Annotated in this window: 185 protein-coding genes, 2 tRNA genes and 1 riboswitch (2 of these 188 running past the window's edge); of the genes, 89 read left to right on the top strand and 98 right to left on the bottom strand. The window is 41.5% G+C overall.

What is annotated here, in order from left to right:
• The 5 genes from metH to QWZ08_RS26555 form a co-directional block, all read right to left on the bottom strand.
• Window positions 1–2,535: the 5' portion of a methionine synthase gene (gene metH, locus QWZ08_RS26575; RefSeq protein WP_290340759.1), read on the bottom strand. It extends 186 nt beyond the left edge of the window; 2,535 of the gene's 2,721 nt are visible here — the first part of the coding sequence; the start codon lies at window positions 2,533–2,535; its stop codon lies beyond the left edge, outside the window.
• A 279-nt stretch (window positions 2,536–2,814) separates the two neighbouring features.
• Window positions 2,815–3,831, bottom strand: coding sequence for a homocysteine S-methyltransferase family protein (locus tag QWZ08_RS26570; RefSeq protein WP_290340756.1), 1,017 nt, complete (start codon window positions 3,829–3,831; stop codon window positions 2,815–2,817).
• 283 nt (window positions 3,832–4,114) lie between these two features.
• Window positions 4,115–4,738 carry a recombination mediator RecR gene (gene recR, locus QWZ08_RS26565; protein WP_290340755.1) on the bottom strand — a complete coding sequence of 208 codons (624 nt, stop codon included), beginning with the start codon at window positions 4,736–4,738 and terminating at the stop codon, window positions 4,115–4,117.
• A gap of 162 nt (window positions 4,739–4,900) precedes the next feature.
• Window positions 4,901–6,298, bottom strand: coding sequence for an Ig-like domain-containing domain (locus QWZ08_RS26560; RefSeq protein ID WP_290340754.1), 1,398 nt, complete (start codon window positions 6,296–6,298; stop codon window positions 4,901–4,903).
• A gap of 70 nt (window positions 6,299–6,368) precedes the next feature.
• The gene (locus QWZ08_RS26555) at window positions 6,369–9,524 is read right to left on the bottom strand and encodes an ATP-dependent helicase (RefSeq protein ID WP_290340753.1); all 3,156 of its coding nucleotides are present in this window, start codon (window positions 9,522–9,524) and stop codon (window positions 6,369–6,371) included.
• 219 nt (window positions 9,525–9,743) lie between these two features.
• Here QWZ08_RS26555 and QWZ08_RS26550 point away from each other — a divergent pair, with 219 nt between their 5' ends.
• Both QWZ08_RS26550 and QWZ08_RS26545 read left to right on the top strand, forming a co-directional pair.
• On the top strand, window positions 9,744–10,217 hold the full coding sequence (locus QWZ08_RS26550) for an SRPBCC family protein (protein WP_290340752.1): 474 nt from the start codon (window positions 9,744–9,746) through the stop codon (window positions 10,215–10,217).
• A gap of 392 nt (window positions 10,218–10,609) precedes the next feature.
• The gene (locus QWZ08_RS26545; RefSeq protein WP_290340751.1) at window positions 10,610–11,410 is read left to right on the top strand and encodes a C1 family peptidase; all 801 of its coding nucleotides are present in this window, start codon (window positions 10,610–10,612) and stop codon (window positions 11,408–11,410) included.
• Window positions 11,411–11,507: 97 nt separating this feature from the next.
• On the opposite strand, the gene QWZ08_RS26540 is transcribed toward QWZ08_RS26545, so the two are convergent.
• Window positions 11,508–12,179 (bottom strand): tetratricopeptide repeat protein, encoded by a 672-nt coding sequence (locus tag QWZ08_RS26540; protein ID WP_290340750.1) that lies wholly within the window; start codon window positions 12,177–12,179, stop codon window positions 11,508–11,510.
• Between the two features lie 175 nt (window positions 12,180–12,354).
• Between QWZ08_RS26540 and QWZ08_RS26535 the strand changes: the two genes are divergently transcribed.
• From QWZ08_RS26535 to QWZ08_RS26520, 4 genes are all read left to right on the top strand, one after another.
• Window positions 12,355–12,426, top strand: a tRNA-Arg gene (locus QWZ08_RS26535).
• A gap of 591 nt (window positions 12,427–13,017) precedes the next feature.
• Window positions 13,018–14,211, top strand: a complete 1,194-nt coding sequence (locus QWZ08_RS26530; RefSeq protein WP_290340749.1) for a glycosyltransferase WbsX family protein — start codon at window positions 13,018–13,020, stop codon at window positions 14,209–14,211.
• Between the two features lie 88 nt (window positions 14,212–14,299).
• On the top strand, window positions 14,300–16,777 hold the full coding sequence (locus QWZ08_RS26525; RefSeq protein WP_290340748.1) for a DUF1549 domain-containing protein: 2,478 nt from the start codon (window positions 14,300–14,302) through the stop codon (window positions 16,775–16,777).
• A 44-nt stretch (window positions 16,778–16,821) separates the two neighbouring features.
• Complete coding sequence (locus QWZ08_RS26520) at window positions 16,822–18,255, top strand: DUF1501 domain-containing protein (RefSeq protein ID WP_290340747.1); 1,434 nt, start codon at window positions 16,822–16,824, stop codon at window positions 18,253–18,255.
• Between the two features lie 57 nt (window positions 18,256–18,312).
• On the opposite strand, the gene QWZ08_RS26515 is transcribed toward QWZ08_RS26520, so the two are convergent.
• Genes QWZ08_RS26515 through QWZ08_RS26490 form a run of 6 tightly spaced genes read right to left on the bottom strand, consistent with a single transcriptional unit; the run spans window position 18,313 to window position 24,613 of the window.
• Window positions 18,313–19,077 carry an ABC transporter permease gene (locus tag QWZ08_RS26515; RefSeq protein ID WP_290340746.1) on the bottom strand — a complete coding sequence of 255 codons (765 nt, stop codon included), beginning with the start codon at window positions 19,075–19,077 and terminating at the stop codon, window positions 18,313–18,315.
• A gap of 10 nt (window positions 19,078–19,087) precedes the next feature.
• A complete protein-coding gene (locus tag QWZ08_RS26510; RefSeq protein ID WP_290340745.1) occupies window positions 19,088–19,888 on the bottom strand; it encodes an ABC transporter ATP-binding protein in 801 nt (266 codons plus the stop codon).
• Between the two features lie 55 nt (window positions 19,889–19,943).
• A complete protein-coding gene (locus tag QWZ08_RS26505) occupies window positions 19,944–21,164 on the bottom strand; it encodes an ABC transporter permease (protein ID WP_290340744.1) in 1,221 nt (406 codons plus the stop codon).
• Window positions 21,161–21,925, bottom strand: a complete 765-nt coding sequence (locus tag QWZ08_RS26500; protein ID WP_290340743.1) for an ABC transporter ATP-binding protein — start codon at window positions 21,923–21,925, stop codon at window positions 21,161–21,163. The genes QWZ08_RS26505 and QWZ08_RS26500 overlap by 4 nt, the downstream gene beginning before the upstream one ends.
• 14 nt (window positions 21,926–21,939) lie before the next feature.
• On the bottom strand, window positions 21,940–23,208 hold the full coding sequence (locus QWZ08_RS26495) for an efflux RND transporter periplasmic adaptor subunit (protein ID WP_290340742.1): 1,269 nt from the start codon (window positions 23,206–23,208) through the stop codon (window positions 21,940–21,942).
• A 7-nt stretch (window positions 23,209–23,215) separates the two neighbouring features.
• Window positions 23,216–24,613: a TolC family protein gene (locus QWZ08_RS26490; protein ID WP_290340740.1), complete on the bottom strand. Its 1,398-nt coding sequence runs from the start codon at window positions 24,611–24,613 to the stop codon at window positions 23,216–23,218.
• A 347-nt stretch (window positions 24,614–24,960) separates the two neighbouring features.
• Here QWZ08_RS26490 and QWZ08_RS26485 point away from each other — a divergent pair, with 347 nt between their 5' ends.
• The 4 genes from QWZ08_RS26485 to QWZ08_RS26470 all read left to right on the top strand — a co-directional run bounded on the left by QWZ08_RS26485 (window position 24,961) and on the right by QWZ08_RS26470 (window position 32,218).
• On the top strand, window positions 24,961–26,151 hold the full coding sequence (locus QWZ08_RS26485) for an FG-GAP repeat domain-containing protein (protein ID WP_290340739.1): 1,191 nt from the start codon (window positions 24,961–24,963) through the stop codon (window positions 26,149–26,151).
• Window positions 26,152–26,359: 208 nt separating this feature from the next.
• On the top strand, window positions 26,360–27,091 hold the full coding sequence (locus QWZ08_RS26480) for an ImuA family protein (RefSeq protein WP_290340737.1): 732 nt from the start codon (window positions 26,360–26,362) through the stop codon (window positions 27,089–27,091).
• Window position 27,092: 1 nt separating this feature from the next.
• Window positions 27,093–28,592, top strand: a complete 1,500-nt coding sequence (locus tag QWZ08_RS26475) for a Y-family DNA polymerase (RefSeq protein WP_290340736.1) — start codon at window positions 27,093–27,095, stop codon at window positions 28,590–28,592.
• 401 nt (window positions 28,593–28,993) lie between these two features.
• Entirely contained in the window at window positions 28,994–32,218 is a 3,225-nt protein-coding gene (locus QWZ08_RS26470; RefSeq protein ID WP_290340735.1) for an error-prone DNA polymerase, read from the top strand.
• 8 nt (window positions 32,219–32,226) lie between these two features.
• Here QWZ08_RS26470 and QWZ08_RS26465 read toward each other — a convergent pair whose 3' ends face one another.
• From QWZ08_RS26465 to QWZ08_RS26450, 4 genes are all read right to left on the bottom strand, one after another.
• The gene (locus tag QWZ08_RS26465) at window positions 32,227–32,583 is read right to left on the bottom strand and encodes a nuclear transport factor 2 family protein (RefSeq protein ID WP_290340734.1); all 357 of its coding nucleotides are present in this window, start codon (window positions 32,581–32,583) and stop codon (window positions 32,227–32,229) included.
• A 51-nt stretch (window positions 32,584–32,634) separates the two neighbouring features.
• Entirely contained in the window at window positions 32,635–33,534 is a 900-nt protein-coding gene (locus tag QWZ08_RS26460) for a metallophosphoesterase family protein (protein WP_290340733.1), read from the bottom strand.
• A 314-nt stretch (window positions 33,535–33,848) separates the two neighbouring features.
• Window positions 33,849–35,015 carry a sialidase family protein gene (locus tag QWZ08_RS26455; RefSeq protein ID WP_290340732.1) on the bottom strand — a complete coding sequence of 389 codons (1,167 nt, stop codon included), beginning with the start codon at window positions 35,013–35,015 and terminating at the stop codon, window positions 33,849–33,851.
• 131 nt (window positions 35,016–35,146) lie between these two features.
• Window positions 35,147–35,752 (bottom strand): DinB family protein, encoded by a 606-nt coding sequence (locus QWZ08_RS26450; RefSeq protein WP_290340731.1) that lies wholly within the window; start codon window positions 35,750–35,752, stop codon window positions 35,147–35,149.
• A gap of 1,143 nt (window positions 35,753–36,895) precedes the next feature.
• Between QWZ08_RS26450 and QWZ08_RS26445 the strand changes: the two genes are divergently transcribed.
• Window positions 36,896–37,288 carry a response regulator gene (locus tag QWZ08_RS26445; protein WP_290340730.1) on the top strand — a complete coding sequence of 131 codons (393 nt, stop codon included), beginning with the start codon at window positions 36,896–36,898 and terminating at the stop codon, window positions 37,286–37,288.
• A gap of 143 nt (window positions 37,289–37,431) precedes the next feature.
• On the opposite strand, the gene QWZ08_RS26440 is transcribed toward QWZ08_RS26445, so the two are convergent.
• A complete protein-coding gene (locus QWZ08_RS26440) occupies window positions 37,432–39,648 on the bottom strand; it encodes a carbohydrate binding family 9 domain-containing protein (RefSeq protein WP_290340729.1) in 2,217 nt (738 codons plus the stop codon).
• Window positions 39,649–39,781: 133 nt separating this feature from the next.
• Between QWZ08_RS26440 and QWZ08_RS26435 the strand changes: the two genes are divergently transcribed.
• Window positions 39,782–40,480 carry a LysE family translocator gene (locus QWZ08_RS26435; protein WP_290340728.1) on the top strand — a complete coding sequence of 233 codons (699 nt, stop codon included), beginning with the start codon at window positions 39,782–39,784 and terminating at the stop codon, window positions 40,478–40,480.
• An 89-nt stretch (window positions 40,481–40,569) separates the two neighbouring features.
• On the opposite strand, the gene yiaA is transcribed toward QWZ08_RS26435, so the two are convergent.
• Both yiaA and QWZ08_RS26425 read right to left on the bottom strand, forming a co-directional pair.
• Window positions 40,570–40,986 (bottom strand): inner membrane protein YiaA, encoded by a 417-nt coding sequence (yiaA, locus tag QWZ08_RS26430; protein WP_290340727.1) that lies wholly within the window; start codon window positions 40,984–40,986, stop codon window positions 40,570–40,572.
• Between the two features lie 81 nt (window positions 40,987–41,067).
• Window positions 41,068–41,631: a Crp/Fnr family transcriptional regulator gene (locus QWZ08_RS26425; protein ID WP_290340725.1), complete on the bottom strand. Its 564-nt coding sequence runs from the start codon at window positions 41,629–41,631 to the stop codon at window positions 41,068–41,070.
• Window positions 41,632–41,989: 358 nt separating this feature from the next.
• On the opposite strand from QWZ08_RS26425, the gene QWZ08_RS26420 reads away from it, so the two are divergent.
• Entirely contained in the window at window positions 41,990–45,424 is a 3,435-nt protein-coding gene (locus QWZ08_RS26420; protein WP_290340724.1) for a transglutaminase family protein, read from the top strand.
• 184 nt (window positions 45,425–45,608) lie between these two features.
• Here QWZ08_RS26420 and QWZ08_RS26415 read toward each other — a convergent pair whose 3' ends face one another.
• Window positions 45,609–46,511 (bottom strand): AraC family transcriptional regulator, encoded by a 903-nt coding sequence (locus tag QWZ08_RS26415; RefSeq protein ID WP_290340723.1) that lies wholly within the window; start codon window positions 46,509–46,511, stop codon window positions 45,609–45,611.
• A gap of 94 nt (window positions 46,512–46,605) precedes the next feature.
• On the opposite strand from QWZ08_RS26415, the gene QWZ08_RS26410 reads away from it, so the two are divergent.
• From QWZ08_RS26410 to QWZ08_RS26385, 6 genes are all read left to right on the top strand, one after another.
• Window positions 46,606–49,956 carry a DUF5107 domain-containing protein gene (locus QWZ08_RS26410; protein WP_290340722.1) on the top strand — a complete coding sequence of 1,117 codons (3,351 nt, stop codon included), beginning with the start codon at window positions 46,606–46,608 and terminating at the stop codon, window positions 49,954–49,956.
• A complete protein-coding gene (locus tag QWZ08_RS26405) occupies window positions 49,937–51,277 on the top strand; it encodes a sugar porter family MFS transporter (protein ID WP_290340721.1) in 1,341 nt (446 codons plus the stop codon). The genes QWZ08_RS26410 and QWZ08_RS26405 overlap by 20 nt, the downstream gene beginning before the upstream one ends.
• A 13-nt stretch (window positions 51,278–51,290) precedes the next feature.
• Window positions 51,291–52,346: an aldose epimerase family protein gene (locus QWZ08_RS26400; protein WP_290340720.1), complete on the top strand. Its 1,056-nt coding sequence runs from the start codon at window positions 51,291–51,293 to the stop codon at window positions 52,344–52,346.
• 307 nt (window positions 52,347–52,653) lie between these two features.
• Window positions 52,654–56,025 carry a SusC/RagA family TonB-linked outer membrane protein gene (locus QWZ08_RS26395; RefSeq protein ID WP_290340719.1) on the top strand — a complete coding sequence of 1,124 codons (3,372 nt, stop codon included), beginning with the start codon at window positions 52,654–52,656 and terminating at the stop codon, window positions 56,023–56,025.
• A 27-nt stretch (window positions 56,026–56,052) separates the two neighbouring features.
• Window positions 56,053–57,729: a SusD/RagB family nutrient-binding outer membrane lipoprotein gene (locus QWZ08_RS26390; protein ID WP_290340718.1), complete on the top strand. Its 1,677-nt coding sequence runs from the start codon at window positions 56,053–56,055 to the stop codon at window positions 57,727–57,729.
• A 222-nt stretch (window positions 57,730–57,951) separates the two neighbouring features.
• Entirely contained in the window at window positions 57,952–58,425 is a 474-nt protein-coding gene (locus QWZ08_RS26385; protein WP_290340717.1) for a DinB family protein, read from the top strand.
• Window positions 58,426–58,464: 39 nt separating this feature from the next.
• Here QWZ08_RS26385 and QWZ08_RS26380 read toward each other — a convergent pair whose 3' ends face one another.
• The 4 genes from QWZ08_RS26380 to QWZ08_RS26365 all read right to left on the bottom strand — a co-directional run bounded on the left by QWZ08_RS26380 (window position 58,465) and on the right by QWZ08_RS26365 (window position 62,619).
• Window positions 58,465–59,304 (bottom strand): alpha/beta fold hydrolase, encoded by an 840-nt coding sequence (locus QWZ08_RS26380; protein ID WP_290340716.1) that lies wholly within the window; start codon window positions 59,302–59,304, stop codon window positions 58,465–58,467.
• A gap of 67 nt (window positions 59,305–59,371) precedes the next feature.
• Complete coding sequence (locus tag QWZ08_RS26375) at window positions 59,372–61,090, bottom strand: hypothetical protein (RefSeq protein ID WP_290340715.1); 1,719 nt, start codon at window positions 61,088–61,090, stop codon at window positions 59,372–59,374.
• Between the two features lie 29 nt (window positions 61,091–61,119).
• Window positions 61,120–61,827 (bottom strand): hypothetical protein, encoded by a 708-nt coding sequence (locus QWZ08_RS26370; RefSeq protein WP_290340714.1) that lies wholly within the window; start codon window positions 61,825–61,827, stop codon window positions 61,120–61,122.
• A gap of 129 nt (window positions 61,828–61,956) precedes the next feature.
• Window positions 61,957–62,619 (bottom strand): DinB family protein, encoded by a 663-nt coding sequence (locus QWZ08_RS26365; RefSeq protein WP_290340713.1) that lies wholly within the window; start codon window positions 62,617–62,619, stop codon window positions 61,957–61,959.
• 211 nt (window positions 62,620–62,830) lie between these two features.
• On the opposite strand from QWZ08_RS26365, the gene QWZ08_RS26360 reads away from it, so the two are divergent.
• The 3 genes from QWZ08_RS26360 to QWZ08_RS26350 all read left to right on the top strand — a co-directional run bounded on the left by QWZ08_RS26360 (window position 62,831) and on the right by QWZ08_RS26350 (window position 66,645).
• Window positions 62,831–63,595: an AraC family transcriptional regulator gene (locus QWZ08_RS26360; protein ID WP_290340712.1), complete on the top strand. Its 765-nt coding sequence runs from the start codon at window positions 62,831–62,833 to the stop codon at window positions 63,593–63,595.
• 115 nt (window positions 63,596–63,710) lie between these two features.
• Window positions 63,711–65,159 carry a DUF4932 domain-containing protein gene (locus QWZ08_RS26355; RefSeq protein ID WP_290340711.1) on the top strand — a complete coding sequence of 483 codons (1,449 nt, stop codon included), beginning with the start codon at window positions 63,711–63,713 and terminating at the stop codon, window positions 65,157–65,159.
• 322 nt (window positions 65,160–65,481) lie between these two features.
• Window positions 65,482–66,645 carry a nitrilase-related carbon-nitrogen hydrolase gene (locus tag QWZ08_RS26350; protein ID WP_290340710.1) on the top strand — a complete coding sequence of 388 codons (1,164 nt, stop codon included), beginning with the start codon at window positions 65,482–65,484 and terminating at the stop codon, window positions 66,643–66,645.
• Between the two features lie 34 nt (window positions 66,646–66,679).
• Here QWZ08_RS26350 and QWZ08_RS26345 read toward each other — a convergent pair whose 3' ends face one another.
• Complete coding sequence (locus tag QWZ08_RS26345) at window positions 66,680–66,841, bottom strand: hypothetical protein (RefSeq protein ID WP_290340708.1); 162 nt, start codon at window positions 66,839–66,841, stop codon at window positions 66,680–66,682.
• 241 nt (window positions 66,842–67,082) lie between these two features.
• Between QWZ08_RS26345 and QWZ08_RS26340 the strand changes: the two genes are divergently transcribed.
• Together QWZ08_RS26340 and QWZ08_RS26335 are read left to right on the top strand one after the other, a co-directional pair.
• On the top strand, window positions 67,083–67,511 hold the full coding sequence (locus QWZ08_RS26340) for a hypothetical protein (protein WP_290340707.1): 429 nt from the start codon (window positions 67,083–67,085) through the stop codon (window positions 67,509–67,511).
• Window positions 67,512–67,528: 17 nt separating this feature from the next.
• Window positions 67,529–68,098, top strand: coding sequence for a globin family protein (locus QWZ08_RS26335; protein WP_290340706.1), 570 nt, complete (start codon window positions 67,529–67,531; stop codon window positions 68,096–68,098).
• Window positions 68,099–68,164: 66 nt separating this feature from the next.
• On the opposite strand, the gene QWZ08_RS26330 is transcribed toward QWZ08_RS26335, so the two are convergent.
• The 3 genes from QWZ08_RS26330 to QWZ08_RS26320 all read right to left on the bottom strand — a co-directional run bounded on the left by QWZ08_RS26330 (window position 68,165) and on the right by QWZ08_RS26320 (window position 72,983).
• Entirely contained in the window at window positions 68,165–69,211 is a 1,047-nt protein-coding gene (locus tag QWZ08_RS26330; RefSeq protein ID WP_290340705.1) for a zinc-binding metallopeptidase family protein, read from the bottom strand.
• Between the two features lie 214 nt (window positions 69,212–69,425).
• The gene (locus tag QWZ08_RS26325) at window positions 69,426–70,304 is read right to left on the bottom strand and encodes a transglutaminase family protein (protein ID WP_290340704.1); all 879 of its coding nucleotides are present in this window, start codon (window positions 70,302–70,304) and stop codon (window positions 69,426–69,428) included.
• Window positions 70,305–70,397: 93 nt separating this feature from the next.
• Window positions 70,398–72,983 carry a circularly permuted type 2 ATP-grasp protein gene (locus tag QWZ08_RS26320; RefSeq protein ID WP_290340703.1) on the bottom strand — a complete coding sequence of 862 codons (2,586 nt, stop codon included), beginning with the start codon at window positions 72,981–72,983 and terminating at the stop codon, window positions 70,398–70,400.
• A gap of 251 nt (window positions 72,984–73,234) precedes the next feature.
• Between QWZ08_RS26320 and QWZ08_RS26315 the strand changes: the two genes are divergently transcribed.
• The 3 genes from QWZ08_RS26315 (at window position 73,235) to QWZ08_RS26305 (ending at window position 75,658) form a co-directional block, all read left to right on the top strand.
• Window positions 73,235–73,798 carry a DUF4082 domain-containing protein gene (locus QWZ08_RS26315; protein WP_290340702.1) on the top strand — a complete coding sequence of 188 codons (564 nt, stop codon included), beginning with the start codon at window positions 73,235–73,237 and terminating at the stop codon, window positions 73,796–73,798.
• A 171-nt stretch (window positions 73,799–73,969) separates the two neighbouring features.
• On the top strand, window positions 73,970–74,878 hold the full coding sequence (locus tag QWZ08_RS26310) for a YihY/virulence factor BrkB family protein (protein WP_290340701.1): 909 nt from the start codon (window positions 73,970–73,972) through the stop codon (window positions 74,876–74,878).
• A 246-nt stretch (window positions 74,879–75,124) separates the two neighbouring features.
• Window positions 75,125–75,658: a YMGG-like glycine zipper-containing protein gene (locus QWZ08_RS26305; protein WP_290340700.1), complete on the top strand. Its 534-nt coding sequence runs from the start codon at window positions 75,125–75,127 to the stop codon at window positions 75,656–75,658.
• A gap of 66 nt (window positions 75,659–75,724) precedes the next feature.
• Here QWZ08_RS26305 and QWZ08_RS26300 read toward each other — a convergent pair whose 3' ends face one another.
• Window positions 75,725–76,003: a hypothetical protein gene (locus QWZ08_RS26300; RefSeq protein WP_290340699.1), complete on the bottom strand. Its 279-nt coding sequence runs from the start codon at window positions 76,001–76,003 to the stop codon at window positions 75,725–75,727.
• Between the two features lie 254 nt (window positions 76,004–76,257).
• On the opposite strand from QWZ08_RS26300, the gene QWZ08_RS26295 reads away from it, so the two are divergent.
• Together QWZ08_RS26295 and QWZ08_RS26290 are read left to right on the top strand one after the other, a co-directional pair.
• A complete protein-coding gene (locus QWZ08_RS26295) occupies window positions 76,258–78,228 on the top strand; it encodes a vWA domain-containing protein (protein ID WP_290340698.1) in 1,971 nt (656 codons plus the stop codon).
• Window positions 78,229–78,303: 75 nt separating this feature from the next.
• Window positions 78,304–79,335 carry a carboxypeptidase-like regulatory domain-containing protein gene (locus QWZ08_RS26290; protein ID WP_290340697.1) on the top strand — a complete coding sequence of 344 codons (1,032 nt, stop codon included), beginning with the start codon at window positions 78,304–78,306 and terminating at the stop codon, window positions 79,333–79,335.
• Window positions 79,336–79,548: 213 nt separating this feature from the next.
• Here the strand turns inward: QWZ08_RS26290 and QWZ08_RS26285 are convergent, their stop codons facing one another.
• The 5 genes from QWZ08_RS26285 to QWZ08_RS26265 all read right to left on the bottom strand — a co-directional run bounded on the left by QWZ08_RS26285 (window position 79,549) and on the right by QWZ08_RS26265 (window position 82,678).
• Window positions 79,549–79,845 (bottom strand): type II toxin-antitoxin system RelE/ParE family toxin, encoded by a 297-nt coding sequence (locus QWZ08_RS26285; protein ID WP_290340696.1) that lies wholly within the window; start codon window positions 79,843–79,845, stop codon window positions 79,549–79,551.
• Entirely contained in the window at window positions 79,830–80,072 is a 243-nt protein-coding gene (locus QWZ08_RS26280; RefSeq protein ID WP_290340695.1) for a hypothetical protein, read from the bottom strand. The genes QWZ08_RS26285 and QWZ08_RS26280 overlap by 16 nt, the downstream gene beginning before the upstream one ends.
• Before the next feature lie 88 nt (window positions 80,073–80,160).
• Window positions 80,161–80,607 carry a hypothetical protein gene (locus tag QWZ08_RS26275; RefSeq protein ID WP_290340694.1) on the bottom strand — a complete coding sequence of 149 codons (447 nt, stop codon included), beginning with the start codon at window positions 80,605–80,607 and terminating at the stop codon, window positions 80,161–80,163.
• A 145-nt stretch (window positions 80,608–80,752) separates the two neighbouring features.
• Entirely contained in the window at window positions 80,753–81,601 is an 849-nt protein-coding gene (locus QWZ08_RS26270; protein WP_290340693.1) for an HAD-IIA family hydrolase, read from the bottom strand.
• A gap of 9 nt (window positions 81,602–81,610) precedes the next feature.
• The gene (locus QWZ08_RS26265) at window positions 81,611–82,678 is read right to left on the bottom strand and encodes an aminoglycoside phosphotransferase/kinase family protein (protein ID WP_290340692.1); all 1,068 of its coding nucleotides are present in this window, start codon (window positions 82,676–82,678) and stop codon (window positions 81,611–81,613) included.
• Window positions 82,679–82,917: 239 nt separating this feature from the next.
• Here QWZ08_RS26265 and QWZ08_RS26260 point away from each other — a divergent pair, with 239 nt between their 5' ends.
• Window positions 82,918–83,172, top strand: coding sequence for a hypothetical protein (locus QWZ08_RS26260; RefSeq protein WP_290340691.1), 255 nt, complete (start codon window positions 82,918–82,920; stop codon window positions 83,170–83,172).
• 85 nt (window positions 83,173–83,257) lie between these two features.
• Here QWZ08_RS26260 and QWZ08_RS26255 read toward each other — a convergent pair whose 3' ends face one another.
• The 4 genes from QWZ08_RS26255 to QWZ08_RS26240 form a co-directional block, all read right to left on the bottom strand.
• Window positions 83,258–84,160, bottom strand: coding sequence for a toll/interleukin-1 receptor domain-containing protein (locus QWZ08_RS26255; RefSeq protein WP_290340690.1), 903 nt, complete (start codon window positions 84,158–84,160; stop codon window positions 83,258–83,260).
• A 263-nt stretch (window positions 84,161–84,423) separates the two neighbouring features.
• Complete coding sequence (locus QWZ08_RS26250; RefSeq protein WP_290340689.1) at window positions 84,424–86,247, bottom strand: hypothetical protein; 1,824 nt, start codon at window positions 86,245–86,247, stop codon at window positions 84,424–84,426.
• Window positions 86,244–86,723, bottom strand: coding sequence for an ABC-three component system middle component 2 (locus QWZ08_RS26245; protein WP_290340688.1), 480 nt, complete (start codon window positions 86,721–86,723; stop codon window positions 86,244–86,246). The genes QWZ08_RS26250 and QWZ08_RS26245 overlap by 4 nt, the downstream gene beginning before the upstream one ends.
• A gap of 1 nt (window position 86,724) precedes the next feature.
• Entirely contained in the window at window positions 86,725–87,777 is a 1,053-nt protein-coding gene (locus tag QWZ08_RS26240; RefSeq protein ID WP_290340687.1) for an ABC-three component system protein, read from the bottom strand.
• Window positions 87,778–88,131: 354 nt separating this feature from the next.
• Here QWZ08_RS26240 and QWZ08_RS26235 point away from each other — a divergent pair, with 354 nt between their 5' ends.
• Window positions 88,132–90,105, top strand: a complete 1,974-nt coding sequence (locus tag QWZ08_RS26235; RefSeq protein WP_290340686.1) for a M1 family metallopeptidase — start codon at window positions 88,132–88,134, stop codon at window positions 90,103–90,105.
• 617 nt (window positions 90,106–90,722) lie between these two features.
• Here QWZ08_RS26235 and QWZ08_RS26230 read toward each other — a convergent pair.
• Window positions 90,723–91,451 (bottom strand): DNA-formamidopyrimidine glycosylase family protein, encoded by a 729-nt coding sequence (locus tag QWZ08_RS26230; RefSeq protein ID WP_290340685.1) that lies wholly within the window; start codon window positions 91,449–91,451, stop codon window positions 90,723–90,725.
• A 286-nt stretch (window positions 91,452–91,737) separates the two neighbouring features.
• On the opposite strand from QWZ08_RS26230, the gene QWZ08_RS26225 reads away from it, so the two are divergent.
• The 3 genes from QWZ08_RS26225 (at window position 91,738) to QWZ08_RS26215 (ending at window position 96,360) form a co-directional block, all read left to right on the top strand.
• Window positions 91,738–94,635, top strand: coding sequence for a DUF5723 family protein (locus QWZ08_RS26225; RefSeq protein ID WP_290340684.1), 2,898 nt, complete (start codon window positions 91,738–91,740; stop codon window positions 94,633–94,635).
• A gap of 159 nt (window positions 94,636–94,794) precedes the next feature.
• Complete coding sequence (locus QWZ08_RS26220) at window positions 94,795–95,577, top strand: ABC transporter ATP-binding protein (RefSeq protein ID WP_290340683.1); 783 nt, start codon at window positions 94,795–94,797, stop codon at window positions 95,575–95,577.
• Between the two features lie 12 nt (window positions 95,578–95,589).
• Window positions 95,590–96,360, top strand: a complete 771-nt coding sequence (locus tag QWZ08_RS26215) for an ABC transporter permease (RefSeq protein ID WP_290340681.1) — start codon at window positions 95,590–95,592, stop codon at window positions 96,358–96,360.
• 339 nt (window positions 96,361–96,699) lie between these two features.
• Here the strand turns inward: QWZ08_RS26215 and QWZ08_RS26210 are convergent, their stop codons facing one another.
• Window positions 96,700–98,259, bottom strand: a complete 1,560-nt coding sequence (locus QWZ08_RS26210) for a M81 family metallopeptidase (RefSeq protein ID WP_290340680.1) — start codon at window positions 98,257–98,259, stop codon at window positions 96,700–96,702.
• Between the two features lie 223 nt (window positions 98,260–98,482).
• Here QWZ08_RS26210 and QWZ08_RS26205 point away from each other — a divergent pair, with 223 nt between their 5' ends.
• A complete protein-coding gene (locus QWZ08_RS26205; protein ID WP_290340679.1) occupies window positions 98,483–102,295 on the top strand; it encodes a PAS domain S-box protein in 3,813 nt (1,270 codons plus the stop codon).
• A 379-nt stretch (window positions 102,296–102,674) separates the two neighbouring features.
• On the opposite strand, the gene QWZ08_RS26200 is transcribed toward QWZ08_RS26205, so the two are convergent.
• From QWZ08_RS26200 to QWZ08_RS26180, 5 genes are all read right to left on the bottom strand, one after another.
• Entirely contained in the window at window positions 102,675–104,660 is a 1,986-nt protein-coding gene (locus QWZ08_RS26200) for a cation:proton antiporter (RefSeq protein WP_290341192.1), read from the bottom strand.
• A gap of 23 nt (window positions 104,661–104,683) precedes the next feature.
• Window positions 104,684–104,917, bottom strand: a complete 234-nt coding sequence (locus QWZ08_RS26195; protein ID WP_290340678.1) for a hypothetical protein — start codon at window positions 104,915–104,917, stop codon at window positions 104,684–104,686.
• 648 nt (window positions 104,918–105,565) lie between these two features.
• Window positions 105,566–106,099: a nitroreductase family protein gene (locus tag QWZ08_RS26190; protein ID WP_290340677.1), complete on the bottom strand. Its 534-nt coding sequence runs from the start codon at window positions 106,097–106,099 to the stop codon at window positions 105,566–105,568.
• 633 nt (window positions 106,100–106,732) lie between these two features.
• Entirely contained in the window at window positions 106,733–107,449 is a 717-nt protein-coding gene (locus QWZ08_RS26185; RefSeq protein ID WP_290340676.1) for a LytR/AlgR family response regulator transcription factor, read from the bottom strand.
• A gap of 1 nt (window position 107,450) precedes the next feature.
• A complete protein-coding gene (locus tag QWZ08_RS26180) occupies window positions 107,451–108,491 on the bottom strand; it encodes a sensor histidine kinase (RefSeq protein ID WP_290340675.1) in 1,041 nt (346 codons plus the stop codon).
• 245 nt (window positions 108,492–108,736) lie between these two features.
• Here QWZ08_RS26180 and QWZ08_RS26175 point away from each other — a divergent pair, with 245 nt between their 5' ends.
• The 8 genes from QWZ08_RS26175 (at window position 108,737) to QWZ08_RS26140 (ending at window position 122,965) form a co-directional block, all read left to right on the top strand.
• Entirely contained in the window at window positions 108,737–111,181 is a 2,445-nt protein-coding gene (locus QWZ08_RS26175; protein ID WP_290340674.1) for an outer membrane beta-barrel protein, read from the top strand.
• A 186-nt stretch (window positions 111,182–111,367) separates the two neighbouring features.
• Window positions 111,368–111,790, top strand: coding sequence for a GxxExxY protein (locus QWZ08_RS26170; RefSeq protein WP_290340673.1), 423 nt, complete (start codon window positions 111,368–111,370; stop codon window positions 111,788–111,790).
• Between the two features lie 320 nt (window positions 111,791–112,110).
• Entirely contained in the window at window positions 112,111–112,707 is a 597-nt protein-coding gene (locus QWZ08_RS26165; RefSeq protein WP_290340672.1) for a TetR/AcrR family transcriptional regulator, read from the top strand.
• 274 nt (window positions 112,708–112,981) lie between these two features.
• Entirely contained in the window at window positions 112,982–114,157 is a 1,176-nt protein-coding gene (locus QWZ08_RS26160; RefSeq protein ID WP_290340671.1) for an efflux RND transporter periplasmic adaptor subunit, read from the top strand.
• 169 nt (window positions 114,158–114,326) lie between these two features.
• Entirely contained in the window at window positions 114,327–117,497 is a 3,171-nt protein-coding gene (locus tag QWZ08_RS26155; RefSeq protein WP_290340670.1) for an efflux RND transporter permease subunit, read from the top strand.
• 385 nt (window positions 117,498–117,882) lie between these two features.
• Window positions 117,883–119,289, top strand: a complete 1,407-nt coding sequence (locus QWZ08_RS26150) for an efflux transporter outer membrane subunit (RefSeq protein ID WP_290340669.1) — start codon at window positions 117,883–117,885, stop codon at window positions 119,287–119,289.
• Window positions 119,290–119,324: 35 nt separating this feature from the next.
• Window positions 119,325–120,074: an SDR family NAD(P)-dependent oxidoreductase gene (locus QWZ08_RS26145; protein WP_290340668.1), complete on the top strand. Its 750-nt coding sequence runs from the start codon at window positions 119,325–119,327 to the stop codon at window positions 120,072–120,074.
• Window positions 120,075–120,418: 344 nt separating this feature from the next.
• Window positions 120,419–122,965: a DUF5686 family protein gene (locus QWZ08_RS26140; protein WP_290340667.1), complete on the top strand. Its 2,547-nt coding sequence runs from the start codon at window positions 120,419–120,421 to the stop codon at window positions 122,963–122,965.
• Window positions 122,966–123,029: 64 nt separating this feature from the next.
• Here QWZ08_RS26140 and QWZ08_RS26135 read toward each other — a convergent pair whose 3' ends face one another.
• The 7 genes from QWZ08_RS26135 to QWZ08_RS26105 form a co-directional block, all read right to left on the bottom strand.
• Complete coding sequence (locus QWZ08_RS26135) at window positions 123,030–123,842, bottom strand: DUF695 domain-containing protein (protein ID WP_290340665.1); 813 nt, start codon at window positions 123,840–123,842, stop codon at window positions 123,030–123,032.
• A gap of 234 nt (window positions 123,843–124,076) precedes the next feature.
• Window positions 124,077–125,684 carry a GMC family oxidoreductase gene (locus QWZ08_RS26130; protein WP_290340664.1) on the bottom strand — a complete coding sequence of 536 codons (1,608 nt, stop codon included), beginning with the start codon at window positions 125,682–125,684 and terminating at the stop codon, window positions 124,077–124,079.
• 211 nt (window positions 125,685–125,895) lie between these two features.
• Complete coding sequence (locus QWZ08_RS26125; protein WP_290340663.1) at window positions 125,896–126,240, bottom strand: response regulator; 345 nt, start codon at window positions 126,238–126,240, stop codon at window positions 125,896–125,898.
• Between the two features lie 113 nt (window positions 126,241–126,353).
• On the bottom strand, window positions 126,354–127,070 hold the full coding sequence (locus QWZ08_RS26120; protein WP_290340661.1) for a pirin family protein: 717 nt from the start codon (window positions 127,068–127,070) through the stop codon (window positions 126,354–126,356).
• 112 nt (window positions 127,071–127,182) lie between these two features.
• On the bottom strand, window positions 127,183–127,770 hold the full coding sequence (locus QWZ08_RS26115) for a Crp/Fnr family transcriptional regulator (protein WP_290340660.1): 588 nt from the start codon (window positions 127,768–127,770) through the stop codon (window positions 127,183–127,185).
• Window positions 127,771–127,870: 100 nt separating this feature from the next.
• Window positions 127,871–128,515 carry a 3-keto-disaccharide hydrolase gene (locus tag QWZ08_RS26110; RefSeq protein ID WP_290340659.1) on the bottom strand — a complete coding sequence of 215 codons (645 nt, stop codon included), beginning with the start codon at window positions 128,513–128,515 and terminating at the stop codon, window positions 127,871–127,873.
• 170 nt (window positions 128,516–128,685) lie between these two features.
• Window positions 128,686–129,783: a transglutaminase domain-containing protein gene (locus QWZ08_RS26105; RefSeq protein WP_290340658.1), complete on the bottom strand. Its 1,098-nt coding sequence runs from the start codon at window positions 129,781–129,783 to the stop codon at window positions 128,686–128,688.
• A 132-nt stretch (window positions 129,784–129,915) separates the two neighbouring features.
• Between QWZ08_RS26105 and pepE the strand changes: the two genes are divergently transcribed.
• Window positions 129,916–130,638: a dipeptidase PepE gene (gene pepE / locus QWZ08_RS26100; protein WP_290340657.1), complete on the top strand. Its 723-nt coding sequence runs from the start codon at window positions 129,916–129,918 to the stop codon at window positions 130,636–130,638.
• Between the two features lie 347 nt (window positions 130,639–130,985).
• Here pepE and QWZ08_RS26095 read toward each other — a convergent pair whose 3' ends face one another.
• The 3 genes from QWZ08_RS26095 to QWZ08_RS26085 form a co-directional block, all read right to left on the bottom strand.
• Complete coding sequence (locus QWZ08_RS26095) at window positions 130,986–132,032, bottom strand: glycoside hydrolase family 43 protein (protein ID WP_290340656.1); 1,047 nt, start codon at window positions 132,030–132,032, stop codon at window positions 130,986–130,988.
• A gap of 222 nt (window positions 132,033–132,254) precedes the next feature.
• The gene (xylA, locus tag QWZ08_RS26090; RefSeq protein WP_290340655.1) at window positions 132,255–133,583 is read right to left on the bottom strand and encodes a xylose isomerase; all 1,329 of its coding nucleotides are present in this window, start codon (window positions 133,581–133,583) and stop codon (window positions 132,255–132,257) included.
• A 200-nt stretch (window positions 133,584–133,783) separates the two neighbouring features.
• A complete protein-coding gene (locus QWZ08_RS26085; protein ID WP_290340654.1) occupies window positions 133,784–135,262 on the bottom strand; it encodes a xylulokinase in 1,479 nt (492 codons plus the stop codon).
• A gap of 166 nt (window positions 135,263–135,428) precedes the next feature.
• On the opposite strand from QWZ08_RS26085, the gene QWZ08_RS26080 reads away from it, so the two are divergent.
• The gene (locus QWZ08_RS26080; RefSeq protein WP_290340653.1) at window positions 135,429–136,280 is read left to right on the top strand and encodes an AraC family transcriptional regulator; all 852 of its coding nucleotides are present in this window, start codon (window positions 135,429–135,431) and stop codon (window positions 136,278–136,280) included.
• A 266-nt stretch (window positions 136,281–136,546) separates the two neighbouring features.
• Here QWZ08_RS26080 and QWZ08_RS26075 read toward each other — a convergent pair whose 3' ends face one another.
• Together QWZ08_RS26075 and QWZ08_RS26070 are read right to left on the bottom strand one after the other, a co-directional pair.
• Complete coding sequence (locus tag QWZ08_RS26075) at window positions 136,547–137,422, bottom strand: alpha/beta hydrolase (protein ID WP_290340652.1); 876 nt, start codon at window positions 137,420–137,422, stop codon at window positions 136,547–136,549.
• A gap of 166 nt (window positions 137,423–137,588) precedes the next feature.
• Window positions 137,589–138,830 (bottom strand): SGNH/GDSL hydrolase family protein, encoded by a 1,242-nt coding sequence (locus QWZ08_RS26070; protein WP_290340651.1) that lies wholly within the window; start codon window positions 138,828–138,830, stop codon window positions 137,589–137,591.
• A 213-nt stretch (window positions 138,831–139,043) separates the two neighbouring features.
• Here QWZ08_RS26070 and QWZ08_RS26065 point away from each other — a divergent pair, with 213 nt between their 5' ends.
• A complete protein-coding gene (locus QWZ08_RS26065; protein ID WP_290340650.1) occupies window positions 139,044–140,480 on the top strand; it encodes a RapZ C-terminal domain-containing protein in 1,437 nt (478 codons plus the stop codon).
• Between the two features lie 6 nt (window positions 140,481–140,486).
• Window positions 140,487–141,212: a sugar phosphate nucleotidyltransferase gene (locus tag QWZ08_RS26060; RefSeq protein ID WP_290340649.1), complete on the top strand. Its 726-nt coding sequence runs from the start codon at window positions 140,487–140,489 to the stop codon at window positions 141,210–141,212.
• A gap of 41 nt (window positions 141,213–141,253) precedes the next feature.
• On the opposite strand, the gene QWZ08_RS26055 is transcribed toward QWZ08_RS26060, so the two are convergent.
• The 5 genes from QWZ08_RS26055 to QWZ08_RS26035 all read right to left on the bottom strand — a co-directional run bounded on the left by QWZ08_RS26055 (window position 141,254) and on the right by QWZ08_RS26035 (window position 149,698).
• Window positions 141,254–143,659: a TonB-dependent receptor gene (locus tag QWZ08_RS26055; protein WP_290340648.1), complete on the bottom strand. Its 2,406-nt coding sequence runs from the start codon at window positions 143,657–143,659 to the stop codon at window positions 141,254–141,256.
• A 102-nt stretch (window positions 143,660–143,761) separates the two neighbouring features.
• The gene (locus tag QWZ08_RS26050) at window positions 143,762–145,108 is read right to left on the bottom strand and encodes an efflux RND transporter periplasmic adaptor subunit (protein ID WP_290340647.1); all 1,347 of its coding nucleotides are present in this window, start codon (window positions 145,106–145,108) and stop codon (window positions 143,762–143,764) included.
• Window positions 145,109–145,379: 271 nt separating this feature from the next.
• Entirely contained in the window at window positions 145,380–146,816 is a 1,437-nt protein-coding gene (locus tag QWZ08_RS26045) for a TolC family protein (RefSeq protein WP_290340646.1), read from the bottom strand.
• 303 nt (window positions 146,817–147,119) lie between these two features.
• Window positions 147,120–148,286 carry a trans-sulfuration enzyme family protein gene (locus tag QWZ08_RS26040; RefSeq protein WP_290340645.1) on the bottom strand — a complete coding sequence of 389 codons (1,167 nt, stop codon included), beginning with the start codon at window positions 148,284–148,286 and terminating at the stop codon, window positions 147,120–147,122.
• Window positions 148,287–148,306: 20 nt separating this feature from the next.
• Window positions 148,307–149,698, bottom strand: a complete 1,392-nt coding sequence (locus QWZ08_RS26035; RefSeq protein WP_290340644.1) for an APC family permease — start codon at window positions 149,696–149,698, stop codon at window positions 148,307–148,309.
• 112 nt (window positions 149,699–149,810) lie between these two features.
• Between QWZ08_RS26035 and QWZ08_RS26030 the strand changes: the two genes are divergently transcribed.
• The 7 genes from QWZ08_RS26030 to QWZ08_RS26000 all read left to right on the top strand — a co-directional run bounded on the left by QWZ08_RS26030 (window position 149,811) and on the right by QWZ08_RS26000 (window position 157,447).
• A complete protein-coding gene (locus QWZ08_RS26030) occupies window positions 149,811–150,179 on the top strand; it encodes a hypothetical protein (protein WP_290340643.1) in 369 nt (122 codons plus the stop codon).
• Between the two features lie 53 nt (window positions 150,180–150,232).
• Window positions 150,233–151,165, top strand: coding sequence for a hypothetical protein (locus QWZ08_RS26025; protein WP_290340641.1), 933 nt, complete (start codon window positions 150,233–150,235; stop codon window positions 151,163–151,165).
• 95 nt (window positions 151,166–151,260) lie between these two features.
• A riboswitch (cobalamin riboswitch) is annotated at window positions 151,261–151,490 on the top strand.
• A 131-nt stretch (window positions 151,491–151,621) separates the two neighbouring features.
• Window positions 151,622–153,553, top strand: coding sequence for a TonB-dependent receptor plug domain-containing protein (locus QWZ08_RS26020; RefSeq protein WP_290340640.1), 1,932 nt, complete (start codon window positions 151,622–151,624; stop codon window positions 153,551–153,553).
• A 208-nt stretch (window positions 153,554–153,761) separates the two neighbouring features.
• Window positions 153,762–154,259: a PAS domain-containing protein gene (locus QWZ08_RS26015; protein WP_290340639.1), complete on the top strand. Its 498-nt coding sequence runs from the start codon at window positions 153,762–153,764 to the stop codon at window positions 154,257–154,259.
• A gap of 158 nt (window positions 154,260–154,417) precedes the next feature.
• On the top strand, window positions 154,418–156,682 hold the full coding sequence (locus tag QWZ08_RS26010) for a TonB-dependent receptor (protein WP_290340638.1): 2,265 nt from the start codon (window positions 154,418–154,420) through the stop codon (window positions 156,680–156,682).
• Between the two features lie 99 nt (window positions 156,683–156,781).
• Complete coding sequence (locus tag QWZ08_RS26005; RefSeq protein WP_290340637.1) at window positions 156,782–157,372, top strand: MarC family protein; 591 nt, start codon at window positions 156,782–156,784, stop codon at window positions 157,370–157,372.
• 3 nt (window positions 157,373–157,375) lie between these two features.
• Window positions 157,376–157,447, top strand: a tRNA-Arg gene (locus QWZ08_RS26000).
• 616 nt (window positions 157,448–158,063) lie between these two features.
• Here the strand turns inward: QWZ08_RS26000 and QWZ08_RS25995 are convergent.
• Window positions 158,064–160,361 (bottom strand): GH92 family glycosyl hydrolase, encoded by a 2,298-nt coding sequence (locus tag QWZ08_RS25995; RefSeq protein ID WP_290340636.1) that lies wholly within the window; start codon window positions 160,359–160,361, stop codon window positions 158,064–158,066.
• Window positions 160,362–161,165: 804 nt separating this feature from the next.
• On the opposite strand from QWZ08_RS25995, the gene QWZ08_RS25990 reads away from it, so the two are divergent.
• A complete protein-coding gene (locus QWZ08_RS25990; protein WP_290340635.1) occupies window positions 161,166–162,248 on the top strand; it encodes a baeRF3 domain-containing protein in 1,083 nt (360 codons plus the stop codon).
• A 41-nt stretch (window positions 162,249–162,289) separates the two neighbouring features.
• Here the strand turns inward: QWZ08_RS25990 and QWZ08_RS25985 are convergent, their stop codons facing one another.
• Together QWZ08_RS25985 and QWZ08_RS25980 are read right to left on the bottom strand one after the other, a co-directional pair.
• A complete protein-coding gene (locus QWZ08_RS25985; protein WP_290340633.1) occupies window positions 162,290–162,949 on the bottom strand; it encodes a hypothetical protein in 660 nt (219 codons plus the stop codon).
• Between the two features lie 181 nt (window positions 162,950–163,130).
• Window positions 163,131–163,574, bottom strand: a complete 444-nt coding sequence (locus QWZ08_RS25980; protein ID WP_290340632.1) for an Hsp20/alpha crystallin family protein — start codon at window positions 163,572–163,574, stop codon at window positions 163,131–163,133.
• Window positions 163,575–163,936: 362 nt separating this feature from the next.
• Between QWZ08_RS25980 and QWZ08_RS25975 the strand changes: the two genes are divergently transcribed.
• The 5 genes from QWZ08_RS25975 (at window position 163,937) to QWZ08_RS25955 (ending at window position 169,578) form a co-directional block, all read left to right on the top strand.
• Entirely contained in the window at window positions 163,937–164,539 is a 603-nt protein-coding gene (locus QWZ08_RS25975) for an HD domain-containing protein (RefSeq protein WP_290340631.1), read from the top strand.
• A 9-nt stretch (window positions 164,540–164,548) separates the two neighbouring features.
• Entirely contained in the window at window positions 164,549–167,305 is a 2,757-nt protein-coding gene (locus QWZ08_RS25970; protein ID WP_290340630.1) for an MFS transporter, read from the top strand.
• A gap of 44 nt (window positions 167,306–167,349) precedes the next feature.
• A complete protein-coding gene (locus QWZ08_RS25965) occupies window positions 167,350–167,808 on the top strand; it encodes a cyclic nucleotide-binding domain-containing protein (protein WP_290340629.1) in 459 nt (152 codons plus the stop codon).
• A gap of 155 nt (window positions 167,809–167,963) precedes the next feature.
• Entirely contained in the window at window positions 167,964–168,758 is a 795-nt protein-coding gene (locus QWZ08_RS25960) for an NIPSNAP family protein (RefSeq protein ID WP_290340628.1), read from the top strand.
• Window positions 168,759–168,807: 49 nt separating this feature from the next.
• Window positions 168,808–169,578 (top strand): 3-keto-disaccharide hydrolase, encoded by a 771-nt coding sequence (locus tag QWZ08_RS25955; RefSeq protein WP_290340627.1) that lies wholly within the window; start codon window positions 168,808–168,810, stop codon window positions 169,576–169,578.
• 69 nt (window positions 169,579–169,647) lie between these two features.
• Here the strand turns inward: QWZ08_RS25955 and QWZ08_RS25950 are convergent, their stop codons facing one another.
• The 5 genes from QWZ08_RS25950 to QWZ08_RS25930 form a co-directional block, all read right to left on the bottom strand.
• Window positions 169,648–170,403, bottom strand: a complete 756-nt coding sequence (locus tag QWZ08_RS25950; RefSeq protein WP_290340626.1) for a ThuA domain-containing protein — start codon at window positions 170,401–170,403, stop codon at window positions 169,648–169,650.
• A 9-nt stretch (window positions 170,404–170,412) separates the two neighbouring features.
• A complete protein-coding gene (locus QWZ08_RS25945; RefSeq protein WP_290340625.1) occupies window positions 170,413–171,099 on the bottom strand; it encodes a 3-keto-disaccharide hydrolase in 687 nt (228 codons plus the stop codon).
• An 11-nt stretch (window positions 171,100–171,110) separates the two neighbouring features.
• Window positions 171,111–171,524, bottom strand: coding sequence for a c-type cytochrome (locus QWZ08_RS25940; protein ID WP_290340622.1), 414 nt, complete (start codon window positions 171,522–171,524; stop codon window positions 171,111–171,113).
• Between the two features lie 43 nt (window positions 171,525–171,567).
• Window positions 171,568–172,623 (bottom strand): sugar phosphate isomerase/epimerase family protein, encoded by a 1,056-nt coding sequence (locus tag QWZ08_RS25935; protein WP_290340621.1) that lies wholly within the window; start codon window positions 172,621–172,623, stop codon window positions 171,568–171,570.
• Window positions 172,624–172,737: 114 nt separating this feature from the next.
• Entirely contained in the window at window positions 172,738–173,904 is a 1,167-nt protein-coding gene (locus QWZ08_RS25930) for a Gfo/Idh/MocA family protein (RefSeq protein ID WP_290340620.1), read from the bottom strand.
• A gap of 359 nt (window positions 173,905–174,263) precedes the next feature.
• Between QWZ08_RS25930 and QWZ08_RS25925 the strand changes: the two genes are divergently transcribed.
• From QWZ08_RS25925 to QWZ08_RS25830, 20 genes are all read left to right on the top strand, one after another.
• On the top strand, window positions 174,264–175,559 hold the full coding sequence (locus QWZ08_RS25925) for an MFS transporter (protein ID WP_290340619.1): 1,296 nt from the start codon (window positions 174,264–174,266) through the stop codon (window positions 175,557–175,559).
• Between the two features lie 22 nt (window positions 175,560–175,581).
• Window positions 175,582–176,481, top strand: a complete 900-nt coding sequence (locus QWZ08_RS25920) for a hydroxypyruvate isomerase family protein (RefSeq protein ID WP_290340618.1) — start codon at window positions 175,582–175,584, stop codon at window positions 176,479–176,481.
• A 55-nt stretch (window positions 176,482–176,536) separates the two neighbouring features.
• Entirely contained in the window at window positions 176,537–178,216 is a 1,680-nt protein-coding gene (locus tag QWZ08_RS25915; protein ID WP_290340616.1) for a GMC oxidoreductase, read from the top strand.
• Between the two features lie 52 nt (window positions 178,217–178,268).
• Complete coding sequence (locus QWZ08_RS25910) at window positions 178,269–179,984, top strand: GMC oxidoreductase (RefSeq protein ID WP_290340615.1); 1,716 nt, start codon at window positions 178,269–178,271, stop codon at window positions 179,982–179,984.
• Between the two features lie 89 nt (window positions 179,985–180,073).
• Window positions 180,074–181,786, top strand: a complete 1,713-nt coding sequence (locus tag QWZ08_RS25905) for a GMC oxidoreductase (RefSeq protein ID WP_290340613.1) — start codon at window positions 180,074–180,076, stop codon at window positions 181,784–181,786.
• Window positions 181,787–181,808: 22 nt separating this feature from the next.
• Entirely contained in the window at window positions 181,809–182,372 is a 564-nt protein-coding gene (locus QWZ08_RS25900; RefSeq protein ID WP_290340612.1) for a gluconate 2-dehydrogenase subunit 3 family protein, read from the top strand.
• A gap of 92 nt (window positions 182,373–182,464) precedes the next feature.
• The gene (locus QWZ08_RS25895; RefSeq protein WP_290340611.1) at window positions 182,465–183,385 is read left to right on the top strand and encodes an alpha/beta hydrolase; all 921 of its coding nucleotides are present in this window, start codon (window positions 182,465–182,467) and stop codon (window positions 183,383–183,385) included.
• Window positions 183,386–183,448: 63 nt separating this feature from the next.
• Window positions 183,449–184,327: a sugar phosphate isomerase/epimerase family protein gene (locus tag QWZ08_RS25890; protein ID WP_290340610.1), complete on the top strand. Its 879-nt coding sequence runs from the start codon at window positions 183,449–183,451 to the stop codon at window positions 184,325–184,327.
• Window positions 184,328–184,679: 352 nt separating this feature from the next.
• On the top strand, window positions 184,680–185,681 hold the full coding sequence (gene mgrA / locus QWZ08_RS25885) for an L-glyceraldehyde 3-phosphate reductase (RefSeq protein WP_290340608.1): 1,002 nt from the start codon (window positions 184,680–184,682) through the stop codon (window positions 185,679–185,681).
• Between the two features lie 393 nt (window positions 185,682–186,074).
• The gene (locus QWZ08_RS25880; protein WP_290340607.1) at window positions 186,075–186,515 is read left to right on the top strand and encodes a MarR family winged helix-turn-helix transcriptional regulator; all 441 of its coding nucleotides are present in this window, start codon (window positions 186,075–186,077) and stop codon (window positions 186,513–186,515) included.
• Window positions 186,516–186,590: 75 nt separating this feature from the next.
• Window positions 186,591–187,802 carry a serine palmitoyltransferase gene (gene spt / locus QWZ08_RS25875; RefSeq protein ID WP_290340606.1) on the top strand — a complete coding sequence of 404 codons (1,212 nt, stop codon included), beginning with the start codon at window positions 186,591–186,593 and terminating at the stop codon, window positions 187,800–187,802.
• Window positions 187,799–188,920, top strand: a complete 1,122-nt coding sequence (locus QWZ08_RS25870) for a hypothetical protein (protein WP_290340605.1) — start codon at window positions 187,799–187,801, stop codon at window positions 188,918–188,920. Before spt ends, QWZ08_RS25870 begins: the two co-directional genes overlap by 4 nt.
• Window positions 188,917–189,900 carry an NAD-dependent epimerase/dehydratase family protein gene (locus QWZ08_RS25865; RefSeq protein WP_290340604.1) on the top strand — a complete coding sequence of 328 codons (984 nt, stop codon included), beginning with the start codon at window positions 188,917–188,919 and terminating at the stop codon, window positions 189,898–189,900. The genes QWZ08_RS25870 and QWZ08_RS25865 overlap by 4 nt, the downstream gene beginning before the upstream one ends.
• 64 nt (window positions 189,901–189,964) lie before the next feature.
• Window positions 189,965–190,420, top strand: coding sequence for a phosphatidylglycerophosphatase A family protein (locus QWZ08_RS25860; protein WP_290340603.1), 456 nt, complete (start codon window positions 189,965–189,967; stop codon window positions 190,418–190,420).
• On the top strand, window positions 190,420–190,800 hold the full coding sequence (locus QWZ08_RS25855; protein WP_290340601.1) for a GtrA family protein: 381 nt from the start codon (window positions 190,420–190,422) through the stop codon (window positions 190,798–190,800). The genes QWZ08_RS25860 and QWZ08_RS25855 overlap by 1 nt, the downstream gene beginning before the upstream one ends.
• Window positions 190,797–193,352, top strand: a complete 2,556-nt coding sequence (locus tag QWZ08_RS25850; protein ID WP_290340600.1) for a DUF5686 and carboxypeptidase-like regulatory domain-containing protein — start codon at window positions 190,797–190,799, stop codon at window positions 193,350–193,352. The genes QWZ08_RS25855 and QWZ08_RS25850 overlap by 4 nt, the downstream gene beginning before the upstream one ends.
• A gap of 18 nt (window positions 193,353–193,370) precedes the next feature.
• Window positions 193,371–194,081, top strand: a complete 711-nt coding sequence (locus QWZ08_RS25845; RefSeq protein ID WP_290340598.1) for a CDP-alcohol phosphatidyltransferase family protein — start codon at window positions 193,371–193,373, stop codon at window positions 194,079–194,081.
• Window positions 194,082–194,091: 10 nt separating this feature from the next.
• The gene (locus tag QWZ08_RS25840) at window positions 194,092–194,631 is read left to right on the top strand and encodes a DUF4833 domain-containing protein (protein ID WP_290340597.1); all 540 of its coding nucleotides are present in this window, start codon (window positions 194,092–194,094) and stop codon (window positions 194,629–194,631) included.
• 23 nt (window positions 194,632–194,654) lie between these two features.
• Window positions 194,655–195,284 (top strand): sterol desaturase family protein, encoded by a 630-nt coding sequence (locus QWZ08_RS25835; RefSeq protein WP_290340596.1) that lies wholly within the window; start codon window positions 194,655–194,657, stop codon window positions 195,282–195,284.
• Window positions 195,284–196,213, top strand: coding sequence for a phosphatase PAP2 family protein (locus tag QWZ08_RS25830; RefSeq protein ID WP_290340595.1), 930 nt, complete (start codon window positions 195,284–195,286; stop codon window positions 196,211–196,213). The genes QWZ08_RS25835 and QWZ08_RS25830 overlap by 1 nt, the downstream gene beginning before the upstream one ends.
• Before the next feature lie 235 nt (window positions 196,214–196,448).
• Here QWZ08_RS25830 and QWZ08_RS25825 read toward each other — a convergent pair whose 3' ends face one another.
• Window positions 196,449–196,688: a hypothetical protein gene (locus QWZ08_RS25825; protein ID WP_290340594.1), complete on the bottom strand. Its 240-nt coding sequence runs from the start codon at window positions 196,686–196,688 to the stop codon at window positions 196,449–196,451.
• Window positions 196,689–196,878: 190 nt separating this feature from the next.
• Entirely contained in the window at window positions 196,879–198,735 is a 1,857-nt protein-coding gene (locus QWZ08_RS25820) for a 2-oxoacid:acceptor oxidoreductase subunit alpha (RefSeq protein ID WP_290340593.1), read from the bottom strand.
• 41 nt (window positions 198,736–198,776) lie between these two features.
• On the opposite strand from QWZ08_RS25820, the gene QWZ08_RS25815 reads away from it, so the two are divergent.
• Window positions 198,777–198,938 carry a hypothetical protein gene (locus QWZ08_RS25815; RefSeq protein ID WP_290340592.1) on the top strand — a complete coding sequence of 54 codons (162 nt, stop codon included), beginning with the start codon at window positions 198,777–198,779 and terminating at the stop codon, window positions 198,936–198,938.
• 70 nt (window positions 198,939–199,008) lie between these two features.
• Window positions 199,009–199,764: a Bax inhibitor-1/YccA family protein gene (locus QWZ08_RS25810; protein ID WP_290340590.1), complete on the top strand. Its 756-nt coding sequence runs from the start codon at window positions 199,009–199,011 to the stop codon at window positions 199,762–199,764.
• Between the two features lie 62 nt (window positions 199,765–199,826).
• Here the strand turns inward: QWZ08_RS25810 and QWZ08_RS25805 are convergent, their stop codons facing one another.
• From QWZ08_RS25805 to QWZ08_RS25750, 13 genes are all read right to left on the bottom strand, one after another.
• Window positions 199,827–200,252, bottom strand: a complete 426-nt coding sequence (locus QWZ08_RS25805) for an arsenate reductase ArsC (RefSeq protein ID WP_290340589.1) — start codon at window positions 200,250–200,252, stop codon at window positions 199,827–199,829.
• Window positions 200,253–200,282: 30 nt separating this feature from the next.
• A complete protein-coding gene (gene arsB, locus QWZ08_RS25800) occupies window positions 200,283–201,359 on the bottom strand; it encodes an ACR3 family arsenite efflux transporter (protein ID WP_290340588.1) in 1,077 nt (358 codons plus the stop codon).
• Between the two features lie 22 nt (window positions 201,360–201,381).
• A complete protein-coding gene (locus QWZ08_RS25795) occupies window positions 201,382–202,230 on the bottom strand; it encodes an arsenite methyltransferase (protein ID WP_290340587.1) in 849 nt (282 codons plus the stop codon).
• An 18-nt stretch (window positions 202,231–202,248) separates the two neighbouring features.
• Window positions 202,249–202,584, bottom strand: a complete 336-nt coding sequence (locus QWZ08_RS25790; protein ID WP_290340586.1) for an ArsR/SmtB family transcription factor — start codon at window positions 202,582–202,584, stop codon at window positions 202,249–202,251.
• Between the two features lie 110 nt (window positions 202,585–202,694).
• On the bottom strand, window positions 202,695–203,492 hold the full coding sequence (locus QWZ08_RS25785) for a TIGR00266 family protein (RefSeq protein WP_435387625.1): 798 nt from the start codon (window positions 203,490–203,492) through the stop codon (window positions 202,695–202,697).
• A 76-nt stretch (window positions 203,493–203,568) separates the two neighbouring features.
• Window positions 203,569–203,994, bottom strand: a complete 426-nt coding sequence (locus tag QWZ08_RS25780) for a hypothetical protein (RefSeq protein ID WP_290340585.1) — start codon at window positions 203,992–203,994, stop codon at window positions 203,569–203,571.
• Window positions 203,995–204,178: 184 nt separating this feature from the next.
• Window positions 204,179–204,253, bottom strand: a complete 75-nt coding sequence (locus QWZ08_RS28290; RefSeq protein WP_353960515.1) for a hypothetical protein — start codon at window positions 204,251–204,253, stop codon at window positions 204,179–204,181.
• Window positions 204,250–204,381: a DUF4287 domain-containing protein gene (locus QWZ08_RS25775; RefSeq protein ID WP_290340584.1), complete on the bottom strand. Its 132-nt coding sequence runs from the start codon at window positions 204,379–204,381 to the stop codon at window positions 204,250–204,252. Before QWZ08_RS25775 ends, QWZ08_RS28290 begins: the two co-directional genes overlap by 4 nt.
• A gap of 11 nt (window positions 204,382–204,392) precedes the next feature.
• Window positions 204,393–204,779 carry a DoxX family protein gene (locus tag QWZ08_RS25770; protein WP_290340583.1) on the bottom strand — a complete coding sequence of 129 codons (387 nt, stop codon included), beginning with the start codon at window positions 204,777–204,779 and terminating at the stop codon, window positions 204,393–204,395.
• Between the two features lie 24 nt (window positions 204,780–204,803).
• Window positions 204,804–205,223, bottom strand: coding sequence for a VOC family protein (locus QWZ08_RS25765; RefSeq protein ID WP_290340582.1), 420 nt, complete (start codon window positions 205,221–205,223; stop codon window positions 204,804–204,806).
• 36 nt (window positions 205,224–205,259) lie between these two features.
• Window positions 205,260–205,481, bottom strand: coding sequence for a hypothetical protein (locus tag QWZ08_RS25760; RefSeq protein WP_290340581.1), 222 nt, complete (start codon window positions 205,479–205,481; stop codon window positions 205,260–205,262).
• 141 nt (window positions 205,482–205,622) lie between these two features.
• Entirely contained in the window at window positions 205,623–206,015 is a 393-nt protein-coding gene (locus QWZ08_RS25755) for an iron chaperone (protein ID WP_290340580.1), read from the bottom strand.
• 41 nt (window positions 206,016–206,056) lie between these two features.
• A complete protein-coding gene (locus QWZ08_RS25750) occupies window positions 206,057–206,497 on the bottom strand; it encodes an SRPBCC family protein (protein ID WP_290340579.1) in 441 nt (146 codons plus the stop codon).
• A 162-nt stretch (window positions 206,498–206,659) separates the two neighbouring features.
• On the opposite strand from QWZ08_RS25750, the gene QWZ08_RS25745 reads away from it, so the two are divergent.
• Complete coding sequence (locus QWZ08_RS25745) at window positions 206,660–207,637, top strand: GlxA family transcriptional regulator (protein WP_290340578.1); 978 nt, start codon at window positions 206,660–206,662, stop codon at window positions 207,635–207,637.
• On the opposite strand, the gene QWZ08_RS25740 is transcribed toward QWZ08_RS25745, so the two are convergent.
• The 5 genes from QWZ08_RS25740 to QWZ08_RS25720 all read right to left on the bottom strand — a co-directional run bounded on the left by QWZ08_RS25740 (window position 207,634) and on the right by QWZ08_RS25720 (window position 215,593).
• A complete protein-coding gene (locus QWZ08_RS25740) occupies window positions 207,634–208,164 on the bottom strand; it encodes an NADPH-dependent FMN reductase (protein WP_290340577.1) in 531 nt (176 codons plus the stop codon). The two genes, QWZ08_RS25745 and QWZ08_RS25740, sit on opposite strands and share 4 nt — an antisense overlap.
• A 329-nt stretch (window positions 208,165–208,493) precedes the next feature.
• A complete protein-coding gene (locus tag QWZ08_RS25735) occupies window positions 208,494–212,099 on the bottom strand; it encodes an efflux RND transporter permease subunit (RefSeq protein ID WP_290340576.1) in 3,606 nt (1,201 codons plus the stop codon).
• A gap of 213 nt (window positions 212,100–212,312) precedes the next feature.
• Window positions 212,313–213,554 (bottom strand): efflux RND transporter periplasmic adaptor subunit, encoded by a 1,242-nt coding sequence (locus QWZ08_RS25730; RefSeq protein WP_290340575.1) that lies wholly within the window; start codon window positions 213,552–213,554, stop codon window positions 212,313–212,315.
• 10 nt (window positions 213,555–213,564) lie between these two features.
• Window positions 213,565–214,902 carry a TolC family protein gene (locus QWZ08_RS25725; protein WP_290340574.1) on the bottom strand — a complete coding sequence of 446 codons (1,338 nt, stop codon included), beginning with the start codon at window positions 214,900–214,902 and terminating at the stop codon, window positions 213,565–213,567.
• 1 nt (window position 214,903) lies between these two features.
• Window positions 214,904–215,593 (bottom strand): TetR/AcrR family transcriptional regulator, encoded by a 690-nt coding sequence (locus tag QWZ08_RS25720; RefSeq protein WP_290340573.1) that lies wholly within the window; start codon window positions 215,591–215,593, stop codon window positions 214,904–214,906.
• A gap of 85 nt (window positions 215,594–215,678) precedes the next feature.
• On the opposite strand from QWZ08_RS25720, the gene QWZ08_RS25715 reads away from it, so the two are divergent.
• The 6 genes from QWZ08_RS25715 to QWZ08_RS25690 all read left to right on the top strand — a co-directional run bounded on the left by QWZ08_RS25715 (window position 215,679) and on the right by QWZ08_RS25690 (window position 223,057).
• A complete protein-coding gene (locus tag QWZ08_RS25715) occupies window positions 215,679–216,332 on the top strand; it encodes a DUF502 domain-containing protein (protein WP_290340572.1) in 654 nt (217 codons plus the stop codon).
• 37 nt (window positions 216,333–216,369) lie between these two features.
• A complete protein-coding gene (locus QWZ08_RS25710) occupies window positions 216,370–217,338 on the top strand; it encodes a zinc dependent phospholipase C family protein (protein WP_290340571.1) in 969 nt (322 codons plus the stop codon).
• A gap of 318 nt (window positions 217,339–217,656) precedes the next feature.
• Window positions 217,657–218,724, top strand: coding sequence for a 3-phosphoserine/phosphohydroxythreonine transaminase (gene serC / locus QWZ08_RS25705; protein ID WP_290340570.1), 1,068 nt, complete (start codon window positions 217,657–217,659; stop codon window positions 218,722–218,724).
• 41 nt (window positions 218,725–218,765) lie between these two features.
• Complete coding sequence (locus QWZ08_RS25700) at window positions 218,766–220,004, top strand: DUF1015 domain-containing protein (protein ID WP_290340569.1); 1,239 nt, start codon at window positions 218,766–218,768, stop codon at window positions 220,002–220,004.
• A 90-nt stretch (window positions 220,005–220,094) separates the two neighbouring features.
• Entirely contained in the window at window positions 220,095–221,108 is a 1,014-nt protein-coding gene (locus QWZ08_RS25695) for a tetratricopeptide repeat protein (RefSeq protein WP_290340568.1), read from the top strand.
• A gap of 161 nt (window positions 221,109–221,269) precedes the next feature.
• Window positions 221,270–223,057, top strand: coding sequence for an AMP-dependent synthetase/ligase (locus QWZ08_RS25690; protein ID WP_290340567.1), 1,788 nt, complete (start codon window positions 221,270–221,272; stop codon window positions 223,055–223,057).
• A gap of 18 nt (window positions 223,058–223,075) precedes the next feature.
• Here QWZ08_RS25690 and QWZ08_RS25685 read toward each other — a convergent pair whose 3' ends face one another.
• The 8 genes from QWZ08_RS25685 to QWZ08_RS25650 all read right to left on the bottom strand — a co-directional run.
• Entirely contained in the window at window positions 223,076–224,011 is a 936-nt protein-coding gene (locus QWZ08_RS25685; protein WP_290340566.1) for a hypothetical protein, read from the bottom strand.
• Between the two features lie 84 nt (window positions 224,012–224,095).
• Entirely contained in the window at window positions 224,096–224,746 is a 651-nt protein-coding gene (gene nth / locus QWZ08_RS25680; protein WP_290340565.1) for an endonuclease III, read from the bottom strand.
• Between the two features lie 54 nt (window positions 224,747–224,800).
• On the bottom strand, window positions 224,801–225,037 hold the full coding sequence (locus QWZ08_RS25675) for a hypothetical protein (protein WP_290340564.1): 237 nt from the start codon (window positions 225,035–225,037) through the stop codon (window positions 224,801–224,803).
• Window positions 225,038–225,129: 92 nt separating this feature from the next.
• Entirely contained in the window at window positions 225,130–225,435 is a 306-nt protein-coding gene (locus tag QWZ08_RS25670) for an FtsB family cell division protein (RefSeq protein WP_290340563.1), read from the bottom strand.
• Between the two features lie 77 nt (window positions 225,436–225,512).
• On the bottom strand, window positions 225,513–226,802 hold the full coding sequence (gene eno, locus QWZ08_RS25665) for a phosphopyruvate hydratase (RefSeq protein ID WP_290340562.1): 1,290 nt from the start codon (window positions 226,800–226,802) through the stop codon (window positions 225,513–225,515).
• Between the two features lie 38 nt (window positions 226,803–226,840).
• Entirely contained in the window at window positions 226,841–227,752 is a 912-nt protein-coding gene (gene gldA / locus QWZ08_RS25660; protein ID WP_290340561.1) for a gliding motility-associated ABC transporter ATP-binding subunit GldA, read from the bottom strand.
• Window positions 227,753–227,817: 65 nt separating this feature from the next.
• On the bottom strand, window positions 227,818–229,341 hold the full coding sequence (gene ricT, locus QWZ08_RS25655) for a regulatory iron-sulfur-containing complex subunit RicT (RefSeq protein ID WP_290340559.1): 1,524 nt from the start codon (window positions 229,339–229,341) through the stop codon (window positions 227,818–227,820).
• A 287-nt stretch (window positions 229,342–229,628) separates the two neighbouring features.
• Window positions 229,629–230,686, bottom strand: partial view of a DNA polymerase III subunit gene (locus tag QWZ08_RS25650; protein WP_290340558.1) — the 3' portion only. 154 nt of this gene lie beyond the right edge of the window; 1,058 of the gene's 1,212 nt are visible here — the last part of the coding sequence; the start codon falls outside the window, past its right edge; the stop codon is at window positions 229,629–229,631.

Raw genomic sequence — 230,686 nt, 5'->3', positions numbered from 1 at the left:
GCCGGTGGTAGCTTCACCACCTAATAAAGTAAACAGTTTGTATTTTTCTGTATGGTCAGGGCATGCAGGATAGCCTGGTGCTGGCCTGATTCCCTGGTAGGCTTCGCCTATCAATTGCTCATTGGTTAAATGTTCGTCTGATACATAACCCCAGTATTCAATACGGGTTTTCTTATGCAGCAGTTCTGCAAATGCTTCTGCAAAACGGTCGGCTAAAGCCTGTAAAATGATCTTATTATAATCATCATGAGCTTCCTCAAATTTTTTGATATGGGGCTCGATGCCTTCAATAGTTACTGAAAAGGCGCCTATAAAATCCTTGAGACCAGTGGCCTCCGGTGCAATAAAATCACTTAAAGAAAGGTTGGGCTGACCGGCCGCTTTTTTTATTTGCTGGCGTAAAAATTCAAGCTTTAAAGTGGTCGCTTCATCTTTTACTTCAACCGTATCTGGTGCCGTTTTAGTAGCAGGCCAAAAACCAATAACGCCTCTTGCCGTTAACCATTTTTCAGCAATAATTTGCTGCAGTAATTTTTTGGCATCATTGTATAATTTGGTTGCTTCAACACCAATCACTGTATCCGTAAGCAACGCAGGAAATTTACCGTGCATTTCCCATGCAATGAAGAAGGGCTGCCAGTCAATGTATTCAGCTATTTCAGCCAGGTCGTAATTATTGAAAACTTTTGTTCCGGTAAATGTTGGTGCCACCGGTGTAAAATTGTCCCAGTCCACTGCAGCACCGTTTTGTTGGGCTTCTGCAAAAGGTAAATAATTTTTTACTGTTTTACGGTTGGCAAAATCTTCTTTTAATTTATGGTACTCGGTTTTGATACCGGTTAAAAATTCGGGCTTTGTTTCTTTGTTTAATAAGCTACCGGCAACGGTTACACTACGGCTTGCATCCAGTACGTGTATCACGCCGTTATCATACTCCTGTGCGATTTTTACTGCCGTATGCATGCGGCTGGTAGTAGCGCCGCCAATCAAAAGCGGCTGCGTCATTCCTCTTCTTTTCATTTCGTGCGCCACATGCACCATCTCATCCAACGAGGGTGTGATGAGCCCGCTGAGGCCAATAATGTCCACATCGTTTTTAATGGCCGCATCCAGAATTTTATCTGTTGCTACCATTACACCCAGATCAATAATATCATACCCGTTGCAACCTAATACAACGCCTACAATATTTTTACCGATATCATGTACGTCTCCTTTTACGGTAGCCAATAAAATTTTTGCGGCACCGGCGGCTTCTTCATTGGTAGTGCCTGCCGCAAGATGCGCCTGTTTCCTGTCTTCCTTTTCCTGCTCTATAAAAGGCGTTAAAACCGCCACAGCTTTCTTCATTACACGGGCACTTTTTACTACCTGCGGTAAAAACATTTTGCCGGCGCCAAACAAGTCACCCACGATGTTCATTCCATCCATTAACGGGCCTTCAATAACATCCAATGGCTTGGGATATTTTTGACGGGCTTCTTCTGTATCTGCATCAATATAATCTGTAATGCCGTTTACCAATGAGTGGGCAAGCCTTTTTTCTACCGGTTCATTTCTCCATTTTTCATCTTTCACCTCTACCTTGCCTTTTGCTTTTACTGTTTCAGCATGGATGATTAATTTTTCTGTAGCCTCATTATTATCATTGTTTCGGTTTAAAATTACGTCTTCGCATAGGTCGCGTAAGATCGGGTCTATTTCATCATACACAACCAGCTGCCCCGCATTTACGATGCCCATATCCATCCCTGCTTTAATGGCATAGAACAGGAACACGCTGTGAATGGCTTCCCGCACATGATCATTGCCACGGAAAGAAAACGATACGTTGCTTACACCACCACTTACCTTGGTCAAAGGCATCAGCCTTTTTATTTCTTTAGTAGCTTCTATAAAATCAACCGCGTAATTATTATGTTCCTCAATACCAGTGGCAATGGCGAATATGTTGGGGTCAAAGATTATATCCTGCGGGTCGTAACCAACCTGTTCAGTCAAAATTTTATATGCCCGGTGACAGATTTCTATTTTACGTTGTTTGGTATCGGCCTGGCCCACTTCATCAAATGCCATAACAATAACGGAAGCGCCATAGCTTTTACAAATAAACGCCTGCTCAATAAATTTTTCTTCGCCTTCTTTCATTGAGATAGAATTCACAATGCATTTACCCTGCACACATTTTAACCCTGCTTCAATGATGGCGAATTTGGAAGAATCAATCATGATGGGAATCTTCGCAATATCAGGCTCTGCCTGTACCAGGTTTAAGAAGGTGGTCATGGCTTCCACACCTTCCAGCATGGCATCGTCCATATTGATGTCAATCACCTGTGCACCGCTTTCAACCTGCTGGCGGGCCACACTTAAGGCTTCTTCATACTTGCTGTCTTTAATAAGACGGGCAAATTTTTTACTGCCGGTTACATTGGTTCGTTCACCAACGTTTACAAAATTTGTTTCGGGCCTGACAACCAGTGGCTCTAATCCGCTTAAACGCAGGTAAGGTTTGATGTGAATATTTTCGCTCATAATTTTATACTTCAATTGCCGCTTTGGCTTGCTGATATTTAATATTTTTTTGACGACCTATTTTACAGTTTCATAACCTAATACGCTGCTACAGTTGGTCAAACCATGCTTTGTAAATGCACATGGAAGTTTACTTGCAACTTCACGTCCTGTAATTTTTGATATCACAAATCGTTATAACAAAGAATCTACTCTGCTGACGTTAATTGTAGGGTGGTTATTTTACTCAATTATTTTAATCTGAATCAATTTCCGGGACACTGTCCCGGAAATTAGATTTTATAAAGCTTCTTCCAGCACAGGCAATTCCCTTGGTTTATATTTAGCAACTTCATCTGCAATATGTTTGATGTGATCCGGTGTGGTACCGCAACATCCGCCAACAATATTTAACCAGCCATTTGCCGCCCATTCTTCAATGATATGCGCTGTTTCATGCGGTTGTTCATCGTACTCACCAAAGGCATTGGGCAAGCCCGCATTAGGATAAGCAGATGTATAACAACTGGCAATGGAAGATAACTCCTCAATATGCGGCCGCATTTCCTGTGCACCCAACGCACAGTTAAGTCCGATGCTGATTGGGTTGGCGTGCTGCAGTGAAATATAAAAAGCTTCCAGCGTTTGACCACTTAAAGTTCGGCCACTGGCATCTGTAATAGTGCCCGAAATCATGATCGGCAATTCAGCAATGCCATTGATCCTGAAATAATTTTTAGCTGCATACACAGCGGCCTTAGCATTCAGTGTGTCAAAGATTGTTTCAATCAGTAATATATCCACGCCGCCATCTACAAGGCCTTTTATTTGCTCAGTGTAGGCCGCGGCTACTTCGTCAAAAGTTACTGCACGAAACCCCGGATTGTTTACATCAGGTGACAGCGACAATGTTTTATTAAGCGGACCAATAGCGCCGGCAACAAAACGGGGCTTATCCGGATTTTTTGCAGTGTATTCTTCTGCGGCTGCTCTGGCACATTTTGCAGAAGCCACATTTAATTCATAGGCCAGCGATTGCATATCATAATCAGCCTGCGCAATAACCGTACTGCTGAAGGTATTGGTTTCAATAATATCAGCACCCGCTTCCAGGTATTCTTTATGAATGCCGGTGATAATATCGGGTTGGGTAATGCTTAGCAAATCATTGTTGCCCTGTACATCCGTATGCCAGTCTTTAAAACGTTCGCCGCGGTAATCGGCTTCCTTTAATTTATGCCGTTGTATCATGGTGCCCATGGCGCCGTCAATGATCAGTATCCGTTCTTTAAGGCAATCTTTTAATGTTTTTTTCATCGCTTTAATAAAAGTTAAATTATTAACTAATGGTTGAAGTGAGTGACACAACGATGCTGAACATAGCTGTAACGGCTCACTAAAAAATTGTAAACTATTAAACGAGAATCAAATCCGGGAGAAGATGTTGGGAGTTGCTTTCGTTTATTAGTTCACTTGGCCTTTGAAGGCTGTTGAATACAGGCTGAACAATAAACAAATCCACCTGTAACCCTGTAAAATTAGGACAAGTTTACGTTATAGCAAAATGCGGCCAGTACAGAAGTTTATCGAATAAGGAAGGCTAATTACCAGCGTTAATGTAGTTTTCAACCGGTATACGGTTGCTGATACTTTTTGCCAGCGTCATTTCATCAGCATATTCCAGTTCGCCGCCAAAGGCAATACCGCGGGCAATGGTGGTAATTTTTACGGGATATGCTTTTAATTTTTTTCCGATATAGTAAATGGTTGTGTCGCCCTGGATGTTGGCGTTGAGGGCAAAGATGATTTCTGTAATAGGTTCTGTTTCCATTCTTTTAACAAGGGAATCAATATTCAACTGGTCGGGACCTATGCCATCTAGTGGCGAAATAATGCCGCCCAATACATGATAAATGCCGTTGAATTGCTGGGTGCTTTCTATAGCGATTACATCGCGGATATTTTCTACCACGCACAACAGATCCTGCTTGCGGCTGTGGTTGCTGCAGATATTACAAAGCGCCGCATCTGAAATATTGTGGCAGCGGGAACAAAATTTTATTTCTTCCCGCATCAATGAAATGGCTTCGCTGAAACGTGTTACATCTGTCACATCCTGTTTGATAAGATGCAGTACCAGCCTGAGCGCTGTTTTTTTTCCGATGCCCGGCAGGCGAGCAAATTCATTCACCGCATTTTCTAAAAGAGAAGAAGAAAAAATCATGGCGCAAAGATAAATGGTTATTTTAATGGATAATTGACAATGGGGTAATGGATAATTTTTTGTGGCTGGTACTTTCTGCAATTCAGGCGAAACGCTTTCTTTGCGAAAACAATAGCCTTGCAATCAGCAGGCATTATCCATTATCAATTAAAAAATTATCCTTTAAAGCTCTATTTCCCGCTCATTATCCCAATTGGCTTTGATAGTTAATTTTTTATCTAGTGTGAGCGCATGCTCGGGTTGAATTTTCTTTTTGTAATTGCCTGGGTCCCATATGCCATTGTTATTGGCGTCGTACAAAATGCGCAATTCGAATTCGCCGGGGTTAAAATATTTATCCGTCCAGGAGGCAGCCGTGACTTTTACAGATTTTACAATTTCAGCACCATTTAAAAACTGTATTACCGGGTGACGCGCTGAATCCAGCTTGGTAAAGCGCAGGGTTATGCTACCATAATCACTTTCCTTTTTTGTTTGAAATTTGAGCGTATCTGATTTTGCCAGCGTATTGTTGGCGGTATCGGCGATGGCCTCTTTTGGAATCACTAAACGATAGGCGGTCTCCAGCGGCCATTTGTTTTTTACAATGATAATTTTACGGGTGCTATCCATCGTTATGGTGGCTCCTTCCACCTTAACAAAGTTGGTGTCGGTCAAAACCATTTTGGTGCTGTCGAACAGTTTTAATTTATTATTAAAGCGCAATTCAAGATTGGTAAGTATGTCCTGGGCCGCGCCGGTACCCAGGCTGGGAGTTAGTTTCAGCTTTTTATCAGCGGCAGATTTGGCTGGCAGGCCAGCTGCTTTTTTTATATCTTTTTCTTCTTCGTATGCGTACAATCTTACCGAATCGTTTTTGCCACTTACCCGAACCGGTTCATCTGCAAAAGCAAAACTTTCAATTTTTGAGTTGTAGGTTTTACCGCCATCGCCATCCTTTAATGCATACACTTTATACTCACCCGGAGAAAGGTTGGTAAAAGTAAAAATGCCATTGCGATCTATCCTGGCAATGTAATTAGGCTTTCTTGTTTCAACAGCAGAATCAGGGGCATCACGGTATAGCAACGCCTGCAGTGTACTGTCTGGCTTGCCCGTTTCGGCCATTAATACTTTGCCGCTTAATTTTAAAGAATCAATGGTGTTGCCGGTTGAAAATACATAAGTAAATTCCTTAAACGGGTTGCTTTCGTTATTGTCAACAATAGCGTTTCCAAAATTGATGGCATAAGTAGTTTTATCCAACAGGGTATCTTTTAACTTAATACTAACCTCTTTTAATTTATAGGTAATGATGGGGAAGGTTTTTGGAAATGGCGATACAATCACATTTTTTTGAACGTCCAGCACATTGATGTACTCATCAAAAACCAGCGTAATTTTATTGCCGGTAAAATTGGTGGTCATTAATTTAGGAAGGGCTGCAACTAAAACAGGAGGGATACTATCCCTGGGGCCTCCTGTTGGGGCACCAATTTGTGCACAGCCGCTTCCGGTAACGGTAATAAAGTAAATAAAAAAAACAGCAGCAGCCGAGTATAAAACATTTTTAATCTTCATCAAATGGTGTTGAACTGCAAACTTAAACCCTTTATGCTATTTGCCCGCAACCCTGAATCATAAAATTGACTTAAGGGTTTATTTCCTCTTCTTCCCCAATCAAATCGTGCAGTGCTACGGCCAGTTTATTGTCTTTTACAAAATTGCACCAGTGGCATTCGGGTTTACCGCAGCCGGTATAAAACTCCCTGGCCTGTATTTTTGCCCACACCGTTTTTATTTGTTGTTTTACGGTTTCGGTATCAGCAGGGGTGATGATGATTTTTTCTTTGCGGTATTGCTTCTTTTTATCGGGTTCAACAAAATCAAATTCGGTGCTGATTACCTTCCAGTCTTTCTGACCATAATTATCAACCAGTATTTTATAAAAAACCGCCTGCCGCCAATAGTCGCCACCGTTGGGGTCTTTATCATTAGGGCCTTTCATTTTAGGTAACGCATTGTCAACATTACCGCTTTTATAATCCACCACGTTTATTTCTTTGCCGTTAAATTCAAGCTTATCAAGCTTGCCCTTCAGTGGTACCCCATTCACAACTACGCCCTGGATATTTCTTTCAACCGTAACAATCTTATTCCAGGTGTTGATGTATGTGTCATAGTATTCCGGCAATACCATGGAGCCTTGTTCCATTCTCCGCTGAAATTCTTCTTCTGTAAAATTTTCCCGGTGTTTGCGCAGGTAACGGCTAAAGTCAGCCACTACTTCTTCTTTTGGCGGAAAGGTTTTGCTTTCGCTGGCAAGCATTTTGGTGAACAATTTTTCCAGTGCATAATGGATGGCACTTCCAAATTCAAGCGTTTCACTTTTACCTGCCGGTATGCGGATCAGATTTTTATAATAGAAGCCTAAAGGACAATCAAGGTAGGCACTCAATGCTGTTACGTTCATCACGAATTTATCCAGTAAACCACTGATAAAATCGGCCTCGCTTTTTTCAATTTCCGGCGCCTGTGCGGTGAACTGCAGTTGCTGAAACACCAACATTTCTTCATCTGTTAAAGTAACTTTTTGTACCGGCAAAATATGCTGTTCTAAAATTTCTGCCAGGAACATGGAGGGTTCCATTTCCTTGCCATCGTTTTTATGCTTGGCGTACGAAATATGAAGGTGCTTTTCCGCACGTGTAAGGGCCACATAAAACAGTCGCCTTAATTCCTCTTCCTCGCTTGATTTTGGTTGTGATGAAAACAGCGTATCCGGCATTTTATAACCACCTGCGGGCTTGCGCTTTTTTTCCCAGCTCGAGGCATTGATGCCCGCAAAAAATACGTATTCAAATTCAAGCCCTTTACTGCCATGCGCCGTTAATAAGTTTACGCCTTTTTCACTTCCTGATACCTGCGTGAGGGGTAACTTCAATTCCTCTTTTTGCATAAGGTCGATTGTTTTTACGAGATCATCTAAATTTAAAAATGGGTTGCGTGCGGTTTCATCTTTTATAAAATCGAATAGTTTGGTAAGCAATTGCATCAGCATCACCTTTTCATCACTTTGCATAATGTAAGTGAGCACACCACCATCATGAATGATCTTTTCAAACAACTGCTGCAGGGTTACATTTGATACATCTGCAATCAGTCTTTCAATGATTCCACTAAAGGTTTTTAGTTTTTCATTGATTCCGGTATCAAATAAATCTTTCGGCCTTGCTGTTGCTTTATCGTACAATAGTTTACGAATAGAAGTTTGTTCATTGTTATACCGCTTCTTATTTACTTCCACCGTAATTTTTGCAATTTCTATAGGTGGAATTGTATAAAAATCATAGTGCAATATTTCGAACAGCATTTTATCACCTCCATATGGGATATCATGTTCGGCATTTAAATACCGCAATATTTCGATGATCTTTTTTGCAAATGGATGTTCCAGAATATTAACCGAACGCTTGCTGAAGATGGATATCTTTTTTAAGCGCAGGTAAGCCGCCAGTTCTTCGCCGTATTTATTTTCTTTATAGATAACGGCGATTTTTCCGGGGGCTATTCCGTCTTGGAGTAACGCCTCTATCTGGTTGGTGATGCCTGCCAATTCGTCCCGTACCGAATTGTACTCTGTAACAAGCGGCAGGTGCAGCAGGGATTTCAGCTCTTCCCTTGACGAAATCAATTCTTTGCTGAGGCCTTCAATTTGTTTTACCAGCCGCTCTTCATTTTTGTTGATCAGCGTTTTTGATATATCCAGTATGGGTTGTGTACTGCGGTAGTTATTGGTAAGTACCACGGTTTTTAAAACCGATACATACTGATCTGCAAAACCCAGCATGTTCTCCACATTGGCACCCTGGAAGCGGTAAATACTTTGGTCATCATCCCCCACTACAAATACATTCGGTGTATCCCAGTAATTGATGAGCAGCTGCACCAGCCTGTTTTGTGTACCGCTGGTGTCTTGGAATTCATCTACCAAAATATACCGGAACCGCTCCTGGTATTCGGATAATACATTCGGGTTGTTTTCAAAAACAGCAATCACCCAGTTGATCATATCATCAAAATCGTAGCGGTTTTTCTGGCGCATTAATCGCTGAAAATTTTCAAATTCATTTACCGCGGCACGCAATTTTTCAGCCTTGTCAATTTCTTCATCGATCTTGTCCTGCTTAATATCCCCGGCATTAAATTGCTTGTATTTTCTTTTGTATACAAACTCATCTCTCAGCGGCAAATCTTTTATAAAATCATTTATTTTTTCATTGATAAAGGCAGGTGTCCAGCCTTCTCTTTTCATGTTACTGAATAAATTTCGCAGGTTGTTTACTTCATAATATACATCGCCGCGGTATCTTTTCAGCGGATGCTCTTTTTTAAAATTATCTATCAGTGCTTTAAATAATTGGATGCCCTCCAGTTCTGAAATAGCATCCAGCGAATTTTTTTCAAACAGCGGCAAATTATCCTGTATCACATCATTGCAAAAAGCATGGAAGGTGTAAATATTTACTTTGTAAGCATCAGCACCAATAAATTGCTGCAACCTTCGCCGCATGGCTATGGCACCGGCATCGGTATAGGTGAGGCATAAAATATTTTCAGGCAGAGCATCTGTATCCAATAAAATTTTACCAATTCTTGCAGCAAGGATTTGTGTTTTACCTGTACCCGGACCAGCGATCACCATCACTGGACCTTCAATAGTATCCACGGCGATGCGCTGCTGTTCGTTGAGCTTTATATATTCGTCGTTGAATTTTTGTTGTAGCTGTTGTTGATATGTTTGCATGTTCTGTTGCAGGACGGTTTAACTGTAAAAATAATCCCCGGGGAAATTGATTAAAGATAACAAGCCTGCTGGTAGCGTTAAAATATTTATGGATGCAACATCTGTTTTGTGCCCCCGCATTTTTTATCAGCTAGTTATTTTTTTAGCTTCAAACGCCAGGCTGCGGTCGCAATTTGAAAACAAAATACATTTATTATTGTTGTAGGGTAAAATACAAAAATGAGCAAAGTCTACTCTCTTAAAACTGTACAGCAATTACCCGTAACCCTTAATGAAGCGTGGGACTTTTTCAGCAGTCCCGCCAACCTGCAAAAAATTACACCGGATAAGATGGGCTTTAATATTATTTCCAAATACCATGGCGATAAAATGTATCCCGGACAGGTAATTGAATATACAGTAAAACCTATACTGGGTATACCTTTATACTGGATGACGGAAATTACACATGTAGAAGACAAGAAATATTTTGTGGATGAACAGCGTTTTGGTCCCTACAGTCTATGGCATCACCAGCATCATTTTAAAGCCGTACCTGGCGGTGTGGAAATGACGGATATAGTGCATTACAAAATGCCATTTTGGTTTTTTGGAGACATTGCGAATTCGCTGTTTGTAAAAAAGCAATTGAAAGGAATATTTGATTACCGGTTTACCGCCGTTGAAGCCATGTTTGGAAAGATGGTTGCGTAGCATACATCGGCTGCATTTTATTTTAAGAGTGAGCACATAAAGTTTTAATAGCCAGTTATTTTTATAACGGGTATTTTTTTGCCAATAACCGGTCAATAAGCGCTGGTTAAGGCAATAAAAATAAACAGTTTGTGGTATTGACATTGCCTTCCAGGATTTCTATCTTGTATGATAATTGATTGAAGCCTGCAGGAATACAACTACTAATTTTTAACAGCGGGAAATATCAATTACCAGGCTGCAATCCAGGGGCAATGACGCAATTGCACATTGTACTAAATCCACTCCGAATCAGAAAGGCAATAACTAAACATGCATCCGCAGCAGTTGCTGTCTATGAATGTACCAGATCAATAAAGTAAAAGCATTTCTTATATTAAAAACAGATCACCATGGCAAAGAAAACAAACAATGCAAAACCAGTATTTAAAATGGGGTGGTTGCCCGACCTGCCCGATGCAAGGGATTATATGTATGCAGCCCCGCTGAAATTAATGCAAAAAATGCCTGCAAAAGTAGACCTGCGGCCCACTTGCCCACCAGTGTATAACCAGGGAGCATTGGGAAGCTGCACCGCCAACTCGCTGTCCGGAGCTTTTCAATTTGGCAAAAAGAAACAACGTAAGGCTGATTTTATGCCCAGTCGACTTTTTTTGTATTATAACGAAAGGGTGGCTATCCATACTGAAAACAGTGACAGTGGCGCTTTTTTGAGGGATGGTATTAAATCGCTTAACAAAGATGGCATTTGCAAAGAAACCGAATGGACCTATGATGATGATTCATCTGCTGGTGCCAAGTTCTCCAAAAAGCCACCAGCCGCCTGCTATTCGCATGCACAGCAAAATCAGATCACTTCTTACCAGCGGCTTAGTAATGGCAACATCAGCATATTAAAAGGCTGCCTGGCTGAAGGCTATCCATTCGCTTTTGGCTTTACCGTATATGAAAGTTTTATGACGGCGGCAATGGCCAAAAAAGGGATTATGCCAATGCCCGATTTCAGCAAAGAAAAAGTAGTGGGAGGCCATGCTATTCTTGCAGTTGGCTATGATGAAAAAAAGCAAATGGTATTGATAAGAAACAGCTGGGGTACAGCCTGGGGTATAAAAGGTTATTTCTGGATGCCTTATGCTTACATTACCAATACGCATCTCTGCGATGACTTTTGGACGATCCGGCTGGTAGAGTGAGCGATTAATTTCACACAACGGGGCTAAGAATACAAAGGCCACAAAGGAAATAATTCTTTTTGTGGCCTTTTGAATATAAGAATTACATCAAAAATATTTATCCCGGCATCCGGGTAATATATTTTTCCATTTGCTTTATTTGGTCGGCAATTTGGGGTGTGGTTGGCTTAAGGCCTTTTGCTTTTCTAAAATATTCTTTTCCCGCCCTGAATTCTCTTTTATTGATCATGATGGATGACAATTGCAGGTAAGCCGCCGCTTCATTTTCTTTATCCGGTAAACCTGCACGGATAGCGCCGCGGATATAGCTTTCTGCCTGTTTCATATCACCTTTTTGCATGGCGAGCATACCCAGCTGTAATTTATTGGCACCTTCAGCCTGCTTCATCTGGTCGCCTAAAATGCCACCGCCACCCATCAGCGACTGGCTCATTTTTAAATGTTTTTCAGCGCCTTCATAATTCTGATCTGCCATATCCAGGTTGCCTTTTACGGTATAATAAACAGAACGGATAGGTTTGATCAGCAAAGAAGGAAACCAGATAGAATCGATTACTTTTTTAGCTCCTTCAATATCACCACTTTCCATGCATTCCTGTATCAGGCGCATGGGGCCAAAAATAAAATGACCCACAATTAATATTACCGCAGCCAGGTACAATACAAATGCAGGCCAGAAACCAGCCTGTACATTGGTAAATATAGCCAGCGCCAATAAAACTCCTCCCAACCATAAACGGTATTTAATCAACAGGGTTAACCACTTCATATACTTAAAAAATTTGGATGGCAAAGATAAGGCTAAGAAAATTACGAATCTTAAAGAAGCCGCCGGGATTGTTTGATGCGGTAAAAGGGTTGCAAATAATCAATGTTGGAAGCTATCGGGTTGTTTGTTACTTTTGCACTCCAAAATAAGCTCAGCAGCAACTGGTTGTTGGAATGGTCCCGTAGTTCAGTGGATAGAATAGAAGTTTCCTAAACTTTAGACACAAGTTCGATTCTTGTCGGGACCACATCTTAAAAATTAAGAATAATAGCCTTACCAAAATTCTCCCAAAAAGGCTTTTTTGTTTTCAAGAGAGGCCGATTTCTCAATAGTCATTAATTCTACTTCAACAGGTAAACTAATTTTGATAAACGGCTAAACTGTGGCTGCAAATAACGATCGCCTATACTCTATTTACTTTTTTCTGCCTCTAATGGTTGATCAATCATCTAATGCATTACATCTCAGACAGGATAGAACAGGATAGTGAATTCACTTTTAAATCATAGGTTGCAAACAGGAGGTAAGAAGATGGCGGACTGCTGTTACCGGGTTATTAAGACCTTTGTCTGGCATACATTACATTGCTGACGTTACAACAAGCGGGTATCAGTTGATGGTTTTAATAATGTTGACGGCGTATCCAATGTTTCTCAATTCCAGCAGGAAAATTATTATTTTCCTATCAACATGCAACACACCAGTGGTAAACCTAATTGGTCAAAATCCGGATTACTGATAAATTTACTAATGATACACATGCAGTACCCGGTAAGCTGAAGTGAAGCCTGGTATTGTTAATTCAAAAATTATAGAATTATCTTGTCAAAAATGAAATATGATGTATCAAATCAAAATGCTTGTAGTATTTGGAATGCTGTTGTTGATTGCCGGAAATACCGTCGCTCAAAACAGGAAGCAGGTAGTTGATAAGAAATATGATGTTGCCGCATTTCTCTATCCCGCTTACGCCAGCGACGATCCCCGGTTGCGTCCATTCTGGCCTTCGGGCATTGGTGAATGGGAAACAGTTACCAATATGCAACAACGGTTTCCCGGGCATTACTGGAACCGGAAACCTGTTTGGGGAACAGTAAATGAAGCCGATCCGGCGGTTATGAATATGGAGATCAGCGAAGCTACCAAACACGGGATAAATGTTTTTATTTTTGACTGGTACTGGTATGATGGCCGCCCGTTTATGGAAACTACATTGAACAATGGTTTTCTTAAAGCTGACAATGCAGATAAGATGAAATTTTACCTGATGTGGGCCAATCATGATGTTGTAAATACATGGGATACAAGACTGAATAAAGTGGAGGATGGAAATGTAATCTGGACAGGAAAGGTGAGCAGAGATGAATTTGAAAAAATCTGTAAACGTAATATTGAAAAGTATTTTAAGCTGCCGCAATATTATAAAATTGATGGTAACCCTGTATTCATGATCTATGATGTACCACAACTGATTGCAGGCCTTGGCGGGATAGAACAAACAGCCGCAGCGCTCAAATGGTTTAAGGACGAAACAAAGAGGGCAGGTTTTCCGGGGCTGGAACTGCAGTTAACCATGTGGTCGCAAAACCTTAACTATAGTGGGTTTGATGGAAGTAAGACCAAAGCGCCTGAAAATGAATTTGTAAAAAAACTTGGGTTTACCAGTGCTACACATTACCAGTTTGTCCATTTTTTAGACGTCAATAACGATTACATGGATATCATGGAAAAAGTAAAAAAAGAATGGGCAAGGATTGATACGGCTTTTGAATTAACCTATTATCCGCATGTGAGCATCGGGTGGGATAACAGCCCAAGGTTAGGCAAAAGCGCTGTGATGAAAAACAATACGCCCGCAAATTTTGCCAAAGGATTACAAATGGCTAAAGACTATATCGATGCCCATCCCCGCCAGGCTCCGCTGATCACCATCAACAGCTGGAACGAATGGACGGAAACGAGTTACCTCGAACCCGATAACGTATACGGTTATGGGTATCTTGATGCTGTGAAAGCTGTCTTTATGAAATAATGTAAGTTTAGCTTTGGCAGTTAAAATAGCTTATGGTATTTAGGATTAATCATCGTACTTTTCTTTAAAGAACCTGTCAGGAAACCAGATGAATATATTAAAACAATTTATTAAAAAAAGGCGGCTATCACGCCTTGCTATTACCAGTTGCAGCATCGGGGTATTGCTATTTTTCCTGTCAGGTATTATCAATCCAGCATCGGCAGAAGGCCATGAAACGGTGGCCGGTGAAGGCTTCTGGCTTTGGTCGTTTTTAGGAAGATTGCATCCTATGATTGTACATTTTCCCGTGGGGCTTTTATACATCGCTTTATTTTTCGAATTTATTTCCTGGAAGCGTGCATCCCTTCAGCTCCGCAACGGTGTGCCTTTATTAATTGCTACCGGTGCCATTTCATCAGTGATAGCTGTAGTGTTGGGCCTGTTGTTATCCAACACCGAAACCTACGGCAGCAATGTATTACAGGTGCATCAATGGTCGGGCATTGCTACCATGATACTGGCCTGCGCTACTTACTATCTCTATCTGAAAAAGCAACGAAAATTTTCAATTATACTGCTTACTGCAACTGTATTGGGTGTTACTGTCGCTGGTCATTATGGAAGTGAACTTACACATGGCGAAGACTATCTCAGCAGCGTGCTGCCATTTGGTAAAGACGCCGGGGCGGGAACGGACAGCAGTTTTATTTTTGCTGGCATAAAAGGGCCACTGGATAGTTCACAAAGGCAGGAACTGAACCTGCAGGTTAGAACGATACTGGCGCATAATTGCTATAGCTGTCACGGCGAAACAAAAGTGAAAGGTGAACTGAGACTGGATTCAAAACAATACATTTTTAAAGGCGGAAAAAACGGTAGCATTCTTACGCCGGGCCATCCTGATAAAAGTGAGATCATCCGCCGCATATCCCTTTCCCGCAGGGATAAGGAAGCGATGCCTTCCAAAGGCAAAGGCCTTACTGCAACAGAAATAGCCACCCTTACTTTATGGATAAAACAAGGCGCACCCTGGCCTGACGGACCGGAAAGAAGCCTGTTTCGGGTAGCCGCCATGGCACCCCGTTTACCTGCTGTTCCACCGGCTACCGGCAACCTTACCTCACCGGTTGATTTGTTTGTCAACAACTATTTTAAACAACATAAAATAAGCTGGGTTAAGCCTGTTGAAGATCGCATTTACCTGCGCCGTGTTTATATGGATATCATCGGCCTGGTACCGCCGCCAGACAGCATGGATGCTTTTGTAAAAGACACCAGGCCCGATAAAAGAACGCTGATGGTGCAACATCTGTTGAACCGCAATGACGATTATACACAGCAATGGCTCAGCTTTTGGAACGATGCATTGCGCAACGATTATTCCGGTACCGGCTATATTACCGGCGGCAGGTTTGGCATAACCAAATGGTTGTATACATCACTAAAAGAAAACAAGCCGTACAATCGTTTTGTTAGTGAACTCATCAATCCCGATAAACAATCTGATGGCTTTATAAAAGGCATTCAATGGCGCGGCACCATCAACTCCAGCCAGCGTACCGAAATGCAGGCGGCGCAGAATGTATCGCAGGTTTTCTTTGGCGTTAATCTTAAATGCGCTTCCTGCCATAACAGTTTTGTAAGCGACTGGAAGCTGGATGATGCCTATGCTTTTGCCAACGTTTTTTCAGACAGTACACTGGAGATAAACCGTTGTGATAAACCAACCGGCAAAATGGCCGGCAGAAGAATATTATTTAAAGAGCTTGGCAACATCAATCCGGATGCTCCCCGGAAGGAGAGATTAAAACAATTGGCAGACAGCCTGGTGCAGCCCCGCAATGGCAGGCTGTACAGAACTTTTGTAAACCGCATGTGGGCCCAGCTAATGGGCCGGGGCATTGTTGAACCGGTAGATGTAATGGACAATGAGCCCTGGAGCCAGGACCTGCTCGACTGGCTTGCATATGATTTTGTAACTTCAGGATATGACATTAAAAAACTGATGTATACCATCCTTACTTCTCAAATTTATCAGCAGCCTTCGGTAACGGTAAAGGAACCGGGATTGCTTACAACCAAAGATTTCGTGTTTAAGGGTATGGTAACAAGAAGGCTTACCGCAGAAGAGTTTACCGATGCGGTTGGACAGGTACTGGCACCTGTTTATGCAGACAGTATGATTGTTTTCAACCTTATGCCGGAAAACATAAAACCGAACATTCCTTTTGCAAGGGCATCCCTGGTAAAAAATGATGCTTTTCTTACGGCTTTGGGACGCCCAAACAGGGAGACAGTGTCCACCAGCAGAACTTCACAGGCCAGCTTATTGCAGGCACTGGAATTAACCAATGGCGCACAATTTAACCAGGCCTTACACAAAGCCGCTATAAAATGGAAAGAAAAGTATAAAGATCCATTAACCATGACGAGGGAAGTTTACCGGGCGGCCATTGGCAGGTTACCATCGAAGGAAGAAGAAAAGGTTGCATTAACAGCGCTGGGCAGTGCACCTTCTATTGATGCGGTACAGGATTTTTTATGGGCCATTGCCCTTCATCCTGAATTTCAATTGATTTATTAATTGCTGAAAAATACAATATTTGCTCATTGCATAAATTGAACTGTATGAATGCTTATTGGAACAGAAGAGATTTTCTTAAAACCGCCAGCACCGCTACATTGGCAGCGCTGGCAGCCGGAGCGCCTGTGGCAAGTTTGTTAAGTGGTTGCGGCAAAAAATCAAAGCTGAATGACGGTACCGCAGATACAGTCATCCTTTTATGGATGGCGGGTGGCATGGCGCATACTGAAACCTTTGACCCCAAAAGATTCACACCTTATGAAAAAGGTATGGAAGGTAACAGGGTGCTGAGCACGTTTCAATCCCTGCCAACCGCATTGGATGGAATTCATTTTTCTGAGGGGTTGCAATCCATTGGCAGTGTGATGAACAAAGGCAGTCTTATCCGGTCGTATGTGGCCGCCGATATGGGGCATATCCTTCACTCAAGACATCAGTATCACTGGCATACCTGTTATGAGCCGCCACAAACAGCTGCAGCGCCACACCTCGGTGCCTGGATAGCAAAAGAACTGGGTCCTAAAAACCCGGTAATTCCTGCTTTCATCGACATCGGTCAGCGCTTTACTTTGGGAGAAGCTGAAGAATTAAAAGCTTTTCACACCGCCGGTTTCCTGGGTAATGAATTTGGTCCTTTTATGATACCCGATCCTACACAGGGTTTGGAAAGTGTGCGGCCGCCAGTGGGTATGGGCGCTAAACGTTTTGAAAGGCGCAACCAATTGTACAATGAACTTATCAGTAAAAGTCCGGCGGGTGAGTTTGGCAGCGATTACCAAAAAGAATCATTGAAGCGTTCTATGGAGCAGGCTTATATGTTATTGAATTCACCGGAAGCAAGTGCTTTTAACCTTAGCCTTGAACCAAAGGCAAGCTATGATATTTACAATACCGGCCGCTTTGGTCTGGGATGTTTACTGGCCAAAAGGCTCACGGAACAAGGTGCCCGTTTTATAAGCGTTACAACCGAGTATGAGCCTTTTGTTGGTTTCGATACGCACGAAAATGGCCATACCCGTATGGTGAATATGAAAAAGATGATCGACGGACCCGTATCCCAACTAATTAAAGACCTGGATAAAAGCGGGCGGCTGGACAGAACACTCGTAATACTGGCCAGTGAATTCAGCAGGGATATGATGGTGGAAGGCCGGCCGGATGCCAAAGTGCAGGAGCAGGTAGCTCAGCCGGATATTTTACCTGATATAAAGTTTTACGGTATGCACCGCCACTTTACAGATGGCTGTTCAATGCTAATGTTTGGAGGTGGCATTAAAAAAGGATTTGTGTATGGAAAAACGGCGGATGAACGGCCTTGTAAAACCATTGAAAATCCGGTTAAGATAGACCAGGTGCACCAGACAATTTATCATGCGTTGGGCATTCCGGAAGACACGCAATATGAAATTGAAAAACGTCCTTTTTATACAACACCGGATGGAAAGGGAAAGGCAATCAAAGAACTTTTGATAAGTTAGGCCGTAGCTGATTTTGGAATAGATTGGCATGACTATGCGCTTGAATTTTTACCAGGTTTAAATAATTACCCTTTTGTATAAAGCGCCGCCGATAATAATTAGCAATACACACAATATCATTAAAATACCAAGATCCCGAAACACATTTGCCTGCGATTGATTTTGGAGCATGGATGACCGTAACACATTGATCGTGTAGGTTAACGGATTAACATGAGAAAGTATTTGCAGCCAGCGCGGCATAATGTCTATCGGATATATGGCATTACTCGCAAAAAATAGAGGCATAGTTAGTACCTGCCCAATACCCATAAACCGTTCTCTTGTTTTTACCAGGCAAGCAATAATCAAAGAAAATGTTGAAAACAAAACAGATGCCATCACTACTGCCAGCAACACGGTAAATATCTCTGTTATAGCCAGGTTTAGTTTTACTTTCAGTAAAAAAGCCAACATGTAAATTATTGTCATCACCGGTATAGAGCGTATGCCTGCAGAGAGCGCCTTACCCAGTACCAGCGCAGTTCTTGGCGTTGGTGTTACCAAAAATTTTTGCGTAAGGCCAAGGTCTCTTTCCCAGATAACTGCAATGCCGTAAAAGATGGATATAAACAAAACGCTTTGGGCTAATATACCGGGTGTCATGAAATCTATATAAGGCATGCTCCCATTCATTGGATGCATTTTTTGAAAAACCTGGCCAAATATCAACAGCCACAAAGTAGGCTGGACAGTACGTAATACAATCTCAGTCGGGTCATGAAATATTTTTCTGATTTCCAATTCTGTGATTACAAATGTTTTTAGTATAAACCGTATCATGTATTTGTTTTTATCCTAAACGGGATGTCGTTTTACGTTCTGCGGCTACTTCGTGAAAGTCTCTTTGACTGTCCACCGATTCTTTGGTGTAATAAATAAATACATCTTCCATTGTGGCGCCTGCTTTATTTAATGAATTTTTCAATTCCGCAGGTGTTCCTGAAGCAACCAATTTGCCCCGCGACAGAAATGCAATATGCGTAGATAGTTTATCTGCTTCTTCCATTATGTGCGTGGTTAGTAATATGGTAGTACCAAACTCTTTTTTTAGTTCCAGAATATGTTCCCACACCGATTTCACACCAATGGGATCAAGGCCGGTAGTCGGTTCATCCAAAAATAATACCTTAGGACGATGTAGCATCGACTGGGCAATTTCCAGCCGCCTGATCATTCCACCGGAATAGGTTTTAACCGGTTTATGAGCTGCTTCCTGCAGACTCATAAACGCCAATGCCTGGTTTATTCTTTGCTTGCCTTCTTTCGATGGAATATCATAAAGCTTTGCAAAAAGTAAAAGATTTTCATAACCCGTCAGTGTGCCCTCAGCGGAAAGCATTTGGGGTACATAGCCAATCAGGCTCCTCACTTTAAAAGGACTTTTTGCAATGCTTATACCATCAATCCAGGCATCGCCTGAAGAGGGTTTTAATAGTGTGGTCAGCATTTTGATTGCAGTAGATTTCCCCGCTCCATTAGGACCAAGCAACGAATATATCTCCCCCTCATTTATTGTTATATTCAGGCTATCTACTGCAATAAAATCGCCGAATCGTTTGCTGAGTTGTTCTGTTTGCACAACAATTGCCATTATTTAATGCTTTTATTTTTTAACCTGGGTAAAATAGATGTTATATTGCCCATATTTACTCGTAATGCAAGGCTTCAATCGGATCTAACCTGGAAGCTTTTAATGCAGGATAATAGCCAAAAAATACACCAGTAATAAAACACACCAAAAAAGAAATTATCACCGAATACTCGGTTACAAGTGTTGGCCAATGAATAAAAAAAGTTACCAGCCTGGTAGCCACTATGCCCAGTCCTGCGCCAAGTACTCCTCCGGTAATACTTATTAAAATCGCTTCAATCAAAAATTGCAGTAAGATATCTATCCCCCTGGCACCAATCGACATTCTTAACCCAATTTCTTTGGTTCTTTCGGTGACAGATACGTACATAATATTCATGATTCCAATTCCTCCAACTAAAAGTGATATGCCGGCAATCACTGTGAGTAAAATTGTAAGTATCTGGCTGGTGGCCGAAAAAGTATTTATCAGCTCAGCCTGCGTCCTTACCGTAAAGTCGTTATCGGTTCCTTTTGCCAACCGGTGACTTGTTCTAAGTACCTGTTGTATTTCGGCAGCGGCCTTGTCTGTTGCGTTTTCGTCAATGGCCGAGACAAAAATATTTTGATAGTAAGTGGTTGCCAGTACACGTTTCTGAACGGTATTTACCGGAGCAAGTATTACATCATCCTGGTCTTGTCCGAAAGTATTTTCACCTTTTTTACTTAATACGCCTATTATTTTAAATGGGATATTTTTAAACCGGATGATTTTGCCCAATGCATCTTCTCCATTCGGAAAAAGGTTATTCAATACGGTCTGTCCTAAAAGACAAACTTTAGCTGCCGACTTTATATCCTGGCTTGTAAATGATACGCCATCCAGCAATGGCCAGCCACGAATGGCGAGGTATTCGGGAAATACCCCCTGCATACTGGTGGCCCAGTTATACGGTCCGTTAATAACCTGGCCACGGGATGTAACAGAGGGTGAGATGGCATCGATGTACTCCGGTTGTTTTTGTAACGCCGTAATGTCCTGTTCCGTAAGAGATTGTACGCTGGTGTTGTCCATTCTTACACCACCGGTTACGTTACTGTTAGGTCTTATTGTTATCATATTGCTGCCCATCCCTGAGATCTGTTTTTGGATACTTTGCTTAGAACCCTGACCGATTGCCGTCATTGCAATAACCGCAGCCACACCAATGATGATACCCAGCATGGTTAGAAAAGTTCTCATCCTGTTGCGGTTAATTGCCCGCCAGGCTATACGTAAAAGATTCGCCATTTTCATGTTGCAATATTTGACGGTGCTGTAATTGGGGACAGGTTTTTTAAAACGTCTTTTGCATTTTGTACATCCCTATTGATATGGTCTTTTAAAATTCTTCCATCTCTTAATGTGATGGTTCGTTTACTGAATGCAGCAATATCCGGCTCATGTGTTACAAACACGATTGTTTTTCCCTGGTCATTATTCAACTCCTGAATCAGCATCATTATTTCGTATGAAGTTCTTGAATCAAGATTACCGGTAGCTTCGTCCGCCAGTATCATCACCGGATCATTGACTAAAGCCCTTGCAATAGCTACCCTTTGCTGCTGGCCACCTGATAGTTGATTGGGCAGATGATTCATCCGGTCTGTAAGTTTAACTGCAGCCAATGCAGCCATAGCTTTTTCCCGTCTTTCCCTTGCGGAAAATCTGGCATTGTACAATAATGGCAATTCAATATTTTCTATGGCAGACGTTCTGGCCAATAAGTTATAGGATTGAAAAACAAATCCTAGTTTTTGATTTCTCAATCTTGCCAGTTCAGTTTTGGAAAGTTTGCTTACCTGTGTGCCATCCAGCAAATATTCTCCGCCGGTAGGCTTGTCAAGACAGCCAAGTATGTTTAACAACGTTGTCTTACCCGATCCGCTGCTTCCCATGATCGTTATAAATTCACCTGCATTGATTGAAAAACTGACATCATCCAGCGCCCGGACAACCTCATTCCCCACTTTAAATTCCCGTTGCAGGTTTTTAATATCAACAATTACAGAACTCATATCAATCATTGAATTTAATTTCTTGAAATGGATGCGGGCCTCCGTTGCATTTGCGGCATAAAAGGACTTCGTTGCGTGTTATCAGCATTCGTTTTGGCAGATCCTTTTACAGTGTTGGTAATTACCTCCTCCTCCGGCAACAACCCGTTGATTATTTTTACATAACTATCATCATTCAAACCAGAAATAACTGCCCTTTCCATAAGTGTATCACCTGTCTTTATCCAAACGTAAGATTTTCTGATTGCTGCATTTTCACCTGCCAGTTCTCGGGCAGCATCCCGGCGGCCAGGCCGGGCTTGTTTACTTCTTTTTAATGCAGCAGTATCTCTTTCCGCCCTTATAATCGTATATCGGTTTCGTAATACAGAATCCGGCTTAAAGGTTAAGGCCCGCGAAGGAATAAGTAATGCATTGCTGTCTTCTTCTATATAAATATTGATGCTGGCCGTCATACCTGGCTTTAATTTCATCGCAGCATTATCAACATTAATAAGTGTAGTATAAGTAACTACATTGGCCGATACACGGGGGTGCAGTAACACCTCCTGTACAGTTCCTTCAAAAATATCATCTGGAAATGCATCTACTGTAAAACTGGCATTCTGCCCGGTCTTTACACCTCCAATATCGGCTTCGTCTACAGCGGCGTTTACCTGCATTTTGGTAAGATCTTTCGCAATTACAAACAAAACCGGGGCATTAAAACTAGAAGCGATGGTTTGTCCCGCACTTACGTTTCTGTTAAGTACCACTCCAGTAACCGGGGAAAATATGTTGGTATAAGAAAGTGTTTTTTGTATCATCCTCAATTGTGCAGCTGCATTGTCAACAGCCGCTTTAGCACTATTAAACTGGTTCAATGCCATTTGATAATCAGCCTTACTGATGGCGCCCAGTTTAAACAATTGGTCCTGCCGTTCAAACGTACTTTTTTGAAATACCAGGTTACTTTTTGCGCTGGTAAGATTTGCCTGTGTCTGATCTTGCTGTGCGGCCAGAATGGAAGGGTCAACCTGTGCCAGCAACTGCCCTTTTTTTACCAAATCATTAAAATCAACCAATACTTTTTTTACTACTCCCGATACTTGTGCGCCAACAGATATAGTATCGACTGGCTGAATGGTTCCGGTGGCTGTTATGCTTTTTGCAATATATCCGGGCGATGCTTTTGCTGTTATAAAAGTTATTGCCTGTACATTTTTTGACGACCTCCTTGTCCAGATAAATATTACCGTTGTAACAACCAATAATATAAGTATGAGAATATACTTTTTTTTCATTTTCATTTTATAAGATTATCGGGCTACCCATGTAGAACTGATAAATTTTTTGCTGTAAAACAGTGGTATACTTTGCCTCTGTATAAGCCTGTACCGCCTGCACATATTGGTTTCGCTGCAGTAGCAGGTTATAAGAATTAATGGCGCCGAGTTTTAACTGTTCATTTGCTATATTATAGCTTTCCGTGGCTGTCACCAATTGCTGATTGGCCGCATCAAAAGCTTGTTGAGCATTTAGCGCATTCAGATAGGCCCGCTCCACCACCTGTAATAAAACCAACTGGATGTTTTGTAAATTAAGGCCGGCTTGTTTGTAAGCAATGAAGGATTTTTCTACACCAGCTCTATTAACGCGTTGCGAAAAGATAGGAATGGCTACTGTTATACCAAGACTCTGGTAGAAATTATTACCGGTCTGTATTAAATAAGCTGTCTTTGGCGAGACATTATTGATAATAACATCACTGTATCCCGAACCCATTGCTGCAGTGGCTTTAACGGTTGGTTTATAAGCCGCTTTAGCCAGTAAAATATTTAACGAAGCAATTTCAGTATTCAACCGGCCGATTTTGATCTCAGGAAAACTTTTTAATGCCGCCTGTTCAGCTTCTGCAAGGGTGGGTAAAATTTCTTTTGCTTCTACATGTAATGGTGTTACAATATCAAACAATGTGTCTGCCGGCAATTGTAGCAATTGTTCCAATGAAAGCACATTTTGCCTTACTTGATTTTGTGTCTGCACAAGCAGGTATTTATCGCCGGCCAGCTGTGCCTGCAACTGCATCAGGTTTATTTTTGAGATGCTCCCCGCATCAAAAAGCATTTGGCCCTGGTTTACACTTTCGGCGGATGCACTCACCAGATCTATTATATATTTTTCATTTTCACGGGATAATAAAATATTGAGGTATGCCTGGGTAATTAATATAATAATGTTGTTTTGCGTTTCCTGTACGGCAAGTCCGGCAGATTCTGTAAGTAAATGCTGTTCCCGGATTTTGTTGCCAACAGAATTATTATTCCACAAAATAACAGATGAATTAACTGAGTAGTTTCCAATAGCGGACAGCTGGTTTATCAATCTGCTGTTGTTTCCTGCAACAATATTATTTGCATTGTTAAAGGTATTTCCTGCAGATGCAGAAAGTGCCGGTATTTTTGCTGCTTCTGCTACTAATAAATCCTGCCGGGCTGATAGTTCATTTAGCCTTAATGTATTAATCTGGATATTGTGTGCAGCGGCATATTGAAAACAGTCTGCTATAGCCCACTTTTTTGAAGCGGAAGGAAACTGCGCAATTACAGGGCGGATATTCAGGACTAACAAAAAAATAACCTGAAAGGAGACTATAATGAAACGATTATACATAGTATAGCGCATTACCGGCAAACTACCTTTTACCATAGAAATCAACTTTGTAAAGTTCAGGCCATTGATAAAGCATAACAATGACCTCCGGCAGACCTGGTTGTGATTGGAATTAGCTATCCGGTTAATTTAAAAGCCATTTAAACTTAACGAGTAATTACCGGGATTAACTTATTGAATTATGCTGTACCTGTTTGTCGCTGGACGAAATAAGGACATGCAGCAGATAAAAAATAACCTGTTTTGCTTGAAGAATCTATAGCTTATTATTTCAACGATGAATTAAATATCAATTCTTTCAATCAACTTTATACCATTGTTTATAATATACGACCATCAGGTATACCAATTACAAATTCATAACAATCATTAAAAACGAAAACATGCCTGCAACTACGCATCATTGGTTTTACCGTATTATTTTTTTGTGTACACTAATAGTACCGGTGAAATATACCGTTGATGCACAGCTGGCAATCGATAAATCAACTTCCGTTGCTTTTAAAAAGCATATTATAAGTCCTGTTTTTGTATCTGAAGGCGTTGGGGTAGCAGATGTAAATAAAGATGGCAAAATAGATATTCTTGCCGGTCGTTACTGGTACCAGGCGCCTGGCTGGCAACGCCATAACATACACACCGATATACTTAATCCGGTACCTGGATACAGTACCAGTTTTTTAAATTATAGTATGGATGTCAACAATGATGGCTGGCCTGATTTGATACGCTTTGATCAACCGGGAGGCATATGTGTCTGGTACCAAAATCCGCAAAATAAAAATACACTGTGGCAGAGTCATGTGATTGTTGCCACTGCCGGTAATGAAAACCCTGCATTCGTGGATGTGGATGGAGATGGGCGAATGGATATTATATGCAATGACATTACAACCAAACAAGTAATCTGGCTGCAATCGCCGCAGAGAAAAAATGATACAATTTGGCAACAGCATGTAATCAGCAATGACCCATCAAGAGGAACAGATAAATACACCCACGGACTTGGCTGGGGCGATATCAATAAAGATGGTCGCAATGATGTGTTTATAAAAAGCGGCTGGTGGCAATCGCCGGTCAATGTAACAGACAGCAACTGGCAATTTCATGAAGCCAATTTTGGAGCAGACTGTGCCAACATGTTTGTGCTGGATGTTGATAAGGATGGCGACCAGGATATCATTAGTTCATCAGCACATGATTACGGCATCTGGTGGTATGAGCAACAAAAAGATAGTAATGGAAATAGTAACTGGGTAACGCATACCATCAGCAAACTTTTTTCAGAATCGCATTGCCTTGCTTTAGAAGATATCAATGGCGATGGCAACCCCGATCTTATCACCGGCAAGCGCTATTATGCCCACAATGGCGGCGACCCGGGCGGCCATGAAGCAGCAGTGTTATACTGGTTTGAATTTGTACCCGGCAAAACTCCGCAATGGATTCCACATTTGATAGACAACAATTCCGGCGTAGGTTTGAGTATGGTGGTTGAGGATATCAATGGTGACAAAAAGAAAGACATCATTATTTCAAACAAAAAAGGGGTGTTCTTTTTTGAGCGACAATAAAAAATGCAGCAATTGCAAAAGAGTTATTTTATTCCAATTGCTCTTTGCCTTCTTATAGACTGATTCTTAACTCTATCCACTTATCGTTTTTTAATATTTATTAAAGCTGATTTTTAAAATTGAAAGATAAAAATATTCGCACTTTTATTACTAAAAAATTTAGTAATATTGCAAATGACCTATGCCGAAAGTATAGCTTCATTTATACATGACAGCAACCAAAGCCGATATTATTGCCCGTTTGCAAAAGGATATTTTTCCTTTACAGGGATTTAAAACCGCCCTGAATAATATTGCTTTGGACAAGGCGATTGGCCCTATAAAAAATGCTTTTCCCGGTAACCATTTTCCAGTGGGTGTAATGCATGAATTTATTAGTGATAGTAAAGAAACAGCTGCAGTTACAACCGGTTTTGTTGCAGGAGTATTGGCTCAGTTAATGCAGCAGGGTGGCGTGATGATATGGATTGGAGCCTGCAAAAATATTTTTCCACCGGCATATCAATCATTCGGCATTGCACCGGATAAAATTATTTTCGTCGATCTGCAAAAAGAAAAACAAATTTGCTGGGCAATGGAAGAAGCGCTTAAATGCGAAGGTTTAGTGGCGGTAATTGGTGAAATGCAGGAATTAAGTTTTAATGCTTCAAGGCGGCTGCAGCTGGCAGTAGAGCAAAGTAAGGTAACAGGTTTTATTATACGCAACAATCCCCGCAGTTTAAATACTACCGCCTGTGTTACCCGCTGGCAGATAACTTCATTAAGAAGCCAGCTGCCGGAAGGAATGCCCGGCGTAGGCTTTCCCCGCTGGAAAGTTACCCTGCTGAAAGTAAGGAACGGCAAGCCGGGAAGTTGGGACATGGAATTTGCCGCAGGCCGCTTCAGGCAGGTAAATGCCATACCCGCCATTCCGTTACAGGTACAACAAAAAACGGGATGACATGTCAAAGCGTTTTGTATCTATATGGTTCCGTCAGTTAAAAACGGATTGGCTTGTCCGCCGCCAGCCCTCTTTAAAAGAAGCGCCCTTTGTATTGGTTTTACCAGACCATGGCCGGATGGTGATAACAGCTGCTAATGAAGCTGCCAAAAGACAAGGCGTATACAACGGTATGGTATTGGCAGATGCCCGGGCCATTATTACCGGGTTGCAATATTTTGATGACGAACCTGGCAGGGCTGAGTTATTGCTAACTGGCCTGGCAGAATGGTGCATACGGTACACACCTGCCGCAGCAACCGATGTACCAGATGGATTGTTGCTGGAGGTAACCGGTTGCGCTCATTTGTGGGGTGGAGAAGAACGGTATTTAACAGATATAGCCAAACGGTTACACCATATAGGTTATGATATCAGTATTGCCATAGCAGATACCGTTGGTGCCGCATGGGCATTGGCTCGGTTTGGTAAAAAAATAAACATTGTTGAACCTTCCCGACAATCCGATGCCTTGCTTTCATTGTCACCCACTGCGTTAAGGTTGGAAGCAACGGTAATTGAGCGCCTTGAAAAATTGGGCCTGCGGCAGATTCACCAGTTTATTGCAATGCCCCGAACTGCCTTGCGGCGGCGTTTCGGCCTGGAATTATTAAACCAATTAGATAAGGCATTGGGCCTTCAGGAAGAAACCATTCAACCCATACATCCCATTGTACCTTACCAGGAAAGATTACCCTGCCTGGAACCGATCGTTACTGCAACAGGTATTGAGATAGCCATGCAGCATTTGCTGGATAAGTTATGCAACAGGCTGCAGCACGAACAGAAAGGGCTTCGGCTTGCTGTATTGAAATGTTACCGGGTAGATGGAAAAATGATATCGGTTGATATTGGTACGCTGCGCCCTTCTTGTAACAGCAAGCATTTGTTCAAATTGTTTGAAGAAAAAATCGCTACCATAGAACCTGCTCTGGCAATAGAATTATTTATCCTGGAAGCAACTGCAACAGAAGAGCTTTCGCCCGTACAAAAAAATTTGTTTGGGCACAAAGGAGCTCTGGATGATATTGAGCTGGCAGAATTGCTGGACAGGATAGCCGGAAAGATTGGTGCACAGCATATTCACCGCTTTACACCCGATGAGCATTACTGGCCGGAACGATCTTATAAAAAGGCTGCCTTAAACGAAACCATCGCTACCGGGTGGAAAATCAGCAACCCGAGACCGTTGCACGTATTACCCAGGCCGCAACTGATTGACGTTACAGCGCCGGTTCCCGATTACCCACCCATGAATTTCAGGTATATGGGCAACTTACATACTATTATAAAGGCAGACGGACCGGAACGCATTGAACAGGAATGGTGGTTGCAGCAAGGGCGGCACCGGGATTATTATATAGTTGAAGATGAGGGGGGTAAACGCTATTGGCTTTTCCGGTCTGGTCATTATGATGTGGAGAAAACTTACAAATGGTTTTTACATGGATTTTTTGCATAAGGATAAGGCTTATTCTTTAAATCAATTAGCAATAAAAAGTAACAGCATTCCAAAAAAATCCGTGTACCAACAGGTCAAAAAATATGGATTGAATTGTAAGTCAGGAATTTTTTATTTAATTGTTACTTCTTACTTACTTTTTTTGTCTTGACACAAAAAAAGTAACAAAAAAAAGTCAAGACAGCAACGAATACAGCCCGTTGCTGTCAAGGAGCTCTGTTGAGCTTTTGTGCATAGTAATTTCAGCTTTAGTAATTCTATTCTTAGTCTTGTTACATCCTAAGTATAAAGAACAGGCCTTCTACTTTTTATAGCATTACTAACACGTTTGATTATTAAATTCTTAATCCTCCAAACATCAGAAACATTAACAAATACAGTGTTCATTTTTATAAATACAAATGCAATACACAGAACTACAAGTCACATCTAATTTTAGTTTTTTGCGGGGTGCTTCTCACCCTGAAGAAATGGTGGAGCAAGCTACGGCACTAGGTTATACTGCCATCGCCATTACTGACAGAAATAGTTTTGCGGGTATTGTGCGGGCACATGCGACAGCTAAAAAAAATGGCATCCGCATCATTGTTGGTTGCAGGCTCGATCTGTTGGATGGCGTATCCCTGTTGGCCTATCCAACTACTAAAAAAGCGTATGCACAATTGTGTAATTTACTAACGCTTGGAAACAGGCGTGCAGAAAAAGGGGACTGCCACTTGTATAAAAAAGATGTGTACGAATATGCGAACGATATAAAATTTATCGTTTTGCCACCGGCACAATTAAATGAAGCATTTGAATTTGAAGAGGCTTTCAAAAATGCTGTGCAGGAATACAAAAATGCTTTTGGTGAAAATGTATACGTCGCAGCCACCCGCCGGTACGAGGGTGATGACAGTAAATATGTATTCCGGCTGGCACAACTGGCAACTCAATTCAATATCCCGTTGGTAGCTACCAATGATGTGCATTATCATGAACCCGCCAGGAGACAATTGCAGGATATTGTAACCTGTGTGCGGGAGAAATGTACCATTTACAATGCCGGTTACCGGTTACATTCCAATGCGGAAAGATTTTTAAAACCCAATGATGAAATGTTGAGGTTGTTCAGGCAATATCCGGATGCCATCCGCCGCACTGAAGAAATTGCAGCAGCCTGCCAGTTTTCATTAAACGAATTAAAATATGAGTATCCTGAAGAGATCACTACTGGTGGCCGTACACCACAGGAAGAATTAGCCCTGCTTGCATGGGAAGGTGCACAGAAGCGTTACGGAAACAACCTTTCCCAAAAGACCATTGATTCCATTAATCATGAATTGAAATTTATTGAGGAGATGAATTATGCCGCCTATTTTCTTACGGTGCATGATATTGTGCGGTTTGCCCGGCAGCAAAATATTCTTTGCCAGGGCCGTGGCTCCGCTGCCAATTCAACTGTTTGTTATTGCCTGGAAGTTACCTCAATTGATCCCATTAAATTTGATTTGTTGTTTGAACGTTTTATCTCTTCTGCAAGAAATGAACCACCGGATATTGATGTGGATTTTGAACACGAGCGTCGTGAAGAAGTGATGCAATACGTGTTTCAAAAATACGGGCGTGACAGGGCGGCGATTGTAGCGACGGTTACACAGCAACACCAGAAAGGCGCCATCCGCGATGTGGGCAAAGCAATGGGTTTATCAGTTGATACCATCAATAAAATTTCAGGTTCAGTTTGGGAATTTACCGACGACATGTGGGAAGGGAAAGGCATTGCGGAACAAGGTATGAACGCCGGTGACCTGCACCTGAAAAAAGTAATGCAGCTCACCCGGGAGTTCATGGGTTTTCCGCGACAGCTTGGTCAGCATACAGGTGGCTTTGTTATCACCAATGGCAAACTGAGTGATCTTGTTCCCATCATGAATGCACGCATGGTTGACCGTACCTGCATTGAATGGAACAAAGATGATATTGATGCGCTTGGTTTTATGAAAATTGATGTGCTGGCATTGGGCATGCTCACCTGCATCCGCAAAGCATTTGACCTGGCAAAAGAACATTATGGTCTCGAACTTACATTGGCCAATGTTCCACAGGATCGCCCGGAAGTGTACGAAATGATTTCTCATGCGGATACCATTGGTGTTTTCCAGATAGAAAGCCGTGCACAGCAAAGCATGTTACCAAGATTAAGGCCTAATTGTTTTTATGACCTGGTTATTGAAGTAGCGATTGTAAGACCTGGACCCATACAGGGTGATATGGTGCACCCTTATTTGAGAAGGCGCAACGGTGAAGAAGTAGTAGAATATCCTTCTCCCGAATTAAAAGAAATACTCAAACGTACATTGGGTGTGCCTTTGTTCCAGGAACAAGCTATGAAGATTGCCATTGTCGCGGCAGGTTTTACACCAGCCGAAGCAGACGAATTGCGACGAAGTATGGCCACTTTTAAAGCCAAAGGATTGGTAAGCAAATTTGAAGAAAAACTGGTGAAGGGGATGTTGAAAAATGGTTATACACTGGAATATGCCCGGCGTGTTTTTAAACAATTGGAAGGTTTTGGCAGTTATGGATTTCCTGAAAGTCATGCTGCCAGTTTTGCCCTGTTGGTGTATGTAAGCAGCTGGCTGAAATGTTTTTACCCGGATGTGTTTGCCTGCGCTCTGTTAAACAGTATGCCCATGGGTTTTTACCAGCCTGCGCAAATAGTGGCTGATGCAAAAAAACATGGCGTTGAAATCAGGCCTGTTGATATCAACCATTCCCAATGGGATAATTTACTGGAAGAAAAATCGGGTAAGTATTGTGCAATGCGACTCGGTTTCCGCCAGGTAAAAGGATTGCGGCAGGAAGATATAGCAATACTCGTATCAAACAGAAAACAATCCTACAGCAGTATCAACGCTTTGCGGGATATCGGTTTGCCTGAAGCCGCCCTGGAAAAATTGGCCGATGCGGATGCGTTTCGTTCTATCGGGTTAGACAGAAGACAGGCCTTGTGGGAAGTATCTACCAAAGACCGGCCACAGGCAATGTTTTCCGGCCAGCCTGCTGCCGATGCCGCCAGTGAAAATATAACATTGCCGGTGATGAGTACTTCAGAGCATGTGGTACACGATTATGCCGCCACAGCTTTATCATTAAAAGCACACCCGGTAAGTTTTGTAAGAGAAAAGTTGAACCAGTTGCATATTGTTACCACCAGCCAGTTGTCAACTTTAAAAAACGGTGCCCTTGTAAAAGTGGCCGGACTGGTGCTGGTAAGACAACGTCCCGGTACTGCGAAAGGTGTTTGTTTTATGACCATTGAAGATGAAACCGGTTTTTCCAACCTCGTTATTTTTCAAACACTGTTCGACAAATTCCGTAAAGAAATTTTGCAATCGCGGTTGATTATGGTAGAAGGTAAATTACAAATTGAAGGAGAAGTCATTCATGTAATTGTACAGAGTTGTCATGATTTTTCAAAACTGTTACGTCAGTTAACCGCGGCACAGCAACAAGATCCGAACGTGCTTACGTTGGCTTATGCAGATGAAAAATCTATCCCCACCCATGCACAACATAAAAGGCCCACCGCAAAGGAAATGGCGCAGGAAAATATTTTTCCCGATGCAAGAAATTTTAAATGAGCTGCTGCTTAATAAAAAAACTGCTCCGAAACTATTTTGCCATCCTTCACATTATACACACAAATTTCATGATTGGTTTTTCGGTCTTCGCCTTTCATTTGCAGATCCGTATCCCAGGCAATAGAAAAATAATCGCCCGCCACTACCGGGTCGCTGATGGTGCTGCCATAAAACTCCGCCACATGAGATACAAAGAAAGCCGCTTTCGCCCGGATAGCATCCATACCCTTGGTTTCCAGTGGCAGTAAGCCTTCGCGTGGTTCAATGCTGACGATGTCTGGCGAAAACAATAGTTCTTTTACTTCTTCAATTTGGCCATTGCGGCACATGGTTACTAATGTTGTGGCTATCTCTTTTGTTGTCATAGTATTCATTTTTGTGTAAATATTTAGCTCAATTGTATGAGCCAGGTGTAGTTAATAATTTACATATTGCTCTGTAAAACTTCCATCTGCATACAGGTTTAGCAAACCATAACCTGGTGCGGTTTCTCTTTTGTTACCTCTCCACCAGGCGCCGCTCACAGCGCCGTTGCAGAGATAAGTTACATTGTTGTATACTACTTTATCTCTTAGATGAACATGCCCGCTCAGGCAAAGTTTTACATTCGGGTAGCCATTAAACAACCTGATTATTTTAGCCGTATCGGTATGCATATCACCACCCGTCATTTCCCATTTGTTTACAATGTCATCTTCAATCATCAGCGTGGCGGTTAAGATGGGAATATGCGAAAGCACACAGACAGGCATGGCGGCCGGTGTAGACTTCAACTCGTTTTGTAACCAGGCAAATTGTTCGTCGCCCAGTTTACCAATGTACCAGGTGTTGTCAATATCCAGGTGTACACTATCCAGCACAATGAATTTCCATCCACTTTGCGTAAAACTATACCAGGGTTTGGAAAGCTGCAATTGGTCGAGCGAAAACTGTTTGCCATACACAGCCTGACCTTTGTTGTTTTCACTCCACCAGATATCATGATTACCCAATGCATAATGCACCGGCAATCTACAGGCGCTTTTTACAATGCTATGGTATAAGCTCCATTGCGCATTGATTGCGGGCAGGTTTTCCTTATTCATATCAAACACAATATCGCCTCCGTTTAGAATCATACCAACGGAAGGGCTTTGCGCTTGTACATGTTGCAGGCAGCGCCGGAAGCGGGCAGGTGCATCCCATTCGTCTTTCAGGTGCACGTCGGTGAGGTGGGCTACCCGCAAAACGGGCGGCGCTGATGTTGGCAATTGAACTGGTAACATTGGCGCCAGCAACAGGCCACCAAGATTTTTTATAAGCGATCTTCTTTTCATGTTGTTATTGTTGAAGCAATATAAAGTGAATTTGATAGAACAGTTTGTTCGTAGTTCAATTTTTTAATTGTTGCTGTCTGCTTACTTTTTTTGTCTTGACACAAAAAAAGTAACAAAAAAAGTCAAGGCAGCAACGAAAACAGCCCGTTGCTGCCTTGCAGCCCTGTTCGACTTCTGTGCATAGTAGTTTCAGCTTTTGTAATTCTACTGTTAGGTGTGTTACAGCATAAGTATAACTAAACCTCTTTTTTTTGAAGTTGCACATATGCTCGTTGACCAAAAACATTTTTTAATTAAATACATAGCCGAGCAGATCATTTCCATTTCACCCGCATAAAAACTATCTGCGTATAATCTTTTCGTTCATACAAAACTCCTATTTCATTTGCGGACAATTTAACAAGGTCAGAATATGCAGTCGCGTCTTCTTCCCCTTTGTCTACGCCCTTGTCCAGTAAGTAACTCCTACGCCATGTACTGCCATCATCGTAACTAATGCGCAGGGTAAGACTATCTCTATGTGTTTTGCTGGCTGCATTGCAAAATGCTACAATGGCTTTTCCCTGCTCGTTGCCAACGGTTAAAATACTTCCCTGGCAAATGGGGTCGGGTAAGTTATTGTCAATGTAGGTTGTATCCCAGCTGGCGCCGCCATCGCTGCTGACAGATACAATCCTAGCCATGGTGTCGGCCCGCTGGTTGCGGCTGTTCATCATCAGTTTGCCGTTACCCAATATAGCCGCCATCGATTCATTACTGCCTGCTCGGCCAACTGTTGCGCCAATCCTAAACGTTGCACAATGATCGTCGCTATAAAATCCATGAGCGCTATAATCTGTTGCGTCCGCTTTTGGGTCACCAGCAGAATGATTGGCAGCTACAAATATTCTTCCCTTGTATCGGCCATCTGAAAATTGAATGGCATGCCCGGGTGTGTTAGCATAGCTTCGCCAGTCTTCCTTAAAATTATAATCGGGCTTGATTGCTGGCTGATTAGGCCGGTGGGTTTGTGTGGTAATATTTACTGGTTTGCTCCAGCTGTGGCCGTTATCTGTAGAAGTAATATACCATACTTCCCGCAGGCCGTTTCCTTTTCTTACTTCATTTTCATGGTTGTTGCCGGTGTTGTAGAATAAAATAATTCTTCCCTTCGGATAGGCGGGATCAGTAAGGTCAACTACCGGCGACGGATTGCCGGCCTGCAGGCTATCCACATCTGCCACTGTTTGCAAAGCAGTCCAGGTAAGGCCTTTGTCATGGCTTCTTTTTGCAACAATATTAATGTCTCCAAAATCATTAGAGCCATTCACCCGCCCTTCTGCAAAAGCCAACAAATCGCCATTGGGTAAACCAATGATGGCGGGTATGCGGTAGGTTGCATACCCATCTTTGCCTGATGAAAATACAGTGCTTGATTTTTGCTGAGCGTTTAGCACAGTAGTCCATAAAAGAACAAGCAAAACTGATTTGATTTTTTTCATACCTGGTTTTACAAACATTTTTATCAATCGCTGAATATTATCAGGTCTCGCAAAAAAATTGGGTTCAATTAACTGCAAAATAAAAGGCAAGTATACAACCTGCCTCTTTAAATTCAATTTGTAATGATTGTTTATTTAGACGGGAAGCCCGCAGTTGCTTTTACTTCCTCTATTTGTTTGGTATGCCTTACGGTATGCTGCGCCAGTAATAAAATAATCTGGTAAGCGTCCATTGGCCCCATCGGACCCTGTTCGGCGATGTGATTTCTAAAATCGTCTGTTGAGGAATTAATATAATCAATGTGTTTTTTACGTTCTGCTGTTAAAAATGCCATGGCTTCCTCTTTGGTTGCCCATTTGGCATTTTTGGGTTCAAAGGGTTCGCTGGTTTTAACCTTGTGGCTCCTGTCTTCGACACCTGTTATTACCATGTCATCAGTAGCTTTAACCAGGGCTTTTTTATCAGGATTTGCCGGGGCCGACATTACACCCTGCATCCAGCCCCAGATATTGGTTTCGGACAATGCCAGGTGATATACACATTCTTTCACAGACCAGCGGGTACTGTCTGGCTTAAAATTTAACTGTGCTTCACTTAGCCCTTCTACAGATTTGGTTAAACGTTCCAGGCTTGATTGCAACAGGCCTGTCACTTTTGCTTTTTCGTCTTTGGAGAGCTGGCAAAAAGCTGCAGTTGAAAACAGCAATAAGCCAATTACGGCAAGTAATTTTTTCATACATTTTGATTTTAGCAGGTGATATATAGCATTTGTTTTAAGCAATAAATCTACAGTGAATTATAGATAAATGCTACTAATTTAATATAAATGGTAAAACTATCTATCCCGCGGCAGTAGAAAAGCGCAACACTGAGATTGGATATCGGATAAATACGAAAGGCAGGCTGGAATGGCCTTTACAGGCTAAAATAAGCATGTGGCTTTACCCGGTTTTGCCTCGTGTATGCAAATGGGGTGAGAAAACAACCATATTTCTTTTCGTAAATATCCTTCTGCGCGGCTGAATAATTACGCTACACTCCGTAATTAATGAACGATATAAATAGCGTAATGCTGCTCTTGTACAGGATATCTAACTGTTGCATCTTTGTATCAGAAAGTAATGATTGAAACATCAAAACAATCTAAGTCCAAATCCAAAAAACAATAATCGAATTCCTGTGAAAACTGCAAATTCAACATCCTGAAACTATGCCGTTAAAAGCGATGATGTTTCAAAAAACCAAAACCCAATATCCGGAACTATGCTGTAAAAAGCGATGATGATCCAAAAACCGTTTGAACCCAATATCCTAAGCCTATGCTGTAAAAAGCGATGATGGCAAAAAGACCAGAACACTGAAACCCAGCAACTCGTTTTATCGATTTTCTGGAGCGGTAGCCCGCAAAAATCCTGAATCGGTCAGCTTTGGCTGACTAAACAAACATCTTACTTCCACAGACTATGAAAAACTGGTACCTGTGGAAGTTTTTTTATTGCCCAATACCAAACTCCTGGCACAACTACAGGTTTTATTGAGCAGATGAACTGCCCACCCCTACAATTTATTCAGGGAATGACAGCAATACCCGGTGCTTGTTCCTGCACTGGTAAAATTGTATATTGTGTTTGAAAACAGGCCCTCAGCTAAGTCTATCAAAATTTTTGAGCCTATTTCACCGATCGCTTAAGTCATTTTTTAGCTTCCATTCATCCCTGCTAAACCAGCTCATTAAAATAAGCAACCGTATTAAACCTGTTTGCGTTTTCATTGTCAGTAATTACCAAAATAGACGTTTACAAAGCTTCGCATTTTGTTAACAATGGTAACTCTGTTTAAACGGCCTGAAAATTGAATCATTATTACAAAATATGGTTGTATGGAATCTTCTTTAAATAAAAAGCCGGCTATTCTGCTTATTGATGATGATAAAGACCTGCTTGAAATACTTCGCCGCAAACTTGTAAAAGAGGGTTGTGTGGTAAATATTTCCCAAAATGGCGCCAAAATAAGTGAAATGATTGTAGAATCGACCCCTGATTGCATTTTGCTGGACATACATATGGAAGGTATCAATGGCACTGATATTTGCAAAAAACTAAAGTCCCAGGCACAAACAAGTGATATCCCTGTGTTACTTTTATCTGCCAACCACAACATTGAGAAAATAGCCGCACTCTGCGGTGCAGACGGGTACATTTCAAAGCCACTTGATATCGCCTTGTTTGCCAGGAAAATAAAAGATGTGCTTAAACTGAGGTATTTTCTATAAAACTCAGTATAAGATGCAGTCATAAAAAGATAGCGGATCGGCTGTAACTTTCTTGTACGGCTATTAAAAACCACCCGATTATGACGACACAACTTCTGTTACAATAATGATAAGGTAGCTATTTTCCGGTATCCTGATTGTCTCTACAAATTCAACCAGTAATTTACTTTTAAAACAATTGCCCTGTTTTTATTCAGCATAAAAGGCGTTGTGAAGTAATTATCCGTGTATACGAGGTACAGGTCGCTCATAGGCTTAAAGCGGTATTGAAACCGGCTGTTGATGTTAAAATTATTTGCCTGCGTGTTGTATTGCAAAAAGGTTGTCCACGAAACTTTGGTGTTGAAATTATACTCCACTTTTGGAGAAACCAACAACAATTCGCTGCTGCCATAAGGATCAGGAAAACTTAGTTTATCATATTCAGCCTGTACAATCAAATTGAAGTGCGGCCTGCTTCTCAGCGTAATGGTGCCTATCAGCGAATGGATATTACCGTTATAAAATTGTCCACCAAGATAAGTAAGGCCATAGCTGAATAATTTCCTTGTATCAGAAGTATAGGTTACGGCCGCCTGTGTGTATTTATAGTTAGTTACAGGCAGAGGTTTGGCATCTGTAAATGAAACAGCATACAACAAATCCAGGTCATTATGCAGTACCTCCGATTTGATACCTGATGTGCTGTTAAATTCTGCCATGTACGATAGCGTAAGATCTGTTTCGTTGAAAGAATTATTGGGATTTACAACAGAATAGGTTTCGGCTTTAAAAGTATGCCGGGCTACTATATCGCCTGTGGGATAGATCATGTACGCGGCATTGGTATATAAATGTTTAAAGCCTACCCGGATGGTTGTATCTCTTAACGCATCGTAATTATTGATGCGTTGCACATACCCCATATCAGTATAATAATTGGTGCCCAGGTTAGCTAGGTCGACTGTGGCCGTGAATTTTCTTGTATTAAAAGACAAACCCGTTTCCTGGTAATTATTTTGGGTGGAGATGCCAGGCTTGAATGAATGGTGAAAAGAATACCATCCGCTCCATTTCCCGTCGCGGCTCAGGTATTCAAAAGAAGTACCTGCATTTCGACCGAAAGCATTCAGGGGATCTTGTTTTTTCTGATTGACGGTTTGAAAGTTTTCACGGTTTAAAAAATATACTTTCACAACAGACCTTGCCAGTATATTTTTATTGATGGAAATGGCGGAATAGTTTTCCGGAGAATAATTTCCTTTGGCACCCGTTTGCATATTCATCAGCCCAAATCTTGTAGTGGCGTTCAGGTTGCCCGATAACCTGGCGCCGCCAATAATGGGGATCGGGTTGTTGTCTTTATCGAGTCCAATTCTTCTTGAATAAAATGGCGTCATCAATCCCGGAATGCCATACTCGCCAAAAATGTCTGAATTTTCTAAAAAGAAAGATCTTTTTTCTGGCAGAAAAATATCAAACCTGGTCAGGTTGGTTACCTGTTGGTCTACCTCTACCTGCGAAAAATCGGGGTTGAGTGTAAGATCTAAATTAAGAGAAGAAGATAAGGCAATCTTGCTGTCCAATCCTGCACTGAAAGCGGCTTTAGCCGGCCCATTATTTTCTTTATTACCCTGTATATTACTGGTAATAAAAGGGATCATCACCATATTTTTTCCGGCATCCGGGGCTGGTTTATCCCAAATCAGTGCGCCTGTGTAACCCATATTGTAAATCCTGAAATTGGTAGGTACATGCGTCCAGCCGGAATACTGGTTATGGCTCATATCTACCCTGATAAAATTGATGCCCCACAAATTGTTGCCAGCAGGATAGCGCAGGCTTTTAAAAGGAATGGCTATTTCGGCAATCCACCGGTCGTTGTATTTTTTGGTGGCCGAAAACCACTTGTTGTTCCAGCTCCAGGTAAGGCCGTCCTGCTGGCCCAGGCTGATCTGGTCTTCAGATTGTGCATTCATCGCATTTACTGCAAAGAAGAATCCATTGGTATGGCTGTTCTGCGGATCTAAAATAATGCCCACGCCGTCATTATCCAAATGACCAATATCTCGTTTTAAACTCTGAATGATACTTTTCCCCGAATCGAAGCAGGTAAAGGCTACATACAAATACTTATCATCATAGCTCACTTGCACCACGGTTTTATTGGCCGGCCTTCCAATGTCAGAAGGGTATTTCATAAAAAAATCGCTCTTCTTTTCGGCGAAGGCCCAGGTGCTGTCATCCAGCACGCCATCTACTTTTACAGGCCTCGCAGTCTGTGCAATGTGAACCTGGTATTCAGTCTGGAAATTTTCAACGCTTACCGTTTGTGCATATATATTACTATACCATACTAACAATAGCAGGATTGGGACCATTAATCTCATAAGGTTGTAAAAATACAGAACCAGCTATAGATGAAAAAATTTGTTGATAAACGGAAAATGAACACAGTTCCTTTATATTGCGTTTTTATCTTTTATTGTATTTGCTACCTAATAACTTGTAAGTATGTGGAAAGCATTGATCACAGGCATTACCATGGGTTTGTATCTCGCCATTTCTGTGGGACCTATTTTGTTTACTGTGATAAAGCAAAGTCTTAATAACGGCATACGGGGAGGTTTTGGTTTTGTAGCAGGCATCTGGTTCAGCGATATGTTATTTGTTATAATCAGCAATGTATTCACTGTTTTTACGGCTCATTTTGCAGATCTGTACATCCGGGAGATTGGCTATGGCGGGGGTTTGTTATTAGCTGCTCTTGGCGCTTATTACCTCTTCTTTAAAAAAACTATTATCACTCCGATTGAAACCGGGCAAAAAGGCATTCCGCATACGCAGATGGCAAAATTATTTGCCACCGGTTTTTTTATCAATACACTTAACCCTATTTTATTTTTTGAATGGCTGACTGCGGCGACAGTTTTCGCAAAGACCTATTCCGTTAATTACCGCGTGCTTATTTTTTCAACCTGCCTGGCGGTGAATATTTTTTCAGATGTATTGAAGGTGCTCCTGGCCGGAAAAATTAAACCCAGACTAACGTTACATAATTTAAACATCATCAATAAAATCACGGGGGGCATCCTGCTGTTATGCGGGGTGTTTATATTGTATCAAACTTTTTATCATGCAGATAAGTGGAGGCAGAAAGAAGAGAAGGTAACGATGCAATATTTCAAGAATCATCCAGGCAGATTAACGTGATAAAGCATTGCAGCCGTTCTTCAACGGCTACAATGCTATCTCATTTGGGTTACCAGGCATTACCAAAGATCACCTGTTGTTGGTAAAAATTAAAATGGCTCCATGGTTTTGGTAGCTTTCATATCCCTTGTATTTTTTTGTACCGCAATGGCCGAAAAAAGGCTGAGTACAAAAGACATAACGTAAAAGCCTTTTTCACTTTTTTCAAGGCTGGCATTCCACAAGCCAATGGTGAGGAGCACAATGGATAAGATGGTGCTGAACCAGGCAATGCCGTAGTAGAGGTTGGTTACCGGAATGCCTTCCATTTGGTCACGCACCGCTTTTTGAACAGAGATGGATGCAAAAAGGCCGAACATGAGTACGGTGAAATAATAGCCCTTTTCATTCAGTTGCATACTGGCATTCCAAAGGCCAATGATAAATGCAATGGTTCCGATAAATAAGGCCGACCAGGAAGCGGCAATAAAAGCAGCAGACGGTTGTTGTAATTGTGTTTGTTCCATAATAGTTTTTTATGAACAACAAAACTATTGCTAACAATAGCCGGGCTTTTTGACAACTATCAAAAACGGTTAATGTAAATGTTAAAACTGGCTGCGTATCCTGCTAAGGGTTTCCTGGCTTATGCCGAGGTATGATGCAATGTACCCGAGCGGCACCCGTTCCAAAATATGCGGCGATTGCAGCAACATATTTTCATACAGTTCTTTAGCTGTTTTAAACTGGGCGTTTACAAAGCGTTCTTCCAGCCGGATATAATATTTTTCATACGCAATTCTTACCAGCCGTTCAATTTCGTGGTGGTTGTTAAACAGCTCAGCCAGTTGTTCTTTTGAGATAGACCATAAAATACTGCCCTCCAGCAATTGAATATTTTCCACTGCAGGCAACCCTGTGGTAAAGCTGTAAAAGGATGTCACAAAATCATTTTCAAAAGCAAACCAATGGGTAATTTCTTTGCCATCAGAATTATAAAATCCCCGCAGGGCGCCCTTTTCCAAAAAATATAAATGCCTGCAGATTTGCCGGTCTTTCAGTAAAAATTCATTTTTCGACAGCACTGTTTTTTCCAGGCTGTTCAGTAAGGCGTTTTGTGCCGCTGCGGGCAGGGGGTAGTAACGGTTGATATGGGTTAATAGATATTCCATCGTATTGTTGGCTGGCAAGAGAGATAAAGATAAGCTGGTAAAAGTTATGGGAATAATAAGAGGACGTAACCGGATGCAATAAATCACAAAGCTTTCTCCAGCATAATTCACATTACAAGTCATAGGCAGGTTTGTATGTAGTAAAGCCGTTTTGACCTTGTTGCCGCCAAAGGCTGAAAAAGTACAAGAGAGTGACACAACGATGCCAGATAGAATTTCAAATGCTGGTGCCAAAATACCTTCCAGCGATTTGTAGTATAAAGCTGTTGCCCTACAATAATTTTTTTTCCTTTAAAAAAACCAGTTATTTTTATAAAGATTGCATGCCAGTGTTTATCAAAACTGTAAAATCCAATTTATGGCTATTCGTGTTGCAATCAATCACAAAACAACTTATACTTACGACCGTTTGATTAGCCTGTCGCCGCACATTTTCCGGCTGCGACCAGCTGCGCATTCCCGTACATCTATAGAATCTTATTCTTTTAAAATAAAGCCGGAAGCGCATTTCATCAACTGGCAGCAGGACCCGTTTGGTAACTACCAGGCAAGAGTAGTTTTTCCTGAAAAGACATCCGAATTAAGCGTTGAAGTAGAGCTGATTGCCAACATGGTAGTGATCAACCCCTTTGATTTTTTTGTAGAAACTTATGCAGAAAATTATCCCTTTGCCTACGATAACCAGTTGCGCAAAGAGCTGGTGCCTTACTTTGAATTTAAGGAATATGGTCCCTTACTGAGGCAGTGGATTGCCAGCATTGACCGGAGCAAAAAAACAATCAACGACTTTTTGGTGTACATCAACCAGAAATTAAACAGGGACATCAATTACTCCATCCGAATGGAAGTAGGTGTACAAACCTGTGAAGAAACGTTGGGTAAGGCATTGGGTTCCTGCCGCGATTCGGCCTGGTTGCTGGTGCAGATTTTACGTCACCTGGGTTTGGCCGCACGTTTTGTTTCCGGTTACCTGGTGCAGTTAACTGCTGATATAAAATCACTGGATGGACCTTCGGGACCGGAAAATGATTTTACCGATCTGCATGCCTGGACGGAAGTGTATATTCCAGGTGCCGGATGGATAGGGCTGGATCCTACCTCCGGTTTGTTTGCAGGCGAAGGTCATATTCCATTGGCCTGTACGCCCGATTTTGAAAGTGCTGCGCCGGTTGTTGGTGCTACAGATAAATGTGAAACTGTCTTTACTTTTTCCAACCAGGTTACCCGTATTCATGAAGACCCGAGGGTTACGAAACCCTATACCGAAGCGCAGTGGGCTGCTATTACAGCGACTGGATATAAAGTGGATGAAGACCTTGAAAAAGGGGATGTGCGCATGACGATTGGTGGTGAGCCCACTTTTGTTTCCATCGATGATATGGAAGCCGATGAATGGAATACGACGGCAGATGGAAAGCAAAAACGCCTGTTGTCACACGAATTAATTTTCAGGTTGCGGGAAAAATTTGGTCCCGGTGGTATGATCCATTACGGCCAGGGAAAATGGTACCCCGGCGAACCATTGCCCCGGTGGCAATACGGCTTGTTCTGGCGTAAAGACAATATACCTGTTTGGAAAAATCCCAGGCTGGTTGCACATGAAAAAATTGAAAAAGAATACAATCATGAAGATGCCTGGTTGTTTACAAAAGAGCTGGCAAAACATCTGGCCATCAGCACTATCAACATCAGCGTGGCGTATGAGGATATTTTTTATTTTTTATGGAGCGAAGGAAAATCGCCCCTGAATATCGATCTCTCAAAAACAAATTTAAAGGATGAGCTGGAAAGAAAAACCCTGGTGCAAATGCTGGACAAGGGTTTGGATACACCGGCCGGTTATGTGATACCATTGCGATGGAATTACAGCAACGACCAATGGAAAAGCAGTCCGTGGGTGTTGAAAAGAGACCAGTTGTTTTTGATTCCCGGCAACTCGCCCATGGGCTTGCGTTTGCCGCTGGATTCATTACCCGATGTGGCAAAAGAAGATGAACCACAAAAAGTAGAAAGAAGTTTATTTGACCAACTGCCCGCCTTGCTGAACTTTGACGCAGGCATACAAAAAAGATATGACACCATTACGGTACATCCGCAGCAGGAAACCAAAACAGCAGTAGTTGGAGAAGCCGAATCAGCCAATCCTTTAAAGCCGGTGAAGAAAGTAAAAGCAAAAATACCGGAGGCCGAAGTGCCGAGATTGTTTAAAGCTGAGGTAATTAAAACGGCGGTTTGTATTGAACCAAGGGATGGCTTTCTGTATATTTTTGTGCCGCCAATGGACTACCTGGAACACTATCTTGACTTTGTAGCTTCTGTAGAAGCCACGGCAGGAAAGTTACAAATCCCGGTACGCATTGAAGGATACGAACCACCAAGAGATTACCGCATGGAACGACTGGTGGTATCGCCTGACCCTGGCGTAATTGAAGTCAATATTCATCCCTCAAAAAACTGGAAAGAGCTGACCGGCATTATTGATACCTTGTACGACCAGGCTTTTTTATCCCGCCTCGGCACAGAAAAATTTATGCTGGACGGCAGGCATACTGGCACCGGCGGTGGCAATCACATCACCATTGGCGGCGCTACACCATCTGATAGTCCGATGTTGCGCAGGCCAGACCTGTTGCGGAGTTTGATCACTTACTGGCAGCATCACCCCGGCTTGTCTTATTTATTTTCAAGTGCGTTTATCGGGCCCACCAGCCAGGCGCCACGCATTGACGAAGGTCGTGATGAGAAATTGTATGAGATGGAAATTGCTTTTACACAAGTACCTGAAAATGGCAATGTGCCCTTCTGGATTGTGGATCGGATTTTCCGTCATTTATTAACAGACATTACCGGCAACACCCACCGTTCTGAATTTTGTATTGATAAATTATATTCGCCCGATTCCTCCTCCGGCCGCCTGGGCATTTTAGAATTCAGGGCATTTGATATGCCGCCGCATAAAGAAATGAGCCTTGTACAAATGCTGCTCATTCGTTCGCTTATTGCCTGGTTCTGGCAAAAGCCTTACAAGCACGACCTGGTAAGATGGGGCACCGAACTGCATGATAAATTTATGCTGAGCCATTATGTAAAGGAAGACATGAAGGAAGTGGTAAGCGATCTGAATAGCGCCGGATATCCGTTCGACATCAGTTGGTTTGAACCTTTCTTTGAATTCCGTTTTCCGCATTATGGTACCGTGCAGGTGCAGAATATTGAAATGGAAATCCGCATGGGCATTGAACCCTGGCATGTACTCGGCGAAGAAATGAGCAGTGGTGGCACAGCAAGATTTGTAGATTCTTCCTTGGAAAAAGTACAGGTAAAGCTCACTGGCTTAAATGGAAGCCGTTATATTTTGTTGTGCAACGGAACAAGGGTTCCGCTAAAACCAACTGCCGTAAAAGGCGAATTTATTTGCGGTATCCGCTACCGTGCATGGCAACCACCATCGGCATTACATCCAACGATAGGGATTGACGCTCCGCTTACTTTTGATATTGTAGATACCTGGAACAGCCGCTCTATTGGCGGTTGCACCTACTATGTATCTCACCCCGGTGGCAGAAGTTACGACAGCTTCCCCATCAATAGCTACGAGGCCGAAAGCCGCCGCTGGAACCGTTTTGGCACCACCAGCCATACACAGGAAGTATTAAGGCCGGCGGCAAGCCCGGACATTGCAGCGCACTACATTGCGCAAAACCGCAAACCTTTTTTCTACGATCCACCACCACTGGTGATCAATAAAGAATATCCCTACACGCTGGATATGCGGCAGTTTTGGAAAAAGTAAAAACATAGTAGTTGTTTTATCGACCTTGCGGTCGGTACCAAAGGTCAGACCGCAAGGTCGATAAAACGATAAATGAATTCAACCAATGCAATCTTTAATTATTTTGATATTGGGATAGATTACAAACGATGCTTTACTTTCTAAACTATTTGCGGTCTGACCTTCGGTACCGACCGCAAATAGTTTATGTACCCTTCTTCCTATAACTATTGGGAGAAGTCCCCATCACTTTATGAAACAGCCTGGAAAAATAGTAATGATCGGCAATGCCCAGTTCAATCGCAATTTCTTTTATTCTGAGATTGGTAAACAACAAAAATTGACAGGCTTTCTGAATTTTTAAATGATTGAAATATTCTATCGGGGAATAACCGGTTTTTTCTTTGAAAAGAAAAGAAAAATGAGAGGCCGACACATTTACATGTTGTGCCAGATCCTGCAATTTCAGGCTGGTAGCAACATGCTTGTTCATAAATTCAATGGCAACGTCCACGGGATCTTTTTCTGTGGCAGTGCCGGGCGGTTTTAGCTTTTCATTGAATATAAAAGTGGAAAGAAAATACCAAAAACACATGTTGGCGTATACGAGGTTGGCTTTTCTAAAACCTCTTTCCAACTGGCTATAAATTTCGTTAAAAATAGCGATACAGTTTTCATTGTATTTTATAAAACCCTTGTATCCGCCGGAATGCTTGTTGGCAAATTCTGCTATCGCTTCTGCCATATCCCCTTTAAAATGTACCCAATAAATTGTCCATGGATTGGTATCATCAGAGGCATAGCGATGATAGATGCCGGCGGGAATAATAATAAAATTGCCTGCGTTGATGGTATACTTTTTTTGACCAATGATAGCTGTTCCCTTTCCTTCCAGGCAATAAATAAAAATGAACTGCTCGGCACCTGCAGGCCTTTCCCTGTAATGGTATTTTGCTTTTGGATAATATCCAATGTCTGTAATAAACAGGGGCTGGTTCAACTTATTTTTTTTGTTGATAGCGGACACTATTTTCTTCGGAATAAGCACCGTCTTTTGTCCCTGGAACCCTTCCTTCTTTTTATGTTTTTCAATTGTTACGGCAAGCATATCGTAAAATAATCCATTAAAATGAAAATTTACTCCATTCTTATAAGAAATAAATAGAGTTTCCTTTGTTCACGAATTTTAAATGTACTTCTATATGCATGCTGACGTACAAGCCTGGCAAGAAAAAGTGGTCATCCCGACCTACCCGGTTGGGGCACCTGAAAAAAATCCAATGTTTTTAGAGAAGCGTGTTTACCAAGGCAGCAGCGGTGTAGTATATCCCCATCCCATCATCGAAAAAATATCCGATCAAAAAATTGATGCAACATACAACGCGGTATTTATTGAAAATAAGTATATCAAAATAATGATACTTCCCGAACTGGGTGGCAGGATACAAATGGCATATGATAAAATCAAACAGCGCCATTTTATTTATTACAACCAGGTAATTAAACCGGCGCTGGTGGGGCTGCTTGGTCCGTGGATATCCGGCGGTATTGAATTCAACTGGCCGCAACATCACCGGCCATCTACATTTGAACCGGTTGATTGTACCATTACCACCAATGCTGACGGCAGCAAGACGGTTTGGATAAATGAAGTGGAGAGAATGTTTCGTACCAAAGGAATGGCAGCCATTACTTTGTACCCCGATAGGGCATACATTGAGATTCACGGAAAACTGTATAACAGAACGCCTTTTCCGCAAACCTTTTTATGGTGGGCCAACCCGGCAGTAAAAGTAAATGAGCATTACCAGTCTATTTTTCCGCCCGATGTTTACGCAGTGTATGATCATGGTAAAAGAGATGTTTCAACCTTTCCCATTGCAACAGGCACATACTACAAAATAGATTATTCGCCGGGTACAGATATTTCGCGGTATAAAAATATTCCAGTGCCGACTTCCTTTATGGCGGTAAGTTCCAAATATAATTTTATGGGCGGGTATGAGCATGACACAAAGGGTGGATTACTCCATGTGGCTGATCATCATTTAGTGCCAGGCAAAAAGCAATGGACATGGGGCAACAGTGATTTTGGTATTGCCTGGGATAGAAATTTAACAGATGAAGACGGTCCTTATATTGAATTAATGACAGGCGTATTTACAGATAACCAGCCTGATTTTTCATGGCTGCAGCCCTATGAAGAAAAAGAATTTACCCAATACTTTATGCCTTACAGCGAAGTGGCGGAGGTAAAAAATGCCAGCAAAAATGCTGCTGTCAATCTCTCATTCAATGGGCAACAAGTCGAAATAAAGTTGTATGTAACCAGCCTCTTTCCACAGCTTACAGTAGAATTGCAAAATGATGAGGATACTTTTTTCTCTGAAACCATCGCCTGTTCTCCCGAACAAATATATACTACACAACTTTATTTTAAGGGTGCGTCAGAAGACATCAAAGTAATTGTAACGGACAGCAGTTCAGGCGAAGAACTGATCAGTTATCAAAAAGACAAAGCTACTGCGCAGGATATTCCTGCCTCCGCAATGGCTGCAAAAAAACCAGCCGAAATTGATAACAATGAGCAACTTTTTTTAACAGGTCTGCACATTGAACAATACCGGCACGCCACATTTGATGCAAGAGATTATTATACCGAAGCCTTGCGCAGGGATGCAAGGGATGCCAGGTGTAACAACGCCATGGGCCTTTGGTATTTAAGAAGGGGGAAAAGCAAAACCGCCGAAAGCTATTTCAGGGCTGCGGTGGCAACATTGACAGAAAGAAATCCCAATCCTTACGATGGGGAAGTGTATTATAATTTGGGCTGCTGTTTGCAGATGCAGCAAAATTGGGCAGATGCATTTGATGCATTTTATAAAAGCGTGTGGAATGATGCCTGGCAGCATGCAGGCTATTTTAATCTTGCCCGCATAGCTGTTATTCAGCATAAGTATGCAGATGCGCTTGGTTATATCAGGCAATCACTTGTAAAAAATTACCACAGCCATTCGGTACGGCATGCAGTTGTTTTTATTTTAAGAAAACTCAACCGTAATGAAGAAGCACTAAAATTGATTGATGAGTCGCTGATGATAGATCCGTTTAATATCGGTTGCCTGTTTGAAAAAATGTTGTTACAAAAAAATAACAATAATGAAACTGAAGCGGAGAGGACGAAGGCATTAATACACGAACAGACCCATGGCTGGGTGCATAACTATATCGAGTATGCTTTTGATTATGCGCATGCAGGATTGTTTGATGAAGCGACTGAATTGCTGTTGCTGTATTGTAATTCCGCACACAATCAATACACACTGGTTTACTATTACCTGGGCTGGTTGGCATTGCAGTCGGGCAACCAAAACAAGGCACATGATTATTTAAAAAAGGCTGCTGAATCAAACCCTGCGTTTGTATTTCCAAACCGCGTAGAAGATGTAACTGTTTTGCAAGCTGCAGTCGCAATCAATCCAGCAGATGCCAATGCGTTGTATTACCTGGGCAATTACTGGTACGATAAACGCCAGTACGGGGATGCCATTGCTTGCTGGGAAAAATCTGCGCTTATCCAAAACACTTTCCCTACGGTACACCGCAATCTTGCACTCGCTTATTTTAATAAGGAAAGCGATAAAGACAAGGCGCTGGCCGCTATGGAACTGGCTTTTAGCCTGGATGAAAGCGATGCCCGTGTGCTGATGGAACTGGATCAGTTGTACAAGGCATTGAATAAACCTTTAGAAGAAAGATTGACTTTGCTTGAAAAATATTTGCCGCTGGTTTGCAGCAGGGAAGATCTTTACCTGGAGCGAATTACCATTTGTAATCAACTTGGTCAGCATGAAAAAGCGAAAGAGCTAATCGGCCATTTTAAATTTCATCCCTGGGAAGGCGGTGAAGGGAAAGTCATCAGCCAATATTTGTGTTGTTACCTGGAGCTCACTAAAATGGCTATCGCCGCAAGTAGGTATAATGATGCATTGGAATTGTTGAGTTCGCTTGAACAGTATCCAATCAATTTAGGGGAAGGAAAATTGCCTGGCACACAGGAAAATGATATTGATTACTGGAAAGGAGTGGTGTATGATTGCCTGGATAAAAAGGAGCTGGCCCTTCACTTTTTTAAGAAGGCAACCCGGGGTATCAGTGAACCGGTGCAGGCTATCTTTTACAATGATCCGCAGCCGGATAAAATTTTTTACCAGGGGCTGGCCTGGATTAAACTCGGTGAATATGATAAGGCAAATGAAATATTTAACCGGCTGATCAACTTTGGAAAACTACATATGCAGGATGAAATCAGTATTGATTATTTTGCTGTGTCACTGCCAGACTTGCTGGTTTTTGATGCGGATTTAAACCTGCTGAATAAAATACATTGTCTTTACCTGGCGGGTTTGGGCAGCCTGGGTTCGGGAAAAGAAAGTGCTGAAACGGCTGCTAACTATTTTAATGAAGTACTGGCACTTAACAAAAGTCACCAGGGCGCATTGATTCACAAAAAAATGATCTCAAAACTATACGATGCAAAACTTGCCGGTTAAATTTAACAACACTTACATTCTTCGGATATCCTTTATTTCGGCCCTGGGTGGTTACCTTTTTGGGTTTGATTTTGCCGTAATTTCAGGCGCCCTGCCTTTTCTCCAAAAGCAGTTTAACCTGGATGCTTACTGGGAAGGTTTCGCAACGGGCAGCCTTGCCTTAGGTGCTATTGTTGGTTGTTTAATTGCCGCTGAAGTTGCAGAGAAAAAAGGTCGAAGAAAAGGATTGCTGGTAGCCGCTGCTATCTTTGCCGTATCCTCTCTGGCAATGGCCTTTGCTGCATCACGCAATATTTTTATAGCCTCCAGGTTTGCTGCCGGTATTGGTGTGGGCATGGCTTCTATGTTATCACCTATGTATATTTCAGAAGTGGCGCCGGCCCATTTAAGAGGCCGCATGGTAGCATTGAACCAGCTGACGATTGTAATAGGAATTTTAATTACCAACCTCGTCAATTATTCTTTTGCAAGCCACGGCGATGATGCGTGGAGATGGATGTTTGGACTGGGCGTTATCCCATCTGCCCTGTTTTTTTTGGGAAGCCTGGGTCTACCTGAAAGTCCGCGGTGGTTGATCAAAGTGGGTAAAAAAGAAGCGGCGCTTACCATATTGAACAGGTTTGGCGGAGCAGCATTTGCCAACCAATCTATGATTGAAATAGAAAACACATTGCATGATACAACACAAAAAACATCCTACAGTGAGCTGTTTTCAAAAGCAATATTTCCCGCCATATTGATTGGCATCGGGCTGGCCGTTTTTCAGCAACTGTCGGGTATTAATACCGTGTTTAATTATGCACCCAAAATTTTTGAAAGTATCGGCGCTTCGCAGGATGACCAGTTATTGCAGACTGTTTTTATAGGAAGTGTAAATTTATGTTTTACCATTGCCGCCATGTTACTGGTTGATAAAATAGGACGAAAGCCATTGATGCTGATTGGCTTTGGCGGGCTGGCGGTGCTCTATTTAATTATTGTACAATTACTGGCAGCTGCATCTCCTGTTGTGTCTTATTATTTGCTCGCTGCTATTGGCGTGTATGCCATGTCACTGGCACCTGTTACCTGGGTATTGATCTCCGAAATATTTCCCAACAAAGTGAGGGGCAAAGCAACTTCAGTAGCAGTAATGTGTTTGTGGGCAGCTTATTTTATACTCGTATTTTCTTTCCCGGTTTTATTTGAAAAATTTAAAGATGCCACATTCTATTTTTATGCAGCTGTTTGTTTACTGGGATTTTTATTTGTGCTGTTTAAAGTAAAAGAAACCAAGGGACAAACACTGGAAGAGCTGGAAACAACAATGAATTTTCACTGAACATAACCGAACAATGGCTAAACCAATTATCACCAATACACCAGCTGAAAACCTCATCAACGGACAGGAAGTATTTTCATTTGTGGTAAGCAATGATTCGCTGGAAGTAAGTTTTACAAATTACGGTTGTACGATTATGAGCATTCTTGCGCCGGACAAAAATGGGCATAAAAAAAATATGGTAAGCGGGTTTGCCAGGCCGGCAGATTACCTTAATCCACATCCTTATTTTGGTTGTGTTGTCGGCCGGTTCGCCAATAGGATAGCATTGGGGAAGTTTACACTGAATGGTAAGCAATACCAATTGCCTGTAAACAATGGCTCCAATCATTTGCACGGCGGCATAGTTGGTTTTAATAAAAAAGTATGGTCTGTCAAACAGATTATCAGTAGTGAAGATGCGGCTGGTGTTGCATTTACCTATACAAGTGCGGACATGGAAGAAGGCTATCCAGGCACCATGGAGGTTACAGTAACCTACTTGCTTAATGCCAACAACGAATTGATTTTGCAATACGAAGCAACCTGCGATCAGCCGACCATTATTAATTTAACCAATCATTCTTACTTTAATTTATCAGGCTTTAGCGATGACACTATTGATGAACACCTCCTTAAAATTAATGCGGGGAATTATACAAAAAAGAATGAGCACAATGTCCCTTCCGGAGAAATAGCACCAGTTGAAAATACGCCACTTGATTTTCGCGGGTACAAAAGAATCGGACAAAATATAAATGAATTGATTACCGACAAAGGCTATGATCACAACTTTGTGTTGCAGAATTCAACAGGGGCAATTTCATTAGTTGCGGAATTACAGGAGCCTGTTTCGGGCAGGTTGTTACAGGTGTTAACCAATCAGCCGGGCATACAGGTTTACACAGCTAACTGGTGGGATGGTTCCATCACAGGCGTCCAGGGTGTGCCTTACAGGCAACATGGTGCTGTCGCACTGGAAACGCAAAACTTTCCGGATGCTCCCAATCATTCTAATTTTCCAAATGCTATACTATCTCCCGGAGAAGTGTATAACACAACAACCATCTACCGCTTTTCGGCCATGTAAAATATATTTCCACCATCTTCTGTTTATCTTATTGCCAGTAACTTTTCATCCTCTTTGACAGGATTACATCAATCACTTTTCCTGCAATAATATGTTGTGCTGCAGCGGACGTTTTTTTACGCAAACCTTTGCGTAATTTATTAGCTTCAGTTATCGTAAAATAGTCCATTAAAAAGACGATTTACTCCATTTGTGACGAACCATATTAGCTTTTCCTTTGTATAGATGTAACTAATTGTTATCCCTCTGCCCTGTAACTAACTGTTCTCTTTAAGCTTGAATTTCTTTTAAAACTAAAACAATTGCTATGACGAAAAATCAAAAATGGTTGTTACTCTTTTTGTTTACTCTTGCTTTTGGCAACCTTACTTTGTTTGCCCAGGTAAAACGAACAGTAACAGGTGATGTTAAAGACAGCAAGGGGGCCGCCGTTCCAGCTGCAACGGTAAATGTAAAAGGCACCCGCCAGTCGGTAGTAACCGATGAAAACGGACATTATTCCATCAGCGTAGACAAACCAAATGCAACACTGGTAATCAGTTCTCAGGGCTTTACCACCAAAGAACTGAATACGCAAAATGCCAGCCAGCTGAACGTAACGCTTGACATTGCAACCGGCGACCTCAACGAAGTGGTCGTTACCGCCCTCGGTATAACCAAACAAAAACGGGAACTGGGTTACTCTGTAACCAACATCAAAGGATCTGAACTTGCCAAAACAAATGAAGTCAATCCCATCAACGCATTGCAGGGCCGCGTGGCCGGTGTGCAGATCGACCAGGGTGCAGGTGGCTTGTTTGGAAATACAAAAATCATCATCCGCGGTAACTCAACCCTGGGAAAAAATAACCAACCCATATTTGTTATAGATGGCGTTATCATGGACAATGATATTTTCGCTGGTGAAGGCCGTGACTTTGGTAACGATCTGAAGAACCTGAACATGGAAGATTTTGAAACCGTATCGGTATTGAAAGGTTCTGCTGCTGCAGCTTTGTATGGAACAAGAGCCATCAATGGCGTGGTACTGATCACTACAAAAAAAGGTAGTCAACGGAAGGGGATTGGTGTAAGTGTTAATCAGACCCTCAACCTCTCTCAGCCATACAAAGGGCCGGATTTCCAGAATGAATTTGGCGGCGGTAGTGTAGGCGCTTTTTTTACAGATAACAGGGATCCTAATTATACCGCTGATCAAAACTGGACTACCAAGGTATTTCCGATCGATCCAGCTACCAATCAACCTTATATCGATCGCCAGATTCAAAGAGAAGGCGAAAACTGGGGTCCGAGAATGCTGGGCCAGGACGTAAGAAACTATGATGGCACCATGACCAAATACCTGCCACATCCCAATAACTATCTGGATGCATATCAGAACGGTGGTGGTACCAATACCAACGTAGCACTGGATGCTGCAACCGATCGTTCTACCTTTCGGTTTTCTTATAATTACAATGATGCCCGCGGTATTTACCTGAATAACACTTTAAAAAAGAACTCGTTTGATTTAAGGGTAACGCATAAAATTACCAACCGGTTAAACATTGATATCAGCACAGCCTATACCGATTTTGCCGGAAAAAACCCACCCCGCTTAGGCGGTCTTGACGCCTTCGGTTCTTACAATATAGGCCACATGTATACCTGGGTGCTTCCAAGAAACTACGATACCAAATACTGGATGCAGCCTGATAAATATACCAGCATACTGGGTGGCACTCCCGACCCTACGAACAATGCCGAACCTAATAAAGCACCTGAATCAAGATTCTGGTTTAATTTATACAACGATAATTATTTTCAGAACGAACAAATGTTGCGCAGCCGGATCGCTTTAACAGCGGATGTAACCAGCTGGGCTAAACTGGTACTGGAAGGAAATATCAATAATATCTACCGCAAATCAGAAAATAAAGAACTGGGAGAATTGCCCAATTTTGCAGGCGGTTCTTATTCGCAGGGCTTTAATACCAAGGAATCCAAATTTTTAAAAGCGATGCTGATGATGAATAAAGAGATCAATAAAGACCTCTCTATCTCAGGTTATATCGGTGCCGAATCGCAGGATTATAAAACAACGTATTCCACTGCAACAACAAGCGGCGGTTTAAATTATCCCGGCAATTTCTTTATCACGAATTCTGTAAACCCGCCTACTGTTAACGGCGGTATTCTTAACAGGAGAAAATTAAATTCTGTATATGCAAGTGCTGATATCGCTTATAAAAATCAGCTCTTTTTACAGGGAACATTCAGGGGCGACTGGTCTTCTGCGTTAACCTATTCAGATGGTACAGGAAACAATTTTTATAAATACCCGGCCGTAAGTGCTTCATGGATATTTACAGAAACTTTTAAATTACCAGACTGGTTTTCTTTTGGTAAATTAAGAGCCAACGTAGCGGCATTGGGTGGTGATACCGATCCTTTTTCACTGAATGGCGGCTTCGCTCTAAATGGCTTCAGCAATTCCAACGGTGTAACTGTGCCTACTTCTACTTACTCATCCAGCAGGGTATTACAGCCAAATATACTTCCTGTTAGAAAGATCTCTAAAGAGATTGGTGTGGATCTTCGCTTCCTGAAAAGTCGTATCGGTCTGGATGTTAGTTTTTACCAGGATAACACCAAAAATCAAATCCTGGATATAACTGCCCCGGTTGAAACTGGAGTAAGTTCTATCCTGATCAATGCTGGTAATATTCAAAACAAGGGTATTGAAATTGCAATTGATGCAACGCCTGTAAGTACTAAAAATTTCTCCTGGACTACTACGTTGAATTATTCAAGAAACCGCAACCTGATTGTGTCTCTGTATCCTGGAAGAAGTGAATACAATCTTGGTGCAGACATTGCAGAAATAAGTACCTGGGCAGTGGTAGGAAAATCATACGGCACATTGAGATCACAGATTAATTCTATTCCATCTTCTGTACCCGGTCAGCCTATTTTAAGATGGAGAGGTGATGCACGTGCAGCCTTTCCACAGAGAAGTAACTACTGGCAGGATGTGGGTGATATCAATGCTAAATTCCGTACCGGTTGGGACAATACCTTCCGTTATAAAAACTTTACTTTAAATGTATTGCTGGATGCAAAAATAGGCGGCGACTTTGTACTGGCCAGTTACAGGTTTGGTACGCATACCGGCGTTTTTCCGAATACCTTGTTTGGGAGAGATGCTGCTCACGGCGGCATTACCTGGACCAGCAAATATGATGGCATTACTTACGACGATGGCATTATTGTTAAAGGTGTGTTTGATAAAGGACAAACCATTACACAGGCCGACGGCAGCAGTGTGGATGTAGGTGGAATGACCTTTGAAGAAGCTTACAACAAAGGTTTTGTAGAGCCTACCCATTTGCCCCAGTTCGGCTACAGGTATGGTTCTGCTTCTACCGGTGTGTCTGATTACTGGGTAGTTAAAAGTTCCTGGATATCGCTTCGCCAGGTTGCTTTGAGTTATGCTTTTACAGAAAAAGTGTTTAAAAAATTAAGGTTAAAAGGCATGAGCATGAGCCTTGCCGGCAGAGATTTGTTGTACCTGTACAACACACTGCCGTATAACTTTAACCCGGCTTCCAATAACTCAAACAATACGGCCTACTCCGGCGAAAATGGATTTCTTCCTATGACAAGAAACCTTGTTTTCTCACTAAGGGCCAACTTTTAATTAAAAGGAAAAATTTAAAATAATTATATGAAAAATTATAAATTAAGATTCAACCTTTTGGCGGCAACGGTGGGCGTATTGCTGCTGTGTGCCGGTTGTACAAAAGATTTTGGAACGATTAATACCAACCCGTCAAATGTAACAACGCCCGATCCTAAATTTCTTTTTACTTATGCTGAAGATCAGCTGGCGGTGAATGGTACAGAATGGGTTTGGGAAAGCTTTGAACAGCTGTTCCGTTTTACGCAGCATTTTACTTCCAGCCCGTACGAAATAACTTCCAATGCCAACAGCAGGTACAATGTTTTTTACTCACAGGTATTGCCTAATTTATTTGAAATAAGAAGGCAGATCAGTTTAAAAGCAGATTCGGCAGACTATGCAAAAATGGGCGCTACAACTTATATTCTGCAGGTAATGCAGGGCATAAAAGTGACAGATTTAAATGGTTCTATTCCGTATTCTGAAGCAATCAAAGGCCGCTACGAAGGCGTGTTTAATCCTGTATTTGATACACAGGAAACCTTGTTTGCAACTTTTTTAAGTCAGCTAAACACAGCAATTACAACATTGTCTGCGCCCAGCACGGCAACAACAAAAACTTTCGGTACGTCGGATGTATATTATAAAGGCGACTGGAACAAATGGATAAAACTGGCCAATACATTAAAGCTGCGCATTGCAGCCCGTTACGAGAACCAGGATAAAACGAAAACAGCCGCCATTGCAGCTGAAGTAATGGCCAATGCGATTGGCCCGATACAAAGCGTGGATGATAACCTTACTTATGTAAACGTTAATTATGATGCAGCCGGCGGCGCCATCAATTACCGCGATATCAAGTATGGCGGTATTGCCATTGTTGATTTTATGAAGAAGGTAAATGACCCAAGAATAGGGGTGTATTTTAATCCCAACAGCCTGGTGGGTTCTTTTAAAGATACATTGACCAAGTATGGTAAAACACTCCCTTCTTTTATCAACATCAATGATCCGCTAATCCAGTTCCAGGGTGGCCCGATTGACTGGACAATCAATACACCGCAGAAAGCATATTTCGGCAGCAACGGTTTTGATGCAGGTGGTCTGAATAAATATTTCCTGATCTCCACCATTAACCGCCGCTTTTATGCACCCCGCTGGGATGGAAGTACTTCCGGCACCTTTACCGAACTGCTTGCCAGTGCAGGAGAGTCTTGCCTGATGATAGCAGAGTTTATCAAGAAAGGCTATATTCCCGGCGATGCTGCGGCCTGGTATAATAAAGGCATTGAAGCATCCATCAAAACTATGAATGCGATTGCCATCACGGCAGGATCAACAACGGCTTACTCCGGTAGTGGCGCTACAGAAATCGCTGCCTATCAAAACAACTCCAATATTGTTTTAAACGGAACAAATGACCTGGAGCGGATCTACATACAACAGCATCTTAACCTGATTCGTCAGCCAAATGAAGCCTATGTTTTTGACCGCAGAACAGGCTATCCAAAAACAGGTTCTGCGTATTATCCAAGGGAGCCATTTGGAGAAAAAATCCCCCGCCGTTTCTGGATCAATGATCCGGGAGAAGTGAATCGTGTTAACTGGAGCGCCGCCTATACAGCACAAGGATTTACACCCAATGTAATTGATGTATTAACCTTGTCGAATGAGCGGGTATGGTACGACAAGCCGGCTCCTGAATTTGGACGGGGGCAATAAATTTTTTCATTACAGGTTGGCTTTTTCCTTCAATAAAAGCGCAATTGGTTTTGGTTATACAAAAGAAAAGAGCAGACGAAAGTCTGCTTCTTTTTTGCATATACCTGGCTATAATAAACGGAACGGTTCCGCCATTTTATTTTTAATTTTACTTGTAAAAATAGCAATACCGCCAGGTACTGGCTGATGAAAAATTCACTCACTTTAATTTGATCGTTGTTTATGCATATGAAAGACTATTTACTGGAAACGTTTAGATACAATGATGTAACCAACAAAAAAATGCTTGCGAAAATAATGGAGCTGACCGATAAAGACGAAAGCATAAAACTCTTCAGTCACCTTATCAATTCACAATATAAATGGATGGCCAGGATAATACAGGATGCGAAGGCACCCGGTTTGTCCTGGTGGGATCCGGTGTATAACCTGGCTGAGCTTAAAGAACAATGGAGCAAGAGTCTGCAGCTTTGGGTGGATTACGTTTCCGTAAAAACAGAGGCAGAGCTGGGAACCGAAGTTGAGTTTGTTGGCTTTGATGGCGGCCGCTGGGCTGCAACGCCACTGGATATTGCATTGCAATTGAATTACCATTCTATTCATCACCGGGCACAAATTCAAACCATCATCCGCCAGCACGGACTGGAGCCGGATTTTGTAGATTATATCGGAACACAATACAGGAAGATCAATTGAGACATTTTATCTAAATCCCGATTTAAATAAAATGCTCTGCTAATAATGGTGTTGTTGTAAAAATTGTATCACTGCTTTCGAAAATTCACTGGTGGCCGACGCATGGTTATGATCACCCGGTACGGTTGCCAGTGTGCTGTTGGGCAGCAGTTTTGCCAGTTCGCCAGCTGAACCATTGTCTGCATCTTCGCTGCCGCTGATCACCAGTACGGGTTGTTTTACTTTATGCAATACCTCTTTAGGTGTAGATGGTTGTGAACGTTGCAGATACGCTAACGCCAGCTGATCCAGTTTTTGCTGTTGTACATAGCCTACCATTGCTTTTAATTCCGGGATGGAATCCCCCATTAACGCCCGGTAAAACATAATTCGTCTTGGCCATAGCGGATTGGTGAAGTCGGTTCCCATCCCACCCATTACAGCCGCCTGTACGTTCTTCCCCAGCACCAGCAGTCGGGCAGTTATAATTGAACCTCTTGAGTAACCTACCACGCCATATTTATTAATCTTCAGCAAGCTCATCAGTTGCATTATGTCTTTCGCTTCGGCGTCATTATCATACGCAGTAGAATCGTGCGGCTTACCTGATTTACCATTTCCACGCATATCGGGTACAATTACCTTGTAGCCTGCTTTCAGCAAACCGGTATACAGTGCAGCCCTTTTCCAGGAAGTGCCATTTACAATAAAACCGTGCAATAACAAAACAGGCTTACCATTGCCCCGCACTTCATAATAAATTTTAGTGCTGTCAAATGAGGTAAGATAACCGGAATCTGTTGGAAACTGTAATGCCAGAGAATCGGTTTGTGCGGCTGCAAATTGTATTGCTAAACAACAGCCAATAAAAAACAGGAATCGCATGTACTGAATTTTCATGAAGGTATTATTAATTGCCGGCTAAATAAAAAACCTGTACAAATTAAAGCATTGAGCTTTGCCCCAGTCAATTTGCCGTCTTAGGCATATGGTCAAAAAGCAATTTTCGTAATTTCTTGTCATAGGCTTCCAGCCTTTGTTGTATGGCATTTCTTTTCACTGTTCTGTCATCAACAGGCACGCTTTGCTGTACTACATTCGACTGCACATTCGTAGGCGGATTATTTGCTGCTGTATTGGCCATTGCATTCATTGCGCTGCTTTGTGCACCAACTGCACGATAGTCCTGTTCTATTGTCCTCAGCTCTGTTTCTAATCTCTTAAAACTATCTGCTGCAATATACCGGGATGCCTTCTCCTGTGTTTCATAAAATAAGGCCCAGGCGTTGTCGATTTGCTGCTCCATGCTTACCGGGTTAATGACCGAAGCTGCGCTTTTCTTATACAGGCTGAAATTGTACAATTTCGAAAACCAGTCGTCAAAATGGGCAGTGAAATTTTCGATGGAATCTTTCACTATGGACTCAAAAATCTGCAGGTTAGTTTTTACATTCGCAGGGTCATCTGGTACAAACGGCCTGTTTTTAAAAGCGGTTACCATTTGCTGCAACATCTTTTTTTCCTGCAGGTAAATCATAATAAAATTGGAGAGTGCGTAGTTGACGGCCACCTGGCAAACATTTTTTGTTTCCACGCCATCAAATTCATCCCAGCTGTAATTGATCAGTTTATCCATTGGCGGAATTTGCAGTTGTTTATCAGTAGCATGTTTTGCTTCCTGTAATTCTTCCAGCCGCCATGGCCGGTAGTCGCCCAACAGGGTATCGTTCTTCCATTTGCTTACGGAGTACAAACTAGCTATCCCTTCATCCAGGAATGCGGGAATATCACCCAGGTCGGTGCGTACTACCAAATGAAATAACTCATGGTACATTGTGCCGAGATGCTTGGCATCGCCGATGCCAAGCAGGCTCAGGTCAGACAGGTTGGAATAACCAATATTGGGATCAGGTAATATGATGCCGTGTACCAGTTTGGCGGTTTGCCGTAATGCATTTTGATCACGCAGCATATATACCGTTAGCAGCTGATCAGGCGCCCGCAGCCCATAGTAGCTTACAAAAAAGCGATAGGCTTTTTCCAGCTGACTGGCCGCGTAGCTAACGCTATCCAGCGGGTACTTTTTCAGCGTTACAAAGACATACCTGCCACCGGTATCAATTTTATAGCGCTCATCTGTAATGCTTTTTATTTTTTTTATGGCTGCTGTTTTTTTATTAATTGCAAACAGCCGCGATTCAAGTTCAGTTGTTGACACCATATTGCTTAAGTTCATGGTTTGGTTTTGTGTAAAACAGTCATACACTTTACCCATCTTTCCACCAACACTGGCTTCTGGCAGAGATACGTTGTTGATGTAACTAAAATCCGGTGTGGCTGCAACTGTAGCAGCTTCTTCTGCCGCAGGTGCTGTACAGGTATTTATTTCTTCCTGTATAAAACTTTTTTTTGCGCCGGATAATTTAAAGTTTTTAATGATGCAGTTAAAGCAATAAGCCGATTTGTCTTTGTATCCGTCCAGGCAAAGACTCTTGGCAATAAAATAATCCACCACCGCATTTTTGCCATACACTTCTTTTCGCAACCTGGTGCAGGAGTCAAATACTTTATCATACTGGCCCGCATTCAGCAGGTTTATAAAATACTGGCGGTCTACTTTTTTCTGGGCTTGTGCTGCAGGCGGCAACGCCGCCATGCAAACAATGAATAAAATAAATAAACGCATTGTACTGAGTTTAAAAACGAAGAATATGATTATTTACCTGTGCTGTCTGTATCCATCATTAAATCATCCACCGCTTTCGAATTGATCTTACTTTTTTTGGTTTCTTTTTCCGGTGCTTTAAAAGTTTTTTGTGTTTCAGCAATATTGTAAGTATTCAGGTACAGGGGCATATCTTTTACACTGATTTCAGAGTGTGTTAAAATTGTCGTCAGCATCAGTGCGGTACCAAGTACGCCGAAAATAATACCCGGTGATGACGAGACCATCCTGAATTTTGTTTTTTCCTCCACACTACCTTCAATTTCTGTTACATCTTCCTTTAATTTGGAGATGATGAAAACGGCGCCCACAATGGCCAGGATCATACCAGTAAAAAAGCCCAGGTATTTAATGTAGATGCGTGACATCAGCAATACGCCACCCTGGTTATAACGGCGGTTGATGCTGTATTCTTCCATCTTAACCAACGAATACCATTTTAAATAATCCGCACTTTTTTTTAAGGCAGAATCGGTACTGTTGTCGTAAGGCGAAGGAATGGTCAATGTGGTTTTTTCTTCATCACCCCGGTAGGCAAACTTTTCGAAGTTGTTCAGTTTTAATGTGCCAAGTATTATAAAGGCACCAATCAAAAGGGTAGGCATAGCAATCATCCAGGGCAGCAACCGGTTTTGCCATTGTGCCAACTGTTGATTGTTTTGCAGTATTATTTTTTCTGAAGAAGAAGGGGTATCCATAAATAGTTTTATTGAGGTAGAAAATATTAATACTGATATGCGGGTGTGATGTAAGTGTAAAGTGAAGGCTCGATTCCTGAAATGCAATAGTCGATAATTCACCATTCACTATTCACCATTCACGCCAAGCTATTCTTTACTGGCCGGCGCACCCGGCAACCTTTTTCTAACCAGTGTTATCTGCCCGCGGTGATTGGCTTCGTGTTCACAAACATGAAACCATTTACAGAAATTATTGGTTGGTTTGCCACCAAAAAAAGAAGGATCAACCTGGGCAAACCACTTATCATCCCGTTTTTTAAATTCAGCCAGTGTTTTTTCTCTTACTTCCTGCAATGTGCTTAAATAATAATCCAGGTTGTTGCCTTTTATTTGTTTACGACCTTCATCTCCCAATTCCATGGCTACGCCGAACCTTTTTTGATTGCTTTCGCTGAAATCTTTCAGGTTATAAAATGTCAGGTCCTGGTATACGGTATCGGTAGCTGCAAGGTGCATCAGCATCGCACCAATCGTATTGGCTTTGGGGTCCATTAAAAAATCAAGTTCTTCTGTCTTCAGGTCTTTTGCCGCACGAACGACGGATTCTCTTATCCAGGTCATCATAGAAACCAGTATACCTATCTGCGGCGAATAGCCCTGCAACGGACCAATGATATTGGGATTTTCTCCTTCCATGGGATTACTGAAATTTTCAAAAGGAAGCATGCTGAAACCGGCGGTACCGGCGGCAAACAGTGAAGCATTGCGTAAAAAATTTCTGCGGTTGATGGGGGTTGTTTGCTGTTGCATGAAGCTGATTTTTTTGGATGATACAAGCCGTTTTGAAAATTGCTATTGAAAGTTAATCCAGATTATTTTCAGATGCAAGCTTCTTTGTTTAAATGTTTTCAGCCTTTTTGATTTTAGATAAAAACTCAGCTTCATGTTGCATCGTGCTTTAAATAGTTTGTATCTTCAAATACAGGGCATAGATTTATTCATACTGATTTAAAATTTCGGCATGCCATCATTTCAATATAAAAGAGTTGGATGTTTTGATAACACGGAATTATTTTCTTCTGAAAGTGAAAACGACTATTTCCCTTTTCATTTTCACGACTTTTTTTGTGTATCGCTCATTACAAACGGAACAGAAATATTGAAAAATACCGAACAGGAATTTATTGCCCCTGCCGGAAACATCAGCATTACGCAGGTAAATGAAGTGCATCGTAATTTCTCTTTAAGTCCTGCAGGCTACAGTTACAAAACCATCTATGTTAACCCGGAAGTATTACAACATTTTTCCAATAACAAACCGGTAATGGCTTTAGAAAGGGTGATTTACGACGTACCGCTTTTTAATAACTTACTGCATTTGTTTAATACAGAAAATACAGCTGCTCAAAAATGGGAGACTTCTTTTAAAATGCTGGCGGGTCATGCAACAGATCCGCATCCCCAAAACTCCTGGGCATCCGTTTTTTACCGGATAGACGAAATCATTGATGCTTATCCCAACAAGCCCATTGATACAGACTGGCTGGCAAAGAAATTTTGCATGAGCAAATTTCATTTTATCCGGGAATTTAAAAAAGCAAAAGGCGTTACACCTCAAACCTATATTATGCTGTACAGGCTTGGCCAGTCAAAAAAATTATTGCTGCAAAATATACCACTTACTGATATAGCCTATTCACAAGGCTTTTACGATCCCAGCCATTTTACAAACAGTTTTAAAAAGTATTTTGGCATTAGCCCCAGCCGGTTTGTTCAACCTGAATAAACAGCATTTTTAATAAACCGAACCATCTGATAAAAAAGCAATTTTATACAAGCCGGCCTGTATTATTCAATATAATATTGCAACGCAGACTTTTTAAATGTTTAAACCTTGTTGGATGAAAAAAATTACGCTGTGCTTTTCGTTTATACTAATGTTGACTGCTTCCTGCAGTCATTATGCCGGATCTTTTAGAAGCAGCAATACACCCGGTCAAATGAATGAAAGCTTTGGCAATTTCAATAAGACTGACGCGGTAACGTTTAATGCCGCAGCAGGCGACATTATTTTTATTCATTACTCCGTGCAGCTGACACAGGGTAATTTGCAACTGGCAGTAAAAGAAGGAATCAATACAATTTGGAGCAGGCAACTCTCGCCACAGAATGACACCATTTTGCTTCAGCTGACTGCAGACAAAACAGCTCCACACAGTATTGAAATAAAAGGCGACCATGCTGATGGAAGCCTGTTGTTAAACTATAAGACCGTTGCAGCGAAAAAAATTAATGTAATCAGCAACGCCAACCTGGAATTGTTTGGTTTAATACTGCAGCTGGACATGGGACCTGACCTGGAAAAGCTCACCGATTCTGTGGTAATTGACAATAAAAAAACTACCTGGCAGGATTGGAATTTGATGGCGTGGAAAAATTACAGTCGTTATAAAGCATTTGACAGTTGTGCCATGATGCAGCTGTACAGGCAATACCAGGCAAAACAATTTTATAACGACTTTTTTATTGGCTTGCTGGAACAGGTGGATGAAGTACCCAATGCAAAACTGAACAACACTACCAATAAAGAAACCATACTTGCTTTTTCAGGTAATGGTGATGCAGCAGCAGGCAGGCTCATTGCCACAGCCTTTTTAGATTCGTTCAACAGCTTTTATAAAGCCATCCATTTTGAAAAATGGCTGGAAGAAAATAAGTCCAATTTTCAGCGTGCAAAAATGGATGTTGAAAAGAACCTGCCTTCTTCCAAATTTATACCGACCATGGAAAATTTTTACAACAAATCTTTTCACGACTATAACCTGGTGCCGGTGATGAATTTAATTACCAGCTCAGGCTATGGCAAAATGAACGCCATCACCCAAAGCATTTACAATGCCTTTGCGCCTTTCAGTTTTCAGTCGTTTGATCCCGGGCATTTGGATCTTGGTTTTGATTATCCTGACAGGATACAGGGATTGTCGGTGCACGAGTTTGGGCATTCCTTTGTAAACGGCGCCATCGATCAGTTGCCGGAGGAACTGAAAAAGTCAACCGAATATTTATACCTGCCCATAAAGGATGCGATGCGCAAACAATCGTATACCAACTGGGTACAGAGCTTGTATGAACATTTTGTAAGAGCAGGCGAAGTGATTATTGCAAGGCAATTGGGCGATACCAGCCACGCAGAAGAAATTATAAGGAGCAATGTGAAGGGAGGGTTTACCTACCTGCCATTTATTGTAAAGAAACTGGAGATGTTTGAAAAAGATATCAATCCCAATAAAAATTACAATGCTTTTGTTGAAACTATTATGCTGGAATTGAAAGAAGCATATAAACAATAAGTAATTGCAGCCTTATGCCGCCATGCTTCAATCATGGCCGGATTTTTTTCAAAATAAAATTTCAAGCATTGCGTAATTTTTTCCCCACCAGTTTGAAAGGTTTTTCTGCTACTGTAAATAACTGTAAATGAATGATTTCATTCTATCTTTAATATCAGATTACAGCTATTTCATTCGCTTGATTGTAATCATTGGCTTCTCAAAACAACATCCTAACCGAAATAGTTTATGTTTATCTTCAACAATCGGTTCCATTTTTGCCATACTCACCTACACAGCAAGAAATTTCTTAAAACAAGGTTAAATAGCCACCGAATTGTTCATGAAAACATTTATTGTATTTTCAGGAGTGTTTGTTTTGGTATTGCTTACCGCTTATAATATTTGGGCCGAGATGGACCGTGTAAAAGAAAGGACATCAACTGCGGATACTTATTCTTTTTACAAGAATGGATTGGCTTACACGGAAATTGGCTCAGACTACGGTAAAGGCAATATCATTGGCATGCAGCCTTATTTATCTACTTACGATTATTCAACCGCTTCAAACTTTAAAAGCTGCCTTCGAAAATATTTTGAGGCTTTAAAAAAGGAACATAAAATTACTCCGCGGTCAATAGTAGTATTGCCGGAGTATATTGGTACATGGCTGGTTACGGCCAACGAAAAAAGCGAAATTTACCGGCAGCCTTCAGTAGACGCTGCGATGACAATCCTGGTTATTGCAAACCTGTACAAGTTTTTTGTGAACTATTGCAATGCGCCCGCAGCAGACAAAAGAAAATATGCCTTATTTAGTATGAAGGCTAAGCAAATGTGCGCAATTTATGAAACTACTTTTTCGCAACTTGCCAAAGAGTACAACTGCGTGATAGCGGCAGGTTCCATAGCATTGCCAGATGTTTCCATTAACGTTGACGGCCACCTGGAGGTGACGCCCAACGGGAAAATTTACAATACTGCAGTTGTTTTTGGCCCCAATGGAAAAATTATCCCACCCATTGTAAAAAAGGTATTTCCGGTAGATGATGAACAAATATTTTCAACATGCGGTAATACAGATCAAAAACCCATTTTTTCCACCAGGGTGAGCAGGATGGGCCTGCTGATTTGTGCAGGCAGCTTGTTTCCGCAAGCCTATCAACGTATTGCCGGCAAAGTTGATTTTGTTATGATACCTTCCCTTAGCGGAACAGATTCCATTTGGCATACCCGCTGGACCGGATATAAGAGTTTTACAAACTCCGCAGAATTTGCTGATACCACTTTGTATAACAAAATTACAGAAGGTGATACGTGGACAAGGTACAGTATAACAAGCCGTGCGTCGCAATCAGGAATTCACAATGGGCTCAACGTTTTTTTTTCCGGCAGCCTTTGGGATTTAAAGCCAGAAGGAAAAGTGCTGATATTGCAGAATGATTCCCTGACTGTTTTAGCACCCACGCAGAAACAGGGCCGTATTGTGAATCTTTATTTACCGTAACAAAAGAGGCGCTTTCTGCCGGCTCGGCTATATTTTAACTCCTGCAGCATTTGAAGTTTATAAACCAAATCACTTCTTCTTCCAGTACCCAGAACCTTGTATACAGTTGCTCCCGGTGCATACTAACCTGCGATTTTATTTTATCAAAAGCGATGGTGCAATCGCATATACTACCAATCACATCAATTCCCGGCATTATAAGAAATTATTTTTTCGCAAAGCTTTGATCATTAGTATTACATACCAGCCTTTGTATTTTTTTATTGTCTTTACTACTATTCGTAACGTATCCGAAATCATTTAGTCTGATTGGTTTTCGGTAAAGCCTACTTATCAAAAATATTTTTTTCTTCGTTGAAATCCATTGTCATCAAATTGTCGTAATTACTATCGATACCGTCTTTAACCTGATAATAAAACATAGTAAAACATTCATTATGAAAAAGCCACTGATTAAAAAAATCCTGTTAGGTACCCTCTCCATTTTTTTAGTGTTGGTATTGGTGCTGGGCGTGCATATTTATATCGTTACAAGACCCAAGGCCCCTGATGAACATACAAAAATTATGGCCCGCATTGACTTTAAAGAAAATATCAGTAAAGAGCAGGCGGATAAGATAGCAGGCTGGATGAATGTACAAAACGGAATTGATCATGCATTTATCAATCCCGCCACCCGCATATTGGTTTTTACATTTTACCCGGTAAAAACATCTGCTACACAAATTGAACATGATTTTAAAAACAACTTCAACCTTGCTGCTTCACGCTATATGCCCAGCGAAGAAGAAATGAAAAACGGATGCCCTGTTGCTTCCACCTCGTCCACCTATAAAGCCGTCACCTTTTTTAAACGCATCTTTTAATCAAATAAAAAACAATCATGAAAAAAGCAGCATTTTTATCCATAGCAATGGGTTTAGCAATTTCGACTGTAATGATACAGTCCTGTAAGAAAGACGATAAAACTACACCGGTAGTTACAAAGCCAACCCTGTATGATTCATTGGGTGGAACAACAATGGTTACTGATCCTAAAAATTCTTCTGCCAAAATTGAACAGGGATACCTTACCATCCGTTCTGTGGTAGACAGCTCCATTTTTGTGATTGCCGCTGACACCAACATCAACAAGTTTTTCAATGTTTTATTAATGGAGGTTACCAGTGGCAATACGTCCGGCTTTGCAGCATTGAGTAAAAATTTGAGCGATTTTGTAGCCGTAGGAACCGGCGCCAAAAACTTTACCTATGGTGGTAAAAACATGGTAGCAGCGCACGATCCGGCTCAAAACTCCCGTATGAATGGTAAAGCAATGAACGATGATTTTGATTCGTTTGAAACGGACCTGGTAAAAGGTGCAGGGCAAAACGGTATTATGCCTACCAACCCCGCTTTGCAAAGCCTCGCAGGAATTGTAGAATCGTTAAGAAAACAGGTTGTGCAGAATTAAAAAATTAAAAAGTCAAAATTAAAAAAGTGCGGCCTGCTTTACAGGAACCGCACTTTTTATTAATGCCTATTTATTTTTTCCAACACCACATACTTCATGGATAAATTGTAATTTTTGCACCACAGGTGCTGAAATTACAAAGGGATAAAAGTCTGCGTGGCCCATGCTTCTGTTTAGGCTGTTTACAGCGAAAGCAAGCGGGTACCAGCGGTTGATAATATTGGTGAAATTAGATTCACTATAAGGGTCATTGCTGATGCTGGTTTTAATTTCGGGCCGTTGTATGTTTATGCCAAACGACCACGCGGTCTCCAGCGTATCCATCATGTGCATGTAATGCGCCCATGTTTCTGCCCAGTCCTCCCACGGGTGCGCCGTAGCATATGGACTAATAAAAGCATCATTCCAGTTGGCAGGGGTTTGGTTGGCATAATACGTCTGCAATGCCTCACCATAGTCTTTTTGTTCATCGCCAAACAGCTGCCGGTATTTCTCAAGGTAAGGACTGTCCTTGATCAATATTTCCCAGTAATAATGACCAATTTCGTGGCGGAAATGCCCCAGCAGCGTGCGGTACCTTTCACCAAGTTCTGATTTGTGTTTGGCCCGTTCCGCTTCATCGGCTTCTTCAATATTCAGCGTAATGATACCGTTATCATGACCGGTCATAATTCTTTCTTCTGGGGAAACATCTGCCATAAAATCAAAGGCAATACCTTCCGCATCGTCAGGGTTTTGCTTAGCCTTCACGGGCAGTCGCAACCGCAGCAACGAATATACCAGCCGGTGTTTTGCAACTTCAATTCGCTTCCATTTAGCCTGGTTATCAGCAGTGTTAAGTTCGGGGATGATTCTGTTTAATTCGCAGGCTGTACAAAATGGTGAAGCACTGTTAACAGGAATAAGCCAGTTGCAGGTACCCATCACCGCATTGGAACAGTAGTGGTATAATTCGTTTTTATTATTAACTTCTGAATAGGCATTTTGATTGTTTTCCAGCGCCACCAATTTAAACTTACTGTCATCAAAACCAAGTGCATGACTGCATTGCAGGCAGGTTGAATTTTCAAAATAAATGGGATTACCACAACTGGTACAGGTATATAATTTCATTACTTTTTTTATTACCGCCTCAGCCAATAATTATTCCATTTTTTATTTCACACAACGAAACAACGATTACAACAGGCACAACGATTTCTTTCGTCAATTAATTTAAATAAGACATAGGCTATAAAATCAATGGAAAAATTGGCGCCAACTTATGCAGGAATTTTCAAAAAATAACTTTGTACTCTCATCTTACTTTGTTTCTTTGCGTGAAACACTAACGGACTCGTCTGACATCAACAGATACCCGCAGCTCGTGTTTACCACTGCTCATGATTACACCCTTTAGCGGCGTAATGTCTGCATAATCTCTTCCCCAGCCGATGGCGATGTGCTGGTTATCCGGAATCAGGTTGTTGGTGGGATCGAATTCTACCCAACCACTGTTGGGAATGTACACAGCAAACCAGGCATGGGAAGCATCAACGCCGACCAGTTTTTCAACACCCGGCGGCGGAATAGTTTCAATATAACCGCTGATATACCTGGTAGGTAAACCGAGTGAACGCAGGCAGGCAATGGCGAGGTGTGCAAAATCCTGGCAAACACCTTTTCTTTCTTTCATCACTACCGAAAGGGGCGTTGAGATAGTAGTAAAGCCAGCCTGAAATTTAAAATCGGCAAAGATGCGGTTCATCAGGTTTTTGCATCCTTCATACAACGGCCGGCCTTGCGGAAAAGATTCTTTGGCGTACGCTTCAATGGCATCATCCGCTTCCGTCATAGGGGTGGAGGCAATGAACTGTTTTACATCTGTTAAACCATTGGCGGAAGCTGCCGTCAGCAAGCAGGTCTCCTCCCAGGTTACAGGATTGTTTTGCGGTGGCCGCTCATTTGCCGGCAATAATTTTTCTATTTCCGAAGTAACATGTACACTCAGTTTTTTATGTTCTTTTTCTATGGTAAAATAAACCAGTTTATTACCAAAAAAATCTTCGTATTCAATCAGTACATCCGGTTCCGGAACGATTTTAATCACAGAAGATTTGCAGAATTGTTTATTGGTGCTGCGGGGCGTAAGGCGCACAATATTATGGCAAAGGCTCACCGATTCCTGGTATATATAGTCTGTTTTATGAATAACTCTGTGGTACATCTGTATATTGATTTAAACCTTTCTTATAACATTTTAGGCTTGCTGAAAAATAGTGGCGATGTAATTTTTAAGACAACAGTTACACCCGTCGACTTATTCAAAAAAATCCCCTTCGGGTGTATCTGTTGTAAACAATTGTTTTTGTGACTGGGCATGTACAAAGTAAGTTTTAGAAACCGCGTTTTGTATACCTGATAATATATCATACATGTCAGATAAAAAGGCGTCCAGGTTTAAATACTGCCCGGCTGCTTTATCCGGCAGGGATAACTTTTCTTTGCTGGCGCTGTGAATTAGCTGGTAGGCTTCGATAATAAACAAATCATGCGCTGCCAGGGTTGTTTCGGTAGTTTTTGGCAAATTGGCCAAACTCTTTTTTAACCTGTCCAACTGGTACAATAATGCCCTTGGATTATTCGGATCAAAAATCATCAGATCCAGTACCAGCGGCAATTGTATCAGCGAGCGGTATTTGTACCGGAAGTTCACAAGGCATTCGTTGCTCACCAGCACGGCCTCCTGTAATTTATAATCAACCAGGTCATCATTTTTAATTACCAGTGTTGCCCGCAACATACTCGTAAGCAAAAGACACTGTTCCATTTTACGCCCCATATCCAGCATCAGCCAGCCCTGCTCACGGGAAATACTCTCCCTGTTCAACCCGATGAATGCAACTACCGAAGTAACAAGGCTATCCAGTATATGCTGCATTTTCAGATGTCCTGTGGTAGCAGGGTCTTTTATTGTTGACCAGGCTTCTTCCATACCCCGCAATACCCGCCAGGTATCGGTTGACCAATGGTCTCTTACCGCATGCACGGCCCGGATGAACAATACAAAATCGTATTTTAAACTGCCCGCCCTTGTTTCGTTGAACAGGATATCCCTTATTTCAGGCCAGGGCTGTTTTAATTTTTCTTCATTGTCTTTGTCTTCTTCATCTATAAATCCCGGGTAAGTAAATGTGTAATGTGTAAGCGCTTTTAACAACACCTGTTCGGCCTGTACATCGGCTTCCATCATCAGCCTGTTACCTTCGGCAATTGTCTGAATAACTGTCCGGTGAAAACGGGCGTTGCCCAGTAAGCGCTCGGTATACCGGCCCACCCAAAAAAGATTCTCGGCGGTGTTGCTCGGCAATACCCCTCCGTTGGAAGCGACAGCAGCTTTTTCAGTGAATTTCTTCGGCAGTATAATTGATTGCACCGGCTCCGGAGAAATAATCCAGGTGTCCTTGCTTTGTCCGCCCGATTGGTTGGATACTATGAAGTTCAACGCGTCAGAAGAAGTTCTGCTCAAGCCGCCGGCCATAGCGGTATAGCTGTCGCCGTTGCTCACCAGGAAACTTCTGAAAATTGTTTTGTGTGGTTCCATTTTGCCGTTCACCAGCGAAGGGGTTGAACTCAGGTTAATCTTTTCCTGTCCTACAAATAAAAATGGGCGTTTAATGATCTGTTGTTTCAGCTCATTTAATTTGGCGGCGGATAAACTGCCTCCGTCAACAGAAGTGCTTTTATTAATGCCGCGGTAAATTCTCTTAATTACCAGCGATTGAATGTTGTTGAGAACATATTTCATTTCTTTAGGCTGTCCGCACCACCAGCTGGCAATGGTAGGCATCAGCAGGCTGGTGCCAAAAAAGTATTTTGAGACGTTTTGCAGAAAAGGCATCAGCCCCGGATTTTCTAAAATGCTGCTCCCTGGCGGATTAGCAATACTAACGTTGCCACTGCGGATAACCTGCAATAAACCCGCTACGCCCAACTGGCTGTCGGGTTTCAGTTCCAGCGGATCGCAGTAAATATCATCCACGCGGCGGATGATTACATCTACTTTTTCCAGTCCGCTCAAAGTTTTCAACCATACAAAATTATGTTTCACCATCAGGTCGTGCCCCTGAACCAGCGTATAACCCAGGTTGGAAGAAAGATAGGAATGTTCAAAATAAGTTTCATTGCCTGGCCCCGGTGTTAGTATTACAATGCGTGGGTTTTGGTGATGCCGTGCGCCCAGTTCATTCAGCGCATTGCTCATGGTATCAAAATAAGGCGAAAGGTGCCGCACTTTTAAACCATTGAACAGCTCAGGTAAAACCCTGGTCATCACCGTTCTGTTTTCCAGCGCATAGCCAGAGCCGGAAGGTGCCTGCGTACGGTCGCTGATGATCCACAATTTACCGTCCGGGCTGCGGGCCATATCGGCTGAATACAATACCAGGCTATGTTTTCCGGGTAGTTTAATGCCGGCACATTGCCGTAAAAAGCCGGTATGATTGTACACCAGTTCCAATGGAATGATGCCGTTTTTGATTAGTTTTTGTTCGCCATAAATATCCTGCAGCAACAGGTTAAACAAGCTGGCACGTTGTATAAGTGCCGCCTCGGTAATTTCCCATTCTTCTTTACTGATAAGGAAAGGTACCGCATCCATATTCCAGTCGCGGTTATCAACTTTGCTGTTGCCGTAGATATTGTAGGTAACACCATTCTCTTTCAGCAGCCGGGAAATTTCGCTGTTGCGGTTCTGTAATTCGCCACTGCCCAGCTGGTTAAGCGATTTAAAAAAAGCATCCCAGTGGGGACGAAGATGACCGTCTTTACCCAGCATTTCATCATACGAATATTGGTTACTCAAATAACCCGGGGGAACAGCAGCGGAACCTAGATTTGAAACCATGGATATTTTTTATACAACAAAAGCCAGCAGATAGTTTTCGCTAAAATTACGACTTATTGCGTAACCGGATTGTGATCGGCTGAAAGAACAATAGTTGTACCTCAAAATAGGAGAATGACACCCGTTGAGGTAGCACTTCGCATGTTATTTATGTTAACTCCATTTTTCCTGCTGTTATTTTTTGTTTCCCTTTTTTTAAACGATTGCGACTATCAGGAAAACACATTTCAAACAGTTTAAAACTTAACGCCATGAAAAAAATAGCATTATCTGTAACCGCGGCATTGTTGCTGACCTCTTTTTTTTCCTGTAAAAAAGAAACCGGCAAGCCACCGGCAGTAATACCTGTGCAGCAAGGCGCGGTAGAACAGTTGATTAAAGAAGCCGATCCAACGGCTGCATCTGACGGCCAAACCTACGAACTGGGGGTTGCCTTTAAATCGGCAGTAAAAGGGAATATCCAAACATTGAAACTGCATTTGCCTCAATCCGGCGAGTATCGTGTTACGCTTTGGAAAGTAACTGATCAATCAATTATTGCGGGTAACCAACTGGCCTGCACGCATGCTGATGGATGGAAGGACAGCCTGGTGGTGAATATTCCCATCGATGCCAATACACCTTACATTTTGTCTGTAAACACCAAAGTGTTTTATTACTTCAATGGAAGCTCAACTACGTTTCCTTTTACAAAAGGCGATATTACCTTAACCGGCTATGCCGGTAAAATCAGCAGGGAGCAGCTGTTTCCTGATTTGCCGCTGAGCCAAACGCCGGCAGGATTTGTTGATTTTACATTTCAGCCGATGCAGTAAAATGTTGGGATGTGCGACGTCAGCCATTCTTCAGGGGAATGGCTTTTTTATAAATACCCTGTTATTTTCCCTGGTAAAAATTGGTAACCGCAATATGCATTATCTTCATTTTTTACTGCCACTAAAAAATGGCACAAATTTTAAGCGGGGTCTGGTGTAAGCACAATTACCATGAGTACAATTAAAGCATTGGCAGGTATATTAAAGTCATCCGTAAGGTTGTTTCTGCAGAACGATCCTTTAAGGATGGCGGGTGCCACCGCCTTTTTTACCATGTTTGCGTTGCCCCCCATACTCATTATCATCGTACAGGTATTCGGTTTATTCATCGATCCTAAAATTTTCCGGCACGAACTTTTTATCAGTCTCTCCGATACTTTCGGTAAGGAGGCGGTGCGCCAGGTAGGGGCAGTCATCAAAGCCGTAAAGGAGTTATCCTTCAACCTGCTGGCAACAGTGCTGGGTTTTGTATTTTTATTGTTTGTGGCTACCACCGTTTTTAAAGTGGTCCGGAGTTCCATCAGCCAGATATGGAGTGTGGCAGACGGCCAGCGTAAAAGAGTACTGGCCACCTTGCAGCAGCGGTTGCACTCGCTGATACTGATATTGCTAACCGGCCTGCTGTTTTCTGTTGGTATTTTAATTGAGACCGTACAGGTATTCATCGGCAATTATTTCATCCGCATTTTTCCTTCGCTGTCAGCGCTATTCAACCTGGTGCTGGCCTTCATCATATCCACGCTCATTGTTGCTATCTGGTTCCTGCTAATATTCCGGTATCTCACAGATGTACGTCCAAAATGGCGCATCGCCTGGGCAGGCGCCCTGTTTACCAGCGTGCTGTTTGCAATTGGTAAAATTGTGCTGCATTGGTTGCTTACGTATAACAACATCACCAATTTTTACGGTGCTTCCGCTTCAATAGTATTATTGTTGCTTTTTGTATTTTACGCTGCCATGATACTCTATTTCGGCGCTGCCTTTACCAAAATACTGGCGCAGTATAAGCAACAGGATTTTAGTACCTCCGTTTCACACAACGAAACAAAAGAAAATCTCACGCTGCAAAACAGGGAATGATTTCACACAAGGTAGTAATGAGAATGACGTACACAAAAGGTTCTGTTATTGTCTCATCTGAATACCTGGCGTTTGCTTTGTGAAAAAATCGATGCACATCTTCTGTATTAAAGCAAAAATTTATATGGTTAAAGCAGTTTAACTGGCAGAAAAATGTGGCACACTTTTTATAACTGGTATGTTTTATACTTTAAAACCTTAAACCACGTTCCGTTACTACCTGTGAAGGAAATAAAATTAAAAGTTATGAAAAAGCTCATTTATGCATTTGGAAGTCTCGTCCTTTTTATGGGATGTAAAAACAACAAAACTTCTCTTGATACCAATAAAAATATGGTACTGGTAGACACTAGCGGCCTTTCTAAGGGCAGTATATTAAGTGACACCGCCAAAGCAAATCATCTGAAACCGGGTGTTACTTCCACAACCAGTTCAACTACCACCACCACTACTACCACTACAACAACAAGTAACGGAGCTGCTAAGGCTCCGGTACATAAGTCTTCCGGCAGCGGTACAAAATCTTCCAGCAACAGTAACAACTCCACAGCTTCTGCTCCCGCTCCTGCTCCTGATAATCGTGATAAGGGCTGGAGTGATGCGGCAAAAGGTACTGCCATCGGTGCTGGTTCCGGTGCTGTAATTGGCGCTGTGGTAAGTAAAAATAAAGCCGCGGGCGCAATCATTGGCGGTGTAGTGGGTGGCGGTGCCGGCTATGCCATTGGCCGTTCTAAAGACAGGAAAAGCGGAAGGGTTGCCCGCAAAAGGAAGACGTATTAATTGATGCTTAATCCCGGTCGGTACCGAAGGTCAGACCGGGATTTAAACGAGCACTATTATTATGCTTTATGACAAATTTAAACTGGGATACCAAATCCCTTTAAATGTAACCACGCCCATGTTTGTTATCACATGCCCCTGGTCCAAAAGTCTTGTATCAATATCTTCAATCACCTCTGTGGTATCATTAAGGCTGGCGCTAATCATCGCCATGTATGCATCGCGTAATGACAGTTGCCTGATCAATAATTTTGCCTCCTCTTTTGTATAAGCACTTACGCCAATATTTCGTGGACCATATGGATTTTCTGGAAAAGTAATAAACCAGTATCTTCTAAGCTTCATTTTGTTTTGAGCAATTTATTTACAAATGAAAGATAGACCATCGTCTTAAAAGTCAAAAGTTCAGAAGCAAATAAATATGCGTACTTCACATTAACAATCAGCGATCCTTGTAACCCTGGTAAGTTGCTGTTTTCAGCAATTCGTGCAGCAACTCAAAATAATAATCCTTGTTTCTAATCTGTCGCTGCAAAAAATTATTTTTAGCTTTTATGTAATCTTTTTAATCGCTGCATCTGTGTAATAAATTAAATATTATGCAGAAAATAATCGTACTACTCGCCATCGCAATCATTGCATTGGTTGCTTTTAAAACGCCCACCCAGTTTGTTGTAACAGGAAAAATTACCGATAAAACAAAGCAGCCGGTAGCTGGTGTTGCGGTCATGGTTAAAAATACAAAAACCGCTACTGTGTCTGCTGCGGATGGCTCTTATTCCATCACCGTGCCGGATGAGAAAGCATCATTGGTTTTCAGCGCCGTCGGCTTTGTAACCAAACAGGTAAAGGTGGGCAGCAAAAAAATAATTAATGTACAGTTGTCTTACACTACAAATGAACTACAGGAAGTGGTGGTTACGGGCTATTCATCTTCGGATTTAATAGCAGTTGATAGTTACGATCGCACAATCGCGATGAAACCGGTATATAAGGCTAACCTCAACGGCGCACTCCAGGGAAAAGCGGCTGGTATACAGGTTATAACTGCCCAGCCGGGACTAAAAAAAGATAAGTATACAAACAACATAGCAGACAGGGAAGGCTATGATTTTATAAAAGAAAATGCATTTGTAAAAGCAACAGAAAATCCATTGTCCACTTTTTCAATTGACGTGGATGCCGCCTCTTACAGCAATGTGCGAAGGTTGTTACAACAGGGTAGCTTACCACCTGCCGGGGCTGTGCGCATTGAAGAAATGGTCAACTATTTTAAGTACGATTACCCGCAGCCAGAAGGAGATCAGCCATTTACAGTCAACACCGAAATGGGCGACTGTCCATGGAACCCTGATCACCGCCTTGCATTGATTGGCTTGCAGGGAAAAAATATTCCTGTAACAAATTTGCCCGCCAGCAATTTGGTTTTTTTAATTGATGTTTCCGGCTCCATGGAAAGCCCGGATAAATTGCCGCTGGTGCAGCAATCCATGAAATTGTTAACCGACCAGTTAAGGGAGCAGGACAATGTGGCCATTGTGGTATATGCCGGCAACGCCGGGCTGGTACTGCCTTCCACCAGCGGTGCCAATAAAACAACCATTAAAAATGCCATTGACGCTTTGCAGGCAGGCGGATCCACTGCCGGGGGCGAAGGCATACAACTGGCATATAAAACGGCCCTTGCGCATTTTAAAAACAAGGGTAACAACCGCGTAATATTATGCACCGACGGCGATTTTAATGTAGGCGCCAGCAGTGATGATGAACTGGAGCGCCTGATTGAAAAGCAGCGGGAGAGTGGTGTTTTTTTAACCATCATGGGGTTTGGTACGGGCAACTACCAGGATGCCAAAATGCAAAAGCTGGCGGATAAGGGAAATGGCAATCATGCCTACATTGATAATTTAAGTGAAGCAAAAAAAGTATTGGTGGCCGAGTTTGGCGGCACCTTATTTACCATTGCCAAAGATGTAAAGCTGCAGGTTGAATTTAATCCTGCACTGGTGCAGGGATACCGGCTGATTGGTTACGAAAACAGGATGCTGAACAAAGAAGATTTTAATGATGATACCAAAGATGCAGGCGAATTGGGCAGTGGCCACACCGTAACGGCGTTGTATGAAATTATACCAGTTGGTAAAGTTTCTCCTTTTTTAAAAAGTGTTGACAAATTGAAATACCAGGCAGAAGCCGAATTTCCAAAAGCTGTTTTTAACAGCGAATGGATGACGGTAAAACTGCGGTATAAACAACCCGCTGGCAACACCAGTCAGTTGCTGGAGCAGGCCGTCAATTATGCTGGCAAAAGCAAATTGCATACAAGCGATAATTATCGTTTTGCCGCCGCCGTAGCATCCTTCGGCATGTTGTTACGCAACTCGGAGTTTAAACAACATGCCAGTTATACCGGTGTGTTGCAACTGGCCAACACTGCCGTTGGTAAAGATGCGGAAGGATACCGGAAAGAGTTTATCAAACTGGTGAAAACCGCTGCGGATATTGCCGGAGCCAATGTACCGGATGAAGAAGATGATTTGAGCAAACAAGAATTCCCTTTGAAACAGTAGATCGCATAAGCCGGTAACGGAGATAAGTTACCGGTTTATTTTCCCCTCATCTTTTACCAGTACAACATTTATTTTATGAGTACCATACAACTAACCATTGAAACACCCTGCGATAAAAACTGGGCCAGCATGCAACCGGCAGAACAGGGCCGCTTTTGTAGTGCCTGTGAAAAAAACGTAGTTGATTTTACCGGCATGAGCAACAACGAAGTGTACAATACCATTTTAAAAAGTGATGCTACTATTTGCGGCCGTTTCAACAACAGCCAGTTGCAGCAACCCCTGCCGTTAGAAACTGGAAAGAAGCAACGCTGGCACAATTACTTTTTTAGCTTTTTGGTACCTGCATTGTTGTTTTCCAGGCAAGCCGTAGCGCAGCAAAAAATCGGTAAGGTGAAGGCAACGCTCCCAATCGTCAATACGGCCAGGATGGGGCTGGTAGCCTATGCACCTGTTCAAAATAAGTTTACATTTTCCGGCGTGGTAAAAGACGCTGCCACCAGTGAAATAATTGCCAACGCCACGGTGCAGGTAAAAGATGGCGCTGGTGTAATAACGGATACAACAGGCAGGTTTTTACTAACCGCTAAAACAGGTCAGCAAAAAGTTACCATTGTTATCAGCGCCATTGGTTTTGCCAACAGGGAAATTGAAATAGCCATACCGGCAGATGGTTTTGCGATAGCGAATGAAATAATCAGCCTGCACAAATTTGCCAAAACAATGGATGCGGTTGTTGTAAACAGTGGAGGATATAATATAACTGTGGGACTGATGCGATGTGTTACTACAATAAAAACATACAAGGTTACAGCTGCCAGGTTAAAGACCGCCATCAACGATTCAATAAAAATATTTCCCAATCCTGTCCAGCGGGGATCGTCATTTTCGGTGGCACTTAAATTGAAACCAGCCAACAATTATTATACGTTGCAGGTGGTAGATGCAACCGGCAGGCTGGTGTTGCAGCAACAAATAAATGCATCGGCCAAACTCACTACGCAAAACATAAAAAGCAGTGAGCAATGGAGTGGCGGCATTTATTTTATACGCATCATTGGCAATGGAAATAAATTAATTTCAGCCAGTCGTTTTGTGGTTGAATAGTGTGTTATAAAAATTAGTTGTTGAGATAGTGTGGCAATTCCCTTTGCGTTGCTTTAATGAAAACATAACCTTTTTCCAGGTAATTCTGTTTACGGACCTGGGCAATTTGTACAGAGACCCGCATGGAAATTTACAGGTTTAAAACCGTTGAAGAAATATTTAATTTGTGGTAATCGGTTTAGTGGGAGCAATTTTAAAAAGGCGCATCCCCCCTTAGTAGTACTTACTCTTTGTAATATCCCTTTTATAAGGATATATGCTTAGCAGGATCATGTAATTATTTTCAATTGTATAGAATAATACGTTCTTTTTATCCAGCTTTATCATTTGAATAGCTGGCTGAGAAGTAAACCTTGGCTCATAAGGCATTTCGGCAATTCGTTCCAATTTTTTCAGTGCTCTGTGAGCAAATTTTTCCGCCGAATAATCAGACCAGTGCTCTTTTAAATAATGAATGATGGAGTAAAAATCATTATCCGCTTCGGCAGTCCAGATTATTTGGTAAGCCATTGCTGTACTTTTTCTTTCATCTGTTCGTGAGTGATGTAGTTGCCGGATTTATAATCATCAAGGGCTTTGTTTATCTTTTGTTGCAGTTCGCCGGGAAGTGATTGCAGGTTGATATTTTCTATCGCTGATTCGGGATGCAGCATTTCATATACTTCATCAATTAAACTGCTATCGTTGGTCTGGCTTAATAGTTCAAGTACTTCCGTTTTCTTATCGTGGGTATTCATATTCAAATATTTTATTAAAGTTAATGAAAATCCAGAAAAGTATGATGCAGGAGAAGTGGATTACCAGAAGGAGGACAGACTGATGAATTCAAACCCATATTTCAATTATAAAAAACAGCTCGAAAAATAAAATGAAAAATAACAGCATCTCATTGAGTGAATGTTTTAATACCCATTGCAAGGTCACAAACAGAATAAACAATGCCAGTGTAACGGTTACCATCAACGAACCAAAAGTTCTGTTTACAATGCTGGTGAGGTAGTGGTGATGGTAGGTGCCTTCAATAATATCTACACTTGCCGGCTTGGTTGTGAAAAATCCTTTATTGATGGTCAGTTGGCAGGTATCCGGAATATTGTAATTTCCATCTTCTGGTAACGGTATTTTTAAGCCTGCTTTTGTATTAAGGTAATAGATCGTGTAATGTGAACTTCTGCCTCCGTCCGGCTCACTTGAAAAAAAATCAATACTGTCACCCGTATCGTGTACCTGAAATAAAAATGCATCACTCACCATTAAAAGCAGTGCAATCAATTCAAACCAGTAAAGTATTTTTTTTCACTTGTAACTAAGTACGGGCCTCATTAGTAAAAGATTGCAGGAGGTAGTTTTTGCACTATCATTTTATACAATAGTTGAATCATCACACCAAATTTACAGCTCCGGTTTATATGATACCTCAGGTAATAATAGACCTGCAAACATAATCAGGAATGATACCGGTTGACATGATCTGTTGTTCCACACTGTGTTCGCTGGTGTTGCCAGAAAGTACCAGGCAGGTTTTAACGCCGAACTTATTGCCGCCTAAAATATCCGTGTGCAGGTTATCGCCTACCATCAGTATATCGGGTTTGGTAACCGGCATCAGGCGTTTCAACCGGTTGTAGGCATACGTGAACATCTGCGTATCCGGCTTGCCGAAGTGCATAAACTTCCGGCCGAGTAAGTTCTCCACCAATTTGGCAATGCCACCCGTTGCTACGGCTACATCGTTTTTTGACACCGGATACAACTTATCTGAATTGGCAACAATCACCGGGATTTTAGTACTGCGCAGCAGGTTGATGGTTTTGTTGATATCAGTATTCCAGTCAAAGCCTTCATCATCCAGAAATACAAAGGCGCTGATTTCATCCTGCTTATCCATATCAATGTCACGAATGGAAACATGTTCCAGCCCGGCCTGCAATATGTAACGTGCCGAATTTTCTGTGCCCATGTAACCAATCTTTCCACCGGTTATTTTATGCTGCAGAAAATGTTTGGCCATCATGCCGGAGGTGATTACTTCATGCGTTTGTAAACCCTGCAAACCCAGTTTATTAAAACCGGCTACCTGTTGCTCCTGGCTGCGGGAGGCATCATTGGTGAGTATGCGGATGGCAACACCCTGTTCCCTTAAAGTGGTCACGGTATTTTCCACCCCGGTAATAAGACCCTGGTAGTTTTTTAGTACCCCGTACGAATCGAGAAACACCGCTTTAAAGCCGGATGCCACCGATAAAAAAGAATGTAGCTCTTGCATGCAGAACGATTAAATGTTTAAAGCTTTCAGGATTGGATCTGCATTAAATTCCTTTTCAATGGAAGGAAAATAAATTTCGATCGCCTCCCTTTGTAATTTGGTAGCAAACAATTCGTGAAAGAAAAACCGGCCTTCTTTTATAACATAGTTCAAAATAAAAAACCGGTAGGCTTCTTTTAAAAAATGGATCTCCGGCTCCGTGAGCGGAAACACACTGTGGTAAGATTGGAGGAACAATAAAAACCTTTCTTCCATCATCGGGCCGATAAAATAACTAAAAGCGGTTTTGTCACCGATGTCTGAAACCACGCGGCTTAAGAAATAAAAATCCAGTACGCGGTTGCCGATCCTGAACCAGTCATAATCCCAGCGGGAGTATAATTTAAAAGAAGAGGTGACAGAAAAGTTGCCGATGTTCCAGTCAACAAACACGGGTATCTTATCCAGTGCCGGTTCATTCAGCAAGGCGGCGTTTTTTATAAACAGGTCGCATTGCGCTTTTATCTGGTCTGTTTGCAGGCGGTGTTCGTATTTGCCTTCGGGTGTTTCCAGTTTGCGTAGCAGGTGTTCAATATCGGTGTTCAATGTTTTGGAAGAATGCTGCAGGGTATTGCGTATACTGTGACAGGCCTTGTGCAGCAAAGCCACCTGTTCGCCGAGTTTAATGATCTGTGCTCCATCCAGCCTTGCCGGCATTCTTTTTTTGATGGTGATGGGCCGGTAAAAAACCACCCATACATCCAGCAGTGAATCTTTATAGTGATAGACAAATAGCTTTTCTCCCTTGGTGAGTGAGCGGGCCAAAAAATTTTCAAACGGTGCCGGTAAATTGTTGGATAAGGAATTGATGATGGTATGGTCTTCCACAAAATGATCGAACACACCAAAATAAGAAAGCTTGCCAATAATGATGCTGTCATCTGTAAACGTAATGCGGTACACATGGTTGGTAGAAACTTTGGCGCTGATATCTACAATACGTTTTATTTGCCGGCTGTTGTCGTACGCCTGCCAGGCTTCTTTTACGATTTCTGTGAAATCGATAAAAGGCATTTTCATTACTTCCGGGTTACTCATGTACTCATTTGATGTATGGGTAATGCGATCGTTGTTTTTGAATAAGCTGCAAAATAGCGATTATGGTTTATATCGAAAGCGGGGCACTTGTTTTTTGCATGTTATGTTCCACTGCTGTATATGCATATTGCTACTAACAGAGTTGCGGTGCAATAGCTTTATAATAAAGTAGCAAATCAAGTAACTTAGATTTTAAGGATAGATTTGATGAGAGAACCAAACACACTACAAAACATTGTATGATTACATTCGATGATTTTATAAATACGGAGGGAAGTACTTTACATGTTGTAAAAACTTTGCAAGCTGGAATTGAAAGAATAAAATGTAATAATATTGAGGAGGCCTCATTTGCATTTAACGTCTATAAGGTTTGCATTAATAAGAAGAAAAATGAAGTGATAGTAACCCTGGATATTTTTGATGTCTATAATGAATCTTTAAAAATGTCGATTGATGATTTTTATAACAGATTAGGCCAAATTAAAAACTAATTATTAGTAAGTTAGAAAATACGTTTCTTTGGTGATGCGCTTGGGAAAATTTCAGGCCGAAGACTCGGAGAGGAAAAAAAGTGACTTATCTGCTTCTTATAGACTGAACGAGTTCATTGATGCAGGTGTCATATCCATTTTTGAGATCTAAATGTTTATACTCTACTAATAAAGTAGGAATATCACATTCATCAATTTTTAACGGCAATATTCTAACCTCTTTACCATTCAGCTTCTGCATTAAAATTGTATTGAGCTCTTTTCTTACCCATTTTTTCTCAACAGATTTTGTTGATAAAAGTACTATCAATTCTGTCGTGGATGCAAGTCCATTTGATACTTTCTCAACAATGCTATCACCAACAAGAATTTCATATTTGTCAAACCATATAGTAAAACCTCTTGCCTTAAGAGATTCAAAAATGCTTTCTGCCACTGACTTATCTTCGGATGCATGACAAATAAAAAGTGATTTACTTGAACTTTCACCAGTACCCCAAAAATGTGATTCAATCTCAGATAAATAAGACACAGCATCAGAAAAAGATATATCACTCATTTTAATAAAAATAGTGAAGTAGGCCGTTTCATCATATATGCTAGTTTCTTGTTTGAAAATCACTTTGGATTCAAAAAACTTATGTAGATTTTTCGTTCCTTTTTGTATCTGATGCTCGACATATTCAGCAAAATATAGCTTGTCTATATCACCTTCTTTATCAAGTATACAAATAGGAAATTCGGCAATTAATCCTAACAAAGGATCATTTGTATATTTCGCATTTGGAGACATGCTGTAATATTCTTTCCTGCTACCACCGATAACTTTTTCTATTAAGTTGAAACTTTTGCCGACTGGAATCACACTCAGCTTTAGCAACTTTATCTCCTTATAAAAAACATCGTAACCATCATAATCTTCATAGTATTCGTTTCCGTCTATTTTAATTCCTCCAGTTTCTTCATTTATTTCAACATTCATTTTCATACCTTTTACTTTTAGCAAAATTTCAATAACGACAAAAGCAAAACTATTGAATTTTGTCGCCCTGGTTCAAGCATTAATATAAAATTTGCGGTATAAGAGACATTTTGCAGTCGCAGTGGAAAAGAAATGGACATCTCGTATATCGATAAAATTCTTTGGCTTTGCAAATTAACATGCCATAGATGACAGCAGTCGCCCGATGATCTAATAGATGATTTCGAAGATCAGAGCGAAACAGCAGCCGTTGGAACAAAATATATCTTTCAGCTTCTTGGCGCTAACGGAATAAAACCGTACCTACCAGAATTAAGATTTTGGGTGAATGGAATATGATTAATTAAATGGGAAATATCTGAAGGAGGCTCCTCGTTTTCTAATATGATAACCTGCGGGACTTTTGAATTGGTAGCCAAATATCTATAAAAATCCATTGCAAGGTCAATTGCAATTCCTTCACCTTGAGCTGATGGCTTACGATAAGTTACTAGAGGCGAATCTAATATTGATGGCCCAATGCTATAATCTTTACTATACAAGAGCTCTTGTAGGGCTATTAAAAACGAAGCATATGTAATTGCTCGATAACCTTTTCCTGACAATTCTCTGTCTTCCCCTGAAATAACAAAATCATCTTTTGTTTCACTGAAAGTAACTCCATTAATTGAAGGGTAACTACAAGATTTTAAAATATTATTTAGAATCTTTGAGAGTTCAAATAGGCTAGATGTAGTAATATCCTCAAATTTTTTATTATCCTCTTTTTTAGCAATAGTAAGTGAAATTATTTCTTTCTGTTTTTCAAATGAAACTATCTTTTCTTTTAAAAAAACAGCTTTACTCAAGTTAGCCTTAAGGCCATTTAATTCTGATATTTTAGTAAATAAAGTTCCCATTTCTACTGACACACCATTTTCAATTTTTTCAGAGATTGCGTCTAGCATATTTTGTAATCTTTCTATTTCTCCTATGTTTCCTTGATTTTCCTCTTTCAAAATTAATTCAGCCTCTGCAACTTCTCTGGTAAGATTATTTATTTTGCCAATTTCTAGTTCGCATGCTTTAATTACAGATACAAGTTCAGGTTCTATATTTTTTTCTCCCAGTGGACTTGAACATACTGGACAGTTTTCTTCGACTGACGGGTTATTCATGAGTAAGTAGCTAGCTTCTATTGTGCTATTTAATCTTTTAGAATCAGTTTCATACTGTTGTTTTAGAATCTCACTTCTTATTAGTACTTCATCATTATAAACCTTCAGACTCTTTACATTTGAAATTTGACCGGAAATTAAACTTCTTCCAGAATCCAATTCTGTAAAAACATTCTTTAATCGTTCGTGCTCTTCTTTGAGCTTTTGAATAGTATCATCTACCTTTAAAATTCGGTCTTCGGGTTCAATATTATCAGGAATTTCATCTAGTTCTTTTCGATTCGAAGAAATTAATTCTGTTAACATCTCAATTTTACCTCGACGGTATTTTACTTCATCCTTGCTCAAACTTTCTATTATATCGCTATCATCATTTCCGGATAAAATTAATTTGAAGGTACTTTTTTCTTCTGTTGGTGTTGTATATTGCCCTGAAGTAATAGGTGATTTATCTGTTATAATTCTTGCCTCATCAACAATCAAGAATCGGACAATATCTCTATAGGAAATTTTACGTGTTTTTCCCTGTGCATTTGTTCTAATCTTTTTATCCTTTAAATTATTTAGACCTAATAAAAAAGCTGAAATATTTTCAGTACTATCAGGATTATGTTTCCTTGCTAACGTTATCGGCTTGTCAGATTGCTCAGAATAAAGCAAAAAATCTCCTCCTTTTAAATCACTTTGTAAAATAAATTTTCTACCATCATGAGACTGAATTTTCATGCGTAAAGATGAATAGGGCAATGATAGTTTTATAGGTTTTGGTTTATCAGACGATCCAAGCATATAATTTATGCATTGATATATATAGGTCTTTCCGGTATTAGACGGGCCACTAATTACATTTAAACCTTTGGCAAAAGAAACAACCGCTGGTTGTAAATTATTCCCTGTTAGCCTCAGTTCCATTATAATAAAACCACTATTCATCATTTTATAATTTCAAGATTAAACTCACTTCTATTTTTTTCCAAATTCAGTCTCATCAATTCACGCAAATCCTTTAATTCATAATTTCCATATTCCTTAACAACCCAGTTTGCAAGATGTATCAAACTTGAAGTGTAAGATTCGCTTAATGCATCCAAAAAGGGTATTGAACTTTCACTTGCACTATATTGAATGCCATTGTCATTGTAATACTTATTAATTAGCCCTTTTTGCAAAAAAATCTCTAATCCATTTTGAATTAGATTTCTCCTAATAAAAATTTCTCCAGATCTATTCGGTACTGCAGGGTGTAAACTTTGAATATTGGAATTAATATCTGCAGAATGCACAACCATATAATCAAAATAAACTAAATGGTCAAGATCATATTTTTGCGGGTAAGCAGAAGATAATACAGTTAACATCCTTAATCCTGTTTCAATATTATTATTAAAAGGATAAATTTTACTATCACTCATGTTACACCCAATTTATTTTTTTATTATTACAAAGTTGATGGCAAACACCTGTTTTATCTTTTACATTACTAACTTCTTTCAGAGCGTTAGAAGTTATGGATACAGAAGCAGAGTGTGTTTCAACAGCTTTTACTTTTTCAAATCCATTGGCATGGGAACTTTCGGCAATATTTATGACCCCGTCGTAAACCTCGTCTTGAAAATTTTCAAAAGTCCCATTTGGAAGATTGTCTCTAGAAAAATTTCTAAGTTGTTCTGCGTGATGAAAACTAATTCTAGCTCGCTTAAAGTGATTATGGTATTTAGACTGTAGCTTTATTTCATCTAATGAATTGAAATTTGAAGTTGCATCAGAGCCGTAAGCTAAAATAAGCTGCTCTACGTAAACAGTTTCTTCGGTCGTGATATCATCAGGAATTAATGATTCATCCAATTTATTCCTATCAGGTAAACCTCCACCAAACCATATTAAATGATTAGCATGGGATTTATGTTCCTCAATTATGGTTTTAGGTTGTATTCGATCAAAAATCGAAAAATCGAAATTATCAACATGATGTATTAATTCAGCCGACAAATCGATTTTAATACCAGCAATAATTTTTTCACTTATATCTTTATCCCAATGCTCTGTAACACCCTTTTTTATATCCTTAGGATTTTGTAGAAGTTTAGTAAAACTCGTGCCACATCCTTTTGGAGAAATAAAAAAATACTTACTTGGAATTGGATATTCTTTTTTGAAAGTATAGTATAAAAGTTTCCCAAATTCGATCCACATTTGAGATGGCATCAAAGGGGCATCATAATGCTTACATTGATAGCAGTCCCACTTATAGTCGGCAATTTTATTATCAGTTAAATAAGCAGCAACATCTCTGCCTTTATCGCCAGCACCACCAAAACGTTCAACCTCGATGTATTTTTTTCTTTTAATTTCTAGCCATTCTTCTACAAATATTTCCCATTCATCAGCAGAAAATACCTCCATTCTCTTTATAGGTAAAATGCTTTTACCATAGTTCACTTTAAAAGATGTTGCATATGAAGTCACGGAAATTCTAAGATTAGTCTATGCTATCAAAACTAAGCATTATTATTTTATACTAATATAATTCACCTTTGCTTGGTTAAAGGGTAAGAACCAATCACCCTCAATAAATATTGGTGTTCACTAAAAGTCACCAGCAAACACAGTCTTATTCCTTATCCTTAACACATGTCCTCACCGGCCAACTCCGCTTCAATAAAAGTCCCCCAACGGTATACCGTACAAGGGAGTGACACAACGATGACGCCATGAAAAACATCTGCTGGTAACATGCCCTTCCTTTTTTAAATTCAATGGGTAAACTTTAATAACTTTATTGCAGTCAATCGTTACACCACTTCCCTTAAAAATTTACTGATGAGAAAATTATTTTTTGCTGCCGGTTTGTTATGCAGCACCCTGTTTGCAATGGCGCAAAGCGCTACCGATAATGGCTCGGCCTACAATCCGCACGACTTCTTTTTACAGGGCTTCAACCCGCCTGCCGGCAATGCATACCGGTCGGCCAATGGAAGTCCGGGCCCGCAGTACTGGCAAAACAGCGCCAGCTATACCATTCACGCCACGCTGAGCGAAAAGGATACCAGCGTTACCGGCGATGTACTGATTCAATACACCAACAACAGTCCGGATAAACTGGATTATGTATGGCTGCAGCTGGATCAGAATTTATTTAACGCGGCCTCCAGAGGAACGGCAGCCACACCCACCAGCGGCGATGTGATCGGGATACTGGGCGTTGATAAAGGCGGTTACAATATTGCTGATGTGAGCGTAACCTATGGCGGTAAAACCTACAAAGTGCAACCCATTATTTCGGATACGCGGATGCAGGTTCGGTTAAACAGCAGCCTGTTGCCAAAGGGCGACAAGGTGTCGATAAAAATAAATTACAGGTTTAATATTCCGGCGTATGGGGCAGACAGGATGGGCCGTGTGTACACAAAGAACGGCATCGTGTACACCATCGCACAGTGGTATCCACGCATGTGTGTGTACGACGATGTGGAAGGCTGGAACACGCTTCCCTACATGGGGCTGGGCGAATTCTACTGCGAGTACGGCAATTTTGATTATTACATTACGGCACCTGCGGGCATGATTGTATATGGCAGCGGCGACCTGCAAAATGCGGCGCAGGTATTAACACCCACTGAAATTCAACGGCTGGCAAAGGCCGCTAACTCTGATAAAACCGTGGCCATTATAGAACCGGGCGAAGTGGGCAAACCCAATATGCGCCCTACCAGCAGCGGCAACCTTACCTGGCATTTTACCATGAAAAACACGAGGGATGTGGCCTGGGCTGCGTCCACTGCATTGGTATGGGATGCCGCGAGGGTGAATGTTCCTTCGGGCAGAAAAGTGATGGCGATGTCGGCCTACCCGGTGGAAAGCATGGGTGATACGGGCTGGAGCAGGGCTACTGAATATTTAAAACACAGCATGGAAATTTATTCGAAAAACTTTTTTGAGTTTCCCTGGAATGTGGCGGTGGACATGGGTTGCAACATCACAGGTATGGAATACCCAGGCATGATTTTTAATGATTACCTGGAAAAAAAAGGGCCGCTTTGGTTTGTGATTGCTCATGAGATTGGGCACAACTGGTACCCGATGGTTGTGGGCAGCAACGAACGCAAATACATGTGGCAGGATGAAGGTTTTAACTCGTACATTAATTATTTTGCGAACGAACTTTTTAACAACGGCGAGTATGCGCACGACCTGGCACTGTTTAGTAAAAGACATTTCGCCTGGCTGGATCAAACCGAATTACCAAAGCTGAAAGACCCGATGATGACGGTGAGTGAAGCGATGGATTATGGTCAGCATTACCAGTACTACAGCAAAACAGCCGTGGGCCTGAAACTGCTGCGGGACGTGGTTGTTGGCAAGGAACGTTTTGATTATGCCTTTAGAAAATACACGGAAATATGGGCCTATAAACATCCCACACCGTACGACTTTTTTCATGCCATCAACAGCGCCGCCGGTGAAGATTTAAACTGGTTCTGGAAGGAATGGTTCTTCACTACCTGGACTGTTGACCAGGCCATTACGGATGTTCAATACGTAGACAATGATGCCAGCAAAGGCGCCCTGATTACCATCGTAAATAAAGGCCGGATGATTTTACCTGCGATTGTTCAGGTGACGGAAAGCAATGGTAAAACCAATACCATCACGTTGCCGGTAGAAGTATGGCAACGCGGTGGCACCTGGACTTTTAAATATGCTTCTGTAAGTAAGATTGATAAGGTAGTGCTGGACCCGGCGCATGTGTTGCCGGATGTGGAGCGGGGGAATGATGTTTGGGGGAAGAAATGATTTTGGTGAGTTGTGAGTTGTGAATGGGCAATTGACGATAGTCGATAGTCAATGGCTGATAGCCAATAGTGAATTGTGAATCAATGTCGTTTACTTAGGCAATTAATTTGATCAATTGTAAGATCATTTTACATTCGTTACTGCTTTTCAATTTGTTGATTTCGCCTCCTCCGCCGGCGGGGCTGCGTAACTGGAACGCTGCTGCTTTTGCTTCTTTCAAAAAAATATGCTGCGCATTTTTTTGAATTCCGGCTGGCCGGAACCGAACCAAAAGATGCAGCTTATCCAGTTACTGTTTTAAACACGAAACATAACTTGTAAACTTCATGCTTTTTTGCAAAGTATTACTATCGATATAAATTTTTAACGGCTTTGCGAAATTGTACATGGGCGATATTGAATAGTGAGTCAATGTCTTTTACTTAATTTTTCTATGGTATCTAATCAACCGCCGACAGGGCTGATAGCCGCCGTCGGAGTTAGCGCTACCCCGTCAGCGGTTGAAAACCCTGACGGCGGTTTCGTTAAGTAAACAATCTTGATTATTTAGTGGTGAGTTGTTTGCGTGTTGGTGATTGTTATCGCTTTAAATATTCATGCACCGGCAGTTAAAATTGTTACTCGTACAAATGCTGCCGGTGTTCACTGAAGTAAATTTTTCTTTTTGTTTTCGGCAATACCTTCACCGTTACTTCGCTGCCGTCGGCTGCATAGTTTTGCTGGTACACCTGGAAGAAATCATTGACGCCGGTGGTTTCCAATTGTTTGTAAAAAAGGCGGGCATAGTTTACCACTTCGTTGATGAGTTTGGTAATTTTTGCCGCTGGTATTTTGCCTGCTATGCTCAGCGGATGAATGGCCGCACGGTACAGTGCTTCGTTCCTGATTTTGTTGCCCACGCCGGTAAAAATTGCCTGGTTCATCAGTACATCATCGATGGTTTTGGCAGCTTGTTTTTTCAGCAATGTTTTTACCCATGCTTTATCAAAATGCGGGCTTAATATGTCTGTGCGCCAGTCGTATATTGCTTCCGGCGGTTGCTCCAGTTTGGTAGCCTTAACCACATACCCATTAATTTCGCCTTTCGCAAATTCAAGATAAAAAGACCGGTTTACTTTTTTGCGTTCGTTGACGAGGATATCGCCAAACAAACCCAGGTGCAATCTCACAGTACCATTGCTGAATTCAAACAACAAGTGCTTACCCCAGGTTTTAATGTCCAGTAATTTTTTGCCGTTGATCCAGGTGGTGGGCATGGCGCCATAACCTCCGGCATGCTTTACCAGCTTGCCTTTAAAAGGTTGTAACTGGTTTTTTAAATGCAAAATAGACGGGCCTTCGGGCATAGTTGATTGTTTAATAACGTAATTGTAAAAGCAGTTGTTTGCTGCTGATATGGGTGCAAATTTGAGACCTGTCTTAATTACAAAAGTGGATAAACTCTATGAGAAATGTTTAACTATGGCACCCGTTATTGACAGATCTAACAGGTGGAGAATACGCTCGTATCGGGTATAAATTTTCCCTTAAACAAAACAGTCTCATCTGTAAGCACTAACAGGCAGGACATTATACAGTGGCATAGTAATCGTAAATACAGTTTGTGATAATATCTTTTAAAAAACAAACTGCATGACAAAAAAATTACTTAGTCTTACAACCTTATTGGTATGCTCATTTACATCGCTTTGGGCACAGAGTTTTTTGGGCATCAATACCGGTAATTATGCTGGTGTTACGGGTGTAATGCTTCAACCCGCCAGCATCGTGGACAGCCGGTATAAGTTTGATATCAATCTCATTTCTTCCGGTGTCAATTACAGCAACAATTATTTCCTGGTCGACAGAAGCGCTATTCTGAAATTCAACAAAAACAATTTTTCCGACTACCAGTCTTTTAAAGCCAATTATTTATCGGTAAGAAATTTATCTGCCGGTGAAAAAGTGTTTTTTAATATCAATAACAGAACACAGGTGCCGTTGAGTTTTATGGCTACGCTTGGGAAGAAATCGGCCATTGCATTGAACATACAATCACGCTCGAAGATACAAGGCAGAGGCATTTCCGGCGAGCTTGCCAGCATGGCTTACAACGGTTTTTATTATCCGCCACTAAATAATACTTCTATTGATGCTTCGGGCGTTGCCATTCAGTCACTCAATTGGGTGGAGGTTGGATTGACCTATGGCCGTGTATTGTATTCCTCCAACAAGCATTTTGTAAAGGCGGCGTTTACCGCCAAGTACCTGGCGGGTGTTGCTTCGTTAAACATGAGCACCAACGATTTCAGGATCAGTGTAAACAATGATAGCTCCATTAATTTCAACACCAGCAACTTCAATTATAACCATAATAAAAATGCGGATTTTGATATGGTGTTTGACAAAAGTTTCCGGCCGGATGCGACTTCGTTTGGTTTTGATGCAGGGCTGGTGTATGAGTACAGGGGCAACCTGGACAAGTTTAAATACATCCGCAATGATGATGAAAAATCTTATGAGGCAGAACGCAGGGATGTAAACAAATATATTTTTAAACTGGGTGTTTCTTTACTGGATGCGGGAATGTTTAAGTTTGATAAACCGGACAATGTAAATTCATTCAGCGCCAATGTTGCCAACTGGAGTATCGCCAATGCGCATTACAAAACCATCAAAGCATTTGATACAGCTTTGGCAGCGAGGGTAAATGCCAACGCCAATGATCCGCGTACATATAACGTGTATCTGCCTGCCGCACTGAGTGTACAGCTCGACATTAAATTTGTTAAAGGATTATACCTGAATGCCATGCTATATCACCCGGTTAAACTGGGCAGCAGCGCCGGAAGCCGTTTTGATAATTATGGTTTTTATACCGTTACACCAAGATGGGAAAGCAGGCACTTCGGCGTATATTTTCCATACACCATTACAGAAAAAAATGCGGCTACCAGTTACAGGCAAAATACGCTGGGAGCCACGCTGCGTGCGGGGCCGCTCTTTGTCGGCAGCAGCAACCTGGGAACGATGGCATTTAATAAAAAGCTGAGTTCAGCAGATATCTTTATCGGGTTGAAAGTGAGCATCACTTATGGTAAACCGAATAAAGCCAGTTCTTATTTTCAAAAAATATTTGCCCGTAAACACAGCACAGATACTGTTGCGCAAACACCAGTATATTATCAAAACAGGGATACGGTTTTTGTACAAAAAAATGATACCAGTCGCCTGCTGATTGATTACAACAAGGGCAAGATTTATGACCTGCCGAATGTAAAGGGAAACATCATCATTGTAAATAACAATTACTATTATAGTGGTTTGCCGGGTGCTGTAAATAATCCGGCTGCACAAACATTGGTGGCGGATACCCTGCTTTCCAATAACCGCATCAACTGGCGTACAGACAGCGTCCTGCAGCAGCAGAACAAACGCATGGCAGATAGCATTAAAAGATTGCAAACAGACAGTCTGCAATTAAGAAAACAACAACTCGATAGTTTGATCAGAGACATGCAGCAGCTGCAGATACAGATGGACAGTGTGAAAAGGACAGACAGTTTGCATGGATACAATCCTGCCAATAAGAAATTAATGAACCAATTGGATAGCCAGGCACTCGCCAACAAAAAAGCAATGGATTCGGCGGTGATGCTGATGAAGACCGACTATGCCGCTGGCAAACGAAGTGCAGATAGTTTACTGATTTTGGATAGCCTGCTCAAAAAAAAAAGATTGGCCGACAACTCCGGGAGGGAAGTTATTGCTGACACAAGGTTAAGCGATCAGCTGGCCCTGAACAGCGAAAAGCAATTGCAGCAACAGTCAGCAATTGCTGCGGATGAGCGGGACTACCGCCGCCGGCAATTACGTCAGCAGGATGATTTATTGCGACGTTACATGGACGAATCATCTTCACTGAAAGGTGACATCCGCCGGTTGCAGCGATCTGTTAATGCAAACGATCGTGATTACAGAACCGGCAATACTATTTTGCCAGTCGTAATTCCACCCACCAAAACACAACCACTGGTTGCAGCACCGTCAAGTGTTAGAAGAGACACGGTGTACATAAAAGATACCATTCGCATCAGGGATACATTATCGCTTGCAAAAAAAGAATTGCTTAACCCGGTAGTTGCGCCGGCACCGGTTGAAGCGCCCGCCGCAAAAGAGCAGTTTGCTAAAGAACCTGCCTTTGATTATACAGCCATACCTGCAGATATTATTTTGTTTGAACTGGGCAGGGCCAGTCTGCAACCCGTTTATCATAACCTGCTGGATTATATCGCTGGTATTTTGGTAAAGCAACCCAACCTGCAGGCGGCCATCACCGGGCATACTGATAAATCCGGTTCGCCGGAAGTTAACAAAGCACTTTCTTTAAAGCGGGCGCAAAACGTCGCGGCTTATCTTGTTGATAAAGGCGTACCAGCTTCCCACCTGGTAACTTCCGCTGTGTCTTTTTTGGAACCCGCCGTAGCAGGCAATTCTAAATCAGCCAGCAGTCAGAACAGGAGAGTGGTAATAAAGATTATGAACAAATAATTAGGACGTTGTTTCATCGCCGACATACTTTATGTAAAAGATAGAGATACAAGATTGCTTTTATCCGGCCTTTGCTAAACACATTTTACCGTTAACAACAATTTATAAACGCCGCATTATAAATCCGCTAACTTAGTAACCTTTAATATAAAAGGTTCAATGCAAACAAATCCATCAGCTCCTATTTTACAAGTTGATCAGCTCAATGTTTTTTATGGCAAGTTTCAGGCAGTAAAGGATGTTTCTTTTAGTGTAACGCCGGGTGAAATTTTTGGTTTGCTGGGCCCTAATGGTGCCGGCAAAACCAGTACCCTTAGTTCTATTGAAGGACTTATCATTCCTGACTCCGGAACCATCACTGTAGCGGGTTTTAATAACCGGGAAAAGCCGCTGCATGCCCGGGCCAATATGGGTGTGCAATTGCAGTCAACCAATTTTCAACCGGAACTTACGGTGGCAGAAATCATCCGCCTATATGCCAGTTTACATGCCGTTGATTTAAGCAAAGAACGGCTGCAGGATATCCTCAACAATATTCAATTGGGCGATGCTAGTAAAAAACGTTTCGGCCAGTTGTCAGGCGGTCAGCAGCAGCGGGTATCGCTGGTAATTGCCATGATACACGAACCGCAGATTGTGTTGCTGGATGAGCCCACAACCGGACTGGATCCGCAAAGCCGTCGTCAACTTTGGGTGCGTATGGAAGGCTTAAAGGCAAAGGGCCATGCGATACTGCTCACCACCCATTCTATGGAAGAGGCCGAAGCCGTATGCGACCGTATTGCCATCATCGATCATGGTAAAGTGATAGCCATTGATACACCCGACGCACTCATCACCAAACACCGCGACGATCCCGAAGTAATAGCTGCCAGCCGCCGCGGAAAAATAACGCTGGAAGATGTTTTTATCGGACTAACGGGAACGGCTGTACGCTCTTAAATAAAATTACACATGCAAACAATTATACCTTCTGATTTAAATGCACTGAAGTCGTTGCTAACAGCAGACTTTACAGCCCAGTGGCGCAACCGCCGTTCGGTGGTGTTGCTGCTGCTCGTTCCTGTCATCATCCTTATTTCCTGGAAAGGACTGGTGGATAAACTGGGTGGTGCTTTTGTACTTTCGAACTGTATCACCATTGGCCTCAACGCCATCGGGTTGATGGGTTATTCCAATGCCATTGCCCGTGACCGCGATAAGGGAATTTTTCAACGCCTGCGGGTGGCGCCGGTATCGGCACGCAATATTATGATCAGCCGCTTGCTGATACAACTGGCAATGATTTTACTGGTGACCATGGCGGTATTTATTGCCGGCTATTATGCAGATGGCATAAGCATGAGTGTAGCGGGATATGCTGTAGCACTGCTGATGTCTATTGCAGGCGGCGCATTGTACCTTGGCCTCGGCCAGGCCATTGTCGGCCTCATCAAAAATCCGGAATCAGTGAACGCCGCAACCCGGCTGGTGTATTTTGTTTTTATCATGGTCGGAATGTTTGGCGAACTGGGAAATGCTGGCGATATAGGTATGCTGGGCGACCAGATTGGCAAGATAGTAAAATGGTCCCCTTATGGCGTGGTGCGCCACATTGTATCCACCGGCCTTGAACCGGCGACCTGGAGCAGCGATACCACTATTTCGTTCTTGCTTACCATCGGTTATGCCATTGTATTTGCTGCTGTTGGCATTAAAAAGTTTAAGTGGAGTAGTAGCAGGTAGGCTTATGTTTCTCACGAGTAAAAAAATCCACGGATGATGGTGCTTTTATTAATCTAGGAAATCCTTTTACATGAATACAAAGCACTCTGAAAAATAAATCCTGTATCGTGAAATTCAGATAGGTATTTCATGTTCCATCGGAACATAATGTAGGTAGAAAATATGCATCAATAGCTGCTGCGTTCCGTAGGAACGCTATGTGCAATCAGGCAAAATCTTTATAACGATCTTACATCCTTTAATTATAACTGCCCTCTCACCTATCGCGCTGAAGGAAGCGTTACTCATTTTATTACGACAATAAATCTTTTATAAAAAAGGACTTCCGCTTCTTCCTGTTTATTTCCCCGACACTGGCACCAGCTTCGCCGAAAGATCCGGCGTTTTCATGTTTTTATCAAAAGGAAACATGGGCCGCTGAATTCTTTTAAACGGTAATCGCTCTAAGTTTTGGTCCACACCACCGGGTGTTAATGCCAGCAGCCAGTCTGCCCGCATGGCAAATAATTCCGGTTCCAGGTAACCTATTTTTACTACAACGATATCGGCTTTGCGTGGTTGCAAACCGAGCCGGGTAAAATCAATCTCCTTGTGGTACGGCTTGCGCTTTTGTGTTACAATTACATACACGCTGCCTACCTTCACAACTACTTCCACTTCGGCATCTTTATCGCCATACTCTATCGACGTTACGGTGCCGGCAAGATGCACTGGTGGCGCAAACCTGGCATCTACGGCAGCACCCGCGTAACCATCTACGGCATTGCCAATACCAGCGGCAATAGCTTTCTTAACCAACTCCGGGCCGGGGATAGAAGCATAAATTAAGGATGGCCCATCTGCTTTACTAAAGGCTAGATTTTTTAATATCTCTGTGATAGTCCAGGTTACATCACCTGCCCCACCTGCTGTCGGATTGTCACCGGAATCGCTGATAAAATACGGATGTACTTTGCTTGCTAAAGCTTTCGTTAAAGCTTCTTCGAGTGTACCAGTTGGCGCTACAAAAACAAAATCGTTTCTTAAATCCCAAAATCTTTTTGCCAGTTGAGTGGCTTCTTTTTTTACGGTTGCTTCGTCATCACCCGTTACCATTACCACGGCATGGTTACGCGGTTCATCTGCCCAGGCATAGCCAATCCAAATGGCGGCATCAACAACGCCGGGTTGGACGGACGCGGGTGCAACCGCCGCGTAAATTGATTTGCCGGGTTCTATCCTGGTACTTGTTTTTTCGCCCGGCAATAAAATGGGGATGGATACATATGCTTTGTACTTCGGCTTTCCTTTGCCGCTTTCAATTCTTTGCAATAAATTTTCTACCGCTCGTTCTTTGGTTTGCATTGCATCTTCATGCGGCGCCATACGATAGCAGGTAATTAAATCCGTATTTGCCGCCAGCCTCCAGGATACGTTACCATGCAAATCCATCGACGTAGAAATAATGGTTTTGGTACCAACAACTTTTCTGATCCGTACAATAAAATCTCCCTCCGGATCATCCAGTCCGGTTACACTCATTGCACCGTGGATGTCAAAAAAAAGCCCGTCATACGGCAAATGCTTTTTCAGCGAATCCAGTGTTTTATTTACCAGCGATTCATACGCCTTGCGGGTTACAGCACCGCCCGGCAATGCATGCCCGCCAAGGGTTGGTATCCATACCGCTCTTTGAAGCATTGGTGAATCGTTTGATAAGAATGGATACACCTTTAAAAGATCTTGTCCATATTGTGCATGGAAAGCAGCTTCGTCTGTATGGGCAGGTGAGAAGGTGCTTGATTCAATAGCAATGCCTGCAATGGCGATGCGGGGCAGATTGTTTTTGGCTGATTGCTGAGCCCTTGCGCTGGCTGTCATTAACAGCAAAAAAACAAACGCGGTTATTTTATACTTCATACATTAAATTTAGTTAGGTTAATAGCCTGAAAAAACAAAATAGCTTTAATTCAGCATTACTGGAGTAAGCAAATTAAGTGAAGTCTGCCATACAAGATACATCCCGGATGAACTATTAATTGCATTCGCCTGTTACCTTTTAATTTGATTGACTAACTGATGAAGTGGTTAACTAAATAAAGTCTTAAATTACAAAGTCTTCGTTCCTTAAATCATCAACCTTTTGAGAAAAAAATTATCTTCCGGCATACTGCTTATAGTATCAATAGGCTTGCTGTTAATTATAATAGGAATAGTTATTATCGCTTCCATTAACGGATCAAACAAGTTGAAAGACACCACGCAAATGGTGTCACATACCCAGGATGTATTGATTCAATCAGGCAATCTGCTTACTTTAATGCTGGATAATGAAACAGGGGCAAGAGGCTATACCGCAACCGGGCAAAGGGCTTTTCTGGAGCCCCTGACTTTATCTAAAAAGAAACTTCCTGCGGAACTTGAAAAGTTGAAAACGCTCGTCAGGGATAACTCAATCCAACTGGCCAGGACCGATACCTTAACTGCATATATACATGAGCGGCTGGCATTTTCCGACCGTATGATAGCCATGTATGATTCAAAGGGCATGAATGCCGCATTGGCACTTATAGGTTCAGGAAGAGGGAAAGAACTGATGGATAAAGTGAGATTGTTTGTTGCAAAAATTCAAAGTACCGAAAATGAATTGCTGAACCAAAGACGGCAGAAAAACGAAAGGCAGATGGTTCAACTCAACAGGATTTTGTTGTTGGTCATCATTTTTGTTTTGTTGCTTTTGGTATTTTTTATACGCAAAGTAAGTATTGACCTGGTTGAGAAAAAACAAGCCGCCGATAAACTGGCCAATCTAAACCGGGAGCTGGAGCAGCGGGTACTGGAAAGAACCAATGATCTGCTAACTGAAAAAAATAGTATGGAAGAAATTCTGCAGCGCATTGATGACGGATTTATTTCCCTGGATAACAACTGGCGTTACACATACATCAACAAGGCGGCGGGTGAGTTAATAAATCATGAGCCAGTATCACTCATTGGCAAAAATGTGTGGGAAGTTTTTCCCGGCGCAATTGGTTCCGCTACCTGGAATCTTTTTCACCAGGTGATGGCGGAAAAAAAATACCTGTACAACCAGGATTATTATGCACCGCTTGATCTTTGGCAGGAAAATCATGTCTATCCTTCGGCCAATGGTATTTCAGTTTTTATCAGGGATATTACGGAGCGCAAACGAAAAGAAAGAGAGTTGGAAGAGAGCCACCAGCGTTTTGAATTTGTGACAAAAGCCACCTCTGATACCATCTGGGACTGGAATGTTACAGCAGATACCATGTATTGGGGAGCTGGCATGCAAAAACTATTTGGATATGAAGCGCAGGAGCTGATCAATGGTAACTTTTGGAGCAGCCGGCTGCATGCAGAGGACCGGGATCGCGTGCTCAAGCACCTTGCAGAAGCTATAGATGGGAGAGCAGATAAATGGATAGATGAATACCGTTTTTTGAAAGCGGACAATAGCTATGCTTATGTTGCAGACAGGGGGTTTGTTATAAGAGATGAAAGTGGTAAAGCCACCAGGATGGTAGGAGCCATGCAGGATATTACCAAAAGAAAAAAAGAAGAGAACCGGTTGAAATTACTTGAACTCTTTATTGACAGCGCAAGTGATGCTGTGTTAATAACTGAGGCGGAGCCTTTTGATGAACCGGGTCCTAGGATTGTATATGTAAATACAGCCTTTACACAGATGACTGGGTATACAGCAGAAGAGGTGATAGGCAAATCGCCCAGGATATTGCAGGGGCCGAGGTCAGACAAAACCCAATTGAAAAAATTAAGTGATGCCATCCGTAACTGGCAGCCCTGCGAAATTACCACCATCAATTACAAAAAAAATGGAGAGACTTTCTGGATCAATTTTTCATTAAAACCGGTAGCTGATGAAACCGGTTGGTTTACCCACTGGATAGCCATTGAAAGAGATGTAACAGCAATCAGGAATGAAGAGCTTCAAAAACAACTGTCTGCGGAAGTAAGCCAGGCTTTTTTAGAAAGGGCGCTGCTAAAGGAAAAACTGGATAAAGTACTCAATAAAATAGTAGAATTTGGTCCGTTTGTGATGGCCGAAATCTGGCTTGCAGATCCCGAAAAAATAGCGATCAATCTTGCGGCCTGTTTTTCACAAACCAGCGAAGCCGTACTATTTTATGAAGCCAATGGCGGGATAAAGACTTTTGTAAAAGGAGAGGGTTTGCCCGGCGTAACCTGGATGCAGGAAACGCCACAACACTGGAAAAACCCCGCGGCACACGGACAGTTTACACGAAGGGAGGCGGCAGAAAAAGCCGGGCTACAGTCGGTACATGCTTTTCCGTTAACACATAAAAATGAAGTTATCGGCGTACTGTTAATTGGTGTTGGTAAGGAGAATCTGTGGGATAATCAGTTTACCCGGCTTTTTGAAAAAATGGGACCGCACCTGGGGTCTGAGATTAAACGAAAGCAGTTGGAAGAGGAGTTGAACCAGGTATTTAATTTTGCCCCGGATATTATTTGCATTGGCAATAAGGAAGGTTACTTTACAAAAATAAACCGGGCGGCCAGCGAATTGCTGGGGTATACGCAACAGGAGTTGCTCACCATACCTTTTATACAACTGGTGTATCCTGCAGACAGGGATGGAACTATAGCGGCTACATCAAAATTGATAAATGGTAACACCACCCTGCAGTTTGAAAACCGGTTTATTACAAAAGCAGGCAAAATAAAATGGCTTTCATGGAGCTCTACTCCTTCGCCCGACGGCCATGTGTTTGCTGTGGCCAAAGACATTACAGACAAAAAATCACTGGAAGAAAACCTGGAAAGAGCTAATACGCTGGCCCGGATCGGTAGTGGGGAAGTAGACATGGCAAGTAATACCGTGTTTTTTTCTAAAATTACCAGGGTAATTCATGAAGTGGACGATGATTTTGTCCCGACCATGGAAAATGGAATTAATTTTTACAAAGCAGGATTTAACAGGGATAAAATTACCTCCGTTATACAGCAGGCCGTTGAACAAGGTATATCATGGGATGAGGAATTGCAGATAATAACTGCTAAGGGAAATGAACGCTGGATACGCGGTATTGGGCAGGCAGAAATGAGCAATGGCCGTTGTGTATTACTATTTGGTACTTTCCAGGATATTGATGCCCGTAAGAAAGCAGAGCTTGCCGTAATGAATGTACTGGCAGAAAAAGCCAGCATATTAGAAAGTATTGACGATGCTTTTTTTACGCTCGATAAAAATTGGTTGATTACTTTTTGGAACAAAACTGCTGAAAAGGAATTAAATAAACCTGTCTGTGATGTTATTGGAAGGAATATCTGGGAAGTTTTTCCGGAGGCGATAAACAGGCCTGCTTATATGTATTATCACCTTGCAGTCAGTGAAAACAGGGTGCAGCGTTTTGAAACGTTTGTAGAAGGAAGCGCCGTCTGGTATGAGGTAATTGCCTATCCTGCTCCCAACGGATTGTCTGTATATTTTAAAAACATCACCGAACGTAAGCAGCACGAAATTCAGTTAAATAGGTTAAACGAAAGCCTGCAAAAGCAAACCAGCGAACTGGCTGTTTCCAACAAAGAGCTGGAACAGTATGCCTATGTTGCTTCGCACGATTTACAGGAGCCCCTGCGTATGGTAACCAGTTTTCTTACCAAGCTGGAGTTGAGATACAGCGATGTGCTCGACGGCAAAGCCAGGCAGTACATTGGCTTTGCTGTAAATGGTGCCAAACGCATGCGCCAGATTATCCTTGATTTGCTGGACTTTTCGCTGGTGGGAAAAGGCAATGAAGAATGGGAGGAGACTGATTTGAATGTATTAATGGATGAAATCGTTTCACTGCAACAGGAAACGATTGAGGAAAAAAAAGCCCGGATAAAAAAAGGAAATCTGCCTGTTTTAAAAATACAAAAGGCTCCCTTGCGGCCGCTATTGAAAAAGTAGAAGACTTCTGGATTAACATTGTAAAGCTGCCGGGTAAAAGATAAATGTTCTTTCATATAAAATGTGCGCCCTTCCTGTCTAACGTTTCGGCTTGCTGTAAAAATATTTCATAGAAACGGTACGATTGAGAGAGGCAAATACAGGTAGAATTTTAGCTACAGGATATCTATTTTAATCACTACAAATTATTTTAAAAAAGGGTTGCATCTTTACATCATCAAACAAATATCCAATTCCTACCGAACAAAAACCAAAACCGATCCAATCCAGTCCTGTTTAAACTAAAAAAATGTCTATGAAAAGCCTTCCTTTGCGAAGGTTTTTTCATTTGTATAAAACAGTGAAACACTATTTGATATAAGGTAAAATGAATACAACATTAGCCCAGCCACCTGGTACCCTGTTTAATGCCCGACGATAGTATCAGTGTTGAAGGAATATTCGCCAGCCAGTCGCTTTTTGATTCAATTAGTTTTCGCCAGCTTTCTTCACTGATTACCATCAGGCTTTGCTGCTGCAAAAAGGTGCTGTCAACCAGTTGTTCATTTACAAATTGAATATCATCGTTGATAGTGTCTTCTGCTTCTTCGCCTGCGATGGCCAATACTCTTATTTTTTGCAAAACCTGGCATCCGTCAGCAACGGTAATAATGGAGCCGGCATTGTGTACCAGCTTTTCAATGTATTCAGCCAGCCAGCCATCTTTTTCAGACAAAGCAGGAACAAATACAATATCAGCCTGCTGAAATCCTTTATCAATCAGCACACCCACGGGGATATTGCTTTTGGATAATATCAGTCTTGTATGTTCATCAAAAGGCGAGTCTTCAAAAAGGCTTTCCCTGCCAGCTACCTGGTCCATTAAGCGCTCGGGGTTAATGATACGGGTAGTGAAGCCTAAAATTTTCCCGAGCAGGCTGCCTTCATAAATTGATTGGCCCACACCAATCAGGAGCAAATCATAATTGCCCTTATTGGCCACTTCTGCAATTTCCGCATTGATATTGGCGGAAGCTTTAAATAAGGTAGTGATTTTTTGTTGCAGGTTTGCCGACTCTTCAATTACGGGTGCAAAACTCTCTTTTTCATACGCATCAATATTGTACAAATGAAGATCATTCACCTGTGACAGGTGCATGGCGGTGACGGCTGATTTGGCTGTATTTTTTATCAGGTCATTGGCCAGCCGAAATAAAGATCTGCCACGTTCCGGGTTGCCGAAAGATACTAAAATATTGTACTGGTCATCGGTTAATGCATTTGTTTTATTTGCCCTGTTGTTGGAGCGGAAGGCCCAGGCAATCAAATCCAATGCAGGGCCGGTCATAAATGTAGTCACCAAAGCCATAATCACCATCATGGCGAAAAGTTCAGGTTTCAATACCCCCAGGTCATACCCAATGTTCAGTACCACCAGTTCCATCAGGCCGCGGGTATTCATCAGGGCGCCAATCACCAAACTGTCTTTCCAGCTTTGCCCTACCACCTTTGCCGCTACAGCGCTTCCAATGAATTTACCCGTTACCGCTACCAGTATAATCATGCCGGTAACTTTCCATAAATACACATCATTCAGTAAGCCAATCTGCGTACGCAAACCGGTGAAAACAAAGAATAAAGGCAGCAGCAAAACCAGTGCAATATCTTCTATCTTCTCAATAAAAATATTTCTGAACCGGGCATTATCGGGCATAATAGCACCCGCCATAAAGGCCCCGAACAAGGCATGTATACCGATCACTTCGGTGGCATAGGAAGAGATGATCAGTGTGATAAAAAATATCGCCACAATGCCCTTGCTCATGTTCTTTTTGGTTACATAGAGATCACCCACACGTTTTAAAAAAGGCCGTACTATTTTTATCATCAGCAATACATACAACACGGCCAGTGCAATGGTGTATAAGGCACTTACAAATGAGCCGGCTTTTACAATGGCAATTACCGCTGCCAGTATACACCATGCGGTAATGTCATCTGCGGCGGCGCAGGTAATTACAATGGTGCCCAGTCTTGTTTTATGAATGCCCCTTTCCTGTATAATACGGGCCAGCACCGGGAAGGCCGTAATGCTCATGGAGATGCCTGTAAACAAGGCAAACGAAGCGAAGTTGATGCCTGCGGGAGCAAAATGATTGTAGATAAAATAAGCCAGGCCGATACCCAGCGCAAAAGGAAAAATAATACTGGCATGACTGATTACCACCGCTTCATGGGCTTTATTTTTCAGCACTTTCAGGTCCAGTTCCATGCCAATGATAAACATAAAAAGTATCAGGCCAATCTGGCTCAGGAACTGCAGGTTGCCCAGCGACTGCGGCGGGAAAAGAAAGGCACTGAAGCCCGGGAAAAGTAAACCTGCCAGTGAAGGGCCAAGTACAATACCCGCTACAATTCACCAATTACGGAAGGCTGCCCGATTTTTTTACATATCCATCCAAACAAACGGGCCACGAGTATGATGGTGATGATTTGCGCCAAAAGCAATGCCAGGGGATGCTCCAGGTTACTCACCAGGGAGTTGATAAAATCCTGCCATTTATCTTTACCACCTTCAGGCACAGCGATGGCCCTGCCCTGCTGCAATTGAATACCCCAACGGAGTATGCAATAAATCAGCACAGAGAAGCCCCCGATTACGGCCAGGTAAAAAAACTGTTTTTAAATCGCTTCATCTTGTTGCAGTCTTAACAAATTATAAGCCATCCTTGCTGCTTAATAAAGAAATAATGTAAGCGCCTGCCAAAATAATGGACAGCAGGTAAAACCGAATGGCTGCAAGAAGGTTACAGCTTTTCAAAAATTTCTCTTCGCTGGCGCTGTTGGCTATTGATCTGAATAATAATTATTAATATGCCATGTGTGCCCGTTGCTGAAGAGTAGGTATTTTTCTACACACTGTTTACTTTATTCACTACAATTTTTTTTAAAAAAGGGGGGATATTTACAGCAGCAAATGTACTGAAATCCGATACCTGCTGAGACCAGCCAATCCTAACAAAACCTGAAACATTATCTATGAAAAAACCTTCGGTGAGAAGGTTTTTTTATTTGTGTTTATTCACGCAAACAGCCGTTGTGAAATCCTAACAATCTTAATCCGGTAATTTATTGCTTCCGCAATTACAGCCACCAGTAAAGCGTACATTCCGGCATTGCGATGCTTATAAATATCCCTTTGATAAATTGAAGCCTTTGCTGTTTATGTTGCACACGCTTGCCTGCAGAATGGCCCGCAGTCGCTGATAAACCGTGCTGCCGTTTTTTTGCTCACCATTTTTGCCAGTGAACGTTCCTGGGATCAAATTTATCCTGGGCATCTTCTTCGCCCCGTGGATAACCGATAGGAATTACATTCAGCGGAATAACGTTGGACGGAATGCCCAGGGTAGTTCTTACAAAAGCCATCAGTTCTTTGTTGGGGTAGGTGGCAGTCCATACGGCCCCCAGGCCCAGCGATTCGGCTGCCAGTAAAATATTTTCGCTGGCACAGGTACAATCCAGGATGGCAAAGGCTTCGCTGTTCATGGCTGCTTCTTCCGGTACAGCACACACAACGATCGCGGTACCTGCATTGCTGATCATCCGTGCAAAGGGCAAGCCTTCGGCCAGTGTTTCCAATGTCGACCTGTTCGTTACCACAATAAATTTCCAGGGAAGTAAATGTATGGCTGCCGGTGCTGCCATGGCTGCCCGAAGAATGATGTCGATATCTTCTTTGCTTACCGGTTCACCAGTGTAGCTACGTACGCTTTTTCTTTCCATGATTACTGTAATGGCATCTTTGGCGGTTATAGTTTCCATATACTAAATTTTTAAATTTTATTTCCAATATTTTTTTAAAAGTAGACACCCGGCAGGTAATGATCAATGACGGCTATTAGAGCTGGTGCTGATAGTAGTCAAGAACATTTTTATGATAAGGTTAGCAATCTTTATTTGCAGGAAAATAAATCCCGCTTATCATACGATCGTCTGTAATGGTTGCAGCAAACAAACAGCCAAAAGCTGAAGTGAAATTCTTTTTTTATAATTTTTGTGAGAAGGTTAATACCATGAAAAATTACCGTGCTGAAATTTATGTGAAGAAAATGAGGGAGGCACAATGATCCTGGTGTTTGTAGTTTAATTCCATCCAGCCGTTTATTTGCAACCTCTTTGTTGGCTTCGTTTCAACAAAAAACTGCCGCGTCGAAATTTGTGCAATGGATAAAAGAGGTTGTTGCTACAGTCTATTGATATCCCGTACTACAAATCTTTTTCAAAAATCGTTGCAACTTTACATTATCCGATGAAACCCGATACCCAATGAAACCAATCCCAATCCTGTTTAAACTGAAACCATTATCCATTGCAAAACCTTCGAAAGAAGGTTTTTTTGTATGACTTATTTTCCGGAAAAATATTCGTTCAACTCATTGTAATTATTAAGTCGCATCAGGAAGAAAATCCCAACTCTTTTAAAAACGCTTCTTTATAATTGATACCAATCGGTATTTCAGTTGTATTGATAAACACCCGGTTGCCTTCCACATGGCTTATTTTAGATTTGTTGATAATGAAGGAACGGTGCACCCGTAGAAAAAGCTTGTGTGGAAGCTGTTCTTCAAAGTTTGAAAACGTCATGGTTGGCAGCAACAACTGTTGCGTAGTAACTATTTTAGTATAGTTCCCACTAGCTTCTGCATACAGCAAATCATTGAACTGAATCTTAAAAATTTTGCCATCAGTTTTGATAAAAATATACTCATCTGTTTTTGTATCAACGGCTTCAGAAGCGGGCAGTGATTGAGGCTGTAATTTTTCTACCGCCTTGTCAATCGCAATGATAAACCGCTCCAGCGAAAAGGGCTTTAGTAAATAATCGCAGGCTGCCAGGTCAAATGCATCCAGCGCATATTCTTTATAAGCCGTGGTAAAGATTACCTGCGGCTGCACTTTCAAGGTTTTTAAAAAAGATATGCCATCCAGCACGGGCATGTTGATATCTAAAAATAAAATGTCAATTTTTTGCTGTTGTAAAACATGCTTTGCTTCAAGTGCTGTTCCGCAGGAGGCAATAACTGACAGGTAGGGCAGGTGGCCGCAATAGGTTTCAATAATCCTTCTTGCTATCGGTTCATCATCTACTACCAGGCAATTGATTTGATTCATGTTATTTCATTTTTAACTGCAGCATAACCGTATATAATTCTTCGGCATTATCTATCGTTAGCTGGTGTTCACCAGGGTATAAAAGATCCAGTCTTATTCTTACACTGGCAAGGCCAAAACCGCTGTGTTTGTCTATTTGCGGGCGTTCTTCCTTCTCTTTGCTTTGTGAATTCTTTACAGAAAACAATATCAAATTTCCCCATATTTTTAAACTGATGGTAATAAATATTTGCTGAGCCGCCGAATTGCGGGAATGCTTAAATGCATTTTCAATAAACACAATCAGCAACATCGGCGCAATCTTTATATCAGCACTTGTAACGGGTTCTATATCCATATTTAAGACCAACCGGTCACCAAGTCGTATCTGCTCAAAGGCGATGTAATTATCAATATAATTCAGCTCATCTTTTAGCGGTACAAATACTTCATTGGCTTCATACACTGTATACCTCAGCAGGTCTGATAATTTCAATAATAGCGGAGGAATTTTTTCATGCTCGGTCAGGGAAAGCCCATACATGTTGTTAAGTGTATTAAACAAAAAATGCGGGCTCAGTTGCGATTGCAGTAAATGCAGTTCACTCTTGTTCTGCGCCGCTGCTGCTTCTGCTTCCCTTAGCCTGTTTTGTGTATAAGCCCTTACAATTTTTATCAGCATACCCAAGGCTAAACTGCAAACGGCAAAGGGCAACCAGAACAATATTAAGTTAATGGCAACCCTGCCCTGCAAAGGAAAATCAGCATGAAAAAAAAGCCAGCCAATACAGGCTATTATAATTGTAACCAGCAAAACAATCACACCATTGGGAGCTGATTTTAGCTGATGTGTCCAGATTTGCGCCAGGTAACGGCCTGCAAAAATACCCGCAATAAAACACATGGTAGCCGCGGTAGCTACCTGTTCATCTTCATGCACGCCGATTGCTCTTACGTACGATTCAATGGCTAAAAACAGCGGAACGGAAGCAATGGCCGCTAAGAGGATGTATAGTTTTCTGCCATAAAAAACATCCTGTGTTGTAGGTTTGATTTCGCTCATTATTTTGCTATTTACCTGTTGGTGAATAATGCAAATATGCACCAAGGTAAGTCCTTACATAAATTGCTGTGACGAATATGCTTTTTGCACTGACGGAAAGTGTGTGCGGGCTTTCCAATTTATTCAACCACGTTCAGCTGCATTCCGTCAGCCGTTTTACAATGTACAACACAATTGTTTTACAGGCCGCTTGTTCACTGCAATATTTGTATCTCATTATTCAATCACTCAGTAAAACAAAAAAAATGAAAGTTATCAGCTCGTTTATATGCTTCCTTTTTATTACCACTATCCTGTTTGCCCAAACAACAGGCGTAACATTGGCTGGTACGGTAACCGATACAAAACACGAAGCCATCTCATCAGCAACGATAAGGCTGGTAAATGCAAAAGATTCTACCATCATAAAAGAAACACTTACAAACGATAATGGAAAATTCAGATTGAACGGTATTAGCGAAGGTGCCTACAGACTGATAGTTACAGCTGTTGGTCAAATGCAATTTGTGCCTGTCTTGTTTACGGTAGATAGTTCACGCCAGGACATGTTGTTGCCGCCTGTAGTTATGGTGCCTGCAAAAAACACCGATCTGACCGGCGTTACAGTAACCGCCCGGCGCCCGCTGATAGAGCAGCAAATTGACAAAACCGTTGTACATGTGGATGCGATGATCAGCAGCGCTACCAGCAATACGCTGGAAGTGCTGGAGAAAACGCCGGGCATTACTATTGGTGTAAACAATGGTATTAACCTGAATGGAAGGGGCGCATTGGTACTGATTGACGGCAGGCAAACCTACATGTCTGGACAAGACCTGGCGGCCTATTTAAAATCCCTGCCCGGCAGCGTGCTGGACAAAATTGAGTTGATGGATAATCCGCCGGCAAGATATGATGCCGCCGGTAATGCCATCATCAACATAAGACTGAAGAAAAACAGGATGGCCGGTTTTACAGGCAATATTTCTATGGGCTACTCGCAGGGCAGGTATGTCCGTTTGAACGATGCGGTAAATTTAAATTACAACCGTAAAAAACTAAACCTGTTTGCCAATATTGGTTTTAATAAAGAGCAGAATTATACCAATGATTTATTTGACCGTAAATTCTATACCGCAGACGGTGCATTAAGTTCGGTGTTGTCCTTATCAAACAACCAGCAATATAAAACCCAGGGGGCTAATATTAACCTGGGGCTGGATTATGCCATCACACAAAAAACAACCTATGGTGTGGTATTGAATTTTAATGGTGGCAAAAGAAACGGCTGGTTTAGTGCTGCCGGAAAGAACTACAATAAAAATGATCAGCTGATGGGTATAAGTGCTGGCAATAATACAGGTGGTGATAACAGGAGCAATGGCAGCATCAACCTGAGCGTAGTACACAAGCTGAATGATAACGGACGTGAATTATCAGGAGATATCAATTACCTGCATTATAAAACCGATGGCAACCAGCTACTGGAAAATTTTATCTTTCAACCTGATGGCACATTAAATGAGGCTTCTAAATTTCAATACCTGGCACCATCGTCCTTCAATATTTACAGCGCCAAGACAGACTATGTGCATCCGCTTAAAAACAAAGCCAAAGTGGAAGCCGGTATCAAATCATCCATAGTTGATAATGATAACGTGGTGAACTATTTTGACAGGATGACGGAAATACCGGTGATTGATTACAGCCGGTCCAACCATTTTAAATACCATGAAAACATCAATGCGCTGTATGTAAACGGGCAAAAAAACTGGCAGCGCTGGGGCATGCAATCTGGTCTTAGAATAGAGAACACCAACCTTAGGGGCAACCAATTGGGCAATGGCGTGGCAGGCGACAGCAGCTTCAGTAAAAATTATACCGGTGTATTTCCCAGCCTGTACTTTAGTTATAAACTGGATAGCATCGGTAACAACACATTGAATTTGCTGGCGGTAAAAAGAATCAACCGGCCCAACTACCAGTTGCTGAATCCCTTTGTATTTTTTCGTGATCAATATTCTTACACCGCAGGTAACCCCATGCTGAACCCGCAATACCAGTACCGGCTCGAATTAAAATACACCCACAAACAACTCTTTCGCACCGCGTTAAGTTTTAACAGGTTTACCAATGTGATCTTTCAAACCACGCAGGCCATTGATTCCATATTTATTACGCGGCCACAAAACATTGCACGGGGCTATATGATTTTATTAAACTCAGGCCTGTCACTAACGCCCGCTAAATGGTGGAACCTGAACCTGGACATATTGCTTTCGCACATGGGCCTGAACGGAAAAGCGTATACAGAAAACCTGGTCACCAACGTATATGTGGCCCGCATCAACCTGCTCAATCAACTGCGGTTTAATAATGGGTGGAGTGCAGATTTTGGTGGCTATTATGCCAGCCGGGATTTAAACGGACAGGCAATTACCAGTGGCATGGTACGTGTAAATGCAGCCGTACAAAAAAAGATATGGAAAGACAAAGCCAGCATCCGCGTTGCGTTCGATGATATCTTTCATTCCTGGATTTACCACAACAAGTCGTTGGGTGTAAAGCAGGCGCAGTATTTTCAAACCACCGAAACAGATACGCAACGTATGGGGCTTGGCTTTACCTGGCGCTTTGGGAAATCTACCTTTGCAAGAAAGAGCAAACACAATGATAATGCTTCTGATGAGGAGAAGGGTCGGGTGGAGTGAGGGGAGAAATATTTTCAGTACAACAACACTCAATTTTTTTGTAATTTGATTGCGTAAGTTGTCAGAACATAATTTATAAGATTGAATGATTGACAGGATGTGGAAGGCCAGGATGTGATTGATACGATTAGATGATTGACAGGATGAATATTGACAAGATAAATTTACAAAATTAACACTCACAAGATGACTAAAGAGCAGGTTGATAAAATTACGCACCTCATCATTGGTTGTGCAATGAAGGTTCATACTACATTGGGTAACGGTTTTCAGGAAGTAATTTATCAACGGGCTTTGGCTATTGAAATGCAGAAACAAGGTTTAACTTTTCTGCGGGAATTGGAAATGCCTATTTATTACGATGGCATTAATATTGGTAAAAGACGTGTTGATTTTTTTGTGGAGGAAAAAGTAATGGTAGAGATAAAGGCACTTGAGAAATTGGATGCTGTGCATAAGGCACAGGCCATAAATTATTGCGAAGCTTACAATATTGCTGATGGGCTGCTTATAAATTGTGGTGGGTTAAGTTTAGAATTTAATCGTGTGTATAATAAGAAATTGGTAAATCCTACCAATCATCTGAACACGATTCATAAGATTAAATGATTGACAGGATTAATTTGCTTATAAAATTTGGTGGTGTATGCAACAACAAATAGGTAAAACTTTTCACTCCTACAATCAACTGAATCGTGTTTAAGGTTTAGAAATTTGATCGGGCCTCCAACAAGAATTCGCAAATCCTGCCAATCCTAAAATCAAATAAATCTTGTTCTGACTTTTCCTGCCAATCCCTAATTAATAAAATCGTGTTCTGACTTCCATTTTGTTAAAATCCAAAAAAAGATTTGGCAGTTAAATTTAAATACTATTACCTTTGCTTAACAGTGTTAGATTATTTAACCGCTGTAAAGGAGTAAACCACAATGGCCAGTAAAGACAGAATTTTACGATTGAAAGATGACACAAGGAATAATATCCTGGCGGCATCTATTGACATCGTAAAAGAAGAGGGATGGCAGGCGTTGAGCATGCGTAAAATTGCGGATAAGATTGAATATACCGCACCCATTATTTATGAATATTTTGCCAACAAGGATGCCATCCTGAACGAGCTTACCAGGCAGGGCTATGTAAAGCTGGGTAACCTGATGCAACAGGCCATCAGCGAACACAGCGACCCGGCCGAGCAACTGGAAGCAATGTGGCTGGCTTACTGGAATTTCGCCTTTGCAGAAAAAGAATTGTACCAGGTGATGTACGGTGTGGAAGTGAACTGTTGTGCTATGCAGAATATGTGTCCGGATATACAGAAGCCCATGAATATGCTCTGGGATAAAATAGAAGAAATTATTCCGGCAGACAAAAGAACAGAGGAATATGTGGATACGAAATATTACACCTGCTGGTCGGTAGTTCACGGATTAATTTCCATCAACATGACCCGTAAATTAACATCGGACGAAATGAACAAACAGGTTTTAAAAGATGCCATCGGCGGTATTATTGCCTCTATGAAATAAGCATTTTTTTTGCCTGATAACTTAACACTGTTAAACGATTTAATTGCGTTATAACGACACAATGAAATTGATTACTAACCATCAAACCCAAAACAGCAAACAAATCCCTTACCCCCAACTGATCGTTTTTAAAAATAAAAACACCAGACGAAAGCAACAACAGCAAGCTGAAATGATCCGGAAATTTCCGCCTTGCTGAACGCATTTGGACAGTCGTAAAAAACTGTTTTTTTTAAATTCATTACTTAACACTGTTAAACAATTTACACACGTTATGAGCAAGCTAATCACCTACATTTTATACGCAGGCGTTTTATTTTTGGCCGCCTGTGCGGGCCAGGCAATGAACCCCACGCCGGCGCCCCCATCATTACCCGTTATAAAAATTAATGCCGGTGCGGCCACGACCTGGCTGGAATATCCTGCCACCATCGAAGGCAGTACCAATGTAGAAATACGCCCGCAGGTAAGGGGCTACCTGGAAAAGATTTATGTGGAAGAAGGCACTTATGTAAACCAGGGCCAGCCACTGTTTAAAATCAACAGCAGGGAATACAGCGAGCTGAGCAGGAACGCTGCTGCAACGGTACAATCAGCCAATGCTTCTATAGAAAAAGCGCAGGTAGAATACGATCGCCTGAAGCCATTGGTAGAAAATAAAGTAATTGCAGAAACACAGTTGAAAACCGCCAAAGCCAACCTGGATGCCGCCAAAGCAGAACATGCGCAAGCCATGTCTGGCAAGGGAAGTGCCGACATCTCCGTAGGCTACACATTAATCAAAGCACCGGTTAGCGGCTATGTTGGTCATATTCCTTTTAAACAGGGAAGTCTTATCGGTAAGGGTGAAACATTGCCACTTACGGTTGTGTCTGCAGTCAACACTGTACATGCTTATTTCTCTATGAGCGAAGCGGACTTTCTGCAATTCATCGCCGGTTACGAAGGCAAATCAACAGAAGAAAAAATACAACACATCCCGGCTGTTGACCTGCAATTACCCGACAATTCCATCTACAACAGCAAAGGGAAAATTGAGCTGGTACAGGGCCAGTTTGACCGCAGCTCCGGCACCATCAGTTTCAGGGCAGTATTTGCCAACAATGATAAGTTGCTGCGTTCCGGTATCACCGGCAAAATACGCATTCCATCACAACACGATGGCCAGTTACTGGTACCGCAGGAATCTACTTTTGAAATGCAGGATAAGGTATTTGTTTTCGCCCTGGGTGACAGCAATAAAGTAACCAGCAAACAAATCAATGTTAGTGGCAAAAGCGGTAACAATTACCTGGTAAGCAAGGGCCTCGCAAACGGCGAAAAGATAGTATTCAGTGGTATTCAACGCCTGAAAGACGGCGCAGTAATTACACCACAAAATATTTCGGCAGACAGTGTGTTGCAGGCAGCCGTACTTCCAAAAAATAATATAGAGCAAACTAAAAACTAACCATTTCAAAGCCGCATTGGTGTGATTCATGGTAATGAAACAACGGCCACTGTTATTGTGCATATCCTGTAAACACCAACACGAACAATTTAAAAAACATCATCCAAACAGTACTCTTTAAACCGCTCCATTTTAAGCGGTGAGGGAGCCCTTTTTTCAAATTTTATTTATGTTTCAAAAATTTATAGAACGTCCGGTACTGTCCACGGTTATATCCATACTGCTGGTATTGCTCGGCCTCGTTTCACTGTTATCATTGCCCATTACACAGTTCCCGGATATTGCGCCACCGGCCGTGCAGGTAACTGCAGCATACCCCGGCGCCAGTGCGGAAGTTGTGGCCCGTTCGGTAGCAACGCCGCTGGAAGAAGCCATCAACGGTGTGGAGAACATGACCTATATGACTTCCAACAGCAACAACGATGGCACCATGACGTTGAGTGTTTTCTTTAAGTCGGGCACTGACCCGGACATCGCTTCGGTAAACGTGCAGAACCGCGTGGCAAAGGCCACCAGCCTGATTCCTGCAGAAGTGTTGCAGGCCGGGCTGAGCACACAAAAGCAGCAAAACAGCATCATCATGGCCATTGCTTTATATAGCAAAGACAGCGCTTATGATGAAGCCTTTTTACAAAACTATGCCCGGATTAATATCGTACCCGAAATACAAAGAGTACATGGAGTAGGACAAGCCACCATCTTTGGTTCAAAAGATTATGCCATGCGTATCTGGCTAAAACCAGACCGGCTGGCAGCCTATAATTTATCTGCACAGGAAGTGCTGGCGGCCATCAAAGAACAAAACCTGGAAGCAGCGCCCGGCAAATTTGGTGAAGGGAGCAAGGAATCTTTTGAATACGTGATCAAATACAAAGGCAAGCTTAACCGCAATGAAGATTACGAAAACATCATTCTGAAAAGTAACAATGATGGTGCGGCAATCAAACTGAAAGATATTGCCCGGGTAGAGTTTGGATCCTTCAGTTATACCGCCGATGCTAAAGTAGATAAAGGCCCTTCAACAGGTATTTTAATTTATCAGACTGCAGGCTCCAATGCCAACGATATTCTTACAGAAGTAAATAAAATAATGGACGGTGTAAATAAAAATTTACCCCGTGGCATCAACACCTTTGTGCCTTATTCTTCCAAAGAATTTTTAGATGCCTCTATTGAAAAAGTGAAGCACACGCTGATAGAAGCATTCATCCTTGTGTTCATCGTAGTATTCCTTTTCTTACAGGATTTCCGTTCAACACTCATCCCCGCTATTGCAGTACCAGTCGCTATTTTAGGCACTTTCTTTTTTATGCAGTTGTTTGGTTTTACCATCAACCTGCTTACGTTATTTGCCCTGATACTGGCCATCGGTATCGTGGTGGATGATGCCATCGTAGTGGTGGAAGCGGTACATACAAAAATGGAGCATGAACACTTACCAGCCCGGGAAGCCACCATCAAAAGCATGGGGGAAATATCCGGCGCTATCATCTCCATCACACTGGTAATGGCGGCCGTATTTGTACCGGTTGGTTTTATGAAGGGCCCTGCCGGTATCTTCTATAAACAGTTTGGTTTTACACTGGGTATCGCCATTTTAATTTCTGCGTTGAATGCGCTCACATTAAGTCCGGCCCTGGCAGCTTTGTTTTTAAAGAACAACCACCAGCCGGGAGAAGCAAAAAAAGGATTCAAGGAAAGATTTTACGGCGCCTTTAATGCCGGCTTTAGCAACCTCACCAACCGCTATAGCAACAGCCTGCAGTTTTTAATAAAAACAAAATGGATCGCCTTGGCAGGTTTGGTAATCATTACCATCAGCACGGTGTTCCTGGTGAAACAAACACCAACAGGATTTATCCCAACAGAAGACCAGAGTATCTTTTTGTATTCGCTGAACATGCCTGCCGGTGCGTCTCTGGAAAGAACAAAGAAAGTCGTTGAAAGAGTAGACAGCATCATCGCGACAGTGGAAGCAGTAGAAAAATCTTACAGCGTAGCCGGTATGAACATCATCACCAACGCCACCAGCCCCATCAGCGCACTGGCATTTGTAAAATTAAAAAAGCCGGGCACCAGGGGCAAAACAGAAGACATCAATAAAATTCTGGCGGAAGTCAATCAAAAATTATCCATCATCTCCGCAGCGGATTTATTCACGTTCACTTTACCAACAGTACAGGGCTTTGGTAATACCAACGGTTTTGAGGTATTGCTGCAGGACAGGCACAGCGGCAAGCTGGAAGACCTGAGCAGCACGGCTTACGGTTTTATCGGCGAACTGATGAAGCGAAAGGAAATCATGTATGCCTTTACCACTTTCAACACGGGCAACCCGCAATACAAGGTAAACATCGACGATTCCAAAGCCAAACAACTGGGCGTTTCCATCAGCGAATTGCTGCAGACATTGCAAGTGTATTATGGCAGTTACCAGGCATCTGATTTCAACCGCTTTGGTAAACAATATAAAGTCATCATGCAGAGTGACATTGCCTATCGTGTTGATCCCTCCACGCTGAATCAAGTCAATGTAAAGAACAACGCAGGGCAGATGATCCCGGTAAAAACCTTGATCAATTTAGAAAAAGTATACGGTCCGGAAACAGTAACGAGGAACAACCTGTTCAATGCAGTTACCATCAATGGTATACCCAAACCGGGTTACAGTTCCGGCGAAGCCTTGAAAGCAGTAGAAGAAGTGGCTGCTAATTATTTACCCCGTGGCTATGCCTACGAATGGAGCGGCTTGACAAGAGAAGAGCAGCAGTCAGGTTCACAAACCACCTGGATATTTATCATGTCGCTCGTGTTTGTTTACTTCCTGCTGGCAGCGCAATACGAAAGTTATATTCTTCCGCTGGCCGTTATTTTATCCGTGCCAACCGGCTTGCTGGGCACGTTTGCTTTCATCAATATGGCAGGCATAGAAAATAATATTTATGTACAAGTCGGCCTCATCATGCTGATAGGTTTGCTCGCAAAAAATGCCATCCTGATTGTAGAATATGCGGTGCAAAGAAGAAAGGCAGGGCTCACCATTGCAGCTTCCGCCATTGAAGCAGCCAGGTTGCGGTTAAGGCCCATCCTGATGACATCCTTCGCATTTATTGCAGGCTTAATACCACTCGTAAGAGCCACCGGCGCATCAGCCATGGGCAACCGTTCCATCGGTACGGGTGCAGTCGGTGGCATGCTTACAGGCGTGTTGCTGGGCATCTTCATCATCCCGGTTTTGTTCGTGGTATTTCAATCGCTGCAGGAAAGGGTGGTGAGTAAGAAGATGGTTGTACAGGATGATTGGGTGCCGGGTAAATTGGAGACGTATCCTGGTGCTTAATTAAAAATTAAGAATTAAAAATTAAAAATTGAAATGCAGCGTATACCGGACAAAAGGCAGAAAGAAATGAAAAGAAAATCATTTGAATAAATAGAAGCGCTTCAAGCCATCCCTCGGGTTGAAAACAGTAACTGCATAAGCCGCCTTTTTTGGTTCGGTCACGCCGAAGGCGGGATTCGAAAAATGCGCAGCATATTTTTCGAAAGAAGCAAAAGTAGCGGCGTTGCAGTTACGCAGCCCCGCCGGCGGCAGAGGCGACTGTAACAATTTTAAAAAAGCGTCAATGAAGCGAAAGAGAGTTCAATAAAGCTATAAAAGTAAAAGTGAGTGACACAACGATGTTGATGCAAGCACAACAGTCAGTCTAAAAAATAAAAAATAAAAAATGACAACAAGAATCATCACATACGCCGCAGCATTCCTGCTGCTATTAAGCGGATGTAAGGTATCAAAAGATATCCCTGCTCCAACCAACACAACACCAGCGGTATTCAGAAATGGAACAGAGGATACCGCAAACATCGCCACCATTCAGTGGAAAACATTTTTTACCGATGCAGCTTTGCAAAAACTGGTTGACAGTGCCATCAGCAACAACTACGATATGCAGGCAGCAGTAAAAAATATCGAAGCAGCGCAGTTGATTGTAAAGCAAACAAAACTAGGCAACCTGCCAGCTGCCAATTTGCAAATTGGTGCCAGTATCAACCGGCCATCAGACAATAGTTTAAATGGGTTGAGCCTGAGCCAGTTTCTTGGCAAGTCGTATGTGGAAGATTACAGTGCCAGCCTGGCGCTGTCCTGGGAAGCTGATATCTGGGGCAAAATAAAAAATCAGAAAGCCAAAGCCCTGGCGGCCTACCTGCAAACCGGGGAAGCCAAAAAAGCCATCCAGACAAACCTGGTGGCAGACGTAGCAAAAGGGTATTACAACCTATTGATGCTGGATGCACAACTGGCCATTGCACATAAAAATGTATTGCTCAATGACAGCACTTTACGGATCATCCAATTGCAATATAATGCAGGCCAGGTAACGGCTTTGGGCGTACAACAGGCCGAAGCACAGCGCCTGGTGGCAGTACAATTGATTCCGTTGTTGCAGCAAACCATCATCATCCAGGAAAATGCATTGAGTATTTTAACCGGTGTGGTGCCGGCAGCCATCGAACGCAGCAGCGAATTAAAAAATATTGTCGCTGCTCAAAATATTTCATCGGGTGTTCCGTCTCAGTTAGTAAGCAACCGGCCGGATGTAAAAATTTATGAACTGGCATTGACTATTGCCAATGCCAACACCGGTATTGCAAAAGCTAACCTGTATCCATCGCTCACTATAACTGCAGCGGGTGGTGTAAATTCTTTCAAAGCCAGCAACTGGTTCAATATTCCTGCGTCTTTATTTGGAACTGCATTGGGCGGTATCACCCAGCCTTTGTTTCAACGCAAGCAATTAAAAACGCAGTACGAACTGGCGAAAGTGGAAAGAGAAAAAACAGTGATACAGTTCAGGCAATCGGTACTAAACGCCGTAGGCGAAGTATCGGATGCGCTGGTAAAAACAACCAAACTAAAAGAGCAGGAAGCCGTTGCCACTACAAGAGTCAACACCCTGCAGCAAGCCATATCGAATGCAGATCTTTTATTTAAAAATGGTATGGCAACTTACCTCGAAGTAATCACCGCACAAAGCAACACATTGCAGGGCGAACTGGAATTGGCAGCACTTAAAAAAGAGCAGCTGAGCGCAGTAGTAGAACTGTACCGGGCACTGGGCGGCGGCTGGAATTAACAATCAACATTTAATTAAAAAATAAAATCAAGAACATGTCAAAATTAAGAAACAAAGTAGCCATCGTAACAGGCGCTTCAAAAGGAATTGGGGCCGGTATTGCAAAAGCTTATGGCAGCGAAGGCGCATCCGTAATAGTAAATTATTCATCTGATAAAGCAGGAGCAGAGCGGGTAGTAAATGAAATCGTCGCCAACGGCGGAAGGGCTTTGGCGGTGCAGGGAAGTGTTGCCATTGCAGCAGACGTAAAACAATTATTTAAAGCAACAAAGGAAGCGTACGGCCAAATTGATATCCTGGTAAACAATGCAGGTGTGTTCCAATTCGGCGGACTGGAAACAGTTACGGAAGAAGAATTTCACCGCCAGTTTAATACGAATGTATTAGGTACCATCCTGGCTACACAGCAGGCCGTGGAAGACTTTGGTGATAATGGCGGCAGCATCATCAACATCAGTTCGGTGGTGAGCAGCAATCCTCCGGCATACTCTGTTGTGTACTCCGCAACCAAGGGCGCCGTGGATACCATTGCAGTGGCTTTGTCAAAAGAACTGGGCAGTAAAAAAATCCGTTTCAACACCATCGCACCGGGCGGCGTAGAAACAGAAGGCACGCATACAGCAGGCATCATCGGCAGCGATTTTGAAACACAGATAGTAGCAGGAACGCCACTCGGCAGAATAGGTCAGCCTGATGATATTGCAAAAGTAGCCGTGTTCCTTGCATCAGACGATGCTGGTTGGGTGAACGGAGAAAAGATACATGTTTCTGGAGGAATGAGATAGTGAGGTGTAAAGTAAAGCATCTCGTTTTAAGGGGTGCTTTACTTACTTTTTTAGAATAAAAAGAAAAATGAGCAGACAACTCATTCCGCTTACCAAACGCTTCAGGCAACTAATTGTACGGCTCAGGCATAAGACCATTTTTAAGGACAAATAAATGGTACAAATTTGATTTTGAAATAGAGAGAAGAGAAGAGTTAGAAAAGTGAACCGGCAGATCGGTTACAATCGAAAAGTGAGGAAGGATTTAGTGGAAGCCATTTGAAAAATAATACAGTAGTGCAATGCTTCAATGTAAGCTGTACTGCAGGTTTTTAAAAGGGCTTCAAACAACAAATAAATTAGCAATGAAAAATTTTACAAAAATTATTTTTTTACTGGTGCTTGTAATACTGGCGTCAGTAACAAATATAGCAAGGGCGCAAACTGTTATAAAAGGTACCATCATTAACAGCGCCACGCATCAGCCGATGCCATTTGTGAGCGTGTATTTTAAAGGCGGCAAAGGCATCTCCAGCGCAGAAGATGGCAGTTACAAATTGAGCACCATCAACAGTAAATTAACACAGGTGGAATTTTCTTATGGCGGCTATAAAAAAATAGTAAAGCAGGTAGAAGCCGGCAAAGAAACAGTGCTGGATATTGAAATGGAACAACCGGTGATGAACGCCGTGGTGATAAAAACAAAAAGAGGGAAGTACACTAACAAGGATAATCCGGCTGTGGAACTGATCCGTAAAGTGATTGACAATAAAGACAAGAACAGGATCAGCGCTTACGATTTTGTGCAGTACCAGCAGTATGAAAAAATGGAACTGTCGCTCACCAACAAGCCGGAGAAGCTGATGAAAAATAAGCTGCTGAAAAACTATGTTTTTATTTTGGATAACCAGGATACAGATAAGGTTGCGGGCAAAGCATTGGTACCGGTTTACCTGGAAGAAACTTTATCGGATAAATATTTCCGTAAAAATCCTGATAAGCAAAAGACTTTTATCACCGGTCAGAAAAAAGTAAATTTTGGAGAGTTTGTAGATAACAACGGCATCAGCAGTTATATAAACAGGCTGTATGCAGATATTGATGTGTATGAAAATAATATTACCATTTTAACCAACCAGTTTTTGAGCCCTGTGGCCGGGTCGGCTCCGACTTTTTATAGGTTTTATATCCGTGATACGGTGCAGGAAGACGGCGTTCAACTGGTGCGTTTAAACTTTATGCCCCGCAACACCAGCGACCTTTTATTTAAGGGTACTTTGTACGTTACGCTGGATGGAAATTATGCCGTGCAAAAGCTCAACATGAGCATAAGTAAAAACGCCAACCTTAACTGGACAAGAGGTCTGCGCATTAAACAGGATTTTGAAAGAGGTGTTGATGGCAGATACCATCTTGCCATGAGCAATATGCTGGCTGAATTTGCTTTTAGTAAAAATTCAGATGGTGGTATTATGGGCGAACGTACTGTTTCTTTTAAAAACTTTGTTGTGAATCAACCTGCTGCGGATAGTATTTATAAGAGAAGGGAATTGGATCCAGGTGATGAACGACCTGCAGGAACTGATAGTTTCTGGACAACCAACCGTCATCAACCATTAACCGCTATTGAAGCAAAAGTATATCATAATATTGACAGCCTGCAGAACATGAAATCGTACCGGCGCTTTATGGACATCGCAACGCTGGTACTTGCCGGCTACAAAAATTTTGGGGGCTATGAAGTAGGTCCGGTAAATGCGTTTTATAGTTTCAATCCCGTGGAAGGTTTTCGCATAAGGGCAGGTGGCAGAACTACGCCGAAGTTTAGCAACCGCATCTACCTGGAAAATTATTTGGCTTACGGATTTAAAGATCAGAAGACAAAATATTTTCTGTCAACCGCTTACTCCCTGAATAAAAAATCGATCTATACTTTCCCGATGAACTATGTAAAACTGAGTTACCAGTATGATACAAAAATACCGGGACAGGAATTACAGTTTGTGCAGGAAGATAATTTTTTGCTCTCTTTTAAAAGAGGCGACAACGATAAATTTTTATACAATAATATTTTTAAAGCGGAGTATGTACGGGAGTTTGGTAAAAATATTTCCTACACGTTTGGATTTAAAAACTGGAGACAATCACCTGCCGGCGCCATTACTTTTGATAAGACAGTGAACAATGAATTGGTGACTGTAAAAGACATCACCACTACTGAATTATCTGCTGAGTTACGCTGGGCGCCGCATGAACAATTTTACCAGGGCAAGGTATACCGCATCCCGATTTTTAATAAGTACCCCATTTTTAAACTGCGTTATATTGCCGGTGTAAAAGGCTTGTTCAACAGCGAATACAACTATCATAACCTGAACCTGAATATTTTTAAACGGGTGTATTTTTCACAATTAGGTTATGCTGATTTTTCTGCCGAGGGTGGGTATATTTTTGGCAAACTGCCTTACCCTTTGTTAACCATTCACAGGGCCAACCAAACCTACGCCTACCAGCTTAATTCGTTTAACCTGATGAATGCGCTGGAGTTTATCAGCGACCATTATGCTTCGGCCAACATGGATTATTATTTCAATGGTTTTATCCTGAATAAAATTCCGCTGGTTAAAAAATTAAAGCTGCGGGAAGTGGCGAGTGCCAAAATTTTATATGGCGGTGTAAGGGATGAAAACAATCCGTTAACCATGCAATCTTACCTCGATTTCCCCAAAAACAATACCACCGGCACAGCCACCACCTACGCTTTAAACAGCAAGCCCTACGTGGAAGTAAGTGTTGGCCTTGCCAATATTTTCAAATTGTTCAGGGTTGATTTGGTAAAGCGGCTAACCTACCTGGATAACCCCGGCGTTTCGCAGTGGGGCATCAGAAGCAGGGTGAAATTTGATTTTTAGTTTAACGTCTGCAGCTAAGAAAATTTGCTGCGATAAATACTATTTCGGGGGTATGAAAAAAAAATTATTTCTTTTTGATAACTACCGTTTCCCAGCCATCGTACTGACCATGCAGTTCGGTGGCTTTTTTTCTGAGTGCCGATGTGATGATTGAAATAGATGCAAGGTCAACCTTGTCTGTACGGGACAGCTGCAGTTGGTACGTGAGTCTTGTATTGGGTGAGAAGCTTTTAGTAACCTTAAATTTTTCTTTTACAGCGTACGGAATAAAACTATTTCTTTCTGCATCGGTTTTAAAATACAACCAGTGATCTACCATTCGTGGTTTGCTTAAATCATCACCGGCATCGGTTAAATCAAGAATTACTTTTTCATTGGTAAGCTGATCAAGAATGTCTTCATTGGGAAATAAAAAACCAAGATACCCTTTCCATTCAGCATCGTTTTGTATGTTGATGCTGTACTGGTAGGCAGGGAAATATTTTTTGTAGGCAATTTCCAGCAATTTGCGTATGCCAGTGGTATCAGGTAAATAATAGTAATCAATCCGCTCACATTGGTAAGAAAATGTACCGGCTGCTACCGGCCTTAACCTTGTATTGAGTGCTGCTTTTACCGAATCAGAAATCTGGTAGAGCGTGTTGAATTCTTCCTTTACCGGCAGCCCTTCTTTACTGCAATTTTTTAATCTTACTCCCGTTGTAAGAAGGTAGGGTAACCGCAGCATGGGAGCGGCATCTTTCAATGTCATATTGACCAATGTTGATCCCGGGCCTTTTTCATAAGCCGCCATGTAAACATTCCACACGTCGTCCTGTGAAAATGCATTTAGTGCCAGCGTTACAAATAGCGATAGAATAACGTATCGTTTTACCATAGTTGGATTCCGGATGAAATAGAATAACGGAAAATTTCATTTTGTATTATCTGTCTCAGTCACATAAACAGTAGTTATCTACAAACTTAATACGAGGGCAATTTATTTGAATGAAGTATTTTCTTTTGAAGGGATGTTAACTGATTTTGTTTTGTTTGGTAACCAAAGTTCCGCCCATCAGCTTTTATTTATTGCATAGAGGAGTGTTTGAAGTAATATAATGCAACTGGAATATTATTGCAGTATCATGTCAGCTGCTTTTTCAGCAATCATATACACCGGGGCATTGGTGTTGCCGGATACAATGGTAGGCATCACCGAGGCATCCACCACCCGCAGGTTTCCGATGTTATGAACCCTCAGTTTGTTATCTACCACAGCCATTTCATCATAGCCCATTTTACAGGTTCCAACGGGGTGATAAACAGTCTCTACACTTTTTTGTATGTGCAGTAAAATGGCTTCATCGCTGCTGCAATCCGGCGGGTAAAGCAGTTCTTTTCGGTAGATATCAAATGCAGCAGCAGCCATTATTTCGATGGCTTTTTTACCGGCGGCTATCAGCAATTTTTTATCTGCTTCTGCACTTAAAAAATTGGGTTGTATAATCGGGAAGTCGAATGGATTGTTGCTGCGCAAGCTGACATGGCCACGGCTTGCAGGCCGTAGTAAGGTGGGTAAAATACTATAGCCATCCCGATCCGCGGGAAATGTTTTTGCATCATAAAAATCTACGTCGTATTGATTGCCCACCTGGAAAGAAGCAAAATGTAACTGGTAATCTACGCGGCCGGGGCTTTGGGTTGTACTGCCAAAAGCTACCGCTTCCAATGGGCCAATGGTTAACGGGCCTTTTTTAAAAGCGAGGTATTGCAGCAAGTCCTTTAGTTGATGCAATGGCTGCAGGTGATGGTTTTGACCAAGCTGTTGCTTAGCCAACGTACTGACAGGATAAAAAAGATGATCCTGTAAATTTTTCCCTACACCGGGTAGTTGATGCAAGCAGTCAATACCCAATGCCTTTAATTCATCTTTATCGCCAATGCCCGAAAGCATTAATAACTGTGGTGAGGCGAAGGAACCTGCAGATAAAATAATCTCTTTACCGGCCATGATTTCCTGTGTGGCGTTGTTGCCCGTCATTAGTTCTACGCCAACCGCTTTGTCCTGTTGCAGAATAATTTTTTTGATGTGCGCATTGGTTAAGACAGCCAGGTTTTTTCTGTTCATGGCAGGCTTTAAAAAGGCTACTGCTGCGCTTTGCCTTTTGCCATCTTTAATATTAAATTGAAATGGACCAACGCCTTCCATTTGCGCACCGTTGTAATCATTGTTTTCTGCAAAGCCACACTGAATAGAGGCTTTTATAAAAGCGCTGGCAAAAGGAGTTTTAAAACGTTTGGCAAAGCCGGTGGTCAGCTCACCCTGTTGACCGTGGTAATCGTTCAACAGGTCTTCGTTATTTTCTGATTTTTTAAAATAAGGTAGCACATCATCATAACTCCAGCCGTTGTTACCAAACGCAGCCCAATCATGGTAATCTGCTTTGTTACCTCTTACATAGGCCATGGCATTGGTAGAGCTGCAACCGCCCAATACCTTACCTCTTGGTAAATAAATTTTCCGGTTTAACACGTGCTCCTGCGGTTCGGTCCAGTAACCATTCCAGTCTGCGCTGCTTCGATGTAATTTGATATAGCCTGCCGGAATATGAATCTCCATTTTTTTATCCGGACCGCCGGCTTCTACCAGCAATACTTTATTGGCAGGGTCGGCGGATAGCCGGTTAGCCAGCACACAACCTGCGCTTCCAGCACCGATAATAATATAATCATACAGCATGGCATTCATTTTAAAATATACGCAGGTAGTAATTGCGGAGAGAAAAGGCAACACGTGTAAAGTACAAATATTATTGAGCTTTTAATAATACCATACAATTTTAGCCTTTCATATCAGATTGTATGAGCAGGATGTACTCTTGTTATCTGGGGTGTAAATAAAGAAAGGCGCAGCATTTTCCGCTGCGTCTTGTTAAAGAAGCATTCAACAATCAGTTAAATGGATTGTCAACAATATTGAAATTGCCGCCCTCATTATTTTCCAGTGCAGAACGTATTTCATTTTCCAGCAAGCCACTGCCACCGCCCCAGTGTTGAATGATTTTTATCTTGGGATTTTGCAGTGTAAAGATCCTGCGCAATTTAAGTTCGCTATCATTTTCAACGCCGCCACCAAGCAATACTAAATCATATGGATGCCGGTGAAACAGTTCGATGGCTGCCTCGTCTTCACTTGTTCCGGTAGCATTCCATTGTTCATTTTTATTAACCAACCGGACCACGGTTTGCAGAATGTCTGCATCCCTGCCGATTACCAATATTTGTATTTTGTTCATTGTATTTTTTTTTTAGTCAGTGGGTTGGTGAATGGTGAGTTGTCAGTGGTGAGTATCGCACAGCGCATCGTGACTGCGCTCCCCATTCACGATTCACCACTGACCATTCACTATTACATTGTCATAGGTACTTCCATCAGTAAAAATTCCGCATCTGTTTCAGCAGTAATCTGCACTTTATCTGTATCCCAGATACCGAAACCATCACGGGTGTTTAATAACTGATTGTCTACTTTTAAATCACCTTTTAAATTAAACACATACAAGCCATTTCCTTTTGCCTTAAACTGGTATTCCGTAGTTGTGCCTTTATCAAAATTGGCTAAATGAAACCAGGCATTCTGATGAATCCATACACCGGCATCATCAGGGTTGGGCGATAAAATCTGCTGCAATTTATTTTTCCTGTCTTCCAGGTTTAAAGGAATCTGGTCGTACCTCGGGGTGACATTTTTTTTGTTCGGGAACACCCATATCTGCAGGAACTTAACCGTGCTGTTGGTGCTCTTGTTATATTCGCTGTGCTGTATGCCTGTACCGGCGCTCATCACCTGTATCTCGCCATTTTTTATAACGGCTACATTACCCATGCTGTCTTTATGTTCCAGGTCGCCTTCCAGCGGAATGCTGATGATTTCCATGTTATCATGCGGGTGTGTGCCGAACCCTCTACCGCCTGCAACCGTATCATCATTCAATACCCGCAGCACGCCAAAGTGCATTCTTTCCGGGTTGTAATAGTTTGCAAAACTAAATGTGTGTTTGCTGTGCAGCCAGCCATGGTTTGCATCACCACGGGTATCGGCTTTATGTAATACTGTGTTTGCCATAATTGTAGTATTTATATTTTTAAAAAGTTTGATTAAAAATTGATACTGCAAAGATGCACTCAAAGAGCCTCCATTTGCAATAAGGCAGGTTAAGAAATGAGCTTAATGTAGGTTAAGATTTGGCTTTCGAACGCTCATTGCGCAGTTTGCTTAAAAATTCAGGCGTAACGCCGATGTAGGAAGCGATTAATTTTTGCGGCAGATCGTGTATCAGCGTGGGATAGGTATTGCAGAAATTGCCGTAGCGCTGGCTGGCAGTTAAACTCAGACTGTCCACCAATCTTTGGCGGCTGCTTACCAAAGAATTTTCAGTAACGATCCTGAAATACCGTTCCAGTGCAGGTATCTTATCAAATAAACTGAGTTGATTTTTTCGGCTTAATAAATAGACTTCTGTATCCATGAGAGCGTCAATATTTAAGTGGCCTTCCTGTTCAGAAATGAAACTGTACATGTCGGTAATCCACCAGCCTTCCGGCGCAAATTGTAAAATATGTTCAAAGCCATTGGGATCGATGGAGTAGGAGCGCAGGCAACCGCTTATTACAAAAGCAACTTCTTTTGCTACCTGGCCCTCGTGCAACAAAAATTGTCTTTTTTTAATGATTTTAAACACTAAATAATCAGCGATCATTTCCTGTTCCGGAGTTGATAAGTGAATGTGTTTTTGTAGACTGTCAATTAATTTTTGAACGCTCATGGAGCAAATGTAAACATTCAGGTTTTGAATAAATGCAAAGAGGCAAGCCAGTTACCGGGGCTTGCCTCTTTGCAAACTAAAAAGGAATTGAAAAATTAATCTACTCTGGCAAAACTTTTACCATAATATTTTTAAAATGCACTTCACTCTTTGGATCGTGGCCCTGTAATGCAAAAGTACCGCTGGATATCCTGCGTAAAGAATCGCCACCTTCACGTTTCAAATTTTCGGGTTCTGTATATTCTACTACTGTTTTGTCATTGATTTTTATAGTTACTTTTTTACCGACCACCTTAATGTATTCTGTGTACCAAACATTGTCTTTTACATACACTTCTTTTACATCCTGTATGCCATACAGGCTGCCTGTTCTGCGCCAGTCGGTATGCGAATTGTTAACCTGTACTTCGTAGCCTTTTGCAGGCCAGCCACCCTGCTGAAAACCTGTGTGAAAATAGATGCCGGAGTTGGATCCGGGAAAGGTCATCACATCGGCCTTAAATTCAAAATTTTTAAACTGGTGTTGCTGTACCGGGCCATCGTAAAACAGATGAGCGGTTTCACCGTGAACGGCAATGGTTCCATCCTGCACACTAAAGGTGGCTGCATGGTCGCCCACTTTCCAGTTGGTCAGTGTCTTGCCATCAAACAAAGCGACCCAGCCATCATCAGCAGGCTTTGCTATAAACGCGGTTACAGAAAACAAGGCGGTACAAACTGCTAAAATCAGGAGGACTTTTTTCATGAAATGTATTTAATCGGTAAAGAATAATTGCAGATACGAATCTACTTTGTTTTTTCCGGGTTTCATCTGAAGGGTTTCCCACACCGGTCGCTTAAGCAGTAGAGGAATCAATATAATATTGAACCAGTCTTTGTGTCTTCTGTTGCCGTTGTTTCGTTATGTGAAATTGCTTACTTGTAAAATAACTTTTCCCTGTTGGCAAGCTCGCTGGATACATATTGTTTTAAAAAAGCCTGTTGCTCCGAAACCCTTGTAGCAAGGCGGTTCAGCCGGTCCTGGATGCTGCTGGTATCGTACTGTGCATTCTCTACCGTTTCACCAATGTGTTTTATTTTGTTGCGGGCAGCCGCCAGCAATTTATCGATGGGATTCAGCATGGCCGCAGTTTCAACATCCGGCCTTGCGGGTATAAAACGATTGTTGCGGTAAGTAACAAAATTGTTAAATATGGAAGTGGCTTTGTTAAGATCGGCCACTGCGCCGTTGTAATAATTCATATCCTGGTCGCCATATACAATCGCAATTTTCATGTCCACATAATTCCGCCAAACCCGGGTCATTTCGTCGGTGGTACCCGCCTGCTTTATCCGGCGGGAAGTGGCTTCCAGTTGCTGCAGGCTATCCAGTTGCATAAAACTATCTACCGAGTCAGCCACGTTCCAGGCAGGGGCATTTTTTTTAGCACCCGAACGGCCATTGTTAAACTCCTGCTGCGATACAGGTTGCGGTAACAATTGCCAGAGGGGGTCGAAAGGCATGTGTGTTTCGATGAATTGTGCAGGGGACAATAAAAGCCAATTGGTGTGATAACCAGCACCCGCATCCCAGGTAGGGTCGCATAGCAGCCATTCTTTATCGAGCTGAACAGCGCTCCAGCTATGGCCGCTTCTTTTGATATTGCCCGAAACATTGGTATAACCGGTGATAGTAAAAGCAGGGATACCGCATTTGGAAACAATGTCTGTAAAAACGGTGGCAAAATTTTCGCAAACACCTTTTCTTCTTCTGATGGTAGAAGCTGCTTTTGTATGTTCATCCACGCCCCAGTTGATATTGTACATGCTGTCTTTATCGTAGCGGATGTTGGCGGTAACCCAGCCATAAATAGCCTCCAGTTTATCGCGGTCTGCTGTAAAATTATCCTGCACGTAACTTGCAATGGATGTGGTAGAATAGGTTTGTGCCGCGGGAATAAAATAATTTCCCCGCTGGCCTTTTGTAACCAGTATGCAACCAATCATCAGCAACGAGAGCAAGCGGAATTTCATCTATTAAAATTATTATAAATTCAGCAGAACAAAAAGCCAAAATGCAGCATGCGAGGCAATAACAATTGCAATGCTGGCGGAGATGTGGCTTTAAAGAATATCTTTGAAGTTCAGCCAACTTTAAATTTCATAATGCATACAAACCGGTTACTGGTATTCAGCAGTTCAAGAGCGGGTAACGGGGGTTACCTGGAAACAGCCCTGGCGCCCATCAACAACTTTTTGGGAGACAGCGCCTTAACCATCGCCTTTATTCCATTTGCTTCCGTAGATGCAGACTATGAAGCCTACGCAGCAATGGTTCGTTCGGGTTTGAGCAGCCTGCCGCATACCATTATCGCCGTTCAGCCGGAGAATGCGAAAGCGACGATTGAAAATACTGATGTGATTATGGTGGGCGGCGGCAATACCTTTAAATTGTTGCATGATATTTATGATTGCCAGTTGCTGGATATTATCCGCGACAAAGTGAACAAGGGCACGCCTTATATCGGCTGGAGCGCCGGATCAAATATTACGGGCCCGGGTATCGGTACCACGAATGATATGCCGGTGATTGCGCCCAAAAGTTTTAATGCATTGGGGTTATTGCCTTTTCAAATCAACCCACATTATACCAACGTTAAACCAGCGGGCCATCACGGCGAAACCCGCGACCAGCGGCTGGAAGAATTTATGCAGATGAATCCGGGCTTACCCATCGTCGCTTTGCCGGAAGGAACTTACTTACGACTGGAAGGTGCCCAGCTGCAATTTTCCGGCAATCAACCGGGAATGTTGTTTTACTGGGATGAAAATGGCAAAGCGGGTAAGCGGGAAATTGTACCGGGTGAAGACCTTTCTTTTTTATTGTAGTATGTTGACTCATACAAAGTAAACAACGAAATTTCCGGGGTGGGTCACCCCAGGAAGGGTGGCTCACCCCGGAAATTAGCGGAGTGTAAAAATACCAAGGTGAGCCACCCTTGTGGGGTGACCCACCCTGGTATTAAAAAGGGAAATTTGCCGGCGAAGACCTTTCGTTTTTATTGTAGGATTGCCACCTTGATCAACACAGTGAAAATATTTTATACAACGGTGGTGACTTGACGATACTGTTACGCAGATAAAATCGTAACAAATTGAAGGCGTTCAAAAAAGTTGTTATTGTACAAGAGGGCGACGCAACGATGATCCACATTGGTTTGTAGCCCGGACCAATATTATTTATAGGCATCAATCGGAATGATGCTGCCATCTTTCCGGTATTTCAATTCGGTTACTTTTACATTGCGCAAATGTGTTTTGCCGCTTAGCTGCGCATCATGGTAAAAGAGCCACCATTTGCCTTTTATTTGTACAATGGAGGTGTGACTCGTCCAGCCCTCCACAGGCTTTAAAATAATGCCTTTGTAAGTAAACGGACCGTAAGGGCTGTCGCCTATGGCATAACAAATATTATGGGTGTCGCCGGTGGAATAACTGAAATAGTATTTGCCATTGTACAGGTGCATCCAGGCGCCTTCAAAAAAACGTTTGTCGTTGCTGGCTTCGTAAAAGGGCTTACCCTTTTCATCGATAAGTTCAACTTCCTTTACGGGTGCTGCGAAGCTTTTCATGTCAGCGTTTAGCTTCGCCACTTTTGGCAATACCGCCAATTCATCCGGCTTGCGTTGAGGTGTTGTTGAATCGTACACACCGTTGGTCCAACGATGTAACTGACCGCCCCAGATGCCGCCGAAATATAAATAGTAGCTGCCATCCTTGTCTTTAAATATGCAGGGGTCGGTGCTGTAACTTCCTTCGATCGGCGCTGGCTCGGCTTTAAAAGGCCCGGTTGGTTTTTTGCCGGTAGCTACACCGATCCTGAAAATATCCTGCTTGTCTTTTACAGGGAAATACAAATAGTAGGTTCCGTTTTTATAAGCCGCATCGGGTGCCCATAACTGCCTGCCCGCCCAGGGGATGTCTTGAATATCCAGCGCCACGCCATTGTCCGCCACCTTGCCGCCGATGCTGTCCATCGACAGCACATGAAAATCCTTCATTACAAAATGATCACCGTTTGCAGGAGTGGTTGCATCGATATCGTGCGAATTGTAAATGTATATTTTGCTATTGAACACATGCGCCGCCGGATCGGCAGTATAGATGCTGGTAATGAGCGGTTGGGAAATGGGCGTGCGTTTTTTTTGCTGCGCTGAGCTCCCGGAAAATGATGCCAGCAATAAGGCAGTAAAAAAGACTGTGCGGTAATTGAACTGCAGCATATGACCAGGTTGAGGGTGGGTCACCCAAAAAGGGTAGCTCACCCGGTGAATTGGTAGAGTGTAAAAATATTTCAGAAAAGGAACCCTTTGCGGAGTGCCACGATTAATTTGCAACGTGTAAAAAAGTCTCCAGGTGAGCCACCCTTGCTGGTATAATCCGCCTGGAGACTGTGAGCGTAAAAAGCAAGGTGAGCCATCCTTTTTGGGTGACCCACCTTTGTATTAAATGTACCGGTTGATGATATTTTCCAGGTATTCCTGCTGACCGCTGGTGGTTTTTGGTTCGCCATTTTCAGCAGCATAGGTTCTTAAATCTTCCAGCGATAATTTTCCGGCTTCATATTCAGCGCCCTTGCCGCTATCAAAACTGGCGTACCGGTTGGTCCTGATTTTTTTGTAGTCAGATTTGTTTAATACCGCATCCGCAACGATCAGCGCCCTTGCGAAAGTATCCATACCACCGATGTGGGCATAGAACAAATCAGCCGGGTCGGTTGAGTTTCGGCGGATTTTCGCATCGAAGTTGATGCCGCCACCGCCAAAGCCACCTGCTTCCAAAATCACCAGCATGGCTTCTGCCAGTTCATTTACATTGTTGGGGAACTGGTCAGTATCCCATCCATTCTGGTAATCTCCACGGTTGGCATCAATGCTGCCCAGCATGCCGGTATCGGCTGCTACTTGTAACTCGTGTTGAAAAGTATGTCCTGCAAGAGTAGCATGGTTTACTTCAATGTTCAATTTAAAATCATTCTGCAAATCAAACTGGCGTAAAAAGCCTATCACGGTTTCACTGTCGTAATCGTATTGGTGCTTGCTTGGTTCGCATGGTTTTGGTTCAATAAAGAAAGTGCCTTTAAAACCATTCTTACGGGCATAATCTTTTGCCGTGTGTAAAAAACGGGCCATGTGTTCTTTCTCTCTTTTCATGTTGGTGTTCAGCAGACTCATGTAACCTTCACGGCCACCCCAGAAAACATAGTTTTCACCACCCAAGGCAATTGTTGCATCCAGTGCCGCTTTTACCTGTGCGCCGCCATGTGCCAATGCATGAAAATCCGGATTGGTGGAAGCACCATTCATGTATCTTTTATGAGAAAATAAATTGGCCGTGCCCCATAATAATTTAACGCCACTGGCAGCCTGTTTTTGTTTCAGGTATTCTGTCAGGGCCTGCAGCCTGCGGTCGTTTTCATTTACATCGTTGGTGTAATCTACCACGTCCACATCATGAAAACAGTAGTAAGGCAAACCCAGTTTGGTAATGAATTCAAAAGCCGCATCCGCTTTGTCTTTTGCTCTTTCCACGGCATCCGCCTTTTCATTCCAGGGATGCAAATGAGTTGGTTCACCAAAAGGATCGCCGCCGTTGCCTACAAACGAATGCCAGTATGCACAGGCAAAACGTAAATATTCTTTCATGGGTTTACCGGCTACGATTTTATTTTCATCGTACCAGCGAAAAGCCATAGGGTTATCACTTTCAACACCTTCAAATTTTACCTGGCCGATGCCTTTAAAAAATTCTTTGTTACCTGTTACTACTGACATATTTTTTTAGTTTGCCCTTACACGCCGCAGCGGTTAAGGAAGTTTAGAAATTGTATTTTCGATTGTTGTTTTGTATATTTTTTTATTTGACCGGCGACTATTTTTCAATTGAACTTCATTGGCGTCGCACTATTCATAATTTGTTTTTCATGGCGGCTTTGTCCGAATCGAAACAGTCATTCATGGATTGCATCTTGCGACTAACGCATATTTTTATCCAGCAATTGTTTCCATTCTGCATACAAATCATCATATAATGTAGCCTGAGTTGGTTCCACCAAATCCAACGGTGTCGAATTGGTGAAAGCTTCTTTTGCTGTTTTGTAAAATCCAACCCCAATGCCGGCACCTTTGGCCGCACCCACGCTGCCATCACAGTCGTACAACTCCACCGGCACATTGGTAGCATTTACAAAACAGCTGGTAAACACATCACTCAAAAACATGTTGGCCTTACCTGCACGGATCACCGACGGACGCATGCCATTTGCCCGCATAATATCAAAGCCATAGCGGAAAGCAAATGCAATACCTTCCTGTGCTGCTCTGAATAAATGGGCCGGTTTGTGCACATTAAAATCAATGTTGTGCATGTGGCTTTGCACCAGTTTATTTTCCAGCATTCGTTCAGCACCATTGCCAAAAGGCAGCATCTGCAAACCGTTGCTTCCTGGCTCAATGCCCGCTGCAGCCTGGTTCATTTCGTTGTATGAAAATTTATTGCCGGTAATATTTTTTATCCAGCTGTTTAAAATGCCGGTGCCGTTGATGCAAAGCAGCACGCCAATTCTTGTCTGTGTTGCTGTAAAATTTACATGCGCAAAACTGTTGATCCTGGACTGCTGATCGTACACCAACTGATCGCTTACGCCATAGATAACGCCGGAAGTTCCTGCCGTAGCAGCCACTTCGCCAGGCTCCAGCACATTCAGTGACAAGGCGTTGTTGGGCTGGTCGCCTGATTTATAGGCTACCGGAATACCTGCTGTTAAAGATAGCTTTTCGGCAATGCCTGCCTGAATACCACCATGGGGAGTAAATACTTCTTTTATTTCCGGTATAACTGAAGTATCAAAACCGAAATAATTGAAGACATCTTTTGACAATTCCTGGTTTTTGAAATCCCAGAATATGCCTTCGCTTAAAGACGAAACGCTGGTGGTAATGGCGCCGGTCAGCTTCATCGCGATGAAATCCCCGGGCAACATGATCTTGTCAATCTGCGCATATTTTTCCGGCTCGTTTGCCTTTACCCAGGCGAGCTTGGCGGCGGTAAAATTGCCGGGCGAGTTTAGCAAGTGTTGTAAACTTTTTTCATGACCAATGGCATCAAAAGCCTTGTTGCCGATTTCCACCGCACGGCTGTCGCACCATATGATGCTGTCACGCAACACCTGCTGGTTTTTGTCTACACAAACCAATCCGTGCATCTGGTAAGCAACGCCGATTGCAATGATATCTTTTGAATTGTATTTTTTAGTAGCGTGCGCCTTCAGGATGGCCTGCTGTACATTTTCCCACCACATCTCCGGGCTTTGTTCGGCCCAGCCTTTTTGCAATGAAGTAATGCCGGTTTCGGTATCCGGGTATTGTACGGTGGTAATACATTGTTGGGTTTGCGCATCTACAATGGCAACTTTAATAGAAGAGGTTCCTACATCAATACCTAATAACAGCATACAGCAATTTTAACACACTATGATACAATCGTTTTCCAAAAGATAAAGGTCAGGCTTTTATGGTGTTTATACAACCGTTATTTTTAAAATAAAATATGCTATCTTATCAGTTATTTATACATTTATGCGAAATAGTTGATAAGATAGCAGCTAATAAATATGGATCATGAAGACGCTGATTCAAAAAATACACCTGGAAGAACACCAGAGTTTCGCCTGCCGTACCTATCGTACGCCCGATTTTGAAACCAACTGGCACCGCCACGAAGAGTTTGAACTGATATTGATCACCGAAGGGTACGGCACCGCCATGATTGGTGATTTTATCGGCGAATACCAGCCGGGCGACTTGTATTTTATTGCAGGCAATCTGCCGCACTGGTTTAAAAAGCAGCACCATAAAATAACGGGCAGTGCCGTGGTAGTGCATTTTAGACAGGAAATTTTTGGAAACGATTTTTTACAGTTACCAGAGCTGAAAACGGTGTACCAGTTGCTGCAAAAAAACGATGGCTTACAAATACAGCAAAAACTTAAAAAAGAAATTGCTGCCTATATCAACGACCTGCAGGAGATGAAAGGCTTCCAGCGAATGAATGCATTGTTGCAGTGTTTGCAGAAGATCAGTACCACGCCGCATTACATCATGCTTACACAAAATTTTGCATCGCACAACAACCACATCAATCCTGCTATTGAAAAAATTATTGACTTCTCTTTTAAGCGGTACCTCACACCGGTAACCCTGCAGCAGGTGGCGGATGTAGCCAACATGAGCATTCCCACTTTCTGCCGGTTCTTCAAAAAAAATATCAAGAAAACCTATTTTGATTTTATACAGGATCTGCGCATCAGCCATGCCTGTAAATTATTAACCAACAGCAACAAGCCGGTAATGGAGATCTGTTACGAAAGCGGCTACAACAGCTGGGCGCATTTCAGCAAACAGTTTAAGCAGGTTAAGCAGCTAACGCCCTCGCAGTACAGGAAGGAATTTGAGGAAAGAACAAATGTCTGAGGTCCGATATTTTATGTCGGATGCCTGGTGACGGATGTCTGATTTTGCTTACGGGTTGTTACTTTATTCTTCTTAGCATGAGCTGGCAGTGTCATAACAATAGAGTAATAATTTAAATGAAATCGCCATAAGAAATTTCTTATGGCGATTTCAAAATTGTATTAAATCTAATCCCGTTTTATAATAAATACTGCTATTGGTAAATCTCTCCGAATTTCGGACAATCACACATCAGATATCAAAAAATCAGACATCAGCGATACGTTCTACCGGTGAAAACTTTCGCTTACAAACTTCAGTACCTCCGGTAATGCCGTTCTCCAGTAGGTCCAGTTGTGTGCGCCGTCTCTTACACGAAACTCGTGTTTTACTTTTCTGTCTGTTAACAGTGCATGTAATTCCATATTGCCTTTTATTAAAAAATCATCATCCCCGCAATCGATGTAAAAACGCACGGTGTTCAGTTTTTCAGCAGGAGTGGTGGCAACAATTTTCAGGATAGAATTTTTATACCACGTGTCAGTCAGGTGTTTTTTTCCTTCTGCATTGGTACCAAACAATTCATTGAATTTATAGTTGGTCCAGTCTGTTTGCGGTAATTCAGCAATATGGTCATCGTTCCAAACAGCAGCGCTTAACGGCGCACAGGCAGCAAATAATTCAGGGTGTTTTGTTCCGTAAATTAAAGAGCCGTAACCGCCCATTGATAAGCCTGCTACAGCACGAAATTCTTTCTTGTTACGTGTTTTATAAACAGAATCGATGTAGGGAATAAATTCTTTTACAAAGAAATCTTCAAACGGCACTTTGCCCGCTGCATCATTGATATACCAGGATACACCCGCATCCGGCATAGCGATGATCATTTGCGTGGCATCACCTTTGGCAATGGTTTCGTTGGTAATTTTTTGCATCTCACCAAATTGTGTCCAGCCGGTTTCGTCGTCGCTGTAACCATGCAATAAATACAGCACGGGGTACCTGCGTTGCGAGTTTTCATAATCAGCCGGCAGGTAAATAGAATACTTCACATCTTTGCCCAATATCTTACTGTGGATAACGAGGCTTTCCGTGGCTTTTCCCTGGGAAAAAGAAAAGGCGCAGATAAAAATGAAGAAAAGAAAAGAGATAAGTTTTTTCATGTGTCGATCGTTTATTTTGGGCTGTAATATCGAACAATAAAAATTAACAGCCCATAAATCAACAAAGAAAAACAAGGAGTATCCGTTTGCGTACTCAAACTGCTAAAAATAAAAAACGGATCCATTGCGTTGTGCATGGTATCCGTTTTTTAATGAGTTCAGCTTTTTATTTTATAAAAGCCCTTGTAGCCTGGGCATTGCCAGCCGTGGTAACTTTGAGATAATATTTTCCTTCCGCCAAATGAGATACAGCCAAACTGATTCGTGTAGATGGAGCTGTTAAATATTGTTTTATCTGCTTCAATACAACCCCGGCACTGTTCACCAAAGTAATAATAGCCAGCTCATTTTTTGTACTGCTGATATCTGCTGTTACAGTAGAAGCACTGTTACTGGTAAATAAGCGGGCAATTTTAAGTACATTATTGTTATTGTTAATGCTGATTATACTTGAATACAGCGAACGGGCAGGTTCAGTCACTTTCAGCCGGTAGTAGCTGTGGCCAGGCAACGGATTTCTATCTGTGGCAGCAAAATCACCCGAAGTGTTGGGCGTAACTGAGGTAAGGGAAAAAATGGGTTCAAAATCAAGCCCGGTAGCGCTTCTTTCAATTTCAAAAACAGTGTTTAGTTCCTGTTGTTCTATGTGCCAGTTCAGTTCCGTACCAGTATTTTTTAACTGTCCGTTAAAGCGGGTGATCTGTAAGGGCAGCACAACGAATCCAAAGATGTTTTTGGCTTGTACCCGCTCAAAAAGAAACTGGTGCCCGAGATCGTTGGGGTGCATATCTGTATAAGGATCTTTTCTGTCAGGCCGTAGCATATTTAGTCCGTCGGAAGTAACAAGGTCATCCCAAAAGTTAACCGCAAAAGTGCCAAACTGGGCCAGGATAGAATCCTTCATATCATATAAATCCTGCCGTTGACTTACAGCATAGTCATTACGTGGCTGGGCTGTGGTGATATAACATTTGGCACCGGAGGCGGTAATGGTACTATACATCTGCCGCAGGTTATACATGGTTTCATTGATAGAAAATCCTGCACCCTCGTCATTGCTGGGCAGGTTGATAATCACCACATCTGGTGTATAACTCAGTGCCATGGTAACATTGTGCATTGGGTCTGGTGCCGGCCTGCCGGGCGGTACATAACATCCAGTATACATCTCCTCATAAGTGGTATATCCGCCGATGGCAATATTGTAAAATAAGGTATCAGTTCCATCGCTTGTATTTACATTGAAACTGCTTTCCAGTAATCCACCCCAGGATAGCGCATAACTGGTGGCGCCATATCCTGCCGCCGTTGAAGAGCCCATAATGACCACTTTTTTTTGAGCAATCACTCCATGTGATAAACAAAGCATCAATCCTAAAATCAGCGGAAGGAATAATTTACGGTTCATAGTGTATCGGTTAAAAGCAAAATCTCACTGTTCTATGCAAGTTATTTGAGCAGTCAGAAATATTTTGGAAATAGAGAATGTATAATTTTATTATCAACAATAACATTGATACGTGCCTAACGCTCCAATAGCCTTAATATTGCGTTCTACCGGCAGTTTTAGCCGATGAACAAAATGGGCTATTTTTACCAAAATCATTAATAACACGGGGTTATGGAGCATATAAAACAATTATTTAAACAATACTGCAAGGATGCCATAACAGACATTGAAACCATACCGCAAAGCGGAGGCGACAGGGTTTATTACAGGATTAAAACTGCGGAACGTTCTTTTATAGCAACGACCAATTACAACATAAAGGAAAATGAAGCCTTCCTTTATTTTAGCGAACAGTTTAAAAAATGTGGTAGCCCGGTGCCGGAAATATATGCCGTAAATGAAAACAAAACGGCTTACCTGCAACAGGATATGGGGGAAGCTTCTTTGCTCAATATCCTGGAAGAGGAGGGGTTTACGGATCGTGTATATAATTTGTTTCAAAAAAGTTTGCTGGCATTGGCCGGCCTGCAGGTACATGGCGATAGCGGCCTGGATTATACCTACTGCATCACCAGCAGTGCTTTCGGCAAGCAGGCAATTTTGAGCGACCTGTTATATTTTAAATATTATTTTTTAGATACGCTGAAGATAGCGTACGATAAAGAAAAGCTGGTAGATGAATTTGAAACCCTCAGCAATAATTTATTTAATACCGAACATAAGTATTTTATGTTCCGTGATTTTCAAAGCAGGAACATTATAGTTAAAGATGATGCAGTACATTTTATAGATTACCAGGGCGGCATGAAGGGAGCAGTGCAATATGATGTTGCTTCTTTGCTCTGGCAGGCCAAGGCTAACCTGGGCGACGAATGGAAGAGCAGCCTGCTGCAGTATTATATTGGTTGCCTGGAAAATCTGTTACAGCAACCGGTGGATAAGGCGAAATTTGAAGAAGAATACAACGGTTATGTATTGATCCGCTTGTTACAGGTATTGGGCGCCTATGGTTTTCGCGGCCTTTTTGAAAGAAAGGCACATTTTTTAACCAGCATTCCCCTGGCATTGCAAAACCTCGGGTGGTTTATGCAACATAAAAACACCGGGCTCGGATTACCTGAGTTTGAGCGCTTGTTACACCTGATTACAGCCGATGAAGTAATTAAAAAATTCCAACCGGTTAAAGCCAGTTCCGATACGCCGCTGCTGGTAAAAGTGAATAGTTTTTCTTTTATAAAAAGTGGTTATCCAAAAGAAGAAACTACCAACGGTGGCGGATTTGTGTTTGATATGCGGGGTATACTAAACCCCGGCAGAATTGAGGAGTATAAAAAATTAACCGGCCGCGATAAGCCCGTAAAGGAGTACCTGGAACAGCAGACTAAAATGCCGGAGTTTTTAAGCAGTGTGTATGCAGTGGTGGATATTTCAGTAGAAGATTATATTGCCCGTGGGTTTGAAAATTTAACTATCAATTTTGGTTGTACCGGCGGACAGCACCGCAGTGTATACGCTGCTGATGCAGTGGCGAGACATTTAAGAAATAAATACGGGGTGAAAATTGTAGTGAATCATATTGAACAAAAGATAACAGAAACAAAAGGATAATTGCTTATGAAAGCCATGATATTTTCAGCCGGGCTGGGAACCCGTTTTAAACCCTGGACAGATACACACCCCAAAGCACTGGCGCTGGTAAATGGCAAGTCTTTATTACAAAGAAATATTGAGTACCTGCAACAGTATAATATTACAGATGTAGTGGTAAATGTGCACCATTTTGCCAACCAGGTCACAGACGCAATCAAAGCAAATAATGGCTGGGGAAGCAACCTCACTATAAGTGATGAAACCGGCGAATTGTTGGAAACAGGCGGCGGACTGCTAAAAGCGAGGGCACTGTTATCTGGCAACGAACCTTTTCTCTCGTTGAATGTAGATGTATTAACCAATCTTGATTTAAATAAGCTCCTCGCTTTTCATCAGCAATACCAGCCGCTGGTTACGTTTGGTGTTACAAACAGAAAATCGTCAAGAGTATTGTTATTTGATAAAGACAACCGCCTGCGTGGCTGGCGAAATGTACAGACCGGTGAAGAAAAAGGTCCGCATTTAAATGCGGCCGAAACTGGTTTAAAGGAAATGGCCTATAGTTGCGCAGTAATTTACCAACCCGAAATATTTGATTTAATAAAACAGCAGGGCAAGTTTTCTATCATTGAAACATATCTCGACCTGGCTGCTGAACACACTATTTTAGGCTATGACCATAGCGGCGATTTATTGGTGGATGTTGGAAAGCCCGAGAGTGTAGCAGTGGCAGAAAAATTGTTTATTTAAGGCGGCCATTACCAATAGTAAAATATTCCTTCATTCAGCTTTTAATTATCCTTGCTATCCACCGGCGCTCCAAATGTATTGCCTTCTTTTTTTGGCTTGCTTAAACCCAGGTTATAACGGAAAGTAAGGCCCAGCCTGCGGGTATCATTTACCCTTGATCCGCTGGCATGTACATTTCCCTGGTTGAGTGTAAAGTTGGTATGATTGGTTTGCAGCAAATCATTTACCGATAGAATCACATTGCCTTTTTTATTCAGCATCGATTTGTTGATGGAAAAATATAAGCCACCAAAATTATCAAGTTCGTAAAAATTCTGTACCGCTTTGGTGCGCATAAATCCCTGTACATTCAATGTAATTGTTTTGGTCGCCTTCAATTCCTGGTACATAAAAAACAACCAGCTGCCACGTTTATAATTGAGTGGCTTATTTTGATAAATGCCATTGTACTCGTTGTAATTGTACTGGGCACCCATGTAAAAAAAATATTTGCCACCGGGCGGCATACCGGCTATAACACGCATATAGGTTTCTTTATTTTTACCCAGGTTATCATAGGTGCGGTAGGCAATTTTGGTCACATCATCCTGGTAAGTAACGTTGCTGAAGATATCATTGGTTTGATTGATGCCAACAGCAAAAACAGGAAAATCCATGAAGGTTACATTTACCTCATAATTGGTAGTAAACTGTGGCTGTAGTTTCGGGTTGCCTACATCAAACAAATACTGGTCAATGTATTTTGGGTAAGGGTTTAGTATTTCATAATATGGCCGTTTGATGCTGCGCCTGTAGATAGCATTGCCCACCAGGTTGCGGCCAAACATCTTAAACAGGTTATGCCGTAAAAAAACATACGGAAAAAGATCAGTTCTTTTAATGGAAAAAACAGTGTCTTTCGGTATCAGCTGCCGGCCATTGATATCGGTTGTCTCCAACCTCAGCCCGGGTTTTAACGTAAAGCCAAAAAACATTTTGGCTACCTGCACATAGGCGGCGCTGATAGTTTCTTTGTATCTAAAGGTATTGGTCTGATAAAGGTCGGGTTTTGCGGGTCCATTGCCGGTTGAATAAAAATAATCAGCGCTGTTGTTACTGTTGCTGGCTGTTAATTTAACCCCGGTTTCCAGCGTAATTGTTGATGGCAGTTTTAGGATAAGATCAGTTTGTGCTACATAAATATTTTTACCGTTTTTATTTTCACCACTGCCATTTACAACCGGGCTTACAGGCAAAATAAAATTGTTATTGTAGGCCTGTGTATTGTTGTTTTTATAATAATTATAGTCCAATTCTGCGGTCCATTCGCTGCCGGCAGAATCGATTTTATATTTGGCAGTTATGGTATTGCCAATAAACAGGGCGTCGGTTTTATTGGTGACATCAGAGCGGCTGTTGTTCAACACATCCATTGCCGGTTCCTGGTAAATGGCATTGCTGTTACTTGCATTGCTGTTGCTGCTGGTATTGGTCAGCCTGATGTCGTAAGTAAGGTTAAATTTTTTTGTTAGCGCCACATCCAGTCCACCACCAAAATAATTGTTTACAGAAGGGTAGGTAGTATAGGAATTTTGTGCCAGTAAGGAAGAGTCTGTTTTTATCAAACGGTTTGAAGTAAGCGCTTCATAGTTGTTCCGTTTGGTATACTGGTAACTGAAATAGCTGTTTACTCTGCCGGTACTTTTGTTAAGATTAAATCCCAGGGTTGCCGTATTATACACACCCTGGAATACCGCTGCATTTACACTGCCGCTGGTGCCCAGTTTTACTCCCTTTTTTAAAACAATATTTACAATACCGCCGCTGCTGGCAGCATCATATTTTGCCGAAGGGTTGCGTAATATTTCTATTTTGCTTACACTGCCTGCCGGTAAACTTTTTAGTAGAGAAGCAATGTCGGCACTGCTAAGTTTCATTTCGCGGCCGTTGATAAAAATAGTGGCGGGGCTTGTGCTGCTTAAATACACATTACCATCCTGGTCAATGACTGCTCCAGGTGTTTTCTCCAGGACCTCATACGCATTGCTGCTGCTGTTGGCCAGTACGGTGGCATCTACAATGGTTTTATCATCTTCCTGTTTTAGTAATTGCTTCCTGGAAATTACTTCTACTCCGGATAATGAGGCAGATTTTTTTACAAGCAATATGGGTAATTGTATGGGCAGATCTTTCACAGAAATGCTGGTTTCAATTGCTTCATATCCAACCGCCGATACCTTCAAAAGATAAACTGTAAATGGTGACACCCTAAATAAAGCAGTGCCTTTAACGGATGCAACCTGTGCTGTCAATAAAACCGAATCAGTTAAAGTGTACAGCTGCAATGTGGCGCCTGCCGCAGGTTCACCTTTAGCGGTGGAGACATTTACCTGCAGGGAAACCTGCTGGGCTGCAGCAACAATAGTGAAAAACAAAAAAGGTATTAAAAAAATTAGTTTACGTTTCAAAACAGGGATGATTAAAACAGGGTGATTAAAACAAAAATGCACAACTTTTCATTTTTTGAAAAGTTGTGCAATGCAATGTATTACAAAAATTAAATCCGGCGATTATTTTTTAGGCGTAAACAGCTCCTTTTTATCTACCACTTTCACTTTATCTTTTTCCTTGAGGGTTTTGCTTACAATATCATAAGGGCCGGTAATTACTTCTTCTCCTTCGGTAAGACCTTCCGTTACTTCAATGAAATTAATATCCTGTATAGACGTTTTTACTTTTTTCTTACTTACAGATCCATCCTTATTTAAAATAAATACTACCACCTCCAGGTCATCCATATTAACAGTTGGCTCCTGTCCGTCTACGGGCTTTTTAACAGCTTTGGTGCTGTCATTTTTTTCACGGGTTGTTACAGCATTGATCGGTACGCTTAGTACATTGATATGCGTTTTGGTTTGAATGTCCGCACTGGCGCTCATTCCCGGGCGAAATGGATAGCTTGATTTACCCAGCAGATCAGGATAGCTTTCCGGTAATAAACGAATGTATACTTTGTAATTGGTTACATCGGTACTGGTGTTGGCCAGGGCACTCTGTGTGCTGGCGCCGTTGTTACTGCTGGCTATCTGAGTAACAATGCCTTTGAACTTTCTGTCTGTATAAGCATCTACGGTTACAATGGCGCTATCTCCCAACACTACTTTAGGTACATCACTTTCACCAACGTCCACGCGAATTTCAATTTTGCTCATATCCGCAATACGCAGCATTTCTGTACCCGCCATCATATTACTTCCTACTACACGTTCGCCTTTTTTCACACTCAGCAGACTTACCACTCCATTCATGGGCGCCAGCAGGGCGGTACGGCTTAAATCTTTATTGGCTTTGGCCAGGTTGCTTTGCGCAGCCTGTACTGCAGCCTGTCCGCCGCGGATACCCTGTTTAGCGGCATTATAATTGGCAACGGCCGCTTTATAGGCAGCATCTGCCACATTAAATTCGTTGGGGCTGATAACCTTATCGTCATACAACTTCTTCTGCATGTTGTAGGTTTTTTCCGTTTGGTCTACCTGGGCTTTCAAGGCATCCAGCGCAGCCTGCGAGTTGGCTACCTGTGCCTGGCTTTGTGCTACGCCACTTGCCGCCTGGTTGGCCTGAATGCTGTAAATATCCGCAAAAATGCGGGCCAGTATCTGTCCTTTTTTTACGCTGTCGCCTTCCTGCACGGTTAGTTCGGTAATTTCGCCACTTACATCCGGACTTACTTTTACTTCAATTTCCGGGTATACTTTACCGCTGGCATTTACAATTTCCGTGATGGTGCGTTTCTGCACTTTTTCCATGGTAACTTTTATTCCCTCTTCCTTACCAAAAACGCCGGCCGCTTTAAGACCACCCAATAATACCACTAAACCGATCACGCCAAAAAGAATCCATTTTACAGTTTTGCTCATGTTAATTAGTTTTATCCCGGTTGTTTATTGCAACTGAAGATGAGATTATATTATCGATTGAATGATTTCAGCTCTTAATTATAGCGCTAAGTAAAATCATTTCATTTAAAAAAAGTAATTATTGTCCGGGCTGCTATAGCAATGGGCAACATCGTTGTGTCACTCCCTTTTGCCGCATACTTATAATCGGCCCTAACAAAAACGATGTATATGCTTAACCTGAAGACGTGAACAACCAGCAACAGGTTTGCATCGCTTAAATTTAAGCGCCTTATAACTTGATACCCTGCCCGCGGTAAAACTCCAGTACTTTCATTTTAAATACAAAATCATACTGGTTCAACACTGCCTGCAGTTTAGCTCTGAATAAATTGTTCTGCTGTGTAATCAATTCAAAAGTTCCCAGCATACCCACTTCATATCTCTTTTGCGCATAGTCGTAAGTGCGTTGCGAAGCCGCTACACTTTTTTGGCTGGCATTGAATTTTTCCAATGCTACAGTGGCTGCATTGTAGGCTTGGTAAATATCCTGCTTAATACTTAAATTATCTGACTGCTGTTGTAATTCAGCAGATTTAATATTTAATTTACTACGTTGGTAGTTGGTGCGTAGTTGTCCGGCACTAAAAATGGGTACACTCATACTTAACCCTATCTGCTGACGAAAGTTATTATCTATCTGCGTAAAAAAAGGCGTTCCTTTTTTACCTACAATGCTGTAATCCGGCGAACTCACTTTATATACAGTACCATTTACATCTATTTGCGGGCTCAACGGATTATTGCTATAAGTTCCGGTGGGAGCATAGATGGATGATTTTGCATTGATGTAGTTACTGCTTAAACCGCCAAACAATGAAAACGTAGGATACATACTGCCTCTTGCAGCTTCGGCTGCTTTTTGAGCAGCTTTTAATTTAAACTCATTTACCCTTTGTTGTGGCAGGTTTTTAATCGCCAGTTCATATACCGCGTCGGGTTGCAGGTCGGCTATCTTTTCTAACGGTATCAATTCTACCGGGGGTACAGCCACGTCAAAAGGTTGTGCTGCATCCATATTCAGAACCGACTTTAGTACAAGGGTAGCCTGTACTACGTTTCCCCTGGCACTGATATAATTGGCGCTATCCACCGCTTCCTGCGCTTCCAGTTCTGATGCATTTAATTCCGGTAACGAGCCTGCATCTACCAGTTTGCGTGTATTGGCCAGTTGCGCCTGCGTTTGTTTTAATTGTACCTGCGCAATATTCTCCTGTTCGCGGGTTAACAATATCTGCAGATAATCGTTGGCTACGGTCAAAGAGATATCATTCTTTAATTTGTCAACAGATGCCTTGGAAGCTTCATACTGCCATTGGTTGCTTAAAATGGTATTCTTTTTACTAAACCAATTAAATATATCGGCACTTGTCTGTAACTGCAGCCCAGCATTCAGATAAGTTTGCGTGATCAGGCTAAAGGAAGTAGGATCCTGGTTACGGCCACTGTTAACGCTGGTACTGGCGTTGAAGTTGGCGTTGGGATACAATGCCAGCTTACTTTGTTTGTAAGCAAGTTCGGTAATGGCAGCCTGTACTTCCGATTGTTTAATACTGATATTATTGGCCACAGCGTAATCTACAATTTTACGCAGGTCCCATTTTTCCTGTGCATGGATAGAGGTGCAAAAACAGGTAATGGCTATAAGGGTGTAACTTATGTATCGCATATTCCAAAAATATAACTTCCTGTTGTAACGCAACACATCCATTATTATAAACGGTAAAAAACCAACAAAAAAGGCAGGTGTGCAAATGAACAGTGTTTTAAAAGCCAGTGTTGACACTAGTTTAATTGTCCAACCGGCATTTCCAAATGCGGCGGGCATATTAATCTTTGCAAATTAATTTCTTCAGCAACGGCCTGGTTTAGGTTAGTAAACTGGATAATAGTGCAACTTGGGATGGCTACCGGTTTATAAACAGGCGGGCTGCTGACAAGGAATTGTGAGGGTTTTTTCGAACGGCCTGGTTTACTGCCCCATCATTCCGAATCCCCGCTCCAAATCCTTGATTATATAGTCAGCTTCTTCCAACCCAACATATAAGCGCAGCGACCTGTGCTCTTTATGCTGCGGATTAAAGGCAGCCGCCGGCAGCCCCGAGCATTTTGGTATAATCAGGCTTTCATGTCCACCCCAGCTTACGGCCATTAATATATGTTGCAGGCTGTTGCAAAATTGTTCTATTTGTTCAACGTTATCTGCTTTAATAATAAAAGTAAGCAAGCCACAGGCACCTTCCATTTGTTGTTTGGCCAATGCATATTGCGGAAAGGCTTCATCAAAAGGAAATAATACTTCTTCTACTTTATCATGCCCTTTTAGATAGTCAATTACCCTGGTAGTGGTTTGCGTAATGTGTTGCAGGCGCATGGGCAGGGTACGTAAGCCGCGTATTAGTAACCAGGCATTAAAAGGGGAGATGCCGCTGCCAATATTCATGTATTCTGAATTGAAAATTCGCATAATCATCTCGGCACTGCCGCTTAATACTCCGGCAACGGTATCACTGTGGCCGCCAATGTATTTGGTTGCTGATTGAAGCGTAAGGTCAATGCCAAATTCAATTGGCCGCTGATAGATGGGCGTGCAATAACTGTTGTCAATAATGGTAACGATATCTTCAGCTTTGGCAAGTTCAGCTACTGCTTTTAAATCCTGTATGGCATAGTCCCAGCTGTTCGGACTTTCCAAATAAATCACTGTTGTATTCGGCAAAATGGCCCGCTCAAAATTTTCAATATCGCGGCCGTCAACATAAGTTGTGGTTACACCAAAGCGGGGCAAAATTTCATTGAACATTTTTTGTGCCCAGGTATACGGCTTTCTAACAGACACAATATGATCGCCGCTTTTTACATTGGCCAGTACGGCTGCGAAGATGGCTGCTGCGCCGCTGTTAAACACCAGGCAATCTTCAGCGCCATCCAGGGCAGCTAATTTTTTTCTTAAAATATCAACGGTGGGGTTGAGTCCCCTGCTGTACAGATAAGTAGAATATTCATCTGCAAAAGCGCCCCTCATGTCATCAACTGTTTTAAAAGCAAAATTGCTGCTTTGTATAATGGGGGGTGCGATGGCGTTAAAATAATTTTCCCGGTCTTCGGCCAGTTCGTTGATGATGTAAGAAATATCCATTGTTCAATTTTTTGATCGTGTTAAATCGTATTCTTTTTCAAAGCAGTCAATAAAAAATATAAGGCTGTAAAAACGGCCATTACTGAAAGGCCTATCACGGCTGCATAACCGTTCTTCTTATAATCCAGTGCAATACTAATGGCAACAAATGAATAGGCAATAATAAAGATAACCGGCATCAGCGGAAACAGTTTCATTTTATAAATACCCGTATCATCCAGGTGTTTTGTCTTCTTTCTTAAAATAAAAATAGTGGCAGCCGAAAGTACCATCCCAAAGCAATCTAAAAAAATAGTAAAGCTTAATATTTTATCAAATGCCTTCGCCCAAAAAATAATGATGATGCAAATAGCAGCAAATACAGAAAGCGAAATGGTAAGTACATCTGTTTTTGCGTTGCGGTGCTTAAATACGGGTGGCAGAATATTATCTTCGCTCATGGCATACATTACCCTCGGGTTACTCATCAGTAAAACATTTACATAAGCCAGTACACTCAAAAATAAAAAGCCCGACAAAATTCTTTCTGCATTAACACCAAAAATTTTTGAAGCCATAATAGCTGCAATATTGGTGGTGGTTTCCTGGTGCAATGTATCAAAGCCAATTACTTTTATGTAAGCATAATTAATGGTAAGGTATAATGATACAATGATGGCAATGCCCAAAAAAATACCACGTGGAATATTTGTTGCCGGCTTGTCAACCTCTGCACCAAAATTGATGGTTTGCTGGTAACCGCCATATGTAAAGCTTACAGCCACCAGCCCGATGCCAAATGCTTTTATATACTCCTGAAAAGTTGGGGAGATTGTCGAAGGGCTGATAAGCTGACTTGCTGCATGGTTATCTGCAAAAAACAGTGGTGCAATTAATAGCAATATTAAAATGATCTTGATTACCGTTAGTACATTTTGTGTTTTGGCACTCATCTTTAAACCGGCAAGATTTACAAAATAAAAAAGTACAATAGCAGTAATTGCAATGGTGATATGTATGTTCCGGATAAAATCTACATTGGCAGGAATATCCAGCCAGTTCATATCTTTTGAAATTGGGATAAAAATGCCGGTGATGTATTCTCCTCCCACCAACGCCACTGCTGCCAATGAGGCCGCATTGCTGACTAAGATTACACAGTTAATGGCAAACGCGACAGATGGATGATAGGCGTAAGAGAAAATCTTATAGTATGCCCCGGTTACAGGCAGGCGGCTGCCGATTTCGGCATAGGTTAGTGCGCCACACAAGGCTACTATTCCGCCGGCCACCCAGGCTGTAAAAAATAAAAAAGTATCAGGTGATGCTTTGGCTACATTGGCCGGCGTACGAAAAATGCCCATGCCAATAACCAGGCTCACTACAATCATGGTAAAATCAAAAAGGGTAAGCTTATTGGTTTTTGATGTCATGCTTTGAAGATACTGAAAGCTGATTATAAATTATCGGTACAGAAAAAAATACAAGTTTTATTTTATGACTGGCCTCATAAAATAAAATGGAGATAGCCTTATTTTTGCATGTATGTTTAAGCAACTAACAGCCATCATTTTAATTGCAGCATTTGTAGCACAAACGTTTAGCGGTGGTTTTGTTATGCTTGATTATTATACCAACAAGGCAACCTTCGCCAAAAACTGCATCAACAAAACAAGGCCGGTATTGCACTGCAATGGCAAATGCCAGATGATGAAAAAACTGAAGCAGGAAGAAAGCAGGGATAAACAAAGCCCTGAGCGAAAAAATGCCGGCAAAAATGAAGTACTGTATTTAACAACTGATCAATATACTACTCAATTATCAGGAAATCTTTTTACCAATACCTATCACACTTACAATAGCAAATCGGCCAGCGGAATCCCGTTGGGTTTCTTTCAGCCTCCAAGGGTGTAATCACCATATGATCTTTTACCTGCTTTAGTATTATTTATCTAATTATTTTTTAAATGAAAAAATTATTCATTGCTGCTATTTTATTAATAGTAGTGTCGGTTAGTTACGCATGCCCTATCTGTGGCTGTGGTGGCGGAAATTTATACATGGGTTTGTTTCCCAATTTTAAAAGTAAGTTTATTGGTGTAAGATGGAATTATGCTGCTTACCATACACATCTCATCAATGATCCAACACAGTTTAGTCACAATTATTATAATACAACTGAAATATGGGGCGGTATCATTATAGGTAAACGCTGGCAGCTATTGGCTTTTCTGCCCTACCATTCCAATATACAATTCGATGACGATGCAGGTCATACCACCAAAAGTGGTTTGGGAGATATCACTTTACTGGGTAATTACAAATTGTTTGATACAAGATCAGGAAATATATCATCCCAACAAGTGTGGATAGGCGGCGGTGTTAAAATACCCTCCGGCTCTTTTAATGTTGATACAAATGATCCTTCTACAACACTGGCGGATATCAATGCGCAAATCGGTACTGGAAGTGTGGATCTCTTTTTAAATGCAAGGCATTCTTTTCAGTTTAAAGACTTTGGGATAAATACTTCAGCCAGTTATAAAATAGGTATGGCCAACAGCCAGCACTACAAATATGGCAACAAATTAGACATCAATAGCATAGCATTTTACCAGCTAAAAACCAAGCGCTTTATCATTGCACCCAATGCCGGACTGGCGTATGAGAACACCGGGGGCAATCGCTTAAACAGGCAGAAAATTTATTTGAACGACGGGCTGGATACAGGATCTTTTACCACCGGTGGCCATGTGTTGAATTGCTTAGCCGGTGTTGAAGTGAACTTTAAAAAGGTAACCATAGGCGCCAATATTCAATCACCTGTATCGCAGCAATTTGCTGCAGGGCAAACCAATTTAAATATGAGGGGTATGGTACATTTGACTTTTTCTTTGTGATATTTTTTGTGACTGATGATGAAAGAAAATGAGAAATGAATTCATTCTTTTCATAAGAACCTGCGTTTTATTTGGATAGTAAAAATCAATGTACCTACATTTGCAACGAATTTGGTTTCTCTGCTTCAATGCAGAGAATTAAAAGGGAAGCCGGTGTAATTCCGGCGCTATCCCCGTAGCTGTAAGAAGCCCATCCAACCTTCCTAAAGGGGAGGCTTTGGAAGAGTAAAATTGTTGAAGTTTCACCACTGTTCCAACCAATGCGGAATGGGAAGGTTTCAATAATGCTTCAAGCCAGAAGACCTGCCAGGTATCGTATTTATTCATTCACGGCTTTCGGGCGAAAGGCATGGAGTGTAAGCGCTGTAAGGCATTTATATTTCTACACAATGTTACGTATTATAGTACCAGCATTGTAATTTTCCGGAAGCAGTCACAAAAAAATTTTTCAAAAAAATGAAAAGAAAATTTTTATTGGTGACTGCTGTAATTATCAGTAGTCAGTTGTACGCACAGGACAGTACAAAACAAACTTTGGATGAAGTAGTGGTAACCGCTACCAAAACTCCCATCAAGCAATCACAAACAGGCAAAGTGATAACCGTAATTGACCAGGCCACACTGCAGCGCAATGCAGACAAAACCCTCACGGAAATACTGAATTACCAGGCTGGTGTGTACGTGAATGGTGCCAACAATATATTGGGCACCAACCAGGAAATGTATATGCGTGGAGCTGCATCCGGTAACACACTTATTTTGCTGGATGGAATTCCGGTAAATGATCCCTCGCTCATCAATAATTCGTTTGATCTGAATAACATCAACCCTGCGCAGATTGAAAAAATTGAAATTTTAAAAGGTGCACAAAGCACACTTTGGGGCAGCGATGCTGTGGCAGGTGTCATCAATATCATTACCAAAAAAGGGGGTACAAAAAAACTTGCCCCATCAGCCAATATTGCTTACGGCAGTTACCATACTTTTAAAGCCGGCGCCGGCATCAACGGCAGGATCGACAAGTTTACTTATAACGTTAATTACAATCATACCAACAGCAAGGGCTTCTCATCTGCTTATGACAGTACCGGTGGTAATTCGTTTGATAAAGATGGATTTAAACAAAACAACGTACAGGCAAATCTCGGCTATGTTTTTTCACCAAAATTGTCCGTTACTGGTATGACGAATTACGGCAAGTATAACACTGACCTGGATGGCGGCGCTTTTAAAGATGATAAGGATTATACCGGTGTGAATACAAGTTTTATCAACTCACTTACGCTTGTTTACAAATTAAGGAATGCGTCTTTTCATTTCAGCAATACGCTTATCAATACTCACCGTACTTTGTCAAATGATACCACTGCTGCTACTGACAATGGTGATTTTTACCGTGCAGATTTTAAGGGTACCTCTTATGTGTCCGAACTGTTTGGAAATGTATCACTCAGCAATAAATTATCACTGGTAGCAGGTGTTCAGCGCAACGCACAAAATACCAGCCAGCATAACAATGGCTACAGCAGGGATTTTGATTATGCGTATTCCTCGGCCCTTGGAAAAGACAGCGCTAAAACAAATAACTATGCACTATATGCTTCCTTAATGTTGTTGAACTTAAATGGCTTTAACGTAGAAGGTGGCGTACGTTACAATCACCATAATATTTATGGCAGCAATGCTACTTTTTCATTTAATCCATCTTATAATATTGATGAAAATACACGGGCATTTATTAATATTTCATCTGCTTACAAAGTACCATCCCTTTACCAGTTGTACAGTGAATACGGCAACAGGGATTTGCAACCGGAAAAAAGTATCAACTACGAAGCGGGAGTGCAATTCTTCGGCAACGACAAAAAAAATTCATTGCGGTTGGTAGCATTTAAAAGGGATATCCGCCAGTTGATTATTTTTTATTCAGACCCCGTAACCTATGCCAGTCAATACATCAACAGGGATAAACAAAACGATTATGGCTTTGAGCTGGAAAGTAATATGGCGGTTTGCAAAAAAGGCAACTGGATAAATAACATTACTTATGTAGATGGAAAAGGAAATACAGGGAGTGAAAAGGTGAAAAATTTTTACCGTCGTCCGAATTTTACGTTTAACAGTACGTTTAGTTTACAACCTGTTTCGCAACTGACCTTATCGCCTTCTTTTCGTTTTGTTGGCAGCAGGTTAAAGGGGCAATACGATGCTGGACCGGCAAGGATGCCACATTATTATACGGTCGATTTTTACGCCGGCTACCATATTACCAAACAGGTAAACGCGTTTGCAGACATCCGGAATATCACCAACCAGCATTACGAGGATATTGTGGGTTATAACAGCCGTGGATTTAACTGGATGGCAGGTGTAAGTATTTCTTTTTAATGTAAAGGATTAGCAGGCAGTCAATAAATGGCGGTCCATCAACCGCCATTTATTATTTTCTTCCTGTTAAGGATATTTCAGCGTTGAAATAAAATTAAATTACCTCTCAACAATTTGGCGGGTACTGTTGTTATCAGGTTTTAATAGCAGGAACATTGTCCTCTGATACGAATTGTCCTTTTAAAAAATTGGTTTTAAAAAATATTTTATGCAAGATCTGGATTTTGATATGAAGGCGCCCCTGTTAAGCTGGGATGTTTTTTGCGGCACTTATAATACCCTGATGAAGGATGCTGAAAAGTACCAGCAATCTGTACAGCAAATGAAGCAGATCGCGAAGGTAAATTTGTGGAGCAAAGAGCAGTTAAATGAAGCCCTTAAAAGCATCCGGCAGTTTGTAATTGTCATTACTGATCCAGCACAACAAATTGCTTTCACAGGCCCGGGGTTTGAAGAGATGACGGGCTATTCAGCTGAAGAAGCATATGGGCGAAATCCCAAATTTTTGCAGGGACCTACCACCAATAAAAAAAATACACAGACCATAAAGCAACAATTAACCAATAATAAGGTTTCCGAAACAGTGCTGGAAAACTATCGCAAAGATGGGAAACTTTACCTCTGTAAAATCATTATAAAACCTGTTGTTAACATTCGCAAACAACTGGTAAATTATATTGCTTACGAACAGGAAATTGCTGCCTGAAATGGTAGCTTTACTTGCTCCATTAAAAAATCTGCCCACCGGTTATCAAATTAGGTATCGCTGATTGCTAGTGCTCTGAACGATATTTTTAGCAAACAAAATTATCCGGCAAAAGAGATTTAAATGACGTTACTTGCAATTTCATTTATCAATCTGTTATGCGGTATACCATTGTAATTATTTTTTTGCTGAATTGTTTTTGCTGCCGTGTAATGGCCCAGTATAATTTTAAAGGCATTGTCCGCAGCGCGGAAAATAACCTGCCGCTGGCTGGCGTAACCATTTCAATTTCCGGTAAATCCATTACTCAAACAGATAGTAGCGGTGCGTTTCAGTTTAACGATAGCAGTGATAAAATCAGTATTCATTTTTCTCATATAGGTTACATGTCTGCCGTGGGTAAATATGCAGCAGCCCAACCAATCAATTTGTTGTTAAATCCTGCGGGCATCACCTTATCATCTGCCATAGTAAAAGCTTTTGAAAGTAATACTACATTAAAGAATATTCCAGTAACAGTAAGCGTGTTGGGAACTACTGATTTGGAACGCTATAGCAATACATCTATTCTGCAAGCTGTAAATACTGTGCCCGGTGTTAAGATGGATGAACGTAGTCCGGGTAGTTACCGCTTATCTATCCGCGGCAATTTATTACGCTCGCCTTTTGGTGTACGTAATGTAAAAGTGTACTGGAATGGTATGCCTTTTACCGATGCCAATGGTAATACCTATCTTAACCAGCTTGGTTTTGAAAACGTAGGTAAGATTGAAATTATAAAAGGGCCGGGAGGAAGTCTGTATGGAGCGGGTACCGGCGGTGTGGTGTTGTTAAACAGCCGCACTGCGGATAAAGATGAACACAGCATGGCCATTAATTCACTCGCCGGAAGCTGGGGAATGTTTGAAACAAATGTAGCCTACAAAAAAAGTGATGATCATTCCAATGTTGGTTTTAGCTATGCGCATCAGCAAAGTGATGGCTGGCGCAATCACACCAATATGCGCCGTGATGTAGCCAATTATACTGCTTTATTTGATATCAATAAAAAGCAAAGCATACAAACCAATATTTTTTACAGCGACTTATATTATCAAACACCGGGCGGGTTGACTGTGACGCAACTGGCTGCTAATCCACGCCAGGCAAGGCCTGCAGGCGGCCCATTTAAAAGTGCAGCAGACCAGCAGGCCGCCCTGTATGTTAAAACATTTTACGCAGGCTTTGGTCATACTTACCATTTTAATGATGAATGGACCAATACAACAAATGTGTATACTTCAAATACCCGCTTTAGCAATCCGAGTATTTTAAATTTTCAGCGCAAGACGGAGCAGGGTATTGGCGGCAGAAGTATTACCCAATATCACCATGATAATTTTACAATGAATGTGGGTGGTGAATACCAGTATGGATTTACCAGTACCAGAACATTCGGCAATAAACTGGGCGTGCCGGATACACTGCAGTTTGATGATGAAATTGGCGCTACACAATACAATATTTTTTTACAGGCAGACATCAGTCTCGCTAACGATTTTATATTAAATGCAGGGATCAGTTATAACAATTACAATTACGGTTTTACCAGGCTTAATAACCGGCCGGTAAAAACTATCAATAAAACATTTGATCCCATTGTTGTGCCCCGCGTTTCTTTATTGAAAAAGATGGCTAACTGTTTTAGTGTATACGCCACCGTTAGTAAAGGGTATTCTCCGCCCACAATTGATGAGATTGTACCATCCGCCGGCATTTTTAATGCAACGCTTGATGCAGAAAAAGCAGTGAATTACGAACTGGGTTTCAGAAGTGAACCTGTAAAGAATAAATTGTTTGTTGATGCTGCCTATTATAGCTTTTACCTCAGTAATACCATTGTAACAAGACGTGATGCAAGCGGTGCGGATTACTTTGTAAACACCGGCAAAACCAAACAAAGCGGCCTGGAAGCCACTATCAATTATTATCCTGTCCGCAATGCCGCCGGCTTTATAAACCAGCTAAAAATCTGGAGCAACTATACCAACATTCACGCACGGTTTAATACCTACCAGCAAGGGGTGAATGATTACAGTGGTAACAAATTAACCGGCACGCCACCGAATGTATTTTTAGCGGGTGCTGATATTGCCACAAGGCCGGGCCTGTATGCCAATATTACTTACAGTTATACCGATATATTACCGCTCAATGATGCCAATACATTTTTTGCTTCGCAGTATAATTTGCTGATGGGTCGTGTTGGATATAAAAAGAAATTATGTAAATCACTGAATGGGGAACTGTACTTTTCCTTTGATCGTTCTTTTAATACACCCTACAGTTTGGGCAACGATTTAAATGCAGCAGGCAACCGGTATTTCAATCCATCTGCTCCCGAAAATTATTACGGTGGCATTAAATTAAAATTCAATTTGTAAGCTTCAACCCTGCACAATGCAACCATTTAACATGCACTTAAAATAACGACGGTACTTTGCCAGCGGTTGAAAATGTATATTTGCAAAAATTTTTAATAAATGGATTTTGGCGAAATAGCGATTAAGGAAATTGTAACCGTAGCATTTACCCTTTTTGCGGTAATTGATATGGTGGGCAATATTCCGGTATTGGCTTCGCTGAGAGTGAAGATGGGGGGTGAAATCAGGTCTACCCAGGCCACGCTGGCATCGGGCGCACTGATGATTCTTTTTCTTTTTTTAGGAAAGCAGTTCTTAAATTTATTGGGACTGGATGTGCAGTCTTTTGCCGTAGCAGGAAGTATCGTCATATTTATTATCGGGCTGGAAATGGTATTGGGCCACGAGTTCTTTAAATCAGACGGCAATGCGAAGAGCGGCAGTGTAGTACCGATCGCATTTCCACTGATAGCAGGCTCCGGCACACTTACCACCATCATGAGTTTAAAGGCTAATTATGGAGACATCAATATTTTTTTAGGCATTCTTATCAACTGCATCATTATCTATATCGTTTTAAAATCGCTGAAATGGATAGAAAAAGTGATGGGTCCTAACGGCATGGTGGTAATAAGAAAATTTTTCGGCGTAATATTGCTGGCCATAGCGGTAAAAATATTCGGTAGCAATTTCAGCCATTTCGGAAAGTGATATGGCCTCGTAGTACAATGGATAGTATAAGGGCCTCCGAAGCCCCAGATCCAGGTTCGATTCCCGGCGAGGCCACAAAATTTACATCAGCCCTCATCAGTCTATTTTGGTGAGGGTTTTTGTTTGTCACAAACGCCGGCCAGCCCTTTTCGATATCTGCCTTTCAAATATAACGTCTTACCAAAACGAACATTCTTATCCATTCGTCGAAACAACAACTCTGTTAAACGAAAAATAAAAAAGGCTGACATTATTTGGTGCACTTTTACATCAGAAAGCGGGCAACGTACCAACTTTCAACACCAGTTTTAAATTGAATATCCTAACGAAACAAACCAATCCGAACAACCAATCAACATCCAACTATTTTAAAGAAAAAGCCAGATCCTAAAAAACCAACAAACGAATATCCGATACCCTGATTAAAGACCAACATCCGATTAACTAAAAGAGACCAACGAGTATTTAATATCCTACTAAAAAAAGACCACTGTCCCGCCTTGAAAAACGCATTGTAACCAATGCTGCCATCAAAACGGATCAAAAGCCAACTTGAATATATTTAAAATGCCCCTTTAAACGGGGCATTTTTTTATGCGCGGGCTTTATGCCTCCTTCGTCTTTTTAAACATCGTGGTTTACCTGATAATGATAATGCCTGCTGTTTTAGGTGACTGCCTATTAAAAGTTTCTACTTCCAGTTTTTATTCGGCTGAGGCCCCATTTCAAAAACCAGTTGGTGGCCGTTGATAATACTGGTATGCGTAATGAAAGGATGATCTAATGATTTGCCATCCAATTGTACACTTTGAATGTATTTGTTTTCAGCAGAGAGTTTGTTGGCAATAACGGTAAATTTTTTTGGCTGATTGCTGGCTTTATATTTCAACACTAATTTTGGAAACTGCGGTGCGCCCATGGCATAAATGCCTGAGGCAGGTGTTACCGGGTAAAAGCCCATCACCCCAAAAATATACCAGGCGGCCATTTGCCCGCAATCCTCGTTGCCATTGATGCCGAGCGGTTCGTTGCGGTAATTTTCTGTGGTGTGCTTTCTTATCAGTTCCTGCGTTTTCCAGGGTTCACCACAATAATCATACAGGTAACTGTAGTGGTGGCCCGGTTCATTGTCATGCCGGTAATGGTTACCGTTAAAATTTTCATCCAGTTTGGCAATGAATTTTTCCCTGCCACCCATCATATCAATCATACCCGGAATATCCTGCATAGCACCAAACAAATAGGTCCATTGATCGCCTTCTGTAAAACCGTCCTGCCTGCCCAGTTTATTTTTTGGATTGAATAGTACAAATGTACCGTCCGCTAATTTGGGGATCAGGAAACCGGTTGTTGAATCGTACAGGTTTTTATAGTTTTTACTCCACGCTAAAATTTTGTTGTAATCGCTTGCCTTGCCCATCGCTTTAGCCATCTGCGCCACGGAATAATTATCCGATGAATATTCAATGGTACGGGAAACAGACTCGGCTGTTTTTCCGAAAGGTACATATCCAATGCTGTTGAAAGCAGTAAGACCGGCCCTTGCTTCATAGCCCGTCCACAGGTCACGGTCGCCATAGGCTAGGCTGGTATCATTGTCTGGCGGTACCATGGCATCTTTCAGCAAGGCCTCGTACGCGAGTTTGGTATCATAACCACGCACTCCTTTTACATACGCATCCGCAATCACAGCATCGGCATGTGTACTGATCATGATATTTGTTTCAGCAGGATTGGGCCACATTGGTAAACGGCCACCTTCTCTATACATCTGTAACATGGCGGTGATCATTCCGTTGACACGGTCCGGCTGAGAAAAGATTAATAAAGGATGCAGGGCACGATACGTATCCCATAAAGAGTAATCGGTGTACGAACTTCCTGTGTGAATTTGATCATCAAAACCGCTGTAATATTTTCCATATTCCGACATCTCCCTCGGGAATTGCATGGTATGAAAAAGTGCGGTATAGAAAATCGATTTCTGGTCTTCCGAAATGCCTTCCGGCTGCATGCACTCCAGGTTTTTTTGCCAGGTGTTGCGGGTTGCTGTAACCAGTTGCGCAAAACTGCGGCCCGCAATTTCTTTGGCCATATTGACTCTTGCCTGCTCCAGGCTTATAAAAGAAGTGCCAATGCGCAATTCAATTTTTTCGTTCGCTTTGGTTTTGAAATTAATATAAGCACCCATTCTTGTGCCCAGTTGTTCAAGCGAAGATGGACTCACAGTAGCATTATCCCAGGTGCCAAATGACGCAATTTTTTTATTACACTGAATAACAAAGTAACCTTTAAAGTTTGGCATATCAGGCCCGATCTGTGCTGACATCCGGTCGGGATTATAGCCGGTGATTTCATTTTTAACGGTATCAATTTTTACATAGCCTTTGATCGATTTCATCCTTGGGCCATAATCGTTGGAAGGATCTGCCAGTTCCGGATTTAAATCAATGCCCTGAATGATAAAACGGGCTTGCTCTGATGCAGGGAAAGTAAATTGAAAAATAGCGGCCCTTGAAGCAGCGGCAATTTCTCCTTTTATTTTTTGATTGTTGCCTGCATTCAGCAACACCGAATAATAAAAGGGGTGCGATACTTCATCACTGTGTTCAAATGCCAGGGCCCTTTCTTTGGGTAATAATTTTAACTCACCAAGTTGAGGCATTACAGAAACGTAACCATAATCGCCCATCCACACCGTTGGCTGATGAGAAGCCAGGAAACCCATGATGTTTTTTTCTTCATACACATAGGCATTGAGACCCATTTTTGGCTCGGCGGTTTGTGCCAGGAAATTCGTCATGGCGTAAGGTGTACCGACGGCAGGCACTGTGCCACCGCCATCCAGCCCTTTCTTAAAACCGGCGTAGGGCGTACCTATTAAAGGGTTTACATAATCGACTGCCTGCTTGTGCTTAGTCTGTTGCTGCGCAAACGACGTCCAGTAGACAGATAAAAGGCAAAGGGAAAGAACGCTGATTTTTTTCATACTAATGCTTAGAATAGATGTTTAGTTATTAGAATAGATGTTTAGTTATTTGTGATGGCCTGCTTTAAGCAGGTCGTTATATTAAATGGTCCGAAGTGTATTTAAACAAATAAACCTACAGCCGGCAACACAATCGGATGCAATCATACGAAAACCTTTTTCCAAATCGAACATTTTGTTGCGTTCATCGAAATTAAATCATCATTAAGCGAAAAATAAAAATCTGTGCAGGTATTCGGTGCATTTTTACATCAGAAAGCGGGCAACGTACCAACTTTCAACAACCGGTTTTAAATTTTAATATCCTGACGAAACAAACCGAATCCGAATAACCAATCAACATCCAATTATTTTAAAAGAAAAAACCAGCTCCTGAAAACCAATAAACGAATAACAATATCCTGACGAACGACCAAGACCAATTTACTAAAAAACCAGCAACACCGATTATCCGATACCCTGATTAAAGACCAACATCCGATTAACTAGAAAAAGACCAGCGAGTAATTTAATATCCTACTAAAAAAAAGCCCATTGTCCCGCCTTGAAAATCGCATTGTAAGCAATGTGTGTTATCAAAACGGATCTAAACCAACTTGAATATATTAAGAATGCCCTTTTATAGAGGGCATTTTTTATTCGGATAAATCCCCTTTAATCCCTGATATTAATTAACATTTTGCTTCTCCCAAAATATGCTTTGTGGTATGTAGTTTGTGCCATCAGTGATATAGTTCCTGACGCAGTTTTTATTTTAAGTGCCTGTAGCTGGAAACTATTTTAACCTTCTAAAGTGTGCTTGCGATGAAAACAGTCCTTCAATCTTCGGCAGATAATATAGCGGCAGATATGCACTATCATCCCGTAATTTCAATACAGATGTCGTTTGACCCCAAAATGGTATTGAAATCGAAACTGGCGGAGAAATTAAATACAATAGAATGTAGGGTAGAGCAGCAGTTGCTGGATAAATACAATGGGGATACTGCCATGCTGATGATAGATAAATTGCGAACATTAATTGCCGGGCTGAATTATAATACCCATAAAAAAAGTATCGCCATTTATTTGTCGCCTGTTTTTGAAAAAGTAATTTACCTGGAAATAGATGTACAGGAAAAAGTAACGATTGACGGCGCTTTTGATATACGGGAATTGGTACACCACAAAAAGAAGGAGCCTTCTTTTCTTGTTATGCTGCTTACCAATAAAGAAAGCCGTATCTATCGCGGTAATAATGGAAGTTTAATAAGGATTGTTACCACCACGCCAAAGCCGCTACCTACTTATAATAAAAACGAAACCGCAGCAGATTTGGAACATGTTAAACAGTCAATGCTTGATCATTTTTTGCAGCATGCACACAATGCGCTTGGCATTATATTAAAGGCTTATCCTTTACCCCTGTTTATTCTGGGGAAGGAAGAATTATTAAATCAGTTTAGGACTGTATCCAGGGGAGGCCATCCGGTTGTTGGTTACATTTACGAAGAAGTTGCAGATGCTACCGTTCAGGAGATCCAAAAAAAGATTACGGGGCATATTGCAGACTGGAAATCAATTCAGGACAAATATATCGCCTGCCGTTTGGAAAAGGCTGTCAGGGATAGGCGATTGGTGGCTGGCATAAAAAATGTGTGGAAAAACGCCATACACCACAAAGGTAGCCTGCTGCTTGTTGAAAAAAGTTATCCTTATCCCAACCAACAGGATACGGGTGAAGAAATTCTGCTGCATATAATGGAACGTTACCATCCCTCTTCCTATATAAAAAACACAGTGGATGAAATTATAGAAAAGGTTTTTGAAAATGGCGGCGATATTGAGTTTGTGGAAGACAATTTGTTGGCAGCCTACGGACATATTGTACTGATACAGGCTGATTAAATTAATCATCTTGCAGCGAAGCGTTTTTTATTAGAGTGGAGCTATTCGTTTGATGCAACGTTTTTGTGCTGATCCGTTAAAATATCGTTCTTCACCATATCCTTAACAATTAACCTGCCGTATTCATGTGCTAAGCTTTCTGAACTGCCCGGATCAAATGACTGCGTTTGAACAGAATACACTAATTTCTGACCAGGCATGTCGTACACATTGCTTTCCCAAAAGTCTTTGGTATCAATAACGTAATAGCCGGGTTCGTATATGCGGTTATACAACGCACTTCTATAGCCCCAAAAACGGCTGTAATAAAAACCGTATGGTGAGTAATACATAGTTCCCGGGACATATTTCCTTTCTTTTCGTTTATCAAGTAACACAATTGTGATTACAGCATCCACGCCTGTATTCTTTAATTTATCAATGGCGGTATTTTCGTCCATTTTGTCGAAAGCCTTAGGTCCGTATTCCTGCAATGAAGAGATGGCATTGTATCCCAGATTTTCCAAATCACCTACCATGTGTTTTTCCATATTTTCCTGCAGCGTACGATCTTTTTCATTGATAAGAGCAAGTACCATGATCTTGTTATATTTCCTCACCTGAATATCCGGCGCCTTCCAGGAACTGGTGATTTTAGAAGTGGAAGAACAACCCGTCAAAAGCGCTATCAGCACCAGGCTGATCCATTTATATTTTTTCATATTGCCATTATTTTATCTTGTTGTCAAAGTACATATAAATCAGGGCTGTAAAAATGATTGCTGTCAATGCAAAGAGCAATTAAGATCATATACTGCTGGCAGGGCGGGTTTTCAACACAAATACCAGTTTATAAAATACCCCGCCCATTAAAGGCGGGGCTGAGAATGCAGATAGCAATAATTAATTTACATTGATGTGTTTTGCTGAAATTTTTTTTGTTTCTTCCTTGCGGGGCAGCGATATTTTTAATACGCCGTCTTCATACTTCGCAACAATTTTTTCCTGGTTAATTTCTTCAGGCAAATTAAAACTGCGGCTGAAAGAGGAGTAGCTGTATTCTTTGCGGGTGCATCTTTCGTCCTTGTTCTCTTTGTTTTCTTCTTTTTCGCTGCTAATGGTGAGCATGTTGCCATCAACATCTATTTTAAAATCATCTTTTTTTAAACCAGGTGCGGCCAGCGATACTTCGTATTTATCTTTCTGTTCAACAATATTTACAGCCGGTACCTTCAGGGTTCTTCCCCAGGTACTACCGCCATCAAACCATTCGTTCCAGGGTTTAAAGAAATCATCGAAAATTGTCGGCATATCATTGCTGATCTTTGCCAATGTTTGCGTTGCCATAAAAGCCTCCTTTTTTTTAAATTTTTATTGATTGTTTACCTGACAAAAATAGACAGCACACAAGGCAAAAGCAAAGACGATGGTCAGTGAAAATGCTGAGTTTGGTCAGACAGTCCATCGGTTTAAAAGCCCCGGTAGAAAGTAGTTCCGTATTTTATAGATCCCATTTAGAATGTTTCAACCAGCAGACTTTTATGGGCTCCATTTTCCAAAGAAAATACGGAGTTTTTATTTGTTAAGCAGGGGCACTCGCCCATTTTTGGAAACCCTATACCAAGTATATTTGTAGTTTAACCTTAATTTTAGAGAGACTTTTTAACCATTTCAGCAACTGTACTGATTTTATCCTAATATTATCGTCCATGGTAAATGTAAATATTATCGAATACCAGGTATTAACACGTTTAAAAAAAGAACTCTCTGCGGAACTCACGTATCACAATGTGGCACACACTATAGATGTGATCAGGGAATGCCAGGCAATAGCAAGAGCAGAAGGCGTTACAGATGAACAAACTTTAACTGAATTGCACATTGCTGCCATTTACCATGATGCCGGTTTTTTATTTGTGTATAACGGTCACGAAGAAATGGGTTGTGAAATGGCGCGGGAAGAACTGCCTGCTTTTGGGATAGGGGCGCATTCTATCGACAATATTTGCAGGTTGATTATGGCCACTAAAATGCCGCAGTCACCTGATGGTCTTTTGCAAAAAATTATTTGCGATGCCGATTTAGATTACCTGGGAAGGGATGACTTTTTTTTAATCAGCAGCAACCTATGCAAAGAAGTACTGGCCTATAAAATTGCAAATAATAAAAAAGAATGGGAAGAGCGACAGGTGCATTTCCTGCAATCACATACTTATTTTACACAGTCTTCAAGACAAAGCCGTTCGCCTGTTCAATGGGCGCACATACAAAAACTAGTGTTGGATAAAAATAAAAAAACGGGTCAGGTTTAAGCTTTCATTATGTCGAAAAAAAACGGGTATTGGTTAAATGCGCTCAATATAAGGCCGAATGAATGGTGGCTGGTAAAAAAGCTTTTTATAATGCAGTTTATGCAGGGTGCCGGCATTGCTTTTTTCTTTACCGCATCTTTTACATTGTTTCTTCATGAAGTGGGCATTACAAAATTGCCTTATGTCTTTATTTATTCTTCTGCATTGTTGTGGGTTACCGGATTTTTTTATTCCAGGTTGGAGCACAAATATGAGATTGGCAAGCTGGCCATTATTGTTACGGTTTTTATTGCGGTATCTATGTTGCTTTTCAGGTTAGCCTTTGCCTATGGCAATGGCGAATGGTTTTTGTATGGAATGCTGGCCTGGTTTAATGTATTATACCTGTTGAACAACCTGGAGTTTTGGGGCCTTGCGGCAGTACTGTTTGATGTACGCCAAAGTAAGCGTCTGTTTAGTGTAATCAGCGCGGGCGATATACCGGCAAAATTCATCGGCTATACACTTGCATTGTTAACGGTTGAGTATATCGGTACTATTAATTTATTATGGGCAGGTGTATTGTGCATGCTGGCATCCGTGCCCTTCTTAATCAGTATAAAAAAATCGGCCAACCTGCTTGAGCACAATCACGCTAACCACGGACATCAGAAACACAGTGATCATAAAATAACCACGCTGGCAGAAAACTTTGCCGGCAATACGCTTATCCGTCGCCTTGCAATTATTACGATCATTGTTTCTGCCTGTTTTATAATTATTAATTATGCTTTTTATGCCGGTATAAAGGAGGCTTACAAAGATGATATATCACTTGCCCGCTTCATTGCGCTTTTTATGGCTGTAAGCAGAATAATTGCCATGGGCGTAAAGACAGTGTTGACCGGTAGGCTCATCAGCAGGTTGGGCATTATTAAGTCCTTGATGATAACGCCTGTGATAATGATTCTGATGATTATAATGGTTTTAATTGTGCGTACCATGCCTGGCAATGAAAAAATTATATTTTATCTATTTGGTGCTACCGCCATTGCAATAGACATTTTACGCTCCGCCATCAGTACGCCCGTTTTTATTACTATTATGCAACCACTGCCTACGCATGAAAGACTGCGGGCACATAATATACTGAAGGGGATTATGGATCCTTTTGCATCACTTTTTACCGGTCTGCTTTTGCTGGTACTAATCCAATATCAGCCACATGCCGATTTAACCAACATTTACTACATCCTGCTGGCACTGGGCATTTTATGGATAATCGGTAATTACAGGGTAAATAAAGAATATCTTAAAACCATCATTAATACCATCAGCAGCAATTATTTTAACCTGCAAAATTTTTCCATCGATGACAGTGATACCGTAAAATGGGTAAAAGAAAAAGTTGTTTCTGGCACCGAGATGGAAGTAATCAATATTTTAAAAATGCTGGATGCTACCAAAAGTGTTTTGTTTAATGAACTCGTGGTGAGTTCACTGCAGCACGCTTCCGAAAAAATAAAGACGGCTGCAATTCAGTTAATTCAGCAAAAAAATATTCCGGTCGAAAAAGATATTTTATTACAGGTGCTGGCAAGTAACAGCGGTAACGTTAAAGCATCCGCCCTGCAAACACTTTGTAAAACTGGTGTGGATTATCAGCTGGTATTACCATACCTCAATGATGTTGATGCTTCAATTAAAACAGCAGCCATTACAGGGCTTATCAATTACGGGGATGGCATCGCGAAGGAAACTGCAGGCGCCTGCCTGCAGCAATTGGTACATTCAGCGCTGCCTGCGGACAGAATAAATGCTGCGGGTATTTTAGCAAACCTGCATCAGTATAACAGCGGCTGGCGAATTTTGCAAATGCTTCCCGAAGCAGATAATGCAGTTCGTAAAGCTGTGCTGATGGCTGCAGGTAAAACCCGGGATTCTTTATTGCTTGATCAAATTATTGCACACCTGGCAACTGATGAGCCGGTGGCATTACAGTCACTTTTTTTGGCTGGTGAAAATGCGCTGCCTTTCATAAAATCTACCATTGCCGATAAAAATACGCCGCAGTTACTGCAGGAAAAGCTGATTTACCTTGCAGGCCGGATTAGTGGCAGCAAAGCACATGAATTGCTTATTGGGCTGCTCACCAATAAAAAGGAACTGTATAAACCCATTGCGAAGGCTTTATTCAGAAGCCATTATAGTACGGATAGAGGACCTAAAATTTACCTTGAAGGTATTGCGAGGGAATTATTAGCGCACAGCGCTGCCATTGTATATATGCAAAATGTATTACTGCAGAATAAAGATAAATACCAGGTATTGATTAACGCCATGCAAATTGAATTGTGCGATCTGCGGGATGCTTTGCTCAATATTTTTGCCGTATTGTACGACCGGGAAAAAATAAGTAAAGTAAGAACAGCCTATAATACGGGCAAAAAAATAAACATTCTGAATGCGCTTGAAATTATTGAAATGCTTGTACGCAAAGATTTGGCCCTGCATTTTAATGTGATCAATGAACCGGGTGAAATTGCCAACAGGATGGCAGAGTTACATGAATTATATCCTGATCCCTTTTTTAAAAAGGTAGAGCAGGTACTGATCAATATCCTGGCTGATGAAACATGGTCGTATCACTATTGGACAATGGCCTGTTCGCTTTATACAGCCGGGCAACAACAGCACAACGTTGGTAGAACACTGGTGGAAAAATATGCCCTTGCTGAAAATATATTACTGCGTGAAACAGCTTTGTTTGTTAAACTAACTTCGTAATTTTATCAGTCTATATTTATAAATGAAAATTTAAATTTTATTGTATGTCAACATCTGCGGGCAGCCAGGGTTTATTACTTATTGAAAAAGTATTGCTGTTAAAATCATTGAGTATTTTCAGTGAAACGCCTGAAACTATTTTGGCAGAACTGGCGCCGTTGATGCAACAGGAAGAAGTGGAAAAAGGAACACAAATTTTTCAGGAAGGGGAAACAGGCGATTGTATGTATATTATTTTCAGTGGCGAAATTGAGATTCATAAAGGCAAAACCAGCCTGGCTATATTGCAGGAAAAGGAAGTGTTTGGTGAATTGTCATTGCTGGATGCGGAAACAAGAAGTGCTTCAGCAACTGCAAAAACAGATTGTCTTCTTTTTAAAATTGACCAGGAGCCCTTTTACGAACTGATTGAAGCAAGGCCCGAAGTGGCTATGGGCTTCATTAAAATTTTGTGCAAACGGTTAAGAGCACTCAATGATAAAACTGCTTTGCGTGGCAGTTGATTTTTTTAATTCACATCATGTCGTAATCTTTTATATACCTTAATTGAGTTAACATTTTTTCAGCAAATTGTACCCATTATCCATCAAATGAACATCGGAATTTAAACATACCTTTCCTTTTTTATTCATTCATTAACAACCACTTTATTCAACACATGAAAAAACAATCATTGCTTCCCGTAACATTTTTACTTGCCTTTCTTTTACTGAACAGCAGTTTTACACCCGCCTCGAAAGATCCCGTGGGTGAGTATTATCAACTTACAATATATCACTGTAAAACAGCAGATCAACTTGCCGTAACGAGTGCTTATCTTAAAAGTACCTACCTGCCAGCCCTGCATAAAAGCGGATTAAACAATATTGGTGTATTTACCAGTGTTAACAATGACACCGCTGCTGATAAACGTTTGTATGTATTGATACCTTTTGCATCATTACAGAAATATGAGGCATTGATGAATTCACTGACAGCAGGGTCACTCATAAAAAATGATACTTCTGCCTACACCAATGCGGCGCATGATAAAATGCCTTTTGAAAGAATGGAAACTGCTTTGCTGAAAGCGTTTAAAGACATGCTCCATATGAAAAAGCCATCCTTAACGGCGCCATTAACAGAGAGAATTTATGAACTGCGCAGCTATGAAGGCCCCACTGAAAGATTGTATCGTCAGAAAGTAAAAATGTTTAATGATGGGGGAGAAGTAACACTCTTTGACCGCCTGAATTTTAATGCTGTTTTTTATGCTGAAGTGTTAAGCGGCAGCCACATGCCCAACCTGATGTATATGACTACATTCAACAATATGGCTGAAAGGGACGAACACTGGAAAAACTTTGGCAGTGACAGTGTTTGGAAAAGAATTTCTGCTATGCCGGAGTACCTGAATACAGTTTCTAAAGCCGATATCTTTTTTCTTAATCCTACTGATTTTTCAGATTATTAATCACCGTAGTTTTCAAATTAATTAAAGCAACACCATTTAAAATTGCCACATGAAATTAAAAAAGACATGGATGCTGTTGAGTGCAGCAGCTATTACAACAGTTTCCTTCGCACAACAGGGCGACCCAAAAGCAACTGAATTTTACAGCCCCGTTCCGAAAGTAATAACACCGGGTAAAACTGCTGCCGATGCGCCCTCCGATGCCATCGTGTTATTTAATGGTAAAAACCTGGATGAATGGACGTCTACAAATGATACAACTAAAGCCGCTGCCTGGACCGTTGCGAAAAATATCTTGACAGTTAAAAAAGGAACTGGTAATATTCAAACGAAAAAATCGTTTACCGATTACCAGTTGCATATTGAATGGCGCATACCGGCCAACATTACCGGCGAAGGACAAGCCCGCGGAAACAGCGGTATTTTTTTAGCCAGCACTGGCCGCGGTGATGATGGATATGAAATCCAGATCCTGGATTGCTATAATAATTCTACTTACGTAAACGGCCAAACCGGCAGCATTTACAAGCAATCTATCCCATTAGCCAATGCATGTAAAAAGCCTGGCGAATGGCAGGCCTATGATATAATCTGGACTGCTCCCCGTTTTAATGATGACGGAACAATAAAAACTCCGGCGCGTGTTACAGCCATGCACAATGGCGTGTTAGTGCAGAACAATTATGAGTTAAAAGGAGAGACCAGATATATCGGAGCGCCTTATTATAAAAAGCATGGCCCGGCACCCATTAAACTGCAGGCTCATGGCGATAAAAGCGAACCAATCAGCTTCCGTAATATTTGGGTAAGAGAATTGTAAAAGTCAAAGTTGTTGCTAAATAAAAAAGAGGTAGTCTTGCGGACTACCTCTTTCCATTTGATGATTTTTTTATTTTTTACCCATTGCATATTGAATACCGCCCAACAAATGTTGCAGGTAATTCTTCTCCGTATAAGATTCGATAGTATGACCGAGTTCTGTATAAAAAACTCTTCCTCCTTCAAACGGCTGGTACCAGGCCATTGGATGATTATCGCCATTTTTACCACCCTCGTAACTTGTCTCATCAATCTTAATCAACACTTTAACATCCGGGTTCATGTTTTTAAAATTATACCATTCATCTTTTCTAACCCAGGTGGCAGGCAGGTGTTTGGTAGATGCGTGAGTGTTGTCAACCACTATCAGTTTGGCTTCCTGCTGCCTCGGATGAGAAAGAAAATTGGCTCCAATCATTTTATCATACCAGGCAAAATCATATTCGCAATCAGTTGCAGCATGTACTCCAACAAAGCCACCACCGTTGTGAATGTAATTTTGCAATGCCTGTTCTTCAGGCTTACCCAGCACGGTACCAGTAGTACATAAAAAAACAACGGCTTTGTATTTTTTGAAGTTGGCATCATTCAGGTAAGTTGAATCTTCTGTTGCATCTACATCAAAGTTGTTGGCGGCGCCCAGCTTTTTAATGGCTTCAATACCGGTTTCAATACTTTCGTGCCGGTACCCATTGGTCTTTGAAAAAACCAGGATCTTGTCTTTTTCTACCTTTGCAGTAATAGTGTTTTTAAAGGTGAAAGAAACCGCAGCTATGCAGCAGCACAGCAAAAAAAGATTACGGGCAATTTTAATGGCAGGCGTCATGGTATTTTTTTATAGTTGTTTAATTTTAATGTTTCGGTACCAAACAGCGTTACCGTGATCCTGCAAAGCAATTCTACCTTTTTTAAAAGTACCAAAATCAGGCATGTTTTTAAATTTGCTTCCTGCAATCAATTGTTTCCAGTTGTCATCCCACATGGTAGTAGTTACTACATTTACACTGTTTACAAAAATTTGGAGTTTGCCTTTATTGCTGATAATTTCTACTGCATTCCATTCGCCGGGTGCTTTAACAGGCTCTGAAGAACTTTTAATCAGATCATATAAATCGCCTGCACGGTGTTTCAGAATTTTGCCGTCAGGATGGCCTTCATTGTCCAATACCTGTACTTCGGGACCGGTTTTATAAGTCTCGTCGTATTTTGTCGGGTCTTCGTGAACATTGAAAATAATGCCGCTGTTGCCATTTTTAGAAATCTTCCATTCCAATTTTAAATCGAAGTTGTCGTATTCACCGTCTGTTACAATATCGCCGCCATCTTTAATAGTATTGTCAATATAAAGTGTGCCATCAGCCACTTTCCAGCGATCGTTTACCGCATCCTTACCGTATGTATGCCATCCTTTTGTTGTTTTGCCATCAAACAGCATTTTCCAGCCGCCCTGGTTATTACCCGCAGTATTGATTTTTGCAGTCCCCATAAAAAAAGACAACAGGGAAATTAATAATATTTTCATGTGCAATTGGTTTAATTATTTTTTAGCAATAAAACATATTTAGCCATTGCAGTCGCATCTTCCACAGATAATTTATCATGTGCTGCCATTGGAATAGAACCCCAATTGCCCTGGCCGCCTTTGATAATTTTATGAGCAAGCGTATCCAGTGTAGAAGGATTGTTTGGGTATTTATTGGCAACATCCCTGAAGGCCGGGCCAATTAATTTTTCATCTACTTTATGGCAGGTTTTACAATCATTGTTGTTAACCAGTTCAAGCCCTTTTACAAAATCCGGACTATCTGTAACATCCGTCTTGGCAGTAGTCTTAGTGTCAGCAGCAGGTTCGGTTGTTGCTGTTGTAGTTTTCGTCTCAGTTCCTCCACCATTATTGCAGGCGTAAAAGCCAGCGGTCAGTAAACAAATTGTGATAATTTTCTTCATGTGAATATGCTTTTTTTTAATAAATTTTTGAATGATAAAATTACTACTCTAATCCTAAAACAGTGCGGTTAAATTTTTCGTTGCTGCCAGTGTTGGCAAAATCGTCGAACGCCCGTTCTGTAACCCGGATGATATGGTCTTTAATAAATACTGATCCTTCTTTTGCGCCTTCTTCCGGATGCTTGATGGCGCATTCCCATTCCATTACTGCCCAGCCTTTGTAATCGTAGCCAGCCAGTTTACTAAAGATGCCTTTAAAATCAACCTGGCCATCTCCCAGCGAACGGAAACGTCCTGCCCGGTCGATCCAGTTTTGGTAACCACCATAAACACCTTGTTTGCCGGTCGGGTTAAACTCAGCATCCTTTACATGGAACATTTTTATGCGCTCGTGGTAGTAATCTATGTAGGTTAAATAATCAAGGCATTGCAGAACAAAATGCGACGGATCATACAACAGGCAAGCCCTTGAATGATTGTTTACTTTTTCAAGAAACATTTCATAACTCACGCCGTCATGTAAATCTTCACCGGGATGAATTTCGTAACAGAGATCAACGCCGTGTTCATCAAAATGATTCAATATGGGCAACCATCTTTTTGCCAGTTCGTTAAAACCGGTTTCTACCAGGCCGGCCGGGCGCTGCGGCCAGGGATATACTGTATGCCATAACAAAGCACCGCTGAAAGTAGCATGGGCACTCAATCCCAGGTTTTTAGAAGCAATGGCGGCGTACTTTAATTGTTGCACAGCCCATTCTGTTCTTGCTTTTGGATTATTGCGGTAAGCTTCCGGCGCAAAGCCATCAAACAGGGCGTCGTACGCAGGATTTACTGCTACCAGCTGGCCTTGTAAATGGCTGGACAATTCGGTTATTTCCAGTCCGCAGCCGTTGATGATTCCTTTTATTTCATCACAGTATGTTTTGCTTTCAGCAGCTTTCTGCAGGTCAATAAGGCGGCCATCCCAGCTGGGAATTTGTACGCCTACAAAGCCAATACTTTTTGCCCATTTACAAATGCTTTCCAGCGAATTAAACGGAGCTGCATCTCCCATAAATTGCGCTAAAAAAATTCCGGGCCCTTTTACTGTTGTCATAATTTTTTATTTTATTCCACACAACGAACGCAACGGAAACAAAGTACACAAAGCTTTTGGAACGCTGTGGCCGTGGTCTTCTCTTTGTTCTTTGTGAGAAAAATTAGCAGAGAATTAATTTACTATGTGATCGTACCATTTTTTATCAGACTGGGATGATGCTACCACGTTATCTATAAATGCCATGCCCCTGATGCCATCTTCAACTGATGGAAAATCCAGTGCTTCTTTTGAAGGAGTTGTTCCATCAATTTTGGCAGATAATGTTTGAGCAAAATTGCGGTAGATGTTGGCAAATGCTTCCAGGTAACCCTCCGGATGCCCGCCCGGCGTACGGCAACTATTTTTTGCAAAGCTTGAAAGACCCGGGTAATTGCCGCCGGCCCTCAAAATCTGTGTTGGCTGATCAAGCCATTTTGCCAGCAGGGTATTGGGTTCGTGTTGTGCCCACTCTAAGCCACCTTTCTCTCCATACACCCTTATTTTCAAAGCATTCTCTTCGCCGGCTGCAACCTGCGATGCCATTAAAACACCGGCTGCACCGTTACTGAATTTCAGCAATACATTGCCATCATCATCCAGTGCACGGCCATCAACGAGGATGCTTAGATCAGCACATATTTTTGTTATCTGTAAGCCGGTAATGTATTCAGCCAGGTGAGCTGCATGCGTACCGATATCGCCCATGCAACCACTCTTACCGCTTTTGCTTGGGTCAGTTCTCCACGCGGCCTGTGCGTTGCCTTCTCTCTCACTCAACTTACTTAGCCATCCCTGCGGGTATTCTACCCATACCTTTCTGATTTTTCCCAAAGTACCTTCTGCAACCATGGCTTTTGCCTGCTTTACCATCGGGTAACCGGAGTAAGTATGCGTTAAACAAAGCGTAAGACCGGTTTCCTCTACCTTGGCTTTCAGTTGTTTTGCTTCATCTAAAGTAAAGGCAATGGGTTTTTCTATTACTACATGAAAACCATGGTCAAGCGCCATCATGGCCGGTGCAAAGTGTGCAAAGTTGGGAGTAACGATGGTTACAAAATCAATCCGCTTATCGGCGGGCAGTTCGCTTTCTTTTTTTATCAGTTCATCGTAAGTCAGGTACGTTCTTTCTTTTGGTAAGAAGAGCATTTCACCTGATTCTCGGGCAATATCCGGGTTAATACTCAGTGCACCGGCAGCCAGTTCTATCAGTCCGTCCATGTTAGAGGCGAAGCGGTGTATGGCGCCGATAAAAGCATCCTTGCCGCCACCGATCATTCCCATCCGTAGTTTTCTGTTCATGTTGTTTATAATTATAAGTGGTTGATTGTTTTTAAAGCATCGTTGTTGAAATGAATACATGGAGTAAAAAATGCAACACATATCGTTTTTTCGGGAAGGCTAAATTATCATTTTATTTTAACAGATAACCAGCTGCCTGAATTAAAAATAAAGTGATTTGGTGCCTTAAAGGTAAAAGGCAATCAGGCTAAAAATTCATCTTCTTAAAAATTAATTTTAAGGGCTTCGGAAATGCGGGAGACGATATTTATAAAATATGGGTAAAATATCAAAACGATATATTTTTATTAGCCATTCGATTTTTTATTTAGATAAATTCATACCTTGTCAACTCATTGCTTAAAAAAAACTTAACGATTATGCCTGCCTCTATTCAGCGGAATAAATTATTTGTAGCCAGTTGTATGGCTTTGTTGGTAACCTCACTTTCTTTCGGCATAAGGGCCGGCTTATTAGACACGTGGAAACATAGTTTTGGACTTACCCAGGAAGATGCCGGTATTATCACAAGTACCGCTTTCTGGGGCTTTCCGCTGGCTATTATTATAGGCGGATTTATAGTTGATATTATTGGGATGAAAAAGTTATTGGTAGGTGCAGGTATATTTCATTTGGCCGGTATTTTATTAACGGTTTTCGCAACCGGCTTCTGGACACTTTTTTTCTCTACCTTATTAATTGGCCTTGGAAACGGACTGGTTGAAGCCGCTTGTAATCCTCTGGTAGCAAGCCTTTATCCGGAAAATAAAACTACCCGGCTCAATTATTTTCACTTGTGGTTTCCTGGTGGAATTGTAATTGGAACATTGATCGTTCGTTTTTTTGGAGTACACATTCCAGACACATTGTACATGGCCAACTGGCAGATACTGGTTGCAGTAATGCTTATTCCTACTATCATTTATGGTTACCTGTTTAGTAAACTGGACTTTCCTGTTACCGAAAGGGTTTCAAGTGGCGTATCCACTTCTGAAATGTATGGCGCATTGATCAATCCATTATTTTTCCTGATGATTATTTTGATGTTCGGTACGGCCATTACAGAATTATTCACCGGTCAGTGGATTGATGTATTGTTAAAAAATGTTAGTGATAACGCCTTGCTTTTATTGACCATTGAAACGGGTGTGATGGTGCTGGGACGTGCTTTTGCAGGTCCGGTTGTTCATCGCCTTTCGCCCTCTGGTGTGTTATTGTTTTCTGCTATTTTCGGTGCACTGGGTTTATATCTTTTGGGTCATTCAACCGGTAATATGCTATTTGTTGGTGCATTGATATTTGGTATCGGTGTTTGTTATTTCTGGCCAACGATGCTTGGATTTGTTTCTGAAAATTTACCCAAGACCGGAGCTGTAGGCATGAACCTGATGGGAGGCGCCGGCATGTTTGCGGTTTCTATTTACATGATTTTTATGGGTGGATATTATGACAGGCTGGTTGCTGAAAAGTTACCCGCCGGAGCTTCTGTAAGTGCTTATTCTGCACCAGATGCAACACCCGCAATGGCTACCGCACTCAACGATGCGAAAGCCGCTGCCGGTCCCGCTATCATCAATGTAACCCTGGTAATTCCTATTATATTAATTATTGCATTTGCCGGTCTGTTCTTCTACATGCGTTCAAAGAAAAAAGTTGCGGTTCAGCCTGCATATTAAATCACCTTATACAATTATCTTTATGTCAACACAAAACAGACGTGCAGTTATAAAAAATCTGCTGGCAGGTTCAGTGGCTGTGGGAGCGTCTTCTATATTAAATGCATGTGCTGCAGAAACTAAAAACGATACAGGCCTCATGAAATTAAAAGGAAATATCAACCACTCTGTTTGCCAATGGTGTTATGGATCTGTACCGCTGGAGGAATTATGCCAGGCGGTAAAAGAAATTGGCTTTGGTGCCATTGACTTAATTGGTCCCAAAGATTGGCCAACGCTGAAGAAATATGGTTTGTATAGTTCCATGTGTTATCACGGGGGCAATGTTAGTTTAACTAACGGGTTCAATGATAAAAAATTTCATGAACAATTGATTAAAGATTACACAGAAGTTATTCCTTTAATGAAGCAGGCGGGCTACACAGACGTAATTTGTTTTAGCGGAAGCCGCAACGGCATGGACGATGAAACAGGATTAAAAAATTGCGTAGAAGGATTGCAGAAAATTTTGCCGCTGGCGGAAAAAAATGGCGTTACCATCCAGATGGAACTGCTGAACAGTAAAATTGATCATAAAGATTATATGTGTGATAAATCTGCCTGGGGTGTTGAATTATGCAAGCGTTTAGCCAGCGAGAATTTTAAACTGCTGTACGATATTTATCATATGCAGATTGATGAAGGTGATGTGATCCGCACCATACAGGATAACCATCAATACTTCGGGCACTATCATACAGGTGGTGTACCAGGCAGGCACGAAATTGATGAAACACAGGAATTATATTATCCCGCTATTATGAAAGCCATTGTAGCAACAGGTTTTAAAGGATATACAGCGCAGGAATTTATACCAACAGGAAAGGAAAATAAAGACAAACTGGCCAGTTTAAAAAAGGCTGTATTGATTTGTGATGTATAATACGCTTCAGGAGCAGGATTAAAATTCATACATAAACTCTGATAATTATTAACGAATGCCAAACAACACGTATGATGCGATTGTGGTAGGTTCAGGTATTAGTGGTGGTTGGGCTGCCAAAGAACTTACAGAAAAGGGATTGAAGGTTTTGATGCTGGAACGTGGTCGCGATATTGAACATGTGAAGGACTATGTAAATGCCAATAAAGAAGCATGGGATTATCCGCACCGTGGCGAACGCACCCAGCAAATGATAAAGGATTACCCGGTACTGAAAAGGGATTATCCATTAAACGAAACCAACCTCGATTATTGGGCTAGTGACAAAGACAGCCCCTATACAGAAATAAAACGCTTCGATTGGTTCAGGGGATATCATGTAGGTGGACGATCGCTGATGTGGGGACGTCAAAGTTACCGCTGGAGCGATTTTGATTTTGAAGCCAACCTGAAAGATGGAGTTGCGATCGACTGGCCAGTAAGATACAAAGACATTGCTCCCTGGTATGATTACGTAGAAAAGTTTGCTGGCATCAGTGGTTCAAGAGATGGCCTGCCACAACTACCTGACGGACAATTTATGCCGGCCATGGATATGAATATTGTGGAGAAGGATGTGAGTGAGCGGATGAACAAACATTACAACAGTTACAGGAAAATGATCATCGGCCGTACGGCCAATATTACTGAAAAATTACCCGGACGAACCAATTGCCAATACAGGGATAAATGCTGGCTCGGATGTCCCTTCGGTGCCTACTTCAGCACCCAATCATCTACTCTACCGGCAGCGAGGGCTACCGGAAATCTTACACTACGGCCATGGAGTATTGTTACAAAAATTTTATACGATAAAGATAAAAAAAGAGCTACCGGGGTGGAAGTACTGGATGCACAGGACAACAAGACTTATGTATACAATTCCAAAATAGTATTTCTGAATGCATCTACTTTAAATAGTGCCTGGGTACTGATGAATTCTGCCACCGATGTTTGGGAAGGCGGATTAGGAAGTAGTAGCGGAGAACTTGGGCACAATATAATGGATCATCACCTGGGTGTTGGTGCAAGTGGTTTGGTTGAAGGTTTTGAAGATAAGTATACGTTCGGTCGTCGTGCCAACGGTATTTATATTCCCCGTTATCGTAACTTATTTGGCGACAAAAGAGATTACCTGCGGGGCTTTGGTTACCAGGGGGGGGCAGGCCGCGATGGATGGGGAAGAAATATTCCGGAGTTTACCATTGGTGGCGACTTTAAAGATGCTGTTGCTGAACCCGGCGCATGGAGTATGGGTATGGGTGGTTTTGGAGAAACATTGCCTTATCATGAAAATATGATAACGCTGGATAAAACCAAAAAAGATAAATGGGGTTTGAATGTACTGGCGATGGATATTGAGTACAAAGAGAATGAAAAAAAGATGCGCATCGACATGCAGAAAGATGCAGAAGAAATGCTCACCATTGCCGGTGTTAAAAACGTAACCAGTTACATGGGCGATGGAACGCTGGGTCGTGGTATACATGAAATGGGATCTGCACGAATGGGAAGGGATCCTAAAACATCAGTGCTGAACAGTTTTAACCAGGTATGGGATGCACCCAATGTATTTGTAACCGATGGTTCTTTTATGACGTCGGCCGCTTGTCAGAATCCGTCACTAACTTATATGGCTTTTACGGCAAGGGCAGCCGATCATGCAGTAAGCGAATTAAAAAAAATGAACTTATAATTTATAAACTATTCCGGTAACGACAACCGGAGCCAAACAAAAAAAGATAATTATGCCACAGGATTCAACCAATGTGAACAACAAGGCAGTGACTCAAAATACGTATGATGCTATCGTGGTAGGTTCCGGTATCAGCGGAGGATGGGCTGCAAAAGAATTGACAGAAAAAGGATTGAAAGTATTGTTGCTGGAAAGAGGCCGCGATATTGAACACGTAAAGGATTATGTAAACGCCAATAAGGAAGCGTGGGATTATCCGCACCGTGGCAGGCGCACCCAGCAAATGATCAAGGATTATCCTGTACTAAAAAGAGATTACCCTTTAAATGAAACTAACCTGGATTATTGGGCCAGTGATAAAGACAGTCCTTACACAGAAATTAAGCGTTTCGACTGGTTTCGTGGCTACCATATGGGTGGCCGTTCATTGATGTGGGGAAGACAAAGTTATCGCTGGAGCGATTTTGACTTTGAAGCAAATTTAAAAGATGGGGTTGCTATTGACTGGCCTGTAAGATATAAGGACATTGCTCCCTGGTACGACTATGTTGAAAAATTTGCAGGCATCAGCGGATCAAGAGATGGTTTGGCTCAATTGCCCGATGGGCAGTTTATGCCTGCAATGGATATGACGATTGTGGAGAAAGATGTGGCTGCCAGAATTAAAGAACATTATAAAGGAAAACGTGCGATGATTATTGGCCGTACTGCAAATATTACCCAGCCATTACCTGGCCGTACCAACTGCCAGTACAGAAATAAATGCTGGCTGGGATGCCCGTTTGGTGCTTATTTTAGCACACAGTCTTCTACTTTGCCGGCGGCTAAAGCTACTGGAAATCTTACGGTTCGTCCATGGAGTATTGTTACAAAAGTGTTGTACGATAAAGATAAAAAGAAGGCAACAGGTGTGGAAGTGCTGGATGGCGAGAACAACAAGACTTACACATACAACGCAAAAATTATATTCTTAAATGCTTCCACTTTAAACAGTGCCTGGGTATTGATGAATTCTGCCACCGATGTTTGGCAAGGCGGGTTGGGAAGCAGTAGTGGCGAGTTGGGCCATAATATTATGGACCATCACCTGGGCGTGGGCGCAGGCGGACAAGTAGAAGGATATGAAGATAAATATATTTTCGGCCGTCGTGCCAACGGTATTTATATTCCAAGGTACCAGAATTTATTCGGCGATAAAAGAGACTACCTGCGTGGCTTTGGTTACCAGGGAGGAGGCAGCAGGGAAGGTTACAGCAGATCTGCAGAAGAATTGTCTTTAGGCGCTGATTTAAAAGAGGCATTATCGGAACCAGGTTCATGGACAATGGGAATTGGTGGCTTTGGAGAAACATTGCCTTACCACGAAAATTTTGTAACGCTGGATAAAACGAAAAAAGATAAATGGGGATTGAACGTATTGGCGATGGATATTGAGTATAAAGAGAACGAGAAAAAAATGCGTAAAGACATGCTTGCTGACGCCATCGAAATGCTGGAAGCCGCAGGCGTAAAAAATGTAAAAGGTCGTGAAGGGGATGGGACTTTAGGGAGAGGTATTCATGAAATGGGTTCGGCACGTATGGGCAAGGATCCTAAAACATCTGTCCTTAACAGCTTTAACCAAATATGGGATGCACCCAATGTTTTTGTAACAGACGGTTCATTTATGGTATCTGCAGCCTGTGTAAACCCATCTTTAACTTATATGGCGTTTACTGCAAGAGCAGCTGACCATGCGGTGAGTGAATTGAAAAAAGGAAACCTTTAGCGGTTATATGTTTTAGGTTATAAGTTATAAGTGTGTGTGCTCATAGGTTTGGAGCTCCTTTTTGAATTTTTATTTTTTAATTTGTTAACATGCCCGGGGATTCAACCAATATAAATAATAAGGCCGTGGTCCAAAATACTTACGACGCAATCGTGGTGGGTTCGGGTATTAGTGGCGGTTGGGCTGCCAAAGAATTGACAGAAAAAGGCTTAAAAGTGCTAATGCTGGAGCGTGGCCGGCCACACGAACATATTAAGGATTATAAAACAGCCAGTAAAGATCCCTGGGAATTTGAGCACAGGGGTCACACCACATTACAACAACGGAAAGATTACCCCGTAATTCACCGCGGTTGGGCCGCCAGTGAACCTGTTATGGATTCCTGGGCCAGTGAAAAAGATTGTCCTTACACAGAAGTAAAACCATTTACGTGGTGGCGCAGTTACCAGTTAGGTGGCCGCTCGGTTTTATGGGGCAGGCAAAGCTACCGCTGGAGCGATTTTGATTTTGAAGCCAATGCAAAAGATGGCGTAGCGATAGACTGGCCCATAAGATATAAGGATCTGGCACCCTGGTACGATTATGTTGAAAAATTTGCTGGCATCAGCGGTTCCATGGAAGGATTGGCGCATCTGCCGGATGGACATTTTTTACCGCCAATGGATTTAAACATCGTGGAAAAAGATGTTGCTGCAAGAATAAAACAGCAGTTTAAAAACAGGTACATGATCATCGGGCGCACGGCTAATTTAACGGCACCACTGCAGGCCAGAACCCAATGCCAGTACCGCAACCGCTGCTGGGAAGGTTGTCCTTTCGGCGGCTACTTCAGCACACAGTCGTCTACCCTGCCAGCTGCACAAGCTACGGGTAATATTACAGTCCGGCCATGGAGCATTGTTACTAAAATTATCTATGATAAGGACAGCAAGAAAGCAAAGGGCGTAGAAGTGCTGGATGCGGAAACCAATAAAACATATGAGTTCTTTAGTAAGATCGTATTTTTAAATGCATCTACTCTAAATTCAGCTTGGGTGTTAATGAATTCTGCCACGGATGTTTGGGCTGATGGATTGGGCAGCAGCAGTGGCGAACTCGGCCACAATATCATGGATCATCATTACAATTTAGGCGCCTCCGGTACGGTAGAAGGCTATGAAAATGAGACCACATTTGGACGCCGTGCCAACGGATTTTACATTACCCGGTTTGCAAATTTGTATGGCGATAAAAGAGATTACCTGCGTGGCTTCGGTTACCAGGGCAGTGCTTCCCGCCAGGGTTGGAGCAGGGAAATAGCCGAGATGAATATTGGCAGCAATTTTAAAGAAGCATTGACAGAACCGGGCTCCTGGACCATTGGAGCCACCGGCTTCGGCGAGATATTACCTTATCATGAGAATAAAATAACTTTGGATAAAACAGTAAAAGATAAATGGGGATTGCCGGTGCTTGCCATGGATGCAGAAATTAAAGAGAACGAATTAAAAATGCGCAAGGATATTTTAACAGACTTGGTAGCTATGTTTGAAGCATCGGGCGTTAAAAATGTAAAGACACATGATACGGGTCACGCTATGGGCCATGGTATTCATGAAATGGGTACGGCAAGAATGGGAAAAGATCCCAAAACATCTGTGTTAAATAAAAACAACCAGCTTTGGGATTGTCTGAACGTATTTGTAACGGATGGAGCCTGCATGACTTCTTCTGCATGTCAGAATCCCTCTTTAACTTACATGGCGCTGACTGCAAGGGCTGCGGATTTTGCGGTGAACGAACTTAAAAAAGGAAATTTATAACAATCATATAAAAACTATCAATATGGAAAGAAGAGAGCTATTAAAAATGATTGCGGCCTTAACGGGCGGCGCATTCATTGGTGGTGAATTGCTCACCAGTTGTAAAAGCGGGCCCATGGTTGGCGGTCCCACATTCGGCGAAGCAGATACCGCTTTTTTGGATGAAGTTGCTGAAACCATTTTACCTGCCACCAAAACTCCGGGTGCAAAAGCAGCCAAAGTGGGCCAGCTTATGGTAGTGATGGTGAATGATACTTATGAAGATAAGGATCAGAAAATCTTTCATGAAGGCATTGGTAAACTGGAGGAAGCAAGTAAAAAAGCAAACGGCAAATCTTTCCTGGAAGCTACCCCTGAACAGCGCACAGCTTTACTAACAGGCCTTGATAAGGAAGCCAAAGATTACCAGAAAAGCAAAAAGCCGGAAGACCCCGCTCATTATTTTACTATGATGAAACAGTTAACGCTGTTCGGGTACTTTACTTCAAAAGAAGGTGCGACACAGGCGTTGCGCTACATAGCGGTACCGGGCCATTATGATGGTGCTTATCCATACAAAAAAGGTGATAAGGCCTGGGCTACCTAGTATTGATATTTTGCCTGCTAAGAACTAATTAATCATTTTGCCCAAAGAATTTTCTTTGGGCAAAATGATATGTACAGGACTTTATAAAAACGATGATGAAAAAAATTGCCCTCGCAGTATTCCTTTTTCATGTTGCCCCATTAATACTGATGTCGCAGACAACTATCCCGCTTTACAAAGACAAGATACCCAACAGCAAACCTGCGCCGGATGAAGAAAAATCGGAACAGCAAAATGGGATATTGATCATCAGTAAGGTATCAAGGCCTACGCTTACAATTTATCTTCCGCCAAAAGAAAAAGCAACCGGCGCCGCAGTGGTAATTTGTCCCGGTGGTGGCTATGCTGTTTTAGCAGCAGGGCACGAAGGTGCCGATTTTGCGAAGAAATTTGTGGAGATGGGTGTGGCGGCTTTTGTTGTAAAGTACCGAATTCCCAACAGTACAACAATGGTGAATCCCGAAATTGGTCCGTTGCAGGATGCGCAACAAGCTATTAAAACTGTTCGGGAGGGAGCACAAAAATGGAACATCAATCCTGCAAGCATTGGCATCATGGGGTTTTCCGCCGGTGGCCATCTTGCCTCAACAGCAGGAACTCATTTTAATAAAGCTGTTATTGAAAATCCAAACAACACCAGCCTTCGCCCGGACTTTATGTTATTGATTTATCCTGTGATCAGTTTCACAGACAGCCTTGCTCATATGGGCTCCCGCGAAAACCTGGTTGGTAAAAACCCATCTGCTGAAAAAATAATTGAATATTCCAACGAGTTGCAGGTAACGGATAAAACACCTCCCACTTTTTTACTGCATGCGAGTGATGATGGTGCGGTAAGAGTTCAAAACAGTGTAGAATTTTACCTGGCCTTACTAAAAAATCATGTTGATGCAGAGATGCATCTGTACGAAAAAGGCGGGCATGGATTTGGATTGCATCTGAAAAACAAAAATGAGCAATGGATGGACCGGTGCAAAAACTGGATGCAGAATCATGGCTGGGTTGCACCATAGATATTCAATACGATGGGTGTTAATATGGGCCGCTTTAAATCTTAAAATTAAAAAAACACACACATGCTTACACGCAGAAAATTTATTCAGCAAAGCTCATTGCTTGCGGCTGGTTTAATGGTTAATAAAACAGACCTTTTTAAAATGCATAAAGATCTCGGGTTACAATTGTACACCGTAAGGGATGAAGTGAAAGATTTAAAAAATGCACTTCGAAAAATATCAGCGGCTGGTTACACCAACCTTGAATTGTTTGGTTACAACAACCGAATGTATTTTGGCAATACCGTTGCGCAGTTTTCCGCTATGCTAAAGGAAAATAATTTAAAAACAGTCAGCGGCCATTATGGCTTATCCGATATGTTGCATGCACCAGACTACAACTGGAATACCTGGAAATACCTGATTGAAGATGCTACCTTGTTGGGCCATAAATACATTACCATCCCTTATTTGGACGATAAACACAGAACAGGCGATGATTTTAAAAGGATTGCGGAACGTCTTAATAAAGGTGGCGAATTGAGTGCAAAAGCTGGTATTACTACAGCTTACCACAACCATAATTTTGAATTTGAAAAAGAAGGCGATATTACCAAGTACGAGATACTGCTCAATAATACGGATGCCAAACTGGTAAAGTTTGAAATGGATTTGTATTGGGTTGAAAACGCAGGGCAAAATCCTGTTGACTGGTTTAAAAAATATCCGGGTCGTTTCCCGATGTGGCACATTAAAGATATGGAGGCGCCCAGTGCAACAGGTGCCAAAGGCCAAACCTGCGAAGTGGGTAAGGGAGTAATTGACTGGAAAAAAATATTTGCAGCCAAAAATATTGCAGGCCTTGATTATACTTTTGTAGAACAGGAACAATACAGGCACCCTGTGTTTGATTGCATTAAAACCAGTGCAGATTACATGAAAAAGAATTTGTTGAAATAAAAAGCACCAAATTAGTTGAATGGCCGTGTAGCTTTTAGCTATCCGGCCATTTTTTTCTTGTCTGTCAAATAAACAGACGGGTCAAATATCAATGCTGCTTTTAAATTTATATTTACCAAGTCTACAAATCAATAGACAACATGCTACTAATATGAAGGCAACTATTGCTGCATGCCGGGACATACAGCAATTTTCAGGTATTGAAAAGTGAATCAGCACACTTCAAAAAGCAGTACCATTGCATTAAAACCGATAAAAAGTGAAAATGTAAATAGCGCATGCAAAATACTGCCCCAATGTTAACCGGCATAAAATTTACGGAATCAGTAAAAGCGGTTCATAAAAATTAAAAATGAGTTACACACCTTCTTCTACACGATATGAGACTATGCCATATAACCGTTGCGGAAAAAGCGGCATACTTTTACCGGCTATTTCGCTTGGCTTATGGCATAACTTTGGCGGCGTAGATAATTTTGAAACCGGCCGTGTCATTATACGTGCGGCTTTTGATAAGGGCGTTACACACATCGATCTTGCAAACAATTATGGCCCCCCTCCCGGCTCTGCGGAAGAAAATTTCGGCAGCATTTTGAAAAAGGATTTCCCTGGCTATCTACGCGACGAATTGATTATTTCCAGCAAGGCAGGTTATAACATGTGGCCTGGCCCGTATGGCGACTGGGGGTCCCGAAAATATTTAATAGCGAGTCTTAACCAAAGTTTGCAACGCATGCAATTGGATTACGTGGATATTTTCTATTCCCATCGTCCGGATCCAAACACGCCGCTGGAAGAAACAATGATGGCCCTGCATGATATTGTTAAAAGTGGTAAGGCATTGTATGCGGGCTTATCCAACTACCGGTTGCCCGAAGCAAAACAGGCCATTCAAATACTAAAAGACCTTGGTACGCCATGCCTCATCCATCAACCAAAATATTCTATGTTTGAAAGATGGGTAGAAGATGGCCTGGTGGATGAGCTCGAAGCCAACGGCATTGGATGTATCCCGTTTTCTCCCCTGGCCCAGGGCTTGCTGACCAACAAATATTTGCAGGGAAATATTCCTGAAGAATCAAGAGCAGCGAAGGCGCATGGTGCGTTGCAACCGAGTGCCATTACGCCGCAGGTTTTATCTCAATTAAATGCTTTGAACAATCTGGCTCAAAAGCGTGGACAATCGCTTGCACAAATGGCGCTGGCATGGATATTAAAAGATAAAAGAATAACTACAGTTTTGATAGGGGTAAGCTCTGTTGCACAATTAAATGACAATCTTGCCACATTAAATAATCTGGCTTTTACTAACGACGAACTAACTGCCATCGAAAAAATTTTGAAGGCAGGTTAGTTGATAAGGCGGATACACAAAGGATAATTTTTAATTTTGTATTAGCAATATGGTCAAAAGCAGGCAACTTAAACAACCTGCTTTTGTCTTAGAAACTTGTATAAGTATATTGTAAAAATTAAGCAGGTTTTAAAATCAGTTTCCGCTATTTGTACTATCTTGTTTTATAGTATTTATTTCTTTTAATGCTCCCGTATTTTGTTAAAATATTTTAACGGTAATTTTTTAAAAAGCAGGGATTTTATCTTGCGGATTGTACCGGAAAAGTAGCTTGTAATCACTAACCAATGAGTAACAACCAATCACCGCTGTTATCCCTATTTTTAAAAAAAATTGACCTTTACAAGAATATATCGTTAGTTTTGCGATAGTTTACTACGCAACTATTGATATATGGACTGTAAAGAAATGCCGGATACGCTTGGTTTTATGATTGTTCACACGGGTAAACTGTTGTTGAAAACAATCAATGGAGCCTTTTCCGGTATCACAAAAGATATCACCTTTGAGCAATTAGGGGTGTTATATTATTTGTCACGCAGCACAACCAAAGAAATGATACAGCAGGATATTGCCACGGTGATGGACAAAACTAAATCTGCAATATTGCGGTCCATTGACATTTTAGAAGAAAAAGGATTTGTGAAAAGATTACCGGTAGCAGGAGACAGGAGGAAAAATGTAATTGAGCTAACCTCAACAGGAAAATCAATCATTGATATTATGCACGGAAAGTTTTTGGGGCAGGACGGAATTTTAAAGGAAGGAATCAGCGAAAAAGACGTGGAAACCTGTATGGACGTACTCGCAAAAATTCAGGAAAAGTGTAAGTAGCAGTCTGATAAAAATGAAAGAGTACCAATATTTTTTGTAATTATATCGCTTAAGGAAACATTTTAAAACACTGCAATGACTAATAAAACCTTGCTAGAGAAAGTATCCGCTTTCAAAACTGCTGAAAATTTAAAAGCAGCTGACATTTATCCTTTTTTCAGGCCACTGGAGAGTGACCAGGACACTGAAGTAATTATTGCCGGTAAACGGGTGCTTATGTTTGGCTCAAACAGTTACCTTGGTTTAACCAATCATGCAGCTGTAAAAGATGCAGGGAAAAAAGCCATCGAAAAATATGGCAGTGGCTGCGCCGGCTCCAGGTTTTTAAACGGAACACTCGATTTACATATTGAACTTGAAGCAGCATTGGCCCAGTTTGTTGGCAAAGAAGCTGCGTTGGTTTTTAGTACAGGCTACCAGGTAAATGTGGGCGTACTTTCTGCTTTAGGGGGAAGAACAGATTATATATTTTCAGACGAATTAAACCATGCCTGCATTATCGACGGCGCCCGTTTATCTTTTTCCAAATTGTATAAATATGGCCATTCTGATATGGCGCATCTTGAAAAATTATTGAGCAATGTGCCTTACGAAGCATTTAAAATAATTGCTACAGACGGTGTGTTCAGCATGGAAGGTGATATATCTAAATTAGACGAGATTTCTGCCCTGGCTAAAAAATACAATGCGTCCATTTTCCTGGATGATGCACATTCTCTCGGTGTTCTCGGACCTGCTGGACAGGGAACTGCCGCTCACTACAACATCACGCATAATGTCGATCTTATAATGGGAACATTCAGTAAATCGCTGGCTTCTATCGGTGGCTTTATTGCAGCTGACAAAGTGATTATTGAATACCTGAAACACCATGCCCGCTCTTTAATTTTCAGCGCCAGCATTACACCGGCAGCTACTGCAAGTGCTTTAGCTGCATTGACTGTATTAAAAAATGAGCCGCAGAGAATTGAAAAATTATGGGCCAATACCAACTATGCACTGGATGCTTTTAAGAAAGCTGGTTTTGACATCGGCTTGTCCGAATCACCCATCATTCCGATTTTTGTAAGAGATAATGAGAAAACTTTCTTAATGGCGAAAATGCTGATGGATGAAGGCATTTTTGTAAACCCTGTGGTTTCTCCAGCGGTTAGCAGCGACTCATCTATGATCCGGTTTTCATTAATGGCTACGCATTCCTTTAAACAAATTGATTATGCGGTAGAGAAAATTAAAAAGGTTTCTTACAAATTGAAAGTGCCTTTACTAAAAGTAAAAAGAGCATGATTGAAATAAAGAAGGTCGAAAGCAAAAAGCAGTTGGCTGCTTTTGTAGATTTTCCGCATGAGTTATACCGGGGCGATAAAAATTATGTTCCCGAACTGCACATTGCCCAGCGGGACATTCTCACACCTGGCAAACATCCTTTTCACAATCATTCATCCATGCAGCTTTTCCTGGCTTACAAAAACGGAGTGCTAACAGGGCGTATTGCAGCTATTTTGAATAACAATCACAATAAATTCAATAATGTAAGTGAAGGATTTTTCGGTTTTTACGATCTGTACAATGATCCCGAAGTATCAAAAAAATTATTGAACGAAGCAGAAAAATGGCTGGTTGCATATGGTGCAACTAAAATGATCGGGCCGGTTAATCCATCTACAAATGAAACTGCGGGTTTACTGGTTGAGGGATTTGATTCTCCTGCAGTTGCTATGATGACTTATAATAAGCCGTACTATCTTGATTTACTGACTGCAGAAGGGTTTACAAAAAATATTGATCTCTTAGCATATGATTTGCCCACAAACGTCGTAGATAAAAAGTCAATTAAGTTAAAAGAATTACTGGCTCAAAGGCTGAAGGATAGAAATATTACTGTTAGAAATATTAACCTTAAAAATTTTGATACCGAGGTAAAAAATATTTTAAAAGTATACAATGCAGCCTGGCAGGAAAACACCGGTTTTGTACCTATGACGGACGATGAATTCAGGTACCTGGCAAAAGATTTGAAACTGATACTGGACAAGGATTTTGCTTTTGTTGCTGAGTACGAAGGAAAAGCAATTGGATTCGCACTGGCAATTCCAGACATTAACCAGGTATTGATTAAAATAAAAAATGGCCGGTTATTGCCCACTGGTATTTTTAAATTATTGTTTGGTAAAAAGAAAATAGATTATGTAAGGGTGATAGCTCTGGGCGTGAATAAGGAATACAGAAGGGTAGGCATTGAAGCTTTTTTTTACTCAGAAATCATTCAGCGTGCAATGGATAAAAAAATAAAAGGCGGCGAAGCGTCCTGGATTTTGGAGAACAACGAAATGATGAATAACGGGCTGTTAAAAATGAACGCCAGGGTGTACAAGCGGTATAGAATTCTTGAAAAAGCAATATGATTGAAAATGTCCTGATAACAGGTGCCAGTGGTTTTTTAGGGTATCATTTAATAACAGCGGCACTTGAAAAAAATCTGTCAGTGTATGCTGCGGTAAGAAAGAACAGCAGGATTGATCACCTGAAAGCATTGCCGGTTAAATTTGTCTTTCTAGATTACAATGATGTTGAGGATATGGCTAAAATCCTTGCTGACATTAACATTCATTATATAATTCATGCCGCTGGTGTAACAAAAGCTGTTAAGCAGCAGCATTACAATGATATCAACGCCGGTAATTCGGTCAACCTGGCCAGGGCGGCGGAAATCAGCAAAGTACATTTTAAAAAAATGGTATTTATCAGCAGCCTTGCTGCGGCTGGCCCGGCAACTGATTTGGCTGATACTATTACAGAACAAAAAGAACCAAGGCCGGTTACTGCATATGGAAGAAGCAAGTTGTTAGCTGAGAATGAACTGTCAAAATTGAACATACCACTTGTTACCTTGCGGCCGACAGCTGTTTATGGTCCGGGTGATAAAGATATTTTTATAATGCTGAAAACGGTTAGCAGGGGCATGGATCCTTACATGGGACGGATTGCTCAGCAACTTAGTTTTGTTCATGCAGCAGATGTGGCAACAGTAGCAGTGCAGTCTCTGTTTTGTGATGCGAAAGGTGTTTATAATATTACGGATGGCAATAAGTACGGCAGGTATGAATTTGCAGATATCACAAAAAAAATATTAAAGAAAAAGGCATTGCGGTTTCATATACCAATGCCTTTAATAAAAGTATTGGCTTATTTTTTGGAAACTGCCAATGGCTGGATAAACAAGCCTGCGGTAATTAACAGGGAAAAATTACACGAACTGGCGGCCACTAACTGGTATTGCGATATCAGTAAAGCAAGAAAAGATTTAAACTTTAAACCAAAATTCAGTCTTACAAACGGATTACAAAATAGCATAGACTGGTATAAAAAAAACAGGTTGTTGTGAAAGGAATTTGGAGTGGATTTTTAAATAAAACAGCTGATTGCCGTAAGCTTGTTGAAAGACTGTAATGAAGATTTATAAAACAATAGCATCTGTACTGGGCATAGGTTACGTAGGTAAGGGAGGCGGTACAATTGCGGCTTTGTTATATTGTATTATATGGTTATTGCTGCCTGCCGCCTATACAGATTCAGTCTGGCAGATGGTAATAACCATTTTTATTATTGTGGCGGGTATTATATGCGGTAACGAAGTAGATGCGGTTTGGGGAAAAGACAGCAGTAAGGTGGTGATAGATGAAGTAGCCGGGATGGCCATTGCTTTATTATTTGTGCCACATAAACTGGCGTACGCTTTTATTGCCCTTGTGCTTTTCAGGTTTTTTGATATTGTGAAACCGCTTGGAATAAAATACCTGGAAAAGTGGCCTGGCGGTTGGGGCGTAATGGCGGATGATATACTGGCGGGCATTTATGCTCTGATATTTATTCAACTGCTATTGCAAATTCAATATTTTTTGTAATGAAAACATTTCTAAAAGTAAATGTGGCTTCTTTAACTGCCAGTTTTTGCGATTACCTTGTGACCATTTTGCTGGTTAAGTTTTTATCTGCAGATCCGTTAATGGCGGGCGTTACGGGAACAGTTGTTGGCGGATTTGTAAATTTTTTAATTGGCAGGCATTGGGTTTTTAAGGTACGCGACCACTCAATGGGATTACAAGGCAGAAGATACCTTATAACATGGACGGGAAATTTATTTTTAAATACCGCCGGATTATATGTGCTGATTAAGCTGTTTAAAATTCAATATATAATTGCGAAAGTCACTGTTTCAATTATTGTGGCTTTTACATACAATTACCACATTCAGAAAAGGTATGTGTTTAAAAACAAGGGATGAAAATTAAAAATTGCCGGACGAAGCTGGGTGTGTTATTTTTTTTAATGCTGATGTGTGCCATTACAGTAACTGCTCAAACTTCGGTTAAAGGTTTTATAAGAGATGCTGTTACCCAGGAGCCGCTTGCATTTGTAAGTGTTTATTTCCAGGGAGGCAACGGCGTGACCAGTAATGACGACGGCAGCTACTCTATATCATCCAATAATGGCAGGTATACAGCGCTTGTATTTTCTTACACCGGTTACAAAAAAATAACAAAAAAAATTGTCCCGGGTACAGAGCAAACAATCAATATTGATCTGGAGACTACAAATTCTTTAAGCACGGTTGTTATAAAAGCAAAACGTGGTAAGTACAGAAATAAAAACAATCCTGCGGTAGAGTTAATCGACAAAGTAATTGCCAATAAAGAAAAAAACAGGATAACCGCTTATGACTATGTACAGTACCAGCAATACGAAAAGCTTGGTCTTTCTTTGACAAATAAGCCGGAAAAAATAATGAATAACCGGTTGTTTAAAAACTATAAGTTTATTCTTGAAAATGTAGATACTACAACGCTTGAAGGCAAAGCGTTGGTGCCCGTATACCTGGAAGAAAAACTAGCTCAAAACTATTACAGAAAAAATCCGCTTAAAAACAAGTCTTACATACTGGCATCCAAAAAAGTGAATTATGGAGATTTAATTGATGATAAGGGGATCACCTCTTACCTTAAAAGGTTGTATGCTGACATCAATATTTATGATAACAATATTGTTGTTTTAACCTCCCAATTCCTGAGTCCCATTGCCGATATGGCGCCGACATTTTACCGTTTTTTTATTACCGATACAGTTGAAAACGATGGTATCAAACTCATCAAACTAAACTTTATGCCCCGCAATACTACTGATCTTTTATTCAGGGGGGTAATGTATGTAACACTCGACGGCAATTATGGCGTGCAAAAAATTAATTTATCCGTCAGTAAAAAAGCAAATCTTAACTGGGCAAGAGAATTAAAGATTGACCAGAGCTTTGAAAAAAATCCGGCAGACGGAAGGTATCATGTAATAAAGAGCAGTATGAAGGCTGAGTTTGCACTTCGCCAGAATTCAGCTTCCGGTATACTTGGTGAAAGAACGGTATCATTTAAAAATTTTGAAATTAATAAACCAGCTGCAGACACTACATATACAGGCAGTGATGAGGTCATAGTAAATACCCCCGGAAGTGAAAGCGACAGTTTCTGGATATCCAGCAGGCACCAGCAATTATCTAATGTAGAAGCAAAAGTGTATTCCAATATCGACAGTCTAAAAAACATGAAGTCGTTTAAGAATACACTCAAAATTGCCACCTTGCTTTTTTCAGGCTGGATTAAATTTGGTCCGATTCAGATCGGCAATACAAATACTTTTTACAGCTTTAATTCCCTGGAAGGTTTCAGGGCTAAGGTAGGTGGCCGTACCACCACTGATTTTAGCAAAAGATTTTACCTGGAAGGTTATGGCGGCTATGGTTTTAAAGATAAGAAATACAAATACTTGCTTGCCGGTGCTTATTCTTTCAATGCCAAATCAATTTACACCTACCCGCTTAATTATGTAAAGTTTACCCGCCAGTATGAAACAGCTTTGCCCGGTCAGGAATTGGTTTTTGCACCGGAAGATAATTTTTTACTGTCTTTTAAAAGAGGTACAACTGATAAATGGTTTTACCAAAGCAGCTATAAGCTGGAGTATGTGCACGAATTTGGTAAAAACTTTACATACAAAATCCGCTACCAAAATTTAAAACAAACGCCGGCCGGCTCATTAGTTTTTGAAAAGCCTGCCAATATGGGATTAGATACTATACAAAACATTACCACTTCAGAATTTACTGCGGAATTAAGGTGGGCGCCGAATGAACAATTTTACCAGGGCATCAATTTCCGTACGCCTATCCGGAACAAATTTCCCATTTTTACACTGCGGTTACAAGATGGGATAAAAGGCTTTTTAAAGGGTCAGTATAATTACCAGCAGCTAACACTCGCCATTGCTAAACGATGTTATTTATCCCAGCTGGGTTATCTCGATGTAACGCTGGAAGGCGGTCATATTTTTGGGCAGGTGCCTTTTCCTTTGCTGGATATTCATCGTGCCAATCAAAGTTATGCCTATCAGCTCAATGCATATAACCTGATGAATTTTATGGAATTTGTAAGTGATAATTATGCAGCCGTTAATACTGATTTGTATTTAAATGGTTTTATTTTTAATAAGATTCCATTACTAAAAAAATTGAAACTGAGAGAAGTGGGTAGCTTTAAAATATTGTATGGTGGCTTAAGGGATGAAAATAATCCTGCAAAAAACCAGGATGTATATAATTTCCCAAAAGCCGGGCCATTGGGGGTTCCAACAACTTATTCATTAAGCAGGGCTCCGTATATGGAAGCAAGTGTAGGCATTGCAAATATTTTTAAGTTTTTACGGGTTGATCTTGTAAAAAGACTCGCCTACCTTGATCACCCCGACATTTCAACCTGGGGAATAAGAACGAGGGTTAAGTTTGATTTTTAATCATTAAAAGTTGAAAGTATGGAAGATACTTTGGTAAGAGACAAGCTGCAAAAAGGAATTTATAAAGTAATTAATCCACTGGTAATGGGATTGATAAAAATTGGATTTACGCCAAACCTGGTAACAGTTACCGGGCTTGTATTAAATATTATGGTGGCGATTGTATTTATAAAAGGCGCCGAACAGGGTAACCGCGGCGATCTTTCCTACGTGGGTTGGGCTGGGGCATTGATTTTATTTGCCGGGCTGTTTGATATGCTCGACGGGCAGGTAGCCAGGTTGGGAAATATGAGTTCGTCTTTCGGCGCTTTGTTCGATTCCGTGTTGGACAGGTACAGCGAATTAATTATGTTTTTAGGTATTTGTTATTATCTGGTGTCGCATCACTATTTTATAAGTTCACTGGCTGCATTTATTGCCATGATCGGCTCTATGATGGTAAGCTATATCCGGGCACGAAGTGAAGGGTTAGGTATTCAGAACAGCGGAGGGTTAATGCAAAGGCCGGAAAGGGTGATTCTTTTGGCTTTATCTGCCATTGCATGTGGCATTACCGGTCACTTTATTGGGGGGAATTATAAATATTATGTGCCTGGCATTTCTTTTCATGTATTTGAAACGATGACGATTTTTACCCTGCCAATAGCAGTAATGGCAGTATTAACTAATATAACAGCAATTAAAAGACTAAGGAATGCAAAAAAAGCATTGGAGGCTAAAGGCCGGTAAACGAAAATTTATGAATTTAAAAAGATTATTTTTTATTGTAATTCTATTCATTGGTGAGCTTGTATTTAACTTTGCATTAGCGCAGGAAAAAGTTTTTCCTGTGCCGGAAGGCAATGCTAAACAGCTGTTTTTTTTGCAACGCACCCCTAATACCAATACCATAGTATGTGAATTAAATTATAAAGACGGAACGGTAGATAAAGAAGATCCCATTCGTGTTTTCTGGATACGCTACCAGGAAAAAGGGCAAATAGAAGACCTGAGTTATATACAAAGGAAATTCGCCTATGGGGTAAAGTCAAAAGCAATTGGTGAAAATAAGTACGAACTTAATTTTGTATCGTACAAAAAATACAAAATGTACCTGATGCTGTCGGCCGATAATCAATATCATGTGTTCACTACCATCAATAAAAAGCCTGCGATACTAACACGTATTTATGTTGCTATCAAGGGCGGCTCATTTTGGTCACCCAATGTGGAGTATGTTGAAGTGAGCGGAGTTGATCCGGCAACGCATTCACCGGTAACAGAGCGGTTAAAAATTTAATTCTACCATTTAAATTGACAGCAATGAAAAAGACATATGTTTCAAATTCTGAGGAATCGATAAGGATGTTTAAGAGTGATTTGATGGAAAGCCTTTCCAAGGTTCATTTTGCTGTACCCTTATTTATTTTTGTACCAGCTATTTTTATTTTCATATACAAAGCCTTTTCAGCAGGTGCAAGTTTTATAAATTTTGGATTGTATTTTTTAATCGGCCTGGGAGTGTGGACGTTAACAGAATATGTTATGCACCGTTTTATTTTTCATTACCATCCAACTTCTGAATTTGGTAGAAAAGTACACTTTATATTTCACGGCGTTCACCATGATTATCCCAGGGATAAAAAACGCTTGGTTTTACCTCCATCGGTAAGTATTCCGCTGGCTACTTTGTTCTATTTTTTGTTTAAAAGCTTCCTGGTATCGCAATTGTTGTTTTCATTTTTTCCGGGATTTTTACTGGGCTACTTGTGTTATGATATGCTTCATTACGCTATGCACCATCATAATTTTAAAAGTGGCATCATGAAAAAAATTAAGCAGCATCACATGCTGCACCATTATCAGGATCCTGATAAGGGTTATGGCGTTAGCAGTTCGCTTTGGGATATCATTTTGCGAACTGGTTTTTCCAGGCAATCCAATAAAAGTTAATGACAAAAAATGTTACTGGTTTTTATTCTGTTAAGCAGGCAGCAATTGTAATTTGTATTGTTGCCATATACCTGCTGGTTTCATTTTTTTTAATTGGGTTTAATTCGGACCAGCTGGTATTATCGGCCATATTTTGTGTAGCTTATTTTGGTACCGCTATCAGCCGTAAATTTATCATTGGCTTTGCGATATTTATCGTGTATTGGATCATTTTCGATTACATGAAAGCCTTTCCCAATTATGTTTTTAATACGGTCAATATTAAACAGCTTCACCAGGCTGAACTAACCATCTTCGGTATTCATGCTAACGACCAAATAGTTACGCCCAATGAATTTTGGCTGCAACACCACAACTCGTTCCTGGATGTGCTGACAGGTATATTTTACCTATGCTGGATACCCGTACCATTGGCTTTTGCAGGTTGGTTATTTTTTAAAGATAAAGAGCTTTTTTTACAGTTTTCCCTCACTTTTGTACTGGTAAATTTTATCGGGTTTGTTATTTATTATGCTTACCCGGCGGCACCTCCGTGGTATTTTCAGCAATACGGTGCGTTGTTTAATGCTCATACACCGGGCAACAGTGCCGGCCTGCAACGGTTTGATGATTTTTTTAACGCAGGTATTTTTAAAAGCATCTATGCCAAAAGCAGCAATGTGTTTGCGGCAATGCCTTCACTGCATTCTTCTTACCCTGTGATTGTGCTGTACTATGGTCTGCGGGAAAAACTTGGCTGGATCAACATATTATTTGCTATTGTAATGGTGGGTATTTGGTTTGCCGCCGTGTATACAAGCCATCATTACTTGCTGGATGTATTGGCCGGCATTGCCTGTGCTATAGCAGGGATTGTTATTTTTCAGAAAATTATTTTACGATCCAGGCCAGTTCAAAACTTTGTGCGGTATTATCTTTCTAAAATATAATAGAATGGCAAGAAGTAATATCAAAGACACCTACGCCAATTTATCTAATACTTATTTTAAAATCTAAAACTTCCCTTACCTCCAAATGGTTTAAATATTATATGAATTATTATTGGAAAATAAAACATGAAACGATGAATGCAATGGATGTTATTATTCCTGTATTTTCAGTTTTAGGTTTGGTTAAAGAAAATCTTTCCGCAATTGCACTATAACGATCTCTGTTTACATACACTTATTTATAAACCTGCATAGTTCCTAAGCCAAGTAATATAAACCATATACTACCTATGTGTACATCCTTGTCACGAAGAATGGTAAAACCAATTAACTCGTTAACTCCCGTTAAAAACATCATGTTAGCTGAGCCCATAGCATATATGGCTCTTTCTAGTGGAGTACTCCATTTAAGTTTGTCCTTATTTTTATTGAACCAGTATGTCAGATGAAAAATTAAAAAATCAAGAATTGCCATAAATATTCAATCTGTTTAGAATTTTTTAGCTCAGGTATGTGTCCCAGCATTATACTTCATTCACCTAACGTTATGGCTTTGCCCTGAAATATCTTTTCAGATAAATGCCCGGCAGATTTTTGAATCGTTAATTTTTTAAAAAAGGCGCTCAAAAATTGAGCGCCCAATATCAGCCAACTTGCATCACCTGTCAGGCAATCAGTTTATTTATTTCATCTACCAATTCAGCTTTTGTAATAGGAATACCCATGATTTTATTGTATGCTTTTGCATCTACAAAATATACATCGCGGATAATTTTTACCAGCTGCCCGTTATTAATTTCAGGTATTAAAACATGATCGAAGTTTTTGATAATATCGCCCAGGTTTTTTGGGAAAGGACGAATGTACCTGAGATGAGCATGAGATACTTCAACACCTTTATCCTGTAATTCTTTGCACGCGCTTTTGATAGTACCGTAGGTGCTTCCCCAACCCAATACCAACACTTTTCCTTTTTCAGCACCGCTGTCTAATTTTTGTTCCGGTATATGTTCTGCAATCAGGTCTACCTTTTTTTGCCTGGTCTTCACCATGTGCTGGTGGTTCTCGGTATCATAACTGATATTACCGGTAACGTCTTGTTTTTCCAACCCACCTACCCGGTGTTCTAAACCTGGTGTGCCGGGTATGGCCCATGGCCGAACCAGTCTCTCATCTCTTTTATAAGGTTGAAATTTGCCATTGGCATCCAGGTCCGAAGCATTGTTTTGAGATGCATAAGACACTTTTATTTCCTGTAATTCCGCAGCAGATGGAAATTTCCATGGCTCGGCACCATTGGCAATATAACCATCACTTAATAAAATTACCGGCGTCATGTGTTGCAGACTGATTCTAACTGCTTCGTAGGCTGCGCCAAAACAATCACTTGGTGTTGATGCGGATACGATGGGCATTGGGCATTCGCCATTGCGGCCATAATAAGCCTGCATCAAATCACTCTGTTCTGTTTTGGTTGGTAAGCCGGTGCTGGGTCCGCCACGCTGGATATTTATTATAATCAAAGGAATTTCCAGCATTACAGCCAACCCCATGGCTTCCGCCTTCAGTGCCATGCCCGGGCCGCTGGTTGTTGTAACGGCAAGGTTGCCACCATAACTTGCACCGATGCTGGAAGCAATCGCTGCGATTTCATCTTCAGCCTGGAATGTTTTAATGCCAAAATTTTTATACTTGCTTAGTTCATGTAAAATATCGCTGGCAGGTGTAATAGGGTAGCTGCCTAAAAATAAGGGCAGACCGCTTTTTTGCCCGGCGGCAATTAAGCCGTAAGATAAAGCCTGGTTGCCCATGATAGAACGGTAAGTACCGGCTTCCATTTTTGCTTTCTCCACCTTGTAACGGGTAGTAAAAGTTTCGGTGGTATCGCCATAATTATAACCAGCCTGCAAGGCTTTTATATTACTTTCAAAAATCTCTGGTTTCTTTCCAAATTTTTCTTTTATAAACTGAATGGTATTTTCCATGTCGCGGTTGTACATCCAGTATAAAAAGCCCAGTACAAACATATTTTTTGCTCGGTCTTTTTCCTTCATACCCATGGTAAAATCCTTCAGGGCTTCACGGGTCATTTTGGTAACATCCATTTTGATCAGCTGGTAGCTGTCAAGGCTGTGATCTTCCAATGGATTAACACCTTCGGGATAATTGGCCAGGCGCAGGTTTTTTGAATCAAACCCTTCAATGTTAGCTATAATAATACCACCCGCTTTAAGGGTTTTTAAATTCACTTTTAAGGCAGCCGCATTCATTGCTACCAATACGTCACTGGCATCGCCGGGAGTAAAAATACGGTCGCTGCTAAAGCGCAACTGGTAACCACTCACGCCGGGAACAGTGCCGATGGGGGCACGTATCTCGGCCGGGAAATCCGGGAAAGTCGCCAGGTCAATGCCCAGCAAGGCAGTGTTGTTGGTAAACTGGCTTCCGGTCAATTGCATACCATCGCCGCTATCGCCTGCAAATTTGATTACTACTTCGGGTAAAACCTGGTCTGATCTCATATGTTTTTATAAATTACTGCAAGTTACAACCATTTCTATTTGTGCCAACTGGCTTTGATCTTTATATTGGGCAGCAAAGAGGAAGAATTGGCGCAAAATTAGCCAATTCACCAACGCTGATTGCAAAAAAATATTGGATAATGCGCAATATTATTAAAACACTAAAAATTCGTAGCCTGGCATTCTCTGAAGAGAAAAATTAACAGCACCGCAATAAATCAGTTACAACAGCTGTTATAAATTGAATTAATTTTACACCCTAAAATAACAACTATGTCTTTATTCAAATCAGGAAATCCTGCTTTATCAGAGAAAAATTTTCAATCGGTTTTTGTTGGCGCCAACAGCGACACTATGACGCTAAGGGGAACCCTCAATAAGTTTGGATTTATGTTGCTGATGCTGATGGGATCGGCTTTTTATTCATGGAAAGAATATGCCCGCGGAGGAAATGTGCAGCCACTGATCTGGATTGGTTTAATCGGCGGTTTAATTCTGGCTTTTGTAATTATTTTCAAAAAAGAATGGGCTGGTTATCTTGCTCCTTTATATGCTTTGATGGAAGGGCTTTTTTTAGGCGCCATCTCTGCCATGTACAACGATGCGTTTGCAACCAAAGCACCCGGTATTGTAATGAATGCAGTGGGCTTAACTTTTGGTACTGCTATCGCCATGTATTTTTTATACAGCTTTAAAATCATCCGGGCTACGGAGAAATTTAAGGCGGTTATTATTATGGCTACAGCAGGTATCGCCATCTTTTATTTGATTGCAATGGTATTAAGAATGTTCAGCGTTGACATCGCATTTTTGCATGAAGGGTCTTTAATGGGCATCGGCTTTTCACTGGTGGTGGTTGTAATCGCCGCACTGAACCTCATTTTAGATTTCGATATGATTGAGCAGGGATCTGCGGCCGGCGCACCCAAATATATGGAGTGGTACGGCGCATTTGGTTTAATGGTGACCATCGTTTGGTTATACCTCGAAATATTAAGATTACTGGCAAAACTGAGCGACAGGAAATAACCAGTTTAAAATTATACAATTAAAAACGGCTGACTCTTCTTTTGAGTCAGCCGTTTTGTTTTTCACAAACTATCTATCAGTTCCTTCACTTTTCCTTTTATAAAATCCCTTACTTCGTTAAACTGTGCCGGTTCCATGTGTTTAGGATCGGGTATTTGCCAATCGATAAATTGTTTGGCGGGCATCCACGGACAGGCATCGCCGCAGCCCATTGTCACCACAGCATCAAAGGGCGCAAAGGCTTTTACTTCATCCAGGCTTTTACTGTCGTGTGTACTTAAATCGTAGCCCAGTTCTTTCATGGCCGCAATGGCTTTAGGGTTTACAATGCCACTTGGTTTACTGCCTGCACTGTAAGCCTCTACTTTATCACCTCCAATAATCTTTGCAAAGGCCTGGCTCATTTGCGAGCGGTTGCTGTTTTCGATGCAAACAAAAAGCAGTTTCTTCGGCTCCGCTTGATTGCCTCCGGTACAAGAATTTGTCATCACTAAAATGATTTGTGTTGTTGAGTTAATTTATTGAATGGCTGATTTTAAATAGTATCGCTTTCTGAACCAGAACGCCACATTTACCAGTGTGATTAAAGCGGGTACTTCAACCAGCGGGCCGATAACACCCGCAAACGCCTGCCCGCTGTTGATACCAAATACGCCTATCGCTACAGCAATCGCCAGTTCAAAATTGTTGCCTGCGGCTGTGAATGCGATCGAAGCATTGGTGGAATAATCAGCCCCCATTTTTTTGCCAATGAAAAAGCTAATGACAAACATGATGGCAAAATAAATCACCAGCGGAATCGCTATCCTGATAACATCCAGCGGTATCTGAACAATCAGTTCGCCTTTTAAACTAAACATTACAACGATGGTAAACAACAAGGCAATGAGTGTAATGGGAGAAACAAAAGGAATAAATTTATTTTGATACCAGTCAGCTCCTTTTGTTTTTAAAAGAAAATAACGTGTTAGAAAACCGGCTGCGAAAGGAATGCCAAGGTAGATGCCAACGCTTGTTGCAATTTGCCCGATACTGATGTCAACAACAGAGCCGGTAATGCCAAACAACGGTGGCAGAATGGTGATAAAAACATAGGCATAAACGCTGTACAACAGAACCTGAAAAATACTGTTCAGTGCCACCAACCCTGCGGCGTATTCCCTGCTGCCTTCTGCCAGCTCGTTCCATACAATTACCATGGCAATGCAACGTGCAAGCCCGATGAGTATTAGTCCGACCATATATGCAGGATAGCCATGCAAAAAAATAATGGCCAGGAAAAACATTAGTAGGGGGCCAATCACCCAATTCAACAACAAGGAAGCGCCCAATACTTTTGTGTTTTTAAAAACTGCGTGCAGCTGATCATACCTTACTTTGGTAAAGGGCGGGTACATCATCAGTATCAACCCGATGGCCAATGGAATATTGGTAGTGCCGGTGGAAAAGGAATTAATGAATTTGGATGATGACGGAAAGAAATAGCCAATGGCTACACCCGCAGCCATGGCTATAAATATCCAGCCTGTAAGATACCGGTCTAAAAAGCCCAGTTGTTTTCTTTCACTTGCCGGAGCACAATTATTTGAGGGCATATTTTGTGTTGATGATCATTAATTAATTGCAGCAACCCGGCTCGCAACAAGCTGCTTTTTCTGTAACAGGCTTTTCTGCATACACCGTAACACTTGTCAGTCTTGCCCCACCAGTTTTGTATTCGCTGATTTCTTCAGCACTAAAATGATTGCTTAAAATATCATCCGGTATAACGATTGGTTTAGCTTTTTGTAGGGTAATATTTGTAAAACCGGCAGTTTTAATTAAGTCAAGATAAACCTGTTTTTGTATGGCTCCTGAAACACAGCCTGAATACAATTCAGCTACTTCTTTCCATTTAGCAGGCAACCCGCCTTCCAGTACAATATCTGAAATGGAGAAGTGACCGCCGGGTTTCAGTACCCTGAAAATTTCTTTGATCACGGCTTCTTTGTTAGGCACCAGGTTCAACACACAATTGCTCACCACCACATCTGCAATGCCTGATGTAACCGGCATTTTTTCAATATCACCCTGCCGGAACTCTACATTGTGAAAGCCGATTTTTTCAGCGTTTGCTCTTGCCTTATCAATCATGGCAGTTGTAAAATCTATACCGATTACTTTTCCTTTTTCGCCGGTCTGTCTTCTTGCTATAAAGCAATCGTTGCCTGCACCACTACCGAGATCAATTACCGTATCACCTTCTTTTATTTTGGCAAATTCGGTAGGGAGACCACAGCCCAGACCTAAGTCTGCATCAGGGTTGTAGCCTTCCAGCGTGGTATAGTCATCGCTCATTATATTGTACACTTCGGTACTGCAACCACCGGCACCGCAGCAACTGGATTGATTGGTGGCTTTATCCTGTAAGGCGATTTCGCTGTATTTCTGCCTTACCAGTTCTTTTAATTCATTTTCTGTTTGCATATCATTTATTTTTAAAAGTTAACAACATGATTTTTCGTTTTTAATTTTCAGGTTGGTGAACAGCCAGCTGAATTCCTGGTTGAATTTTTCAAACGCTTTCCAGTTGATACAATAGCAGCTGCGTGGACCATCAACGCTTCCATTGATGAGGCCTGCATTTTTTAATTCCTTTAAATGCTGCGAAACGGTAGATTGCGCCAGGGGTAATATCTCAACAATCTCACCGCAAATACACTCGTTGCGTTGGGCCAGCACTTTTAAAATGGCAATGCGGGCAGGATGGGCCAGCGCTTTTGCAAAAGCTGCCAGGTCCTGTTCCCTTTGTGTAAATGCTTCTTTTTTATGAATAGCCATAATTTATTAATCTTATATCGCAAATATACGATTAAATAAATTTAATTTCCAAATAAAAAAATAAAAAGCCTCACTTTGCAGTGAGGCTCTGCGTAGAAAAAATTTATTTTTTATTCTCTTCCATCCAGCAAATTGCCGAGGCCGCCTAAAATGCTGCCTTCTTCTTTTCTGCCACCCATTTGTGGTGCGTACCGTATAATTCTGCCTGCCAGCCTGCTGATAGGTAAGGATTGTAACCATACTTTTCCGGGTCCTGTCATAAGGGCAAAATATAAACCTTCGCCGCCGAACATCCAGTTTTTAATACCGCGGATAAATTCAATATCGAAATCAATTCCCGGCGTGTAGGCCACTGCGCAGCCGGTATCCACTTTTAGTATTTCGCCGGGCGCCAATGTTTTTTCTATTACGTAACCGCCTGCATGTGCAAAGGCCAGTCCATCGCCTTCGAGCTTTTCCATGATAAAACCTTCACCGCCAAAAATACCGGTGCCAAGCCTTTTCTGAAATTCGATACCAATGCTAACGCCTTTTGCTGCGCACAGGAATGCATCTTTCTGTGCGATAATTTTTCCGCCTAATTCCTTGAGGTCAAACACTACAATTTTACCTGTATAAGGTGCAGCAAAACTTACTTTCTTTTTTCCCTGGCCAACATTGGTAAAAGCAGTCATGAATAAACTTTCACCTACAAGTAAACGCTTGCCGGCACTGAATAATTTACCGAGCAAACTATTATCCTGCTGCTGACTGCCATCGCCAAATATCGTTTGCATTTCTATGCCGTTTTCCATCATCATAAATGCACCACTTTCAGCAATAGCGGTTTCGTTCGGGTCCAGTTCAATTTCAACAAACTGTAATTCCTCGCCAAAAATTTTGTAGTCAATTTCGTGATTTGAAATCATATAATTTTTTTATAAAGATACAGAGCTGAATAAATATTGCATGTTTATCATCAGCTTATTTTACCTGCTGTAATTTTTATTTGGCTACACTTGAAGCAGTCAGGGGAACCATACAACGGACGTCTTTATCACAGGTATACATTTCAAGACAATAGCCATTCGGATCAATACCCGGGTATGCAAGCAGGGTTTTAAATGCGTTGCCAATTGCAGCGGTATCGTCACAAAAATCAGCAATAAATTCACTGATATAATTTCCCTTTTTTATGGTGAAAGGTTCAAAGCCTGTTTGCTCAGCTTCATTGTCATACATAGCCTCGGCAGCAGCCTTATAAATAATAGCACCATTTTTACCAGGATATGAAATACCTGCAAATTTTCTTCTATCAGTGTCAGGCAATTCATTGTGTAATATTTTATATGCCTTCAAAACACCCCGCGGGAAGGAATCTGCCTGCTGACACAGTAAGTTGATATCTTCTTCTATAACAAAAATTTCCATTTTAAAATTTTTATGAAAATGATTAATTGCCGCCACTGTTATCGCCCTAACGTCTGCATTGCTTTTTGCCAGCGCCCAATTGCTCAACAATTGCTTCCGGAACGACAATGCCGGCGGCCCGTTTTGCCTGCCTGGAAAAGGGGTGTTCTAAATTTCATTTTGTCGTGGAATTATTAGTGAACTATTAAGCGGTTTTTCCTTCGAAAGTGGCGTAGATTGCCATTGCGTACCCATGCCCTAAATCAAAATTGTCTTTCAACCTTTTACAATTTCGCTAGCTTTTACGCCTTCTTCAGTAAGTCTCTCTATCTCAGCAAGCTGCTTAAAATCCACAGACGGTTTACCTGTTTTTGCTTTGATATTATCAATGTGAGCCTGGAATGACATGAGCTTGAAATTTATAAGCTGAGCGATTTTACTTTGCTGTCGTTTATTTTGTGGTAATTTATATAGGAAACGATTAAAACAGCCAGCACAATCAACGGAAAAAATGTAGCGCCTTTTAAACCGTCCACAGCCCAGTTACTGAAAAAGGCGCTTAAAAAATCAAAAGTAAATCCGGCATAAGCCCACTCTTTAACCCGTGCAGGTACTTGCGGAATAATCAATGCCAATGCACCCAATACTTTAAATACGGTAAGCATCACGCCAAAATAATCTGGGTAACCTAAATGCCGTATGCCTTCTTTTGCCATTTCTGTTTGCGAAGTCAATGCCGGCATTACGCCCTCAAACAGAAAGATTAACGTTGTACTTACCCAGAAAATAATTTTTGCAGATTTCATGTTGTGTTGTTTTTAGATTGAAAATTAATGTGTTTGATGCTTATCGAAATTGAGCAACCAATGGTTGCCGTATTTATCTGTAAGATCACCGAAGACTGAGCCCCAGAATGTATCTTCCAATGGATGGGAAGCCTGTCCTTCTGCGGAAAGTTTTTTATAACAATCTTTTATGGCGGCTTCGCTTTCGCATGCTAACATCAGGGATACCGCATTGCCTTTATGTAAACCCTGCTCGCTTACCATGTCAGAACCCATCAGCAACAACGAACCGTTAGAAAGCTGTGCATGTAAAATATAATCCTTCATATCCGGTGGCATTTTATCCGCCATGGGCGATTCTCCGATTGTTTGTATTTTTAATTCGCCGCCCAGCACATCTTTATAAAAACTCATGGCTTCGCGGCAATTACCACCAAAGGTTAAGTAAGGGTTGATGTTTGACATAGTATTTTATTTACCGTAAAAATTATCCGGCAGCTTTTAAAAGTCAGGTAAAATTTCAGCTGTGCAACCTTTGGTTGTAAGCCAATTTTTAAAATGAAGAGCTTCGAATTGCTGCGTACCATAAACCACTCTTAATATTTTGTCGCCATCTGAAAGGTCGAAATTTGCCTTATAGCCAGTGAAAGTTTGATGGATTTCTTCAATTAGTCTGCTTGCCTTTTCAGGACAATGAATGTTGGTGCTGAAAACCTCTATCATATCTTTGCGTTTAACTCATCTGCAATTTCGCCGCAGGTTACCCTGATCACCAAAGGCTTGCCCGTGCCAGATTTATGAGGGGTGGGGAACGGGTATTTTATCTTTTCGACCTGTAAAACTTTGCATCCGGGAATAACTTTATCAATTTGATTTTGTCTTTTTGATGCTTTTACTTTTTTCTTTCTCCAGGTTTTCTTTCATCCTCGCTTTTACTATTTTTTTTATCAACGCAACCGGAAGCGGCTTGTCGGCAGGAAAGCGGATGGCACCCTTTGAAGTACCAAAAGGCTTCAGGTCTTCTTTAAATTCTTCTACCGTTGTTGAGTTCCAGGGATAAAATCCATAGTGTTCTTTTGCTGCAGCAAACCCAACCAGCATGCCATGGTATTTAAATGAAGGCATTCCATAACTGATCATTTCTTCAGCGTCAGGTGCAACAGCTTTAATGGTCTGGCGCAGCTTTTCAAGACTTGCCTGTGCACTTGCCGGCTGGTTTAAAATGTAATTGTCGATGTTTGTTGCAGCGATTTTCATGATGGCTTTTTATTTATAATAATGAAAAATAGATCCTGAAATTAAATGCTTTCTATATAGTTTTTAAAGTTATCGAGTATGGCCTGCCAGCCTCCCTTTTGCATCTCGGGCGAATTGGTTGTTTCTGCTTCAAAGCTTTCAATCACTTTGCATTTGTCGCCTTCTTTTACAAAATCAACTTTTACAGTTCTGCCGTCTGCAATTCCATATTCAATGGTTTGGTATTGCTGAACATTGGTGTAGACGCCTTCAAAATCAAAACCCATCGATCCATCTTTTGCTTCCATGCGGGTTAAAAATTTACCACCGGTGCGTAGATCGTTAGTAGCCTTTGGCGCATGCCAGTCATCGGAGGCTTGACACCATTTAACGATGTGCTCAGGAGCTGTGAAACATTCCCATGTTTTTTCTATTGGTGCATCAATTGTAGTTTCTACGGTGATGATAATTTTTTCTGCTGTTGTTGAATCGGTCTGTTGCATATTGTGTGATTTTAATTGCCGGCTCCTTTACAAAGCCTGCTGGTGAAAAGAGTGTTTGAATTTTTTACAATACAAAGATGCAATTCTGCAATTTAAAATTCAAGTGTAAAAACGACATTAGAAGGGGTTGATTACGACAAATAAGCTACCTATATTTGTTGCATGAAAAATGTATCCATACTGGTTCCGGAAACCGCCGTTATTGAGGCCGTAGCCGATCCTCATTACATGTTTAAAGCGGTGAATCAGTTTCTGCAGGTGGCCGGTAAAGAACCATTATTTAATGTACAATTGGTCGGACTTTCAAAGGAAATTAAATTAGACAACTGCGTGTTTTCAGTACACACCGATGCATTGCTAAAAGATGTAAAAAAGACCGACCTGATTTTTATTCCGGCGGTAAGTGGTGATATGGAAAAAGCCATTGAATTGAACAAGGGTTTGCTGCCGTGGATTGTGGAGCAATATAACAACGGATCGGAAGTGGCTTCGCTTTGCGTGGGTGCTTTTTTGCTGGCTGCTACCGGTTTGCTGAATGGAAAAAAATGTTCAACCCACTGGAACATGACCAACGATTTCAGAACCATGTTTCCCGAAGTTGAGCTGGTGGATGGCAGCATTATTACAGAGGAGCAGGGCATTTATTCAAGCGGTGGTGCCACCTCTTACTGGAACCTGCTGTTGTACCTGGTTGAAAAATATACCGACCGGAATACAGCGATACTGGCCTCCAAATATTTCGCAATAGATATTGACCGCGACAGCCAGTCATCCTTTATGATGTTCCAGGGACAGAAGGAACATGAAGATGTGGAGATTATAACCACACAGGAATTTATAGAAAATAATTACCAGGAAAAAATTACGGTGGATGAGCTGGCGGACATGGTAGCCGTTGGAAGAAGAAGCTTTGAACGCAGGTTTAAAAAAGCCACGAATAATACAGTGGTAGAATATATTCAGCGGGTGAAGATTGAAGCAGCCAAAAGAAAATTTGAAAGCAGTCTGAAGAACATTAACCAGGTAATGTATGACGTGGGTTATACCGACACCAAGGCCTTCAGAACCGTTTTTAAAAAAATTACCGGGCTTACGCCAATTGAATACCGTAATAAATACAACAAGCCGGCGGTAAATTAAGGCTTGCTTATTCTCTCCATTAAATTAGTTAAAAGGGATTGCAGCGCTTGGATAGTTGCCACATCTGTTATGGTGCCGTCGGGGCTCATTTTATTTTTGATGTTGCCAATACTTATAGAAGATTGTGCATCGAACCTGGTGCCCAATGCGGTAAGGGTTAACAGTAAAGAAGCGAGTGCTTTATCACCACCTGAATAGAGCGGAGAAGCACTGATTGCTGCAATTGGTTTTTCATTGAGCTCACCGGATGATACCAACCAATCCAATGCATTTTTTAATGAGCCGGGTATTCCAAATGCATATTCCGGCGTTGAAAAAATAACGCCATCCGCCTTGCCGATTCGTTTACGAAAATCATTTACAAGTTCATCGCCTGTTTCTATATCCGGACTAAAGTGAGGTAGTTTTTCCAGTCCTGCTACCATCGCAATGTGTACATGCTCCGGGGCCAATGCTGCAATGGCTTTCAGGATATTTATGTTGGTGGATGCTGACTTTAAGCTCCCTGAAATGGCTGCAATATTCATGCTGTTATATTTTGAAATGCGATGTCGACTGCAAATTACTATGAAATAATTTTACTCAATAAAATCTGTGTGTTAAATGCCTGCTTGTTGAACCTTAACAAAAAATCTCAAAAAGCCCGGCCATAATCAACTGCCCAATGGCTGCCGGATAGGAGACGAAAGGCCGGAGTAACCCTGGCGACGGTTGTAAACCCGGCCAGCGGTTAGGGAGGGCTTGCAACGGATAGCAGGAACAACAGCACATGGAAAAATGAATGTTCACGGTCCCAAATTGAATGCATAAAAAATGCCGCCATTCGCAGGCGGCATTTTTGTAAACAACTTCTAATTTATAACCAGCTTCCGTTCCAGGTTTTGCTGGAGGCGGTATCATTTTGTAATCTTCTTTTTCTGCGCCTTACATCCCTGTTGTGCCGGAAGGCAGTGATAATCATCAGCGGCATAAATAAAAATATCAATGGCGGTATGCCCATAAAGCTGATCCATTTACCGCCGAACATATTGCGCATCGGACGTTTTAATCTTTCAGCAATCAGGTACATCGCGGGTACAATTACCAGGGTCATAAAGAAGGCGAATGCCAAACCAAAGATGATCGTCCAGCTCAATGGTTTCCAGAATGCCACGTTATCGCCACCAAAATAAATGTGCGGATTTAATTCGGAAAACAACGTGACAAAGTTAATGTTGAAACCTACTGCAATCGGGATAAAAGCAAGGATGGCTGCGAGGGCGGTTAACAATACCGGGATGATGCGTGTTTTACCGGCTTGTATCACAGCTTCTCTTGTTTTCATGCCACGACCTCTTAACTCATCTGCAAACTCTATTACCAAAATACCATTTTTTACCACGATACCGGCAAGACCTACGATACCCAAACCGGTCATTAAAACAGACACTTCCATACCAGTTATGGCGAAGCCAAGGAGCACACCTATTACACTAAAAATAATTTCGGTAAGAATGATAATCGGTTTGCTGACACTGTTAAATTGTATTACCAGTACCAGTAAAATCAACCCTAATGCATAAGCCAGGGCTCTTGAAAGAAAGGCACCTGTTTCTGCCTGTTGTTCGCCTTCACCGGTTTGTTTAATTGTAACACCGTCTGCTTTTCCTTTAAAGGCATTAATGTAGTTGGTAATAATGGCATTTACAGAAGTGGCATTGTATCCTTTTGTAGTAAGCACATTGCTGCGCAAAGTAATGACACGTTTTTGATTTTTACGTTTGATACTGCCAAAAGTACTGGTGGGTTCTATTTTAACGAGTGCACTGATGGGAATATTTTTTACAGCTCCTCCAACGGCCATGTCGCGGAAAGACACACGCATATTTAAGAGGTTGCTTAAATCCTTTCGCTGCAGTTCATTGTTGCGCAACTGAATTTTATATTCGTCTTTTCCTTCTTTAATTTTTGATATTTCACGGCCAAATAAACCGGTACGGATTGCCTGGCCAATCTGGGCCGAAGACACTCCTTGTATCAATGCACGCTCCCTGTCAACAGTCAATGTTATTTCAGGATTGTTTAAATCAACATCCATTTTCAATTCCTCTACACCGGGCACTTGTATAGAGTCTAAATAATTTTTAAGATTAACAGCTGTCTTTACCAAACCATCAAAATCTTCGCTGGATACTTCAATGTTTATCGGTGGATCGGTAGGCGGACCACTGCTTTCCTGGTCAACACTTATTTCAGCGCCAGGTATGCCTTTCATTTCAGCCCGTATCTCGTCAAGATAGGGTTTGGTTGATTTACCATGTCTTTTTTCGTATTCTACAAATGATACCTGTATACGTCCCAGTTCGCTTCGTGTGCTCCTGTCGCCGCTGGAAGGGTCGCCTGCGCCAATGGCCACGTTGCTGATGACACTCTCAACAATGGGATTTTGTTTGTTGGTTTCGGGATCTACGCCCAACACTTTATTCACTCTTTTTTCGAGCAGATGGGTCACCGAATCGGTATACTCTACACTGGTACCTACGGGCAATTTCAGGTACACAAAAATCTGGTTTGGATCTGCCTTAGGAAAAAAGGCGATTCCTACACGACCGCTTTGTATTGATAATACAAATACAATTACTGAAATTATTAACAACCCGACGGTACCTAATAAAAGATGAACCGGCCGCCAGCCCTTTAATGCCCAGCGTAATAAATTTTCGTAATGCCCCATGATCCATGGTAATGCATGGTTTTGAAAATAATGAATGGCATCTGTAAGAAAATATTTATTTAATACCACCAGCAGCATAAAGAAAATGAGCAGGTTGCCCAGGAAGGTAAACCCCGTAACATCCAGTAAAACACCGGCTGCTACGGCAATCCAAAAAGCAGGTTTTTTAAAGATGGCTGATTTTGGTTCTTTGGCTTCACCTTCGGGGTGGTTCATAAAGTCTACTGCAAAAACTGGATTCATTATAAACGCAACTACCAGTGATGCCGCTAAAGTAAAGATGAGCATGGTTGGTAAATACACCATAAAGCGGCCAATAATTCCAGGCCAGAACAGCAGTGGAAAGAAAGGCGCCAGCGTTGTGAGCGTACCAGCTAATACCGGTATGAAGACCTCGCCTGCAGCCCTTTTGGCTGAGGTATTAATTGTCATTCTTCCTGCGCCCTGTACAAATATGCGGTGGGTATTTTCTATTACAACAATGGCGTCATCCACAATAATACCGAGGCCAAATAATAGCGCAAACAGCACGATAAAGTTGAGTGTAACATGGGTGCCTACGATGAGATCCGCACCTGGTAAAAATACAAATGCCAGGAACATGCTCAATGGTACAGACAATGCCACAAAGAAGGCATTGGTAACACCCATAAAAAACATCAGCACAATCAACACTAAAATAAAACCAATAATGATGGAAGTTACCAGGTCATTAAAGGAGCTTCGGGTTTTAATACTCTGGTCGCCGGTTATCACTGCTTTTAAATCTTCCGGGTATAAAACGCCTTTGGCTTCTGCCACCGCTTTTTTTATGGCGTCACTTGTTTCAATCAGGTTTTCACCACTACGTTTAATGATGTTAAGCGTCACCACATTTTTGCCATCCAGCCGTGCGAAACTTTCCGCATCCTTGGTGGTGTCTTTTATAACAGCGATATCTTTTAAATAAATAGGAGCACCGCCTGTATTGCGTACCAGCACGGCTTCAATATCATACTTGGTTTTAAACTGGCCTTTCAGCTGCAGGTTTCGTTTCATAGAACCCACGTCCAGCAAGCCCCCGGAGATATCCATGTTTTCTCTTGATACAGCATTGGCAATATCATCAAAGGTTACACCAGCGGTTTGCATGCGGTAGTTATCTACGTTAATCTGAAATTCTCTTTCAGGTGCGCCCACAATATCAATGCGGTTTATCTGCGGTACATCTTCCAGTTTATCTTTCAAATCGTCTGCAAATTTTTTCAGCCGGGTCATGTCATAATCGCCACTCATGTTTACATACATAATCGGTACGTCGCTCAGGTTTACTTCCAAAGCCGTAGGCACCTGGGTAAGATCTGTTGGCAAATCCTGCTTGGCCTTATCCATGGCGTCCTTTACTTTTTGCAGCGCCACGTCGGTTTTAACATCTGTATCAAACTCTACAACTATGGCAGAATAATCCTGTTGTGACGTACTGGTAAATTTTTTGATCTTGGCACCGGTAATACCCTTTATCTGTTTTTCAAGGGGCCTTGTAACCAGGTTTTCTATATCCTTTGGCGAGTTACCTACATAAATTGTTTGTACATAAATAGTCGGTATCACAATATCCGGAAACTGTTCTTTCGGTAAAGTAATAAACTGGTAAATTCCCATCAGCGATACAAACAACATTACCAGGTAGATGGTGGTTTTGTTGCCGATACTCCAGGAGGTTGGTTTAAATTCTTTAAACTTGTTTTTAATTTTTTCTATTGAACTCATACAAATTAGTTTTACGCCATATCTCCAAAAAGAGTCGGTGCGATTGTGTTTTATGTGTCTTGTTCCTGATGTTACTTTTATGAATTTGTCTGTCCGGGCTTCAGTATTTCATGTCATCATCGTTGTGTCACGCCCTTGTACAACAAACCATTGTGGAACGCCTTCCAATTGAATGGTGAACTGCCTTTGGCTCCCCTTCAGGGGAAGGAGGAATTATTTCAGCGTCACCAACTGCCCTTCGTACAAACTCCCGAATCCTTCAGTAATCAATACATCGCCGGCTTTTAAACCTGTTTTTACTTCCAGCGAATCGCCATTCAACTGGCCAATATTAACGGTTCTTTTATGCGCAATCATTTTACCATTCTCGGTGGTTGCCACCATTACAAACTTTCCTTTCTCATCGTTCTGCAATGTGTTCAACGGAACAACAATGGTATTGGATGCTCCATAATCCTTGATCTTCATCAGGGCTATCTGGTTTGGTTTAAGTGATGGATCAGCAGGCAGTTTTGCTTCCACAACAAATCCCCTGTTGATGACATCAATAGAAGCGCCTACAAAACTTACATTGGCGTTAATCGTTTTGTTGGCATCCGGAAGCTGAATGATTATAGGACTTCCTTTACTTACAGAGCCAAGATAATTTTCAGGAATATTACCGGTAACTTTCAGCTGGCTGTTGTTTACAATTTTTATAACACCAGACCCGGGGCTGCCAAATGATTCGCCCATCTTTACCGTTACCTGGTCAGCAATGCCATTAACATCACTGTATACCAGGGAGGTGTTGGCTTGTTCCTGCACAGCCTTTACATTTTCTTCACTGGCCTGTAATTGGTTTTCCAAAGTAGCTACATTGTTCTTTGCAGTAATCAATTGCACTTCGGTGCCAATGCCCTGGTCCCATAAATTTTTCTGGCGCTGGTAAATGTTTTTTGCATAGCTCAGTTGCGTTTTAATGCTTTCCAGGCCTTGTCTTGCTGCTACCACGTTTTGCTGCACTACGGCATTATCCAGCTTCAATAACAGCTGGCCTTTTTTTACCTGCTGGCCCTGCTTTACGTAGATAGCCTTTACTTGTCCAGGTGCACCACGTGGCGTAACATAGCTTACATTTTCAGCATCAATTCGTCCCTGCAGTTCAATGTAGTGAGCGAAGTCACTGGCAGCTAAAGTTTGCACTGCTACCAGTTTTGCTTTTTGTTGTGCTGCTGCACTGGTATCAATTTTAGCAAGATCCGTTTCAAGACTCGTAATCTTTGAATCCAGTTTATCTTTTTCGCCTTTTAATTTTTCAAGGGCTGCTTTTTTATCATTCAAATTTGCATTGCTGTCTTTTTTACTATCGCCGCAACTGCACAATAATATCAATGCAGCAGCTGGTATCGCTACAAATTGTTTCATGGTTGTATGGTTCATTATTTTATTCACGTTGTTAGTTTTATTGATCATGAGTTTATATTTAGTTCAGCTTACCCGTTGCTTTTAAAAAATCAATCCTGGCAATAATGGCATCATACAAAGCGCTGATGTAATTTGTTTGCGCAGTTTTTAAATCAACCTGTGCCGTATTTATTTCTGTTGTACTTCCGGTACCTACTTCGTATTTCTTTTTGGTTTGCTCATATACCGTTTCTGCCAGGGCCATGTTTTTCTTTTGATAGTCGATGGTGGCAATAGCCGTGATAAAATTATTTTTAGCAGCTGTTACATCGTTGTCGATACTTATCTTTTGCGCTTCCAGTTGGTTTTGCGATTGCTGCAACGCAAGCCTTGCTCCTGCTATTTTAGCCCTTGCACTAAAACCGTTGAAGATTGGAATGGTAAGATTAAAACCTATAAAAGAGGTGGTAAACCAATCTCCGCTGCGTTTAAAAAAATCAAACTGTGTGCGTTGCGCCTGCTTGCTGTAATTGGCGTTAAAGCTTAAGGTTGGTATCTGGCTCAGTTGATACCTTTTTATATTAAAGCCATTTAATTTGCTGGTTAATTCAGCCAGTTGATATTCCTTACGGTCGCTGTACTGGTAGTTTGAACTTTCTAAAATGTTTTCTTTTAATTCGTTTTCACTCAATGTGTCCGTTAGTTGAAGACTGTCTTTCATTGGCATACCCATCAATACTTTTAAACCTGCATATCCATTGGCGATGCTGTTGAGCGCCTTTAATTTTTCCGTTTCCAGGTTGGCTATCTGTACGGTTAATTTATCAACATCAACTTTTTCAGCAAAGCCGTTTTTGTAAATCTCTTTTGTGTCGTGCGACAGTTTTTCCAGCCGGGAAATGTTGGCATTTAATAACTCAATCTGCGTTTTACTTACCACCAGCTGGTAATAAATTTTATAAATATTGGCCTTGATGTTTTCCTCTGTTACCTCAGCCGCTTTTACCCTTAGATCAATGCTGGTTTTGCGGGCCTGTAAGCCGACAAACACCTGCCCGTCAAAAATTGTCTGGTTAAGCGATATGCCTCCGGTGGCAGAATATTTTGTTCCAAACTTTACAGGTATAAAAGTGCCCGCCGGTGCGCCAAAAAATTCACCGGGCAACAATGAGGTGGGGATATTTAAGTAATCATTAAATGCCCCTGTTGCTTTTATACTTGGATAAGCTGCTGCCGTAATGTCCTTATTGGTTTGCTGCTGTACCAATATATCCAGCAAGGCATTTTTAACCTGTACCGCATTTTTCAATCCATATTCTACAGCCTGCTTTGCCGACAATTGATTTACCTGTTGTGCCTTCACGATACTGCCAATCATCAGCAATGCCGCGATCATTATTCCTGTTAGTTTTCTCATATTACTTTGTTGCATCTTTACTTTTATTAATTCGCTCCTGCTGATATTTTACAATCATTTTATACCCTTTGGGAGAAGCTATTCCAAAAAGAAAATGAATAATAAACTCCTCTTCAATCTCCGCCATATTGTATTTCATTTTTGATAGAAACTCGGGGTTGAAGGGGATCATAATGCTTTCTACCCTGTACCTTGAAATGATATCCACATTTAATTCGGGTCTGTATAATTCTTCCCTGATTCCCCTGACTACATTCGTGCGGATTACGTTGAAGAGGTAATCATTTTTATGCGAATGAAATTTTTGAAACACTTTCGGAAAATATTTCTGCATATCAAATACCAGTGATGGGTTCATGGTGCTGAACATTTCCACCACTTTGTCCATGGCCATAAATATTTCGTCAATGGCGTTTTTTGAATTCACCCGGTCGTATTCACAAATACTTTCATTTTTCCTGAACTCCGCGTCTATCACGGCATCCACCAGTTCATCCTTATCGGCATAATAATGGTAAATAGTTTTTTTACTGATGCCAAGGCTGTTGGCAATATCATCCATACTTACACTTCGTAAGCCAAACTGCATAAAAAGCCCATGTGCTTTTTGCTGTATCCGTTCACCTGTTTCTATATCTGCCATAATGAAACGCAAAACTACGGAAACTTTTTGTGTAACCAAAGTTTCCATCCTTTTTTAAAACCACTCATAACAATTTTGTCATATTAAGGAAAGGCGGCTCAATAAAGTATCTTTGTTTGTCAAATTTTCTTTTATGCAACAACCATTTACTTACAAGCGCTTATTTCAATATTTTTTGCAGGGTTTGCTGATTGTGGCGCCTATCGCCATTACTTTTTGGGCCATTGCTTCCATATTTGGTTTTATAGATGGCATTTTACCGAACCTTATCCACTTTATTTTTCCCAGGCTGATGGAGGATGCGCAGGGGAATATCAGGCGTATACCCGGGGTAGGTTTTATACTGGTGATTTCAATGGTTTTACTGATTGGTTATGTTTCTTCTTCCTATATTTTTACCAAAATTGTCGATGTATTCGACCGGGTGCTTGAAAAAACACCTGGAATAAAGTTCGTTTATTCAACCCTGAAAGATTTTTTTGAAGCCTTCGCTGGGGAAAAGAAGAAATTTACCAACAATGTATTGGCCAATGTAGATGACAATGACGTTTGGCGTGTTGGATTTATAACCCAGGATGACATGGAAGAGTTCGGTTTTAAAGATTATGTAGCGGTGTACATCCCGATGGCATACTCCGTTGCCGGTAATGTGTACATTATTCCAAAGAGCCGCGTAAAGCCTATCACCAATATCAGTGCTGCACAAACAATGAAGTTTGCAGTAAGTGGTGGCGTTACAGACGTTGTGGAACCGCATGGCAAGGAATTTTTTAATCCTGCTAAATAAAAAAAATTGTAATACTTTTCGGCTGTCAAACATTTTAATGAAAAGCATCGTTTTATTTGTCAGCCTGTGTTGTATCACCAGCCAATGTTTTTGCTGGGGATTTTATGCGCATCAAAAAATAAATTACTACGCCGTTTTTTTATTACCACCACAGATGATGGTGCTGTACAAACCCAATATTTCTTTCATCAGCGAACATGCGGTTGACCCGGATAAAAGACGTTATATAGTAGCAGATGAAGGGCCAAGACATTTTATAGATATTGACCATTACGGCGCATATCCTTACACCATCATACCACGCAAATGGAAAGCTGCCATAGAAAAATATGGCGAAGATTCATTGAAAGAATATGGCATTGTTCCCTGGCATATACAAACCATGCTGGGCAGGCTCACAGCAGCTTTCAAAGAAAAGAATTTCAGCCGCATCATGAAGAACAGTGCTGAACTTGGTCACTATATCGCCGACTCACATGTGCCCTTGCATGCCAACAGCAATCACAACGGGCAATATACCAATCAGAGAGGCATTCACGGTTTTTGGGAAAGCCGTGTACCTGAATTGCTGGCGGAAAATGAGTTTGATTTTTTTATCGGCAAGGCTGCATACATTAGCAATCCGTTGGAGTTTGCCTGGGCAAGGGTATTGGAAAGTGCCAAAGCAGCCGACTCGGTTTTGCTATTTGAAAAAGAGCTGACACAGCAATTTGGAAGCGATCAGAAATATGCTTTTGAAAACCGCAACGGCGTGCTTGTGCGCCAGTATTCTTCCGCCTTTACCATTGCCTATAATAAAAAGCTGGATGGCATGATTGAGAGAAGGATGCGGCAATCGATTTTTGCCGTTGCATCTTTCTGGTATACTGCCTGGGTAAATGCAGGTCAGCCGGATCTTACGGCTTTGTCAAAACAACAGTTTTCAGCAGATGATATAAAGGCTTTTGATGAATTGAATAATCAGTGGCGTTCTGGCAGTAGAATGATCGGGAAGCAGGAAGAATAATACAATGTCTGATGGCTGATGTCCTCCTGACTTTAGACTTTAATTTGTTCAGCGTTTTTTAGTCACAGTGGTTGTGTAAACAGAAAAAGCATTAGTATAGGCAATTCTTGTCAATATGAAAAGGCGTGGGATGAAATGATGACCACCGTTTTGAAAAGAATCGGCCATCAGTCATCAGAGATCAGGTATCATAATTCAGGCATTATCGATCCGTCATCTGCCATCGAATAAATAAATTTTTCTTCCTGCTCCATTCGTTATTTTTGCAAAAATTATTTAGCAAAGAAGATAAAATTACCTTTTAGGAGAAAGGAATGTATGGTACACAATTTTAACGCAGGCCCTTCCATATTACCCAAAGAAGTTTTTCAGCAGGCATCCGAAGCTGTGCTGAACTATCAGAATTCAGGATTGTCCATTTTAGAAATAGGCCATCGTACATCTACTTTCCAGGCGGTAATGGATGAAGCACGGGCATTGGTTAAAGAACTGATGCAATTGAACGATGACCGGGAAGTATTGTTTTTACATGGCGGCGCATCTACCCAGTTTATGCAGGTGCCCATGAATTTGCTGGACGATAAAGAAACAGCCGCTTACGCCGATACCGGAGTGTGGGGTATCAAGGCAATTAAGGAAGCAAAATTATTTGGCAAAGTAGAAGTAGTTTGTACAGGAAAGGAAAGTAATTACACCATTATACCAAAAGATTTTGCGGTACCGAATGATTCAAAATATTTTCACATTACCACCAATAATACCATTTACGGAAGCCAGTGGCAAAAAATTCCGAAGACAAGTGTACCCCTGGTAGGGGATATGAGCAGTGATATTTTCAGCCGCGTAATCGACTTTAATTCTTTCGATTTAATTTATGCCGGTGCTCAAAAAAATATGGGTCCTGCCGGCGTAAACCTGCTGGTAGTGAACCCTGCTATCCTGGGTAAAATTAAACGTGCTATTCCTACAATAATGGATTACCGCAATCATATTAAAGAGGGTAGTATGCTGAACACGCCACCTGTGTTTGCAGTATATGTTTGTATGCTCACACTCCGCTGGCTGAAAGCGCTCGGAGGGGTTGCAGCAGTAGAAAAATTGAATGATGCCAAAGCAGCTTTATTATACCAGGAGATAGATGACAATCCTTTGTTTACAGGCACTGTAACAAAAGAAGACAGAAGTAAAATGAATGTTTGTTTTGTTATGAACAATCCTGCACAGGAAGAAGCTTTTTTAAGTTTCACGAAACAAAAAAACATTGTTGGCATTAAAGGTCACCGGTTGGTGGGAGGCTTCAGGGCTTCATTATACAATGCATTACCCATCAGCAGCGTGGAAGTACTGGTGCAGGCAATGAAAGAATTTGCTGCACAAAATTCATAATATTTATCGCTATTATTTTTACCACAGATAACATTGAGCACATGATCACTATCAAGCCCTTTAAAGCATTAAGACCCCAGGCTGAACACGCAAAACAAGTAGCGAGCCGCCCCTATGATGTGCTTAGCAGCAAGGAGGCAAAAATAGAAGCGCAGGGGAACCCCTTTAGTTTTTTGCACATTACAAAAAGTGAAATTGATTTACCAGAAGATACAGACAGCCACTCGCAGCAAGTGTATGACAAAGCAAAAAATAACCTGGATGCTTTTATAAGCCGTAACGTATTATTCAGGGAAAGTAAACCGTGCTATTATATTTACCGGCTCATCATGAACGGCAAAAGCCAGACGGGACTGGTATGTGGCAGCAGCGTGGACGATTATGAAAATGACCTGATAAAAAAGCATGAATTTACCAGGCCTGAAAAAGAACAGGACAGGATCAATCATATAAAAACAACCGGTGCACAAACGGGTAATGTTTTTTTAGCGTATAAAAATGTAGCAGAGATTGACACCATCATCAGTGACTGGCAAACAGGTAAAAATCCGGTGTATGATTTAAAAGCGGATGATGGCATACAGCATACCATTTGGATTATCAATGACAATGAAACTATTCAGAAGATAAGCGATATATTTAAAACGCAGGTGCCTTGCACTTACATTGCTGATGGTCATCACAGGGCAGCTTCAGCAGCCAAAGTACGTGCAGCCCTGGGCAAAGATGCACCCGCAGGTGCTGGTATATTTCTGACCACTTTATTTCCGGCAAGTCAGCTGATGATTATGGATTACAACAGGGTGGTGAAAGATTTAAACGGATTAACGATAGAAACATTACTGGAAAAAGCTTCAGAAAAATTTGTTATTGAGAAAGCAGCAGAGGCTTTTTCTCCCGCAGCATTGCACCAGTTTGGTTTATATGCCAACAAGCAATGGTACCAGTTAACGGCTAAAGAAAATACTTATACCACAGACCCGATTGGTATTTTGGATGTTACTATTTTACAGGATAATTTTCTTGATCCCATTTTAAATATTAAAGACCAACGGACGGATACACGTATTGATTTTGTAGGTGGTATCCGGGGACTGGGGGAACTTGAAAAAAGAGTGGACAGCGGAGAAATGGCCATTGCTTTCAGCCTTCACCCTGTTACTATTCAGCAGCTGTTTGACATTGCTGACAGCGGGAACGTGATGCCTCCTAAAAGTACCTGGTTTGAACCTAAATTGAGAGACGGCTTATTGACCAACCTGATTTATGATATTGCATAGTCAGCGCTGGGGGGCACTTTAGTAAAAAATTAAGTTTTCGCTAAGCGCTACCTACAGGCGGCTTTGGTTTTTTCATAGTATTTTTAGAGAATGAAGCGGATAAACACCATTATAATTTTGTTGACTTGCAGCTGGCAATTGGGGTATGCTCAAACAGCCTCCGAGTTACAGGCTACTGCAAAATCATTCATGCAGCAGGGCGATTATGCCAATGCCGTTTTGGTACTGAACAGGGCAATACAAATGGAGCCGAAGAATATCGAGATCATAAAAGATCTTTCGATGGGGTACTATCTTCAGAAAGACAATAATAAGGCGCTTGAACTAATCAAAACAACACTGGACAGAGAAGACGCGGACGACCAGAGTTATCAGATTGCAGGAATTATTTACCAGCAAATGGATTTGCCAAAGGAGTGTGAAAAATTGTACCGTAAGGGCCTGAAAAGATTTCCTGTAAGTGGTCCTTTGTATAACGAACTGGCAGAACTACTATATAGCCAGAAGGATTATACTGCTATTAAATTGTGGGAAAAAGGAATAGAACTGGACCCGGATTATTCTAAAAATTATTACAATGCCTGTAAGTATTATTACGTTTCGGGCACTGAAAAGATCTGGAGTATTCTGTATGGGGAAATATTTGTAAATATGGAACCGCTGAGCAGTAATGCCCCTGAAATAAAATCGATTATATCTGAGAGTTATAAAAAACTTTTTATCGATACGGATATTTCAAAAGATAATACAGACAAGAACAGGTCTGCTTTTGCCAATGCTTTTATTGAAACAATGAATAAACAATCGGGCGTGGCTGTTTCAGGTATCAATCCCGAATCGCTGACGATGATAAGAACCCGTTTCATATTAGACTGGGAAAAAAATTACGAAGTCAAATATCCTTTCCGGTTGTTTGAATTACAAAAGCAATTACTACAGGATGGATTATTTGATGCCTACAATCAATGGCTTTTTGGAGCTGCACAAAACCTGGCAGTTTTTCAAAATTGGACTGTAGCGCATGCTACTGAATACAGTGATCTCAACCGTTTTCAAAAAGGCCGCGTTTTTAAAATTCCTGTCGCTCAGTACTACCGCTATTGAATTTGTTTCTGCCCTAAAGAAACGGTTAATTAATTTTAGCTATCTTAGTTTTCAATTAATTTCTTGTGCCAAAATAATTTCAGTCATCTATGTTACACAATACAAAATCTGAAAGGTTAAGAATAATAATTGCACCAGCTTACAGTTAACGATTGCTCATTATGAACGACCACTCAAGAATATTTGATTTTTTGCAATATCAGCTGGATACATTTCCCAAAGCGGATATGCTTGCAGGAAAAGAAAACGGCAGCTGGAAATTGTATAGCACGGCAGAAGTAAAAAGCCTCGTTGACAGGCTTAGCGTTGGCCTGATGAAACTGGGCCTCGGCGGCAAGGATATGACTATAGCTAACCAGGATAAAATTGCACTTGTAAGTAAAAACCGCCCCGAATGGCTTATTCTTGATCTTGCCTGCCAGCAAATAGGTGCTGCACTTTGCCCTATTTACCCTACAACCAATATTAACGAACTGGAGTTTATTTTTAATGACGCGACAGTGAAATTAGCCTTTCTAAGTGGCGATGATATTTTGTCGAAAGTAAGCAGTATTCGCAGCAGGGTACCTTCCCTGCAAGATATTTACAGTTTCGATGAAGTGGAAGGAGCCAGTCACTGGACAACAATTCTGGGTCCCGCGGATGATACTGATTTGTTAAGACTGGAGAAAATAAAACAATCCATTTTGGCTGAACATTGCGCTACTATTATTTATACCTCGGGCACAACCGGTACGCCTAAAGGAGTTATGTTAAGCCACCGGAACATCGTAAGCAACGTGTTAAACTCAAAAAAATCTTTTCCTTTTGAGGACAACATCACAGCAAGGGCATTGAGTTTTTTGCCGCTCAATCATATTTTCGAAAGAATGGTTTCCTATATTTATATCGATAGCGGTATTTCAATTTATTATGCTGAAAGCCTTGATACCATAGCCGAAAATCTGAAGGAGGTAAAGCCTAACTTATTTTGTACAGTTCCCCGGTTGCTGGAAAAAGTGTACGAAAAAATAATGGCCAAAGGAACTGAACTCACTGGCGTCAAAAGGAAATTATTCGATTGGGCCGTAACGCTGGGCAATCAGTACGACAACCGCAGCAATATGGGTAGCTGGTACAATATGAAGCTTGCTCTTGCCAACAAGTTAGTCTTTAGCAAGTGGAGGGAAGGCCTGGGCAACAATGTAGAGTTTATTGTAACAGGTGGAGCTGCCTGCCAGGTAAGATTAATCAGAATTTTTACTGCGGCAAAAATTCCCATTTACGAAGGCTACGGCCCTACTGAAAACAGCCCGGTGATCAGTGTAAACTGCCAGCGTAAAGGGGGGACAAAGTTTGGCACCGTGGGGCTTGTAATAGAAGGCCAGCAAGTGAAACTGGAGCCGGATGGCGAAATATGTGTAAAGGGTCCAAGCGTTATGATGGGGTATTACAAACGACCTGATTTGACTGCAGAAACAATCATTGACGGGTGGCTACATACTGGTGACATTGGTATTTTTGAAGATGAACAATATTTAAAAATAACAGACCGGAAAAAAGAACTGTTTAAAACCAGCGGCGGAAAATATGTTGCACCGCAGCCGATTGAAAATAAGATGAAGGAATCGCCTTTTGTAGAACAGATGATGATTGTTGGCGCTGAACAAAAATTTGTAGGCGCGCTGATTGTTCCTTCAATACCTAACCTTAAAGAATGGATGCGCCAGCAACAAATCAGTTTTACCAGCAATGAGGAAGCCATTCACCATCCTGCAGTATTAGACTTATACCGTAAGCTGATTGATAGTTTCAATGAATTTTTTAATCACGTGGAGCAGGTAAAGCGTTTTGAATTACTACCGAATGAGTGGACGATCGACAGTGGCGAACTTACGCCAACATTAAAACTGAAACGCAAGGTAATAATGGAGAAATATAAAGATGCGATTGAAAGAATTTATAGGTAAAGTAACCGTATTATCTGCTTACCTTTTTTCCCAACCCAACAATATTCCTATCTTAAGATTAAAGCTAAAAAAGGCATCATTGTTTTTCGGATTGCCCCTGATTTGTCCGCCATTGGGATTGATCGGGTATTTTGCATCTGTTTTACTCCGCCTGTCATTTAGCGCAATGGCATCTGCCAATTGACTTCCGCTAAAATAATTTGCAAAGAGTGAAGGATTGATATATCGCGTACTTAAATCGTCCAGGTAATCCGTAGTTAAAAAGCGATACATAAACTCAGCACGAAGATTAAATATGCGAGACAATTCGTATTTCATACCAATGCCCACCGGGAAACTTATCTGTTGCAATTTATATGGTTTCCTGGTAGGGTATTCTGCAAAACCCTGCCCTTCGGTACTAAGTGGTTGCAGGTCAACCGTTCTTCCATTCAACACAGTTTGCGGATTGAAGGAAAAATAACCGATACCGGCCAGCAGGTAAGGCGAAAATGAGGGAGGTTCATCATCCCGGCTTGCCCAGTTAACGAATAGAAAGATGGGATACATTTCGCCTATAACGGAAAACTCAGATATTTTAGAAGTAAAACTCAGGTTGCGGTTGTAGCGGGGTGTAGTTTCCTGTACAGGTTTCAAAATACTATCGTACGCCTTTATATGTCCAAAACTTCCTTCAATCCTTAATCCTACGGCTTCCTTATAAATTGCAGTGAAATATACACTGCCATTTAGCTGGTTATTACCCAGATTTAAATCTTTCACAAATCGCTTTCCAAGGCCCCTTCTGCCGCCTACATCTGTAAGGCAGTTCATTGCGCCAACAGATCCGCCAAATTCAAACATTAATGGGGTATTGTAATAGTTATTATCGTAAAAATAATATTGCGCAGATGCCTTGGGAGGAGGCATTAGAAATACAAACAGAGTAACAGTTAGAATTGCGATTTTTTTCATTCAACTATAGTGATGATATATAAATTTAATTATTATTCTGTAATAAAAAAATTAGCGTTATGATAAAAACGGCCATACCGGCCTTTATATTTTATGGTTTTTGTTATTGTTATAATATTTGCAGATAGCTTTCAAACCACAAACCGTACACTTTGGACTTCTTGCTGTGCAAATATACCTCCCATGCAGTATAAGCCAATGATGTGCTTTAAATATATAATTATCCGGAAAATATTTTGTGAGTTGCTTTTCCGCTGCCAGTGGCGTTTTTGCGTTGGTCGTTAAACCTAACCTCGCACTTACCCGGAACACGTGGGTATCTACTGCCATATTGGGCTGTTCATCAATAACTGATGTTATCACATTGGCCGTTTTTCTTCCCACACCGGGAAGCAACATTAATTCGTCTACAGTCATTGGCACCTGGCCCGAAAATTTTTCTACCAGCATTTTGGCCATCCCTATAAGATGTTTGGTTTTGTTATTCGGGTAAGAAATACTTTTTATTAATGGGAATAAAGTTTCAAAATTAGTACGGGCAAGATCTTCAGCCGTAGGATATTGTTTGAAAATAGCGGGCGTGGTCATGTTCACCCTTTTATCAGTGCATTGGGCCGACAATATTACAGAAACCAGCAACTGGTAAGGGTTATCGTAAAATAATTCAGTTGCTGCATCAGGTGCGTGCATACTGAAGTATTCGATTACAAACTGGTATCGTTGCTGTTTCGTCATAAAAAAAAGTCCCGTATTACACGGGACGCAAATTATATTAAAAATCAGTAGGATTTAAACCTCCGTAGCATGAGCAAGCGATTTCTCGGCATATGCCAGAATGTTGTCGATTGCTTTTTTACGTGGTGAAAAAGTTACCTTTTCAAGAGCTTGCTGAGCTGAAATTATTTCTTCGTACTTTTCACGAAGTTTCCAATCCGTTTCAAGAGCACCCCTGATAGCTGCCGATTTTTGTGTAGAAGTCTCATTATAGACATACTGAATGAGATCCTCTGGTGTAAAACTGTGCATAGGCAAATTAATAGCTTGTTTAAAAATTAAATATCATATCCATAGTCATAAACGACCATTGGTAATCATTATTGTACAGGATTGTTGATAATTTAATTGGCGGGAGCCGAAGATACAATAAATAAATCCTCATTGTCCTTCTTCATCAGGTATTTTTCCCGGGCATATTTTTCAATAGTGCGGGCATTTGTCTTTAACTGCTCCAGTTCTTCTTTTGTGTCTTTTATAATACCGGTAAGATGATCTTCCGTTTTTTGAAGTTCTTTTAATTTGGCATTTTTATCATATGCCACACCCCAGTCCTTAGGGTCGAAGAAAAACATCCACACAACAAAAAAAACTGCTGCCAGCAGGTATTTGTTCTTTAACCAGGAAGGTATTTGCGACAGCAATTTCATTTAAACTATATTAATAGCCGGATAGAGACCTGGAATTTATACCTCCAATTTCTATCCAGCCAATCAATTGAACAAACCTATTTACCAAATTTAATCTTTCCTTTTGGATATACTGCAGTGTCAGCCAACATTTCTTCAATGCGTATTAACTGGTTGTATTTAGCCATACGGTCAGTTCTGCTTGCGGAACCTGTTTTAATCTGGCCACAATTCAAGGCAACAGCAAGATCTGCAATGGTAGTATCTTCTGTTTCACCACTGCGGTGACTCATAATAGTATTATAGCCAGCCTGCTGTGCCATGCTTACGGCATTGATGGTTTCAGTAATGGTACCAATCTGGTTTACTTTTACCAATAAAGCGTTGGCAATTTTTTCGTTAATACCTCTTTCCAGGCGGGTAACGTTGGTTACAAAAAGATCATCACCTACCAGCTGGCATTTGCTGCCTACTGACTCTGTAAGCATTTTCCATCCCTTCCAGTCATCTTCTGCCATACCATCTTCAATTGAACAAATCGGATATTGTTTCACCCAGCTTGTCCAGTAAGCAACCAGTTGTTCGCTGGTCATTTCTTTGCCATCACTTTTATGAAACACATACTTTTTCTTTTTAGCGTCCCACAGCTCACTGTTGGCAGCGTCCATGGCAATCATCACCTGGCTGCCTGTTTTATAACCTGCAGATTGAATAGCAGTCAAAACTGTTTCGATGGCTTCTTCATTGCTTTGAATGTTTGGTGCAAAACCGCCTTCATCACCTACGTTGGTACTGAAACCTTTCTTTTTTAATACCTGTTTCAACGCATGAAAAATATCAACACCCCATTGTAAACCTTCACTGAACGTTGTAGCACCAACAGGCATCACCATAAATTCCTGGAAATCTATTTTGTTATCCGCATGTGCACCACCATTAAGGATGTTCATCATCGGGATAGGAAGAATTTTCGCGTTGGTACCACCAATATAGCGGTACAATGGCAAGTTGGCTTCCAAAGCGGCAGCTTTAGCTACGGCCATACTTACAGCCAGGATTGCATTAGCGCCCAGTTTGCCTTTGTTTTCGGTACCATCCAATGCGATCAAAGCTGCGTCAATGCCAGCCTGATCCGCAATATCCCAGCCCAGTAAATTTTCTGCAATCGTTGTATTTACGTTTTTTACTGCTTTCAATACGCCCTTGCCACCGTACAATTTTTTATTGTTATCTCTCAGTTCAACAGCTTCGTGAATGCCTGTGCTGGCGCCACTCGGCACTGCTGCCCTTCCTAATTTTTCGTTTTCTGTTAATACATCTACTTCAATTGTAGGATTGCCACGGCTGTCTAAAATTTGACGAGCGTAAATACTTGCGATGTAACTCATGATGTTGTTGGTTGTTTTGTTAATTATTATATTAATTTCTATTTTGCCGATGTAAGATTTCTGAATATCGCTTCCAGGCTGTTACTTTCACTTTGCAAAGAAACAATGTTAAGGTTGTTTTTCAAACTCAATTCCAGCAATTGCTTTCTTATACTTTCAGGATTCGCCGTATGAATCTTGTAGGAAGTGGTATCAACCTGTTCAATACGGCCCGCTTCTTTCAGCTGTTGCAGCTTTTCAACAGCCACATTTTCTTTAAATTGTATCAGCACTGTATGTTCGCCATCTTTTACTTTCTGCAGGTTACTAAGCGTATCATCAGCTACAATATTGCCTTTATTAATTATGATTACCCGGTCGCAAATGGCCTGTACTTCCTGCAAAATATGAGAGCTGAATAATACCGTTTTGTCCTTTCCCAACGCCTTTATTACTTCCCTTATTTCAACAATCTGGTTGGGGTCAAGCCCGGAGGTTGGTTCATCCAGTATTAACACTTCAGGGTTATGTATCAGTGCTGCAGCAAGCCCAACTCTTTGTTTGTAACCCTTACTTAACTGCCCTATTTTTTTATTTGCTTCCAGGGTTAGGCCAACAGTAGCAATTGTTTCTTCAATCCTGTTCTTCGGGTGATTCATTTTATGAACGCCTGCAATAAACTCCAGGTATTCCCTTACGTACATATCGAAATAAAGCGGGTTTGCTTCAGGCAGGTAGCCTATTTTTTTCTTTGTGGATAAGGAACTGGTACTTACTTTTTCGTTGCACACCTCCACGCCGCCTCCATCACATTCAAGATAACCGGTGATGATTTTCATGGTGGTGCTTTTGCCTGCCCCGTTCGGTCCCAAAAAACCTACTATTTCTCCTTTACCTACACTAAATGAAATATTGTTAACCGCTTTTTGAGCGCCATAATTTTTTGAAAGACTGGTTACCTTAATTGACATGTGCGACTTTTATCAGGCAAAAATAAAAACGTCAGGTATAAATACCCGACGTTTTAGTTTATTAATTAAGTATTTTTTTCTTCTTTGTTTCCTGCTGGTTGGTCAGGTCCCGGCTGCGGCCGGTTATCCTGTTTTTGAGGCGGCCGTTGCTGCTGGTTACCGCGTTGGTTTGGCGGTCGCTGACCCTGTCCTTCTCTTTTCTGCTGGGGCCGTTGTTCGTTGCGGTTTTGCTGAGGCGCCCTTTGCTGTTGGTTTGGCCGCTGATTATCCTGTCCCTCTCTTTTTTGCTGCGGCTTTTGTTGTTGTTGGTTACCCCGTTGCTGCTGGTTGCCCCTGTTACCATCTTTGTTTTGTTGCGGTGCACGCCCGTCGCGACCTTGTGGCTGCCTGTTTTGTTGTGGCCGGTTGTTATCCTGCTGTGGCTGATTGTTGCGGTTTTGCGGCTGCCTTTGTTGTTGCGGCCCCCGTTCCATATCCCTGCGTTTACGACTTGTTTTTTCCAGGCTTTTTAAACTGATTTGTCCCACTACATCTGCATAGGTAGGTTCAATTTCAACCGGCTTTTTGCTAACTACTTCTACTGTTTCCAGTTCTTCAGGTTTAATGCCCTGCTGGTTAAGTGCCTTTATTTTTTTTACCCTTTCAATAGTCAGGGGATATTGTTTATTGCTGTCTGGCATGGTATACCACATCAGGTTGCGGAAAATATCTTTTTTAACTAAAAATGCCCTGCTCCTTGCTACCTCAATCATGTCACAATCATCTGGAAAATGTTGCAAAGCATCCAGGTAAGTATCCAGTTCGTAATTCAGACAGCATTTTAAACGTCCGCACTGTCCGCTTAATTTGGTTTGGTTAATGCTTAAATTCTGGTAACGGGCTGCGTTGGTATTTACACTTTTAAAATCTGTAAGCCAGGTACTGCAGCACAGTTCACGGCCGCAGCTTCCTATTCCGCCCACTTTGCCAGCTTCCTGCCGGGCGCCAATCTGCTTCATCTCTACCTTTACCTTAAATTCACCAGCATATATTTTAATCAGTTCCCTGAAGTCAACCCTGTCATCCGCTATGTAAAAAAAAGTGGCTTTACGACCATCTGCCTGTATCTCCACCTCGGCCACCTTCATCTCCAGCCTTAGTTGCTTGGCAATGGCCCGGCTGCGGATCATCACGTCTTTTTCCCTTGCCTTTGTTTCCTTCCATTTATTCAGGTCGGTATCATTGGCCCTGCGTAGAATCTTCTTTATATCAGCGCTGTCTTCCTTAATATTATTTTTTTTCAGCTGCAACCGCACCAGTTCGCCTGTTAAATTCACGCTGCCAATATCAAAACCACTTACGCCTTCCAGCGCAACCATATCTCCCTTTTCAAAAAAATGAGTAGTAGTATTTTTAAAATAGTCCTTACGGCTGCCATTATTAAAACTAACTTCCACAATCCTGCAACCACTTTCCGGGTCGCTGAAGGGCAGGTTGGCCAGCCAGTCATGCACGTTCATACGGTTGCAACCGCCGCTGCTGCAGCTGCCATGGCTCTGGCAACCGCCCGGTGCGCCGTCTTTACTTGTTCCACAACTTCCACATCCCATATACCTGAGTAATTAAAAAATGAATAATGCTGAGAGGAAATTTTGTTGAACCAGGCAGGAGAATTACTATCAGGCTTCATTGGCGTCGCACTCTTGTACTACAGTTATATATTGAACGGCCCATTTAACCTGTGTAAAATATTACTGATGCTTGCGCACTTTCAGGCTTTTGTATAACTAAAAGCTTCCCAATTATCGGGATCGACATACAATGTTAACTACTGAAGAGAAAGTTTTTTAATCAACAATCATCTTTCTCTAAATTCCAACCTCACCGGTCAATTTCCTCAATTTATCAAAATTAACGAATTGTTACTAATAATATGATACAACTTAATAGAAAGGGCATGAAAGAGCATTTTGCCGTTTGCGTTGCGTTCCACATAATAACTGGCCTTATCAAGTTCATTTATTATAGCTTCCTGCTGGGGAATACTGCATAATTTATTCAGGCGAAGGGCAAAGTCCTGCTCGTTACTACCTGTATTTGCATTGTCTAAAAGTGAAGGAATACTTTTGATTCGAATGGCCTGCTCCAGCAAATGAGTGAAGTATTTTAAAAATTGCTTTTGCTTTTCCCGACCCTGTTTGCTCATCTCCTCCACCCATTTTACCTGGCCTGCGAGATTTTTTTTCACCAGCAGATTTAACCATTCTCTAACGATTGCCTGCCAGTCGTCTTCCACATGTTGTAACAATTGCAGCGCTTCCCGGTAATTTCCTTCGCTTAAAGCAGCCACTTGCCGTGCTTTTTCCATTGCCACGCCCCCTTTTAATTCCAGCGACGCTTCAATTTCCAAATTACTGAATAGTGGAATTTTTACCAATTGCGTTCTGGACAAAATCGTGGGCAAAATCATGGCCTCATTTTCTGCCACCAAAATAAACAGGGTATTCGGTGGTGGTTCTTCTATCAGTTTTAATAATTTATTACCGTTTTTGGTAAGGTATTCCGGCATCCATATAATCAGGATCTTGTATTCGCTTTCAAAACTCTTTAAACTGATTTTTCGGTTAATATCATTGCATTCTTCAGCGGTAATATTGCCCTGCTTGTTTTCGGCATGTATAAATTGCAGCCAGTCGTATACGTTGCCATAAGGGTTGGCCGAGAAAAATTCCCTCCATTCAGCAATAAAATCGGTACTGACCGGTGTTTGACCCGCTTTTTTGGTAATTACGGGGTAGGAGTAATGTATATCAGGATGCATTAACTGGTTCGCTTTTGTGCAGGCAGCGCAAACACCACAGGAATCCAGCTGTATATTGGTTTCTTCGGATACGGAAAGTTCTTCTCCAAACAAAGATGGTCCCGGAGTTTCTTTTTTGCCGTTAACTTTTTCGC

Source organism: Ferruginibacter paludis (assembly GCF_030409685.1).
GTDB lineage: Bacteria > Bacteroidota > Bacteroidia > Chitinophagales > Chitinophagaceae > Ferruginibacter > Ferruginibacter paludis.
Note: the sequence above shows the minus strand (reverse complement) of the source record. Positions and strands in the feature narration are given on the sequence as shown.

What these genes read in the sequence shown, in the direction of transcription:
- QWZ08_RS26085 (WP_290340654.1), bottom strand. Translation starts at nt 135,262, where the DNA reads ATGCTGTTATTAGGTATTGATGTAGGAACCTCTTCTATTAAAGTTGCC.
- QWZ08_RS26175 (WP_290340674.1), top strand. Translation starts at nt 108,737, where the DNA reads ATGAAAGTTATCAGCTCGTTTATATGCTTCCTTTTTATTACCACTATC.
- QWZ08_RS25795 (WP_290340587.1), bottom strand. Translation starts at nt 202,230, where the DNA reads ATGCAAACAGAAAATGAATTAAAAGAACTGGTAAGGCAGAAATACAGC.
- QWZ08_RS26250 (WP_290340689.1), bottom strand. Translation starts at nt 86,247, where the DNA reads ATGATGAATAGTGGTTTTATTATAATGGAACTGAGGCTAACAGGGAAT.
- QWZ08_RS26480 (WP_290340737.1), top strand. Translation starts at nt 26,360, where the DNA reads ATGACAGCAACCAAAGCCGATATTATTGCCCGTTTGCAAAAGGATATT.
- eno (WP_290340562.1), bottom strand. Translation starts at nt 226,802, where the DNA reads ATGAGTTACATCGCAAGTATTTACGCTCGTCAAATTTTAGACAGCCGT.
- QWZ08_RS26060 (WP_290340649.1), top strand. Translation starts at nt 140,487, where the DNA reads ATGAAAGCCATGATATTTTCAGCCGGGCTGGGAACCCGTTTTAAACCC.
- QWZ08_RS25980 (WP_290340632.1), bottom strand. Translation starts at nt 163,574, where the DNA reads ATGGCAACGCAAACATTGGCAAAGATCAGCAATGATATGCCGACAATT.
- QWZ08_RS25825 (WP_290340594.1), bottom strand. Translation starts at nt 196,688, where the DNA reads ATGGCAATTCTTGATTTTTTAATTTTTCATCTGACATACTGGTTCAAT.
- QWZ08_RS25835 (WP_290340596.1), top strand. Translation starts at nt 194,655, where the DNA reads ATGAAAAAGACATATGTTTCAAATTCTGAGGAATCGATAAGGATGTTT.
- QWZ08_RS26330 (WP_290340705.1), bottom strand. Translation starts at nt 69,211, where the DNA reads ATGAAATTATATACCTGTACCAGTTGTGGTAATCCCATTTATTTTGAA.
- QWZ08_RS26020 (WP_290340640.1), top strand. Translation starts at nt 151,622, where the DNA reads ATGAAAAGAAAATTTTTATTGGTGACTGCTGTAATTATCAGTAGTCAG.
- QWZ08_RS26485 (WP_290340739.1), top strand. Translation starts at nt 24,961, where the DNA reads ATGCCTGCAACTACGCATCATTGGTTTTACCGTATTATTTTTTTGTGT.
- QWZ08_RS26265 (WP_290340692.1), bottom strand. Translation starts at nt 82,678, where the DNA reads ATGAGTAACCCGGAAGTAATGAAAATGCCTTTTATCGATTTCACAGAA.
- QWZ08_RS26520 (WP_290340747.1), top strand. Translation starts at nt 16,822, where the DNA reads ATGAATGCTTATTGGAACAGAAGAGATTTTCTTAAAACCGCCAGCACC.
- QWZ08_RS25745 (WP_290340578.1), top strand. Translation starts at nt 206,660, where the DNA reads ATGAAAAATGTATCCATACTGGTTCCGGAAACCGCCGTTATTGAGGCC.
- spt (WP_290340606.1), top strand. Translation starts at nt 186,591, where the DNA reads ATGACTAATAAAACCTTGCTAGAGAAAGTATCCGCTTTCAAAACTGCT.
- QWZ08_RS26190 (WP_290340677.1), bottom strand. Translation starts at nt 106,099, where the DNA reads ATGGAAACTATAACCGCCAAAGATGCCATTACAGTAATCATGGAAAGA.
- QWZ08_RS25850 (WP_290340600.1), top strand. Translation starts at nt 190,797, where the DNA reads ATGAAAATTAAAAATTGCCGGACGAAGCTGGGTGTGTTATTTTTTTTA.
- QWZ08_RS25780 (WP_290340585.1), bottom strand. Translation starts at nt 203,994, where the DNA reads ATGGAAATTTTTGTTATAGAAGAAGATATCAACTTACTGTGTCAGCAG.
- QWZ08_RS26050 (WP_290340647.1), bottom strand. Translation starts at nt 145,108, where the DNA reads ATGAGCAAAACTGTAAAATGGATTCTTTTTGGCGTGATCGGTTTAGTG.
- QWZ08_RS25700 (WP_290340569.1), top strand. Translation starts at nt 218,766, where the DNA reads ATGATCACTATCAAGCCCTTTAAAGCATTAAGACCCCAGGCTGAACAC.
- QWZ08_RS26560 (WP_290340754.1), bottom strand. Translation starts at nt 6,298, where the DNA reads ATGAAGATTAAAAATGTTTTATACTCGGCTGCTGCTGTTTTTTTTATT.
- QWZ08_RS26065 (WP_290340650.1), top strand. Translation starts at nt 139,044, where the DNA reads ATGGAGCATATAAAACAATTATTTAAACAATACTGCAAGGATGCCATA.
- serC (WP_290340570.1), top strand. Translation starts at nt 217,657, where the DNA reads ATGGTACACAATTTTAACGCAGGCCCTTCCATATTACCCAAAGAAGTT.
- QWZ08_RS25860 (WP_290340603.1), top strand. Translation starts at nt 189,965, where the DNA reads ATGAAGATTTATAAAACAATAGCATCTGTACTGGGCATAGGTTACGTA.
- QWZ08_RS26315 (WP_290340702.1), top strand. Translation starts at nt 73,235, where the DNA reads ATGAAAAAAATAGCATTATCTGTAACCGCGGCATTGTTGCTGACCTCT.
- QWZ08_RS26505 (WP_290340744.1), bottom strand. Translation starts at nt 21,164, where the DNA reads ATGAAAATGGCGAATCTTTTACGTATAGCCTGGCGGGCAATTAACCGC.
- nth (WP_290340565.1), bottom strand. Translation starts at nt 224,746, where the DNA reads ATGACGAAACAGCAACGATACCAGTTTGTAATCGAATACTTCAGTATG.
- recR (WP_290340755.1), bottom strand. Translation starts at nt 4,738, where the DNA reads ATGATTTTTTCTTCTTCTCTTTTAGAAAATGCGGTGAATGAATTTGCT.
- QWZ08_RS25670 (WP_290340563.1), bottom strand. Translation starts at nt 225,435, where the DNA reads ATGAAATTGCTGTCGCAAATACCTTCCTGGTTAAAGAACAAATACCTG.
- QWZ08_RS25770 (WP_290340583.1), bottom strand. Translation starts at nt 204,779, where the DNA reads ATGAAATCTGCAAAAATTATTTTCTGGGTAAGTACAACGTTAATCTTT.
- QWZ08_RS26415 (WP_290340723.1), bottom strand. Translation starts at nt 46,511, where the DNA reads ATGCTTGCCGTAACAATTGAAAAACATAAAAAGAAGGAAGGGTTCCAG.
- QWZ08_RS26145 (WP_290340668.1), top strand. Translation starts at nt 119,325, where the DNA reads ATGTCAAAATTAAGAAACAAAGTAGCCATCGTAACAGGCGCTTCAAAA.
- QWZ08_RS25855 (WP_290340601.1), top strand. Translation starts at nt 190,420, where the DNA reads ATGAAAACATTTCTAAAAGTAAATGTGGCTTCTTTAACTGCCAGTTTT.
- QWZ08_RS25935 (WP_290340621.1), bottom strand. Translation starts at nt 172,623, where the DNA reads ATGACAACAGTAAAAGGGCCCGGAATTTTTTTAGCGCAATTTATGGGA.
- QWZ08_RS26300 (WP_290340699.1), bottom strand. Translation starts at nt 76,003, where the DNA reads ATGAAGCTTAGAAGATACTGGTTTATTACTTTTCCAGAAAATCCATAT.
- QWZ08_RS25820 (WP_290340593.1), bottom strand. Translation starts at nt 198,735, where the DNA reads ATGAGATCAGACCAGGTTTTACCCGAAGTAGTAATCAAATTTGCAGGC.
- QWZ08_RS26285 (WP_290340696.1), bottom strand. Translation starts at nt 79,845, where the DNA reads ATGGCTTACCAAATAATCTGGACTGCCGAAGCGGATAATGATTTTTAC.
- QWZ08_RS26570 (WP_290340756.1), bottom strand. Translation starts at nt 3,831, where the DNA reads ATGAAAAAAACATTAAAAGATTGCCTTAAAGAACGGATACTGATCATT.
- QWZ08_RS26375 (WP_290340715.1), bottom strand. Translation starts at nt 61,090, where the DNA reads ATGCGTTTATTTATTTTATTCATTGTTTGCATGGCGGCGTTGCCGCCT.
- QWZ08_RS26435 (WP_290340728.1), top strand. Translation starts at nt 39,782, where the DNA reads ATGTGGAAAGCATTGATCACAGGCATTACCATGGGTTTGTATCTCGCC.
- QWZ08_RS26150 (WP_290340669.1), top strand. Translation starts at nt 117,883, where the DNA reads ATGACAACAAGAATCATCACATACGCCGCAGCATTCCTGCTGCTATTA.
- QWZ08_RS25960 (WP_290340628.1), top strand. Translation starts at nt 167,964, where the DNA reads ATGAAAAAACAATCATTGCTTCCCGTAACATTTTTACTTGCCTTTCTT.
- QWZ08_RS26230 (WP_290340685.1), bottom strand. Translation starts at nt 91,451, where the DNA reads ATGCCCGAAGGCCCGTCTATTTTGCATTTAAAAAACCAGTTACAACCT.
- QWZ08_RS26465 (WP_290340734.1), bottom strand. Translation starts at nt 32,583, where the DNA reads ATGACAACAAAAGAGATAGCCACAACATTAGTAACCATGTGCCGCAAT.
- QWZ08_RS25950 (WP_290340626.1), bottom strand. Translation starts at nt 170,403, where the DNA reads ATGACGCCTGCCATTAAAATTGCCCGTAATCTTTTTTTGCTGTGCTGC.
- QWZ08_RS25955 (WP_290340627.1), top strand. Translation starts at nt 168,808, where the DNA reads ATGAAATTAAAAAAGACATGGATGCTGTTGAGTGCAGCAGCTATTACA.
- QWZ08_RS26380 (WP_290340716.1), bottom strand. Translation starts at nt 59,304, where the DNA reads ATGAAAATTCAGTACATGCGATTCCTGTTTTTTATTGGCTGTTGTTTA.
- QWZ08_RS26080 (WP_290340653.1), top strand. Translation starts at nt 135,429, where the DNA reads ATGAAGACGCTGATTCAAAAAATACACCTGGAAGAACACCAGAGTTTC.
- QWZ08_RS25910 (WP_290340615.1), top strand. Translation starts at nt 178,269, where the DNA reads ATGCCACAGGATTCAACCAATGTGAACAACAAGGCAGTGACTCAAAAT.
- QWZ08_RS26235 (WP_290340686.1), top strand. Translation starts at nt 88,132, where the DNA reads ATGAGAAAATTATTTTTTGCTGCCGGTTTGTTATGCAGCACCCTGTTT.
- QWZ08_RS25900 (WP_290340612.1), top strand. Translation starts at nt 181,809, where the DNA reads ATGGAAAGAAGAGAGCTATTAAAAATGATTGCGGCCTTAACGGGCGGC.
- QWZ08_RS26445 (WP_290340730.1), top strand. Translation starts at nt 36,896, where the DNA reads ATGGAATCTTCTTTAAATAAAAAGCCGGCTATTCTGCTTATTGATGAT.
- QWZ08_RS25995 (WP_290340636.1), bottom strand. Translation starts at nt 160,361, where the DNA reads ATGAAAAAAATCAGCGTTCTTTCCCTTTGCCTTTTATCTGTCTACTGG.
- QWZ08_RS26360 (WP_290340712.1), top strand. Translation starts at nt 62,831, where the DNA reads ATGCCATCATTTCAATATAAAAGAGTTGGATGTTTTGATAACACGGAA.
- QWZ08_RS26420 (WP_290340724.1), top strand. Translation starts at nt 41,990, where the DNA reads ATGGCTATTCGTGTTGCAATCAATCACAAAACAACTTATACTTACGAC.
- QWZ08_RS25865 (WP_290340604.1), top strand. Translation starts at nt 188,917, where the DNA reads ATGATTGAAAATGTCCTGATAACAGGTGCCAGTGGTTTTTTAGGGTAT.
- QWZ08_RS26555 (WP_290340753.1), bottom strand. Translation starts at nt 9,524, where the DNA reads ATGCAAACATATCAACAACAGCTACAACAAAAATTCAACGACGAATAT.
- QWZ08_RS25750 (WP_290340579.1), bottom strand. Translation starts at nt 206,497, where the DNA reads ATGCAACAGACCGATTCAACAACAGCAGAAAAAATTATCATCACCGTA.
- QWZ08_RS26370 (WP_290340714.1), bottom strand. Translation starts at nt 61,827, where the DNA reads ATGGATACCCCTTCTTCTTCAGAAAAAATAATACTGCAAAACAATCAA.
- QWZ08_RS26425 (WP_290340725.1), bottom strand. Translation starts at nt 41,631, where the DNA reads ATGGAATATCTATTAACCCATATCAACCGTTACTACCCCCTGCCCGCA.
- QWZ08_RS26385 (WP_290340717.1), top strand. Translation starts at nt 57,952, where the DNA reads ATGCATATGAAAGACTATTTACTGGAAACGTTTAGATACAATGATGTA.
- QWZ08_RS25890 (WP_290340610.1), top strand. Translation starts at nt 183,449, where the DNA reads ATGCTTACACGCAGAAAATTTATTCAGCAAAGCTCATTGCTTGCGGCT.
- QWZ08_RS26185 (WP_290340676.1), bottom strand. Translation starts at nt 107,449, where the DNA reads ATGAATCAAATCAATTGCCTGGTAGTAGATGATGAACCGATAGCAAGA.
- QWZ08_RS26215 (WP_290340681.1), top strand. Translation starts at nt 95,590, where the DNA reads ATGCAAACAATTATACCTTCTGATTTAAATGCACTGAAGTCGTTGCTA.
- QWZ08_RS26440 (WP_290340729.1), bottom strand. Translation starts at nt 39,648, where the DNA reads ATGGTCCCAATCCTGCTATTGTTAGTATGGTATAGTAATATATATGCA.
- QWZ08_RS26165 (WP_290340672.1), top strand. Translation starts at nt 112,111, where the DNA reads ATGGCCAGTAAAGACAGAATTTTACGATTGAAAGATGACACAAGGAAT.
- QWZ08_RS26160 (WP_290340671.1), top strand. Translation starts at nt 112,982, where the DNA reads ATGAGCAAGCTAATCACCTACATTTTATACGCAGGCGTTTTATTTTTG.
- QWZ08_RS26530 (WP_290340749.1), top strand. Translation starts at nt 13,018, where the DNA reads ATGATGTATCAAATCAAAATGCTTGTAGTATTTGGAATGCTGTTGTTG.
- QWZ08_RS26470 (WP_290340735.1), top strand. Translation starts at nt 28,994, where the DNA reads ATGCAATACACAGAACTACAAGTCACATCTAATTTTAGTTTTTTGCGG.
- QWZ08_RS26255 (WP_290340690.1), bottom strand. Translation starts at nt 84,160, where the DNA reads ATGAAAATGAATGTTGAAATAAATGAAGAAACTGGAGGAATTAAAATA.
- QWZ08_RS26075 (WP_290340652.1), bottom strand. Translation starts at nt 137,422, where the DNA reads ATGAAAAAACTTATCTCTTTTCTTTTCTTCATTTTTATCTGCGCCTTT.
- QWZ08_RS26355 (WP_290340711.1), top strand. Translation starts at nt 63,711, where the DNA reads ATGAAAAAAATTACGCTGTGCTTTTCGTTTATACTAATGTTGACTGCT.
- QWZ08_RS25985 (WP_290340633.1), bottom strand. Translation starts at nt 162,949, where the DNA reads ATGAAAAAATATAAATGGATCAGCCTGGTGCTGATAGCGCTTTTGACG.
- yiaA (WP_290340727.1), bottom strand. Translation starts at nt 40,986, where the DNA reads ATGGAACAAACACAATTACAACAACCGTCTGCTGCTTTTATTGCCGCT.
- QWZ08_RS25740 (WP_290340577.1), bottom strand. Translation starts at nt 208,164, where the DNA reads ATGAATATTGCAGCCATTTCAGGGAGCTTAAAGTCAGCATCCACCAAC.
- QWZ08_RS26450 (WP_290340731.1), bottom strand. Translation starts at nt 35,752, where the DNA reads ATGAAAAAATTACTTGCCGTAATTGGCTTATTGCTGTTTTCAACTGCA.
- QWZ08_RS25970 (WP_290340630.1), top strand. Translation starts at nt 164,549, where the DNA reads ATGTCGAAAAAAAACGGGTATTGGTTAAATGCGCTCAATATAAGGCCG.
- QWZ08_RS26475 (WP_290340736.1), top strand. Translation starts at nt 27,093, where the DNA reads ATGTCAAAGCGTTTTGTATCTATATGGTTCCGTCAGTTAAAAACGGAT.
- QWZ08_RS26045 (WP_290340646.1), bottom strand. Translation starts at nt 146,816, where the DNA reads ATGCGATACATAAGTTACACCCTTATAGCCATTACCTGTTTTTGCACC.
- QWZ08_RS26405 (WP_290340721.1), top strand. Translation starts at nt 49,937, where the DNA reads ATGCAAAACTTGCCGGTTAAATTTAACAACACTTACATTCTTCGGATA.
- QWZ08_RS26015 (WP_290340639.1), top strand. Translation starts at nt 153,762, where the DNA reads ATGCAAGATCTGGATTTTGATATGAAGGCGCCCCTGTTAAGCTGGGAT.
- QWZ08_RS25895 (WP_290340611.1), top strand. Translation starts at nt 182,465, where the DNA reads ATGATGAAAAAAATTGCCCTCGCAGTATTCCTTTTTCATGTTGCCCCA.
- QWZ08_RS26220 (WP_290340683.1), top strand. Translation starts at nt 94,795, where the DNA reads ATGCAAACAAATCCATCAGCTCCTATTTTACAAGTTGATCAGCTCAAT.
- QWZ08_RS25920 (WP_290340618.1), top strand. Translation starts at nt 175,582, where the DNA reads ATGTCAACACAAAACAGACGTGCAGTTATAAAAAATCTGCTGGCAGGT.
- QWZ08_RS26025 (WP_290340641.1), top strand. Translation starts at nt 150,233, where the DNA reads ATGAAAAAATTATTCATTGCTGCTATTTTATTAATAGTAGTGTCGGTT.
- QWZ08_RS26305 (WP_290340700.1), top strand. Translation starts at nt 75,125, where the DNA reads ATGAAAAAGCTCATTTATGCATTTGGAAGTCTCGTCCTTTTTATGGGA.
- QWZ08_RS25870 (WP_290340605.1), top strand. Translation starts at nt 187,799, where the DNA reads ATGATTGAAATAAAGAAGGTCGAAAGCAAAAAGCAGTTGGCTGCTTTT.
- QWZ08_RS25840 (WP_290340597.1), top strand. Translation starts at nt 194,092, where the DNA reads ATGAATTTAAAAAGATTATTTTTTATTGTAATTCTATTCATTGGTGAG.
- QWZ08_RS25975 (WP_290340631.1), top strand. Translation starts at nt 163,937, where the DNA reads ATGGTAAATGTAAATATTATCGAATACCAGGTATTAACACGTTTAAAA.
- QWZ08_RS25720 (WP_290340573.1), bottom strand. Translation starts at nt 215,593, where the DNA reads ATGGAAACTTTGGTTACACAAAAAGTTTCCGTAGTTTTGCGTTTCATT.
- QWZ08_RS26335 (WP_290340706.1), top strand. Translation starts at nt 67,529, where the DNA reads ATGAAAAAAGCAGCATTTTTATCCATAGCAATGGGTTTAGCAATTTCG.
- QWZ08_RS25845 (WP_290340598.1), top strand. Translation starts at nt 193,371, where the DNA reads ATGGAAGATACTTTGGTAAGAGACAAGCTGCAAAAAGGAATTTATAAA.
- QWZ08_RS26345 (WP_290340708.1), bottom strand. Translation starts at nt 66,841, where the DNA reads ATGCCGGGAATTGATGTGATTGGTAGTATATGCGATTGCACCATCGCT.
- QWZ08_RS26495 (WP_290340742.1), bottom strand. Translation starts at nt 23,208, where the DNA reads ATGAAAAAAAAGTATATTCTCATACTTATATTATTGGTTGTTACAACG.
- QWZ08_RS26130 (WP_290340664.1), bottom strand. Translation starts at nt 125,684, where the DNA reads ATGCTGTATGATTATATTATTATCGGTGCTGGAAGCGCAGGTTGTGTG.
- QWZ08_RS25905 (WP_290340613.1), top strand. Translation starts at nt 180,074, where the DNA reads ATGCCCGGGGATTCAACCAATATAAATAATAAGGCCGTGGTCCAAAAT.
- QWZ08_RS25765 (WP_290340582.1), bottom strand. Translation starts at nt 205,223, where the DNA reads ATGTCAAACATCAACCCTTACTTAACCTTTGGTGGTAATTGCCGCGAA.
- QWZ08_RS26180 (WP_290340675.1), bottom strand. Translation starts at nt 108,491, where the DNA reads ATGAGCGAAATCAAACCTACAACACAGGATGTTTTTTATGGCAGAAAA.
- QWZ08_RS26510 (WP_290340745.1), bottom strand. Translation starts at nt 19,888, where the DNA reads ATGGCAATTGTTGTGCAAACAGAACAACTCAGCAAACGATTCGGCGAT.
- QWZ08_RS25805 (WP_290340589.1), bottom strand. Translation starts at nt 200,252, where the DNA reads ATGACAAATTCTTGTACCGGAGGCAATCAAGCGGAGCCGAAGAAACTG.
- pepE (WP_290340657.1), top strand. Translation starts at nt 129,916, where the DNA reads ATGCATACAAACCGGTTACTGGTATTCAGCAGTTCAAGAGCGGGTAAC.
- QWZ08_RS26400 (WP_290340720.1), top strand. Translation starts at nt 51,291, where the DNA reads ATGGCTAAACCAATTATCACCAATACACCAGCTGAAAACCTCATCAAC.
- QWZ08_RS26500 (WP_290340743.1), bottom strand. Translation starts at nt 21,925, where the DNA reads ATGAGTTCTGTAATTGTTGATATTAAAAACCTGCAACGGGAATTTAAA.
- QWZ08_RS25915 (WP_290340616.1), top strand. Translation starts at nt 176,537, where the DNA reads ATGCCAAACAACACGTATGATGCGATTGTGGTAGGTTCAGGTATTAGT.
- QWZ08_RS26035 (WP_290340644.1), bottom strand. Translation starts at nt 149,698, where the DNA reads ATGACATCAAAAACCAATAAGCTTACCCTTTTTGATTTTACCATGATT.
- QWZ08_RS26320 (WP_290340703.1), bottom strand. Translation starts at nt 72,983, where the DNA reads ATGGTTTCAAATCTAGGTTCCGCTGCTGTTCCCCCGGGTTATTTGAGT.
- QWZ08_RS25790 (WP_290340586.1), bottom strand. Translation starts at nt 202,584, where the DNA reads ATGGCTATTCATAAAAAAGAAGCATTTACACAAAGGGAACAGGACCTG.
- QWZ08_RS25675 (WP_290340564.1), bottom strand. Translation starts at nt 225,037, where the DNA reads ATGCACAGTTTTACACCAGAGGATCTCATTCAGTATGTCTATAATGAG.
- QWZ08_RS26550 (WP_290340752.1), top strand. Translation starts at nt 9,744, where the DNA reads ATGAGCAAAGTCTACTCTCTTAAAACTGTACAGCAATTACCCGTAACC.
- QWZ08_RS25880 (WP_290340607.1), top strand. Translation starts at nt 186,075, where the DNA reads ATGGACTGTAAAGAAATGCCGGATACGCTTGGTTTTATGATTGTTCAC.
- QWZ08_RS25730 (WP_290340575.1), bottom strand. Translation starts at nt 213,554, where the DNA reads ATGATCAATAAAACTAACAACGTGAATAAAATAATGAACCATACAACC.
- QWZ08_RS26120 (WP_290340661.1), bottom strand. Translation starts at nt 127,070, where the DNA reads ATGGCAAACACAGTATTACATAAAGCCGATACCCGTGGTGATGCAAAC.
- QWZ08_RS25725 (WP_290340574.1), bottom strand. Translation starts at nt 214,902, where the DNA reads ATGAGAAAACTAACAGGAATAATGATCGCGGCATTGCTGATGATTGGC.
- QWZ08_RS26340 (WP_290340707.1), top strand. Translation starts at nt 67,083, where the DNA reads ATGAAAAAGCCACTGATTAAAAAAATCCTGTTAGGTACCCTCTCCATT.
- QWZ08_RS26170 (WP_290340673.1), top strand. Translation starts at nt 111,368, where the DNA reads ATGACTAAAGAGCAGGTTGATAAAATTACGCACCTCATCATTGGTTGT.
- QWZ08_RS26290 (WP_290340697.1), top strand. Translation starts at nt 78,304, where the DNA reads ATGAGTACCATACAACTAACCATTGAAACACCCTGCGATAAAAACTGG.
- QWZ08_RS25930 (WP_290340620.1), bottom strand. Translation starts at nt 173,904, where the DNA reads ATGAACAGAAAACTACGGATGGGAATGATCGGTGGCGGCAAGGATGCT.
- QWZ08_RS26140 (WP_290340667.1), top strand. Translation starts at nt 120,419, where the DNA reads ATGAAAAATTTTACAAAAATTATTTTTTTACTGGTGCTTGTAATACTG.
- QWZ08_RS26010 (WP_290340638.1), top strand. Translation starts at nt 154,418, where the DNA reads ATGCGGTATACCATTGTAATTATTTTTTTGCTGAATTGTTTTTGCTGC.
- QWZ08_RS26515 (WP_290340746.1), bottom strand. Translation starts at nt 19,077, where the DNA reads ATGATACGGTTTATACTAAAAACATTTGTAATCACAGAATTGGAAATC.
- QWZ08_RS26310 (WP_290340701.1), top strand. Translation starts at nt 73,970, where the DNA reads ATGAGTACAATTAAAGCATTGGCAGGTATATTAAAGTCATCCGTAAGG.
- QWZ08_RS26460 (WP_290340733.1), bottom strand. Translation starts at nt 33,534, where the DNA reads ATGAAAAGAAGATCGCTTATAAAAAATCTTGGTGGCCTGTTGCTGGCG.
- QWZ08_RS26455 (WP_290340732.1), bottom strand. Translation starts at nt 35,015, where the DNA reads ATGAAAAAAATCAAATCAGTTTTGCTTGTTCTTTTATGGACTACTGTG.
- QWZ08_RS26245 (WP_290340688.1), bottom strand. Translation starts at nt 86,723, where the DNA reads ATGAGTGATAGTAAAATTTATCCTTTTAATAATAATATTGAAACAGGA.
- QWZ08_RS26030 (WP_290340643.1), top strand. Translation starts at nt 149,811, where the DNA reads ATGTTTAAGCAACTAACAGCCATCATTTTAATTGCAGCATTTGTAGCA.
- QWZ08_RS26270 (WP_290340693.1), bottom strand. Translation starts at nt 81,601, where the DNA reads ATGCAAGAGCTACATTCTTTTTTATCGGTGGCATCCGGCTTTAAAGCG.
- QWZ08_RS26545 (WP_290340751.1), top strand. Translation starts at nt 10,610, where the DNA reads ATGGCAAAGAAAACAAACAATGCAAAACCAGTATTTAAAATGGGGTGG.
- QWZ08_RS25755 (WP_290340580.1), bottom strand. Translation starts at nt 206,015, where the DNA reads ATGAAAATCGCTGCAACAAACATCGACAATTACATTTTAAACCAGCCG.
- QWZ08_RS26135 (WP_290340665.1), bottom strand. Translation starts at nt 123,842, where the DNA reads ATGGTAAAACGATACGTTATTCTATCGCTATTTGTAACGCTGGCACTA.
- QWZ08_RS25945 (WP_290340625.1), bottom strand. Translation starts at nt 171,099, where the DNA reads ATGAAAATATTATTAATTTCCCTGTTGTCTTTTTTTATGGGGACTGCA.
- QWZ08_RS25690 (WP_290340567.1), top strand. Translation starts at nt 221,270, where the DNA reads ATGAACGACCACTCAAGAATATTTGATTTTTTGCAATATCAGCTGGAT.
- QWZ08_RS26325 (WP_290340704.1), bottom strand. Translation starts at nt 70,304, where the DNA reads ATGTACCACAGAGTTATTCATAAAACAGACTATATATACCAGGAATCG.
- QWZ08_RS25810 (WP_290340590.1), top strand. Translation starts at nt 199,009, where the DNA reads ATGTCTTTATTCAAATCAGGAAATCCTGCTTTATCAGAGAAAAATTTT.
- QWZ08_RS25940 (WP_290340622.1), bottom strand. Translation starts at nt 171,524, where the DNA reads ATGAAGAAAATTATCACAATTTGTTTACTGACCGCTGGCTTTTACGCC.
- QWZ08_RS26490 (WP_290340740.1), bottom strand. Translation starts at nt 24,613, where the DNA reads ATGGTAAAAGGTAGTTTGCCGGTAATGCGCTATACTATGTATAATCGT.
- QWZ08_RS26125 (WP_290340663.1), bottom strand. Translation starts at nt 126,240, where the DNA reads ATGAACAAAATACAAATATTGGTAATCGGCAGGGATGCAGACATTCTG.
- QWZ08_RS26280 (WP_290340695.1), bottom strand. Translation starts at nt 80,072, where the DNA reads ATGAATACCCACGATAAGAAAACGGAAGTACTTGAACTATTAAGCCAG.
- gldA (WP_290340561.1), bottom strand. Translation starts at nt 227,752, where the DNA reads ATGTCAATTAAGGTAACCAGTCTTTCAAAAAATTATGGCGCTCAAAAA.
- QWZ08_RS26365 (WP_290340713.1), bottom strand. Translation starts at nt 62,619, where the DNA reads ATGCAACAGCAAACAACCCCCATCAACCGCAGAAATTTTTTACGCAAT.
- QWZ08_RS26005 (WP_290340637.1), top strand. Translation starts at nt 156,782, where the DNA reads ATGGATTTTGGCGAAATAGCGATTAAGGAAATTGTAACCGTAGCATTT.
- QWZ08_RS26540 (WP_290340750.1), bottom strand. Translation starts at nt 12,179, where the DNA reads ATGAAGTGGTTAACCCTGTTGATTAAATACCGTTTATGGTTGGGAGGA.
- QWZ08_RS26395 (WP_290340719.1), top strand. Translation starts at nt 52,654, where the DNA reads ATGACGAAAAATCAAAAATGGTTGTTACTCTTTTTGTTTACTCTTGCT.
- QWZ08_RS25775 (WP_290340584.1), bottom strand. Translation starts at nt 204,381, where the DNA reads ATGTCATTCCAGGCTCACATTGATAATATCAAAGCAAAAACAGGTAAA.
- QWZ08_RS25830 (WP_290340595.1), top strand. Translation starts at nt 195,284, where the DNA reads ATGACAAAAAATGTTACTGGTTTTTATTCTGTTAAGCAGGCAGCAATT.
- xylA (WP_290340655.1), bottom strand. Translation starts at nt 133,583, where the DNA reads ATGTCAGTAGTAACAGGTAACAAAGAATTTTTTAAAGGCATCGGCCAG.
- QWZ08_RS25990 (WP_290340635.1), top strand. Translation starts at nt 161,166, where the DNA reads ATGAAAACAGTCCTTCAATCTTCGGCAGATAATATAGCGGCAGATATG.
- QWZ08_RS26260 (WP_290340691.1), top strand. Translation starts at nt 82,918, where the DNA reads ATGATTACATTCGATGATTTTATAAATACGGAGGGAAGTACTTTACAT.
- QWZ08_RS25715 (WP_290340572.1), top strand. Translation starts at nt 215,679, where the DNA reads ATGCAACAACCATTTACTTACAAGCGCTTATTTCAATATTTTTTGCAG.
- QWZ08_RS26040 (WP_290340645.1), bottom strand. Translation starts at nt 148,286, where the DNA reads ATGGATATTTCTTACATCATCAACGAACTGGCCGAAGACCGGGAAAAT.
- QWZ08_RS25710 (WP_290340571.1), top strand. Translation starts at nt 216,370, where the DNA reads ATGAAAAGCATCGTTTTATTTGTCAGCCTGTGTTGTATCACCAGCCAA.
- QWZ08_RS26225 (WP_290340684.1), top strand. Translation starts at nt 91,738, where the DNA reads ATGACAAAAAAATTACTTAGTCTTACAACCTTATTGGTATGCTCATTT.
- QWZ08_RS25735 (WP_290340576.1), bottom strand. Translation starts at nt 212,099, where the DNA reads ATGAGTTCAATAGAAAAAATTAAAAACAAGTTTAAAGAATTTAAACCA.
- QWZ08_RS26410 (WP_290340722.1), top strand. Translation starts at nt 46,606, where the DNA reads ATGCATGCTGACGTACAAGCCTGGCAAGAAAAAGTGGTCATCCCGACC.
- QWZ08_RS26210 (WP_290340680.1), bottom strand. Translation starts at nt 98,259, where the DNA reads ATGAAGTATAAAATAACCGCGTTTGTTTTTTTGCTGTTAATGACAGCC.
- QWZ08_RS25695 (WP_290340568.1), top strand. Translation starts at nt 220,095, where the DNA reads ATGAAGCGGATAAACACCATTATAATTTTGTTGACTTGCAGCTGGCAA.
- QWZ08_RS26110 (WP_290340659.1), bottom strand. Translation starts at nt 128,515, where the DNA reads ATGAAAAAAGTCCTCCTGATTTTAGCAGTTTGTACCGCCTTGTTTTCT.
- QWZ08_RS26155 (WP_290340670.1), top strand. Translation starts at nt 114,327, where the DNA reads ATGTTTCAAAAATTTATAGAACGTCCGGTACTGTCCACGGTTATATCC.
- QWZ08_RS26095 (WP_290340656.1), bottom strand. Translation starts at nt 132,032, where the DNA reads ATGCTGCAGTTCAATTACCGCACAGTCTTTTTTACTGCCTTATTGCTG.
- mgrA (WP_290340608.1), top strand. Translation starts at nt 184,680, where the DNA reads ATGAGTTACACACCTTCTTCTACACGATATGAGACTATGCCATATAAC.
- arsB (WP_290340588.1), bottom strand. Translation starts at nt 201,359, where the DNA reads ATGCCCTCAAATAATTGTGCTCCGGCAAGTGAAAGAAAACAACTGGGC.
- QWZ08_RS26115 (WP_290340660.1), bottom strand. Translation starts at nt 127,770, where the DNA reads ATGAGCGTTCAAAAATTAATTGACAGTCTACAAAAACACATTCACTTA.
- QWZ08_RS26295 (WP_290340698.1), top strand. Translation starts at nt 76,258, where the DNA reads ATGCAGAAAATAATCGTACTACTCGCCATCGCAATCATTGCATTGGTT.
- QWZ08_RS25925 (WP_290340619.1), top strand. Translation starts at nt 174,264, where the DNA reads ATGCCTGCCTCTATTCAGCGGAATAAATTATTTGTAGCCAGTTGTATG.
- QWZ08_RS25785 (WP_435387625.1), bottom strand. Translation starts at nt 203,492, where the DNA reads ATGATTTCAAATCACGAAATTGACTACAAAATTTTTGGCGAGGAATTA.
- QWZ08_RS26525 (WP_290340748.1), top strand. Translation starts at nt 14,300, where the DNA reads ATGAATATATTAAAACAATTTATTAAAAAAAGGCGGCTATCACGCCTT.
- QWZ08_RS26390 (WP_290340718.1), top strand. Translation starts at nt 56,053, where the DNA reads ATGAAAAATTATAAATTAAGATTCAACCTTTTGGCGGCAACGGTGGGC.
- QWZ08_RS25965 (WP_290340629.1), top strand. Translation starts at nt 167,350, where the DNA reads ATGTCAACATCTGCGGGCAGCCAGGGTTTATTACTTATTGAAAAAGTA.
- QWZ08_RS26070 (WP_290340651.1), bottom strand. Translation starts at nt 138,830, where the DNA reads ATGAACCGTAAATTATTCCTTCCGCTGATTTTAGGATTGATGCTTTGT.
- QWZ08_RS26105 (WP_290340658.1), bottom strand. Translation starts at nt 129,783, where the DNA reads ATGAAATTCCGCTTGCTCTCGTTGCTGATGATTGGTTGCATACTGGTT.
- QWZ08_RS26350 (WP_290340710.1), top strand. Translation starts at nt 65,482, where the DNA reads ATGAAAACATTTATTGTATTTTCAGGAGTGTTTGTTTTGGTATTGCTT.
- QWZ08_RS25685 (WP_290340566.1), bottom strand. Translation starts at nt 224,011, where the DNA reads ATGAAAAAAATCGCAATTCTAACTGTTACTCTGTTTGTATTTCTAATG.
- ricT (WP_290340559.1), bottom strand. Translation starts at nt 229,341, where the DNA reads ATGGGATGTGGAAGTTGTGGAACAAGTAAAGACGGCGCACCGGGCGGT.
- QWZ08_RS25760 (WP_290340581.1), bottom strand. Translation starts at nt 205,481, where the DNA reads ATGATAGAGGTTTTCAGCACCAACATTCATTGTCCTGAAAAGGCAAGC.